Annotated in this window: 210 protein-coding genes, 2 tRNA genes, 1 other RNA gene and 1 riboswitch (1 of these 214 running past the window's edge); of the genes, 117 read left to right on the top strand and 96 right to left on the bottom strand. The window is 54.2% G+C overall.

The annotated features are described in order from the left end of the window. Positions 1–38 precede the first annotated feature (38 nt). From IEV29_RS07350 to IEV29_RS07330, 5 genes are all read right to left on the bottom strand, one after another. Positions 39–350, bottom strand: coding sequence for a hypothetical protein (locus IEV29_RS07350; RefSeq protein WP_188380558.1), 312 nt, complete (start codon positions 348–350; stop codon positions 39–41). After that, on the bottom strand, positions 347–1060 hold the full coding sequence (locus tag IEV29_RS07345) for a hypothetical protein (protein ID WP_188380557.1): 714 nt from the start codon (positions 1058–1060) through the stop codon (positions 347–349). Before IEV29_RS07345 ends, IEV29_RS07350 begins: the two co-directional genes overlap by 4 nt. Further along, entirely contained in the window at positions 1057–1851 is a 795-nt protein-coding gene (locus IEV29_RS07340) for a hypothetical protein (RefSeq protein ID WP_188380556.1), read from the bottom strand. The genes IEV29_RS07345 and IEV29_RS07340 overlap by 4 nt, the downstream gene beginning before the upstream one ends. 29 nt (positions 1852–1880) lie before the next feature. Beyond that, positions 1881–3500, bottom strand: coding sequence for a TadE/TadG family type IV pilus assembly protein (locus IEV29_RS07335; protein ID WP_188380555.1), 1620 nt, complete (start codon positions 3498–3500; stop codon positions 1881–1883). Between the two features lie 95 nt (positions 3501–3595). Further along, the gene (locus IEV29_RS07330) at positions 3596–3895 is read right to left on the bottom strand and encodes a Flp family type IVb pilin (RefSeq protein ID WP_188380554.1); all 300 of its coding nucleotides are present in this window, start codon (positions 3893–3895) and stop codon (positions 3596–3598) included. Positions 3896–4418: 523 nt separating this feature from the next. Here IEV29_RS07330 and IEV29_RS07325 point away from each other — a divergent pair. The 4 genes from IEV29_RS07325 (at position 4419) to IEV29_RS07310 (ending at position 8954) form a co-directional block, all read left to right on the top strand. After that, a complete protein-coding gene (locus IEV29_RS07325; protein ID WP_188380553.1) occupies positions 4419–5324 on the top strand; it encodes a tetratricopeptide repeat protein in 906 nt (301 codons plus the stop codon). A gap of 139 nt (positions 5325–5463) precedes the next feature. After that, complete coding sequence (locus IEV29_RS07320; protein ID WP_188380552.1) at positions 5464–6231, top strand: 3',5'-cyclic-nucleotide phosphodiesterase; 768 nt, start codon at positions 5464–5466, stop codon at positions 6229–6231. A 38-nt stretch (positions 6232–6269) separates the two neighbouring features. Beyond that, positions 6270–8411 carry an adenylate/guanylate cyclase domain-containing protein gene (locus IEV29_RS07315; RefSeq protein WP_188380551.1) on the top strand — a complete coding sequence of 714 codons (2142 nt, stop codon included), beginning with the start codon at positions 6270–6272 and terminating at the stop codon, positions 8409–8411. A gap of 69 nt (positions 8412–8480) precedes the next feature. After that, positions 8481–8954, top strand: a complete 474-nt coding sequence (locus IEV29_RS07310; protein ID WP_188380550.1) for a DUF4124 domain-containing protein — start codon at positions 8481–8483, stop codon at positions 8952–8954. Positions 8955–9147: 193 nt separating this feature from the next. Here IEV29_RS07310 and IEV29_RS07305 read toward each other — a convergent pair whose 3' ends face one another. Then, the gene (locus IEV29_RS07305; RefSeq protein ID WP_188380549.1) at positions 9148–9537 is read right to left on the bottom strand and encodes a response regulator; all 390 of its coding nucleotides are present in this window, start codon (positions 9535–9537) and stop codon (positions 9148–9150) included. Positions 9538–9750: 213 nt separating this feature from the next. Further along, positions 9751–10185 (bottom strand): response regulator, encoded by a 435-nt coding sequence (locus tag IEV29_RS07300; protein ID WP_188380548.1) that lies wholly within the window; start codon positions 10183–10185, stop codon positions 9751–9753. 233 nt (positions 10186–10418) lie between these two features. Here IEV29_RS07300 and IEV29_RS07295 point away from each other — a divergent pair, with 233 nt between their 5' ends. From IEV29_RS07295 to IEV29_RS07260, 8 genes are all read left to right on the top strand, one after another. Continuing rightward, a complete protein-coding gene (locus IEV29_RS07295) occupies positions 10419–11507 on the top strand; it encodes a GTP pyrophosphokinase (protein WP_188380547.1) in 1089 nt (362 codons plus the stop codon). 445 nt (positions 11508–11952) lie between these two features. Then, entirely contained in the window at positions 11953–12804 is an 852-nt protein-coding gene (locus IEV29_RS07290; RefSeq protein WP_188380546.1) for an STAS domain-containing protein, read from the top strand. Then, complete coding sequence (locus IEV29_RS07285; protein ID WP_188380545.1) at positions 12804–13172, top strand: STAS domain-containing protein; 369 nt, start codon at positions 12804–12806, stop codon at positions 13170–13172. Before IEV29_RS07290 ends, IEV29_RS07285 begins: the two co-directional genes overlap by 1 nt. Positions 13173–13199: 27 nt before the next feature. Then, entirely contained in the window at positions 13200–13628 is a 429-nt protein-coding gene (locus IEV29_RS07280) for an anti-sigma regulatory factor (protein ID WP_188380544.1), read from the top strand. Continuing rightward, complete coding sequence (locus IEV29_RS07275) at positions 13613–14638, top strand: ATP-binding SpoIIE family protein phosphatase (protein ID WP_188380543.1); 1026 nt, start codon at positions 13613–13615, stop codon at positions 14636–14638. The genes IEV29_RS07280 and IEV29_RS07275 overlap by 16 nt, the downstream gene beginning before the upstream one ends. After that, positions 14635–16476, top strand: coding sequence for an ATP-binding protein (locus tag IEV29_RS07270; protein WP_188380542.1), 1842 nt, complete (start codon positions 14635–14637; stop codon positions 16474–16476). Before IEV29_RS07275 ends, IEV29_RS07270 begins: the two co-directional genes overlap by 4 nt. A 2-nt stretch (positions 16477–16478) precedes the next feature. Then, complete coding sequence (locus IEV29_RS07265) at positions 16479–18386, top strand: hybrid sensor histidine kinase/response regulator (RefSeq protein WP_188380541.1); 1908 nt, start codon at positions 16479–16481, stop codon at positions 18384–18386. A gap of 320 nt (positions 18387–18706) precedes the next feature. Further along, positions 18707–19513: a PAS domain-containing protein gene (locus IEV29_RS07260; protein WP_188380540.1), complete on the top strand. Its 807-nt coding sequence runs from the start codon at positions 18707–18709 to the stop codon at positions 19511–19513. Positions 19514–19588: 75 nt separating this feature from the next. Here IEV29_RS07260 and IEV29_RS07255 read toward each other — a convergent pair whose 3' ends face one another. Continuing rightward, positions 19589–20134: a hypothetical protein gene (locus IEV29_RS07255; protein ID WP_188380539.1), complete on the bottom strand. Its 546-nt coding sequence runs from the start codon at positions 20132–20134 to the stop codon at positions 19589–19591. Between the two features lie 88 nt (positions 20135–20222). Here IEV29_RS07255 and IEV29_RS16260 point away from each other — a divergent pair, with 88 nt between their 5' ends. From IEV29_RS16260 to IEV29_RS07240, 4 genes are all read left to right on the top strand, one after another. Then, positions 20223–20345, top strand: coding sequence for a hypothetical protein (locus IEV29_RS16260; protein WP_268234294.1), 123 nt, complete (start codon positions 20223–20225; stop codon positions 20343–20345). After that, positions 20342–20623, top strand: a complete 282-nt coding sequence (locus tag IEV29_RS16335) for a helix-turn-helix domain-containing protein (RefSeq protein WP_373868120.1) — start codon at positions 20342–20344, stop codon at positions 20621–20623. Before IEV29_RS16260 ends, IEV29_RS16335 begins: the two co-directional genes overlap by 4 nt. 214 nt (positions 20624–20837) lie before the next feature. Next, positions 20838–21155, top strand: coding sequence for a carboxymuconolactone decarboxylase family protein (locus IEV29_RS07245; RefSeq protein WP_188380537.1), 318 nt, complete (start codon positions 20838–20840; stop codon positions 21153–21155). A 108-nt stretch (positions 21156–21263) separates the two neighbouring features. After that, complete coding sequence (locus IEV29_RS07240; RefSeq protein ID WP_188380536.1) at positions 21264–21755, top strand: GNAT family N-acetyltransferase; 492 nt, start codon at positions 21264–21266, stop codon at positions 21753–21755. Here IEV29_RS07240 and IEV29_RS07235 read toward each other — a convergent pair. Continuing rightward, positions 21734–22243 carry an HPP family protein gene (locus tag IEV29_RS07235; protein ID WP_188380535.1) on the bottom strand — a complete coding sequence of 170 codons (510 nt, stop codon included), beginning with the start codon at positions 22241–22243 and terminating at the stop codon, positions 21734–21736. The genes IEV29_RS07240 and IEV29_RS07235 overlap by 22 nt on opposite strands. 243 nt (positions 22244–22486) lie before the next feature. On the opposite strand from IEV29_RS07235, the gene IEV29_RS07230 reads away from it, so the two are divergent. After that, on the top strand, positions 22487–23038 hold the full coding sequence (locus tag IEV29_RS07230; RefSeq protein WP_188380534.1) for a TetR/AcrR family transcriptional regulator: 552 nt from the start codon (positions 22487–22489) through the stop codon (positions 23036–23038). Between the two features lie 362 nt (positions 23039–23400). Here IEV29_RS07230 and IEV29_RS07225 read toward each other — a convergent pair whose 3' ends face one another. Next, a complete protein-coding gene (locus tag IEV29_RS07225; protein WP_188380533.1) occupies positions 23401–24528 on the bottom strand; it encodes a DSD1 family PLP-dependent enzyme in 1128 nt (375 codons plus the stop codon). Positions 24529–24850: 322 nt separating this feature from the next. Between IEV29_RS07225 and IEV29_RS07220 the strand changes: the two genes are divergently transcribed. The 3 genes from IEV29_RS07220 (at position 24851) to IEV29_RS07210 (ending at position 27955) form a co-directional block, all read left to right on the top strand. Further along, entirely contained in the window at positions 24851–25849 is a 999-nt protein-coding gene (locus IEV29_RS07220; protein ID WP_188380532.1) for a Bug family tripartite tricarboxylate transporter substrate binding protein, read from the top strand. A gap of 67 nt (positions 25850–25916) precedes the next feature. Further along, positions 25917–26441 carry a tripartite tricarboxylate transporter TctB family protein gene (locus IEV29_RS07215; RefSeq protein ID WP_188380531.1) on the top strand — a complete coding sequence of 175 codons (525 nt, stop codon included), beginning with the start codon at positions 25917–25919 and terminating at the stop codon, positions 26439–26441. Positions 26442–26452: 11 nt separating this feature from the next. Continuing rightward, complete coding sequence (locus tag IEV29_RS07210) at positions 26453–27955, top strand: tripartite tricarboxylate transporter permease (protein WP_188380530.1); 1503 nt, start codon at positions 26453–26455, stop codon at positions 27953–27955. A 117-nt stretch (positions 27956–28072) separates the two neighbouring features. Here IEV29_RS07210 and IEV29_RS07205 read toward each other — a convergent pair whose 3' ends face one another. Next, positions 28073–28786 (bottom strand): GntR family transcriptional regulator, encoded by a 714-nt coding sequence (locus tag IEV29_RS07205; RefSeq protein WP_188380529.1) that lies wholly within the window; start codon positions 28784–28786, stop codon positions 28073–28075. Between the two features lie 257 nt (positions 28787–29043). On the opposite strand from IEV29_RS07205, the gene IEV29_RS07200 reads away from it, so the two are divergent. Then, on the top strand, positions 29044–30267 hold the full coding sequence (locus IEV29_RS07200) for a pyridoxal-phosphate-dependent aminotransferase family protein (RefSeq protein WP_188380528.1): 1224 nt from the start codon (positions 29044–29046) through the stop codon (positions 30265–30267). 127 nt (positions 30268–30394) lie between these two features. After that, a complete protein-coding gene (locus IEV29_RS07195) occupies positions 30395–33409 on the top strand; it encodes an FAD-binding and (Fe-S)-binding domain-containing protein (RefSeq protein WP_188380527.1) in 3015 nt (1004 codons plus the stop codon). 216 nt (positions 33410–33625) lie between these two features. Here IEV29_RS07195 and IEV29_RS07190 read toward each other — a convergent pair whose 3' ends face one another. Then, a complete protein-coding gene (locus IEV29_RS07190; protein WP_188380526.1) occupies positions 33626–37390 on the bottom strand; it encodes an ATP-binding protein in 3765 nt (1254 codons plus the stop codon). Position 37391: 1 nt separating this feature from the next. Here IEV29_RS07190 and IEV29_RS07185 point away from each other — a divergent pair, with 1 nt between their 5' ends. Next, positions 37392–37598, top strand: a complete 207-nt coding sequence (locus IEV29_RS07185) for a hypothetical protein (protein WP_188380525.1) — start codon at positions 37392–37394, stop codon at positions 37596–37598. Positions 37599–37629: 31 nt separating this feature from the next. Here IEV29_RS07185 and ssrA read toward each other — a convergent pair. From ssrA to IEV29_RS07160, 5 genes are all read right to left on the bottom strand, one after another. Then, positions 37630–38006, bottom strand: a transfer-messenger RNA (tmRNA) gene (gene ssrA / locus IEV29_RS07180). A gap of 67 nt (positions 38007–38073) precedes the next feature. Then, complete coding sequence (locus IEV29_RS07175) at positions 38074–38745, bottom strand: HAD family hydrolase (RefSeq protein WP_188380524.1); 672 nt, start codon at positions 38743–38745, stop codon at positions 38074–38076. A 50-nt stretch (positions 38746–38795) separates the two neighbouring features. Continuing rightward, the gene (gene ubiG / locus IEV29_RS07170) at positions 38796–39491 is read right to left on the bottom strand and encodes a bifunctional 2-polyprenyl-6-hydroxyphenol methylase/3-demethylubiquinol 3-O-methyltransferase UbiG (RefSeq protein ID WP_188380523.1); all 696 of its coding nucleotides are present in this window, start codon (positions 39489–39491) and stop codon (positions 38796–38798) included. A 116-nt stretch (positions 39492–39607) separates the two neighbouring features. Then, positions 39608–40219: an outer membrane protein OmpA gene (gene ompA / locus IEV29_RS07165; RefSeq protein WP_188380522.1), complete on the bottom strand. Its 612-nt coding sequence runs from the start codon at positions 40217–40219 to the stop codon at positions 39608–39610. A gap of 307 nt (positions 40220–40526) precedes the next feature. Next, the gene (locus IEV29_RS07160; protein WP_188380521.1) at positions 40527–41186 is read right to left on the bottom strand and encodes an OmpA family protein; all 660 of its coding nucleotides are present in this window, start codon (positions 41184–41186) and stop codon (positions 40527–40529) included. A 217-nt stretch (positions 41187–41403) separates the two neighbouring features. On the opposite strand from IEV29_RS07160, the gene gyrA reads away from it, so the two are divergent. The 13 genes from gyrA to cysM all read left to right on the top strand — a co-directional run bounded on the left by gyrA (position 41404) and on the right by cysM (position 55786). Beyond that, positions 41404–44019, top strand: a complete 2616-nt coding sequence (gene gyrA / locus IEV29_RS07155) for a DNA gyrase subunit A (RefSeq protein WP_188380520.1) — start codon at positions 41404–41406, stop codon at positions 44017–44019. Further along, on the top strand, positions 44019–45116 hold the full coding sequence (gene serC, locus IEV29_RS07150) for a 3-phosphoserine/phosphohydroxythreonine transaminase (protein WP_188380519.1): 1098 nt from the start codon (positions 44019–44021) through the stop codon (positions 45114–45116). Before gyrA ends, serC begins: the two co-directional genes overlap by 1 nt. Positions 45117–45161: 45 nt before the next feature. Then, positions 45162–46238 carry a prephenate dehydratase gene (gene pheA / locus IEV29_RS07145; protein ID WP_188380518.1) on the top strand — a complete coding sequence of 359 codons (1077 nt, stop codon included), beginning with the start codon at positions 45162–45164 and terminating at the stop codon, positions 46236–46238. An 82-nt stretch (positions 46239–46320) separates the two neighbouring features. After that, positions 46321–47424 (top strand): histidinol-phosphate transaminase, encoded by a 1104-nt coding sequence (gene hisC / locus IEV29_RS07140; protein WP_188380517.1) that lies wholly within the window; start codon positions 46321–46323, stop codon positions 47422–47424. 40 nt (positions 47425–47464) lie between these two features. Then, the gene (locus IEV29_RS07135; RefSeq protein ID WP_229726273.1) at positions 47465–48367 is read left to right on the top strand and encodes a prephenate dehydrogenase; all 903 of its coding nucleotides are present in this window, start codon (positions 47465–47467) and stop codon (positions 48365–48367) included. Continuing rightward, positions 48364–49689, top strand: coding sequence for a 3-phosphoshikimate 1-carboxyvinyltransferase (gene aroA, locus IEV29_RS07130; RefSeq protein WP_188380516.1), 1326 nt, complete (start codon positions 48364–48366; stop codon positions 49687–49689). The genes IEV29_RS07135 and aroA overlap by 4 nt, the downstream gene beginning before the upstream one ends. A 67-nt stretch (positions 49690–49756) precedes the next feature. Next, positions 49757–50434 carry a (d)CMP kinase gene (cmk, locus tag IEV29_RS07125; RefSeq protein WP_188380515.1) on the top strand — a complete coding sequence of 226 codons (678 nt, stop codon included), beginning with the start codon at positions 49757–49759 and terminating at the stop codon, positions 50432–50434. 138 nt (positions 50435–50572) lie between these two features. Beyond that, complete coding sequence (rpsA, locus tag IEV29_RS07120; RefSeq protein ID WP_188380514.1) at positions 50573–52285, top strand: 30S ribosomal protein S1; 1713 nt, start codon at positions 50573–50575, stop codon at positions 52283–52285. 11 nt (positions 52286–52296) lie between these two features. After that, entirely contained in the window at positions 52297–52602 is a 306-nt protein-coding gene (locus tag IEV29_RS07115; protein WP_011871954.1) for an integration host factor subunit beta, read from the top strand. 125 nt (positions 52603–52727) lie between these two features. Beyond that, positions 52728–53042, top strand: a complete 315-nt coding sequence (locus IEV29_RS07110) for a LapA family protein (RefSeq protein WP_188380513.1) — start codon at positions 52728–52730, stop codon at positions 53040–53042. Between the two features lie 39 nt (positions 53043–53081). Then, positions 53082–54257, top strand: a complete 1176-nt coding sequence (gene lapB, locus IEV29_RS07105) for a lipopolysaccharide assembly protein LapB (protein WP_188380512.1) — start codon at positions 53082–53084, stop codon at positions 54255–54257. Between the two features lie 143 nt (positions 54258–54400). After that, entirely contained in the window at positions 54401–54736 is a 336-nt protein-coding gene (locus IEV29_RS07100; protein ID WP_188380511.1) for a ComEA family DNA-binding protein, read from the top strand. Positions 54737–54883: 147 nt separating this feature from the next. Beyond that, positions 54884–55786: a cysteine synthase CysM gene (gene cysM / locus IEV29_RS07095; protein ID WP_188380510.1), complete on the top strand. Its 903-nt coding sequence runs from the start codon at positions 54884–54886 to the stop codon at positions 55784–55786. A gap of 18 nt (positions 55787–55804) precedes the next feature. Here the strand turns inward: cysM and IEV29_RS07090 are convergent, their stop codons facing one another. Together IEV29_RS07090 and IEV29_RS07085 are read right to left on the bottom strand one after the other, a co-directional pair. Continuing rightward, on the bottom strand, positions 55805–56152 hold the full coding sequence (locus IEV29_RS07090) for a hypothetical protein (protein WP_188380509.1): 348 nt from the start codon (positions 56150–56152) through the stop codon (positions 55805–55807). A gap of 340 nt (positions 56153–56492) precedes the next feature. Then, positions 56493–57029: a DUF1415 domain-containing protein gene (locus IEV29_RS07085; protein ID WP_229726272.1), complete on the bottom strand. Its 537-nt coding sequence runs from the start codon at positions 57027–57029 to the stop codon at positions 56493–56495. A 156-nt stretch (positions 57030–57185) separates the two neighbouring features. Here IEV29_RS07085 and IEV29_RS07080 point away from each other — a divergent pair, with 156 nt between their 5' ends. Next, entirely contained in the window at positions 57186–57737 is a 552-nt protein-coding gene (locus IEV29_RS07080) for a YaeQ family protein (protein ID WP_188381112.1), read from the top strand. A gap of 31 nt (positions 57738–57768) precedes the next feature. On the opposite strand, the gene mltB is transcribed toward IEV29_RS07080, so the two are convergent. From mltB to IEV29_RS07055, 5 genes are all read right to left on the bottom strand, one after another. Further along, complete coding sequence (gene mltB / locus IEV29_RS07075; RefSeq protein ID WP_188380507.1) at positions 57769–58908, bottom strand: lytic murein transglycosylase B; 1140 nt, start codon at positions 58906–58908, stop codon at positions 57769–57771. Next, entirely contained in the window at positions 58905–60944 is a 2040-nt protein-coding gene (locus IEV29_RS07070; protein WP_188380506.1) for a transglutaminase TgpA family protein, read from the bottom strand. Before IEV29_RS07070 ends, mltB begins: the two co-directional genes overlap by 4 nt. Continuing rightward, the gene (locus IEV29_RS07065) at positions 60941–61876 is read right to left on the bottom strand and encodes a DUF58 domain-containing protein (protein ID WP_229726271.1); all 936 of its coding nucleotides are present in this window, start codon (positions 61874–61876) and stop codon (positions 60941–60943) included. Before IEV29_RS07065 ends, IEV29_RS07070 begins: the two co-directional genes overlap by 4 nt. 81 nt (positions 61877–61957) lie before the next feature. Continuing rightward, positions 61958–62878: an AAA family ATPase gene (locus IEV29_RS07060; RefSeq protein ID WP_188380504.1), complete on the bottom strand. Its 921-nt coding sequence runs from the start codon at positions 62876–62878 to the stop codon at positions 61958–61960. 141 nt (positions 62879–63019) lie between these two features. Further along, positions 63020–64042: a transporter gene (locus IEV29_RS07055; protein WP_188380503.1), complete on the bottom strand. Its 1023-nt coding sequence runs from the start codon at positions 64040–64042 to the stop codon at positions 63020–63022. 288 nt (positions 64043–64330) lie between these two features. Between IEV29_RS07055 and ylqF the strand changes: the two genes are divergently transcribed. Further along, positions 64331–65275, top strand: a complete 945-nt coding sequence (gene ylqF, locus IEV29_RS07050) for a ribosome biogenesis GTPase YlqF (RefSeq protein ID WP_188380502.1) — start codon at positions 64331–64333, stop codon at positions 65273–65275. Between the two features lie 134 nt (positions 65276–65409). Here the strand turns inward: ylqF and groL are convergent, their stop codons facing one another. The 4 genes from groL to IEV29_RS07030 form a co-directional block, all read right to left on the bottom strand. Beyond that, entirely contained in the window at positions 65410–67050 is a 1641-nt protein-coding gene (gene groL / locus IEV29_RS07045) for a chaperonin GroEL (RefSeq protein WP_188380501.1), read from the bottom strand. Between the two features lie 84 nt (positions 67051–67134). Further along, complete coding sequence (gene groES, locus IEV29_RS07040) at positions 67135–67425, bottom strand: co-chaperone GroES (protein ID WP_188380500.1); 291 nt, start codon at positions 67423–67425, stop codon at positions 67135–67137. Positions 67426–67937: 512 nt separating this feature from the next. Next, the gene (chrA, locus tag IEV29_RS07035) at positions 67938–69314 is read right to left on the bottom strand and encodes a chromate efflux transporter (protein ID WP_188380499.1); all 1377 of its coding nucleotides are present in this window, start codon (positions 69312–69314) and stop codon (positions 67938–67940) included. Then, positions 69311–70189, bottom strand: coding sequence for a chromate resistance protein ChrB domain-containing protein (locus tag IEV29_RS07030; RefSeq protein WP_308632720.1), 879 nt, complete (start codon positions 70187–70189; stop codon positions 69311–69313). Before IEV29_RS07030 ends, chrA begins: the two co-directional genes overlap by 4 nt. A 323-nt stretch (positions 70190–70512) precedes the next feature. Here IEV29_RS07030 and IEV29_RS07025 point away from each other — a divergent pair, with 323 nt between their 5' ends. Then, positions 70513–70869, top strand: coding sequence for a response regulator (locus IEV29_RS07025; RefSeq protein WP_188380497.1), 357 nt, complete (start codon positions 70513–70515; stop codon positions 70867–70869). A 109-nt stretch (positions 70870–70978) separates the two neighbouring features. Here the strand turns inward: IEV29_RS07025 and IEV29_RS07020 are convergent, their stop codons facing one another. Next, on the bottom strand, positions 70979–71437 hold the full coding sequence (locus IEV29_RS07020; RefSeq protein WP_188381111.1) for a DUF421 domain-containing protein: 459 nt from the start codon (positions 71435–71437) through the stop codon (positions 70979–70981). 241 nt (positions 71438–71678) lie between these two features. On the opposite strand from IEV29_RS07020, the gene IEV29_RS07015 reads away from it, so the two are divergent. The 3 genes from IEV29_RS07015 to IEV29_RS07005 all read left to right on the top strand — a co-directional run bounded on the left by IEV29_RS07015 (position 71679) and on the right by IEV29_RS07005 (position 74097). Continuing rightward, a complete protein-coding gene (locus IEV29_RS07015; protein WP_229726270.1) occupies positions 71679–72272 on the top strand; it encodes a hemerythrin domain-containing protein in 594 nt (197 codons plus the stop codon). A gap of 158 nt (positions 72273–72430) precedes the next feature. Further along, the gene (locus IEV29_RS07010; RefSeq protein WP_188380496.1) at positions 72431–72772 is read left to right on the top strand and encodes a hypothetical protein; all 342 of its coding nucleotides are present in this window, start codon (positions 72431–72433) and stop codon (positions 72770–72772) included. 170 nt (positions 72773–72942) lie between these two features. Further along, positions 72943–74097 (top strand): DNA topoisomerase IB, encoded by a 1155-nt coding sequence (locus tag IEV29_RS07005; RefSeq protein ID WP_188380495.1) that lies wholly within the window; start codon positions 72943–72945, stop codon positions 74095–74097. 85 nt (positions 74098–74182) lie between these two features. On the opposite strand, the gene IEV29_RS07000 is transcribed toward IEV29_RS07005, so the two are convergent. Continuing rightward, complete coding sequence (locus IEV29_RS07000) at positions 74183–74659, bottom strand: hypothetical protein (protein ID WP_188380494.1); 477 nt, start codon at positions 74657–74659, stop codon at positions 74183–74185. Between the two features lie 174 nt (positions 74660–74833). Next, complete coding sequence (locus tag IEV29_RS06995; protein WP_188380493.1) at positions 74834–77155, bottom strand: FdhF/YdeP family oxidoreductase; 2322 nt, start codon at positions 77153–77155, stop codon at positions 74834–74836. A 393-nt stretch (positions 77156–77548) separates the two neighbouring features. Between IEV29_RS06995 and IEV29_RS06990 the strand changes: the two genes are divergently transcribed. Together IEV29_RS06990 and IEV29_RS06985 are read left to right on the top strand one after the other, a co-directional pair. Then, positions 77549–78121, top strand: coding sequence for a DUF4142 domain-containing protein (locus IEV29_RS06990; protein WP_188380492.1), 573 nt, complete (start codon positions 77549–77551; stop codon positions 78119–78121). A 218-nt stretch (positions 78122–78339) separates the two neighbouring features. Beyond that, positions 78340–78837, top strand: coding sequence for a hemerythrin domain-containing protein (locus tag IEV29_RS06985; protein ID WP_188380491.1), 498 nt, complete (start codon positions 78340–78342; stop codon positions 78835–78837). Positions 78838–78888: 51 nt separating this feature from the next. Here IEV29_RS06985 and IEV29_RS06980 read toward each other — a convergent pair whose 3' ends face one another. Both IEV29_RS06980 and IEV29_RS06975 read right to left on the bottom strand, forming a co-directional pair. Beyond that, a complete protein-coding gene (locus IEV29_RS06980; protein ID WP_188380490.1) occupies positions 78889–79143 on the bottom strand; it encodes a hypothetical protein in 255 nt (84 codons plus the stop codon). 44 nt (positions 79144–79187) lie between these two features. Next, positions 79188–79463, bottom strand: coding sequence for a hypothetical protein (locus tag IEV29_RS06975; protein WP_188380489.1), 276 nt, complete (start codon positions 79461–79463; stop codon positions 79188–79190). A gap of 201 nt (positions 79464–79664) precedes the next feature. Here IEV29_RS06975 and ku point away from each other — a divergent pair, with 201 nt between their 5' ends. The 5 genes from ku (at position 79665) to IEV29_RS06950 (ending at position 87200) form a co-directional block, all read left to right on the top strand. Further along, positions 79665–80603 carry a non-homologous end joining protein Ku gene (gene ku / locus IEV29_RS06970; protein ID WP_188380488.1) on the top strand — a complete coding sequence of 313 codons (939 nt, stop codon included), beginning with the start codon at positions 79665–79667 and terminating at the stop codon, positions 80601–80603. A gap of 4 nt (positions 80604–80607) precedes the next feature. Then, positions 80608–83193, top strand: coding sequence for a DNA ligase D (gene ligD / locus IEV29_RS06965; RefSeq protein WP_188380487.1), 2586 nt, complete (start codon positions 80608–80610; stop codon positions 83191–83193). 50 nt (positions 83194–83243) lie between these two features. Further along, a complete protein-coding gene (gene nadE / locus IEV29_RS06960; protein WP_373868119.1) occupies positions 83244–84083 on the top strand; it encodes an NAD(+) synthase in 840 nt (279 codons plus the stop codon). Positions 84084–84115: 32 nt separating this feature from the next. Further along, complete coding sequence (locus IEV29_RS06955; protein ID WP_188380486.1) at positions 84116–84619, top strand: CinA family protein; 504 nt, start codon at positions 84116–84118, stop codon at positions 84617–84619. A gap of 175 nt (positions 84620–84794) precedes the next feature. Further along, positions 84795–87200, top strand: coding sequence for a catalase (locus IEV29_RS06950; RefSeq protein WP_188380485.1), 2406 nt, complete (start codon positions 84795–84797; stop codon positions 87198–87200). 64 nt (positions 87201–87264) lie between these two features. On the opposite strand, the gene IEV29_RS06945 is transcribed toward IEV29_RS06950, so the two are convergent. The 4 genes from IEV29_RS06945 to metE all read right to left on the bottom strand — a co-directional run bounded on the left by IEV29_RS06945 (position 87265) and on the right by metE (position 91396). After that, on the bottom strand, positions 87265–87597 hold the full coding sequence (locus IEV29_RS06945) for a hypothetical protein (protein WP_229726269.1): 333 nt from the start codon (positions 87595–87597) through the stop codon (positions 87265–87267). A 132-nt stretch (positions 87598–87729) separates the two neighbouring features. Further along, positions 87730–87921: a hypothetical protein gene (locus IEV29_RS06940; protein ID WP_188380483.1), complete on the bottom strand. Its 192-nt coding sequence runs from the start codon at positions 87919–87921 to the stop codon at positions 87730–87732. Positions 87922–88041: 120 nt separating this feature from the next. Then, the gene (gene metF, locus IEV29_RS06935; protein ID WP_188380482.1) at positions 88042–88929 is read right to left on the bottom strand and encodes a methylenetetrahydrofolate reductase [NAD(P)H]; all 888 of its coding nucleotides are present in this window, start codon (positions 88927–88929) and stop codon (positions 88042–88044) included. Between the two features lie 175 nt (positions 88930–89104). Then, positions 89105–91396 (bottom strand): 5-methyltetrahydropteroyltriglutamate--homocysteine S-methyltransferase, encoded by a 2292-nt coding sequence (gene metE, locus IEV29_RS06930; RefSeq protein ID WP_188380481.1) that lies wholly within the window; start codon positions 91394–91396, stop codon positions 89105–89107. A gap of 102 nt (positions 91397–91498) precedes the next feature. On the opposite strand from metE, the gene IEV29_RS06925 reads away from it, so the two are divergent. The 4 genes from IEV29_RS06925 (at position 91499) to IEV29_RS06910 (ending at position 94684) form a co-directional block, all read left to right on the top strand. Beyond that, positions 91499–92398, top strand: coding sequence for a LysR family transcriptional regulator (locus IEV29_RS06925; protein ID WP_188380480.1), 900 nt, complete (start codon positions 91499–91501; stop codon positions 92396–92398). A gap of 381 nt (positions 92399–92779) precedes the next feature. After that, entirely contained in the window at positions 92780–93334 is a 555-nt protein-coding gene (locus IEV29_RS06920; protein ID WP_188380479.1) for a DUF3455 domain-containing protein, read from the top strand. 97 nt (positions 93335–93431) lie between these two features. After that, positions 93432–93980 carry a sigma-70 family RNA polymerase sigma factor gene (locus IEV29_RS06915; RefSeq protein ID WP_188380478.1) on the top strand — a complete coding sequence of 183 codons (549 nt, stop codon included), beginning with the start codon at positions 93432–93434 and terminating at the stop codon, positions 93978–93980. Continuing rightward, complete coding sequence (locus IEV29_RS06910) at positions 93977–94684, top strand: anti-sigma factor (RefSeq protein ID WP_188380477.1); 708 nt, start codon at positions 93977–93979, stop codon at positions 94682–94684. The genes IEV29_RS06915 and IEV29_RS06910 overlap by 4 nt, the downstream gene beginning before the upstream one ends. A 22-nt stretch (positions 94685–94706) precedes the next feature. Here the strand turns inward: IEV29_RS06910 and IEV29_RS06905 are convergent, their stop codons facing one another. Together IEV29_RS06905 and IEV29_RS06900 are read right to left on the bottom strand one after the other, a co-directional pair. After that, positions 94707–94856, bottom strand: coding sequence for a hypothetical protein (locus IEV29_RS06905; protein ID WP_188380476.1), 150 nt, complete (start codon positions 94854–94856; stop codon positions 94707–94709). 8 nt (positions 94857–94864) lie between these two features. Then, positions 94865–95824, bottom strand: coding sequence for a GlxA family transcriptional regulator (locus IEV29_RS06900; protein WP_188380475.1), 960 nt, complete (start codon positions 95822–95824; stop codon positions 94865–94867). A gap of 203 nt (positions 95825–96027) precedes the next feature. Between IEV29_RS06900 and IEV29_RS06895 the strand changes: the two genes are divergently transcribed. After that, entirely contained in the window at positions 96028–96822 is a 795-nt protein-coding gene (locus tag IEV29_RS06895) for an SDR family NAD(P)-dependent oxidoreductase (protein WP_188380474.1), read from the top strand. A 65-nt stretch (positions 96823–96887) separates the two neighbouring features. Continuing rightward, positions 96888–97652 carry an SDR family oxidoreductase gene (locus IEV29_RS06890; protein ID WP_188380473.1) on the top strand — a complete coding sequence of 255 codons (765 nt, stop codon included), beginning with the start codon at positions 96888–96890 and terminating at the stop codon, positions 97650–97652. 141 nt (positions 97653–97793) lie between these two features. Here the strand turns inward: IEV29_RS06890 and map are convergent, their stop codons facing one another. The 6 genes from map to IEV29_RS06860 form a co-directional block, all read right to left on the bottom strand. Then, positions 97794–98588: a type I methionyl aminopeptidase gene (gene map / locus IEV29_RS06885; RefSeq protein WP_188380472.1), complete on the bottom strand. Its 795-nt coding sequence runs from the start codon at positions 98586–98588 to the stop codon at positions 97794–97796. Beyond that, positions 98588–98815 (bottom strand): ParD-like family protein, encoded by a 228-nt coding sequence (locus IEV29_RS06880; protein ID WP_188380471.1) that lies wholly within the window; start codon positions 98813–98815, stop codon positions 98588–98590. The genes map and IEV29_RS06880 overlap by 1 nt, the downstream gene beginning before the upstream one ends. A gap of 196 nt (positions 98816–99011) precedes the next feature. Continuing rightward, positions 99012–99962: a PDR/VanB family oxidoreductase gene (locus IEV29_RS06875; protein ID WP_188380470.1), complete on the bottom strand. Its 951-nt coding sequence runs from the start codon at positions 99960–99962 to the stop codon at positions 99012–99014. Between the two features lie 12 nt (positions 99963–99974). Next, positions 99975–100466 carry an MOSC domain-containing protein gene (locus IEV29_RS06870; RefSeq protein WP_188380469.1) on the bottom strand — a complete coding sequence of 164 codons (492 nt, stop codon included), beginning with the start codon at positions 100464–100466 and terminating at the stop codon, positions 99975–99977. Between the two features lie 2 nt (positions 100467–100468). Beyond that, the gene (locus IEV29_RS06865; protein ID WP_188380468.1) at positions 100469–100864 is read right to left on the bottom strand and encodes a Rid family detoxifying hydrolase; all 396 of its coding nucleotides are present in this window, start codon (positions 100862–100864) and stop codon (positions 100469–100471) included. Between the two features lie 77 nt (positions 100865–100941). Further along, a complete protein-coding gene (locus tag IEV29_RS06860) occupies positions 100942–102255 on the bottom strand; it encodes an MFS transporter (RefSeq protein WP_188380467.1) in 1314 nt (437 codons plus the stop codon). A 242-nt stretch (positions 102256–102497) separates the two neighbouring features. Between IEV29_RS06860 and IEV29_RS06855 the strand changes: the two genes are divergently transcribed. Genes IEV29_RS06855 through IEV29_RS06845 form a run of 3 tightly spaced genes read left to right on the top strand, consistent with a single transcriptional unit; the run spans position 102498 to position 104139 of the window. Continuing rightward, positions 102498–103148, top strand: a complete 651-nt coding sequence (locus IEV29_RS06855; RefSeq protein ID WP_188380466.1) for a DJ-1/PfpI family protein — start codon at positions 102498–102500, stop codon at positions 103146–103148. Beyond that, positions 103126–103734, top strand: a complete 609-nt coding sequence (locus tag IEV29_RS06850) for a helix-turn-helix domain-containing protein (RefSeq protein WP_188380465.1) — start codon at positions 103126–103128, stop codon at positions 103732–103734. Before IEV29_RS06855 ends, IEV29_RS06850 begins: the two co-directional genes overlap by 23 nt. 18 nt (positions 103735–103752) lie before the next feature. Next, positions 103753–104139 (top strand): hypothetical protein, encoded by a 387-nt coding sequence (locus tag IEV29_RS06845; protein WP_188380464.1) that lies wholly within the window; start codon positions 103753–103755, stop codon positions 104137–104139. A gap of 82 nt (positions 104140–104221) precedes the next feature. On the opposite strand, the gene IEV29_RS06840 is transcribed toward IEV29_RS06845, so the two are convergent. The 5 genes from IEV29_RS06840 to paoA are packed head-to-tail and all read right to left on the bottom strand — an operon-like array spanning position 104222 to position 109394. Beyond that, positions 104222–104554 (bottom strand): hypothetical protein, encoded by a 333-nt coding sequence (locus IEV29_RS06840; protein ID WP_188380463.1) that lies wholly within the window; start codon positions 104552–104554, stop codon positions 104222–104224. A 50-nt stretch (positions 104555–104604) separates the two neighbouring features. Then, positions 104605–105597, bottom strand: coding sequence for an XdhC family protein (locus tag IEV29_RS06835; protein ID WP_188380462.1), 993 nt, complete (start codon positions 105595–105597; stop codon positions 104605–104607). A gap of 7 nt (positions 105598–105604) precedes the next feature. Further along, positions 105605–107803, bottom strand: coding sequence for an aldehyde oxidoreductase molybdenum-binding subunit PaoC (paoC, locus tag IEV29_RS06830; RefSeq protein ID WP_188380461.1), 2199 nt, complete (start codon positions 107801–107803; stop codon positions 105605–105607). Positions 107804–107805: 2 nt separating this feature from the next. Further along, positions 107806–108756 carry an FAD binding domain-containing protein gene (locus IEV29_RS06825; RefSeq protein ID WP_188380460.1) on the bottom strand — a complete coding sequence of 317 codons (951 nt, stop codon included), beginning with the start codon at positions 108754–108756 and terminating at the stop codon, positions 107806–107808. After that, entirely contained in the window at positions 108753–109394 is a 642-nt protein-coding gene (gene paoA / locus IEV29_RS06820; protein WP_188380459.1) for an aldehyde dehydrogenase iron-sulfur subunit PaoA, read from the bottom strand. Before paoA ends, IEV29_RS06825 begins: the two co-directional genes overlap by 4 nt. 269 nt (positions 109395–109663) lie before the next feature. Here paoA and IEV29_RS06815 point away from each other — a divergent pair, with 269 nt between their 5' ends. Then, complete coding sequence (locus tag IEV29_RS06815; RefSeq protein ID WP_188380458.1) at positions 109664–110218, top strand: nucleotidyltransferase family protein; 555 nt, start codon at positions 109664–109666, stop codon at positions 110216–110218. 95 nt (positions 110219–110313) lie between these two features. On the opposite strand, the gene IEV29_RS06810 is transcribed toward IEV29_RS06815, so the two are convergent. Then, positions 110314–111402, bottom strand: coding sequence for an NADH:flavin oxidoreductase/NADH oxidase (locus tag IEV29_RS06810; RefSeq protein WP_188380457.1), 1089 nt, complete (start codon positions 111400–111402; stop codon positions 110314–110316). 115 nt (positions 111403–111517) lie between these two features. Between IEV29_RS06810 and IEV29_RS06805 the strand changes: the two genes are divergently transcribed. The 6 genes from IEV29_RS06805 (at position 111518) to IEV29_RS06780 (ending at position 116058) form a co-directional block, all read left to right on the top strand. Then, positions 111518–111832: an ArsR/SmtB family transcription factor gene (locus IEV29_RS06805; RefSeq protein ID WP_188380456.1), complete on the top strand. Its 315-nt coding sequence runs from the start codon at positions 111518–111520 to the stop codon at positions 111830–111832. 180 nt (positions 111833–112012) lie between these two features. Beyond that, a complete protein-coding gene (gene cysT, locus IEV29_RS06800) occupies positions 112013–112876 on the top strand; it encodes a sulfate ABC transporter permease subunit CysT (protein WP_188380455.1) in 864 nt (287 codons plus the stop codon). 1 nt (position 112877) lies between these two features. Next, a complete protein-coding gene (cysW, locus tag IEV29_RS06795; protein WP_188380454.1) occupies positions 112878–113783 on the top strand; it encodes a sulfate ABC transporter permease subunit CysW in 906 nt (301 codons plus the stop codon). Then, entirely contained in the window at positions 113780–114847 is a 1068-nt protein-coding gene (locus tag IEV29_RS06790) for a sulfate/molybdate ABC transporter ATP-binding protein (RefSeq protein ID WP_188380453.1), read from the top strand. Before cysW ends, IEV29_RS06790 begins: the two co-directional genes overlap by 4 nt. A gap of 94 nt (positions 114848–114941) precedes the next feature. Next, positions 114942–115877, top strand: coding sequence for a CysB family HTH-type transcriptional regulator (locus IEV29_RS06785; RefSeq protein ID WP_188380452.1), 936 nt, complete (start codon positions 114942–114944; stop codon positions 115875–115877). Between the two features lie 10 nt (positions 115878–115887). Further along, positions 115888–116058: a hypothetical protein gene (locus IEV29_RS06780; RefSeq protein ID WP_188380451.1), complete on the top strand. Its 171-nt coding sequence runs from the start codon at positions 115888–115890 to the stop codon at positions 116056–116058. On the opposite strand, the gene IEV29_RS06775 is transcribed toward IEV29_RS06780, so the two are convergent. The 6 genes from IEV29_RS06775 to IEV29_RS06750 form a co-directional block, all read right to left on the bottom strand. Further along, positions 116018–117109 carry a M48 family metallopeptidase gene (locus IEV29_RS06775; protein WP_188380450.1) on the bottom strand — a complete coding sequence of 364 codons (1092 nt, stop codon included), beginning with the start codon at positions 117107–117109 and terminating at the stop codon, positions 116018–116020. The two genes, IEV29_RS06780 and IEV29_RS06775, sit on opposite strands and share 41 nt — an antisense overlap. A 19-nt stretch (positions 117110–117128) precedes the next feature. Then, positions 117129–117578 carry a dUTP diphosphatase gene (gene dut / locus IEV29_RS06770; RefSeq protein ID WP_188380449.1) on the bottom strand — a complete coding sequence of 150 codons (450 nt, stop codon included), beginning with the start codon at positions 117576–117578 and terminating at the stop codon, positions 117129–117131. A 32-nt stretch (positions 117579–117610) separates the two neighbouring features. Next, the gene (coaBC, locus tag IEV29_RS06765; RefSeq protein WP_188380448.1) at positions 117611–118828 is read right to left on the bottom strand and encodes a bifunctional phosphopantothenoylcysteine decarboxylase/phosphopantothenate--cysteine ligase CoaBC; all 1218 of its coding nucleotides are present in this window, start codon (positions 118826–118828) and stop codon (positions 117611–117613) included. A gap of 72 nt (positions 118829–118900) precedes the next feature. Beyond that, the gene (gene lspA / locus IEV29_RS06760) at positions 118901–119401 is read right to left on the bottom strand and encodes a signal peptidase II (protein WP_188381108.1); all 501 of its coding nucleotides are present in this window, start codon (positions 119399–119401) and stop codon (positions 118901–118903) included. A gap of 93 nt (positions 119402–119494) precedes the next feature. Continuing rightward, on the bottom strand, positions 119495–122383 hold the full coding sequence (gene ileS / locus IEV29_RS06755) for an isoleucine--tRNA ligase (RefSeq protein ID WP_188380447.1): 2889 nt from the start codon (positions 122381–122383) through the stop codon (positions 119495–119497). Between the two features lie 94 nt (positions 122384–122477). Beyond that, the gene (locus IEV29_RS06750; protein ID WP_188380446.1) at positions 122478–123470 is read right to left on the bottom strand and encodes a bifunctional riboflavin kinase/FAD synthetase; all 993 of its coding nucleotides are present in this window, start codon (positions 123468–123470) and stop codon (positions 122478–122480) included. Between the two features lie 312 nt (positions 123471–123782). Between IEV29_RS06750 and IEV29_RS06745 the strand changes: the two genes are divergently transcribed. Then, complete coding sequence (locus tag IEV29_RS06745) at positions 123783–124277, top strand: DUF4231 domain-containing protein (protein ID WP_229726268.1); 495 nt, start codon at positions 123783–123785, stop codon at positions 124275–124277. A gap of 13 nt (positions 124278–124290) precedes the next feature. After that, a complete protein-coding gene (locus tag IEV29_RS06740) occupies positions 124291–124875 on the top strand; it encodes a GTP cyclohydrolase II (RefSeq protein ID WP_188380445.1) in 585 nt (194 codons plus the stop codon). A 526-nt stretch (positions 124876–125401) separates the two neighbouring features. Here the strand turns inward: IEV29_RS06740 and IEV29_RS06735 are convergent. Continuing rightward, on the bottom strand, positions 125402–126127 hold the full coding sequence (locus IEV29_RS06735) for a 16S rRNA (uracil(1498)-N(3))-methyltransferase (RefSeq protein ID WP_188380444.1): 726 nt from the start codon (positions 126125–126127) through the stop codon (positions 125402–125404). 226 nt (positions 126128–126353) lie between these two features. Here IEV29_RS06735 and tkt point away from each other — a divergent pair, with 226 nt between their 5' ends. The 3 genes from tkt to gap are packed head-to-tail and all read left to right on the top strand — an operon-like array spanning position 126354 to position 129955. Further along, on the top strand, positions 126354–128348 hold the full coding sequence (tkt, locus tag IEV29_RS06730) for a transketolase (RefSeq protein ID WP_188380443.1): 1995 nt from the start codon (positions 126354–126356) through the stop codon (positions 128346–128348). Then, entirely contained in the window at positions 128345–128905 is a 561-nt protein-coding gene (locus IEV29_RS06725; RefSeq protein ID WP_188380442.1) for a GNAT family N-acetyltransferase, read from the top strand. Before tkt ends, IEV29_RS06725 begins: the two co-directional genes overlap by 4 nt. A gap of 39 nt (positions 128906–128944) precedes the next feature. After that, on the top strand, positions 128945–129955 hold the full coding sequence (gene gap / locus IEV29_RS06720; protein WP_188380441.1) for a type I glyceraldehyde-3-phosphate dehydrogenase: 1011 nt from the start codon (positions 128945–128947) through the stop codon (positions 129953–129955). A 53-nt stretch (positions 129956–130008) separates the two neighbouring features. On the opposite strand, the gene IEV29_RS06715 is transcribed toward gap, so the two are convergent. Further along, the gene (locus tag IEV29_RS06715; RefSeq protein WP_188380440.1) at positions 130009–131346 is read right to left on the bottom strand and encodes an LLM class flavin-dependent oxidoreductase; all 1338 of its coding nucleotides are present in this window, start codon (positions 131344–131346) and stop codon (positions 130009–130011) included. A gap of 227 nt (positions 131347–131573) precedes the next feature. Further along, positions 131574–134333 carry a bifunctional [glutamate--ammonia ligase]-adenylyl-L-tyrosine phosphorylase/[glutamate--ammonia-ligase] adenylyltransferase gene (glnE, locus tag IEV29_RS06710; RefSeq protein ID WP_268234303.1) on the bottom strand — a complete coding sequence of 920 codons (2760 nt, stop codon included), beginning with the start codon at positions 134331–134333 and terminating at the stop codon, positions 131574–131576. 126 nt (positions 134334–134459) lie between these two features. Here glnE and IEV29_RS06705 point away from each other — a divergent pair, with 126 nt between their 5' ends. The 4 genes from IEV29_RS06705 to aroG all read left to right on the top strand — a co-directional run bounded on the left by IEV29_RS06705 (position 134460) and on the right by aroG (position 142512). Next, positions 134460–138668 (top strand): YhdP family protein, encoded by a 4209-nt coding sequence (locus IEV29_RS06705; RefSeq protein WP_188380438.1) that lies wholly within the window; start codon positions 134460–134462, stop codon positions 138666–138668. 3 nt (positions 138669–138671) lie between these two features. Further along, a complete protein-coding gene (locus tag IEV29_RS06700) occupies positions 138672–139502 on the top strand; it encodes a carbon-nitrogen hydrolase family protein (RefSeq protein ID WP_188380437.1) in 831 nt (276 codons plus the stop codon). 173 nt (positions 139503–139675) lie between these two features. Further along, positions 139676–141136 carry a metalloprotease TldD gene (gene tldD, locus IEV29_RS06695; RefSeq protein ID WP_188380436.1) on the top strand — a complete coding sequence of 487 codons (1461 nt, stop codon included), beginning with the start codon at positions 139676–139678 and terminating at the stop codon, positions 141134–141136. 308 nt (positions 141137–141444) lie between these two features. Continuing rightward, positions 141445–142512: a 3-deoxy-7-phosphoheptulonate synthase AroG gene (gene aroG, locus IEV29_RS06690; protein WP_188380435.1), complete on the top strand. Its 1068-nt coding sequence runs from the start codon at positions 141445–141447 to the stop codon at positions 142510–142512. Positions 142513–142647: 135 nt separating this feature from the next. Here aroG and IEV29_RS06685 read toward each other — a convergent pair whose 3' ends face one another. Continuing rightward, a complete protein-coding gene (locus tag IEV29_RS06685; RefSeq protein ID WP_188381106.1) occupies positions 142648–143346 on the bottom strand; it encodes a UPF0149 family protein in 699 nt (232 codons plus the stop codon). Between the two features lie 133 nt (positions 143347–143479). Here IEV29_RS06685 and IEV29_RS06680 point away from each other — a divergent pair, with 133 nt between their 5' ends. Next, positions 143480–144478 (top strand): serine/threonine protein kinase, encoded by a 999-nt coding sequence (locus IEV29_RS06680; RefSeq protein ID WP_188380434.1) that lies wholly within the window; start codon positions 143480–143482, stop codon positions 144476–144478. A 10-nt stretch (positions 144479–144488) separates the two neighbouring features. Here the strand turns inward: IEV29_RS06680 and IEV29_RS06675 are convergent, their stop codons facing one another. The 3 genes from IEV29_RS06675 to IEV29_RS06665 all read right to left on the bottom strand — a co-directional run bounded on the left by IEV29_RS06675 (position 144489) and on the right by IEV29_RS06665 (position 146078). Then, on the bottom strand, positions 144489–145220 hold the full coding sequence (locus tag IEV29_RS06675) for a glutamine amidotransferase (RefSeq protein WP_188380433.1): 732 nt from the start codon (positions 145218–145220) through the stop codon (positions 144489–144491). 72 nt (positions 145221–145292) lie between these two features. Then, positions 145293–145631, bottom strand: coding sequence for a hypothetical protein (locus IEV29_RS06670; protein WP_188380432.1), 339 nt, complete (start codon positions 145629–145631; stop codon positions 145293–145295). A gap of 78 nt (positions 145632–145709) precedes the next feature. Next, positions 145710–146078, bottom strand: a complete 369-nt coding sequence (locus IEV29_RS06665) for an Hpt domain-containing protein (protein WP_188380431.1) — start codon at positions 146076–146078, stop codon at positions 145710–145712. 180 nt (positions 146079–146258) lie between these two features. Between IEV29_RS06665 and IEV29_RS06660 the strand changes: the two genes are divergently transcribed. The 3 genes from IEV29_RS06660 to IEV29_RS06650 are packed head-to-tail and all read left to right on the top strand — an operon-like array spanning position 146259 to position 149129. Next, on the top strand, positions 146259–146879 hold the full coding sequence (locus tag IEV29_RS06660) for a hypothetical protein (RefSeq protein WP_188380430.1): 621 nt from the start codon (positions 146259–146261) through the stop codon (positions 146877–146879). A 1-nt stretch (position 146880) separates the two neighbouring features. Continuing rightward, positions 146881–147564 (top strand): hypothetical protein, encoded by a 684-nt coding sequence (locus tag IEV29_RS06655; protein ID WP_188380429.1) that lies wholly within the window; start codon positions 146881–146883, stop codon positions 147562–147564. A 32-nt stretch (positions 147565–147596) separates the two neighbouring features. Further along, positions 147597–149129, top strand: a complete 1533-nt coding sequence (locus tag IEV29_RS06650) for a Dyp-type peroxidase (RefSeq protein ID WP_188380428.1) — start codon at positions 147597–147599, stop codon at positions 149127–149129. A gap of 30 nt (positions 149130–149159) precedes the next feature. Here the strand turns inward: IEV29_RS06650 and IEV29_RS06645 are convergent, their stop codons facing one another. Further along, positions 149160–150155, bottom strand: coding sequence for a catalase family protein (locus tag IEV29_RS06645; RefSeq protein WP_229726267.1), 996 nt, complete (start codon positions 150153–150155; stop codon positions 149160–149162). A 245-nt stretch (positions 150156–150400) separates the two neighbouring features. On the opposite strand from IEV29_RS06645, the gene IEV29_RS06640 reads away from it, so the two are divergent. The 6 genes from IEV29_RS06640 (at position 150401) to IEV29_RS06615 (ending at position 160970) form a co-directional block, all read left to right on the top strand. After that, the gene (locus IEV29_RS06640) at positions 150401–155419 is read left to right on the top strand and encodes a trifunctional serine/threonine-protein kinase/ATP-binding protein/sensor histidine kinase (protein WP_229726266.1); all 5019 of its coding nucleotides are present in this window, start codon (positions 150401–150403) and stop codon (positions 155417–155419) included. Continuing rightward, positions 155419–157527 (top strand): response regulator, encoded by a 2109-nt coding sequence (locus IEV29_RS06635; protein WP_188380426.1) that lies wholly within the window; start codon positions 155419–155421, stop codon positions 157525–157527. The genes IEV29_RS06640 and IEV29_RS06635 overlap by 1 nt, the downstream gene beginning before the upstream one ends. A gap of 112 nt (positions 157528–157639) precedes the next feature. Next, positions 157640–158776, top strand: coding sequence for a L,D-transpeptidase Cds6 family protein (locus IEV29_RS06630; RefSeq protein WP_188380425.1), 1137 nt, complete (start codon positions 157640–157642; stop codon positions 158774–158776). Positions 158777–158781: 5 nt separating this feature from the next. Beyond that, complete coding sequence (locus IEV29_RS06625; RefSeq protein ID WP_229726265.1) at positions 158782–160026, top strand: L,D-transpeptidase family protein; 1245 nt, start codon at positions 158782–158784, stop codon at positions 160024–160026. A gap of 170 nt (positions 160027–160196) precedes the next feature. Further along, positions 160197–160592: a YMGG-like glycine zipper-containing protein gene (locus IEV29_RS06620; RefSeq protein ID WP_188380423.1), complete on the top strand. Its 396-nt coding sequence runs from the start codon at positions 160197–160199 to the stop codon at positions 160590–160592. A gap of 90 nt (positions 160593–160682) precedes the next feature. Further along, entirely contained in the window at positions 160683–160970 is a 288-nt protein-coding gene (locus IEV29_RS06615) for a hypothetical protein (protein WP_188380422.1), read from the top strand. 65 nt (positions 160971–161035) lie between these two features. On the opposite strand, the gene IEV29_RS06610 is transcribed toward IEV29_RS06615, so the two are convergent. The 3 genes from IEV29_RS06610 to IEV29_RS06600 all read right to left on the bottom strand — a co-directional run bounded on the left by IEV29_RS06610 (position 161036) and on the right by IEV29_RS06600 (position 163309). Continuing rightward, positions 161036–161434 carry a hypothetical protein gene (locus tag IEV29_RS06610; RefSeq protein ID WP_188380421.1) on the bottom strand — a complete coding sequence of 133 codons (399 nt, stop codon included), beginning with the start codon at positions 161432–161434 and terminating at the stop codon, positions 161036–161038. Positions 161435–161574: 140 nt separating this feature from the next. Beyond that, positions 161575–162030, bottom strand: coding sequence for a universal stress protein (locus tag IEV29_RS06605; RefSeq protein ID WP_188380420.1), 456 nt, complete (start codon positions 162028–162030; stop codon positions 161575–161577). 82 nt (positions 162031–162112) lie between these two features. Then, the gene (locus IEV29_RS06600; RefSeq protein WP_188380419.1) at positions 162113–163309 is read right to left on the bottom strand and encodes an MFS transporter; all 1197 of its coding nucleotides are present in this window, start codon (positions 163307–163309) and stop codon (positions 162113–162115) included. Between the two features lie 345 nt (positions 163310–163654). Between IEV29_RS06600 and IEV29_RS06595 the strand changes: the two genes are divergently transcribed. From IEV29_RS06595 to IEV29_RS06585, 3 genes are all read left to right on the top strand, one after another. After that, a complete protein-coding gene (locus IEV29_RS06595; protein WP_188380418.1) occupies positions 163655–164071 on the top strand; it encodes a hypothetical protein in 417 nt (138 codons plus the stop codon). A gap of 32 nt (positions 164072–164103) precedes the next feature. Beyond that, on the top strand, positions 164104–164265 hold the full coding sequence (locus tag IEV29_RS06590; RefSeq protein WP_188380417.1) for a hypothetical protein: 162 nt from the start codon (positions 164104–164106) through the stop codon (positions 164263–164265). A gap of 192 nt (positions 164266–164457) precedes the next feature. Further along, positions 164458–165189, top strand: a complete 732-nt coding sequence (locus IEV29_RS06585) for a superoxide dismutase (protein WP_188380416.1) — start codon at positions 164458–164460, stop codon at positions 165187–165189. 78 nt (positions 165190–165267) lie between these two features. Here the strand turns inward: IEV29_RS06585 and tenA are convergent, their stop codons facing one another. From tenA to IEV29_RS06570, 3 genes are all read right to left on the bottom strand, one after another. Further along, a complete protein-coding gene (gene tenA / locus IEV29_RS06580) occupies positions 165268–165930 on the bottom strand; it encodes a thiaminase II (RefSeq protein ID WP_188380415.1) in 663 nt (220 codons plus the stop codon). A 57-nt stretch (positions 165931–165987) separates the two neighbouring features. Further along, on the bottom strand, positions 165988–166686 hold the full coding sequence (locus tag IEV29_RS06575; RefSeq protein ID WP_188380414.1) for a TenA family protein: 699 nt from the start codon (positions 166684–166686) through the stop codon (positions 165988–165990). A 120-nt stretch (positions 166687–166806) separates the two neighbouring features. Continuing rightward, positions 166807–167142 (bottom strand): nucleotide pyrophosphohydrolase, encoded by a 336-nt coding sequence (locus IEV29_RS06570; RefSeq protein ID WP_188380413.1) that lies wholly within the window; start codon positions 167140–167142, stop codon positions 166807–166809. Positions 167143–167317: 175 nt separating this feature from the next. Between IEV29_RS06570 and IEV29_RS06565 the strand changes: the two genes are divergently transcribed. Together IEV29_RS06565 and IEV29_RS06560 are read left to right on the top strand one after the other, a co-directional pair. Further along, positions 167318–167518, top strand: a complete 201-nt coding sequence (locus tag IEV29_RS06565; protein WP_188380412.1) for a hypothetical protein — start codon at positions 167318–167320, stop codon at positions 167516–167518. A gap of 265 nt (positions 167519–167783) precedes the next feature. Further along, the gene (locus IEV29_RS06560; protein ID WP_188380411.1) at positions 167784–167948 is read left to right on the top strand and encodes a hypothetical protein; all 165 of its coding nucleotides are present in this window, start codon (positions 167784–167786) and stop codon (positions 167946–167948) included. Between the two features lie 83 nt (positions 167949–168031). Here IEV29_RS06560 and IEV29_RS06555 read toward each other — a convergent pair whose 3' ends face one another. Beyond that, positions 168032–168400, bottom strand: coding sequence for a NirD/YgiW/YdeI family stress tolerance protein (locus IEV29_RS06555; RefSeq protein WP_188380410.1), 369 nt, complete (start codon positions 168398–168400; stop codon positions 168032–168034). A gap of 69 nt (positions 168401–168469) precedes the next feature. Then, complete coding sequence (locus tag IEV29_RS06550; protein ID WP_188380409.1) at positions 168470–170380, bottom strand: hybrid sensor histidine kinase/response regulator; 1911 nt, start codon at positions 170378–170380, stop codon at positions 168470–168472. Between the two features lie 239 nt (positions 170381–170619). On the opposite strand from IEV29_RS06550, the gene IEV29_RS16150 reads away from it, so the two are divergent. The 3 genes from IEV29_RS16150 to IEV29_RS06540 are packed head-to-tail and all read left to right on the top strand — an operon-like array spanning position 170620 to position 173338. After that, complete coding sequence (locus IEV29_RS16150) at positions 170620–171591, top strand: GAF domain-containing protein (RefSeq protein ID WP_229726264.1); 972 nt, start codon at positions 170620–170622, stop codon at positions 171589–171591. 34 nt (positions 171592–171625) lie between these two features. After that, positions 171626–172879 (top strand): ATP-binding protein, encoded by a 1254-nt coding sequence (locus IEV29_RS16145; protein ID WP_229726263.1) that lies wholly within the window; start codon positions 171626–171628, stop codon positions 172877–172879. Between the two features lie 3 nt (positions 172880–172882). Further along, positions 172883–173338 carry a response regulator gene (locus IEV29_RS06540; RefSeq protein WP_188380408.1) on the top strand — a complete coding sequence of 152 codons (456 nt, stop codon included), beginning with the start codon at positions 172883–172885 and terminating at the stop codon, positions 173336–173338. Between the two features lie 40 nt (positions 173339–173378). Here IEV29_RS06540 and IEV29_RS06535 read toward each other — a convergent pair whose 3' ends face one another. The 5 genes from IEV29_RS06535 to IEV29_RS06515 all read right to left on the bottom strand — a co-directional run bounded on the left by IEV29_RS06535 (position 173379) and on the right by IEV29_RS06515 (position 178667). Further along, positions 173379–174983 carry a response regulator gene (locus IEV29_RS06535; protein WP_188380407.1) on the bottom strand — a complete coding sequence of 535 codons (1605 nt, stop codon included), beginning with the start codon at positions 174981–174983 and terminating at the stop codon, positions 173379–173381. Positions 174984–175245: 262 nt separating this feature from the next. Beyond that, positions 175246–175321 (bottom strand) — tRNA-His (locus IEV29_RS06530). Positions 175322–175401: 80 nt separating this feature from the next. Continuing rightward, positions 175402–176253 carry a glutamate racemase gene (gene murI / locus IEV29_RS06525; RefSeq protein ID WP_188380406.1) on the bottom strand — a complete coding sequence of 284 codons (852 nt, stop codon included), beginning with the start codon at positions 176251–176253 and terminating at the stop codon, positions 175402–175404. Between the two features lie 86 nt (positions 176254–176339). Further along, positions 176340–177875: a fumarate hydratase gene (locus tag IEV29_RS06520; RefSeq protein ID WP_188380405.1), complete on the bottom strand. Its 1536-nt coding sequence runs from the start codon at positions 177873–177875 to the stop codon at positions 176340–176342. A 168-nt stretch (positions 177876–178043) separates the two neighbouring features. Beyond that, entirely contained in the window at positions 178044–178667 is a 624-nt protein-coding gene (locus IEV29_RS06515; protein WP_188380404.1) for a YqhA family protein, read from the bottom strand. A 232-nt stretch (positions 178668–178899) separates the two neighbouring features. Here IEV29_RS06515 and acs point away from each other — a divergent pair, with 232 nt between their 5' ends. Together acs and IEV29_RS06505 are read left to right on the top strand one after the other, a co-directional pair. Further along, positions 178900–180882 carry an acetate--CoA ligase gene (gene acs / locus IEV29_RS06510; RefSeq protein WP_188380403.1) on the top strand — a complete coding sequence of 661 codons (1983 nt, stop codon included), beginning with the start codon at positions 178900–178902 and terminating at the stop codon, positions 180880–180882. A gap of 148 nt (positions 180883–181030) precedes the next feature. Beyond that, positions 181031–181121: transfer RNA gene (locus IEV29_RS06505), tRNA-Ser, on the top strand. Between the two features lie 211 nt (positions 181122–181332). Here IEV29_RS06505 and IEV29_RS06500 read toward each other — a convergent pair. Both IEV29_RS06500 and IEV29_RS06495 read right to left on the bottom strand, forming a co-directional pair. Then, on the bottom strand, positions 181333–181812 hold the full coding sequence (locus IEV29_RS06500) for a hypothetical protein (protein ID WP_188380402.1): 480 nt from the start codon (positions 181810–181812) through the stop codon (positions 181333–181335). Positions 181813–181829: 17 nt separating this feature from the next. Further along, entirely contained in the window at positions 181830–182978 is a 1149-nt protein-coding gene (locus IEV29_RS06495; protein WP_188380401.1) for a helix-turn-helix domain-containing protein, read from the bottom strand. A 300-nt stretch (positions 182979–183278) separates the two neighbouring features. Here IEV29_RS06495 and IEV29_RS06490 point away from each other — a divergent pair, with 300 nt between their 5' ends. The 3 genes from IEV29_RS06490 (at position 183279) to IEV29_RS06480 (ending at position 185539) form a co-directional block, all read left to right on the top strand. Further along, a complete protein-coding gene (locus IEV29_RS06490) occupies positions 183279–184574 on the top strand; it encodes an NAD(P)/FAD-dependent oxidoreductase (protein WP_229726262.1) in 1296 nt (431 codons plus the stop codon). 12 nt (positions 184575–184586) lie between these two features. After that, positions 184587–185126: a TetR/AcrR family transcriptional regulator gene (locus IEV29_RS06485; RefSeq protein WP_188380400.1), complete on the top strand. Its 540-nt coding sequence runs from the start codon at positions 184587–184589 to the stop codon at positions 185124–185126. Positions 185127–185257: 131 nt separating this feature from the next. Beyond that, entirely contained in the window at positions 185258–185539 is a 282-nt protein-coding gene (locus IEV29_RS06480; RefSeq protein WP_188380399.1) for a hypothetical protein, read from the top strand. On the opposite strand, the gene IEV29_RS06475 is transcribed toward IEV29_RS06480, so the two are convergent. The 10 genes from IEV29_RS06475 to IEV29_RS06430 all read right to left on the bottom strand — a co-directional run bounded on the left by IEV29_RS06475 (position 185536) and on the right by IEV29_RS06430 (position 196703). Further along, entirely contained in the window at positions 185536–185775 is a 240-nt protein-coding gene (locus IEV29_RS06475) for a hypothetical protein (RefSeq protein WP_188380398.1), read from the bottom strand. The two genes, IEV29_RS06480 and IEV29_RS06475, sit on opposite strands and share 4 nt — an antisense overlap. A 188-nt stretch (positions 185776–185963) precedes the next feature. Beyond that, positions 185964–186086 (bottom strand): entericidin A/B family lipoprotein, encoded by a 123-nt coding sequence (locus IEV29_RS06470; protein ID WP_188380397.1) that lies wholly within the window; start codon positions 186084–186086, stop codon positions 185964–185966. A 247-nt stretch (positions 186087–186333) separates the two neighbouring features. Beyond that, complete coding sequence (locus IEV29_RS06465; RefSeq protein ID WP_188380396.1) at positions 186334–188022, bottom strand: methyl-accepting chemotaxis protein; 1689 nt, start codon at positions 188020–188022, stop codon at positions 186334–186336. Between the two features lie 294 nt (positions 188023–188316). After that, positions 188317–188697, bottom strand: coding sequence for a c-type cytochrome (locus IEV29_RS06460; RefSeq protein ID WP_188380395.1), 381 nt, complete (start codon positions 188695–188697; stop codon positions 188317–188319). Beyond that, positions 188694–189158: a hypothetical protein gene (locus IEV29_RS06455; RefSeq protein ID WP_188380394.1), complete on the bottom strand. Its 465-nt coding sequence runs from the start codon at positions 189156–189158 to the stop codon at positions 188694–188696. Before IEV29_RS06455 ends, IEV29_RS06460 begins: the two co-directional genes overlap by 4 nt. A gap of 261 nt (positions 189159–189419) precedes the next feature. Then, positions 189420–189917, bottom strand: coding sequence for a poly-beta-1,6-N-acetyl-D-glucosamine biosynthesis protein PgaD (gene pgaD, locus IEV29_RS06450; RefSeq protein WP_188380393.1), 498 nt, complete (start codon positions 189915–189917; stop codon positions 189420–189422). A gap of 8 nt (positions 189918–189925) precedes the next feature. After that, positions 189926–191230, bottom strand: a complete 1305-nt coding sequence (gene pgaC / locus IEV29_RS06445) for a poly-beta-1,6-N-acetyl-D-glucosamine synthase (RefSeq protein ID WP_188380392.1) — start codon at positions 191228–191230, stop codon at positions 189926–189928. A 9-nt stretch (positions 191231–191239) separates the two neighbouring features. Continuing rightward, positions 191240–193381, bottom strand: coding sequence for a poly-beta-1,6-N-acetyl-D-glucosamine N-deacetylase PgaB (gene pgaB, locus IEV29_RS06440; RefSeq protein ID WP_229726261.1), 2142 nt, complete (start codon positions 193379–193381; stop codon positions 191240–191242). Then, the gene (gene pgaA / locus IEV29_RS06435) at positions 193381–195858 is read right to left on the bottom strand and encodes a poly-beta-1,6 N-acetyl-D-glucosamine export porin PgaA (protein WP_188380391.1); all 2478 of its coding nucleotides are present in this window, start codon (positions 195856–195858) and stop codon (positions 193381–193383) included. Before pgaA ends, pgaB begins: the two co-directional genes overlap by 1 nt. Before the next feature lie 461 nt (positions 195859–196319). Continuing rightward, on the bottom strand, positions 196320–196703 hold the full coding sequence (locus tag IEV29_RS06430; RefSeq protein ID WP_188380390.1) for a hypothetical protein: 384 nt from the start codon (positions 196701–196703) through the stop codon (positions 196320–196322). A 515-nt stretch (positions 196704–197218) separates the two neighbouring features. Between IEV29_RS06430 and IEV29_RS06425 the strand changes: the two genes are divergently transcribed. The 4 genes from IEV29_RS06425 to IEV29_RS06410 all read left to right on the top strand — a co-directional run bounded on the left by IEV29_RS06425 (position 197219) and on the right by IEV29_RS06410 (position 202370). Then, positions 197219–198586: a sensor histidine kinase gene (locus IEV29_RS06425; RefSeq protein ID WP_229726260.1), complete on the top strand. Its 1368-nt coding sequence runs from the start codon at positions 197219–197221 to the stop codon at positions 198584–198586. After that, a complete protein-coding gene (locus IEV29_RS06420) occupies positions 198583–199029 on the top strand; it encodes a response regulator (protein WP_188380388.1) in 447 nt (148 codons plus the stop codon). The genes IEV29_RS06425 and IEV29_RS06420 overlap by 4 nt, the downstream gene beginning before the upstream one ends. 26 nt (positions 199030–199055) lie before the next feature. Next, positions 199056–201509 (top strand): EAL domain-containing protein, encoded by a 2454-nt coding sequence (locus tag IEV29_RS06415; RefSeq protein WP_188380387.1) that lies wholly within the window; start codon positions 199056–199058, stop codon positions 201507–201509. A gap of 216 nt (positions 201510–201725) precedes the next feature. Next, positions 201726–202370, top strand: a complete 645-nt coding sequence (locus IEV29_RS06410) for a formyltransferase family protein (protein ID WP_188380386.1) — start codon at positions 201726–201728, stop codon at positions 202368–202370. 78 nt (positions 202371–202448) lie between these two features. Here IEV29_RS06410 and IEV29_RS06405 read toward each other — a convergent pair whose 3' ends face one another. Beyond that, positions 202449–205772, bottom strand: a complete 3324-nt coding sequence (locus IEV29_RS06405; protein ID WP_188380385.1) for an autotransporter outer membrane beta-barrel domain-containing protein — start codon at positions 205770–205772, stop codon at positions 202449–202451. Between the two features lie 429 nt (positions 205773–206201). On the opposite strand from IEV29_RS06405, the gene IEV29_RS06400 reads away from it, so the two are divergent. The 4 genes from IEV29_RS06400 to IEV29_RS06385 all read left to right on the top strand — a co-directional run bounded on the left by IEV29_RS06400 (position 206202) and on the right by IEV29_RS06385 (position 212187). Beyond that, a complete protein-coding gene (locus IEV29_RS06400; RefSeq protein ID WP_188380384.1) occupies positions 206202–206978 on the top strand; it encodes a ferredoxin--NADP reductase in 777 nt (258 codons plus the stop codon). A 253-nt stretch (positions 206979–207231) separates the two neighbouring features. Continuing rightward, complete coding sequence (locus tag IEV29_RS06395; protein WP_188380383.1) at positions 207232–208755, top strand: efflux RND transporter periplasmic adaptor subunit; 1524 nt, start codon at positions 207232–207234, stop codon at positions 208753–208755. Next, positions 208755–210758 carry a MacB family efflux pump subunit gene (locus IEV29_RS06390; RefSeq protein WP_188380382.1) on the top strand — a complete coding sequence of 668 codons (2004 nt, stop codon included), beginning with the start codon at positions 208755–208757 and terminating at the stop codon, positions 210756–210758. Before IEV29_RS06395 ends, IEV29_RS06390 begins: the two co-directional genes overlap by 1 nt. A 7-nt stretch (positions 210759–210765) precedes the next feature. Beyond that, positions 210766–212187: an efflux transporter outer membrane subunit gene (locus tag IEV29_RS06385; protein WP_188380381.1), complete on the top strand. Its 1422-nt coding sequence runs from the start codon at positions 210766–210768 to the stop codon at positions 212185–212187. A gap of 75 nt (positions 212188–212262) precedes the next feature. Here the strand turns inward: IEV29_RS06385 and IEV29_RS06380 are convergent, their stop codons facing one another. Next, positions 212263–213573: a purine-cytosine permease family protein gene (locus IEV29_RS06380; RefSeq protein WP_188380380.1), complete on the bottom strand. Its 1311-nt coding sequence runs from the start codon at positions 213571–213573 to the stop codon at positions 212263–212265. A gap of 54 nt (positions 213574–213627) precedes the next feature. Then, a riboswitch (TPP riboswitch) is annotated at positions 213628–213724 on the bottom strand. Positions 213725–214038: 314 nt separating this feature from the next. After that, a complete protein-coding gene (locus tag IEV29_RS06375) occupies positions 214039–214854 on the bottom strand; it encodes a phosphate/phosphite/phosphonate ABC transporter substrate-binding protein (RefSeq protein WP_188380379.1) in 816 nt (271 codons plus the stop codon). A 250-nt stretch (positions 214855–215104) separates the two neighbouring features. Between IEV29_RS06375 and IEV29_RS06370 the strand changes: the two genes are divergently transcribed. The 5 genes from IEV29_RS06370 to IEV29_RS06350 all read left to right on the top strand — a co-directional run bounded on the left by IEV29_RS06370 (position 215105) and on the right by IEV29_RS06350 (position 219654). Continuing rightward, positions 215105–215602 carry a LapA family protein gene (locus IEV29_RS06370; protein ID WP_188380378.1) on the top strand — a complete coding sequence of 166 codons (498 nt, stop codon included), beginning with the start codon at positions 215105–215107 and terminating at the stop codon, positions 215600–215602. A 98-nt stretch (positions 215603–215700) separates the two neighbouring features. Next, the gene (locus tag IEV29_RS06365; RefSeq protein WP_188380377.1) at positions 215701–216126 is read left to right on the top strand and encodes a flagellar basal body-associated FliL family protein; all 426 of its coding nucleotides are present in this window, start codon (positions 215701–215703) and stop codon (positions 216124–216126) included. A gap of 79 nt (positions 216127–216205) precedes the next feature. After that, positions 216206–216448, top strand: a complete 243-nt coding sequence (locus IEV29_RS06360) for a DUF1289 domain-containing protein (protein ID WP_188381102.1) — start codon at positions 216206–216208, stop codon at positions 216446–216448. Positions 216449–216561: 113 nt separating this feature from the next. After that, complete coding sequence (locus IEV29_RS06355) at positions 216562–218229, top strand: peptide chain release factor 3 (RefSeq protein ID WP_188380376.1); 1668 nt, start codon at positions 216562–216564, stop codon at positions 218227–218229. A gap of 63 nt (positions 218230–218292) precedes the next feature. Beyond that, complete coding sequence (locus IEV29_RS06350) at positions 218293–219654, top strand: TAXI family TRAP transporter solute-binding subunit (RefSeq protein ID WP_188380375.1); 1362 nt, start codon at positions 218293–218295, stop codon at positions 219652–219654. On the opposite strand, the gene IEV29_RS06345 is transcribed toward IEV29_RS06350, so the two are convergent. Beyond that, positions 219651–220106, bottom strand: coding sequence for a rhodanese-like domain-containing protein (locus tag IEV29_RS06345; protein WP_188380374.1), 456 nt, complete (start codon positions 220104–220106; stop codon positions 219651–219653). The genes IEV29_RS06350 and IEV29_RS06345 overlap by 4 nt on opposite strands. A gap of 408 nt (positions 220107–220514) precedes the next feature. Between IEV29_RS06345 and glnA the strand changes: the two genes are divergently transcribed. From glnA to ntrC, 4 genes are all read left to right on the top strand, one after another. Beyond that, positions 220515–221930: a type I glutamate--ammonia ligase gene (gene glnA / locus IEV29_RS06340; RefSeq protein ID WP_188380373.1), complete on the top strand. Its 1416-nt coding sequence runs from the start codon at positions 220515–220517 to the stop codon at positions 221928–221930. A gap of 154 nt (positions 221931–222084) precedes the next feature. Beyond that, positions 222085–222576 (top strand): DUF4124 domain-containing protein, encoded by a 492-nt coding sequence (locus tag IEV29_RS06335; protein ID WP_188380372.1) that lies wholly within the window; start codon positions 222085–222087, stop codon positions 222574–222576. Positions 222577–222663: 87 nt separating this feature from the next. Beyond that, positions 222664–223737, top strand: a complete 1074-nt coding sequence (gene glnL / locus IEV29_RS06330; protein WP_188380371.1) for a nitrogen regulation protein NR(II) — start codon at positions 222664–222666, stop codon at positions 223735–223737. A gap of 70 nt (positions 223738–223807) precedes the next feature. After that, a complete protein-coding gene (gene ntrC / locus IEV29_RS06325) occupies positions 223808–225343 on the top strand; it encodes a nitrogen regulation protein NR(I) (protein ID WP_188380370.1) in 1536 nt (511 codons plus the stop codon). Positions 225344–225433: 90 nt separating this feature from the next. Here the strand turns inward: ntrC and IEV29_RS06320 are convergent, their stop codons facing one another. After that, positions 225434–227269, bottom strand: a complete 1836-nt coding sequence (locus tag IEV29_RS06320; RefSeq protein WP_188380369.1) for a chemotaxis protein CheA — start codon at positions 227267–227269, stop codon at positions 225434–225436. Next, a complete protein-coding gene (locus IEV29_RS06315) occupies positions 227270–228049 on the bottom strand; it encodes a protein phosphatase CheZ (protein ID WP_188380368.1) in 780 nt (259 codons plus the stop codon). Between the two features lie 431 nt (positions 228050–228480). On the opposite strand from IEV29_RS06315, the gene cobT reads away from it, so the two are divergent. The 3 genes in view from cobT to IEV29_RS06300 are tightly spaced (at most 42 nt apart) and all read left to right on the top strand, a layout consistent with a single transcriptional unit that may run on beyond the window. Continuing rightward, positions 228481–229518 (top strand): nicotinate-nucleotide--dimethylbenzimidazole phosphoribosyltransferase, encoded by a 1038-nt coding sequence (gene cobT / locus IEV29_RS06310; RefSeq protein WP_188380367.1) that lies wholly within the window; start codon positions 228481–228483, stop codon positions 229516–229518. Positions 229519–229560: 42 nt separating this feature from the next. Next, entirely contained in the window at positions 229561–230373 is an 813-nt protein-coding gene (locus tag IEV29_RS06305; protein ID WP_229726259.1) for an adenosylcobinamide-GDP ribazoletransferase, read from the top strand. A gap of 21 nt (positions 230374–230394) precedes the next feature. Next, positions 230395–230686 carry the 5' portion of a histidine phosphatase family protein gene (locus tag IEV29_RS06300; RefSeq protein ID WP_188380366.1) on the top strand. 263 nt of this gene lie beyond the right edge of the window, so only the first 292 of its 555 coding nucleotides appear in the window; its start codon is at positions 230395–230397; its stop codon lies off the right edge, out of view.

Here is a 230686-nt window from a genome sequence, read left to right as displayed (position 1 = left end):
ATTGCGTGCTGCAAACGACGTTGAACATGGCGTGACGGTTAGTTGAACGTCACATCAACTGGCCATTCCGGATCTTTCAAATCGATACACTTGTCGACACTGATAGTGATGGAGAGCGCCGATTTTTCCCAATAGCAGTTCGGCATCTGAGCAATTGACATGCCATAGGAATAATCGGTGTAGTACTCGTGGATCGCAGCGGCCAGTTTCTGAATTGGCGGGTCGTCACCTGCGACGAGGACAAGTACGCCGACCATCAACACCACGATGTACTCGATCATGGATTGACCAAGCACGGCGCGTCGATTGGCCAACCGAGGGAGGCGTGCGCGGCTCATGTTCTGTTTCATGGTTTATCCACCAGATTGGCCAGGATCATGGTGTTACTCCCTTCACGAGTAATCACAATATTGGTTTCGGCCAGCTGCTTCTTCAGGACGATGGTGATGCCGGGTCCCTTGGCCGTTTTCATTTGGTAACTGTTCAGAATCTTCCAGCCCTGATCGGTCAGCGTCCGCCGGTAGAAATCAGCATTGGTTTCCGGTGAAAACGTATTGCTGAGCAATAGCGTGCGTGCGGTTTTTCCAGGGTCGCGATGTTCGATGTCGTTAACAACCTGGCTTCCGGTCATCATCGGTAACGCTTTTTCAGGAGGGATGATGCGTGGCTTGTCTGTTGCTTGCGTTGCACTCAGCAAACCGGTCGAGCCGGAGAGATTGGCTGTCTGTACTTGCACCGAAAAAAAACATTTTCCCTGTACGACGCCTATCGTTTGCCATGGAGGGACATCGTTCTCTACGGGCTGTTGCTGGCCGGCAGGCTGTGCCCACGCACGTCGATAGAACGCAAGAATGGCTGCGGGTGATTGTTCACTGTCGAAACGTTTCACACTCATCGGCACACCATTAAAGATCATGTAAGGTGCGACCCATTCTGTTTTCGTTTTTTCTGGTTCAACAAATGCCGGACAGCTCAACTGATCAGAAAATGCGAGGGAGGACACGCCGCACATCGCCAGCATGCCCAGTTGCAGTGTGTATTTACCGAAGTGCGTCATCATTTCAGACGATCCGGTGGAACTACATCGGGTTCGATCTTGCCAGGCTCAAGTTTGGAAACTTCAGGCAGGAACAGCGATAACGCGCCAAGAACGTAGTCGATGATCTTGACGCCACCCACTTCCGTCGCGATGATCGACGTCGGCGTCAGACCTTTGACTTGCTGTTTCACACTGGTGAGATTGGTTGCGTCCGGGCCGCCTGCGTTCCACCCATTGGCAAGCAGCACATTTTTTTCAACGAAACTGGTTTTTGTCGACTTGAGAAGAAAGCTGTTGGTGTCAATGTCAGCGACATTCACGTTGACCGTCGCTGTATATGCACCTTTCATTTCGAGAGTGAAGGGCCCCAGCGTTGCGGCAAGATCAGCAATCGGTTCAAGAATGATGTTCAGAGTGCCAGGTGCTTTTCCATTTGCGATGCCATTGCTGACGTCCTGATAGTCGGCAAGTTTGGTGCCGACACGGTCCTGCCACAGGACTTTCTGCGTAAGCGATGCACCGGCATCGCTGCTGGAGAAATGACTGCTGGTACCGGTTTCTGAAAAATAACGTGCGCGCATTTCAGCTTGAATTACGCCATCCGTTTTTTCGTTGGCTTTCCATTTGTTTGTGAAACTGCCCCAGCCAATACTGGAAGCAGCATCGCCGCCGTAAAAGACGGTGCGTTCCCATGCGGCGTATCTGGCGCCTTGTACGGCAGTCGAACGTACATCCAGATATTTGCCAAGCAGCGGAATGGCAAGAAACAATGGGATCAGCACAAAGCCGGCTACGATCAGCAATTCGACCATGGCTTGCCCACGATGTTGGGATAGGCGCTTTACCATAGGTGATAACTCATCGAGGCATATTGTTCGAGGAAACCATTTGGTACAAGACGGACTTGCCAATACGGGCTGTAAAGACTGCCGTATTCGGTTTTGTTATCTGCGCGTGGCCACATGGATTTATCACGCGAGAAGTAAACTTCTGCTTTGCTGAGGGCACGCATGTAGTTGTCTTTTGTGCCGTTGGTCAGCGCGAACTGACCGCCCGAGATTGCATTGCTGGTCTTGATTTTGGAACCAGACTTCTCGATTTCGAGGATCAGTGCCGGTGCTGTCACGATCTTCTTGTCCATTTTCTTGACGTCAAAGTAAGCACGCAGACCTGCGGCGCCGCCCATGCTTGCGCCGGCATTTTTGCCACGCTGGATCATTGCAGCAGCGCCCGTGTTGGGGCTGGAGTACACGCCGCCATACGAGTCAGCACTATTGGTGCCGACAAAGTTCTTTGTCGCGCCCGGCGTTAAGTCGTTACTTTGGCCCGCCATGGCAGCTCCCCAGCCCATCGGGATGAACGGCAGAATGATGGGGATCGGAATAGGGATGCCGAGAATGCTGATCCAGAAAATGGCGGCGCCGGTAAAGCCTGTGGCGTCCAGAGCACTCCAGGTTTTCTTTACGCTGTTGATGCTTTTGAGTTCGGTGCCGCCTCGATGCCACAGCCACATCAGGAGTGCGCCATTTTGATAGGGAATGAGCCTTGTCGGATCGATGAGGAACGGTGCCGGGGAGATGTACATGCTCTCCGCAGGCATCCAGTTGCCCGGCCCCCCATCCTTGGTGTTGCGATTGCGGGAGAACTTGTCGAGTGAGTCGATCGTGACCTGTGCCATGCGCTCACTTTTTGCACCGTCGTTAGGCGAGGCATTCGCTGCCTTATGAGGATCTTTTTTCTCGACGAAGGTGAACCACTGCACGATGTGGATCAGACCGGCAACCACGCCAGGTGTACTCAATCCCGCATCCGAATCGTTGAGCTTGATGATGTTGTAAGCAGGATTGAAGCTCAGCAAATCAGTTGCTGTCGCGCCAAGGTCAGAGGAATCGATACCAACCAGTTTGTCCAGAACGGTCGCAGGGTCCAGGCCGATGGTTTGCCCCATCGTCAACGCCGTACCGTAATGGTGAATCGTTTGTGCAAGGCTGATTACCGTAATCAGCGCATCGATCGCCTTGACGGCAATCGGACCACCCGAGTCCATGGCCTTTTGCAGATAGGTCGATGTCTTTTTATAGACCTTCCACGGCGTGGTCCACATGAACTTGGCAAGTGGTCCGCCAAGTGAAGTCAGAACTTCAGGTACCCAGGAGGCCGGGCCGTTATATGTCGCATTGATGTTGCGTGCCCAGGATGTGAGTCCGACGACCTGGGCTACCGCGACCTGATTGGCGATGATGGCGCGGTTGGTGTAAGCGGAAAAATTATAGTCACGCGCTTCTGCCTGCATCGCGCTGTAAGCGGCGGCATCGGCGGTGTTTTGCAGGCGGGTCTTGCTGATGGCCTGCTGACCCATGGTGTACATCGTGACCATCACCAGGATGATGATGCCCATGGTGATGAGAGAAAAAACCAGCGCTTGACCGCGCTGATTTTTTCTCAGGTGTGTTGGCAGCATGATCAGCTACTCAAATTGCCTAAGCAAAGAGACCATTTTCCTAGCGTCACCTTGCGTTTGACTTGTTGGCAGGACGTGATCATGGCTGCCGGTAATTACTTGCTGCCGCTAGATGGTGCGTTGCCCGAATCGTAGCTGGACATGCCTTTACCTTCAGCAGCCTTGGTTGCTGCACTACCTGCTGCGGTCGATGCGGTTGCCTTGCCTGCGGTAGCGCCCGTACCGGCAACTTCACCTGCCAGACCTGCAACCTGACCACGGATGGTTTGACCAAACATGCTGTAGACGCCGATTGCTGCAACAGCGATCAGGGCAACGATGATGATGTATTCGGTCATCCCTTGGCCACGTTGACGCAAAGCGGATTTTTTAAGCGATTGAGCGATGGATTTCATATTGACCTCGAGAAGGATTTACAACAGGGGGAGAAAGAAAAATTACAAAAAATTACAAAAATTTGCGAAACGATTGGATTATAGGATCAGAAATTGCCAGCAAGAAAGCGCGTCTAAACACATTTTTCAAAAAGTTCCCTTGATTCATAAAAAAAACGACACATGCCATGAAGAAGAATTTCCATGTGGAAATAGTTTGAAGAAATGCGCGTTGTTCGTTGTATGTTTGCGCTGATTTCCTGGAAGAAAAAACAGGCCTGTCGTTTCTTTCAGGAGATTCTTGTATACATGATTCGTATGGCTGTTTAAGCCGCACATTAAACAGCGCCGGTCAGTCCTTGGCTATCACTGAAAATTGGTATTTGTTGATGCTGTTGGGAAAATGTCTTGATGTTTGCGTGATGCGTATTGCGCATGGTAGCGTCTGCTTTTTTCCGATAACGGATGGTTTGCATCATCGTATGGCAGCCAGAATTGCTCGCCATCAATGTGCCAGCGCACGTTCACCTCAATGGAGAAGTAAATGAAGAATTACGCAAAGAATCTCGTGATTGCGGCGGCATTGACTGGTGCAGCATGCCCTGTTCTTGCCGATTATCAACAAGGATTGACCGCTTATCGAGGTGGCGACTATGCAACTGCCATGCGTCAATTTTCTGCTGATGCAGCGAAAGGTTCTGCGCCCGCTCAGAATGATCTCGGTGTCATGTATGAAAAAGGACAGGGCGTGCCGGTCAATTATGAACAGGCTTTCAACTGGTACAAAAAAGCGGCGGATCAAGGTTTTGCACCGGCCCAAACTTCTCTCGGTTACCTGTACAGCGAAGGTCTTGGCGTAGGGCGTGATTATGCGCAAGCGATGGTATGGAATCGCAAGGCAGCCGATCAGAATTTTGCGCAAGCTATGAATAACATCGGCGCCCTGTATGAGAACGGTCAAGGTGTACCGATCGATCTGACACTCGCGGCAGACTGGTATCGCAAGGCGGCTGATCTGAATTCGGCCTCCGCTCAAACCAATCTTGGTTTTCTGTACGCTCGGGGCAGAGGCGTGGCGAAGGATGACGCAATGGCGGTAAGCTTGTATCGCAAAGCCGCCGCACAGGATTTCCCGCTCGCACTGAACAACTTGGGTTTCATGACCGCAGAAGGGCGTGGCACGCGTCAGGATTTTGCGGCAGCTGCCGAGTTATATCGCAAAGCGGCAGCGCTGAAGTCAGGTCGTGCGCAGATGAATCTGGCCAAGCTGTATGAAGAAGGGAAAGGCGTCGCGCAAAGCAATGCGCGCGCGCTGTCCATTCTGGAAGAATCTGCAAAGGATGGTTACAAGCCGGCAATGCGCCGACTCTCGCAAGTGTATGCCAAAGGGGAGCTGGGTCAAAAGGTCGATCTGGAAAAATCCCGTCAATGGGAATTGAAAGGCCTTTGATCCCAATGTGTCACGCAGCCTGACGTTGTGCAGGCTGTCTTTGCTCGATGCAGTATTCAATAACTATAACAATGATGAATCGATCGATTTTGACTTCCCGTATTTCTCTATCGATGTCGGATGCATCCGGGATGGATCGATGAAATTAAGTGTGCTTGGTTGTGCCGGTGGCTTGGGCGGACGCGAAAAACTGACGACCTGTCTGCAAGTGGACGATGACGTACTGCTTGATGCAGGAACAGGATTGTCGTCACTCGATTTGTCGCAGCTACTGCAGATTGATCATGTTTTTATCTCGCATGCACATATTGATCATGTTGTCGGGCTGGCGTTCATGCTCGATAGCGTTCTGGGGAAAAGACAAGCGCCGGTGACGGTGCATGCAACGCCGGGTGTAATCGCTACGTTGAAGGCCCATCTGTTCAACTGGAAGCTCTGGCCGGATTTTTCCGTGATACCCGATGCAGAGCATCCGATCCTTCACTGGTCACCTTTGTCGTTCGGCAGTACGGTGGTATTGAAAGAGCGCACTTTTCTGTCATGCGAAGTTAACCATACGGTTGAAGCGGCTGCTTATCTTGTCCGCAGCAAGGAGCGTGGTTTTTTCTTTTCCGGCGATATGGGATCGACGCCAGCGCTATGGCAGCAATTGGCTCAGGAAGCGCATTGCGATGCGGTGATTGTCGATTGCTCATTCCCTGATACGGAAGAAAGAATCGCCACTCTGTCCAAGCATTTCTGCCCCAGGGCATTGATTGAGGATATTCAGCCAATGCCGTATTCCACTCAGTTTTTGATTACCCACTTAAAGCCTGGAGAAGAGGAAAACGTGATGCGCGAACTGCGTGCGCATGATGGGAAGCGTTTATTCGATTCTTTGAAAAAGGGCGAAATATTCAGTTTTTAACGTGACGCAACTGGGATTGCGCATCAGGAAAGACGTTTATGTTTGCTCTGGCGACGACACAACCAAAAAAGACAAGAGCTTTTCGCCTGCACATCACGATCACATTCGTTTTTGTGCTGCTGACGCTGCCCGTCACAGCCATCTTCGGCTTTGTGACCTATCGCTCCAATCAACAGTTGATCGTGGATCACACCGAGCGATTCATTCAAAAATCACGCACGGAGAACGCATCCAACATCAGCAATCTGTTGGGCCCGATCATGAATACGGTGCGCACTGCGACGACGCTGATGCGCGACAATTCGGACTACTTCCTCAGTGAATCTTCTGCGGACTATTTGCAGGAAATCACGGTTTCTCATCCAGGCGTCACCTCTGCTTACGCGACATTTGATACCGGTTCTTTCCATGAAGTGCGGCGAGCATCGGTTGGTGAGCTCATCATGGGAGAAAAGATCCCGGCGACAACGCAATTTGTCAGTCGCTTCATTGACGCAAGTAATGGCACGGACTATCAAGGTCTATTGATTGATAACTACACCTTTCAGGCGCCGTGGGGTGTCAGGGTGGGTGAGGCAACGGGCTCGGCAGTCGATGATCCGCGGTTGCGCCGCGTATATAAAGAGTCCAATAGCCTCAAGTTTGCCAGTGTCTCCGAGCCCTATCTGCTCTCGAATTCTGGCCAATGGGGGATTACGCTGGCAGCGCCGGTAATCATCAACGACCGTTCGATCGGCGTCATCTCCGCTGACTTCACGTTAAAGGCCTTGTCCGATTTCTTTGCCGAGAACAAGACGACGGCCAATAGCATCACCATTCTTTCCGACGAAAGTGGTTTGATCATTGCGCACCCTCAGTTTGAGGAGGGCTTGACCAAAAAGGGCGAGGGATTTGCATTAAATCGTATCGATAAATTGCCGGACGCGCGCGTATTGACTGCCTTGGGAGAACGCACGCGCAATGGACAGGATAGCTTCAAGTTTCGTGCCGGTTCGGATGATAAAGAGTATCTGGCGCTCTTCACTCCCTTTCCAAAAGAATTCAACAAGCAGTGGCAGATTCTAACGATCACGCCGACGGATGATTTTGTCGGGAAAATTCGTCGTACCAACCGCAATCTCCTGCTCTTCAGTGTGCTGGTCTTCCTTTTGCAGGTCACGCTGATTTACATGATCTCGCGCATGATTGCGCGGCCTATCGAACAGCTGGCGCTGGAAGTCATGAATATTCGTGAATTCCGCTTCGACAAGATGGTGAAGATTCGTTCGTCCGTGAGCGAGATTAGTTATCTCAGTGATGCCATCATTTTGCTGGAACGTGCGTTGGCATCCTTTGCATCCTATGTGCCGACCGTACTGGTCAAGCAGTTGATGGATTCCGGGCAGGCAAGCAAGCTTGGCGTGGAAAGTCGCTTTCTCACGGTCCTGTTCACGGATATCGAGCGCTTTTCTTCCTTGTCGGAATCGGAGCCTTCGCAACAGCTCTTGAGTCGGGTATCCGAATACTTTGGCACCATGACCAGAGCGGTTGAAAAAGAACAGGGTACGGTCGACAAGTTTATCGGTGATGCGGTCATGGCATTTTGGGGCGCGCCCAAGATACTGGATAACCATGCCTATCTTGCCTGTGTTGCCGCAGTCCGTGCGCAGCGTGGCATGGCCCGACTGAATGCACAATGGATCGCAGAAAAGCATCCTCCGTTGAACGTACGCATTGGTATCCATTGCGATGCGGTACTGGTAGGCAACATCGGCTCGGCGGAACGCATCAGTTATTCAGTGATGGGTGATGGTGTCAATGTCGCGGCGCGTTTGGAAGGATTGAACAAGGAAATGGGAACATGGACATGTGTCAGTCATAACGTGTTCCGCGAGGCCGGACATCTGCTATGGCTGCGTCCGATCGATACGGTCGCCGTGAAAGGTCGCAAGAGCGAGTTCCTGGTGTATGAATTGTTGGGCATCAAGGACAATGATGCCGAAGTCGCTGCCAGTGAGGCGGATGTATTGTTGTGTGAATTGACACAGCAGGCATACAACGCCTATGCCGTGGCTGATTTCGAGTCTGCCGTTGTACTTTACGAAGCAGTCCTGAACCAATTCCCGGATGATCGGGTTGCACACAGAATGTTGGAAAAAAGTCGTACGGCGTGCAGCCAGACGGCAGGATTTGATGATTGACGGGTATAGTCGCGGACAGCGATGATCGTTGATGATCATCATGGATTCAAGTTTCCGGAAGTGAAAGACATGAAGCACATTTTATTTTTCCTGACGCTGATGGCTGTTGCACCGGTCGTGATGGCGCAGGGTGTGATTTACGAATGCGCTTCGGGCCACGCCGCGCAGGGAAAAAATGCTGGTTCAGCACCAGTCTGCCGCAAGATTACTTCTTCAGAGGGTGGAACTGGCGATACCCGGGCCGCAAACAAGCCGGTCACCCTGATTTCGGCTTCCGTATCCCCAGAGAGTTTTCCGAAAATCGATAGCGCGACGCAGAAGGCACGCGACTCGGATCGCCGGCAGATATTACTGGACGAAACGATGGCAGAACAAAGGAAGCTGCAGGACTTGCGACGTGAGTTCAATAATGGACAGCCGGCGCGTCGCGTAGATGAGAATGCCGCAGCGTATCAGCAACGCGTAACATTATTGAAAGGCGAGCTCAGTCGTTCCGAGCAGAACATCGCGGCGCTAAGCCGGGAGCTGACAAAGCTCAAGTGAAAGCGATGACGGGTAGCGAAATCCGTAAAAAAGCCGCTGATCTCAGCGGCTTTTTTGTTTTCTGGTGAGGACCACAACTTCCTGCTTATCGTTTTTTCTTTTTAAGCGTGTTGTGAAAGCCGATTGGTAACGGACTGTATCGGATAGGGCATCGCATACTATCGAATCGGTGATTGCATTGTCTTTATCGCCCTTAGCTTGTGCAGATTTCCGACTCCATTCGGGATGTTTTGGAGTGACGCACAGCTGCTCTAACCGATGAGAGAACTTCTTCGATTAACATCGGTTTTTGAATCACATCGAATACGCCTTCAGGCTGGTAAATCGGAAGCCGCCCGCTTAGCAATACAACGGGAATGTTTGCCAGGTCCGCATTCGCTTTAATCTGAAAGCAGAGGCTCAGCCCGTCAAGATTTGGCATATCTATATCTGTGAGCACAACATCGGGTTTGAAGACCTTGGCTATCTCGATCGCGACTTGTCCATCTTGTGCTGCCAAAACTGCATAGCCTTCTGTTCTCAATACCTCGGTAAGAGATTCCATGGCGTCAAGATTGTCTTCGGCAATTAGTATTGTTGGCATAGGGTGCTCACGGAAAAATGCTGCATGTTGCCATTGATGGAATGAACGGAATGTACGTCAGCTCACACTGGATGCCGATTAGTAGGCTGATTCGGGTAGCTGCATACGTAACCAAAGCCTGCTGTCCTGACGGGGCCGAGAGAAGGCGATCTGTTGCTGGTTAGCGTGTGTCATTTCACGAACGAGACCGCTGCATGGATGCTGTTCACCAACTTATTCCTTTTCAAACTCCTTTTGAATAAACGCCAATAGCTCCGTCAGCCCAAATGGCTTTTTCAACACGGGGCGATTGAGTGATTCTGTAGCGGGGACGTATCCGCTCATAAAAATTAGAGGAATATCTTTAAACGATGGATCATCGAGCATCCATTGTTGGAGTAAAGTGCCAAACGCGTCAGGCATCAGAACATCTGTCAGCACCAAATCGATCGTGTATTCGTGTAACGCGGCAAACGCCGTCGATACAGAACTTGCGCATACCGTGACATATCCTGCCGCTTCTAGCAGAGTGCTGATGACTTCCCTCAAGTCCTGCTCATCATCGACGATGAGTATGGTCCGTCCGGAAGCTATTTCATTCTGGTTGAAATTAAGAAGCCCGACAGTGGGTGACTTGTTTCTACGAATGTGCGAGACAGGTTTTCTCATGGTGTGCGACTCTTGATTACTTTCATATCGTGATTGATTGAAGCACGAAGAGCCGTAGATGAATGTCAGACAACGACGACAATCGGTAGAAGACTATGCGTCGCTCCCCTTAATCGGAGTGATGCATCCTGAAACGGACGATTTACTGTTGTGGACAGGAGTCCATCGAGCTGGCTGCCTGGACTCTGATTGTTTAGGCACTTTTAAAACTGCAATAGCGCGCTGGAGCAAGTATGGCAAGTCTGGATTTTGAGCACGAAAGAAAAGTGTTCGCGGAGTACCATGAATCACATTTTCATATGCTGCAAGACGCAGGCAAGGCGTTGGTGAGCTTGCTGAATGAACTACTGATTAATTTAAAAGCAGTGCCCATTTCAAAAGTTGAATCACGCATCAAGAGCTGCAACGAATGCATTTGGAAGTTCGAGCTCAAATATCTGCATGCATTGGAAGAAACTGGCACATCATACTCGATTAAAGATCACATTGATGACCTTATTGGTCTGCGGATCGTTTGCCTGTACGAAGACGACATAGAAAAAATCGGTAATTTTCTTGAAACCGAGTTTGATGTTTTGAACGTCACTGACAAGATAACGTCGATCGAAATGACGGAAGGTTCGTTCGGCTACAAAGGTCTGCATTTCGATTTAAAGCTGAATGCGTCGCGATCAGATGAGCCTGAATTTCAGCAGTATCGCAACCTGCGTTTTGAAGTTCAGGTGAGAACCATCATTCAGGATTCATGGAGCGTACTTGATCACCAGATCAAATATAAAAGATCCATCCCTAATCACTTGAAACGCAGAATCAATACGCTGGCAGCACTATTTGAACTGGCTGACCGCGAATTCAGACATATCCGAGATTCCACGCTTGAGGAAATGGAAAAAGTCGAAATCGAGTCATCTGAACATCCGATTGGTGATGCCAAACTCGCTGTCGATACGATATCGAAGGCCGATTCGGGTTCAACGCATTTGGTGGTGAAGCGTGGAAATCAGCTCAATGCGTTTAGCTTCCTCAAGATTGCCACGCATTTTTTCCCCGCATTTGATTTTGAGCCACAAAAAGTCGATGGCTTCGTGCAGCAGATATTGGCAATTCAACCGTCCATAACGCGGTCGGAATTCAATCAACGGCTGCTATCTCATATCAGTTTTGTCAAACGATATCAGTCCGATTATGAAAGCAAGTCGCACAATCGCATGAATCCGTACACCATCATGCGGCATTGCCTGTATCTGGGAGACAGTTCGTTCCAGGCCTTTTTGTCGGACGCGGTCAGGAAGAATTTCGAGACCTGGATTGGGACCAGATAGTCAACGGGACTATCTTTCATGGCCTGCCTGCAAACTGGCCATATGACTTGCGGAAGTGAGATGCGAGCAGCTGAAATGGTCCAACGTAATATCCAGCAGCATAACGGCCCCGTAGCAAAAAAAAAGCGACCGAATGGTCGCTTTTTTTCGTGTCGCGCCTGAGAAAGCCCCTTCTTTGCCATGCTTGACAGCCTGTTTCGCCAGGATTCGTGCGCGGCGTGATGAACACGAATAAGTCCGGCCATGTCTTCATGACGTCCCCCGGCATCAACGGGTTTGCGCGTAGGAATTTTCTTACGCTAATTTGAGAGTTTTTCTGGCTGAACATTTCTTAGGGCAACACTTTGCGAAGTGATATCTTGTTGCGCCATCCATTCAAGAACATGGGCCGTTTTGCGCAAACTTGGATATCGCATCAGCCCAATCAACACTTCAAGGAATCTAAATGTCCAGCAATTATCTGTCTCAAATTATCGAAAAATTTGAAAACGAGTTACTGCAAGACTGGTTGAAGGCACTGTTGAATATCATGGTACGTCGTGATGCTGCGACTGAAAAAGAGCTGGAAAGACTTTCTTCGCAATTTCTGCGCGGTTTGCGCCATGCATCCGAGCAATCACAAGACATCGAGTCGCGTGCATGGGAAGAAATCAGAGCCGTTCTGACCGAGCTTTCTCAGCTTGGCGTGAAAAAAGGGTTCAGCCCAGCCGAAACCGCAAATTTTGTATTCGCAGTCAAGCAACCGCTATTCGTGAGATTACGACAGGAATTGGCTGCCAGCCCCGAGATCATTGCAGAAGAGACCTGGCGGATCAGCACCCTGTTGGACAACCTCGGCTTGTTCACGATGGAAGTCTTCCAAAAAAGTCGTGAACAGGTCATTTTGCGCCAACAACAAGAACTGCTTGAGCTGTCGACACCAGTTGTACAACTTTGGCAAAACATTCTCGCTTTGCCCCTGATTGGTACTTTGGACAGCGCGCGCACGCAGGTTGTGATGGAAAGCTTGCTTCAGAAGATTATTGATACCGGCGCAGCCATTGCGATTATCGATATTACCGGTGTGCCAACTGTCGACACCCTGGTTGCTCAGCATCTGCTCAAGACCGTTGCGGCTGCGCGTCTAATGGGTGCGGATTGCATTATCAGTGGCATTCGGCCACAAATTGCCCAGACGATTGTGCATCTGGGTGTCAATCTGGAGGATGTAATCACCAAAGCGACTTTGGCCGATGCCTTCATTGTGGCACTGCAGCGCACTGGATCGACCATTACCACGGCAAAACAGGATCGATAATGGAGCGTATTCCAATCCTTCGCATGGGAAAGATTCTCCTGGTCACCATCCAGGTCGATATGCACGATAAGTTGGCGATGGTGTTGCAAGATGATCTGACGGATCGCATCGTCAAGGATAAGGCTCAGGGTGTCTTGATCGATATTTCCGCGTTGGACATCGTCGATTCATTTATCGGTCGAATGATCAGTAACACCGCGGCAATGGCGCGTGTTCTGGATGCCAAGACGGTCGTAGTGGGGATGCAGCCTTCGGTTGCGATCACCTTGGTCGAACTGGGACTGAAGCTGGATGGCGTACGCACTGCGCTGAATGTGGAGAAGGGGATGGAACTGCTCGACGTTGGGTATTGCTTTGATCGTCGCTAACGCCACCACGCATCGTCTTCTACATCCATGACCTTTCATTCTGCCTCTTCAGAAGACGCTTCCTGCATTGTTCCATTGCAAACAGGCGAGGATGTCGTTCGGCTACGTCAGGCTCTCCGGGAGCGCGTGGTAGCGATCAAGCTCAGTCTGGTGGAACAGACCAAATTTGTCACTGCTGCCAGTGAACTTGGCCGTAACGTGCTCGATTATGGGGGTGGCGGTGAAGCGCATCTCAGTCTGGTCGAACGCGATAGCAAGCGTGGCATCAAAGCCGTTTTTATCGATCAAGGTCCAGGTATTGCCGACGTGGAAAAAGCCTTAAGCGATGGCTACACCAGCGGCGGTGGCATGGGCCTGGGTTTGGGCGGAGCCAAACGTTTGTCGGACGAGTTTCACATCGAGACCGAAGTGGGCAAAGGCACAAAAATAACGATAACAAAATGGAAGTCTTTTTGACTCAACACGGCATGCAAACGCTTTTCCATGTCAACGAATCCAGTCAAATTGCATTTGCGCGTCGAGCATGTGCTGATTTGGCGCGTAATCTCGGTTTTGACGAAACCCAGGCGGGCAAAGTCTCGATTGTTATTACCGAGGCCTGTACCAATCTCCTCAAACATGCAGGTGGTGGCGACCTGATCGTTCGATCAGTGCAACGCGGTACACGATCGGGAATCGAGATCCTCGCAATCGATAGCGGGCCGGGTATTGCGAATGTCGCTGCCAGTATCTGCGACGGCGTATCAACAGCCGGTACGCAAGGCACTGGCCTGGGTGCAATGTGCCGTTTAAGCGATGAATTCGACATTTACAGTCAGTCGGGAAAAGGTACGGCGATACTGCTTGTCGTTTTATCGGTTTCGGCGCCTTCGCATGACGATGCTCTGCTGATTGGCGGCGTATGCCTTCCACTTCCTTCTGAGGATGTATCGGGTGATGCATGGACCTTTCGTAGCTTTGGCAATACGACCACCATTTTGGTCGCCGATGGATTGGGGCACGGTCCGGATGCAAGAGCCGCATCGCAGCCAGCCATCGATCTGATCGAACGACATGGCTTTGATTCGCCCACTGCAGTTCTCAACAAGGCGCACGATGCGCTGCGTGGAACTCGTGGCGCGGCGGTCGCCGTTGCCATGATTGCACCTGCTGAAAATCGCCTGTCGTTCGCCGGTGTTGGCAATATCGCGGCGTTTCTGTTCAGTCGTGACGGGCGTAAGCAGTTTATGTCGCATAACGGCATTGTCGGCAGCAATATGCGACGGGTGCAGGAGTTTGATTTCGACTGGAATGAGCATTCCATGTTGATATTGCATTCAGACGGCTTGCTTACCAACTGGAGTTTGGATCAATATCCAGGCTTGGAGAGCAGAGCGCCCGCGTTGATCGCTGCAGTTCTGGTGCGCGATTTTTCCAGAAAACGGGATGACATAACAGTCGTGGTCGTGCGGCCCAATTCAGTATGACATTGCGCATCATTTCGGTCGGGATTGAACATGAACAGGATGTTGTTTGTGCCCGCCAACGTGCGCGTCAAGTGTGTGAACTGCTTGGATTTTCAAGTCAGGACCAGACGCGTATTGCAACGGCGGTATCCGAGCTGGCTCGGAATGCCTACGAGTATGCGCATGGCGGAAAAGTCCATTTCACTTTGGAAGGTCAATACCAGCCGCAGGTATTGACGATCTACATCAACGATAGCGGCAACGGCATTGCGGATCTGCCGACCATTCTTGCTGGCAAGTACCGTTCACCGACTGGCATGGGCGTGGGTATCACGGGTGCACGACGATTGCTGGACCAGTTTGATATTGATAGTCGGCCCGGCGAAGGCACGCGGATCACGTTAAAGAAAATTCTGCCGGCAGACGCTCCGCTTGTTACTGCGGAAACGATGGGAAAGCTTGCAGAAAAATTGGCCGCAAGCGATCAGAACATTACGCTGCGCGAAGTGCAACTGCAAAACGCCGAGTTGCTGGCGACCCTGGCAGAACTGAAATCACGTCAAGACGAGCTGCTGCAGCTAACGCAAGAACTGGAAAGCACCAATCGCGGTGTGGTCGCACTGTATGCCGAGCTTGATGAAAAGGCTGACCACTTGCGTCGTGCGGATGAGATGAAGTCGCGTTATCTCTCGAACATGTCCCACGAATTTCGCACTCCACTGAGTTCGATCCGTGCCTTGTCCAAATTGCTGCTCGATGGTGTGGACGGTGAGCTTACGCAGGAGCAGGAAACGCAGGTCAAATTCATTCTGAAAGGTGCGGATGATCTGTCAGAGCTAGTCAATGATTTACTTGATCTGGCCAAGATTGAAGCAGGAAAAACAGAAATAAGACCCACCGCGTTTCAGGTCAGTGAATTGTTTGATGCGCTTCGCGGGATGCTCAAGCCGTTGCTGGTGTCGGATCGCGTCAAACTCTTGTTCGAAGCCGTGCCTTCGCTTCCGCGCCTGATTACGGATGAAAGCAAGTTATCGCAGATTCTACGTAACTTCATCTCCAACGCGTTGAAGTTCACCGAGATGGGCAATGTCACTGTGAGCGCGGTGGCAAGCGCCGACGGCAGTGTCATTGCGTTTTCTGTGCAAGATACGGGTATCGGTATTGCACCAGCTGATCAACAGTTGATTTTTGAAGAGTTCAGCCAGGTACAGAGTCATCTGCAACACCGAGCAAAAGGCACCGGCCTTGGTTTGCCACTGTGCAAAAAGCTTGCGAGTCTGTTGGGCGGCTCGATTTCAATTCAAAGCCAGGTCGGTCAGGGGTCTACTTTTACGGTGACCATTCCTGTGCAATATCAGGATAAGCAAGAGACCCAAGACTCCGTGACGCCAGTCATGCCTGTCTTGCAGGAAAATTTGCGTCAGATCCTTATCGTTGAAGATGACCCGTCGACACGCTTGATTTATGAAAAGTTTTTGAGAAATACGCCGTATCAGGCGGTTATTGTCTCAAGCATTCGAGAGGCGGCCGCAGTCTATCGCGAAGTTGCTCCCGCGGCCATCTTGCTCGATGTGCTGCTGAAAGGGGAAACGACGTGGTCGTGGCTGGCAGAAATCAAGGGCGATCCGGCTAGCAACGCGTTACCCATCATTATGGCCTCGGAAATTGACGACCATCGAAAGGCTGCATTGCTCGGAGCCGATGCTTATTTTGTCAAGCCGTTGTTCAGGGAAGAACTTTTGTCCACGCTGAATCGTCTGATTTTTGACAATTCAGTACCTGCTGTCCAGTCTGACCGACTGAAGAATTTTGCTGTAAGAGAAAGCGCCATTCAAAATCTCCCACAGGAAAGAGTTTGAGCATGCCCGTAGAGCAAACGCGTACCAAAACATTGATTCTCAATGTCGACGATAACGACGGTGCGCGCTATGCCAAATCGAGAATTCTGCGGCTGGCTGGTTTTGAAGTCATAGAAGCGATGCATGGAGCGGGTGCAATACAGCAAGCTTCCGATCAGTCGCCAGACCTTATTCTGCTCGATACCAAACTGCCCGATATCAACGGTTTTGAGGTCTGCCAAATGCTGCGGGCCAATCTCAGCACATCCAAAATCCTGATTCTCCAGACCTCTGCCTCCTTTCTTGGCAGTTCGGACAAGATTCGGGCGCTGGAGGGCGGTGCAGATAATTATCTGGTCGAGCCGATCGAGTCTGAAGAACTGATCGCCAATATCAAGGCGTTGCTCAGATTACGCCAGGTCGAAGGCGAACTTTCCGAGAGTGAACTGCGGTTTAGCGAAATAGCGGAAAACATTGATGACGTTTTCTGGATGTTTGTGCCAAACAACGGGCAGTTGTTATATGTCAACCCGGCATACCAAGAACTGTTTATGCGTGACCCGCGGACCTTGTCTGCCGATCCACTTGATTGGCTGAACAGTGTGCACGAAGACGATCGTGACAGGGTTGAAGCTCTTTTCAAAGGGCTTCTGAATTTGAATCCGTACGAAACGGAATATCGCCTTTCTATCGGCGGTCGGGAAAAATGGATTGGGGAGCGTGGTTACTGCGTAAAAGGTGAAGGTGGTACGGCATCGCGCGTTGCGCGTGTGTCGCAGGATGTCAGCGCACGCAAGCAATCCGAACTTCAAACGCAAACTGCTGATCGCAGAAAGGATGAGTTTCTAGCCACGTTGGCCCACGAATTGCGCAATCCGCTTGGACCAATTCTTCATGCGGTTCAGCTGATGGGGCTATCCCAAGACCTCTCCCAGATTGAGAAAGGCCGGCTCATGATAGAACGCCAGACGCGTCACCTCATGCGTCTGGTGGATGACTTGCTGGATATTTCGCGCATCACGCAAGGGAAAGTCAACATTCGTTGCGTACCTTTATCCGTCAAAACGTTTGTGATGGCGGCGGTGGAGGCGACACAGGCATTTCTGGACAGTCGCCGGCACACTTTGTCAGTGGAATTGCCTGAAGACGATTTGAAAGTATTGGGTGATGTCACCCGCTTATCGCAGGTGATCGCCAACCTTTTGAATAATGCCGCCAAGTACACCGTGCAAGGTGGACATATTTCCCTCAAGGTAAGTGTAGTGGGAAACCAGATCAACATCTCGGTGAGCGATAACGGGATCGGCATATCCCGCGAAAACATTGGGCATATCTTTGATTTGTTCGTGCAGGTGGATCACGCATCGGATCGCGCGCAGGATGGTCTTGGAATTGGCCTGTCACTCGTCAAAAATCTTGTCACTTTGCATGGTGGTCAGGTTTGCGCAAAAAGTGACGGAGTGGATAGAGGCAGCACATTTGAAGTATGGTTGCCGATTCTGTCGGAGACATCGGATGCTGAGGCGCCTCAAGTCATTTCCCAAGAAAACGTTCTGTTCTTAAAGGAAAAGGCGAAGCGTGTCATGGTTGTGGATGACAACATCGATGCCACGGAGATGCTCGTCATGGCGTTGAAGACGCTGAATTTTGAAGTTGCATACTCTTACGATGGGCCGAGTGCGCTGGTGTTGGCGGAGTCGTTCTTGCCGGACGTCGTCATTCTCGATATAGGTCTGCCGGGAATGACAGGGTATGAGGTCGCTACTCAGTTGCGCGCAAAAGAGGGTCTCTCCGGGACAAGGCTGATTGCGCTCTCGGGATACGGGAAAGCGAAGGATCGGGCGCGCGCCATAGAAGCCGGTTTCGACCATCATTTTCTGAAACCGGCTGCCGTGAATGATTTGTTGCCCTATCTGACCAAATCGCGGTGACGAGCGTGGTCGGGCTTCCTGGAACGGGGAGGGCGACAACGTTTCCGGACGCGCGGCTGTGCAGTGTGTGCGGGGCAACCTTCTCTCGGATTGCAATCGCTGATGCGTCGGTCCCAGATTTGCTTGCGGATTGCGACTGGTGCACAAAGACACCGCCAGTAAGACCATGGCCATGCATTTTTCTCCTGGCTTGTGTAACCTGTTAAAAAAGGATACCTAGTTCGCACTGACCTGATATCGCACCTGTGCCATCGACATCTCAGCAATTGCATTTCTTAATGGTTCACGATTAGTCGAAAAACCACATTGGAGAATGAGTCATGCTGATCCGCTCTAGAAGACATTTCAAGATACCGTTTGACCAGACATCCTTTGCCATCCAGGTTGTGACAAAAGACGGGCGGACATCTCGAGTCAGTCAGCCATGGCTAGCCCTCTGGCAATTGGCTGATGGCGACGATCTCGAAGATTACATTCTTAGTTCCGAATGGAATATTTTCACTGACTTACAGCTTGCCGACAAAGGCGTTACCGCGATTGTCCGTCGCGCGTTTGCCGGCGAATCCCTGCAAATCCCTCCATTCTTGTATGACGCGGCACAACTCGGCTCGTTTGGACGAGCGCGTTGGGTAAGCGGCTATGCGCACCCCATTTTTGATGAGGCGGGGAGCGTGCAGGAAGTCATGTTGATGTACGAGGACGTCGGTGAGCGAATCCGCTCTACCAGCACCACTGGCTTGATTGAACAGCGATACCAGTCATTGATACAGGGAACGGGGCAGCTGGTCTGGACTACGTCAGCGGAAGGTGCGGTTGAAGAGGATTCTGAGACCTGGCGTGATTTCACCGGGCAGACATACGAGGAATGGCGAAGCTACGGTTGGCTAAACGTTATTCATCCGGACGACCAGCAGAAGACATTCAAGTTATGGGCAGACAGTATTACAAACCGCTATATGTACGAAGCGGTCTATCGACTGCAACGGCTTGATGGCGAATATCGCTGGAACATTGGTCGCGCAGTGCCTGTGCTGAACGATGATGGAAGCATTCGTGAATGGGTCGGTATCAATTTTGATGTCCATGCGTTCCAGAGTCAGACCATGGGAGTCTGTTCCATAAGATGAGGCATCAAGCCCTTGCCCAGTGTCTTACATCACTGCCATTCTGCCTGTTAACTGGCCGTCGATAATGCTTCTGTTTCAAAGCGGCGTTGGTCGCATGAATATAAAACCTATATCTTTCAATACCTGCACAAAGGTGATCCTGAAATCGAGTTCTGCGTAGGTGGGCTCCCGCACGGCTATCAAGTCGCTATCGGTTGCACTTCTGATGAGAGGCTTGTCGCAAGCGGTGTAGGTTGTGCAAACATGATTGCAAACGTCGCCCTGGCGTCGCGTGTTCACGACAGGCAATTTGAAACAGGGCGCTCTCAGCAGATCGAGCAGACTACGAAGTCCCATCTGCAATGCGATCTTCAAGATGTCTGCTGTCGGCTGCCGGCGCGTGGCCGGCACCGAACCGTCTGCTATCAATCCGCCGTCTGCATCGCAGAACCGAAAGATCCAGTTATCGCCTGAAAAATCCACCTCGCTCTTTGCGAGGCGCGCATTGAGCAGCAAATGTTCGCTATTGTATTGAACGACACGTTGCGTATTGTTCCATAAGCCATGGCATACCATCATGAGATCGGGAATGACTTTCAGGGCACGATAAAAGGCGAATGCGTTCGCCTGTAGTGGTCGCACGGTTAGTTGCTATCCAGAAGCGTTGGCCCGGCTGCTTGATCTCCCGATGAGCCAATGCGTTGGTTCTGTTCTCCCTTTGGAGGACTTGATGTCGGGTAAGCGCTTGGATCAGTTGGTCAACGTGCAATTTGATGGTCATGCCAATCCGTTTGACCAGGTTCAGTGTCTGCTGAATCGTCTCTGGGTCAATGAGTCGACACCACCGGAATAACGGGACAGAGGTCATTTCAGCGTTTGGTCAAGTACTGGACGGGGCAGAGCTTGCGCGATCTTCAGCTCTATGCGCGGGTTGAACGTGCAATCTCACATGGCGCCCGGACGTCGAATGAGGAAAGGTTGGACTTCTCAGACATTGCGATCAAGAGCGGATATGCCGATCAATCGCATCTTGGCAGGGAAGTGCGGAGGGTAACTGGCCTGTCACCATTAAAACTCAAGGCGTTGGTAGAGCATAGCGAGGCATTCTGGATGTACAGGTTGCTGAGGTAGCAGGCCTGTAATCTGTCCCGGACTGTATTATTTCGTTCTACAGGTGCTTTTGCTCACGGCGAACCTTGGTTTTTCTTTCACTTCGATGGCGAGTTGATTTACTTACACAACTCCTTGATAGAAAAGCTCCGTCACGGATATTGTCAGAGCGCACCCAACGATGCGCCAGTGGCATGTATTGCCTATTTCAGCGGACCATAATTTGGATATCTATATGAACGATAAATCACAAATCAGTCATGCGTTCGAAACATTTGTAAAAGAAGCGCCCGCACATCAGAAAGCCTGGCTGGGTGCAGTGCAGCAACTGGGCGAGGCATCAAGATTGGATGCGAAAACGGAAGCTCTTGTTTACATAGGAATACTCGCTGCTACTCGCTTGGAAAGCGGCCTGCCATTTCATGTGCGCGAAGCAAAGAAGCATGGCGCTAGTCGTGAGGAAGTCATTAGTGCTGTTCTTGCAGGGCTGCCGGCGGTTGGAAACAACGTCATTCAATCGCTGCCGATTGCTTTGAGTGCCTTTGACAGCTGATTCATTTGAAAGGCAGGACGCACAATCCTTTTACTCAGAAAAGAATAATCTGGCATCTGCTTATGGCAGATGTTGTGAGCAACCACACGCCATGCTGAAATCGTACCAATGACGAATCCCGACAATACCTTCACTATTCGACCTGCGCGGCCTTCAGATGTCGATGCAATTTTCAAAGTGAGAACCTCAGTTCAAGAGAACGCACTAACGTATGAAGAACTGAATGAGATTGGCGTAACGCCAGCGTTCGTCATGCAAGCCATTGCTGCAAATGCCTGCACGTGGGTGGCGGAGATCGACGATGAAGTGGTCGGGTTTGCAATGATTGATTTAGAAAGCGGATGCCTGTTTGCGGTTTTTGTATCGCCGGTACATGAAGGCAAGGGCGTCGGCTCCTGTCTTATCGATGTTTGCGAACGTGCTTTATTCAAAGAGCACGAGATGATCTGGCTGGAAACTGAAAATGATAGTCGTGCTGCAAGGCTCTATCGTCACCTCGGGTGGCGCAGTACGATGAATATCGGCAACGGTGACGTCCGCTTGGAAAAGCGACCGTTTGGTCGCTTTTCATTTGCATATCATCCCCAGTATTTGGGATAGGACCGGTCTTTAATGAGGTTGTTATAAAGGACGGCAACTGCGATCACAATGACCGAGCCCAGCAATGTTGGTGTGATGAGGAAATCCCAACCTGGAAGCGTCAGCATCACAATCACCGGATTGGAGCCAGCAGGCGGATGAACCGTACGCGTAATCAGCATTAACGCAATCGCCGTTGCTAAAGCAGCTGCCATGCTCCACCAATGTGGGCCAAACATGGTCAAGAAAACCAGGCCGGTGAGGGTTGCGATGAAATGTCCGCCAATGACGTTGCGCGGCTGTGAGAACGGCAAGTCAGGAAAGCCGAACACCATCACACAAGTCGCGCCGAACGAGCCAAGCACCAATGGCATATTGCTGGCATCTGTCAGCAGTCCTACCGCTGCAATGGCAAGAAAGCCACCAAGCCAGGCAATCACCACCAGACGAAGAGCAGGTTGAGGTGGCAACGTGGCGCCGCCGCGCATTTTAGAAAGATAGTGATTCATGATATTTGTTCTCCGAAATGGTTGATTGCCTATCAGCGGCACGGATCCCCCGAACCTGGCTACAATCTGTATAATCTTTTTAATACAGACAGGTCTGTATATTAAGCTTTGAATTTGAGATGTGCAAATACTTTTTGCATTTTTTGTTCATGTTGTTTATGCGCACACTTCTTGCTCGTTGCCTTATGGGACAATCCTTGATTGCTAAGGTGATTTTTTCGCCCAAACGGAGTGATAAAAGTAATGGCAGATAAACGAGAACTGCTGGTAAGCAAAGCGATGGAGCTTTTTGCTGAAGGCGGGTACACAGCTGTGGGTATCGACCGTATTTTGGCTGAAGCAGGTGTCGCCAAAATGACGCTCTATAAATATTTCCCTTCCAAAACCGATTTGATTCTGGAGGTTTTGACGAAGCGCGACGACTACTTCCGCACATCGTTGATGGCGGCGGCAGATTCCAAGAAGACGACATCGACCAAGATTCAGGCGCTATTTACCTGGCATGATGAATGGTTTAAGCGTGCGGATTTCAATGGATGCATGTTCATCAACGCAGCTGCCGAATTTCATGACCGGGAAAGCCCGATACACCTGATGGCTGCCCGCCATAAGGAGCTGATCATTGATTACATCGAAGGTATTCTGAAACAAGAATACGGTGCGAGTTCACGAAAACTGGCGCGGCAAATTAACCTGCTGCTGGATGGCGCAATCGATGCCGCGCATGTCATCGGAGAAAAGCATGCAGCAGCAGACGCGTGGGACGTGGCAAAAGGCCTGCTGCAAGCGTCGTAAGGAACCTGTGGATTGATCCGGTAAGTGTCCATGTTGGGTGCCTCCCGCCGGCATTTAAAACGAATCAAATCAAGGTTAGATATGCAGAAAAATTCGTACACTTGACCGTCTGGCTTTTAATAGCAATCGCACGGAAGAAGATGGCAACCGAAGGCCCTTGTCGATTGCACCGGAAACAGCCTCTAATTAAAGAACGCAATTCAGCTTGCTGAAGTGAATGGCAAATGGAGTGATCGAGAGGGGACTATCTGGAATTGTTCCGACGCTGGTATTGCGGCAACAAGACTTTTGTTCGCTATGTATGCTTGAGTCGGACGGACACGCTGCTGTCGGCCACAGCAAGCAGTTGAAGAAGCGACGCCTTACTGGCTAAGACCCCGCGCATCGATTGCCCAGATGTCTTCGACAATTCCGCCGCGGAAACAGACGAACTGGTCGTATAGGTTGCAGGTGGGATCGCAATGACCGGGAATGAGCAGCAGGCGCTCGCCCAGCCGATCCTGCGTGACGGAGGTCTTGAGCATGGCGTGTTCGTCATTGACGGCGCTGCAGTGGAGGTCGGCAGTGCCGTGCACGCGCGGCAAGCCCGAATCCACGGCCACGCCCTTGAGGCCGACATCGCAGACCAGCTTGCCGGGTTTGGCCGAACTCATGATGGTGGCGGCGATGAACAGGCCGTGACGCGGCTTGTGCGTGCCGATCCATTCACTGCTGCCGTAGTGACCATCCAGGAAAATGTAGGAGCCGGGTTGCAGTTCGGTGAAGACGCCGCTGAATGCATCGAACTCCGCCGTGCCGGTCCCGGCGCCCGTCACGACCGGACAGCGCACACCGCGCGCTTCGAGGAAGCGAACGTAGGCCGCTGCCTTGTCGGCTGACTGTGCTGCGGCGTCGCGCCGCGCGTGCCATCCGGCGACATGCTGGATACCGCCGTGGTAGGCCTGCAAGCCGCGGAATTTCAGGCCGTCGTATTGCGCGATGGCGTCGACGAGTGCAGCCAACGCATCTTCGGACTCTACGCCGCAACGCCCCTGACCGATATCCACTTCCGGGAATACCCCAATCCGTACACCGGCTGCAGTGGCAGCCTGGCCGACCGCATGCACTTGCGCGACGTGATCGACGCAGATGCTCAATGCCACATGCCGTGCCAGATGAATGGCCATCTCGACCTTGTCGGCCCCGACGAACTCGTTGCTGATATGGATGTTATCGATGCCGGCACGGACGAACGGATAGGCCTCTGTCAGTTTCTGGCAGCAGATGCCGACTGCACCGGCTCCGATCTGGTATTGCGAGATGGCGCTCGACTTGTGTGCCTTGGCATGCGGGCGCAATGCCACGCCGGCTTTGCTGGCCATCGTAGCCATGGCGCTGACATTTGCCTCGAACGCATCCAGGTCCAGCAGCAACGCCGGCGTACTGACCGTAGAGAGCGGGGCGCCGATGGTGGCGAGTGGGGGAAGAGCAAGATCTGCAACCATATTCATGGGAATCCCTTCAAAATTGCATGCAAAATTTTTGTTAAGGTCACTGCGCGCAAGTAAATAAATGGCCAAAAAACGCTGACGCAAGAGGAGAAACGTTACAAAAAACTCTGCCGCTCAACGATTGACATTCTTCTCAATATGTATATTGTATTCAATATTCTAAATTTGGCGGCAATGATCGCCTAGAAAAGTTTTCAGGAAAGGTAGGAAACCCGATGGCAGGAGCAGGCCATCACCCATTCAGGATGTGAGCCCCGTGTTCGCAGCTGATGCATATTGAATCAATAAAAGGCAACCCGCCCCAATATAAGGAGACAGCATCATGCAAAACAGCACTATCCGTCGTTCCAGCAAAATCGCGATGTTCCTCGCAGCCATGGGCACCGCCCTGAGTGCTGCCGCCTGGGAGCCGACCAAGCCGGTCGAGCTCGTCGTGCCATTCAGTGCGGGCGGCGCGTCCGACCAGATGGCGCGCAATATTCAGGGCATCATCACCAAGCACAATCTGATGAAGCAGCCACTGATCGTGCAGAACAAGGCTGGCGCCAACGGTGCGGAAGGCCTGCTGGACATCAAGGGCTCGAAAGGCGATGCGCACAAGATCATCGTCGCTTCTTCCTCCATCTACACCACGCCGCTGGCGACCAAGTTGCCTTTCAACTGGCGCGATGTGACGCCGATCGCGATGGTGGCGCAGGATCTGTTTGTTCTCTGGGTGAATTCGCAAGCCGGTTACAAGAACCAGAAGGAATTCATCGATGCCGTCAAGGCGAAGCCGGAAGGTTTCAAGATGGGGGGCACGAGCTCCAAGCGCGAAGATCACATGATCACGATGATGATCGAGAAGAAGACCGGCGCGAAATTCCTCTACATTCCTTATAAGGGCGGCGGCGAGGCTGCGACGCAGCTTTCCGGCGGCCACATCCAGTCCAATCCGAACAATCCTTCGGAATCCGTTTCGCAATGGCGCGCAGGCGAGCACCAGGCACTGTGCGTGTTCTCCGATACGCGTATCCCTTACAAGGAAAAAATCACCAAGACCCAAGCATGGTCCGATATTCCAACCTGTAAAGAGGAAGGTCTGGACGTGAAGTATGAAATGCTGCGGGTCTTCCTGATGCCGGGCGGTGTGAAGCCCGAGCAGAAGCAGTATTACGTTGATCTCCTCAAGAAAGTGACGGAGACGCCGGAATGGAAGAGCTACCTGGAAAAGAATGCACTGAAACCCGAGTTCATGACGGGCGACGAGCTCAAAGGCTTCCTCGAGAAGGATGAGCAGTTGCACAAAACGATCATGACCGAGGCCGGTTTCACCAAGTAATTCTTTTTATCCGACTGCAGAGTGCCATGTGCGGCCGGCTCTGCAGTCCCCAAACAGGTAGCTGAATATGCAAATTCCCGAAATCGAGCAGACGGAGGAGGAGCGCGTTGCGTCGCCCACCGTCATTACCATGCGCACGGCGGAAATCGCTGTTGCGATCATCCTCGCACTCGCTTCGGCCAGCACCATCTGGAGTAATTACCAGTTGGGTGCTGGCTGGGGTGGTTACGGTCCGGAACCCGGTTATTTCCCGCTGCGCCTCGGCGTGGTGGTACTGATCGCGTCGGCCTTCGTCGTTTTTCATGCGATTCGCGAAAACAATCGCAACGCCTTCCTCGAGATCGAGCAGGCCAAGCTGGTGGCCGTCATTCTCGTCCCGCTGGTGGTCTTCATCGCGGCCATCGGCTTTCTCGGCATTTACGTTGCATCAACGCTGTTCATTGCCGCTTTCATGCTCTTTCTCGGCAAGTTCCCATGGTGGAAGTGCGGACTGGTATCGATTCTGATGATGCTGGTGTTCTTCTATGTGTTCGAAATCCAGTTCAAGGTACCGCTGCCTAAAGGGCCGCTGGAAGCCATGTTCGGTTACTGAGGGGAACGATCATGGAAGAACTTAATGCATTGATGGGCGGCTTCGGCCATGTCTTCAGCATGCACAACCTGGGGCTGATGTTCGTCGGCATCCTGTTGGGTATCGTGGTGGGGGTGCTACCCGGCCTCGGCGGTCCGAATGGGGTGGCGATTCTGTTGCCGCTGACCTTTTCGATGAATCCAACCTCGGCCATCATCCTGCTCTCCTGTATTTATTGGGGCGCGTTGTTCGGCGGTGCGATCACCTCCATCCTGTTCAACATCCCGGGCGAGGCGTGGTCGGTTGCCACCACGTTCGACGGTTATCCGATGGCGCAGCAGGGCAAGGCTGGCGAAGCATTGACGACGGCATTTACCGGCTCGTGCTTCGGCGCGCTGTTCGGCGTGGTGATCATCACCTTTCTGGCGCCGATCGTGGCGAAGTTTGCGCTACGGTTCGGACCGCCCGAATTCTTCGCCGTCTATTTCCTGACCTTCTGCAGCTTCATCGGCATGGGCAAGGAGCCGAAAGCGAAGATCATCATTTCGATGTGTATCGGCTTCATGCTGGCGGCGGTCGGGATGGATACGGTGTCCGGCGAACTGCGCATGACCTTCGATATTCCCGAACTGCTGCGCGGGTTCGACTTCCTGGTTGCAGTCATCGGCCTGTTTGGTATCAGCGAAATTCTGCTGACGATGGAAGAAGGCCTGGCATTCAAGGGCAAGAAGGCGACCATCGATCTGAAGGTCGTGTTCAAGACCTGGGCCTCGTTACCCAGGTACTGGTTGACGCTGATCCGCTCGTCGGTCATCGGTGCATGGCTCGGCATCACGCCGGGTGGCGCCGTTGCTGCATCCTTCATGGGCTACGGCATGGCGAAGAAGATGGCGCGTCAGCCCGATTCGTTCGGCAAGGGCAATGTGGAAGGTGTGCTGGCACCGGAAACCTCGGCGCATGCCGCGGGCACCAGTGCCTTGCTGCCGATGCTGGCACTTGGCATTCCGGGTTCGGCGACTGCCGCCGTGCTGCTTGGCGGTCTGATGATCTGGGGTCTGCAGCCGGGGCCGATGCTGTTCGTCGAACAGAAGGATTTTGTCTGGAGCCTGATCGCCAGCATGTACCTGGGTAACATCGTCGGCCTGCTCGTGGTGTTGAGTACGGTGCCCCTGTTTGCTGCCATCCTGCGCATTCCGTTTTCGATCATTGCACCGGCCATCATGGTCATCTGCGCGATCGGTGCATTCACGGTGCACGGTGCGTCGTTCGATATCTGGCTGATGGCGATTTTTGGTGTAGTCGGTTACATCTTCAAGAAGCTGCAGTATCCGTTGGCGCCGATGGTGCTGGCACTGGTGCTCGGCGATCGTGCCGAAGATGCCTTCCGTCAGACCATGGTCGGTTCCAAGGGCGATCTCAGCGTGTTCTGGAGTAATGGGCTGGTCGGCACCGTGATGACGCTGGCCGTGATCGCACTGGTCTGGCCGTTGGTCAGCGGATTGATCAGCCGCATGCGGTCGCCGACACCTGCCTGACATGCAGCGACTTCCCGCACGCGGTCCGGATAAAAAAAGCCTGGGCTCTCCCAGGCTTTTTTTACGACGATGCCGACGAACAAGACATCGGGCATGCCGGTCGTGACGCTGTGTTTGTCAGCTACCGACGGCTTGCTTGCCGTTGAGACTGCGCAGGTCTTCCATGACCGAATCGCGCTTGTCCAGCAAGTGCTGACGCAGGATGGCTGCCAGGCGTTTGCCGTCGCGCGTTTCGAGCGACTCGATCATCTCTTCGTGTTCCTTGATGGCGCGGTCCCACTTTGCTTCCTTGAAGTTGGATTTGAAACGATGAGTCTGCAACCGACGGTTTACGGACAGATACATCTGGCGCAGTACGGAGTTGCGTGCCGCTTCGTTGATCTTGTTGTGAATGGTCTGGTTGCGACTGTAGTAACCCGGCAGATCGTGCTCGGCGCGACATTTGAGCATGGCGTCGTGCAGGGCCTTGATCTCGGCGATTTCGGCCGGCGAGATACGTTCGGCAGCCAGTTCGCCGGACAAGGCTTCGAGGCCGCTCATCATTTCGAAAGTCTCCCAGATCTCGGTGTCGCTCATTTTGGAGACGAAGGCACCGCGGTTCGGCGCGATCTCGATCAGGCCTTCGGAGGCCAGCACTTTCATGGCCTCGCGCAGTGGCGTACGCGAAATACCGAGACGTTCGCAGACTTCGCGTTCGTTGAGCTTGGTGCCCGGCGCAAGGACACCTTCGATGATCAGGTTTTGCAGGTGTTCCACAACAGCGTCGTGCAGACGCTGTCTTTCGACCTTCGGCAGGATCGGGCTGCTTCCGGGCAGGACGGTTTCACTCATGGTATGCGTGGAAAGGGTCATAGATGTGGCGCTATTTTAAAGCAATTGTATGCAATATGGAAAATTGCGTCACGAGTCTCCATGCTGCCAGACAGAGTAAGTCATTGCTTCCATATGCTTTTTGTATCCATTTATAACAAGGCGTGGCGTTGCGACCACGTCAGGATTGCATGCAATCGCTTTACCTAATTCACTTCGTCTGATAAAGTATTTTGTATGCAAAATTCAATTTGACGGTTTTTTTTGAGGAGACAGTAATGCTGACGCTCGATTTCCATCCCGCTGGTCGCCACTTCCTGCAGATTCCCGGTCCGAGCCCCGTGCCAGATCGTATCCTGCGCGCGATGAGCTATCCGACCATCGATCACCGCGGCCCGGAGTTTGGTGCGCTGGGCCTGAAGGTCCTGTCCGGAATCCAGAAGATTTTCAAAACTTCGCAGCCTGTCATTATTTATCCGGCGTCCGGTACCGGCGCATGGGAAGCGGCGCTGAGTAACACGCTGAGCCCTGGCGATCACGTACTCATGTATGAAACCGGTCACTTCGCGACGCTGTGGAAGAAGATGGCAGAAGCACTTGGTCTGAAGCCCGAATTCCTGGGTTTGCCAGGTATCGAAGGCTGGCGTCGCGGTGTGCAGGCAGACATGATCGCCGAGCGTCTGCGTGCCGATACCGGTCATTCGATCAAGGCCGTGTGCGTCGTGCATAACGAAACCTCGACTGGTGTGACCTCGAACATCGCCGCGGTGCGCAAGGCAATCGATTCGGTCGGCCATCCCGCACTATTGCTGGTCGATACGATTTCAGGTCTGGCTTGTGCCGATTACCGTCACGATGAGTGGGGGGTGGACGTGACCGTCTCCGGTTCGCAAAAAGGTTTGATGCTGCCACCGGGCATCAGCTTCAACGCCGTTTCTAAAAAAGCCATTGAAGCAAGCAAGACCGCCAAGCTGCCGCGCGCGTTCTGGGACTGGACCGAAATCATCGAAATGAACAAGGTCGGTTACTGGCCCTACACACCGAACACCAACCTGCTTTACGGCTTGCATGAAGCACTCGACATGATTCTGGGCGAAGGACTGGATAACGTTTTCGCACGCCATCAACGTCTGGCTGCTGCCTGTCGCACTGCCGTCGATACCTGGGGGCTGGAAGTGCAGTGCAAGGATGCTGCCGTCTACTCGCCGGTACTGACCGGTGTGATGACGCCGGAAGGTGTGGATGCCGATGCCGTACGCAAGGTGATCTACGAGCGCTTCAACATGTCGCTGGGAACCGGCCTGGGCAAGATGAAGGGGCGCATGTTCCGCATCGGCCATCTGGGCGAAGCCAACGAACTGACGCTGATGGCGACGCTTGCGGGTTGCGAGATGGGTTTGAAGCTGGCTGGCATCAAGCTGGCGGGTAGTGGCGTGGCAGCAGCGATGGAGAACCTGTCTGCCAGCGGACAGGAAACACCGCGCTTGCAGAGGGTTTCCTGAATCCGCGAATAACGTCGTTTTACCTTCGACCATCGAGAGTTTCTACTTGATGTTTGGCGTGCCGCTCCGTCAGGTTGCGGTACGCAGATTCGCCCGCATCGTCTTGCGGGCAAGGGATGCAAGCAACATGACTGTGAAGCCGATTCATTTCGCTCGACAAGCCAGCCCTGCAGACAGCCCGCTTGCCGCACGTCTGCGCAAGGAATTGCGCGGAGACGTGCTGTTCGGGCGAGCTGATCGCGGCCGATATGCAACCGACGCGTCGATCTACCAGATCATGCCAATTGGTGTGGTTGTACCGCGCGACCAGCAAGACTTGCTGCTCGCGCTGGATATCGCGCGTTCGGAGAAGGTGCCGATCCTTGCGCGCGGTGGTGGCACCAGCCAATGCGGTCAAACCGTTGGTGAAGCACTTGTCATCGACAACAGCAAGTGGCTCAACAACGTCATCGAGTTCGATGCGGTGGCACGCACCATCGTCGTGGAGCCCGGCATGGTGCTCGATCACCTGAATGCATGGTTGAAGCCCTACGGACTCTGGTTTCCGGTCGATGTTTCGACCGCTGCGCAATGCACGATCGGTGGCATGATCGGCAACAACTCGTGCGGCTCGCGTTCGATCGAATATGGCAACATGGTGCACAACGTACTCGCGATCGACGCGGTGCTGGCAGATGGATCGCAAACGCGATTCGAATCCTTCGATACGATGATGCAAACGGCTGCCTTGCGACCGATGCTCGATGGCATTCGCGAGATCGCCATGCGCGAGCGCGAGGAAATCATCGAACGCGTGCCCAAGGTGCTGCGTCGCGTGGGTGGCTACAACATCGACGTATTCGATTGCCAGAATCAGCGTGCCTATACCGATGATGGCTCCGCAAATCTGGCACATCTTCTTGTCGGATCGGAAGGCACGCTGGCCTATAGCCGGCAGATCAAACTCAAGCTGGCACCGCTGCCGAAACACAAGGTTCTGGGTGTCATCAATTTCCCGACGTTTTATCAGGCGATGGATTCGGCACAGCACATCGTCAAGCTGTTGCCGGTTGCGGTCGAGCTTGTCGACAGCACGATGATCGAGCTCTCGCTCAATATCGCAGCCTTCCGTCCGGTAATCCAAAAAGCACTGGTCGGTTCGCCGGATGCGATTTTGCTGGTGGAGTTCGCCGGTGACGACAAGGAGATGTTGGCCGAACGACTTTCGGCACTGAACGATCTCGTCAGCGATCTGGGTTTGCCCGGCGCCTGCGTCAACATGCTGGATGCCAACGAGCAGAAGGCGCTGTGGGATGTACGCAAGGCCGGCCTCAACATCATGATGAGCATGAAAGGCGACGGCAAACCGGTCTCGTTCATTGAGGATTGTGCGGTACCGCTCGAGCATCTGGCCGAATACACGAACAAGCTGACCGAAGTCTTCCACAAGTACCACACCGAAGGCACCTGGTATGCGCATGCGAGCGTGGGCACATTGCACGTGCGTCCGATTCTCGACATGCGTCGCGAGGGCGCGGCCGACATGCGCGCCATTGCGGAAGAAGCCTCGGCGCTGGTGCGCGAATACAAGGGCGCTTATTCGGGTGAACATGGCGATGGCCTGTGTCGCGGTGAATGGGTAGCGTGGCAGTACGGTCCGAAGATCAATCAGGCATTCAGCGAGATCAAGCACCTGTTCGATCCGGACAACCGCTTCAATCCGGACAAGATCGTGCGTCCACCAAAGATGGACGAGCGCAGCAACTTCCGTTTCAAGCCCGGCTATCGCGAACTTGCGATGACCACGCAACTCGACTGGTCCGAATGGAACGTCAAACGTGATCCTGCAACCGGTGTGGAAACAGAACCGGGTACGGGAGACGATCTGACCGGTGGTTTGGCCAAGGCTGTGGAGATGTGCAACAACAATGGCCACTGCCGCAAGTTCGATGCCGGCACGATGTGTCCGAGCTATCGCATCACCAAGGACGAGCGTCATGTCACGCGTGGTCGTGCCAACACGCTGCGCCTTGCCATCTCCGGGCAACTGGGGAGCGAAGGACTGGCCAGTGCCGAGGTCAAAGAGGTGCTGGATCTGTGTGTGTCGTGCAAGGGTTGCAAGCGCGATTGTCCGACCGGCGTCGATATGGCGCGTTTCAAGATCGAGGCACGTGCAGCATGGGCCAAGCGCAATGGCATTACGCTACGCGACAAGATTGTCGCTTTCATGCCACGCTACGCACCGATCGTGAGTCGCTTTGGTGGGTTGTTGAGCGCAGGAGAAAAGTTGCCATTCATCGGTGGCTGGATCAAGAAGTCCATTGGACTTGCACCACAACGTTCATCACCAGCATTCAAGACGTCTTTCCTTTCGAACGCCTCGGCGCGATCGAGTAAGGCGAGTGGCATGGAAGTGCTGCTATTCGTCGATACCTTCAATAACTACATGGAACCGGAGAATGCGCGCGCCGCGCAGCAGGTGCTGGAAGCTGCGGGTTACACCGTGCATTTCAACACGCGTGAAGGCGAACGTCCGTTGTGCTGCGGTCGTACTTACCTGTCGGCTGGTCTAGTTGACGAAGCTAAAGCAGAAGCGCGTCGCACGCTGGATGCACTGATGCCGTTCGTCGAGCGTGGGGTGCCGATTGTCGGCCTGGAACCATCGTGTTTACTATCCTTGCGCGACGAGTTTCTGAACTACGGTTATGGCGAGGAAGCGCATCGTCTGGCCGACAATGCTTTCCTGTTCGAGGAGTTCCTCGTACGCGAACGCAAGGCCGATCGTCTCAAGCTCGATCTGCAGCCGTTGTCATCCAACAAGGCGATGGTGCATGGACATTGTCATCAGAAGGCCTTCGATGCCTTCCGTCCCGTGCCCGAAATTCTCAAGTGGATTCCGGACCTCGATGTATCGGTCATCGAATCGTCTTGCTGCGGAATGGCCGGTAGCTTCGGTTACGAGGAAGAGCATTACGAAGCGTCGCTGGCGATGGCCGAGCTGTCATTGCTTCCGGCAATCCGCCAAGCCGAGAAGGGAACGATTTTTGTTGCCGACGGGACGAGTTGCCGGCATCAGATTCAGGATGGAACGCAACAAACGCCGTTGCATGCAGCGCGCGTGCTGGCAATGGCATTGCAGAAAAACGGCCATATTGAAAAGTGAATCAATACATGCAGTTCAAAACTGCGCGTATTGGTCACAGATCTTTAAAAATGCTGTTCTGTTTGAATGACTGTTTAAGTTGGGAAGCAACTATCTAATGTGATCGTATGGTTACGCTCATGTACATGGCGGTACCTTGGCGTGAATACTCACGCCGATTGCATTGCCGGTCTCTGCTTTCCGAAAATCGCCGATGCCAAGGCAAACAATGCTTTTTCAGGAAGAATGCGAGCCAGATAGGATTGATAGCAATGTTTCGATAGAGGCAGGCTTGGTGAGATGATGATGGAATCCAGCCTGGCTGGAGCGTGTGATATCCGACTCTGTTCCCCATCCAGTCAATGCCACGAATACTGTTTCGTTCATGCGAGGGAGTTCTTTCACACGTGCCAGTACGTCATACCCGCTCATGTCGGGTAGCCCGATATCCAGAAACACGATGTGCGGGATAAAACTCGTGGCTGCACTAATCGCTTCATAGCCTCTGTGCACGGCACGTGCGTCGTGCCCAAGGCTCCCCATCACGGCTGTTAGGCTGTCCGCCGCATCCTGATTGTCATCCACTACAAGGATGCGCAGGGCAGCTTGCATGTCGGGTGCTGTGGCTGCCGTTTCGGTTTTCGATGCCGTTTCGCCGAGATTCGAAGGCAAAATGACCGAAAAGGTGCTTCCTCGGTTGCGGCCGTCGCTATGCACACGAACCTGCCCGTCATGCAGCTCGATCAGACGCTTGACCAGATGCAGTCCCACACCCAGACCACCCTGTGCGCGTTCGATTTCACTGGGGATTTGAGTGAACATCTCAAACACGCTGTTGAGTGATTCTGTTGGGATACCGACGCCGTCATCCTCGACATGGATGGCAATCTGATTTCCTTCCCGCTGTACATGCAGATGAATGTTCCCGCCGGGAGGCGTGTACTTGGCAGCGTTGTTCAGCAAATTGCTGATGACTTGTGCAATTCGATGTCGGTCAATGTTGATAACCGTATCGTCGCTTGCAATGTCTAGCGTCAAGCGATGGTGCCCAGCTTCGATCAGCGGCATGCTAATTTCGACTGCGTCGCCGAGTACATCCTTGAGCGCAACGTGCTGCTTTTTCAGATTGATCTTGCCGCGTGTAATGCGTGCGATATCCAGCAGGTCGTCTACCAGATGCGTCAAATGGGCAACCTGACGTTCGATCATGCGATGGATGTTGCCCACGTTCTTCAGCTTGCCTTCGCTTATGCGCAAGAGCTCGACGCCATTACGGATCGGGGCGAGGGGGTTGCGCAGTTCGTGCGCCAGGGTGACCAGAAATTCGCTCTGACGTTGATTGGCCTCGATCAGATCCTGCGCAAGCAGTTTGGTATCGTGCACGTCGACCACGGTACCGACGTGTCCGACGTAGTGACCCTCCACGTCAAACCGCGGTGCTGCGGCACCGACGACCCAGCGATACTCGTTGTCGCTACGGCGCAGGCGATAGTCGTGGCTGAAAGCGACTTGCTTGCCAACGCTTGCTGTAAAGTTTTGTTCGACAGCGGCGCGATCCTGCGGATGGATGCAGTCGAGCCAGTTGGCGTCCAGATCTTCACCCGCCTGACGCCCCGTATAGCCCTGCCAACTCTTGCTCAAGTACGTACACATGCCCTTGGTATCGGTCAGCCACAAAATGGCCGGTGACGTATCGACCAGCGAGCGGAAATAAAACTCGCTTTGCTCCAGCGTATGACGTGCAGCCTTGCGATGTCGATGGATATCGATCTGGCGCTGCACCTGCGTCATGAGTTCACGCGCTGAAAACGGCTTGACCAGATAATCATCCGCACCTGCCTGCAAGCCTTCCAGCCGGGCTTCCTCACCCGCGCGGGCCGATAGCAGAATGATCGGCACATCCTTGATCGCAGGATTGCCCCGTACCTTGGCAATCAATCCAAAGCCATCCAGCTTCGGCATCATGACGTCACTGAGCAGCAGATCCGGTGGCGAGCGCAGGACGGCCTGATAGGCTTGTTCGCCATCGGTACAGGTCTCGACAATCGCTTGCTTGTCGAATAGCCGCTTGAGGTAGGCGCGCATATCGCTATTGTCGTCAGCGATCAGGATGCGTGCAGGCTGGCTCAGTGCGCCCACCTCTTCATTACCTTCGACGGCGTGCTGTGTCGCCGGCTGTGTTTCTGTTGCATCGGGTAGCCAGCTCAGCGCTTCCTGAATAAAGGCTTCACCCTTGCCGGATGCGTCGTCCGCATTTTTCTGCTCCAGCAACTGCTCCGCCGGAAGATGGTGATGGCCAAACGGCACATCGATAAAGAAGGTCGTGCCGACGCCCAGCTTGCTTTCTGCGGTGATGCTGCCACCGTGCAGTTTGACCAGCTCCTGTATCAATGCAAGACCGATCCCCGTGCCTTCAAACGTGCGGCCCTGCGCACTTTCAATCCGATGGAATCGTTCAAACAAACGCGGCAATTCATGTTCAGGCACACCGGTACCGGTATCGCTTACGGTCAGCCGGGCCCATTCGCCATGCCGTTGCAGGCGCACCGTGACCGATCCGGTCAAGGTAAATTTGAATGCATTGGATAACAGGTTGAAAACGATCTTTTCCCACATGTCGCGGTCGACATACACATCTTCCACAAGCTCATCCACCTGCACATCGTAGGACAGTCCTGCTTTTTCCATTGCCGAGCGAAAGACACTCGCTAGGTCTTCGGTCAGCTTGGACAGATCGGTACGCGCATACGTGGCTTGTACGCGCCCTGCTTCGATCCGCGAAAAATCAAGCAGGCCGTTGACCAGCTTGAGCAGTCGAAGCGCATTGCGGTGCGTGACATCCAGACGATCTCTTTGCGCTTTTCCCAAAGGCTCTTCAAGATCATTCAGAGAGTCTTCCAGCGGGCCAAGCATCAAGGTCAGCGGCGTTCTGAATTCGTGCGAGACATTCGAGAAAAACACCGTCTTTGCACGATCGATGGCAGCCAGGGCCTCTGCGCGTTTCTGCTCCTGCTCGTAAGCGACGACATTGCCGACCGCCGTATTGACGGCATTCATCAGCAAGTCATAAAAGCTCTCGTAATCCTTATCCAATGCGCGCCGCGCACTGACACCGGCCACCACAAAACCGAATGGCTGGCTTTGACCGGCGATCGTAATCGGGAGCAATACCGCCGTGTGCGGCGCTTCCGCATAAGGCTCGCAGTCGAATGCGCCAAACCGGGCGGCAAGATCCGTCACCAGCGTCATGGATCGGTTTTCCAGCGCCTGGTCAAACGGCCACGTCGCAGGATGATCGATGCCAACTGTTTCGACCACGAGTGGCGAATGGTCTTTCAACCCAGCCTGACCACGCAGTTGCAGTGTTTGCCCATCCTTGTCGAACTCGTAGACCAGCAGGAAAGGCAGATCCAGTAACAGAGACGGATGCTGCTCGGCCATCAGCGAACACAGTTCATCCACCGTGCGGGATTTAGCGATCAGCGCCGTCAGTTCGCGCAGGCCCTGCGTTCTTCTGGCCGACAGAACCTTGTCGGTACTTTCAGAAATCGGGTGAAACACGCCGCCGACATTGCCCGATTCGATACGGATCGGCGAGAACGAAAACGTCATGAAGGCTTCTTCAAGATAGCCGTAGCGATCGAGGAACATCCGCTGATCACGGATATACGTGCCCTCGCCTTCATGCGCACGATCGAACTTGTCGCCAACGACGGGCAGTGCCGACTCCCAGCAAATCTTGAAATCCTGCCCCATCGATCCCGGATGCAAATTGCCGCAGATCGGCCGATACGCATCGTTATAGATCTGGATGTCGTCAGGCCCCCAAGCGATGAGAATCGGGAAGGTAGAGGAAAGGCAAAGACTAACCGAGGTACGCAAACTTTGCGGCCATGTTTCGAGAGGGCCGAGTGCGGTCTTGGACCAATCCATGGAGCGAATCAGTTCGCCCATTTCACCGCCGCCGGACAGCCAGCTTAAATCGTTTGAGGGGAGGGACATCGTGAAGGAAGGTGGATGCCCCTCACACCGGGAGCACGGTCGCGCCAATTTAGCAATATTGCCAACGATTATAGCTGGCAGTTTTGCAGAGAAAAAATCGGGGTGTCCTCTTTTTTACCGCGCGCGTGGGTATTTATCGGTGCCAATGAATATCTTGCTTGCCGGCTTGGGTAAAAAACGAAAAAACCCGCGCAATCACAAGGATTGACGCGGGTTCTTGGACTACTTGATACATGTTCTGGTGGAGACGGCGGGAATCGAACCCGCGTCCAGAAGCACTCTACAGACAGTTCTACATACTTAGCGCTGCCATTTGATTTAACCTGTACGACGCGGACGCGCACGCTGCGGACAGGCGAGTCACCTATTGTTTAACGTCTTGCCAAGTAACCCGGCAGAACGCGATTCCCTGTGTATGACTCTACTGCTGTTGCCAGCCCACCCCAGGGAAGAGATGGTGTAGAGCTAGAAGGTTCTTAGGTTTCTAGAGGTTTACGCTGCGAGAGCGTAAGAATCATCGTTTGCATTTAAGCATTTCCGGCTGTATTTACGAGGTAACCAGTCCTCGGTATGCCCTGCGCTGCTTTGCAACCCCTGTCGAAACCAGGTCGTCCCCAAAGCACTGCCATTGTAACGCAATAGATGTGGTGCTTGAGCGAAGATTCAAGTGCTGCGATGTTTGATTATGCGGCAGATGCTTGTGCAATCAGATCAAGCAACTGGTATGGTGAATCAATCGTGATATCTGCGCCCCATGAAACGGTTGGCGTCGCACCACAATATCCCCAGCCAGCTGCGATGGTTGTCATGCCGGCAGCATGACCTGCCTGAATGTCACGCAAATCGTCGCCGACGTACCAGCAACTTTCCGGTGGAAGATGGATGCGGTTTGCCGCCTCGAGCAATGGTGCTGGGTGCGGTTTGGGATGTGCTGTTGTGTCACCGCAGATGACGCATGCCGCTTGCGCCAAGCCGATTTGTGGTACCAGCTTTTCAGTCAGGTAAGTCACTTTGTTCGTGACGATGCCCCACGTGATGGATTGCTGCTCCAGTCCCTGGAGTAGCGCCGGTACCTCTGCAAATAGATGGCTATGCACGGCAATATGCGTTGCATAGTTTTCTAGAAACTGATCACGCAAGGAGGGATACTCGGCGTCTTGCGGCGTGATGCCGAATGCAGCGCCAATCAACCCACGCGCTCCGGCCGAGGCCACAGGGCGAAGCAGCGCATAATCGGTTGGAGTCAGTCCGCGTGCAGTACGTAACATGTTGACGGCACCCGCCAGATCAGGCGCCGTGTCAGCCAGTGTGCCATCCAGATCAAAGAGGACAGCGCGAGGTTTGCGTAGTGTCATGCGTATGGAATATGCAGAAAGCATATCGACACAAGGTCGATATGCTTTTGTCAGGCAGGTTTCGTGCAAGCGACCAGATAATTGACGCTGGTATCGCTATTCAACGAGTAAATCTTGGTCAGTGGGTTGAATCCCATGCCTTTCAATCCCGCGATTTCCAGGCCTGCAAAACGCGTGAATTGTGCCAGCTCTGCCGGCGTGATGAATTTGGCATAGTCATGCGTGCCTTTCGGTAGCATGCGCAACAGATACTCCGCACCAATAATCGCGTGCAAATAAGCTTTGGGATTACGGTTGATGGTCGAGAAAAACACATGGCCACCTGGTTTGACCAATTGCGCGCATGCTTTGACGATGGCGCTTGGATCTGGCACGTGCTCCAGCATCTCCATGCATGTCACGACATCGAACTGTCCTGGCTCGCGTGCGGCAAGCTCCTCAGCGGCGATCAGCTCATAGCGAATCTGTGCACCAGACTCAAGACTATGAAGGTCGGCAACCTTCAACGCTTTTTCCGAGAGGTCGATGCCGGTCACGTTCGCGCCCTTCTTTGCCATGGATTCAGCAAGAATGCCGCCGCCACAGCCAACATCAACCACGGTCTTGCCGGCCAATGGTGCACGGCTGTTAATCCACTCCAGTCGGAGTGGATTGATCTCGTGCAGTGGTCGGAATTCCGAAGTAGGGTCCCACCACTGATGGGCGATGTCGCTGAATTTCTTGAGTTCTAAAGGATCTGCATTCATGTTTTGAATGATAACGTGAAACGTCGTGAGCGGTCATGCATTGGATTGAGCCGCATGATGTTGAAGGCGAAAAAAAAACCCCGCGTGAGCGGGGTTTGTCTTCGCGTTAAATCGAATTACTTGCGGGTACCCACAACTTCGATTTCTACGCGGCGGTTTTGTGCGCGGCCAGCAGCGGTGCTGTTGGTAGCAACTGGTTGCTTCTCGCCTTTACCTTCGGTGTAGACGCGTTTTTCATCAACGCCTTTGCCAACCAGGTAGGACTTCACAGCTTCTGCACGGCGAACCGACAGTTTTTGGTTGTATGCATCGGAACCAACGGAGTCGGTGTGGCCGACAGCGATGATGACTTCCAGATTCAGGCTACCCAGTTTCGATGCCAGGTCGTCCAGTTTTGCCTTGCCTTCTGGTTTCAGCGTTGCTTTGTCGAAATCGAAGAATGCGTCAGCAGCAAACGTTACCTTTTCAGCGGTTGGAACTGGAGCTGGAGCAGGTGCTGGAGCAGGTGCAGCAGCAGCGACCAGTGCGCCATCGCAGCCTGGAACTGCGTCAGCAGGGGTCCAGTAACCGGTGCGCCAGCACAGGCCGGTGGAGTTACGCACGACATTGCCGCTTGCATCTTGTGCGTAGGCGCTGTGTGGTTTTGCTGCCTTAATGTCAGTTTGAGCGTGAGCAGACATGGCAACGACCGCGGATGCAGCGAAGACGAGTTTTGCTAATTTATTCATATTTCTTTCTCCTCTCGGGTGAGATATCCGCAGATAAACTGCGCTGATTACGTGAATGACATCGGTTTGGATAGTATCACGTGCTTCAAAAACCACATGAAACAAAATTGTTCGCATGCAATAGTGATTTGCACCTAATTCTGCCACAGCCAATGCACCATCGCGAACGTTGCTAATTAAGCTAATTAATCATTTCCCAATTCCGTTGTGTATACACAACGAGACGTGCAGCAATGTTTCCTCTGGCAAAACATTGACCTTTGGACATCAAAATCGTTCTCTGTTTTTGAGGAAATTTTTTCGAAAATCACTTTTTTGGACCATTCACATGGATTTCAACGCGCCGATCTGGTGCAAGACACGTGATGCGTTTTGCCTTGGTCAAGGTCGTTGGGCAAGCCGTGACGGGCTGAGTACTGCCTACACCTCTTGTGTGAATCAGGCCTGGGATTTGTGCCTGGCGCAGGATGTTGGCAACTGCGGATGCGCGTCGTTCGGATAATTCCTGATTGGTTTGCATATTGCCAATCGCGTCAGTATGGCCGATGACTGTGATGCCATCGACAGATTGGCAACTGGATAATTTCTCCTTTAGTGCGGCGACCAGTTTTTCTGACGCCTGCTTCTTTAACGTTGCTTGACCAAATGCAAACGACTGGTCGGCCGCCAGCATTATTGAAAAATCGCAGCGTGCGACGGTGACTGGAACGTCTTTTCCGAGAGAGTTGGCAACGTCGGGCGCAATGGGATTGGCGATGGGTGGTTTGAGTGGGCCGTCGCAACCAGCGATGGCATCGTTTGGCGTCCAGGAACCGGATCGCCAGCACAGGCCGAATTCGCTGCGTGTCACGTCGCCTTGGCTGTTTTGGTTGTATCCGTTGGTGATGGGTTTTGTCTGATCTGCCTGCGCGAATGCGCACATGGCCGAGGTGCCCAGCATGAGTGCAAGGGCCATTTTATTCATCATGATTTTCTCTGGGAGGTGCTGTGAGCGCGATGCGATAAGCGCTTTCGAATGCGCCATTTAACCATATTTTGTTGCATAACTTGCATGAGGATAAACCGCAGCAAAGTGTTGAAAGCAGGGAAGAGAGTTGTTCGACGTGGTAAAATTCTCAGCTTTGCCGGATCGCCCGTAATTCCGACGATTCTTCTTTACCCGCCAAAGACCAGACGAACCGCCAATGGATCAATTCGCAAAAGAAACCATCCCGATTTCGCTCGAAGAAGAAATGCGCAAGAGTTACCTCGATTACGCCATGAGCGTCATCGTGGGCCGCGCGTTGCCTGATGTGCGAGACGGGCTCAAGCCTGTACACCGCCGTGTGTTGTTCGCCATGCATGAAATGAACAACGTCTGGAACCGTCCTTACGTCAAATGCGCGCGTGTAGTCGGTGAAGTCATGGGCAAATATCACCCGCACGGTGATGCCTCGATTTATGACACGCTGGTACGCATGGCACAGGACTTTTCCTTGCGTTACACGCTGGTGGATGGCCAAGGCAACTTTGGTTCGATCGATGGTGATAACGCTGCGGCCATGCGTTACACGGAATGTCGCCTCGACAAGTTGTCCAATGAGCTGCTTGCCGATATCGACAAGGAAACGGTTGACTTTGTTCCCAACTATGACGGCAAGGAAAAAGAACCGTCCGTGTTGCCTACCAAGGTACCCAATCTGCTGATCAACGGCGCGTCGGGTATTGCCGTCGGTATGGCGACCAATATTCCCCCGCACAACATTACCGAGATCATCGATGGTGCGTTGCATGTGCTGCGTAACGAGCATTGCACGGTGGATGAACTGATCGAAATCATCCCGGCGCCTGATTTTCCGACCGGCGGCATCATCTACGGTGTTTCCGGTGTGCGTGATGGTTATCGCACTGGCCGTGGCCGTGTGGTCATGCGCGCAAAAACGCATTTCGAGGAATTCGGCAAGGATAGTCGTTCGGCCATCATCGTTGATGAGCTGCCGTACCAGGTCAATAAAAAATCGCTGCTCGAACGTATTGCTGAACTGGTACGTGACAAGAAGCTCGATGGCATTTCCGACATCCGCGACGAGTCGGACAAGTCGGGTATGCGCGTCGTGATCGAACTCAAGCGCAATGAAGTACCGGAAGTTGTGCTGAACAATCTGTACAAGCAGACGCAACTGCAGGACACGTTCGGCATGAACATGGTGGCGCTGGTCGATGGTCAGCCGAAGTTGCTGAACCTCAAGCAGATGCTCGAATGCTTCCTGTCGCATCGTCGTGAAGTCGTGACGCGTCGTACCGTGTTCGAACTGCGCAAGGCGCGCGAACGCGGTCACGTGCTGGAAGGTCTGGCGGTTGCACTGGCGAATATCGATGACTTCATCGCCATCATCAAGGCGGCACCAACGCCCCCAGTGGCGAAGATGGAACTGATGTCGCGTGCATGGGACTCCTCGGTCGTTCGTGAAATGCTGGCACGTACCGGTGAGGGAAATGTCGGTGGCATCGATGCCTTCCGTCCGGAAAATCTGCCGAAGCAATATGGCATTCAGTCCGATGGCCTGTACAAGTTGTCCGATGATCAGGCGCAGGAAATCCTGCAAATGCGTCTGCAGCGTCTGACCGGTCTTGAGCAAGACAAGATCGTCAATGAGTACAAAGACGTCATGGCAGAAATCGCTGACCTGCTGGATATTCTGGCCAAGCCTGAGCGTGTGACCGTCATCATTACCGATGAGCTGACGCTGGCAAAAAACGATTACGGTATCGGCAATAAAGACGAGCGTCGTTCGACCATCGAACTGAACGCGACCGACCTTGCCACCGAAGATCTGATCACGCCGCAAGACATGGTCGTGACCTTGTCGCACAGTGGTTACATGAAGTCGCAGCCAATCACCGAGTATCGCGCGCAAAAACGCGGCGGTCGCGGCAAGCAGGCGATGGCGACGAAGGAAGACGACTGGATCGATCAGCTCTTCATCGCCAATACGCACGATTACATTCTGTGCTTCAGCAATCGCGGTCGCATGTACTGGCTGAAGGTGTGGGAAGTGCCGCAAGGCTCGCGCAATTCGCGCGGCAAGCCGATCGTCAATATGTTCCCGCTGCAGGATGGCGAAAAGATCACCGTGATCCTGCCGATCTCCGGTGAAAACCGCAGCTTCCCTGAAGATCATTACATCTTCATGGCGACCAGTCTTGGCACCGTCAAGAAAACCTCGCTCAGCGATTTCAGCAACCCACGCAAGGCCGGCATCATCGCGGTCGATCTGGATGAAGGCGATTTCCTCATCGGCGCGGCACTGACCGATGGTAAGCACGACGTGATGTTGTTCTCGGACGCGGGCAAGGCTGTGCGTTTCGATGAAAACGATGTACGTCCGATGGGCCGTACGGCACGTGGCGTACGCGGCATGAATCTGGAAGAGGGGCAGCAGGTCATCGCCTTGCTGGTTGCCGAAAACGAACAGCAGTCGGTGCTGACCGCGACGGAAAACGGTTTCGGCAAACGTACGCCGATTACCGAATACACGCGCCATGGTCGTGGCACCAAGGGCATGATTGCGATCCAGACCAGCGAGCGTAACGGCAAGGTCGTTGCAGCAACGCTGGTGGATACATCGGATGAAATCATGCTGATTACCACGGGCGGCGTGTTGATCCGCACGCGCGTGGCAGAAATTCGCGAAATGGGACGTGCGACGCAAGGCGTCACCTTGATTGCGGTCGAGGATGGCACCAAGCTCAGCGGCCTGCAACGCATACTTGAGTCAGATGTTGAAGAAGATCAATCCGGTACGGAGGAAGAAGAATAATGAAGCGCGTGGTGTATAACTTTTCGCCAGGTCCGGCTGCTCTGCCAAAAGAAGTGATCCAGCAGGCAGCAGATGAGATGACGGACTGGCGGGGAAGTGGACTCTCTGTGATGGAAATGAGCCATCGCGGCAAGGAGTTCACAGAGATTCTTGCCAATGCCAAGAGTGATCTGCGTGCGTTGCTGTCGATTCCGGATAACTATCAAATTCTTTTCATGCAGGGCGGCGCGATTGCGGAAAATGCAGTCGTCCCAATGAACCTGGTCGGCCGCAAATCGCAACAACCTGCCACGATCGATTTCGTCAACACCGGCCACTGGTCGGTCAAGACCATCGAAGAAGCACACAAATATGCGAAGGTAAATATCGCAGCGTCGTCAGAAGATGCCGGTTTTACCTATATCCCTGCGCGTGACACGTGGAAGCTCACGCCTGACGCTGCCTACGTGCATATCTGCACCAATGAAACCATCGGTGGCGTTGAGTTTGATTACACGCCGGAAGTCGGTGATGTACCGCTGGTCGGCGACATGTCCTCCAACATTCTGTCGCGTGAATTCGACGTCTCGAAGTACGCAGTGATCTACGCGGGCGCACAGAAGAACATCGGTCCATCGGGCGTCACGATCGTGATCGTGCGCGACGACATGCTCGGACATGCATTGCCGATCTGCCCGTCTGCCTTTGACTGGAAACTGGTGGTGGAACATGATTCGATGTTCAATACGCCGCCGACCTATCCGATCTATATTGCCGGACTGGTATTCCAGCACGTGCTTAAGTTGGGTGGTGTGGCCGCGATGGAGAAGATCAATATTCAGAAAGCAGATCTGATCTACAACTATCTGAACTCGACCGACTTTTACATCAATCGCGTGCCGGCAGCACATCGTTCGCGTATGAACGTGCCATTCTTCCTGCGTGATGAATCGCTGAATGCCAAATTCATCGAGGAAGCCGACAAGAATGATCTGGTGCAGTTGAAAGGCCACTCGTCCGTCGGCGGCATGCGTGCATCGATTTACAATGCGATGCCACTCGAAGGCGTGCAAAAGCTGGTTGCCTTCATGAAGGACTTCGAGAAGAAGTACGGCTGATCGGTATCAGTTACTAGTTCAACGATTCAACGGGTTCGCACCACCATGACGATGGATGACAAGCTCAAGCCGCTGCGTCAGCAGATCGATGCAATCGATACGCAGATTCTTGCTCTGCTGAACCAGCGTGCGCGTGTTGCACAGGAAGTCGGTCACGTCAAAGCGGAAACCAATGCACCGGTATTCCGTCCGGAGCGTGAAGCGCAAGTCTTGCGTAGTGTGGCCGAACGCAATCCGGGACCGATGCTGTCGCCGGATGTGCAAACGGTCTTTCGCGAAATCATGTCCGCCTGTCGCGCGCTCGAAAAGCGTGTGACGGTGGCTTATCTTGGCCCGGCAGGTACGTTCAGCGAACAAGCGGTTTATCAGCAATTTGGTCAGGCAGTCGATGGCATGCCGTGCGCATCCATTGATGAGGTTTTTCGCGCTACCGAGGCTGGCACTGCAGATTTCGGCGTCGTGCCGATTGAAAACTCATCGGAAGGCGTCATTAATCGTACGCTCGATTTGTTGTTGCAGACCACGATGATCATCAGTGGCGAAGTGTCACTGGCGGTCAACCACAGTTTGATGACGCGTGTCGGTAGCATGGATGGAGTGCGCGTGATCTGTGCTCATTCGCAGGCGCTTGCGCAATGTCAACTCTGGCTCAATCAAAATCACCCCGGTATCGAGCGACGTGCCGTTGCTTCCAACGCCGAGGCGGCGCGCATGGCAAGTGAAGATCCGACCGTTGCTGCCATTGCGAGTGAGATTGCCGGGCAAAAATACAATCTGCAGATCGTGAAGGCACATGTGCAGGATGATCCGCATAACCGCACACGCTTCGCTGTGATCGGTCGTCTGGTAACGGCTGCCAGTGGCAAGGATCAGACCTCGCTGGTGTTGTCGGTGCCGAACAAGGCAGGTGCCGTACATAACCTGCTTGCGCCACTCGCCAAACATGGTGTGTCGATGACGCGTTTTGAATCGCGGCCGGCGCGCATGGGCAAGTGGGAATACTATTTTTATGTCGATGTCGAAGGACATCAGATGGATAGCAAGGTTGCCGATGCACTGGCAGAGTTGAAAGACAACGCTGCCTTCTTCAAGGTACTGGGCTCTTATCCATCCAGCTTGTAAGCGGCAAGGGTGAGCTAGTCGCCTGAGCGAAATCATCAAAATACGGCACGTGTTCTGTGTGCCTGCATCCGGAAAAACTCTTATGTCGCATCCTCTCGGCCCTGACTACATTCGCGCGATCGCACCTTATCAAGGTGGCAAACCTATTGCCGAAGTCGCGCGTGAATTCGGTCTTGATGAGGCAAAGATCGTCAAGCTGGCTTCCAACGAAAACCCTTTGGGCATGCCGGAGTCGGCACGCAAGGCAATGGCTGGCGTGGCGGACGGCGGGCGCTATCCGGATGGCAATGGATTTGAACTGAAAGCAGCGCTCACCGAGAAGTACGGCGTGCCCGCCGAATGGATTACGTTAGGTAACGGCAGCAACGATATCCTGGAGTTGGCAGCACGTGCATTTGTACAAACCGGTCAATCCGTGGTGTATGCGGAATACTCGTTTGCCGTTTATCCGCTTGCTACGCAAGCGGTGGGCGCGCGCGCGCTGGTAGTGCGGGCAAAAGACTATGGCCATGATCTGGATGCCATGCTGGCAGCGATCGAGGACGATACGCGTCTGATCTTTATCGCCAATCCAAACAATCCGACTGGCACCTTCATTCCGGGTGAACAGGTCGAGGCTTTTCTGAAGAAGGTGCCGGCGCATATTGTGGTCGTGCTGGATGAGGCCTATACCGAATTTCTGAGTGCCGAGCAGCAATACGATTCGATTGCATGGGTGGCAAAGTACCCTAATCTGCTGGTGTCACGTTCCATGTCCAAGGTCTATGGTCTGGCCGGGCTACGGATCGGTTACGGAATTGCGCAGGCCGGCATTACGGATTTGCTCAACCGCATTCGTCAGCCATTTAACGTCAATGCCTTTGCGCAGGCCGCAGCGATTGCCGCATTGCGCGATACCGACTTTGTCGCGCGTAGCGCAACATTGAATGCCGCCGGCTATCGTCAGTTCACGACAGCTTTCGACGAAATGGGACTGCAGTATGTGCCATCGTCCGGCAATTTTGTGTTGGTTAAGGTCGGTGAGGATGCAGGTGCAGGCGCGCGCGTCAATCTGGCATTGCTCAAGCAGGGCATAATCGTGCGTCCCGTTGGCAACTATGGCTTGCCGCAGTGGATTCGTATTTCGATTGGCCTCGAGCAGGAAAACACCTTGTGTATCGCTGCTTTGAAAAAAGCATTGGTTTGATCGGTCGCCGGATTGCCCCTGAAAAAGAACGGATAGCCCTGTGTTGAATAAAATCGTCATCTTTGGCGTCGGCCTGATAGGCGGATCGTTTGCCAGTGCCTTGCGCAAGGCCGGCGCGGTAGGAGAGATTGTCGGTGTAGGGCGCAGTACAGCATCCTTGCAGCGTGCGAAAGAACTGGGACTGATTGATCGCATTGCGACCTCGGTCGAAGACGCGATGCGCAACGCTGATCTGGTGTTGCTGGCGGCACCGGTTGCGCAGACGCACGCGATTCTCTCCCGTATTCAGCCCTGTCTGGAATCACAAACAGTCATCACCGATGCAGGCAGTATCAAGGGTGAAGTCATTGCGGCGGCTGAGCGTGCATTGGGCGCACAGATTGCCCAGTTTGTGCCTGGTCATCCGATCGCCGGCAGGGAAACGACCGGCCCTGAAGCGGCCATTCCTGATTTATACGTCGGTAAGAAGGTGGTGCTGACGCCGCTGCCACAAAACAGTCAAGAGCAGTTGGCACGCGTGACGCAAGCGTGGCAACTGTGCGGGGCCAATGTTCATATGTTGAGTGCGCAGGAGCATGACACGGTATTTGCGGCCGTCAGTCATTTGCCGCATCTGCTGGCATTTGCGTTAGTGGATGAATGTGCCAGGCGCGATAACGCGGATACCTTGTTCAATTACGCTGCCAGCGGTTTTCGCGATTTCACACGCATTGCCGGTTCCTCGCCAGAAATGTGGCGCGACATTGCCCTGACAAACAAGGCAGCGATTCTTGGGGAACTGGATACCTATCTGCAGCAGATCACGGCGTTGCGTGCCATGCTGGCAGCCAGCGACGGCCCTGCGTTGGAAGCGATGTTTGCCAACGCACAGAATGCGCGTCACGCATGGTTGCAAAATATAGAAAAAGCGGAAGCTCAACCTGAACAGGATCGCGACGCATGAAACATTATCCGCATCATCTGGATCTGCAACCGGCGATGCATGCCAAAGGCACGGTACGTCTGCCGGGCTCCAAAAGCATTTCCAATCGCACCCTGCTGCTGGCAGCGCTGGGCGAGGGAACGACACACATCAAGGATTTGCTAGCGTCTGATGATACGCATGTCATGCTGATGGCATTGCAAAAGCTTGGCGTCAAATGGGAACAGATTGGCGAGTCGCAAGACTACATCGTGCATGGCATTAATGGTGTCTTGCCGATTCATCAGGCTGATCTGTTCATGGGAAACGCCGGCACGGCGATTCGTCCACTGACAGCGGCGCTGGCGGTACTCGGCGGTGATTACACCTTGCACGGCGTGTCGCGCATGCATGAGCGTCCGATTGGCGATCTGGTCGATGCGCTCAACAGTATCGGCGCGCGTATCGGTTACACAGGTGAGCCTGGCTTTCCTCCGCTGCATATTCAACGCGGTTTGCTGCGGAGTGAACGCATCAAGGTACGTGGCAATGTATCTAGCCAGTTTTTAACTTCACTACTGATGGCAGCGCCGTTGATGGCGCGTGAGCATGATGTGGTGATCGATGTGATTGACGAACTGATCTCCAAGCCCTACATTGAAATTACGCTCAATCTGATGCGCCGTTTTGGTGTCGAAGTCGTGCGCGACGGCTGGCAGTCTTTCACCGTCAAGACCGGTCAGCGTTATCGCAGCCCTGGTGTCATTCATGTCGAAGGTGACGCATCTTCGGCCTCCTACTTCCTTGCAGCAGGTGCGATCGCTGGAGGTCCTGTGCGTGTCGAGGGCGTAGGCAAAGACAGTATTCAGGGCGATGTCCGTTTTGTTGAATCGCTGCAGCAAATGGGTGCGACCATCACGATGGGCGACAACTGGATCGAAGCGACATCGAACGGTGCCTTGACGGCGATTGATGCTGATTTCAATCACATTCCGGATGCAGCCATGACGATCGCAGTTGCGGCGTTGTACGCGGAAGGTCCGAGCACCTTGCGCAATATCGGCAGCTGGCGCGTCAAGGAAACCGATCGTCTCAGTGCCATGGCGATCGAATTACGCAAGGTTGGTGCGCTGGTCGAGGAGGGCGAGGATTACCTGAAGGTGACGCCACCGACAGAAATCAAGACAGCCGCCATCGATACCTATGATGATCACCGCATGGCCATGTGCTTTTCTCTGGCAACGCTGGATGGCACGGCGCGTCGCGGCAACAAAATGCGTATCAATGATCCGCAATGCGTGGCCAAGACATTCCCTGATTATTTCGAGGCATTTGCCAAGATTACCGAAGATAGCCTGTTTTGATGGATGCCGAGCACGCGCTGGAATGGCTTGTGCTCGGTAACAAATGTCCCGTTCTTCCCCGCACACCATGACTTCTATCGACGCAATTCCTGTTATTACGATTGATGGACCAACCGCTTCTGGCAAGGGCACTGTTGCCCAGCGGGTGGCGACTGCCTTGCATTTTCATTATCTGGATTCGGGAGCCTTGTACCGGCTGACGGCCTTGTCTGCCCTGAGCCACAAGGTGTCGCTGGATGACGAAGCCGCGCTGGTGGAGGTCGCATCACGGTTAAAACCGACGTTTCAGGCAGACGACGTGTTTCTGAATGGCGACAATGTCTCTTTGGCAATTCGGGCCGAAGAAGTTGGTAATGCGGCATCGAAAATTGCCGCGTTACCTGCGGTTCGTCAGGCGCTGGTCGAGTTGCAGTTGCGTTTTCGCGAGGCGCCAGGCTTGCTGGCGGATGGACGCGATATGGGCACCGTAATTTTCCCGAATGCTTGTCTAAAAGTATTTTTGACCGCGAGCGCCGAGGCGCGTGCGGAAAGACGATATAAGCAATTGATTGGCAAGGGATTTTCTGCTAATATGCACGACCTTTTGAAAGATTTGAACGAACGGGACGCGCGTGATGCTAATCGTGCCGTTGCGCCGCTCAAGCCAGCAGAGGGGGCGTATTTGCTGGATACCTCCAATCTGACCGTCGATCAGGCGGTTGAACAGGTGCTTGGCTGGTACGCTGCCGTATCGCAGTCTGCTTGAAAAATGTCGTAGAAGTACCCGGTGTCTGTACTGGCGCAAAGTCAGGCAGATGTTGAAAAACCTAACCCTAGATTTAGCCGATCATGCTTGTGTCCTGAGTAGATCGAAAACGCAAATCCAGGTCAATCTCCTCTAATTATGTCTACTGCTGTTACCCAAGAAAACTCCGTTGGTATGGAAAGTTTTGCCGCTCTTTTTGAAGAATCGCTGTCGCGTCAAGACATGCGTTCGGGCGAAGTTATTTCGGCTGAAGTCGTTCGTATCGACCACAACTTTGTGATCGTCAACGCTGGCCTGAAATCTGAAGCCTTCATTCCTATCGAGGAATTCAAGAACGACAATGGCGAACTCGAAGTCAACGTCGGCGACTACATTTCGGTCGCAATCGAATCGCTCGAAAACGGTTTCGGCGATACCATCCTGTCGCGTGATAAAGCCAAGCGTCTGGCATCGTGGCTCTCGCTCGAAAAAGCGATGGAATCCGGTGAGATCGTTACCGGCACCGTCAATGGCAAAGTCAAAGGCGGTCTGACCGTTCTGACCAATGGTATCCGTGCGTTCCTGCCAGGTTCGCTGGTCGATACGCGTCCAGTCAAGGACACGACCCCGTTCGAAGGCAAAACCCTCGAATTCAAAGTCATCAAGCTCGATCGCAAACGTAACAACGTCGTGTTGTCGCGTCGTGCTGTCATCGAAGCGTCGATGGGTGAAGAACGTCAGAAACTGATGGAAACCCTGAAAGAAGGCACCATCGTCAACGGCGTCGTCAAAAACATCACCGACTACGGCGCGTTCGTGGATCTGGGTGGTATCGATGGTCTGTTGCACATCACCGATCTGGCATGGCGTCGTGTGCGTCACCCATCGGAAGTGCTCACCGTTGGTCAAGAGATCACTGCCAAGGTTCTCAAGTACGATCAAGAGAAAAACCGTGTTTCGCTGGGCGTCAAACAACTGGGCGACGATCCATGGACCGGTCTGTCGCGTCGTTACCCGCAAAACACCCGCCTGTTCGGTAAAGTTACCAACCTCACCGACTACGGCGCGTTCGTTGAAGTCGAACAGGGTATCGAAGGTCTGGTCCACGTTTCCGAAATGGACTGGACCAACAAGAACGTGGCACCAAACAAAGTCGTTCAACTGGGCGATGAAGTGGAAGTCATGGTTCTGGAAATCGACGAAGAACGTCGTCGTATCAGCCTGGGCATGAAACAGTGCAAGGCCAACCCTTGGGATGACTTCGCAGTCAACCACAAGAAAGGTGACAAAGTCCGCGGCGCGATCAAATCGATCACCGACTTCGGCGTGTTCATCGGTCTGGCTGGCAACATCGACGGTCTGGTTCACTTGTCCGATCTGTCCTGGACGGAAGCTGGCGAAGAAGCGGTTCGCAAGTTCAAGAAAGGTGACGAGCTGGAAGCCATCGTGTTGGCAATCGACGTGGAACGTGAACGCGTTTCGCTCGGCGTCAAGCAACTGGAAGGTGACCCATTCAACAACTTCGCTGCAATGAACGACAAAGGCGCACTGGTTACCGGTACAGTCAAGTCGGTCGAGCCTAAAGGCGCAGTGATCCAGTTGTCCGAAGAAGTCGAAGGCTATCTGCGTGCTTCCGAAATCTCCCGCGATCGCGTGGAAGATGCCGGTACGCATCTGAAAGTCGGCGACACCGTCGAAGCAATGGTCATCAATGTCGATCGCAAAGCGCGCAGCATCCAGCTGTCGATCAAGGCGAAAGACAATGTTGAAACCCAGGAAGCAATGCAAAAGATGTCGGCTGATGCCAATGCAGCTTCGGGTACGACCAGCCTCGGCGCACTGCTCAAGGCTAAGCTCGACAACAAGAACTAAGTTCATCGTCAATGACAAAGTCGGAGCTGATTGCCCGTCTGGCAGAGCGTTATCCGCAACTGGTAGCAAAGGATGCGGATTACGCGGTCAAGACCATTCTCGATGCCATGTCTGACGCCTTGGCGACAGGGCAGCGCATCGAGATTCGCGGGTTCGGCAGTTTTGCGCTGAACAGCCGTCCACCCCGCATCGGCCGCAATCCGAAGTCGGGCGACAAAGTGATGGTGCCGGAAAAGCGGGTACCGCATTTCAAGCCTGGCAAGCAATTGCGCGAACGGGTGGATGCGATGGTTGGTCAACCAATCATTGAAGACTGAGTTGTTTGCAATGAAATAATGAACGGCATCTTCGGATGCCGTTTTTTTTCACGTACAATTTCGACACGTATCCGGTGCCGTCAATGCACGATGAACGAGCGGTCAGACATGAAAGAAAATAGCCAATGAAAATTTTGTTCAGAATTCTTGCGGTCATTCTTTTCGTCATCTTTTTCGGATTTGCCCTTAAGAATACGCAAGAGGTGGCACTGCAATTTTTCATGGGATATGAGTTGCGCGGTCCGCTGGTATTGCTCTTGCTCGGTTTCTTCGCATGCGGTGCTGTACTTGGCGTGCTGGCGATGGCCCCCACTGTTTTTCGCTACCGTCGCGAAGCGGCAAGACTCAAGAAAACCATCACGACGATTGAACAGAACGTACAGGCCGATGCGCTGGCCAGAACACAACCGCCACAACCGGATGGTGTAACGCATTACTGATGGCATGGACGCCATTGCTTACTTGACTGAAGACATTGCATGGAATTTGAAACCTGGTGGTTACTAGCCATCCCCGCCTTTTTTACACTGGGCTGGATCGCTGCGCGTATCGATATCAAACAGCTTGTGTCGGAGTCGCGCACGTTGCCGCGCGGGTACTTCAAGGGTTTGAATTTTCTGCTGAACGAGCAGCCAGACAAGGCGATTGATGCCTTCATCGAGATCGTCAAGCTCGATCCTGAAACGACGGAATTGCATTTTGCTTTAGGCAATCTGTTTCGCCGTCGCGGTGAGATCGAACGCGCCATTCGTGTACACCAAAATCTCCTGTCCCGTCCCGATTTGCCACAGGACCAGAAAGTGCATGCTCAGTATGAGCTTGGTCAGGATTATCTGAATGCGGGTCTGCTGGATCGTGCCGAAGAGACCTTTAATCAACTGGTTGATACGCAATATGGTGCGCAGGCACGTCGTGCCTTGCTGGAAATCTACCAACGCGAAAAAGAATGGCATCGTGCAATCGAAGCGGCACAGGCACTGCAGGAGTCCGGTGCGGGTGGCAGACAGACGGAGATTGCACAGTTCTATTGTGAACTTGCCCAGGATGAGCTGGTGCGCAGTGATGTGGCAGCGGCCATTGGTTTGCTGGATAAGGCGCTGAGTGTGGACCGTACCAATGTGCGCGCCACCATCATGATGGGCGATGCCTTGCTCGCCAAGGGTGAAACCGAAGCCGCCTTGCAAACATGGAGAAGGGTGGAGCAACAGAGCGTGCCGCATGTGGCTCTGGTCGCACAGCGCATTATGGATGGCTACCATGCGGTAGGCCGTCCGCAGGAAGGCGTCAAACTGCTCCGATTCTATCTTGGGGAAGCATCATCGATCGATTTGCTGGAGGTAGTTTTCAAGGCCGTGCTGGAACTTGATGGTGTGGACGCCGCTAATAAGATGGTCAGTGACGAACTGCGGCGTACACCAACCTTGCTCGGACTGGATAAATTGCTGGAAGCCCGTTTGATGGACGCGCCACCAGCGATGCATTCCGAACTGCTGATGGTGAAAAATCTGGTGCAAGGCTATACGCAAAAACTGGCGCGTTATCAGTGCAGTCACTGCGGATTCAAGGCGCGGCAGTACTACTGGCAATGCCCCGGATGCAGTAAATGGGAAACCTATCCACCGCGTCGTACCGAAGAACTGAATGTGATGAATTGATCATCTTTCATTGCTAAAATACCCATAAATGTGGGAGTGCAATGCTTCCTGTCCCCCGGTTATAGTGCGAACGAATTTTTGGGAAATGCAGAAATTCGTTTCATATACCGATTGAGCTTCAATCCAAACCAAGGGGGTTAAGTATGTTGAAGAAACTGTTGCTGACATTGGCCGGTATGCTGGTTGCCATGAATATGGCATTTGCAGCCGTTGACGTGAACAAGGCGGATCAGGCTGCACTCGATAGCATCAAAGGCATTGGCCCTGCATTGTCGAGCGCGATTCTGGAAGAGCGCAAGAAAGGCAATTTCAAGGATTGGAACGATCTGCAAACGCGGGTTAAAGGTATCGGCGACAAGAGCTCCGAGAAATTTTCAGATGCTGGCCTGACGGTCAATGGTGCATCCAAGCCCGGCGCCAAGGGGGCAAAGAAAGAGGTGGTGGCACCTCAGGCTAAAAAGGATGAAGCAAAGAAATAGTCCCGAGTCGTTAAAAAAAGCATCCATGAAGAGCTCTGCCTGGCAGGGCTTTTTTTATGTCGAACCGGAATTTGAATGGTCGTACAGAGAACGCCGACGTCGATTAGAATGTCTGCTTTACGCAATCAAGACAAACGATTCCCCGCCATGCAATACCTGACTATTGAAGACACCATCGGCAACACGCCGCTGGTACAGCTCAAACGCCTGAACGGTGAAGAAACATCCCGCCGTAACAACATCATTCTCGGCAAGCTCGAAGGCAATAATCCCGCCGGTTCGGTCAAGGACCGCCCAGCCTTGTCCATGATCAAGCATGCCGAAGCACGTGGCGATATCAAGCCGGGCGATACCCTGATCGAGGCGACCAGCGGCAATACGGGCATTGCACTGGCAATGGCTGCAGCCATGCGCGGCTACAAGATGATTTTGCTGATGCCGGAGAATCTGAGTGAGGAACGTCGTCAGGCCATGGCGGCCTATGGTGCGCGCATCGTGCTGACACCAAAAACCGGCGGCATGGAGTATGCGCGCGATCTGGCAGAGCAGATGCAGAAAAACGGTGAAGGCATCATTCTTGATCAGTTTGCCAATCCGGACAATCCGCGTGCACATTACGAGACGACGGGTCCCGAGATCTGGCGTGATACGGGCGGTACGATTACCCATTTCATCAGCGCAATGGGTACAACCGGCACGATTATCGGCGTTTCTCAATACTTGAAAGAGAAAAATCCGGATATCAAGATTATCGGTGTACAGCCTGACGAAGGATCGTCAATTCCAGGTATTCGTAAATGGCCGGAAGCTTATTTGCCGAAAATTTACGATGCCAGCAAGATCGACCAACTGGAATACGTCAGTCAGTCAGTCGCAGAACAAATGGCCAGAAGACTGGCAATTGAAGAAGGGATTTTTTGCGGGATTTCTGCGGCGGGTGCCTGTGAGGTCGCACTGCGCATTTCCCAAACTGTAGAAAATGCCACGATCGCATTTATTGTCTGCGATCGCGGCGATCGTTATCTATCAACCGGTGTATTTCCCGCCTAAGCGGTTACCGGTTCAAAATTAGTTATTCTGAAACTGAGGTTCCTGTTGGTTTTCAATAGGATCCTTCGGTTTGAACTGCTTGTCGCTGATACGGAATTTGTCTCGGCGATCACCCATCAAAATCCGCAGATCACGAATACTCAGATCGCTGACTTCATGCATGCGAATGAGCAGTGATGCCCCCACAGGCAAGCGACGGTGACGAATCTTGCTGATTACTGGCGGCGCTACTTCCAGTGCACGTGACAGGGCAGCGTCGTTTTTCAAATGCAGTTTTTCAATCAACGAATCAAGCAGATGGTTCGGATCGTAATTGACTTGATCGGCTAATCGGTTACTTGTGGTGTGAGTATCCATAGTAGTCATATCTTCTCAGTTAGAAATTAAAGGGAACGGAGCGAAAAATCTTGCTTCAATTCATCACTAGTAAAAATTGGAGTCTTGTCACTAAGTAAAGTTGCAAAAATTACTTAGTTTTTTAACATGATTAAAACATTAACTCTCTGAAACCAATATAGCAATACGTTACTAAAAAACAATCTTGCTTTATTTGCTTTTTATAACGATTTTGAGCTCTTTTTACACGTTGAAGTTCCATGGTGCAAACTTTTCATTGTAAAAATTGCATATTAGCAACTTTATCGCGCTACGTGTTGGTACTTACCTAATTTATGGGGGATTTGGCTGGCTGCAAGACATGCCACCTTTATTTTTGTTGATTGACAGCAGAAAACAGTTGCTGCCAGCCATGGACGCCAAGTGCTTCCATGATGGCGATGTTTTTCTCAAAAATGCTTTCCGGTTCAGGAAACGCACTGACGGCGCGATCGATGCTGCTTTCACGCAATAGATGCAGGATGGGATAAGGCGCACGATTTGTAAAGTTTGCAATGTCATCACGATCTGTATCCGCGAACTGATAATCGGGATGAAAGCTGGCAATCTGTATTTCGCCGCGCAAACCGCTGATGTCGATTTGCATATCGGCCACGTCCAGAAAATCGTTGTAATCGAAAAAATCATGCAGCATGTGCGGCACGATCAAAAGCGTCGTGTCGATTTCTTCGGCATCACTTTCTTTTAATAATTGCAGCTCTTTCTCAAATTCCAGTGCCAGTGCATCGGTATCGCGCGATGTGCTCACCACATAGCGGATCTGATTCTTGACGTAGACCGATTTGGCAAACGGGCAGAGATTTAAACCAATGACAGCGCGTTCCAGCCATACCTTGATGGCGGTCATCACGTCCTCATTGTTCGGGTTTGCGGGTGCGGAGCATGCGGTATTCATGTGCCCATTGTAAGGCCATGTGGTGCGGTGATCGCGTTGCGCATAACAATCGCGACGCATCCCCATAGATGCGCTATGCTGGCGGCCGCATTCATTCTTCCACCGATCATGGCACTCAAATCCACTATTTTCAAAGCTGATCTGCAGGTCGCAGACATGGATCGTCATTACTACGATAGTCACGGCTTGACGATCGCAAGACATCCGTCAGAAACAGACGAGCGCATGATGATGCGTATTCTGGCGTTTGCGTTGCACGCCGATCCGGCGCTGACCTTTGGTAAAGGCCTCAGTGCAGATGACGAGCCGGATCTATGGCAAAAGGATTTGACTGGTGCCGTTGATCTGTGGATCGAGGTTGGCCAGCCAGACGAGAAACGCATCATGAAGGCTTGCGGTCGTGCGGCGCGCGTCGTGGTCTACAGTTACAGCCCGACCAGTCATATCTGGTGGTCACAGACGACAGCACGGGTTGATCGTGCCAAGAATCTGGAGGTCTATCAGCTGCCATCCGAAACCAGTCAGGCGCTTGCTTTATTGGCGCAGCGGACCATGCAGGTGCAGTGCACGATTCAGGATGCACAGGCATGGATCACGGCAGGTGATGCGTCAATCGGCATCAATCTGACGACATTAAAGGGGCCAACAGAAGGACGTTGAATTCATATCCTAAACTGGCGCGCTTTGCGCATCATGGATTGCGTGCGGCGCGCAAGGCTTTGCTCAAGTCATTGACCGACATGGCATAGAAAAAGCTGCGGTTGTACTGGGTGATCGCAAAGAAATTCGCTGCGCCCAGCCAGTATTCGGTGGGCGCTTCCCCATTTTGCAAATCAACCAGCCCGAACGGCATGCCAGTCGGCAGCGGCTGTGTTGGCGTCACGCCGGCAGAACGCAGTTCCTGCTGACTGAATTTGGCTTCAAGCGGCTGGTTGATAAAACGTTGCCATTCCTGGTTTCTGCTATCGACCTTGGCTGGAAAGACGATAGGCTCGCCGGGTTTCCAGCCATGTTCGATCAGGAAGTGGGCCACGCTACCGATTGCATCCACCGGTGAGTTGCGCAAGTCGATGTGACCGTCACCATCGAAATCCACCGCATAGTTGCGAATACTGCCCGGCATGAACTGCGGCCAGCCGATTGCACCAGCATAAGAACCTAGCAAAGAAAACGGATCGATCTTTTCGTCACGTGCAAACAGCAGGGTATTTTCCAGTTCGCCGCGGAAGTACGCCATGCGTGCAACGCGATTTGGGGTATCCGGATACGAAAATGCCAACGTCGTGATCGCATCCATCACGCGGAAGTTGCCGGTGTTGCGACCGTACACGGTTTCCACGCCAATAATGGCGACAATGATTTCTGCGGGCACACCATACTGCTTTTCCGCACGTTGCAGTGCACCAGCGTATTTGTTCCAGAAGGCGACGCCGGCTTTGATACGGACGGGCTCGACAAAGCGGGCGCGGTAGGCGACCCAGTTCTTGGGTTTGCCCGGCGGCGCCGGCTTCATCAACTGGATGGCGCGATCGACATAGTGCGTCTTGTTGAGGGTTGCCTGCAACGCCTTGCGATCGAAGCCGTGTTTTTTCACCATTTCATCGATGAAGATATCCACCTCGCGCCACTGTGCAAACTGGGCAAATTCATCACCCTGAACCGGCGTGACGCTTGTGGACGGTGCGCTGCCAGTCTGGCTGGAAGAAGGGAGTGCTTTCTCGGCAGCCGTTTTTCTGGTTGCCTCGCTTGTTGACGAGCAGGATGCGAGGACTAGCAGGGATGAGAGAGTGACAAGCGAAACAAGCGGGCGGGCAATGTGGGAAAGGATCATCGAATTTGTTTAAGTAAGGCGTGCAGTGTTGAGCGTGTGACCAGCCGTTCAGATGTTTGGTTTCGAGCGTAGCGATATTCTTCGTAACGCGACAAAAATTGTTGCGCGATATGTCTTGTGTGAGCCGACAATGCATCGGTCTGCTGCAATCGGCTGCCATACGCACGCGGCCCTTCATGGTTGAGGCGCGCAAAACCTTGTCGAGCGAGACGTTTGCAGAACGTCACATAGAGGGCATCGATCGGATCCACACGCGGGCGATGCATCAGCAATATGCTTGCGACCATTGCCATTACCACGCCACCACAAATCATCATCAGCAACAGCAGTTTTTGCCAGTTGATGGTACCGAAGCCGAGCGCGCCGAGCAAATCCTTTTGCTGATCCGGCGTGTAATTCAGCACCCATTGATTCCAGCTATTGTTGATTGCTTCCCACCGGAAACGCATTTTATGTAGCCAAGAGTTCGGGCCGATATTGAAATTGACCAATCCACCCAGCACAGGTGCTGAACCCGTGGTGTCTGCGGTGCTGCGATCAATGCGTTCAGGAGCGACAGCTGCCGTCGGATCGACACGCACCCAGCCGCGATCCTTGAGCCATACCTCGGCCCAGGCATGGGCATCGGATTGCCGTACGGTCATGTAGCCATCAACCGGATTGATTTCGCCACCTTGATAGCCTGTGACCACGCGCGCGGGAATTTGCATCGCACGCATCAGCACCACAAATGCGCTGGCGTAGTGTTCGCAAAAACCGGCACGTGTCGTGAACAGAAAGTTGTCGACGGTATCGCCTTCCAGCAAGGGCGGTTGCAAGGTGTACTGAAATGCTTGTCGGCGAAACATGCCGAGCACGGCATCAATGCGTGCCGCATCCGTCGCATGGTCATCGACGATACGGTGAGCGAGTGCGATCGCGCGAGGATGATAGCCGGTTGGCAAAGACAGCCAGTCACGCAGGCTGTCGGCCGGGGCATCTGCCTGCAATGCAGAGGCTGGATGCGAGGTGACCTCATAACGAATGCGTTCCGTGATCGGACGTGCTGCCATCAGCTGAATATCGGGTGTCATACGCACCCGATTGCCGTTGAGTTGCGGCACAGATGCCGGTCGCTCCAGTGCAAATAGCCACGGCTGTCGATTGGGTTCCTGTGTAATCTGGTAAGTAAAGCCAGGGCCGTCAGGACGATATGTGACAGATTCGCCGGTGCGACGACCTTGTGTGGCATCGCGTTGCCAAGTGCGCCCGTCGTACAGTCCCATTACCAATGCACGCCAGTACAAAGCATTGTGCGGCGGCAGCTTGTTGTCATTGAATCGCACGCGAAAGGCGACCTCTTTCGATAAGGCCAGTTGAGAGATGTTGCCGGGCGACATGGTGCTGGATAACCCGCTGCGGGCACTTTCCTGATTGCCTGGCATGGCCCAAAGCGGTCCCTGGATGCGTGGAAAAAGCAGAAAGAGAACAATCGTCAGCGGTATCGCCAGTGCAACGATCATGGTACCCAGCCGCAACCGTTTGCCCAGAGAAGGTACGGCATTGGTATATTGAAACGACATTTGCGCTGTCAGCAGTAGCACGATACTGACAATTGTCATCAGAGCAGTGCCGATCGATTGCGACACAAAGAAATGTGTCATCAGCAGGAAGAAAGCAAGAAAGGTCACAACAAACAAGTCGCGACTGGCGCGCATCTCCAATAACTTGAACGTCAGTAGCAATACCAGCGTGGCAACGCCTGCTTCCTGTCCAAGATACGTACGAAAATCGAGATAAATCCCACCCATTGCCAGCAAGGCAATCGGCAGCAACAGCCAGCGCGATGGCATGCGGTTGCCATGAAAGGTAATCCATCCGCGCCACAGGATCATGATGATGCAGGTGGCGGTGATCCATGAGGGCAGATAGAAACTGTATGGAAGCAGCACCAGCGCGCAGGAGAACAGCAGAAGCAGGGTATCTGCCTTGTCGCGTGACATGGGACGACTGCGGCGATGTCGCAGTTTGTGCCAGGCGATCGTGATGCTGTTCATGCGGCGCGCTCATATAGAGCCAGCGCTTGCAAGCAGGCGGAAAAATGTGCGGGACCGGATGCGGAAGGCAGGTGTGTTGTTCCCAATGTGAATGCATAAGGCAAGCCTTGGGCCTCGGCCATCAGTACCCAGCGCGTCATGCGTGCGAGCTTTTGTTCCGTGTCCAGATTTTGGATTCGACTGTAATCGAGAACAAGACGTACGCTTGCTCCGCCTTCAAACTGTTTCGTCACCAGTGCGCCACTTGCACTGCGCGCGATCTGTCGCCAGGCCATGTGGCGTATGGAATCGCCGGCTTGGTAGGCACGGATGCCGGCAAAATCGTCTTGCCCTGCAAGACCATGACCCATCTCGGTTCCACCGGTATGTAAGGGCAATGCCGGTTCCCCCGCTTCCGGGGCAGGATAGACAAGGACCTGCGCGGCGGGTTGCCAGTAACTCCATGCGCGCAACAAGCCAAGGGGGAACGTTGTGTGCAGACGGATCGGCGGAGCCGGCAGCCATCCACGTTGCGTCGTGCTGATGCCGAGACTGACCGTGACTGAACCATCAGCCGGAACATCGGCCAGTTGCGGCTGTGCAGGTGTGCCCGTATCAATGAAGGTCAGATGCAAGGCATAGCGCCCATACTTGCGCTGATTGCGCAGATGCAGGCTGAACTGGGCAATCTCTCCGGCAAAGACGGCCTGTGTGCGTCCGGGCGACAGGTAAAGATGTGCCAGATTGCGAAAGGTCAGATGCATGTCGATGACGGCGCATCCGGCCAGCAAAAAGGTCAGGGCAAAACCAAGACTCAGACTGTAGTTGATCGAGCAGAGAAACAGTACGATCAGCATGACGCCAAACATCAGACCGGCACGTGTCGGCACAATAAAGACGCGACGCTGCTTGAGAAAAACTTCACCTTCTTCTGCTTCGCGGAGCTTGAACATATACGTTCGTGCCAGGCGACTGAGTTGCGTAAGAAATGATCCAGGAAGTAGACGCATGGTACGGGAAGCAGCAATGCGAATTCACACGGGAACAGAATGCATCATCTGCAAAACGAGGTCGCGACTATTGAGTGCGCTGCCCGATCCGGCCTTGACGACACGCAAACGATGCGCGGCGACCGGCACCAGGACGGCTTGCACATCTTCCGGAATGACATGATTCCGTCCTTCCAGTGCTGCCCAGGCGCGTGCCGCCTGCAGCAGCGCAATCGTGGCGCGAGGACTCAGGCCTTCGGCAAACATGCCATTCTCGCGCGATGCTTGTGCCAGTGCCTGCAAGTAATCGATCAGTGCCGGCGATACATGGATGTTCTTCAATGCCGACTGCGCTGTCGTCAGATCATGTGGTGTCATTTTTGCCGGTAGCGACTTCAGCAGCACGCGACGATCTTCGCCCATCAGCAAGGCACGTTCGGAAGCCGGATCGGGATAGCCGAGCGAAATGCACATCATGAAGCGATCCATCTGTGATTCCGGCAAGGGAAAGGTGCCTAGCTGATGCGTCGGATTTTGCGTGGCGATCACAAAGAATGGCTCTGGCAGATTGCGCGTCACGCCATCGGAAGTGACTTGACGTTCTTCCATCGCTTCCAGCAATGCCGACTGTGCTTTTGGTGTGGCGCGATTGATTTCATCCGCCAGCAGGACCTGCGTGAAGATCGCACCGGGATGAAAGACAAAGCCATTCTTCTCGCGATCAAAGACGGAAATGCCAATCACGTCGGCCGGTAACAGATCGCTCGTAAATTGCTGCCGGTTGAATTGCAGGCCCAGTGAAATAGCCAGTGCATGTGCCAATGTTGTTTTGCCAACACCCGGTACATCTTCAATCAGCAGATGGCCGCCTGCAAGCAGACATACCAGCGCTTGTCGAACCTGTGACTCTTTGCCGACAACGATCTCACCAACCTGTTTTGCAACGTCGTGAACTTTGGAAAACATGCGAACTTCCGTGACAGAGTGAATGAAGTGCAATGCAATGGCAGTGTGCGTGATGCCGACACGCATGCGCGTGCTTGATTCTATGCGAGTTTGACTTGCTGTGAGGGTAGTGGAGCAAGAAGCATGCGCAAGCGGGCTGCTTCAGTTCTTTTTCTGCTTGTAGACGACGATCCAGCAGGCCACCACCGTAAAGGTGGCGACGATGCCCGCCACGATCCAGAACCCGTAAGGCGCTTCTGCCAGCGGTACGCCACCGACATTCATGCCGAGCAGGCCAGCGATGATATTGATGGGGAGCGCCAGCACCGTCATGATGGTCAGCACGAACAGACTGCGACTGTTCTTCTCGTTGATCTGTGCGGCAATTTCTTCCTGCAGTAACTTGATGCGCTCTTGCAGTGAACTCATGTCGTTCAGGACAACCGAAAATTCTTCGGTTGCCTGTCGCAGCTCCTGCACATCACGCTCGTCCATCCAGCGCGGCGGGCGTTGTAACAGGCGGAACAATGCCGCAGGTTCCGGCGCCAGCAGACGCTGCAGTCGCACCAGTACGCGACGTAGCGCTCCGAGATGGCTGCGCTGTTGATTGAGTCTGCCGGCCAGCAGATTGTCTTCGGCACGATCAACACGGATGATGGCATCGCGCACGATGCGTACCAGCACATCACCCTGGTCGTGCAGCAGATGTACCAGCAAAGCGGCAGATGAGTGAATGGCTGCACCTGCCTCGACCGCCTGCCGCAACCGTTCGATGGATTTGAGCGGTGTACGGCGCGCGGTGATCACGACCTTGCGTGTCACGCTGAGCCACAGAGTTGCAATCTCTGCCGAATCCAGTGAGAAGTTATGCAATACATCATTGACCACTGCCACTAGCGTGTCGTCTGCCAGTTCGATACGGGTAGAATGTGAGCCATCGTGCAAGGCAGTATGGAATTCTTCTGCGACATCGGCATGGTCGTGCAGCCACCGCTCCGTTGCGGCGTGGCTCAGGTTGAAATGCAGCCAGACAAACTCAGCTTCGCCGTGCGCGTCTTTTGACTGCAGCCACGCGATGACCTGTTTGGAGTCAAGCAATAACGCATGGGAAGCGCGACCGAACAGAAAGGCCCAGATCATGCCGGACCGGTCGGCACCATAATCAAGAGGCGTGGTCTGATTCATGCGGTGTGAGGCGTGATGGGCGACGGCGGTGTGGTGACGACTTGTCAAGAGGTCCTGGCTAACGCGTCAACGCGCGTAGCGTGGCGCGGCATCAGCAACGCTCTAAATTGGTCGAGACCTTCATCACGCCGGCCCCGTTGGCGCTTTTAACAGGGGGATGATGATGCACCGATGTGACGTAGCCATGACATTTCCTCCTATTTGCGGCTGCAAAGTCGTATTCGTGGGGGAGATGCTGGTATGAACAGGTAAAATAGCGGCTGCATTTTTCCTCATAAAGCCTTTCGCATGTCTATCCAATGGTTCCCCGGTCACATGAATGCCGCCCGCAAGAAGGCGGCAGAAACCATGGAGAAGACCGACATGATCATCGAAGTGCTGGATGCGCGTATTCCGCAAGCCAGCCGCAATCCGATGATCGAAGACTTGCGCAAGTTTCGTCAGCGCCCTTGCCTGAAGATATTGAACAAGGCCGATCTGGCCGATCCCAAGGCAACGCAGCAATGGCTGGACCATTACAACGCGCAAAAGGATGTGACTGCGGTTGCGCTCAGTTGCAAGAAGCCGGGCGATGTGGCCAAGGTGCCGGGTTTGAGCATCAAGGTTGCGCCGCATCGTGGTACGGCGCTCAAGCCTTTGCGCATCATGATCATGGGTATTCCCAACGTCGGCAAATCGACGCTGATGAATGCCCTGCTCAAGAAGCGTGTTGCCAAGGTGGGTGATGAACCTGCGGTAACCAAAACACAGCAACGTCTTTACCTCGGCAACAACATTGTTCTGACCGATACGCCGGGCATGATGTGGCCGAAGATCGAGCATCCGACCGATGGTTTGATGCTGGCTGCCAGTCACGCGATTGGCAGTAATGCGCTGATTGAAGAGGAAGTTGCGACTTTTCTGGCAGACGTACTGTTGCAGCGTTACCCGACCTTGTTGACGGCACGTTACGGTTTCAAGACGGATGGTATTGATGGTGTGGCGGTCATCGAAGGAATTGCGCAACGACGTGCGTTCCGCATCAAGGGTGGCGATCTGGATCTGGAAAAAGCCGCGCATACTTTTCTGCAGGATTACCGTTCAGGCGCATTGGGACGCGTCAGTCTGGAGACGCCGGAAAGCCGTCTGGCCTTGCTGGCGAGTTATGTGCCACCAGTCTCGTTGAGCGATGTGAAGGCAGAGGATGACGAGGACGAAGAAGAGGGCGATAGCTGGCAGGATCGTCGTCGCTGAGGATACGCAAGGCTGATTGATCTCTTTAAGAGCATCGTACAAAGAAAAACCCCGCAAGGCAGAACCTTGCGGGGTTTTTCTTTGGTACTGCAAGAGCAATCCGGCCTTGAGAACAAAGCCGGACTGGTCGGCTATTACATCATGCCGCCCATACCGCCCATGCCACCCATACCGCCCATGTCAGGCATTGCCGGTTTGTCTTCAACGATCTCAGCAACCATGCAATCCGTGGTCAGCAGCAGACCAGCGATCGATGCTGCGTTTTGCAGAGCCGAACGGGTGACTTTAGCTGGATCCAGCACGCCCATTTCGACCATGTCGCCGTAAGTGCCGTTGGCCGCGTTGTAACCAAAGTTACCTTTGCCTTCCTGTACTTTAGCCACAACGACCGATGCTTCGTCGCCAGCGTTCTGAACGATCATGCGCAGTGGTTCTTCCATTGCACGCAGAACGATACGGATACCAGCTTCCTGATCCGAGTTGTCGCCTTTGATGTCCAGGTTTGCACGTGCGCGCAGCAGGGCAACGCCACCGCCAGGAACGATGCCTTCTTCCACCGCAGCGCGGGTGGCGTGCAGCGCATCTTCAACGCGTGCTTTTTTCTCTTTCATTTCGACTTCGGTGGCAGCGCCAACCTTGATCACGGCAACACCGCCTGCCAGCTTGGCAACGCGTTCTTGCAGTTTCTCACGGTCGTAGTCCGAGGTCGCTTCTTCGATCTGTGCACGGATTTGCTTGACGCGTGCTTCGATCGCAACAGCTTGGCCAGCACCGTCGATGACGATGGTGTTTTCCTTGCCGATTTCAACGCGTTTTGCCTGGCCCAGTTCTTCCAGCGTGATTTTGTCGAGCGACAGACCGACTTCTTCCGCAACCACTTGACCGCCGGTCAGGATCGCGATGTCTTCCAGCATGGCTTTACGACGATCGCCAAAGCCTGGTGCCTTCACTGCGCAGGTTTTCAGGATGCCACGGATGTTGTTCACAACCAGCGTTGCCAGTGCTTCGCCGTCGATGTCTTCCGCGATGATCAGCAGTGGACGACCGGCTTTGGCAACTTGTTCCAGTACCGGCAGCAGGTCACGGATGTTCGAGATTTTTTTGTCGAACAGCAGGATGAATGGGTTTTCCAGCAGTGCGACTTGCTTGTCCGGGTTGTTGATGAAGTAGGGCGACAGGTAGCCACGGTCGAATTGCATACCTTCGACAACGTCCAGCTCGTCGTTCAGCGATTTGCCGTCTTCAACGGTGATGACGCCTTCTTTACCGACTTTTTCCATGGCTTCTGCAATGCGTTCGCCGATCGACGAGTCGCTGTTTGCCGAGATCGAACCGACCTGTGCGATTTCCTTCGAGGTCGTGCATGGCTTGGCGATCGTTGCCAGTTGTTCGACGGTAGCTGCAACAGCCTTGTCGATACCGCGCTTCAGATCCATCGGGTTCATGCCGGCGGCAACGTATTTCATGCCTTCGCGAACGATGGCTTGTGCCAGCACGGTTGCGGTGGTGGTGCCGTCACCTGCGTTGTCGTTGGTGCGCGAAGCCACTTCTTTCACGAGCTGGGCGCCCATGTTTTGCAGCTTGTCTTTCAGTTCGATTTCTTTTGCAACCGACACACCGTCCTTGGTGACGGTTGGCGCGCCGAACGAGCGCTCCAGAACAACGTTACGACCTTTAGGGCCCAGCGTGACCTTGACTGCGTTCGCCAGAATGTTTACACCTTCGACCATCTTGGCGCGCGCTGCGTCGCCGAAAATAACTTCTTTAGCTGCCATCTTGTTTACTCCTGATTATTCGTGGAATGGAAAACACCGGTTTCTGATCGCAGCATGGATGCTGTCCGATCAGAGAAGCGGCATTTATTTTTGTACGATTGCCATGATGTCTTCTTCGCGCATGACGAGGACTTCCTCGCCTTCGACCTTGACGGTTTGACCAGCATATTTGCCGAACAAAACGCGGTCGCCGACTTTGACGTCGAGCGGACGTACTTTGCCGTCATCCAGGATCTTGCCGTTGCCGACTGCCAGAACCTCACCTTGATCAGGCTTTTCAGCAGCTGCTTCAGGGATGATCAGACCGGATGCCGTTTTGGTTTCCTGATCCAGACGCTTGACGATCACGCGATCGTGCAAAGGACGAAGGTTCATACAAACTCCTTAAATTTCAATGGGTTAGTTATTGTTTGCGGCATGTTTTTGCAAGCCAGGCTTTGCTGTACCTGCTTGCCGCACGGGGAAATTAGTAAATGCGGGGAAGTTGTTAGCACTCTGCCCCGGCGAGTGCTAAGTATAGGGATGGTTGATGGTTAATTCAAGAGCGATCACTCTGCATTTCGCGTTTTGTAAAGATGCAAACATTCCCGGTCCAAACTGACCACAGACAGATAATTACCAGTCGGCGGTAATTCTTCTGCGGTCGGGTCAACATCAAAATAGTAAAAACGCTTTTGTTTCCCAAGGGAAGCCAAAAGATGGTTTTCGAACAGGGAACACCCGTCAAGACAATCTAGGTGTGACCGCTATCAATCCCTACAAAATCGATCGCGTATGGCGGGCTAACCTCGCAGCATCTGTGCAATACAAGTTCTAAGCCTCGTGAAATCGTCGAGCAAAGGCGGATCGCGTCAACGGCACCAAACTTGTTGGTGCCGGCATTGCGATCACGGGAGGAGGGTCTTCAATAAAAGTCCGAACAGAGCACTTACGCCAATCACCTGAATCACATTGCGTTTGTAGCGCACCAAGGCAACCGCTGCGATCACCGACATGATGGCTGCAATCCAGTCAAAGGCGCCTGCGAATCCTTGCGGCCACAGAACATGGTAGGAAAAGAACACCGCAAGATTCAAGATGACGCCGACCACCGCAGCGGTAATGCCTGTTAACGGTGCCGTGAATTTCAGGTTGCCATGGGTTGACTCCACTAGCGGTCCGCCAGCGAGGATGAAAATGAACGAGGGCAGGAAAGTGAACCAAGTCACGAGGACAGCCGCGGTAACGCCTGCAACGACCTGAAGATCGGTTCCGAATACGGACTGTACGTAGGCGCCGACAAAGCCGACAAAGGCGACAACCATGATGAGCGGCCCAGGATTGGCTTCTCCCAAAGCCAATCCGTCAATCATCTGCGTCGGGGTCAACCACTGGTAATGACCAATTGCCCCCTGATAAATATAGGGAAGAACGGCGTACGCTCCACCAAAAGTAAGCAGCGCCGCCTTGGTGAAAAACCATCCCATCTGGGTAAGCGTGTGGGACCATCCAAACTGCAGAGTCAGAAATGCCATTGGCAGGGCCCACAGAATCAGCCCGGTGGCGGCTATCTTTAGCAGACCAAACCAGCGAAATCTGGCGTGTTCAGGTGGTGGCGTATTGTCATCAATGAGCGCCGGACCGTACGACTTCTTTGCAGAACCATGACCGCCACCGACGGTGAATTTCTCGGGGACGTAACGACCACCCAGGTATCCAATCACCGCCGCTGTCAACACGATGAGCGGAAACGGAACGTTCATCGCAAAGATCGCAACGAACGAAGCGGCCGCGATCGCCCACATCCAGCTGTTCTTCAATGCGCGTGAGCCAATCCGATGTACTGCATGGACAACCACTGCAGTGATCGCCGGTTTGATACCGTAGAAGAGACCGGCAATCAGTGGCACATGTCCGTAAGCGATATACAGCCATGAAAGCACAATCAGAAACAGGAGCCCCGGCAGGACGAAGAGCACACCGGCGGCCACGCCTCCCTTTGTTTTATGCATGAGCCAGCCCATATAGGTGGCTAATTGCTGGGCTTCTGGTCCGGGCAAAAGCATGCAGTAGTTCAGTGCATGCAAGAACCGTCTTTCGCTGATCCAACGCCGCTGCTCGACGAGCTCACGATGCATTAGCGCTATCTGGGCAGCAGGTCCGCCAAAGCCAAGGAAGCCAAGCTTGAACCACAGTTTCAAGGCTTGGATGAAGGTTACCTGCAATGGCGGTTCGGATGCGCTATCGAGGGCAGTCGAATCGATAACGTGGTGGTTGCCGTTCATCCTGAAATCTCCTGTTCAAAAGTCGTGATGAGTGCGTCGAAGATGCCGGACGCGATCATCAGGAGCTGGTCGTCGTCGTGGACGGTAGAGCGAATGCCTGAGAGAACGCGCTCGATGCCGGCTGCTTCTGGTGGTTGGATGCCGCCGGCATCGATGAAATGCACTATGCTTCCCAGGCGATTCAGTGCGGGGGACTCCAGCCCGAAGCTGGCAAGCATCGTTTCGAATGTCACTTTGGCGCCGACGTGGGAGAAGAGCGCCCCATCAAAATCGAATCCGAGCGCATCCGGCGGACAATCTGAAGGGGATTTCAGCCAAAGGATTTTGGCTTTTGGATCAATATAGCGACGGATTAGCCAGGCAGAAGCCAGCCGATCCATCCACGGACGGGCGCGGGTCGCCCATACGCGTTTTTGATAATCGTCGATCTTCAAGCGTGCGATGTCGCCCGACACGGCATGTGGCTCGTCTGGAGAGAGCGTTCGGATGACTGCGTTTTCCAGTTCGAGGAGCGCAGCGCCTGTTTGCCGCTGTGCCTCTCCCGCAAAAAAATCGATCGTGCACAGTTGTTCGAAGGATTTACGTAACTTTCGAGATTGCTTCAGCGTATCTGCAGCCGTTTCTTCCGTCAGGTTCGACCGAGCGTGCGTGATCGCTTCCGTCAGTTCGGCAAACTCGGTGGTGCGATCGAACATGCCGGCAAAGACCTCACGGTCGGCATGCGTGATGAGCAGATAGGTGGTGCCGCCGTTCTTGTCGATGTCTTCAGCAATTTCGGACAAGAGAGTCTTGCCATTGCCTATCTCTGGCATGAGATAGACCCCATCCCTTAGTACAGCTGCACCAGAGTTCTTCAATGTCCGCCATGCCCGCATGCGGGCAGTTGCATTCTCCGTAGGGAGGGTGAGAACCAGTAATATCCAATTCATATTGGTAGAGTTTTCTACGATAATGTAGCTTACTCTACCGTAAACATGGGCGCATGCAAGATATTTTTAAATGAGCGCTTTGGTTTTATGGCAAGCAGTACTGGCGGGGTAGATGGAAGAGTGAAAACCCGTTCATTGTTTCAAGTGTCATTTAGAATATTTAACAGTTTGCTCAGTAGCATGTAATCGCTTATTATCAATATTTCAACATAAGTGCCTCGCTGTCCCCTTCATTGGAAGTGCTCTTATCTGCGACTGGAAGGCAAGTGATGAAACAAAGGATTCTCATCGTCGATGATCATGTCGACGTTTCGGAGGTCACTGCCGAGCTATTGGAAATGCTCGGCTATGCGTCAGATTCCGCCAATTCCCTCGACGCTGCGCTGCATTTACTCCGTACCCATCATTTTGATGCGGTGATCTCCGATTTACATATGCCTGCCGGCGATGGGATGAAGCTGCGCAGCCTCCTTGCGGAGGAGGACAACTTCCGGGATACGCCCTTTGTTTACATGACGGGAAAAGTGGATGACATACCCAAGTTGAATGATCCTGTTCTGGTAAAACCCTTTTCGCCGGATGACCTGGTCGCGGTTCTTGAGGATGTTCTCAACTCAAAGGCTTGATTTTCAGACGCTTTGCTTCTTGCGTCTGGATGCAGGCACGCGTCTCTATCCACATATGTCCTGTGGGTTTTGGCAGATCTGCATTCACTTCCATCGAGGGAGAATGCGGTTATTTTTTCAGAATGCTTATCGACCCATCTGCCTCTAGAAAAGCGCATTTCATTTCGCTCAAATCGCAATCGGCTTCTCGTAAGGCTTGTTCAAGATCGGCCATCCCCACTCTTGCCCGCGCCAGTCTGTCCTTGAAGATGACGCCATCTCGCCCAACAAGCTCGGCCGTGCCATCGACAAGATCGGCAATTTTGTGAGAGCGTGACGTCACCAGGCCAATCGTAAAATTCAATACGATCAGTGTGGCAGCAAGGATGAGGCCGCCTAGCAGTGATTCATCCCCGCCGCTCATGCTATTCGACACGGCTTCACTCAAAAGCATGATGACGAGCAAGTCAAACGGTGTGAACTGTCCGACCGTGCGCTTCCCCGAAATTCGGATCATCACAAGCAAGACAAAATAGACAATGGCTCCTCGCGCCATTAATTCCATCCACGACAAGCTCATATCAAGCACGGCACACCTCGACTGTTTGACGTTGAACATGACATTAAGTGGGTGAGGAACATGTGTATGTGCGTTTCATCACTCGGCGATTGGTGGGCAGTGACCTTTCCGCATCCGGCATGCTGACGCGCGAACAATTGCCCAGCCACATCGGATCGGCGTGTGGATTCTTACATTCAATCCCTCTGTTGTCTGATAGTGCGTTGAGCAGCCCAGAGCTATGGTGACTGAATACACAAGGAGAGCCGATATGCCATCCCTATTGAAACGTGCCTCACCCACGATCACGGACATGATCCGGTTTGATCATTCTCATACGCTGATCACCTACCATCAATACACCGCCGACAAGATGTCAGTGACGAAACGTTCTCTCGCTGAAACAATCTGTGCCGCACTGGAAATTCACGCGACCCTGGAAGAAGAAATTTTCTATCCGGCCTTGCAAGCATTCGCGGCAAGCGAGCCGGTTTTGCAGAAAAGTGAACCCGAGCATCAGGCCATGCGTGCACTGATCGCACAAATACGCAGCACGGATGCGTCGCTTCCATTGCATGCGGAGCTTGTCCACAAACTGATGCAGGAAGTCATTCATCACGTGGCGGATGAGGAAGCAGTGCTTCTTCCCATGGCGGAACAGAGACTCAGCAAGCAGCAGCTGTGCGAGCTTGGCGCCGAGATGACAAAAAGAAGAATGGAACTGGTTGCACCGCAAGCCGGAAAGCTCGCCGTCAATACCTTTGTTGGCATGTCCGGTAGCACCGTCGTCAAAACAATTGGCGCAATTGCGGCGGTTGCTGCGCTTGGCATGCTGGGCCAGCATAAACGACCAGTGAAATCGTAACGTGATCGCGAATAAAAAAGGAAAAGGCGGCTTTCAGTCGCCTTTTTATTATCTGTTTCTGCACAAGGCGATAAGCCGGTTCTGAAATCGAGCTGGTCAGTGCGCATGGAGCGCATGAGGTGTAGATCGATGTGTTCCCACTTTTCGCAGGTGAATCGATGATGGTGACTCTCAAGTATGTTTTTGATGACCTGAGGCAAGCCGAGACGGTAGCTGACATGCTGCGACCGCAGAAAACCAATACGGTGCAGGTCCTCTCATTAGCGGATGAAACCGGAGGCACCGAAGGCAATTTTTTACTGGAGTATAAAGACGAGTCCGAACATAACGCAGACCGAATCAGCAGTGGTGCGCCGTTTGATCCCAACATCAACAAGGGGCTGGGAAAGCAGAAGATGGTTCATAACGATAAGGTTCTCCTGATTGTTGAGGGCGATGATCGTGATCATGCAAGGATTCACGCGTTGATGATCGATGCCAAGGGCAGGCAGATAGACTGATTATTTGGAGCGTGCAGGAAAAAAAGAAAATCGTCGATGCTCCGAAGCCGCTGATGCCAACGTAACTATCATGTGAGATTTATCCGACCCATAGTCGAGAGTGACACCGACTGTCGTTGAGGCGGCTGTCTTTTGTACGATGAGATCATCTCATTAACCTGGAGGAATGCATGGTCACAAAGGTCATTCTTTCCGATCCGATTGATTCGGCTGCTCTCTCACGATTTGATGCCAGACAGGCGGGATTACGCTATGTAAAAGACGGCTCGTCGGGATATCGGCGTTTGCAGTCGGGTAAGGCGTTTCGTTATGTCGACATCGATGGCAAGCCACTCAAGGATGAAACGCAGCTTGCACGCATACGCTCGCTGGTGATTCCACCTGCATGGCAGGATGTGTGGATCTGTCGCTGGGAAAACGGTCATCTGCAGGCCACCGGACGCGATGCGCGAGGACGCAAGCAATATCGTTACCATCCGCAATGGCGCATCGTCAGAGATAACGCCAAATATGAACGCATGCTGGAATTCGGTCTGGCCTTGCCAAAGCTGCGCTCTGATCTTGATCGGGCGTTGGCACTGCCGGGCCTGCCGCGTGAAAAAGTCCTGGCTGCCGTCGTCTTTCTGCTCCATGCCACGCTGATACGCGTCGGTAATCGTGAATATGCACGAGACAATGAATCCTTTGGCATGTCGACGCTGCGCAAGAAGCATGTACGGCTGGATGGCAGTGAGATCCGTTTTTCCTTTCGCGGAAAAAGTGGCGTTCAGCATTCCATTCGTCTGCAAGATCGCCGACTAGCTAATCTCGTCAAGCGCATGCGCGAACTGCCGGGACAGGACTTGTTTCAATATCAGGATGAAGAGGGCGAGCTTCGTGCAATCGGCTCTGCGGACGTGAACGACTATCTGCGCGAACTGAGCGGAGAAGATTACACCGCAAAAGATTTTCGAACCTGGTCGGGTACGGTACTCGCTGCGACTGCACTTATCGCCTGTGAGCCCTGTCAATCCGACGCGCATGGCAAGCGCATGATTGTGCAGGCGATCAGCGATGTCGCACAAAAGCTGGGAAATACTCCCGCGATCTGCCGCAAATGCTATGTGCACCCGCAGGTCATTGCCTGTTATACAAACGGCGCTTTACATGCAATGGCGAAAGCGCCCATTCCGATGCAACGAACCAGGAGTATTGCGAAAGAACATGCATTGACCCGCGAAGAAATGCTGGTGATTCACATGTTGAAGACAATCGGAAAAATGCCGCATAAGAGGGAAAAATCGGGAGGAAGGGCGAAGGCAGTCGTCATGCCTTTGGCTGCGTGATAAATAATCAACGCCGATTGCCTACCCCTTGCCATAGCTTGCTGTGAAGATGGGCAGGGTGACCTGCGGCCACCGTGCCTTGTTGTTACTTGCGTGGCGATTCGCTGTTACCCGTGTTGACGCCACCGGAGGTATTGGTCGGGCTAGCAGGCTTGGTGGATGAGCCGCTATGCGTCTCGCCAGAGTTATCCAAACCGCCTTTTCCCAGTTTTTTGCGTTCCCGGCTCGGATCGCTGTTATCGGAGGTCTTCGGTTTGGCCGAGGACTTCTCCACCGTGCTGCAATCATTCATATAGTCTTTCTTTTCCTTGTCGCTTGACGCAGACCCGGCGTTGCATTGCTTGCGCTTTGCTTCCTGCACTTCCTGGCTACCCGTTGCGCGGTTGCCCTTGTAACGTTCCTGAATGCAGTGTGCGATTGCCGCATCTTTCTCATTGCCTGATTTATCAGCATGGATGCGACCGCATGTATTGTCTGGGCGATCATAGTCATCGGCAGCGAATGCGAGGGGCTGGATGCACAACAATGCAGTGGCAGCAAGCGTGGTAAAAGCAATCTTCATAGGGCCTCCTTGTAGGGATATCTTCATTAGTCGTCACCGAATACAGTAATGGTGTGTGGCAAGTTGACCAATCAGATAACGGGAGAACGTGAGTAGGACGAATCCTGCCTCGCATATCGCGATGACCCTGCATCTTCTATCGCCGATACTTTCCTTGCCATGCACGTTGCGCATCTATGTTGATTCCGCCCCACGATATTCAAGAATCAAACGAATAGGAATGGCCTTGTATGCCGGTACCTTGCTGCCCTTTGCATGGTGCCAGAGTGGTACCAGCGGATTGAGCTCGGGAAAATAGCCCACCACGCATCCTTGCGGAATATCGAAAGGCTGCACCCGTAACCGTTCCACACGACGTGTAACGTCATTGTCTGATTCCGTTTCGGCAGTTACAAAGTCACCGGCGTGAAGATCGCGTTTCTTCATGTCTTCCTTGTTCATCAGGAGTACGCGCCGCGTTCCAAATACGCCGCGAAAGCGATCGTCCAGCGCATAGACCGTCGTGTTGAACTGGTTATCTCCGCGTGTCGTCATCAGCCGCAGGGTTTCGCCGGAACGATCAGGTAACTCCGCATGCGGATTCAGGGTTGCAGGGGGGATGAAGTTGGCTTTGCCATTTTCCGTTTTCCAGATGCGCTCACGGGCAGGTAACGGACGCGCAAAGCCGCCAGGCGTCCACATCCTGTTATTGAAATCATGAAAGGTTTCCGGAAACGTCTCTGCAATGGCGTCGCGGATACTGGCGTAGTCCGCCACCCATGCATCCCAGTTCACACGAGGATTGGGTTCGAGCGTGTGTCTGGCAAGGCCTGCGATGATGGCGGGTTCTGACAGCAACGTGTTGGCGGCAGGATCAATCAAACCTTTTGAGCCATGGATGCGACCCGTGCTGTCTTCTACCGTCACCGCCTGTTCACCGCTTTCCTGCTGATCCGTTTCGATACGGCCAAGGCAGGGAAGGAGATAGGCCTTGCGGCCATGCACCACGGCACTGCGATTGAGCTTGGTCAGGATTTGCACGGTCAGGGGAATATCACGCCATGCCGGTTCCGTCAGACTATGGTCGGGCGCGGCACGCAGAAAGTTGCCGCCCAGTCCGATAAATGCCGCCACTTCCCCGTTCAGCATGGCTTCGCAGGTCTCGACGGTATTCATCCCTTTTTTGGTTGGCGGTTCGAAGCCGTATTGTTCGCGTAACTTCTCGATCGGTGCCAGCTCCGGCTTTTCGGTAATACCTACCGTGCGCTGTCCCTGCACATTCGAATGGCCGCGAATAGGACAGATGCCCGCACCGGGTTTGCCGATGTTGCCGCGCAAGAGCAGCAGGTTGGTCAGCATGTCGATATGCTGCACGCCTTCGCGCTGCTGGGTGACGCCCATTCCGTAAAAAATGATGGCCCGCTCGGCACGGGCATAGGTTTGTGCTGCCTGCGCCAATTCGGATCGGGCAATACCGGAAAAACGTTCAATGTCCTCCCAACCCGTAGCGCGCACTTTGTCTGCAAATGCCTCAAAACCATGTGTGTGCTCCGCAATGAAATCGGCATCGATGACACGTGTCTGATTGGACGCACGCGCTGCATCGTCTGCCTCGATCAGCCACTTGGCAATCCCCATGGCTGCCGCCGTATCGCCGCCGAGGATGATCTGCAAATACTGGGTCGAGATGCATGTCTGGTCCGGCGTCAGCATCTGGACCGGGGATTGCGGATTGACGAAAGCCACCATGCCGCGCTCACGAATGGGATTGACAGTGATGATGGGCACATCACGTTGCCGAGCTTCCTGCAACTGATGCAGCATGCGGGGCGCATTGGTACCCGTGTTGTGACCAAAGAACAGCATGCAATCTGTTTTCTGGAAATCATCAAGACCGATTGTGCCAACCGGTACGCCGATGGAACGTGGCAACGCAACGGAGGTGGTCTCATGGCACATGTTCGAGCTGTCGGGCAGGTTGTTGTTGCCATACATGCGTGCCAGTAGCTGATACATGTAGGAGGTCTCGAGGGAGGCCCGCCCGGATGCGTAAAACACCACCTTCTCCGGTTCCATGGTACGCAGTTCTGCGCCAATATCCGCAAAAACCTCATCCCATGACACGGCAAGGTATTTATCACTGGCTGCATCGTAGCGCATGGGTTTTGTCAGCCTGCCTGTCGATTCCAGCTCATAGTCAGTCCAGCTTTCGAGTTCGCTCACGGTATGTTGCAAGAAAAAGTCGGGCGCGGCCTTGTTGCTGGTGAGCTCCCACGCTGTTGCCTTCGCACCGTTTTCACAGAATTCAAATGCATGCGGATCGGCCGGTTTGGCCCAGGAGCAGCTTACACAGGCAAATCCATGCAGCTTGTTTTGTCGAGGAAGCGCTTGCATGCCATGGATCACGGCATCCTGTTCCATCAATGTCGTGCTCACTTCCTTTAATGATCCCCAGCCTCCAGCGGGTTCTAGGTCGTCGGTGAAATGGGCTTTTTCCGGGATATCGATCTGGGACATTCTGCTCTCCTTGATGATGCTGATGGCATGACACAGCAGTGTTGACGAGCAGGAGCAATGGAAGTTTCGGTTATTTCAACTGATTCGTGCGCGAGAGCACTTATGCGGGGTCATTGGGCATGCACATGTGGACCTAAAGCGAACACTGGTTTTCCTTCAATGCGCGACTTGGCACGTTGCGCTGACAAGGCATTGGATGAAGAGCTGCAGTGCCTGTAGAAAGAGTTGAAGGACTGAACCGGAATAAATAGGGCCGACCTGCCAAGGATATCTATTCAAACGAATCACAATCCCACAAGAGAAAAGGCGTACCTCTGACAGTTGCGCTCCACGAAGAGGTCTATCTTCAACCGTTCACGTTTCATAACCGAAAATCATAATTTGGAGATAACCATGTCAAATAGCACACTGAATAAAAACTTAGTAATAGCCGCTCTGTTGATGACGGGTGCCACGACCTTGCCGGCTTTGGCGGATCGTACTGTAACGTCGGAAGAGGGTTCGCCAAATACACGCATGGCCAAGAAAGTCGCACTCGATGCTTCCGATCGCCAGATGTTGACCAAACTGGCGCAAGGCAATCAGGCCGAAGTCGATGCAGCAAAACTTGCGCTGGAGAAATCCGATTCAGATGCGGTGAAATCGTTTGCACAACGTATGATCGACGATCATTCCAAAGGACTGAAAGAGATACACGCGCTGGCGAAGGATAAGGAAGTCAAACTGCCGAAGGAAGCCGATAAAAAGCACCAGGCAGCACTGTCTGAACTGAAAAAGTTATCGGGCCCCGCATTTGATCAGAAATACCTTGCGCAAGCAGGTCACGCTGATCATCAGGCAACGCTTCAATTACTGAAAGAGATTGAAAAAGATGCCAATGACGCTGATCTGAAGATGCTGGCCAAGAAAATGGAGCCGGTCGTGCAGTCCCATTTGCGCATGGTAGAAGACATCAAGAGCAAGTGATGACGGGATGGGTGTCAGCGTCGTTTCTGTTCAGCATGTTGATGCAATTTGAACGTAATGACATCTCATCTTCTGACAAAAATTTGAGATTTTTCCGATGTCGTACTTACGATGGAGTGACTAGACTGGCTCTTAGTGAAAATTACATTTCGTAATGGATGTCACTACTCACTCATCACGATTCACGACTCATTATTCGTTAAACAAAGGAGCCAGCCATGACAACCAAGCCAGCTACAAAATCGACTGCCAAATCGCGCAAGTCCACCCCCGACGCTGTCGATATGTTGATCGAAGATCACGAAAAAGTGAAAAAGCTTTTCAAGGAATTTGAAAAGCTGGCAAAGAAAGATGACACGGAAGGCAAAGTGGAAGTTGCTCAGAAAATCTGTGAGGAATTGACGATTCATGCACAGATTGAAGAAGAGATTTTCTATCCTGCCGCGCGTGAGGCCATCAACGACGATGATATGTTGAATGAAGCAGAGGTGGAGCATGCCACCGCCAAGGATCTCATTGAGCAGATCAGCGGCATGTCAGGCGATGACGAAATGTATGATGCGAAAGTGAAGGTGCTGAGCGAATACATCAATCATCACGTCGAGGAAGAAGAAGGCGAGATGTTCAAGAAGGTAAGAAAATCCAAGCTGGATCTGGATGAACTGGCTGTACAGATGATGGAGCGCAAAGAAGAGTTGATGGGTGCATTGGCTTAAGGCTGATACTTAAAAAAAGCGAGCAATGCTCGCTTTTTTTATTTCTGCTGCCTACTTCTCTGCTACCGGTTTATCACTGGCAAGTGCAGTGTTTTTTTCATAAGCGGGCTGGTCCGGGACTTTTCTTGGAACGTCCGGGGTACCTGCCGGTTTGTTTGCCGGATCGTTTTCGACATACACACCGGTGCGCTGCTGATAGGTCATGCTTTCCGGGCCAGTGCCGGCGCGTACAGGTTGTGGAACATCAGCTCTATTTTTTTCAACCATGCGGTCAGAATTGGTTTTCTCGATTTTATGTTCGGACATGCTTTCTCCTTCGCCTCACTATCGGCATGATGGGGTCTTGCACCTTACGGTTTGATTTTTCCGCTGAGTGGTTTATTGGTCGATCGTGTGGGATCACGTTCGGTCGGATCGTTGGCATTATTACGCAAGCGATTGGCAGCCGCATTCGCCGAGTCGTCATTGGAAAATTCTTTGGAGACGGGGTCTGGGCCAAAGTCCTTAGCATGTGTTTCAGCGCGCAGGTTATTTCCTTTTTTCTCGACTTCCTGAAGTTGGGGTTTACCGTTGATATCAGAGTCTTCGCTGTAGTCAGGCGGTACGTTCAGTTTGTTAACGGACATGATGAACTCCTTCAACAAGATAAAAATTCATTCTATGTTTCCCTGCATGTAGAGAGGATAGGAGAAGCGCGCAGCTCGGTGTAAGAGTTTGTTTTGCAGTATGAAGGACGAACCTGCTGACGATACATCCCGGTGTTTTCCTACATACGTGCCTGTAGTGATAGCGGATGATAGAGAGCCGATCAATTCATCCTCTCGATCATGGCTTCTACCAGTAAGCGTATTTTGTGGAAAGGTGCGATCTCTTTCGGACTCGTGCATATTCCGATCGCCTTGCATTCGGCAACGCAAGAGAATGGGCTGAACTTTGACTGGCTGGACAAGCGCACCATGGATCCGGTCGGTTACAAGCGCATCAATAAGAAAACCGGCAAGGAAGTCAGCAAGGAAAATATCGTCAAGGGTATTGAAGTCGAGGATGGTCATTATGTGATTCTGAGTCCGGAAGAGATTGACGCGGCTTATCCAAAGACGACCCAGACCATCGAGATCGAAGCTTTCGTTTCGGCAAATGCCATTCCTTTCGTTTATTTCGAACGTCCTTATTACATTTCTCCCATCAACAAGGGCGCTAAGGTTTATGCGCTGCTGCGAGAAATCCTGCTCAAGACCGGCAAGGTTGGCTTGGCTAAGGTCGTCATCCAGACCAAACAGCATCTAGCCGTACTCGTGCCCGCAGGGCCCGCGCTGGTGTTGAATCTGCTACGCTGGGGCGATGAGATCCGAACGTGGGATCAGCTTGATTTGCCCAAGGAAGGCGCAAAAGCAGCAGGCCTGACGGAGAAGGAAATCAAGATGGGCGAGCAGCTTGTTGAAGACATGAGTGGAGACTGGAACCCGGAAGACTTCACCGATTCGTTCAAGGAGCAGATACTGCATCTGGTCGAGGAAAAAGTGAAAGCGGGTGAAACCGAAACCGTCACCCCAGTTGAAACCGTAGAGGCCGGAGAATCTGCCAAGATCTACGATTTGACCGACATGTTGCAACGCAGTTTGAAAGGCGGCAAGCCGAATAAATCGGCGCCGGCTAACAAATCGGCGCCTGCGGCAGGTAAGAAGGTCGCAAGGAAATCCACTGCCAGAAAAAGCGCGGCGAAGACCACGTCTTCGAAAGTAGCCGCCAAACGTAAAACTGCGTGATGCCATGGCGAAATCCGACTCTCTTGCTGCGTATAGAGCAAAACGTGATTTCTCGGTCACGACCGAACCTGCGGAAGGCGGCAGCGAAAATACCGCGGCACGCTCGTTTGTCATTCAAAAACATTGGGCCACGCGCCTGCATTATGACTTTCGCCTCGAATTAGGTGATGCGATGAAAAGCTGGGCAGTTCCCAAGGGGCCCAGTTTCGATCCGAAAGACAAGCGCATGGCGGTACATGTCGAAGATCATCCAATCTCGTACAACACATTTGAAGGACAGATTCCTGAGAAGCAGTATGGTGCGGGCAAAGTCATTGTCTGGGACAGAGGCACATGGTATCCGATTGGTGACCCAAGGAAGGGGTACCGCGATGGCAATCTCAAGTTCGAATTGCATGGACACAAGCTGCAGGGAAAATGGGCCCTGATTCGCATGAAGGGAAAAGGTGAAAAGAAAGAGCCCTGGCTTCTGATCAAGGAAAAAGATCACTTTGCACGCGCGTCCAGCGAATTCAGTGTGGTGGATGAGTTACCGGATAGCGTGCTGCATCTGTCGGTGAAGGATGCTGCCGTCGATAAGGAAAAGGGTGCCGAAGCAAAAAGCGAAAATAAAAATGCGCCACGCAGCACGACACCCGGCGCCGCTAAGAATAAAAAGCGGCCGTCTCAGAAAGGTACGGCGGTTAAAGGTTTGCCCGCCGGCGCACGCAAGGTTGGGTTGCCCGCCAAGTTCACACCGCAATTGGCGACCCTCGTGGATGGCCCGCCCGCAGAGGGTGACTGGCTGTACGAAATCAAGTTTGATGGCTACCGTTTGCTGACGCGTATCGAGGGCGAGGATGTTCGCCTGTTCACGCGCAATGGTCATGATTGGACAGAGAAGTTGCCGGCACTAAAAGAGGCGATCGCAAAGCTCAAGATCACGTCCGCCTGGCTTGATGGCGAGATTGTGGTGGCATCGGAGAATGGGGTCCCCAATTTTCAGTTGTTGCAGAACGCCTTCGATAAGCAGAGTACCGAACAGATCGCCTATTACCTGTTCGATCTTCCCTACTACGATGGGCATGACTTGAGGGATGTACCGCTGATTGTGCGGCGTGCGCTGCTCAAATCCATTCTCAACAAGAAAAAGTCGGATGCGGTGCATTACAGCGAAACGTTTGAGGTGCCGGCCCGTGACATCGTCATGTCAGCTTGCCGGCTTGGTCTGGAAGGCGTGATCGGCAAACGCAAGGATGCTCCATACAGCACGGGTCGATCCCGGGACTGGATCAAACTCAAATGCACGCACAGGCAGGAATTCGTCATTGGCGGCTTCACCGATCCCAAGGGAAGTCGTACGGGGCTCGGTTCATTGATACTGGGCGTTCATGACGAAAGCGGCAATCTGATCTATGCCGGCAATGTCGGTACCGGCTTTAATAACAAGACACTGAGTGATCTGCGCAAAAAACTGGATGCCCTTGTCAGTAAGGACACGCCGTTTGCATCCACTGCGGATATCGAGAAGAAGGCACATTGGGTCAAACCGGTTCTCTTGGCGGAAGTTTCCTTTGCCGAATGGACGAAGAGCGGTCATATCCGGCATGCGGTATTTCATGCCTTGCGCAGTGACAAGACTGCCAAAGCGATCGTGCGGGAGAAGCCATTGGCAGAACCGCGTGCCCCGCACACAATTGCGGATCCGCAGGTGCAGAGCATCCTGCCCCGGAACTTCAAGGTCAGCCATCCCGAACGTATTGTCGATAGCGCCACCGGCATCGACAAGATTGCCCTGATTCGCTACTACGCCTTGGTGGCTTCGCTGATGCTGCCACATCTGAAGGCGCGACCAGTGTCGTTGGTGCGCGCGCCCGACGGTATTGAGGGACAGCTCTTCTTCCAAAAACATATGGAAAGTCCATTGGAAGGCATCAGCCTGCTGGATCAAAAGCTGGATCCCGGTCATGCGCCCTTGATGGAAATCGTCAAGCCGCTGGGTCTGCTGTCTGCAGCACAGATGAATGTAATTGAGTTCCATACATGGAACGGGGTGAAGACGCAGATTGCCAAGCCGGACCGGATGACCTTTGACCTGGATCCCGGAGAAGGTGTCAGCTGGGAGATCATGCAGGAATCCACATTGCTGATGGGCTCGTTTCTCTCTCAGCTAGGCTTGAAGTCCTTTGTCAAAACCAGTGGCGGAAAAGGCATGCATGTGGTTGTGCCTTTAAGAAAGCATCATGACTGGGATACAGTCAAAGCCTTTTCGCAGGCCATCGTGTTGCATATGTCTGCCGTTCTGCCGCAACGCTTTGTCGCAAAGAGCGGACCGAGGAATCGTGTCGGCAAAATATTCATTGATTATCTGCGTAATGGATTTGGTGCGACGACTGTGGCAGCCTGGTCTTTACGCGCGCGCCCTGGCTTGAGTGTCTCGGTACCGGTTGCCTGGGACGAAGTTGAAAAGCTGCAGAGCAGTGGGCAGTGGACTATTGCAAACATCCATACAAGGCTGGATAAGGGTAATACACCGTGGGCCGACTACGATCAGTCACTCCAGAATCTGTCGCAAGCGATGAAGCTGCTTGATTTCAAAGTCGCGCGATAAGTTTTATTGTCAAAGCCGTACCCGTTTTTAAGGTTGAAAAGATGACTGACATTGTTCACAAGGACCATTTGACCGAGCAAACAAACATCATAAGAACGTTGGGAGCAAAACCGGAAATCGAACCCGCAAGCGAATTTATCCGTCGGGCTGATTTTTTGCGTGCCCTGCTGATCGAGACAAAAAGAAAATGCTTCGTGCTTGGCATCAGCGGTGGCGTGGATTCCCTGGTAGCAGGTCTGATCGCGCAACGCGCTGTCGTACAGGCACGTGAAGAACGTTATCAGGCGAAGTTTGTCGCGATGCGTTTGCCCTATGGAGATCAACGGGATGAAGCCGATGCGCAGCGCGCGCTCAAGTTCATCCAGCCAGACGAAGTTCTGACAGTCAATATCAAGAAACCCAGTGACGAAATGCTGCTTTCGCTTAAACATGGCGGGACATTTTTTGACACGGCAGGTCAGGAAGACTTTGTTCACGGCAATATCAAGGCGCGCCAGAGAATGATTGCGCAGTATGCCGTTGCGGGGCGCGAAGAAGGCTTGGTGATCGGAACGGATCACGCGGCGGAAGCCTTGATGGGATTTTTCACCAAGCATGGCGACGGTGCTTGCGATGTCACGCCTTTGGCAGGCCTGAACAAACGGCAGGTGCGGGCGATTGCGCGGTCCTGTGGTGCCGAAGAAACCTTGGCAATGAAAGTACCGACTGCCGATCTGGAATCGCTGGTCCCGATGAAGCCCGACGAGTTGGCCTTTGGCATCTCGTATCACGAGATTGATGATTTTCTGGAAGGCAAGCAAGTCAGTAGTCAGGCTTATGACGTGATCATTCGGCAGTACCGCGCTACGGCGCACAAACGTCGTCTGCCAATCACGTTGCCTGGTCTTTGATTGCGAGTACCAAGCTCTCCTTGAGGTTTTCCATGAACGCGCCATCGCTCGACGACATCGTCCGTTACCTGAAACAGAACAACTTGCGAATTGTCACGGCCGAATCCTGTACCGCCGGCCTGCTCGCTTCGACGCTGGCAGAACCCTCCGGCTGTGGTGCCTGGCTGGAAGCAGCCTATGTGACCTATTCCGAAGAGGCAAAGATCGACGCCTTGGGCGTCGAAGAGGCGCTCATCGATCAGTATGGACTGACGAGCGAAGAAGTGGCGTGTGCCATGGCGCGCGGCGCCTTGCGCATTTCAAACGCGAATCTCGCGATCGCGACAACCGGCGTCGCGGGCCCATCTTCTGGCGATGGTCAAGAGCCGGTTGGCACTGTCTGCCTGGCATGGATCTTCAAGAACGAAAGCGGCATACATACCTACTCGGAGAAAACGCATTTTTCCGGAGATAGAAACCAGGTACGTCAGGCCGCGACGCAATTCGCGCTTGAGCGCATTCCTGATTATTACGGCAAATCTGTCGACGCCGTCTGAAGATTCATGGTCATCTCATGCAAGCAACGAACGATACATGCTTGAAAGCATCACGCGTCTAACGTTTATTCCTACGCATATAGCATCGTTTCACTGATAGGCAGTCAGCCAGCCTTTTCCTATTCTTGCTACACCCTTGCATTGGCAGGGGACCACATTCTTTAGGAAAGCCAAAATGCCATCCACCAAAAAAAGCACAACAGAAAATGCCGGTACGGTAATGAGCACGGTTGCAGGTCCCTCCAGTGGTACACCACCCGGCACGAATGGTCCGGCAGCACTGCCATCTGACTTACTTAAAAAAATTGCGGGTACGGCGAGCGTGGCCGAAAAAATGCCTAACAATCCGGCCAAGCCTGGTGAGATCGGTGATGCTGCCTACGATCCGCCAGTCGGTCATCAGGTCAAGTTGCCGCATCCGGCCGTGACGGGCAGTACCGTCTCGGAAAGCAATCCATCCGACAAGGTCGGAGCAGGCGTGCCGCCATTGGGCACCAACGCCACAATTACGTCGCTTGACCGTGCGCGCGTCGATTCGAGCGGACAAGCCTTGACGACGAATCAGGGTGTGGCGATCGCCGACAACCAGAATTCATTGAAGGCCAGCCTGCGCGGTCCTACCGCAATGGAAGACTTTATCCTGCGTGAGAAGCTGACGCATTTTGATCATGAACGTATTCCGGAACGCGTCGTGCATGCGCGTGGCTCGGCGGCCCATGGCTATTTCGAATGCTATAAGGCACTCACGGCACTGACGCGCGCCGCCCCCTTTGCGGAAGATGGCAAACAGACGCCCGTGTTTGTGCGTTTCTCGACGGTTGCCGGTGAACGCGGTTCGACCGATACCGCGCGCGATGTGCGCGGTTTTGCCGTCAAGTTCTATACCGACGAAGGCAATTGGGATCTGGTTGGCAACAATATTCCCGTGTTCTTCATTCAGGATGCAATGAAATTTCCCGATCTGGTTCATGCAGTAAAGCCGGAGCCGCATTTCGCCATGCCGCAAGCGTCCAGTGCACATGATACGTACTGGGATTTCGTCTCGCTGATGCCGGAATCGACGCACATGCTTTTATGGCAGATGTCGGATCGTGCGATTCCACGCAGCTATCGCATGATGCAAGGCTTTGGTGTGCACACGTTCCGGCTGGTCAATGCCGAGGGTGAATCCGTATTCTGTAAATTTCACTGGACACCGGTAGCAGGTACGCACGCGCTGGCGTGGGATGAGGCTGTCAAGATTTCAGGCGCCGATCCTGATTTTCATCGTCGTGATTTGTGGGAAGCCATCGAAGCGGGCGCCTACCCGGAGTGGGAACTTGGTCTGCAGGTTTTTTCGGAAGAGCAGGCCGAGGCATTCGAATTTGATGTCCTTGACTCGACCAAAATCGTGCCGGAGGAGCTCGTGCCTATCATCCCGGTAGGCAAGCTGGTCTTGAATCGCAATCCGGATAATTTTTTCGCGGAAACCGAACAGGTCGCATTTTGTACCGCGCACATCGTGCCAGGTATCGATTTCACCAACGATCCTCTGTTGCAAGGCAGGATTCACTCGTATCTTGATACGCAGATCAGCCGTCTGGGCGGCGTCAATTTTCACGAAATTCCGATCAATGCACCGCTGGCGCAGGTGCATAACAACCAGCGTGATGGTATGCATCGACAAGCCATTGCGCGCGGTCGGGTGTCCTACGAGCCCAACTCGCTGGGCGGCGGTTGTCCGTTCCAGGCGGGACGCATGCAAGGGTTCACCAGTGTGCCGGAGCAGGTGGCAGGCGACAAGGTACGAGGCAAGCCCGAAAAATTTGCTGATCATTATTCGCAGGCGCGTCTGTTCTGGCAGTCGCAATCTCCGGTGGAAAAACGTCACATCATCAAGGCCTTCCGTTTTGAACTGACCCGCGTCCAAACGCAGGCCATTCGCGAGCGTGTGGTGTCGTTGCTGGTCAATGTGGACGAGGAACTGGCACAAGGCGTCGCACAAGGGCTGGGATTTGCGTTGCCGGCTGCGGCACCGAATATCTCGCCTTTGCCACCACACACTTACGAAGCATCCCCGGCGCTGTCGATGATGGCGTATCCTGCGCCGGATATTCAAACGCGTCGTATCGCGATACTGGTGGCTGAAGGGTGCGATGGCGAGATGGTTCGCTCACTGTATGCAACGTTGGTCGAAGCAGGGGCTGTACCGCGTTTGGTTGGCGGCAGTCTGGGTCAGATTGCCGACGACAAGGGCAAGCCCCTGCATGTCGAGATCTCTGTGGAAGCGGGGCCATCGGTGTTGTATGACGCCGTTGCCATTCCAGATGGGGCAGATGCGACGACGGCCTTGCTGAAAGATGGACAGGTGATTGAGTTTATCAAGGATCAGTATCGTCACTGCAAGCCGATTCTTGTGCTGGGTTCGGCTGCTGCACTACTGGAAAAGGCGACCATCCCGATGACGTTGCCGAACGGCGATGCCGATCCGGGCATCATCGGTCTTGGTGGTGAATCCCTTGACAGTGCATCGACTGCCTTTCTGACGGCGATTCGTCAGCATAAAGTGCTGGAGAGAGAAACAGACCCGCCGCTTGTCTGAAAAAAGTACTAAAAATAGGCATTAAAAACGGCGCTTGTCTTCTATCCGGAAGCAAGCGCTTTTTCTAATGAACCGAACCATGATGTTCACAGCTGACTACACGGCGGTTCACGAGACGGACGTTCATGCGGTAGCGTCCGGTCCCCAGTTCATCATAGGAGTAAATCATATGTCCACTGCCTGCATTCACGCACACGACACGCAGCGGTTTTCCTAATGAGTCGAAGAGTTGCTGTTCGGTCTGGCCCAGCCAAACGCATCGCAACATGATGCGGTCTGCAATGTCGTCGTCGGTATACTTGCGAATCAAGCGCAGACGCCGTATCTCTGCGACCGCCCAGCGACCGGCGATCCAGCACAGGTAAATCAGAAATAAGGCAGACAAGGTCTGGATCACGATGGACGTCCTTCCCGAAGAGGGATTCATAGTGGGCGCGACGTGATCTGACGTACATACCTTATTTATGGGATAAAGGCGCTTTTCTTCCGTCCTTAAGCAAAATTAAGAAAAAATGCAGCTCAGTCGGTTTTAGTTGCGTTGCCCCGCAGACGATGTCATGAAGCCCATCGTTTCCAGAGCCGACATCGCGCTAAAGAAAATAACGAAGAAGGTAATCCATCCCAGCCAGTTTCTTTGCGACTTTTTCGATACGACAAGCCCTAATCCAATAGCGCATAAGGCAATGACTGTCTTGATCAAGGTAGGCGAAAAGTCATCCATGGTGTGTAACCGGTCAAAAAGTATTGAGGATTATCGCACTTCGGTCTGGTGACGTCCGTTTTCTCATGAGGGAAAAGGGAAGCATGCATGTGCCTCAGACTGATCGAGGTGGCCCAAGTCTTACGCTGCCACCGCGACAAGGGAACCATGGGTGATGTCAGGTCGTAATGCGTTCAGGATCGCAAGCGTTGGTGCGGACTGATTCATCGTATAGAAGTGCAGGCCGGGTGCGCCGCCTGCAATCAGGCGATCGCATATTTCTGTCACGACATCCGTACCGAATGCGCACAGGGAGGCGGTGTCATCGTGAAAGCTCGCCAGCTTGCGTTGCATCCAGCGCGGCACTTCTGCCCCACAGGTTTCCGTGAAGCGAATCAGTTGTGCGTAATTGGTGATCGGCAGGATGCCGGGAACGATGGGTATATCGGAGCCGGCTTTACGTACTTCATCAACAAAGCGGAAGTAGGCATCGGTGTTGTAAAACACTTGCGTGATGGCGGCATTGGCACCGGCATTGGCCTTGCGCACAAAATTGGCGACATCGTCATCGGGCGAGGGCGCTTGTGGATGCATCTCCGGATAGGCGGCGACTTCGATATTGAACCAGTCGCCCGTCTCGGCACGAATGAAGCTGACCAGTTCATTCGCGTACCGGAATTGTCCGGCCGATTTGCCGCCATAACCGCTTGGCAGATCGCCACGCAAGGCGACGAGGCGCCGGATGCCCTGTGTCTTGTAGGCATCGAGAATGATGCGCAGTTGTTCTGCCGAGCTGCCGATGCAGGAGAGGTGCGGAGCGGCCTCATAACCCGCCGCTTGCAGGGCGAACACCGTATCGCGTGTGCCGGCCTGCGTGGAGCCACCCGCGCCAAAGGTGACGGAGAAAAACTCGGGTTGCCACGCGGCGAGTGTGGCGCTGGTGGCATGCAGCTTCCCGACACCTGCTGGTGTTTTGGGCGGGAAAAATTCAAAGCTGATCTTGGGCAAGGATGCGACGGGGACTTGCATGACGATTTCCTGTCAACGGTCATCCTGCGGTTGCAGGAATGACCAAGCTATCGTGCCTCAGTGGCGGGTTCGGCACTGAGGCACGGTATGAAAGATGAACGTGAAAAATCCCGAAGTCCGTTCTTCGGGATTTTGCGCCACGCTTCGGCTAATTGAAGCATGATAGTGCGATGGCTCAGTGCGCTGCGCGCAGTTCCCTGGCGGCGGCAACCATGTTGGTCAAGGCAGGCGTTACTTCTGCCCAGCCGCGCGTTTTCAGGCCGCAGTCCGGGTTGACCCACAGGCGTTCTGCCGGTACGCGTTCTGCTGCCTTTTTCATCAGGTTCACCATGTGTTCCGTTGTCGGAATATTCGGCGAGTGGATGTCGTAGACACCAGGACCGATCTCGTTCGGATACTGGAAGTTTTCGAAAGCATCGAGCAATTCCATATCAGAACGCGAGGTTTCGATCGTGATGACGTCGGCATCCATATCGGCGATCGACTCGATGATGTCGTTGAATTCCGAATAGCACATGTGGGTATGAATCTGCGTTTCGTCCTGTGCGCCGTTCGCCGTGATACGGAAGGATTCGACGGCCCAGTCCAGATACTGCTTCCATTGCGACTGGCGCAGTGGCAAGCCTTCACGCAGTGCAGCCTCATCGATCTGGATCACGTTGACACCGGCTTTTTCAAGATCCAGCACCTCTTCACGAATCGCCAGTGCGAGCTGATAGCACGATACCGAGCGTGGCTGATCGTCACGTACGAACGACCAGTTCAACATCGTCACAGGCCCAGTCAGCATGCCTTTCATCGGTTTGCTGGTCAGTGATTGCGCGTACCGGATCCATGCCACCGTCATCGCGTTTGGCCGGGCGATGTCGCCGAACAGAATCGGGGGTTTGACACAACGCGAACCGTAGGACTGTACCCAGCCAAACTGGCTGAACGCATAGCCATCGAGCTGTTCGCCAAAGTATTCGACCATGTCGTTGCGTTCGCATTCGCCATGTACCAGTACATCGAGGCCGAGCTTTTCCTGTTCGCGCACACTATGCGCAATTTCCGATTGCATGGCTTTGACGTAATCCGCTTCGTTCAGACGACCTGCCTTGAATTCGCTACGTGCATGGCGGATTTCCGCCGTTTGCGGGAACGAGCCAATGGTCGTGGTTGGATAAGCCGGCAATTTCAGTTGCGCTGCCTGCTTCGGGGCGCGTTGTGCGTAGCCGCTCTTGCGATCGCCCATCGCTTTTGTGATGCCCGCGATTGCCGCCTTGACGGTCGGATTGTTCACGCGTGGGGAGTTGCGGCGTGCATCGATCGCGGACTGGTTATCTGCAAGCTCGGCGGTCACTGCCTGACGACCATTGTTCAGCGCCAGTGCCAAGACCTTGAGTTCGGCCAGCTTCTGGATGGCAAAGGCCAGCCAGGAGCGAATGTCGCCATCCAGCTTTTGCTCGCTGTTCAGGTCAACAGGGACGTGCAGCAGCGAGCAGGTCGGCGCAATCCACAAGCGGTCGCCCAGTTGTCTGGCAACCGGTTCGAGCCAGTTCAGTACGCTGTTCAGATCGGTTTTCCAGATATTGCGACCATTGATGACACCCAGCGAGATAACTCGATCTGAAGGCAGTTTCTCGATGACGGCACTGACTTCATCACGTGCATTGATCGCATCGAGATGCAACCCGGCGACCGGCAGTTTTGCCACCAGCGCCAGATTGTCCTGCAACTGACCAAAGTAGGTTGCCAGCAGCAATTTCACTTTGCCGTTACCCAGTGCCGCGTACGCGGTGGTGAATGCCTGCTGCCAGTCCGCCGCCAGTTCGGTGACCAGAATTGGCTCGTCGATTTGTACCCATTCCACACCTTGCGTCGCCAGTTGTGTCAGCAAGTCGGCATAAGCCGGAATCAGACGCGGCAACAAAGCCAGCTTGTTCGAGTCATCCTTGGCCTTGCCCAGCGCGAGGTAAGTCACCGGACCGACGATGACAGGCTTGGCCTTGACGCCTTGAGCCTTGGCTTCCGCCAGTTGCTCCAGGAGACGCGAGGCATCGAGCTTGAATTCGGTCGCAGCGGTAAATTCAGGGACGATGTAGTGATAGTTGGTGTCAAACCATTTGGTCATCTCACCGGCGGCAACACCGCCGCAGCAAGCAGCATGATCTTCCGTGCCTTTGGCTGAACGGCCGCGTGCAACGCGGAAGTAGTTGTCCAGCGTGTCGCCGTGAAAGCCTTGTACGCGCTGCGGCAGGTTGCCCAGCGTGAAGGACATGTCCAGCATCTGATCATAGAAGGCAAAGTCACCGACTGGCACCAGATCCAGTGCAGCCTGATCGTGCCAGTGACGTTGACGCAGTTCTGCGCCGAAGGCTTTCAACGCATCGCGTGTGGTTTCGCCTTTCCAGTAAGACTCGACTGCAAATTTCAATTCACGCTTGGCGCCAATGCGGGGAAAACCAAGATTGTGTGTCGTGACCATCGTGCACCTTCCTCAAAAATAATCCAGCAAGGTTACGGAGTATGGTATGTGAAGTAAAATGGTCATTTCTCATAAATCAATTACTTTTATTCATGGATAGCCATGCTGGAAAGAAGCCACCTCACGATCATTCATGAAGTCAACAAGCTCGGTTCGTTGACCGCTGCGGCACAATCGCTGCATCTGACCCAATCTGCTCTGAGCCATGCCATCAAGAAGCTGGAACAGCAAATGGGCACGGATATCTGGATACGCGAAGGCAAGAGCCTGCGTCTGACGCAAGCCGGCCAATCCTTGCTGGTGCTGGCCAATCGCCTGCTACCGCAATTCGTGTTGGCAGAAGAGCGGATGAAGCAGTACGCGGCCGGCGAGCGCGGTACGCTGCGTATCGGCATGGAATGCCATCCTTGCTATCAGTGGCTGCTCAAGGTGGTGTCACCTTATCTTGCGCATTGGCCGGACGTGGATGTGGATGTCAAACAGAAATTCCAGTTCGGCGGGATCGGCGCGTTATTTGGCTATGAGATTGATTTGCTCGTCACGCCGGATCCGTTGAACAAGCCTGGCCTGAAGTTCATCCCGGTGTTTGATTACGAACAGGTGCTGGTCGTCGCACGTGATCATCCGCTGGCTGGTGAACCCTATGTCAAACCTGCGCAGCTCAGCGATGAAGTCCTGATCACGTATCCGGTTGCCGTGGATCGTCTGGATGTCTACACGCAGTTTCTGATGCCTGCCGGTATCGCGCCCGCGCGTCACAAAACGATGGAAACCACGGACATCATGCTGCAGATGGTCGAGAGCGGTCGCGGCGTCGCGGCGCTGCCACGCTGGTTGGCAGAGGAGTATGCTGAACGGATGGCCGTGACTGCCGTGCGTCTGGGCAAGTCAGGGATCGCCAAACAGATTCATCTCGGCATGCGAGAAGCGGACATCGAGGTGGAATACCTGGCATCCTTCATCGAGCTGGCGCGTCAGTCTCCTCAGGAGCGGCATTCATGACGTTGCGTATTGGTCACATTGCCAGGGTTTTGGACGTCAATACCTTATTCATGGGATGGTTGGATGTGCCATACATCAATAGACTCTCGCATCGATAACTATCTATATGTGCAGTCTCTCGGCGGTCGCCTAACGGCCGCTATTTTTTTGTCTGCGGTAAACGAATAGCCGCGATGTGGCAGCGCGTTCCGCGCGACCTGATCAGCCTGTCCTGCATAGTCAGCGCTTCCGACATCCCTAAAAAACCGTGATTTGTTCAAATTTCACGCGCTATCAAAAAAATAATTGGCAATCGTGCATCCAAACGTGCATCCCGTGTGTAGTACAGGTATCAGCAGGCTCAGGCCCGTTGATTCTCATTAACTACATAAGGAAAACGCCATGAAAACGATCCACACCGTTGCGCTGATGTCTGCCGTTGTTGCTCTTTCCGCCTGCTCCAGCATGGAGCAAAAATCTGCAATGCCGACTTTTTCCCAGGATAGCCTGCCGACCGCCGTGCAAGTTCCGGCTGGTAACAAGGTGTCGATGGAAACCGTGGGCAAAGGCACGATCTGGTACGAATGCAAGGCGAAGAAAGATGCTGCCGGCCAGTTTGAATGGGTGTTCGGTGGCCCGGATGCCGGTCTTGCAAGCCGCAGCGGCAAGTCGGTCGGCAAGTACTACGGTCCACCAGCAACATGGGAAAGCAATGATGGTTCCAAGCTGACGGCAACGCAAGTGGCCGTTGCACCAGCCGGCGCGGGCAATATCCCCTATCAGCTCGTCAAAGCCAATCCTGCCATGGGATCGGGCGCAATGACCGGTGTGACCTACATTCAGCGCGTTGCGACCAAAGGTGGTGTGGCACCTTCGTCCGTCTGCAATGCAGGTAAGGTCGGCGCCAAGGAAACCGTCAACTACCAGGCTGACTACATCTTCTGGAAAGCCTCGTAAGCAACGATCCATCCATTACCCGTCGCAAATTTGGACGGGTGATGGAAAGCCGAGGCTATAATCGGTCGCAATATTGTCAACATCTGGCGGGACGCTATTGACTACCGATTCTTTCGATTACGACGCGGCTCTGCGTGCTTGCGCACGCGGTGATCAGCAAGCCCTGCAAATGATTTATCTGCAGGATGGAAAACGCCTCTTGGGTGTTGCCTTGCGCATTGTGCGTGAACGGCAATTGGCGGAGGACGTGTTGCACGATGCCTTCGTCAATATCTGGCGCAAGGCGCACACCTTCGATGTCAATAGCGGCGAGGGACGTGGCTGGGTATATAGCGTCGTCCGTTATCAGGCGCTGAATGTCGTGCGAAATCGCGAGCGCGAAACCCAAGTGGATGAGGAAGCACTGGAATCCATGGATGCTGCCCAACTGGATCATTTGTCCGATGCGTTTGAGCTCAAGCATGATCTTGGTCGATTGCATGACTGTTTATCGGCGCTGGATCTGCCGCGTCGCAACAGCCTGTTATATGCCTACGTGGATGGTTGTAGTCATCGCGAAATCGCGGAACGGCTCAATTCACCGGTTGGTACGGTCAAGGCATGGATTCGACGCGGGCTGACAGCACTGCGGGAGTGCATGGGATGAACACTGCAAACGAAACACCTGACGATCTGCAAGCGCTGGCTGGCGAGTATGTGCTCGGTACCCTGGATGCCACACAACGCCGTGCAGTCGAAGCGCGTCTTGCACACGACACCGCGTTGCGGGCCGCCGTGCTGGCATGGGAAGCACGGCTGGCGCCATTGAATACCATTCCCGAAGAACAGGCATTGCCATCGGATCTATGGTCGCGGATTCTGCGCAGTATCGAACCGGCGGTGCGTACTGCATCGCGCTGGCATCGCTGGTGGAATGACTTGCGCTTGTGGCGTGGTTTGACGGCTGGCGGATTCGTGACAGCGGCGTTGCTGTGCGGCTTACTCGTCATGCGGCCGGCCGGGGAAGCGCCAAGTTACATGGTCGTGCTAGTGCCGCCGCAAGGCCAGCAGCCGGGTTATGTGATTCAGGCCAAGATGGATAAGCGCATTACCTTGACGCCACTGGCTAGCGATAACGTACCTGCACAGAAATCGCTGCAGTTCTGGACCAAGGGCGATAGCTGGAATGCCCCTGTGTCGCTTGGTCTGGTGCAGCCGGGACAAAAAGCATCGTTTGCGCTCGATCATCTGCCACCACTGCAGTCCAATCAGCTATTCGAAATCACGCTGGAGCCGGAGAATGGATCGCCAATCGGCAGACCGACCGGGCCGATTCTGTATATCGGGCGTGCAGTCAAAGTTACTTCGTAAGATGTGCGCGTAGCCTTGATGTTCAGGCAGACGGCAGTGTATCGTCACTGCCTGTTTGCGTGAGGCGGGTTTGCCGATCCGCCCATGCATGCTCTGTCTGGTGGTTGTGGCCGCGTGTCTTCATCAACGGAACATGCGTCACATGACCGGCAGAACGGAGTTGTCGCAACATGGCGACAGTCAGTTCAGATAGACATTGTCGTTGCGTGATTTAACCTGATGGATGAAGGCTTTGGGCGGTTGCCCCAAGGTGCGCAGAAAGGCACGGCGCATGCGCTCCTCATCGCCAAATCCTGCCATTGCGGCGATGCGACCAATCGAGGAATGACCTTGTTCGATCAGGGTCTGTGCAGCTTCGATACGCAACTTTTCAATGGCCTTGGCCGGTGCCATGCCGGTCTGCATCTGGAAAACACGGCTGAAATGTCGCGGACTCCAGTGCACATGTTCTGCCAGATCTTCCACGCTTAAATCCTTGTGCAGATTTTCTTTGGCAAAGCGCAGGGCATCCTTGACGCGATCCGAGTTGGGCTCCAGATCGGCCAGCGCAGAAAATTGCGATTGACCGCCGGTGCGCCGGTGATAAACCACCATCAGGCGCGCAATGGTCTTGGCGACGTCGACGCCCAAATCAGCTTCTACCAGCGCCAGCGACAGATCGATGCAGGCAGATACGCCGGCAGACGACCAGATATCCCCATCCTTGACGAAAATCTTGTCTTCATCGACGGTCACGTCCGGATGTTGGTCCTGAAGGTGGCGACCGAAGTGCCAGTGTGTGGTTGCGCGCTTGCCATCCAGCAGTCCTGTCTTTGCAAGGATAAATGCACCGGTGCAGATACTGGCAATGCGACGTGTGGCACTTGCCGCTTCTTTCAATTTGGCTTCCAGTTCCGGTAGTGCGGGCGGCAGGGCAGTCGCCCCTGCAATCATCAGCGTGTCATAAGCACCCCAGCCAATCGCGTCACTCTGGATGACGACACCAGTCGAGCTTTTGATCGCGCCGCCTTCCAGCGACAGGGCGGCAAATTCATAAACGATTTCTTGCTGCAGCGTATTGGCAAACTCGAACACCGTTAGCGCCGCCAGATCCAGCACCTGAAAGCCGGGATAAACAACCAGACCAATGCGCTTGTTCATGATGGAATGTATTAAATGATGAATATCGCATTTTAAGACATTTATGGATAATTGTTTGTTTCTGTATTTTTACGATAATTAGTAGGGGATGAAAAAAATCTACATTCTTACTTATGTCCTAAATTGCGTTATTTATGACATAAAGGCTATTTGTGTTTTATGCACAATGAGAACTCCTCAACAACACATCAGCGAGTTCTCACATGACCACCAAAACCGCACTCATCACAGGCGCTTCTTCCGGTATCGGCGCCGTCTACGCAGATCGTCTGGCACGTCAGGGCTACGACCTGATTCTGGTTGCACGTAACTGGAAACGTCTGGAAGCCGTGGCGCAACGCATCAATACGGCGACCGGCCGCAAGATCAAACTGGTCAAGGCAGACCTGTCCCAGCCGCAGGAATCCGCCAAGGTCGAGGCGCTGCTGGCAGCGGGAGGCATCGATGTACTCGTCAATAACGCCGGCTTCGGCGCAGTGGCGCCACTGGTCAACAGCGATATCGCAACCATGGTCGAGATGATCGACATCAATGTGACTGCCTTGACGCGGCTGACTTATGCAGCGGTGCCTGCTTTTATCAAACAGGGCAGTGGCACGCTGATCAATATTGCCTCCATCGTTGCCGTCGGCCCCGAAATTCTCAATGGGGTCTATGGCGGAACCAAAGCCTATGTCCTGGCATTGACGCAATCGCTGCAGCATGAACTCAGCGATAAAGGCATCCGCGTACAAGCGGTATTGCCGGGCGCAACCGCGACGGATTTCTGGGATACCGCCGGACTGTCGCATGACAACCTGCCAAACGAAATCGTCATGCGTACGGAAGACATGGTGGACGCTGCGCTTGCCGGCCTTGCCGCAGGTGAAGTCGTGACGATTCCGCCGCTGCAGGATGGCAGTGCCTGGGATGCCTATGAAGCGATGCGCAAACAGTTGTCGCAGCAATTCGGACATCACGTACCGGGCCCACGCTATCTGCCACGTCCGGCAGCCTGATGATGTCATCACGCCGATAGCGTCAACTTTTACTTTTCTTCTTTTTATTATTGAAAGGCTTCATCATGAAACTCTCGCAAAACACCATCTTCATTACTGGCGGCACCTCGGGTATCGGTCGTGCGATCGCAGAACAGTTCCACAAGCTTGGCAATCAGGTCATTATCAGTGGCCGCCGGAAGGCTTTACTGGACGAGGTAACGAAGGCAAATCCCGGCATGGTTGGTATCGAACTGGATATCCAGAATCCGGATTCGATCAAGTCGGTGGCTCGCAAACTCATCGAAGATTTTCCGCAACTGAATGTGGTGTTCAATAACGCCGGCATCATGCCTTTCGATAATGCGGCGGGCGAACAGGATGAGGAAAGCATTCTGGCTACCGTTGCGACCAACTTCCTTGGTCCGGTTCGGCTGACGTCGGCATTGCTGCCGCATCTGAAGCAGCAACAGGATGCCGTCGTTATTCATAATTCATCGGTGCTCGCCTTCCTGCCATTGGCGACCAACGCGGTCTACTCGGCAACGAAAGCTGCCATGCATTCCTATGCGCTGACTCAACGCTTCACGCTGCGTGACAGTGGTGTGCGCGTGATCGAGATTGCACCACCGTGGGTTGATACCGATCTGATCCACAAAAGTGGTGATCCACGTGCGATGCCACTGGCCGATTTTGTCGCAGATACGATGAAAGGCCTGGCAAGTGGCCGTGATGAAGTCTATGTGGATGCGATTCAGGCGCTGCGTGACAATCCGGGTTCGGGCGAGCATGCACTGGTCAATGCATTCAACCAGTCGATTATCGACAATCCGATTCCAACCGGTCATTGAACACTACGCACACCTCGCGTGTGTCGGCAGCATGTAGTTTCTTATGAATTCGCGGTCATCAAAAAACAAGGGCAACTTTTATCGTTGCCCTTGTTTTTTAAGTTGGTTGCACGCAGTTTTGCCATGCAACGATAAAGCACATCAAGCAACAATCGGCGAATACTCGCCAACACCATCCGGCCATTGCGTCAACACTTCAAATCCGGTCTCGGTCACCGCAACCATGTGTTCCCATTGTGCGGATAGGGAATGGTCCTTGGTGACGACAGTCCAGCCATCGGCCAATTCTTTGGAATGGCGTTTGCCCGCATTGACCATCGGCTCAATCGTAAAGACCATGCCAGGTTGCAGCTTGATCCCTTCACCGGGACGACCATAGTGCAGAATCTGCAGGTCTTCGTGATAGATCCGACCGATGCCGTGTCCGCAGTATTCGCGCACGATGCTGAAGCCTTCCTTGTGGGCGACCGACTGGATGGCGTAACCAATGTCGCCCAGGGTTGCGCCGGGTTTGACCGCCAGAATGCCGGCGCGCATCGCTTCATAGGTTGTCGTAACGAGTCGCTTGGCCAGAATGCTGGGTTTGCCGACGAAATACATGCGGCTGGTATCGCCATGCCAGCCATCCTTGGTCAACGCGACATCAATATTGATGATGTCGCCATCCTTCAACGGTTTGTCGGAAGGAATGCCGTGACAGATCACGTGATTGACCGAGGTGCAGATTGTCTTGGGAAAACCGTTGTAGCCAATGTTGATCGGCACGGAATCCAGCTCATTGACGATGTAATCGTGACAGAGTTGATCCAGTTGATTGGTCGTGACGCCGGGACGCACATGTTCGCCAATCATGCGCAAGACATCGGCAGCCAATGCAGCGGACTTGCGCAGCATGGCGATATCGGCAGCGGATTTAAGGATGATCTGCGACGGCATCAGGCTCTCACCAGTGAGAGCGTGGTGTCGTGCGGCATTGTGCCGCTCTGCTGTTCTGCCTCGATCAGCTTCTGACAGATTTCGCTATAGCAAAGCTCCGGATTGAGCTCGGCCATCATGCCGACACGCAGCCAATGCTCGGCCTGCGAGTTGATGGAGCGGCTCATTGCGCCGCTGGTGATGCGCAGATTGGCATGCATCTGCTCGGTGATTTTGACGATTCCCATGTTTTGCCTGTTTATATGAAACGTATATGAAACGTATATTAACAGGATTGGGAAGTACGCACATCGAAATGCTTGAAGGTGTAAGAGCGATTCGTGCTTGGTGGCGAAGCGTAGGAGGGTATCGAATCGGTTTGCGTGCTAAGGCCCAATAAAAAAAGCCGGCGCTGATGACCGGCTTTTTAAAGTCGCTATCTTCTTAAAGATTCAAGGTCACTGCAACGCGTGCGCGTGATACGCAAGGCATCATCTTGTCCTGTCTTGCCGATACGCTCAAAACCGAATCGCGATGAATCACGACGCCATCCGAGTAACCGCATTCACAGGAACCACATACGCCCAATGCACAGGATGACGCGATGTTGAAGCCGTTCTCTTGCAGCGCATCAAGTGCGGACTGGTTGGCTGCGACACGAATGACTTTGCCGGTCGACGCGATCTTGATGTCGAATGGTTCCGGTTTGAAGTTTTCGTCCAGTGTGGCAGCAAAGACTTCAAAATGAATCTGTTCTTCCGGCCAGTCTTGTGTCTTGTTGCGGACGGCTTCCACCAGGGCATTGGGGCCACAGCAATACACGTGTGTGCCTTCGACAGGCGCACCAATGCTTTCGACGCTGTAGCGGTTGCAGACTTCGCCTTCACTGGTCCAGAGCCGCAGTTCCTGTGGGGTGCAGATTTCCTGCAGGATGCGCAGTGTTGGCGCATCGGCAGGTGAGCGGAAGCAGTAATTGAGCTCGAACGGAATGCCGAGTTTTCTCGATGCAAACACCAGTGAGATGAACGGGGTAATGCCGATGCCGCCAGCGATAAAAATGTTACGCCTGGCTTTGGCATCCAAGGGGAAGTTGTTACGGGGTGCCGTCACATGCAGAATCGTGCCGAGCTCCACATTGTCGTGCAGCCAGCGTGATCCGCCGCGACCATTGTCTTCCTTGCGAACGGCAATTTTATAGACCGAGTTATCGTCGGGATCGCTGCATAACGAGTACTGACGGATCTTGCCATCCGGCAGTCGGACATCGACATGCGCGCCGGCGGATTGTGCCGGCAGTTCCGGGCGCAAGGGATGTTTCAGGGTAAAGATCTTGACCGAAGGCGTGTCTTGCACGATATCGGTCACGACGAGTTTCATGATAATGCGAGCAGTCATTGCCAAACACCTTTAATCAATCGGTTCAATCTTTGCGCCGGGCTTGATGATGCCGCCGACTTCGATTGAGCAGTTCAGTCCCGAGCGGTTGTAAAGCGGCAGATACAGCGGCATGCCGAGTAGCTCTTCAAGGTATTTGCACGGGAAGTTCAGGCGTCCGCCTTTGAGGATCACGTCACCGACCTTGAAGCGTTTGCCCACCAGATGATTGAGTGGTACGCCTTGTACGGTCAGATTGCGACGATGTTCGGCAGGTGTCAGCTTGATCGGCGCACTTTGCAGTGGCGGATCATTGCGTTCCAGTGCATCGAGTACATCGATGTCAAACAGGGTGACTTCACGGATATCCGGTTTGGGTGAGTAGGTACCCGTGCCGTTGAAGTAGCGATCACCCACGATACCGCGACCCGCGATCAGTTCTGCCTGTTGCAGTTCTTCCATCTCGTAGGAAGCGGACGGTGCAATATGAATGTGCAGCAGTTTGCCGCCAGACCATTGGATCATGCTCAGCCTCCTTTTTTGCCGGCGATGGCGATGGCCTCGACTTCGACCAGGACGTCTTTGGGCAGCCGTGCGACTTCGATGGTGGAACGTGCAGGCGGTTCGCCCGGAAAGTAACTTGCGTAAATTGCGTTCATCACCGGGAAGTCGCTCATGTTCTTGAGAAAAACGGTGGTTTTCAATACGTCTTCCATGCCTGCACCGGCTGCTGCCAGAACGGCGGCGACATTCGAAAGCGATTGATGGGTCTGTGCTTCGACGCCTTCCGGCACCTCGCCTGTTTTGGGATCGATAGGCAGTTGGCCGGAGCAGAATGCAAATCCAAGTGCGACCGTGCCTTGTGCATAAGGGCCTGCGGCTGGTGGTGCATCCGGGGTTGCAATCGTCGTTTTGTTTGTCATCTTCATTCCATTCAAAGTAGTGAAAAATGAGTCGTGAGCATGAGCAAAAGAACGGTCCTACTCACGACTCGGCAAAGCTAGTTCATTAATGCCTCGTTCTTGGTTTCGCGCGCATAGAAGGCTGCGATCAGCGTGATCAGCGCCAACAGAATCAACATGATGGAAACGCCGGTTGTGCCGCCAAAGTAACCAGCCAGGGCCGTGGCGATGATCGGGCTCAGGCCGCCACCGATCGCTGCGGCAACCTGGAAGCCGAACGACGCACCGCTGTAACGGACGTTGGCGCCAAACAGTTCAGGGAAGTAGGTGGCTTCCGGTGCGAACATCAAACCGTGTCCCATACTCATGGCAAAGACCACGGTCAGGATGATTGCTTCGTTTGTCCGCATTTCCATGAACCAGAACAACGGGAAGGCAAAAGCAATCGTGAACAGCGCGCCGATGAAGTACATCGGACGACGACCGATCACATCCGACAGATAGCCGAACAGCGGGATCGTCACAATTTCAACGACGGCGGCAATCAGGATCGCATCAAGGATCAGCGACTTGGGCAATCCCAGATTGGTGGTCGCATACACCACCATGAAGACGGTGAGCATATAGACCCACGACACTTCCGAAATCTTCAGGCCGATGGCAACCAGAAAGGTTTTTGGATGTTTGAAGATCACATCCAGAACCGGCGTCTTTGCGAGATTCTGGCGTGCCTTCATGTCTTCAAAAACTGGCGACTCTTCCACATTCTTGCGGATGAACACGCCGATGATGATCAGCACTGCACTGATCAGAAACGGTACGCGCCAGCCCCAGCTCAGAATGTCTTCTTCCGGTAACTTGGAAACAAAGGAGAACACCAGTGTGGCAATCACCAGCCCCAGCGGAAAGCCGACCTGTACCAGGCTGCCGTAAAAGCCGCGACGATTCTTAGGTGAGTGTTCGAGCACCATGACGGCAGCGCCGCCCCATTCACCGCCCAGGCCGATGCCCTGAATGATGCGCAGAACGATCAGCATGATCGGCGCCCAGATGCCAATCTGCTGGTAGGTCGGCAGACAACCGATCAGGAAGGTGCCCAGCCCCATCATCGCCAGCGTAATCATCAGAATCGATTTGCGCCCGATGCGATCGCCATAGTGACCAAAGATGGCACCACCCAGCGGTCGCGCCAGAAAGCCCACTGCATAGCTGCCCAGGGCAGCCAGTGTGCCGACAAGCGGATCGATATTGGGGAAGAACAGTTTGTTAAATACCAAGGCTGCCGCCATGCCGTAAATCAGAAAGTCATACCACTCGATGATGGTGCCGATCGAACTTGCAAAAACCACCGAGCGAATTCGTTGCTTATCGGTAGGTGGGCTACCGGCAACTGCAGTTGCGTGAGATGCCATGCTCATTTCCTTAAAAAACAAGTGAAGGGATACCTTTGAGCCGACATGGATATGTAATCATACTAGGAAACTAAAAGCATGCAAAAGTGAACATAATTCAACATCGCATCTTTCCGGTGCATCGTATTCACTAGATAAAACAAATGTTTGTCGACAACCTTGTATGCAGCATGTTTCATGCCATGAAACTTTGATGCATAATGTTTCATGAAATTTGGCTTAATGAAGAAAGGAAAAATGGCATGCTTTTTGGCGTATTTATCTATGAAGGTGTGGAGCCGGTTGACCTGGCGACCTATGGCGTGTTGTCAATGGCCCGACGGATTCAGCCCGCCATCCGTATCTGCACCATTGCACCAAATCGTGGCGTAATCGCGTTCTCAAATGGGTTGATGGTGCAAGCGGACTACGGGATTGCCGATGCACCAAAGCTGGATGTCCTGATTGTGACGGGCGGGCCGGGATGGATGAAACAGGCAGAAGATCAGGCGACGCTCCGATTTCTTCGGGAGCGTGCGTCTTCGACCATCATGAGCTCGGTGTGTACGGGAGCCATGATTCTTGCTGCGAGCGGTGTGCTGGATGGAAAGATTGCCACGACCAAGAAGGAAGTGGTTGAGCCGGAATATCCGCCTATAAAGAGAATGCAGGAAACCTATGCCGCGATCGATGTGCGGCCGGGATCGATCATCGATAACGGCAGCGTGATTACCGGCGGTGGCGTGACGCTGTGCATTGATACGACCCTGCATCTGCTGGAAAAGCTCTTTGGTGCGGAAACGGCTGCCGAGACGGCGCGTATCATGGAGTACACTGTTGCACGCGATGCCAACGCGCATGCACTGCCACCCATTATTCAAAAAGATCAGAATGACAGGCAAGATTTCGGATAAAGAAGAAGACGCGTCAAATATTGAACTGCAACTGGGAATACGCATCTCCAGGCTCCGGATTGCGCGCGGATTCACACAGGATCAGCTCGCGACGCAGACAGGATTTACCAAAGGCTATCTGTCAAAGATAGAAAATGCCAAGGTGATTCCACCGATCGGGACATTGGTCAAGATTTGCAAGGTATTGCAGACAGATCTGACCGAGCTGCTGGAACCGGATGTGGAAGATGAAGATTCGCCGGTCTGCGTGGTGCGCTCATGGCAGCGCGAGTCAGTGATCAAAGGCGCCTCTTCATTTGGTTATGATTACGCCGCGCTGGCCAACAAGCGACGTGACAAGAAGATGGAACCATTCATCATGGTGTTCCCATCCAAGATCGAACGCGACGTCCGTTTCGAGCATGAAGGCGAGGAGTTCTTTTTTGTGCTGGAAGGCGAGGTTGAGTTCGAGGCCGTGATTGACGGCAAAGCCATCACCTGGATTCTTGCGCCGGGCGATAGCGTCTACTTTGATTCACGCACGCCACATCGCGGCCGCAGCCTGAGCGGCGAGTCACGTGTACTGGTGGTGATCTATCGTGCGTAATGTAAGCTGCCTTGCCGAATGCTCTACAATCGCAGGTTTTGTGTTGAAGAAAGCAAGGTAGTCATGAGTTCTGAAAAGGCGAACGAGCACGCGGATAAAACAACGCCATCCAGCTTTGAGTTGATGTCGCGCATTTTTCAAACGGTCATTCTAGGGGTGATTGTTTTGATGCTCTTGCTGTCCCCTGTCTTGATTTACTGGTTTACCGCGCGATTTGAATCGAAGTTGCCAATGTGCTCCAACGAGCAACCTGCGTCTGATACCTGGCGGTGCAAGGTGGACGAAGGCGGCAAGACAGTGATCATGGGCGGCAATCCTGAATACTGCCTGGATGGCAAGCAACATTTTGTTAACCGTGCCTGGTGTAATTTCAACTGGGATCGCCCGATCCAGCCAGTGCAATAATGCTGACATCGCATAGCGTTGTCGCGTGAGCGATTCGTACCACGGTTGATGCCATAGCGACGCTTGTTTTTTTCCAACATTGCTATCGTTCCGCATTGTGATTGCATGGCTGCGCATTGTTTTTCTCTCGTTCTATCATGACGGCGTGAAGCAAGAGCAAATTCAGCTTGCGGCTGGTATCGACCCGCATGATCACCATCACGACCATCATCATTGATGACAATAAAAAACGAGCCTGATGGCTCGTTTTTTCCTGGTGTAACTGCGCCAGTACCTCTGCCTCGCCAGTCCTGCTTTCAAAAGCGCGGATCAACTGCACTAGTTCGTCCATGCGGGTGCGGGTCGCATCCGATCCGTTCTTGCTCCAGAGGGCGTCGAACTCTGCAACGAGTGTCAGGTAATCATCAGCATGCATGTCCTTCTCCCTCGTGCTGAAATGAACTTGGGGTGACTTTCAGACTGGACTCATGCCGTGGCAAGTATTTCCGGACGGATTGCCGGATGTAAGGGCTGCACACCATTCTTGAATGCGATGATTTCGGCCATGATGCTGACCGCAATTTCGGCCGGTGTCTTGCTACCGATGTAGATGCCGACCGGGCTGTGCAGACGTTGCAGTGAAGTTTCTGTTTCGGCAAAGTGTGTCATCATCCGTTCACGCCGGTTGCTGCTACTGCGTCGTGACCCAATTGCGCCGATATAAAAAGCCTGACTGTGCAAAGCCTCCAGAAGCGCCAAGTCATCGAGCTTGGGATCGTGACTCAATGCGACGATGCAACTGTTCTTGTCCGGACCGAAGTGGACCACAGCATCGTCCGGCATTTCCGATGTTTTCCGGATACCGACAACACTGAATGCATCCAGTTGTTCGACGCGTGGATCACATACAGTCACGACAAAACCGTTAAACAGTGCCATGGTGGACAGATAGGCTGCAAGTGGTCCGGCGCCGATCAACAGCATGCGGTATTGTGGCCCGAAGCTGACGGTGAGGCGTTGACCATCGAATGACAATGGCGCGATGGCACTCACTTTTTGTAGTGTCACGTGGCCATCGCTGTTGATGGTCCGTTGCATCAGATTGCCGGTATCGAGTTCTTGCACGAGCTGATCGAGCGATGCAGCATCTGGATTGAACTCCAGCAGCAGCCCCAATGTGCCGCCACAGGGTAGGCCAAAGCGATGCGCTTCTTCTGCATCAATGCCATAACGAACCAAGCGTGTACCGACGTTCGATTTCAAACTGTCAGGCGATGCATAGCGCAGGATCAGATCATCCTCGATGCAGCCGCCGGATACCGAACCACTGACCAGTCCATCCTCGCACAGTGCCATCATGGCACCGACAGGCCGGGGCGATGAGCCCCAGGTTTTGGTCACGGTAGCCAGCATGGCCTGTCGGCCTGCGGTGCGCCAATCCCGCAATGTGCGTAACACGGCGATATCGATGCTATCCATGATGGCCTCAGGCGTAAGCCGGCATTTTCGCCAGCAGTTTGTCGAGCGTGATCGGATACTCGCGAACACGTACCCCGGTTGCGTTGTAGATCGCATTGGCAACGGCCGCACTGACACCGCACAGACCGAGTTCCCCCACACCTTTGGCTTTCATCGGGGACGAGATCGGATCTGTCTCGTCAATGAAAATGCATTCCTGATGCGGAATGTCGGCATGAACAGGCACTTCGTAGCCAGCCAGATCGTGATTGACGAAGAAGCCGGCACGCTTGTCCACCACCAGCTCTTCCATCAACGCACCGCCGACACCCATGGTCATGGCACCGATGACCTGACTGCGTGCCGCCTTGGGATTGAGAATGCGTCCGGCCGCACAGACTGCGAGCATGCGTCGTACCCGTACTTCACCGGTGGCGATATCGACACCCACTTCGACAAAGTGCGCGGCAAAGGTGGACTGTTGATATTTCTTGTCCAGATTGCCGAATTCGATCTTATCTTCAACGACGAGATCGCCGGAGGATGCCGCCAGTTGCAGTGGCAACGATCTTCCGTCTGCGCGCACCATGCCATTGGTAAATTCGGCCTTGGCACTATCCAGTCCGAGCTTTTGCGCAATTGCCTGACGCAGTTTCATGCAGGTGGCATACACGCCCGCCGTGGAAGAGTTGGCACCCCACTGGCCGCCAGAACCGGCAGAAGCAGGGAAGCTTGAGTCGCCCAGTTTGACGATGACGCTTTCAATGGGTACACCCATGGTCTCGGCCGCGGTTTGCGCAATGATCGTGTAGCTGCCGGTACCGATGTCGGTCATGTCGGTTTCCACTGTGATGATGCCTGTGGAATTGAGGCGCACGCGTGCTGCCGATGTCATCACCAGATTGTTGCGGAAGCCGGCAGCGACGCCCATGCCGACCAGCCAGCGGCCGTCACGGTTCTGACCCGGCTGTGGATTGCGTGCATTCCAGTTGAACTGTTCCGCACCTTTGCGCAGGCAATCGATCAGGCGGCGTTGCGAGTAGGCGCGGTCCGGTTTTTCCGGGTCGACCTTGGTTTCGTTGATGATGCGAAAACGTACCGGATCCATGTTCAGCTTTTCCGCCATCTCATCCATGGCGATTTCCAGTGCCATCATGCCCGGAGCTTCGCCCGGTGCGCGCATGGCGTTGCCTTCGGGCAGATCGAGCAAGGCCAGTCTTGTCGTCGTCATGCGATTTGGTCCGGCGTACAGCAGACGTGTCTGCAATACCGCGTCTTCCGTGCTGCCCTCCGGCAGATTGCCAGACCAGGACTCGTGACCGATGGCAGTGATCTTGCCATCGCGTGTTGCTCCGATCCGAATGCGCTGGATCGTTGCCGGACGATGCGTCGTGTTGTTGAAGATCATCGGACGGGTTAGGGCAACCTTGACGGTACGCTTGGTTTGGCGCGCACCAATCGCGGCCAGCATGGCTTCGGCCCGCAAGAAAAGTTTACCGCCGAATCCACCACCGATGTACGGCGAGATGAGACGCACGTTTTCTTTGGGAATGCGCAAGGTCTTGGCCATATCGCCGCGTCCCCAGTCGATCATCTGGTTGGAAGTCCAGATGGTCAGCTTGTCGCCGTTCCAGGACGCGGTGGAAGCATGCGGTTCCATCATTGCGTGCGATTGATCGGGCGTGGTGTAGGTCGCATCCAGCTTGACCGGGGCCATATCGTAGGCACCCGCAAAATCACCGACTTTGGTATCCGGTTCGCCTGTCTTTGGCTTGATGGCATTGTTCTTCTCCGCCGCCAGATCAAAGCTGCCTTTTGCTTCGGCGTAGTTCACACGTACCAGTTGTGCGGCCGCACGTGCCTGTTCGAATGTCTCGGCGATCACCAGTGCAACGGCCTGGTGATAATGCTGGACTTCCGGACCGGCGAGCAGAGGTGCCGTGTTGAAGTTGCCTTTGTCCAGTTTGCCGGCATTGTCTGCCGTGACGATATGGATGACGCCCGGTGAGCGTCGTGCTTCATTCAGATGGATCGAAACAATGCGCCCTTTGGCAATCGATGAGCCAACGACGTAGCCGTAGGCAGGATGTGGCGCCTCGGCATGATGCTCGTAGGCATAAGGGGCTGCGCCCATGACCTTCAGCGGGCCGTCAATGCGATCATGTGCCTTGCCGATGACTTTGAGTTGATCGATGGGATTGGTAGTGGCAGGAGTTGTAAATTTCATGATCAGCCTTTCCTTGCATCGGCGAGGACGGAAGCCACGGTACGTTGCACCAGTGGCAGCTTGAATGCGTTGTCGTGGGTCGGATTGGCATTTGCCAGCAATTGTCTAGTGAATGCTTCTGCACCAGATCTCAGTTGTGGCTCGGCAGCTTCGACACGCCACGGTTTATGCGCAACACCACCGACTGCGATGCGTCCGCTGCCATCAGGCTGGATGATCGCGGCAACGGAAATCAAGGCAAATGCATACGAGGCACGATCACGCACCTTGCGATAGATGTGCGTGCCGGCGACAGGTTTGGGCAAGGTGACGGCGGTGATCAGTTCGCCCGGTTCCAGAATATGTTCGACATGTGGTGTCGTGCCGGGCAGACGATGCAGATCGGCAATCGGAATGATGCGTCGTGTCTGGTCTGCACGCAGTGTTTCCACCTGCGCATCGAGTACGCGCATGGCCACTGCCATATCGCTTGGATGCGTGGCGATGCAGGCACTGCTGGTACCGATGATGGCATGTTGCCGGCTGAATCCTTCGATTGCCGAGCAGCCGCTGCCGGGCTGACGTTTATTGCAGGGTTGATTGGTGTCGTAAAAGTAGGGACAGCGCGTGCGTTGCAGCAGATTGCCGGCCGTGGTGGCCTTGTTGCGTAGCTGGCTGGACGCGCCGGCCAGCAGGGCGCGTGACAGGACGCCGTAATCGCGACGTACACGCGCATCTGCGGCGAGTGCCGTATTCCTGACGAGTGCGCCGATGCGCAAGCCGCCATCAGGCAATGCTTCAATCTTGTCGAGTCCGAGCCCGTTGATGTCGACCAGATGTGCGGGCGTTTCGATCTCGAGCTTCATCAGGTCGAGCAGATTGGTGCCGCCAGCGATGAACTTTGCGCTGGGCTGTCTGACTGCCGCCAACGCGGACTCGGCGGTTTGTGGTTTTTGAAAGGTAAAGGCCTTCATACTTTTCTCCCTGCGACCTCGGTGATGGCATCGACGATGTTGGAGTAGGCACCGCAACGACAGATGTTGCCGCTCATGCGCTCGCGGATTTCTTCCGCAGTAACTTGTGGTGCAGCGTTCAAATCGGCCGTGACGTGGCTGGGAATGCCTTGCTGGATTTCGTCCAGCACAGCAACCGCAGAGCAGATCTGACCCGGTGTGCAATAACCGCATTGAAAACCGTCATGCTTGACGAAGGCTGCCTGCATCGGGTGCAGCGTATTGCCGGACGCGAGACCTTCGATGGTCGCAATCTTGTCGCCTTCATGCATGACAGCCAGACTCAGGCAGGCATTGATGCGTTGACCGTTGACGATCACGGTACAGGCACCGCACTGTCCGTGATCGCAGCCTTTCTTGGTGCCCGTCAGATGCAGATGTTCGCGCAGCGCATCGAGTAACGTGGTGCGGGTATCGACGTCCAGCGTATGCGGCGTGCCGTTGACTTCGAAAGAGAGTTTGGAAACGACGGGAGGTTGGGCTGGTTGCGCTTGAGGCTGCGCGGTAGAGATGGATGGTGCGGCGATGGCGGTGGCGGAAACGGCACCGACTTTCAGTACGCCGCGTCGGGTGATGCGGAGTTCGCTCAGGTCATTCATGATGGCCCTTTCAGTTAGTTTGGCGAATGGCTATGTCAGATTGTCAGGGTCTTGCAAAACGGGGGATGCAAACAAAACGCAAGTACGAGGCGGCGTTGCAGCTCGCACAAGAGATTGACCATACTAGTTGTAGGGCGTTCATTGATTAAGTAGCAAAGAAGAGATGGGCTTATGCATGTCATGCATGAATAAAAACGGATTATCTTGCTGTCGCTTGTTAAACTAATGAGCAATTTGACATCTTTACCTCAACTTCCGAGAGCGAGAACATGCGTGACAAACCAGTCGTTTTGATTCTTGCTGCGGGTAAAGGTGAGCGTTTTACCGCGTCGGGTGGCGGCGAACATAAACTCGCAGCACGGCTGGCCGGCACGTCGGTCCTGGATCATGTGATCCAAGCCGTAGCGTCATCCGGGCTGGCGATGCATGTCGTCAGACATTCTCCGGGACAGGGAGGGATGGGCGATTCGATTGCGGCAGGCGTGCGGGAAACGGCGCATGCGGCGGGCTGGCTGATTCTGCCAGGCGATTTGCCGTTGATTCGGCCAACCAGTCTGCAGCACGTTTCTGCCGGCATGATGGTCAAGACGATTGTGGTGCCGCATTATCGACAGCAACAGGGGCATCCGGTCGCGTTTCGCTACGACTGCTTCGATGCCTTGTCCGCATTAACCGGCGATGAAGGGGCGCGCGCTGTCGTCAAGGCGTATCGCCAGAGCGATCAGGTGCTGGATCTGGTACTGGATGATCCGGGTATCGTTACCGATGTGGATACGGTCGATGATCTTGTCGCGGCTGAAAAGGCGATGGCGCAGCACAAGTAAGACTGTATGTCCCGCTCAGCGCAGGCGAGAGCGCGCATGAAAAAGGCGAACCACGGTTCGCCTTTCTGTTTATTTCGATGAGTTGCCTTGTGCGCTCAGTAACGCGCAAGCCAGTGTGCGTAGGGAGCTGGCAAGGTCCAGGAGGGGCGGTCGATGCCGAGCTCCTTGGCAGCCAGATACGGCCAGTGTGGATTGGCCAGATGACTCCTGCCCACCATGACCACATCGAGCTGACCGTCCTTGACAACGCGCTCGGCGATCTCTGGTGTTCCAAAGCCCCAAGCTGATGAAACGGGAATCTCTGCTTCACGACGCACACGTTCTGCAATCGGACCGAGGAAGGCAGGGCCCCATGGGATCGAGGTTTCCGCAATCGTGAAGCCGATGCTGACGCTGATCATGTCCATGCCCGATGCTTTGAACTGCTTCACCAGACCAATCGATTCCAGCAAGGTTTGTTCGTCGCGGCCGTCGTATTCGATGACGCCAAAGCGCACGGTCAGGGGCAGGTTTTCCGGCCATACTTCACGCACGGCTTTCAGCGTTTCGAGCAGGAAGCGTGCACGGTTCTCCACGCTGCCACCGTAGATATCCTCGCGATGATTGGAATGTGCGGAGAAGAAGCTTTGTGCCAGATAGCCATGGGCAAAGTGCAGTTCCAGCCATTCAAAGCCGACGTCGCGTGCCCGCTGTGCGGCATCGACAAAATTCTGACGGACCCGTGCAATGTCATCCAGCGTCATCGCGCGTGGGGTTTTAGGCAAGCCTTTGCCATAGGCGATTGCCGATGGTGCAATGGTTTGCCAGCCGCGAGCATCCCCTTCCGCAATGTGGTCGTCGCCTTCCCAGGGACGATTTGCGCTGGCTTTTCTGCCCGCGTGTGCGATCTGGATGCCGGGCACCGCGCCGGCTGCTTTGATGTTTTGCACGATTGGTACGAATGCCTGCGCCAGATCGTCGTTCCAGATGCCGGTGCAGGCGGGCGTAATGCGGCCTTCGGGCGAAACGGCAGTTGCTTCGACGATGACCAGACCGGCACCACCCCGTGCGAGCGAAGTGTAGTGCGACAAATGCCATTCGTTCGGACGACCGTCGACGGCCATGTACTGACACATGGGCGGAATGGCGATGCGGTTGCGCAGGGTAACGTCTTTGAGCTTGAAGGATTGAAACAGGGCAGACATGAAAAACCTTTTTAAATGTGAAGTACTGACTGGATAGGGATCAAATCTTACATTCGTTATTTCGAATATATACGAACAATGGAATGAGTATAGTCGAAAGTGTAGAATGGTGCTCATGCGTCCCTTTAAACATCCTGCTGCCAGCGAATTTGCATTGGAGCGCGTGCTTTACGCACTCAGCGATTCGATTCGTCTGGAAATCGTGCGCCATCTCGCGCGTGTCGATGCCGCATCGTGTGGTGAGCTGGATGGTGGCCGCCCGAAGTCGACGGTGTCACATCACTTCAAGGTGCTGCGCGAGGCAGGACTGGTCTATACCGAAAACAGCGGCACCATTCACATGAATTCGTTGCGTCGCACCGACATGGAAAGTCGTTTTCCCGGTTTGCTTGCGGCAATTCTTTCGCAGCAGACTCCCTCCGCGAGTTGATGCTGCATGCTCGAAAGCAACGCTGGCCCCTGAAAAATCGCTGAATAAACCGTTTAAACCTTCCCAAAACGGTTTCCTTATTCGTTTTTCTTCTAAAGACATGCAAAAAGATTCGTTCTTTTTATAACGAACGAGTGCAATTATGGCGACCTGTTAGCTTTATTTGTAATAAGAGACGCCATGTCCGCCACGCTTTCTGTTCCATCAGGGAAATTTCGCCAAGCCCGGGTATTGCCCGGGTTTCATCTTTCACTCGGCTTTACGATCCTTTATTTGTGCCTGATCGTACTAATTCCGTTGTCGGCCGTCTTTGTCAAGACATTCACGATGACGTGGGATGGCTTTATTGCCGCTGTGACATCCGATCGTGTGGTGGCATCTTATAAGCTGACCTTTGGCGCCTCCCTGATTGCGGCGACGCTCAATGTGATTTTTGGCGGCATCGTGGCCTGGGTGCTGGTGCGCTACAAATTTCCGGGCAAGAAAATTATCGATGCACTGGTCGATCTGCCCTTTGCCTTGCCGACGGCTGTTGCCGGTATCGCCCTGACGGCCTTGTATTCGACCAACGGCTGGATCGGTCAGTACTTGGCTTCACTGGGCATCAAGGTGGCATTCACGCCGTTGGGCGTGGTGGTGGCGCTGACCTTCATTGGTTTGCCATTCGTTGTGCGAACCGTGCAACCGGTTCTGGAAGATGCCGAGCGTGAGCTGGAAGAAGCCGCTGCCAGTCTGGGTGCTGGTCACTGGCAGACTTTCAGCAAAGTGATTTTCCCGACGATTCTGCCTGCCTTGCTGACCGGCTTTGCGCTTGCGTTTGCACGTGCGACTGGAGAGTACGGCTCGGTCATTTTCATCGCCGGCAACATGCCGATGGTGTCTGAAATCACGCCATTGTTCATCGTCACCAAGCTTGAACAGTATGACTACGCTGGTGCCACGGCGATTGCCATGGTGATGCTGCTGGTTTCCTTCACGATGCTGCTTACGATCAACCTGTTGCAAGCCTGGACCCGCAAACGCGGCCAGTCGGAGAAAATCTAAGATGTCTGCCATTGCTTCTGCGGCATTGCCGCTCCCGACTGCCAAGCGCACGGCACCGGTCGTTCCTGCCGCAACGGTTGAGCCGATTTGGGTACGTACACTGCTGATTGGTGTCGCGCTTGCGTTCCTGACCTTGTTTCTGTTCATTCCGTTGGTGTCGGTGTTTGCCGAGGCACTGAAAAAAGGCTGGGATGCATACGTTGCCTCGATTCTTGAAGAAGATGCGATCTCGGCGATCAAGCTGACCTTGCTGACGGCAGCGATTGCCGTGCCGCTGAACCTGGTGTTTGGCGTGGCTGCGTCGTGGTGTATCGCCAAGTTTGATTTCCGCGGCAAGAGTTTCTTGCTGACGCTGATTGATCTGCCATTCTCGGTGTCGCCAGTGATCTCGGGTTTGATCTTTGTGCTGTTGTTCGGCGCACAAGGCTGGTTCGGCGAATGGCTGCAAGAGCACAACATCAAGATTCTGTTTGCGGTGCCGGGCATTGTGTTGGCAACGATCTTTGTGACCTTCCCGTTCGTGGCGCGCGAGCTGATTCCATTGATGCAGTCGCAGGGTAGTGAAGAGGAAGAAGCTGCGCTGGTACTCGGTGCATCGGGCTGGAAGACCTTCTGGCATGTGACTTTGCCAAACATCAAATGGGGTCTGCTGTACGGCGTGATCCTGTGTAATGCCCGTGCGATGGGTGAGTTTGGTGCAGTGTCGGTGGTATCCGGACACATCCGTGGGCAAACCAATACGATTCCGCTGCAAGTCGAGATTTTGTACAACGAGTATCAGTTTTCCGCTGCTTTTGCCGTCGCATCGTTGCTGGCGCTGTTGGCACTGGTTACACTTGCGCTCAAAACCTTTATTGAATGGCGCTTGCGCGACACACACGAACAGTATCAGGAGCAGGGATCATGAGTATTGAAGTCAAAAACATCCACAAGCAATTCGGCAGTTTTACCGCATTGAACAATGTCTCGCTGGATTTTCCGGCGGGTGAGCTGACCGCGCTGCTGGGCCCATCCGGCTGCGGCAAGACCACGCTGTTGCGCATCATCGCCGGCTTGGAACAACCGGATCACGGTCAGGTACTGCTGGATGGTGAAGATGCATCGGCGCGTCACGTGCGTGAGCGTCAGGTTGGCTTCGTGTTTCAGCACTATGCGCTGTTCAAGCACATGACCGTGTTTGAAAACATTGCGTTCGGTCTGCGTGTACGTCCTGCGGCAACCCGTCCGTCGGAATCGCAGATCAAGGAAAAAGTCACCAAGCTGCTGGAACTGGTGCAGCTCGATTGGCTGGCAGATCGTTATCCGCCGCAACTGTCCGGTGGTCAGCGTCAGCGTATCGCGCTGGCACGTGCACTAGCTGTCGAACCACGCGTTCTGCTGCTGGATGAACCGTTTGGTGCGCTGGATGCAAAAGTGCGTAAAGAGTTGCGTCGCTGGTTGCGTCGTCTGCATGACGAATTGCATGTCACCAGTATTTTCGTGACCCACGATCAGGAAGAGGCGCTGGAAGTCGCCGATCAGATCGTGTTGATGAACAAGGGTAACGTCGAACAGATCGGCGCACCCAAAGACGTGTACAACAATCCGGCGTCGCCATTCGTGTACGGCTTCCTCGGTAACGTCAATCTGTTCCATGGTCGTGTGCATGAAGGCGTGCTGCAGTCGGAAGGCATTCGCTTTGATGCACCTGACTACGCGCAGACGCAGGACGCCAAAGGGATTGGCTATGTGCGTCCGCATGATCTGGAAGTCGATCGCTACACCAGTGGCGCGGAAGGCATCGTGGTGCAACTGCGTCGTGCGCATGCCATCGGCCCGCTGGCCCAGCTGGAACTGGAACGCGACGACAACGGTGAACTGATCGAAGCCGTGATTTCCAACGATCGTTTCTCGCAACTGCATTTCAAGGAAGGCGAAACGCTGGTCGTGCGCCCGAAAAAACTGCAGGTCTTTATCGACGATTCGATTTAAGCGATCGCTCAGGCACTTCCGAGGAAGGTCTTCGGAGTGATCGCAGATGAACAACGATGTGCCACTCCGACGGCATTTATAGAGGTGTCTGGTAATGAATTTTCAGCAATTACGTTCCATACGTGAAACCGCGCGTTGCGGCTACAACCTGACGGAAGTCGCCAACGTGCTGTTCACATCCCAGCCTGGCGTCAGCCGCCAGATTCGCGAGCTGGAAGAAGAGCTCGGCGTCGATATCTTCGAACGCAACGGCAAGCGCCTGACCGGTCTGACCGATCCGGGTCGCGGCATCCTGCAAATCATCGATCGTCTGTTGCTCGAAGCAGAAAACCTGCAACGTGCCAGTCGCGAATATGCAGAGCAGGAGATCGGTACGCTCGCCGTCGCCACCACCCACACGCAAGCACGTTACATGCTGCCGAAAGTGGTACAGGCATTCCGCACTGCCTTCCCTAAAGTCCGTATCGCGCTGCAGCAGAGTTCGCCTGAACACATTGCCGAGTGGGTCTTGTCCGGCAAGTCGGATGTCGGTATTGCGACCGAAGGCTTGAGTCAGTTCGATGATCTGGTGTCCTTCCCATGCTACCGCTGGCATCATGCGATCGTCGTGCCGGATGGCCATCCCTTGCTAGAGAAAGCACCGGTCACCTTGCAGGATCTGGCGCAGTATCCTTTGATTACCTATGACCTGGGTTTTACCGGTCGTGGTCATATCGATGATGCATTCAAGAGTGCGAATCTGAATACCGACATCATCCTGACCGCAATGGACTCGGACGTGATCCAACAGTACGTTGCATTAGGTCTTGGTGTTGGTTTGGTGGCATCGATGGCATTGAAGCAAAGCGGTCCTAATCCCGGCCTCAAAGTGATCGACGGCGCACATCTGTTTGCCGAGAATGTCACGCGTTTGGCAGTGCGGCGAGGAGCGTATCTGCGCAGCTATACCTACGACTTCATTCAGTTATTTGCGCCGGATTTGACGCGTGAAGATATTGATCTGGCGGTCAAGAACGGTAACGCCGGATAACATCGATGGCATGAGCCGCACAAAAAGGAAAGACCAAGCCGCCGCGCTTCAGCCGGCGGCTTTTTTGTATGCATTGTCAGATGGCGGCAATAAAAAAGGCGATGCATTGCATCGCCTCTTGTCAAAAAAAGCAGACCCGGTTATGGCATCAACGGTTTGCGTGCCGCCTGTTTTGCCTTGATCTCGGTGACGGCTTTCTGGATTGCAGCGAGGCGCGCCTGTGTTGAAGGGTGGATGGCGGTGTAGCCATTGGTCACGCTGGCCGGATACTGCGTGGACAAGCGCTGCCAGAAGCTGGCTGCACCATCGATGTTGTAGCCTGCACGTGCCAGCATGTAGAGCGCGACGGTATCGGCAGCAACATCCATTTCCTGCGGCATTGGCTTGACGCCCGCCGTGCCACTGAACATGGTGGTATCCGGCGTCACGCGTGTCAGATTATCGATGATTGCGCCGACGGTGGCATTCATCTGATGGCGTGCCGGATGACCGAGTGCATTGTGCGCCAGTTCCCGTGCGAGCACGTAGGCCACTTCGGTATCGTTACGTGTGAAATTGAGCATGCCGCGCGTCAGCAGAACACGGCGACCATCTGCAAACGCATTGACGGTATCGACGTTACCCAGCTCGATGCCAAAGCCGCAGGCAGACGTCAGCGGCACGGTCACATTGACCGGTGTGCCTTTGCGTGACAAACCGAGCTTGACGCTGGAGAGTTTGTTGACCAGTGGGCCAAGTTGCGCCGCTGCCTGACGCTCTGCATTCGGGCCTTGTGGCAATGTTTGATTTTCAACGCTGACCAAGACATCGCCGCGCTGTACACCGGCACGTGCGGCACCGCTATTCTTCAACACGCCAGTGACTTGCAGACGTTCTTCCAGTCCGAGCGAGGTCGCTGCATCGACGTAATCTTCCGAATACGAATAACGGGTCTTGGCCGTAAAGCCGATCAGCTTGCGTGCGCTGCTTTTGCACAATGCGGCGTTATCTACCAGCAGTGGGGCAGAGACGTTATACAAACGATCCTGTTGTGCGGTGATCATGCGCAAGGCTTGCAACTGCTGCGATTCGACCGCCGGGACGGGCGTGCTGGTACGTGGCTGATCGAGCGAAACTGTCGTACAGCCTGCCAGCACAAGCGCAGCGACTGGCAGACAGGCGCGCTTGAGCAATTGTGTGTGTGACGTTGCTTGTTGCAGTCGGGATAGGGCAGGTTGAAGCAGACCTTGCATACATCGTTCTCCTGAAAAATTAGTGCTTGCCAGTGCTGCCGAAACCACCTGCACCGCGTTCGCTGGCATCAAAATCGTCAACCACATTAAAGCCGACTTGCAGCACCGGTACGATCACCAATTGCGCCAGACGTTCCATCGGATTGAGCGTGAAGGCAGTCTGACCGCGATTCCACGTCGATACCATCAACTGGCCTTGATAATCCGAATCGATCAAGCCGACCAGATTGCCCAGCACGATGCCATGCTTATGGCCCATGCCACTGCGTGGCAGGATGACGGCGGCATAACCCGGATCAGCCAGATGAATCGCCAGACCAGTTGGCACCAGATGCGTGGTGCCAGGCTCGATCACCAGTGGTGCATCGAGGCAGGCACGCAAATCCAGACCTGCGCTGCCCGGCGTGGCGTAGCTTGGCAGTTGATCTTTCATGCGTGGGTCGAGGATTTTGACGTCGATTGTTTTCATGAGGTGAGGCTTGGAGTGGAAACTGTGGAAATTCAGGAAATGGCATGCAGAGCGTTGCGCGCCAGACGCTGGGCAATTTCGCCAATCAACTGGCGCGCCAGCGTCTGCTTGTCGGCAAACGGCAAGGGCGTATGCCCGTTGTCATCGAACAGGATCAGTTCGTTTTCATCCTGTCCGAAAGTCTGATGGCCGATATTGCCGACCAGAAGTGGAATGTTTTTCTTGCGACGCTTGGCTTCGCCATACGCAAGCAGATTTTCCGACTCGGCAGCAAAGCCGACGCAATACGGTTTTTTGTCGAGCGCGGCAACGGCTGCGAGGATATCGACGTTCTCGTCGAATTCCAGCGAGGGCGTGCGGCTTTCTGCGGTCTTCTTGATCTTTTGTGCTGCGACGTTGCGTACACGCCAGTCGGCCACGGCCGCCACGGCGATGAACAAGTCCTGCGTAGCGACGCGCGACATGACGACATCGTGCATCTGCTCTGCGGTTTGTACATTGACGCGATGTACGCCAAACGGGGCGCTCAACGCGGTTGGTCCCGAGACAAGCGTTACTTCGGCGCCGGCTTCACGTGCTGCGCGCGCAATCGCGTAGCCCATCTTGCCGGATGACAGATTGGTGATACCACGTACCGGATCGATGGGCTCAAAGGTCGGGCCAGCCGTGACCAACACGCATTTGCCTGCCAGCGATTTCGGCTGGAAGGACGCGATGATTTCTTCAACCAGTTGTTCTGGTTCCAGCATGCGGCCCATGCCGGTTTCGCCACATGCTTGTTCGCCCGCATCCGGCCCCAGTATCTGAATGCCATCGGCACGCAGTTGCGCCACATTGCGCTGCGTTGCAGGGTTTTGCCACATCTCGACATTCATCGCGGGTGCAACCAGCAACGGCAGATAAGTCGGGCGCGCAACGCACAAGGTCGAGAGCAGATCGTCGCAGGCACCATGTGCCAGCTTGAACATGAAGTCAGCCGAGCACGGTGCAATCACAATCGCATCGACCCCGCGTGTCAGATCGATGTGCGGCATGTTGTTGGCGATGCGCGCATCCCACTGATTGGTGACGACAGGCAAGCCAGACAACGCTTGCATGGTGACCGGCGTGATGAAGTGTGTGGCGGCTTCGGTCATGACGACCTGCACGGTTGCGCCTGCCTTGCTCAAGGCGCGTGTCAGTTCGGCTGCCTTATAACAGGCAACGCCGCCGCTCAGGCCCAGTACGATTTTTTTGCCAGCGAGATCCATATCGTCTCCTGAAAGATGCCGCCTAGTGTAGCAGGCTCGATTTTGTGCAGTTCATCCGGGCTTATCGGTGTCTCAGCTACGTTTGACGCGTCGCAACTCATCGTAGATAAACAGCGCAGCACCGATGAAGATGGCGCTATCGGCGATGTTGAAGGCAGGCCAGTGCCAGCCACCCACGTGAAAATCCAGAAAATCGATCACGTGGCCGTATAGCAAGCGGTCAATCACGTTGCCGATCGCACCGCCCAGAATCAACGCCAATGCCCAGCAAAACAGGCGTTGCCCGGCATGACGTTTGAGCAGGTAGATGATGAAGGCTGATGCGCCAAGACCAAGCGCGGTGAAAAAATAACGCTGCCAGCCGGAATGGTCGGCCAGAAAGCTGAACGCTGCGCCCTTGTTATAAACGTGAACGAAATTGAAGAAGGACGTGACGTACACCGATTCACCATAGGCCATCACACGCACGGCGGTGATTTTGGTGATCTGATCCAGCAGGATGATGATGGTGGCGATGCCCAGCCATGGCAACAGCCCGGCGCGTGAAGAAGAGAAAGTGCGTTTGTTTGCCATCGAAGGTGTCAGGTATGTTGGGGAAGGCATTGAAGAAGCGGCATGCCAGCCATCTTACACGGCTGGCATGCCGCATCAGGGATGCAACAACGATCAGGCAAAGCGGCGTGCTTCACCTTTGCCAAACAGATTGTCGACACAGCGGCCGCACAAATCTGTGTGCTCGGCATGAGACCCGACATCGGCACGATAGTGCCAGCAACGCTCACATTTTTCATGCGTCGATGGTGTGACGGTGACCGCTTCCTCTTCTGCGCTGGCAGCCTTGGCAACGCGTGCTGCCGATGTGATCAGCATGAACTTCAGATCATCATCCAGGCTTGCAAGCAGATCGAACTTGTCGCCCGCTGCCTTGATATCGACCTCTGCCTGCAGCGACGAACCGATTGCGCCCGACACACGTACTTCTTCCAGTTGCTTGGTCACGTCGTTACGCACTTCACGCAATGCCGTGTACTTGGTCAGCAAGGCATCCTGATCGGCAACGACCGGCAAGGTGTAGAAGGTTTGCGTAAAGATGGTGTCGCCCGCATCGTCACCGGCAAAGACAGCCCACGCTTCTTCAGCCGTGAACGACAGCATCGGTGCCATCAGACGCAACAGCGAATGCGTCAGATGCCAGATTGCGCTTTGTGCCGAACGACGGGCATGCGAAGTCACACCGCAGGTGTACAGACGATCCTTCAGGATATCCAGATAGAAGCCGCCCAGGTCTTCCGTGCAATAGCCTTGCAGCTTGGAGACAACCGGATGGAACTCGTAACGATCGTAGTGCGCGAGGATATCGGCCTGCAGCGTGTGCATCTGTGCGATGGCATAGCGATCGATTTCCAGCATGTCAGCCACATCGACCAGATCCTTCTTGGCATCGAAGTCAGACGTATTGGACAGCAGGAAGCGCAGCGTATTGCGGATACGACGATAGCTTTCGGTTACGCGCTTGAGGATTTCATCCGAGATCGACAATTCACCCGAATAATCGGTCGAAGCGATCCACAGACGCAGGATGTCCGCACCCAGCGTGTCGGAAATCTTTTGCGGTGCCAGCGTGTTGCCGAGCGACTTCGACATCTTCTTGCCTTCGCCATCGACCGTAAAGCCGTGGGTCAGCAACGCCTTGTACGGCGCACGACCGTTGAGCATGGACGAGGTCAGCAACGACGAGTGGAACCAGCCGCGATGCTGATCCGAGCCTTCTAGATACAGGTCGGCAGGGAAGGCCAGTTCTTCCTTGTGAGAACCGCGTAACACGGTTTGATGCGTACAGCCGGAATCGAACCAGACGTCCAGCGTGTCCTTGTTCTTCAGGTACTGGTCTGCTTCATCGCCCAGCAATTCTTTCGGATCGAGCTTGAGCCATGCCTCGATACCTTCTTTCTCGACACGCTGCGCGATCTGTTCCAGTAGCTCCGGTGTGCGGGGATGCAGTTCGCCGGTTTCCTTGTTGATGAAGAACGCCATTGGCACGCCCCACTGACGCTGGCGCGACAAAGTCCAGTCAGGACGATTGGCGATCATGCCGTGCAAACGTGCCTTGCCCCAGCTTGGGAAAAATTCGGTCTGTTCGATTGCGGCCAATGCCGTTTTGCGCAGGCTGTCGCCGCCGTCTTTCGGCGTGACATCCATACCGGCAAACCATTGCGAGGTCGCACGATAGATGATCGGTGTCTTGTGACGCCAGCAATGCATATAGCTGTGGCTGAACATGTGCAGCTTGAACAGCGAACCGGTGGCCGTCAGTGCATCGCAGATCGGCTTGGATGCCTCCCAGATCGTCATGCCGCCAAACAGAGGGAGCCATGATGCGTATTTGCCGTCGGCCATTACGGGCGCGATGATCTCATCGTCCTTGATACCGTTGGTTTTGCACGAGATAAAGTCGTCCACGCCATAAGCCGGTGCGGAGTGGACTACGCCGGTACCACTATCGGCGGCAACATAGTCAGCCAGATAGATAGGCGACAAGCGATCGTAGCCCGCATCCGCTTTTGCCAGTGGATGGTGGAAGGCGATGCCACCCAGCGCAGCGCCATCGCAAGTCGCGATCACTTTGCCTTCGAGCTCATAGCGTTTGAGTGCGTCTTCCACCAGATCGGCAGCAAGGATCAGCAACAGCGGTTTGCCGTCGCGTGTCGTTTCGACTAGTGCGTATTTCAGTTCCGGATGGACGTTCATCGCCTGATTGGACGGGATCGTCCATGGCGTCGTCGTCCAGATCACGATGTAGCCGTCATTGGTTGGCAGCGATGCCAGACCAAATGCCTTGGCGATCTTGTCGTGCTGTGCAAACGGGAAGCCAACGTCGATGGCCGGATCGCGCTTGTCCTGATATTCGACTTCCGCTTCTGCCAGTGCCGAGCCGCAATCGAAGCACCAGTTGACCGGCTTCAGGCCGCGATAGACGTAGCCTTTTTCCATCAGTGTGCCGAGTGCGCGCAATTCATCGGCTTCATTGCCGAAGTTCATAGTCTTGTATGGGTTATCCCATTCGCCCAACACGCCCAGACGGATGAAGTCTTTCTTCTGGCGCTCGACCTGTTCGTTGGCGTAGGTACGCGCCTTTTCCATCACTTCTGCGGTTGGCAGGCTTTTGCCAAACAGTTTTTCGATCTGGATTTCGATCGGCATGCCGTGGCAATCCCAACCTGGCACGTATGGCGCGTCAAAGCCGCCAAATTGGCGTGTCTTGACGATCATGTCCTTCAGGATCTTGTTGACGGCGTGACCAAGGTGGATGTCGCCATTGGCATACGGCGGACCGTCATGCAGGATGAACTTCGGACGACCTTTGGAAGCCTGACGGATCTTTTCGTAGATCTTTTTATCCTGCCATTGCTTGACCCACTGCGGCTCGCGTTTGGCGAGATCACCGCGCATCGGGAACGGCGTATCGGTCATGTTGACCGGATATTTGCTGGATTGCTTGTTCTGGCCTGCCGGCTTGCCTGGCTTGTTTTCGGTTTTGCTCTGGTTATCGGACATGGGTCTGCTTTTCGAAAATTATTGGGTGGATCAAACGTGCGGCTCGACTAGTTATCTGAGCTGAGCCGCCTTGCTGCAAGAAGACGTTTGATCGTCAAATTCGGTCGGTGGCCGAGGTCGCACCATCGGTCACGGTTTGTATCGGCAGTTGCGCAAAGTAGGCACGTGCCTCGACCGCATCGCGCGCAATGGCAGCGGTCAGCGTAGGCAGATCGACGTACTTTTCTTCGTCGCGCAGTTTCTTCAAAAACTCCACACGCACCAGTTTGCCGTAGCAAGGTTGTGCGTAATCGAAGAGATGTGTTTCCAGCAGCACGCGGCCGCTGTCATCCACGGTCGGGCGCACACCAATGCTCGCCACGCCGGGCAACGGTTTCGCATCCAGCCCATGCACCTGCACGACAAAAATGCCGGAGACAGCAGGACGGTTGTGAGTGATGCGCAGGTTCAGCGTCGGAAAGCCAATCGTGCGGCCGAGCTTTTGACCATGCACGACGTGACCGGAAATGGAATACGGATGACCAAGCAGCGTTTCAGCCGCAGACAGATCGCCAGCCAGCAAAGCCTCGCGCACGGCGGAAGAGGAAATACGTTCGCCACCATTCGTCACGGTCGGTTGCGATTCAACCGTAAAACCGTATTCCACACTAGCTTGCACCAGCGTCGCCACGTTGCCAGCACGGCGCGCGCCGTAGCAAAAGTCCTCACCAACGATCAGCCATTTGACGTGCAAGCCCTGCACCAGAATCTTTTCGACAAATTCTTCTGGTGTCAGCGAAGCAAAATGCGCATTGAAGTGCTCAACAATCACGCGATCCACGCCGGCTTGCGAGAGCGATGCCAGCTTGTCACGCAAACTTGCAATACGTTTAGGCGCACGAGAGGGATCGCCAGCACGCTCCGCAAAGAATTCACGCGGATGCGGCTCAAAGGTCATGACCGCAGATTCCAGCCCCAGATTCGATGCGACTTCGCGCAGGCGTGCCAGCAAAGCCTGATGGCCACGATGCACACCGTCGAAATTGCCAATCGCCAGTGCGCAGGGCGCACGCGATTCAGCATTGGGAAGTCCGCGAAATACCTTCATTGAGAATGGAAGAGAGCCGGGCGGCGCGTCAGCCGCAAAACCTCGCATTATAAATGGTTTTGGTTGAAGCTTTGCCGGAGAGATAGTTAATGCAGATGCTGACCAAACCTCCCATGTTTATGGGAGTTCATTGTTGACAGTTAGCCACTAAAATTTCCGTCTTGCAATTTTATACATTCTGAGTATCAGATTTGCCCATAATTTTTGGAGGAAGTGTTGTTCGGCAACTGTGATGAATTCTGTTTGTATAACTAACGAATGCAAGTGATTAGTGGATTTAAACGAGTAGTTGACCGGTTAAAGGGTACTTAAATGCAGAAAAAGAGCGATGTGCCACCACAACTTGAAAGTAGAATGTCCGCGGAAAATTTTTGTGTAGATCTAATTGAAGGTTTCAAGAAAAAAGCTACGCACAATAAAGAGGAGTCGATGTTGTGTTTTTGGGCCTCGATGGGAGGAGCTTTACTCGTTCCATTTTTTGTCACATTAGGTAGGGATATTGGTACAGCAGTGGGTTGCGATGACGCCATATTTTGGCTCGAAAAAGTAATACCAAGCTTACTTTCAGTTTGTGTTGCATTCTCAACTGGTTGGTTGCAACTTCGAAAGCCGCAACAGCTTTGGTCTTTATATCGAACATCGCAGAGAGAGCTTGAAGATAATCTTCAAAAATTTCGTTTCGCGGTTGGAGAATATGCTGTTGTAGAAAGCTCGGAAAAGTTACTCATTGAAAGAGTAACTAAGATTGCTTTGGATGCGCACTATGCGTGGCTTCCAATGGTTCCAAATCCAGAAAAAATAGCATGATAGGTAAACGTTAATGGAGCATTCATCTACAACACTCAGGACGAAGTTTGGTGAATTTAAATTTCACTGTTTCTCGTGGGGGGCTCACGAAGAAGACAATCTCTTGGTTCTCGAGAATGGGAATTTCTTGGGACATCCTTTAGTTCGAGTACAAAGTGCGTGCTATTCGGCAGAGATATTTAGGAGTTTGGATTGTGATTGTCATGCACAGTTAGCAAAAAGCCAGCAATTAATCGCAGAAAAGGGAGGCTATCTAATTTACATGCTATGTGATGGTAGGGGAGCTGGGCTTTTAAATAAACTGCGGGGTATGGAGTTAGGTGAGACCGAGGGGTTAGACACCTCAGATGCTTATCAGAAATTAGGAATACCACAGGATCCTCGGGATTATGAGCGCGTTTGTACGGTGATCAAATACTTTGATCTCAAACATATCTTGCTTCTCACTAATAATCCGAGGAAAGTTAGCGCAATAGAGCGCGGTGGTATTTTGGTTGATAGACAGCCATTGGAAATTGGTTCTACACCTGAATCGAGACCATATTTGGCGACTAAGTCTAAAAAAATGGGACATTTGTTATCTGAGTTTGAGGATTGAGTTCATATAGATACTTACCTAACCTAAGATTTTCAATTTAAATAGATATTACAGAGTGGATTAGCAGACGATGTCTACAAACAACGACGACAAGCGATTGCTTTATCGTATTCCTGAGATTCATGAACCAACTTTGTTTGATTACATTGTTAAACAAATACCGAAAATCTTTCGTTTTACTGAGTACCTTACGATCACAGGGTTTATTCTCTATTTGGCTCTGAAAACAGAGTCCAAATTATTGTATGCATTCTCGACGGTACTTTATGGTTGTGTTCTGTTCTATGTGATGGATAAACAAATTACGTTTGTTAAAAAGCTTGAATTCAGAAATGTGTGGATAATGCGAATAACAAGTTTATTTTTACTTGTTTTAGGTGTTGTGCTCGTTTTCGGCTCGTTGCAGTTAGTGTTATCAATAGCTACAGCACAAAAATAGTATGGATCTACCAATCTATTCAACTATGCGTTGCCGGATGATTTCAGGCGATTGCTAACTAATGAGTCACAGCGTTGCCAACTTAATTTACATCGCTCCCCAAATCGCATTCAACCCCGCCAACGCCGCTAATCCCGCAGTCTCCGTCCGCAACACTCTCGGTCCCATCGACAGCATCATCACACCTTGCGCTACGGCGTCATTTTCTTCCCGCTCTGTAAAACCACCTTCCGGCCCGATTAGTAGTCCGACCGATTGCGGCGGGTGATGGCGTGCCCAGTCTGATAGTGATTGTTCGGCACGTGGGCTGAGCAGGATGCGGACGTGCAGGTCTTTTTGTGCAATCCACTGATTGAAATCGACCGGTTCGGCCAAGGTGGCAAGTCGGTTGCGGCCGCTTTGTTCTGAGGCGGCTTCGATCACGCCTTGCCAGTGCTGCATCTTTTTGGTGGCCCGTTCAGCCGACAGGCGTACGACACAACGTTGGGATGCCAATGGCTGGATGGCATGCACGCCAAGTTCCACGGCTTTTTCGATGATCCAGTCCATTTTGGAGGCTTCCGGCAGGGCTTGGGCCAGCGTGATGGCGTAGGGCAGTTCGGTTTCGATGGGTTCGAACAGCTTGATTTCTGCCGTGGCGCGCTTTTTCTCGATGGTGGTGAGCGTTGCGGTGTACTGGCCGCCCTCGCCATTGAACAGCGTGATGCGATCGCCTGCACTTAAACGGACGACATGGACGTGGTGCGCAACGTGTTCGGGCAGGGTGATGGTTTGGCCAATGGCAAGCGGCTGCGGGCAGAAAAAGCGGGGCATCAGGGTTTCCAGAGTGGTCGGCGCGGCGCAATGGCGGCATGCGCGGTTGCTTGTTGCTTGGCGCACCGGACTGTAAAAGATTTCAACAACAGTGATTTTAGTCCACTAGGGCCTGTTGGCTCACTCTGGTAAAATATGCGCCTTCGTAACACCTTGCCGCAAGGCGATTTCGGGCTGCAGCTTGCCCGCTTTGACTCACTCCTTCGACCGCCCTTCATATTCAAACATGACTTCCACGCTCCCGACCACCAAAATGGCCAACGCGATCCGCGCGCTGGCAATGGATGCTGTTCAAAAGGCCAATTCCGGTCACCCAGGCATGCCGATGGGCATGGCAGAGATTGCCGTTGCACTGTGGTCGAAGCACTACGCGCATAACCCGGCTGATCCTAAGTGGGTCAACCGTGATCGTTTTGTATTGTCGAATGGTCATGGTTCGATGCTGCACTATGCGCTGCTGCACCTGACAGGTTACGACCTGTCGATGGATGAGCTGCGTAATTTCCGCCAGATGCATTCCAAGACGCCGGGCCATCCGGAAGTGGACATCACGCCGGGTATCGAAACCACGACCGGCCCGCTGGGACAGGGCATCACCAATGCGGTCGGTATGGCACTGGCAGAAAAACTGCTGGCGGCAGAATTCAATCGTCCAAATCTGGACATCATCGATCACTACACCTATGTTTTCCTCGGCGATGGCTGCCTGATGGAAGGTATTTCACACGAAGCCTGCTCGCTGGCCGGTACGCTGCGTCTGTCCAAGCTGATCGCACTGTATGACGACAACGGTATTTCGATCGATGGTCACGTTGAAGGCTGGTTCACCGACGATACGCCGAAGCGTTTTGAATCGTACGGCTGGAACGTGATCCGCGCGGTTGACGGTCACGATGTGGCTGCGCTGGATGCCGCAATCGAAGCCGCGAAAAAATCGGACAAGCCAACCCTGATCTGCTGCCGTACGGTCATCGGCAAAGGTTCGCCAAACATGGCGGGTACGCACAATGTGCACGGCGCTGCGCTGGGCGACAAGGAAATCGCTGCCACGCGTGAAGCCATCGGCTGGAGCGACGCACCATTTGAAGTGGCTGCTGACGTCTATGCAGCATGGGATGCCAAGGCAACCGGCGCCAAGCGCCAAGGTGACTGGCAAGCCAAGCTGGATAATTACGCCAAACAATTCCCTGCAGAAGCTGCCGAGCTGGCACGCCGCATGAAGGGTGAACTGCCAGGCAATCTGGACAAAGCCGTCAACGAATACATCGCTGCCTGCGTCGAGAAGCAAGAAACCATCGCAACCCGTAAAGCCAGCCAGAACGCGATTCAGGCATTGGCACCCGTGTTGCCAGAATTCCTGGGCGGTTCGGCCGATCTGACCGGCTCCAACCTGACTAACTGGAAAGAATGCGTTGCGGTACGTGGCGATCAGGCCGGTAACCACATCAACTACGGTGTGCGTGAATTTGGCATGAGCGCGATCATGAACGGTATCGCTCTGCATGGCGGTTACATCCCGTTTGGCGCAACCTTCCTGACCTTCTCCGATTACAGCCGCAATGCATTGCGTATGGCTGCGTTGATGAAGACGCGTTCGATCTTCGTCTTCACGCACGATTCGATCGGTCTGGGCGAAGACGGCCCAACCCACCAGTCGGTTGAGCACGTATCGAGCCTGCGCCTGATCCCGAATCTGGATAACTGGCGTCCATGCGATACGGTGGAATCGGCCGTGGCATGGGAGCAAGCGGTCAAGCGCAGCAATGGCCCAACCACGCTGATCTTCTCGCGTCAGAATCTGCCGTTCCAGCAACGTAGCGACGAACAGATCGCCAACATCAAGCGCGGTGGCTATGTGCTGCGTGATGCCAAGGACGCAAAAATCATCCTGATCGCGACCGGTTCGGAAATCGAACTGGCAGTCAAAGCGGCTGACGAGCTGGCCAAGCACGGCGTTGCAGCACGTGTCGTTTCGATGCCATCGACCGATGTATTCGATCGTCAGGATGCAGCCTATAAAGCCAGCGTGCTGACCAAAGGCGTGCCACGTGTGGCGATCGAAGCTGGTGTCACCGACTTCTGGTACAAGTACGTTGGCCTCGAAGGCGGCGTGGTCGGTATCGATACGTTTGGCGAATCGGCACCGGCTGGCGTGCTGTTCAAGCATTTTGGCTTCACGGTTGAAAACGTGATCGCGACTGTCAAAAAAGCACTCGCGTGATCGAGATCACATTCCGCCGTGCCACGCCTGACGATGCTGCTGCGATTGCAGCACTGCGTGTAGAAAGCTGGCGTGCGACGTATCGCGGCGTCATGCCCGATGCCTACCTCGATGGCATGAAGACCGAGGACAGCACCGCGATGTGGTCACAAGTGCTGCTGGCCGATGTGCCGTCGATTTCAGTTTTCGTTGCGATGGCGGGTGATGAGCTGGTTGGTTTTGCTTCCGGCATGTTGCTGACACCTGCCAAGTTTGAGCTCGATGCAGAATTGACGGCAATCTACCTCAAGCCGATTGCACAGCGTGGCGGTGTTGGCCGTCGTTTGCTAGCACTCGTTGCCGAAGCCATGCAGAAGCAGGGCGCAGAAGGTTTGCTGGTCTGGGTGATTGCCGATAACAAGCCGGCGCGCAGTTTTTATGAAGAACTTGGTGCCGAGTTGTTAGTCGAACAACCATTCACCTGGGATGGCCTTGATTTGATGGAAGCCGGCTACGGCTGGCGCGATTTACCTGCCTTGCAGGCAGCCTGCGCGACCAAGCGGCCGTCCGGGCAATGATGTTTCTTTCGTTGATGTTGAATTTTCTGGAGAAAAAGAATGACAATCCGCGTTGCAATTAACGGCTATGGCCGTATCGGTCGCAATGTACTGCGTGCCCACTACGAGAGCGGCAAGAAAAACGATATCCAAATCGTCGCGATCAATGACCTCGGCAAACCGGAATCGAACGCACACCTGACCCGTTACGATACTGCGCACGGCAAGTTCCCGGGCACAGTGGAAGTCGATGGCGATTTCATGGTCGTCAATGGCGATCGCATCCGCGTCTTCGCGCAACGTGATCCAGCACAAATCCCTTGGGGCGATCTGAATGTCGACGTCGTGCTGGAGTGCACGGGTTTCTTTACGACGAAAGAAAAGGCATCGGCTCATCTCAAAGGTGGCGCCAAGAAAGTCATCATTTCCGCACCGGGCGGCAAGGATGTGGATGCGACCGTCGTCTTCGGCGTGAACAACAGCGTGTTGAAATCGACCGACACCGTTATCTCCAACGCATCGTGCACCACCAACTGTCTGGCCCCACTGGTCAAACCGCTGAATGACAAAATCGGTCTGGTCAATGGCCTGATGACCACCGTTCACGCGTTCACCAACGATCAGGTGCTGACCGACGTCATGCACGAAGATCTGCGTCGCGCACGCTCGGCCACGCAATCGATGATCCCGACCAAGACCGGCGCTGCTGCTGCGGTTGGCCTGGTACTGCCGGAACTCAATGGCAAGCTCGACGGTTACGCGATCCGCGTTCCGACCATCAACGTCTCGATCGTTGATCTGTCGTTCATCGCTGCACGTGACACGACCGTGGAAGAAATCAATGCCATCATGAAGGAAGCATCGGAAGGCGCATTGAAAGGCATCCTGACCTACAACACCGAGCCTTTTGTTTCGGTCGACTTCAACCACAACCCAGCGTCGAGCAACTTTGACTCAACGCTGACCAAAGTGTCGGGTCGTCTGGTGAAGGTCTCGTCGTGGTACGACAATGAGTGGGGCTTCTCCAACCGTATGCTGGATACGACCGTCGCACTGATGTCGGCCAAGTGATCGAGCAAGCGAATCAAGCTTCAACAAAAATGCCCCGCAAGTCGGGGCATTTTTTATTGATATTGCGTCTGTGGCGATGCAAGTTCATCACGTCGTTCCGGATAAGCCAGGCCAAGACGATCCCGTAATGTGCCCGGTTCGTAAGACTGGCGATAAATCCCCCGATTTTGCAGCTCCGGAATCACGCTATCGACAAAGCGTGTCAAGCCAACCGGAAACACGGATGGCATCAGGTTGAAACCATCAGCGCCACGTTCTTCCAGCCATTGCTGCAATACATCCGCAACCTGCGTGACACTGCCCACGACGGTGACAAAACCATGTCCGCCCGCGCTGCGATCCAGAAACTGACGGATGGTCATGCGTTCGCGTTCTGCTGCATCCAGAATGGCGCTCTTGATACTCGTAATGCCTTGCAGCGTCGGATCGTGATGTTTCACCTTATCCAACGGCACGGGATCATCCAGATGGTAGTCAGCCAGATTGACGGTGAAGAAGCGCGACAGATTGGCGAGCGCTTGTGGTCTGACGACCAGTTCGTTGAGTTCGGCAGCAATCTCTTTGGCTTCTGCTTCGGTGTCGCCAACGATGGGTGCAAATCCCGGCATGATCAATAGTTGATCAGACTGCCGTCCGTAGCGCGCCATGCGTGATTTCACGTCCTTGTAGAAATCCTGTGCCGCGGCCAACGTCTGCTGCGCAGTGAAGACGACATCGGCAGTTCGTGCGGCCAGCTCCTTGCCGCCGTCCGACTGACCGGCTTGCACGATGACCGGATGACCTTGAGGCGGGCGCGGCACGTTCAACGGGCCGTTGATGGAAAAGAATTTTCCCTGATGCGTAAATGCACATGGGCGACTGTGGGCGAGTTGGTCGGAGGCATCCAGATCCAGTAACGCGAAGTCTTCTTCCCAGCTATCCCACAAGCGTTTGACGACATCGACGAACTCGGTAGCGATTTCGTAGCGCAACGAACGTTCCGGATGCTCCTTGCGTGTGAAGTGCTGGACGGCCGAATTGGCACCCGTCACCAGATTCCATGCCGCTCGACCACGACTGATGTGATCCAGCGAAGCAAACTTGCGCGCAAGATGGAATGGCTCGTTATAGGTCGTATCGGCAGTACCGATCAGGCCGATATGGCTGGTGACGGATGAAAGTGCGGAGAGCAGGGTGAAAGGTTCAAAGCGACGCGAGAGACCAAAGAAACCGTCAGCCATGAAGACTGCATCAAACAAGCCACGCTCGGCTTCCTGCGCCAGATTCTTGTAGTAGTCGAAATCCAGATCACGTTTTGGTTGCGCCTGCGGGTGACGCCATGCGCCCGCATGATGGCCGCTACCTCGAATGACGACATTGAAATGCAACTGACGCTTGCGTTGACTACTCATTCCCCTTCTTCACTTCCCTTGCAATTGATCTGTTCATCGTTGATTGAATTGATCAGATACTAATTGCTGCCGTTATCTACTGAGAAGGAATAAAAACGAGGAAGCTTAGGCGTTTTCTGGCATGGCACCATGCGATGCGGATTCACGCATCGCCGTGGGTACAGACGGGATTAATCTTCCATTTCCCTGCCGTCGGGATGGGGCGCTGGACATGCCGCATCGGATAATTAGCCGAATAGGGTTTGCCATAATCTGGCGACCGCTTTGATTTCTTCGGCAACCTTGTCTTTGCTGATGCGTGCACGCTCCAGACCTTGCAGCCTGCTTTGATGCTGCAGCTTGCGGAAGGTGCGGTAGGCATCACCCACCCTGACGCCGAGTTCCTTGTCGATCAAGCCAAGTTCGCCAAATAATTTGAGCAAGGCAATATTGCCGATATCGCCGGTCAGTTGCGGATGCTGCGATGCGTAACGCAGCACCATGTACTGCACGATGAATTCGATATCGATCATGCCGCCGGCATCTTGCTTGAGATCGAATTCGGTGCTCTTGTTGGGATAGGCGTCGTACAGTTTTTTGCGCATGGCCAGCACTTCTTCCTTGAGTCTGACCGGATCGCGCTCCTGTCGCAGAACGTTTTCCCGAATCACTTCAAAGCGTGCGCCGATGTCGGCATCGCCTGCGCAATAGCGTGCGCGTGTCAGTGCCTGATGCTCCCACAGCCATGCGGAGGTTGACTGATATTTCTCGAAGGATGCAACCGTAGAGACGAGCAAGCCACTGGCACCGTCGGGTCGCAAGGCAATATCGACATCAAACAGAATGCCGGCTGGTGTATGCGCGGTCATCCACGTAATGAAACGTTGTGCGAGCTTGGCATACATGCCGGGCGCATCCTGATTGTCATCGTCGTAGAGAAAGATGACGTCCAGATCGGATGCATAACCGAGCTCCTTGCCGCCGAGCTTGCCGTAGGCGATAACGGCAAAGCGCGGCTCATCGCGATGGCGATTGGGCAGCATCATCCAGATTGCGTGGATGGTTTCCGATACGAGTTTGTCTGCCAGCGCAGACAGGTGATCGGCCAGTTTTTCCACACTCAGATCACCAACCAGATCCTGCGCCAGCAAGCGAATCAGTTGCGCATGATGCATCTCGCGCAGGATGTCCATCTGACGTTCGGTATCGCCGGGTGACTCTTCCAGTCGTTGACGAACATCGCGCGCAAAGGCATCCCAGTCCGGCGCGGCTTTCAACGTGCGGTCGTCGAGCAATTCATCGAGTAGCAGCGGATGGCGCGTCAGGTACATGGCGGCCCAGTTGCTGGCAGCAATCATGCGGATCACACGTTCGAGTGCATGTGGATATTCGGTCAGCAGGGCCAGATACGCGGCGCGGCGTGCAATGGCCTCCAGAAAATCGAGCAGGCGGCTGAGCGTGACGCTGTGTTTGTCCGTGACCTTGGCAATGATCGGCAGGCTGGTGTTGACGAGTGCGACGAGCTTGTTGCGGCTGGCTTCCGGCAGCGTCTGCAAACGCGGTGAACGCCATGTCGACAGCAGCCGGCGTGCGGAATCAGCCGCTTCGTCAAAGCCAAGCTGCGTGAGGAACTGGGTAATCGCATCTTCGCTGTCCGCGCTGGACAGCACGACTGCCAGTTCCGCTGCGACATTGGGTGCGTCGCTTTGCTGCTCGTTTTTTTGTCCGTTCTGCTTGTCGTTGAACATCTCGTCGAAATGGCGTGCAACGATGACGCGCTGTTTTTCCAGTTCGCTTAACAGCGTGGCGATATCGCTGTACCCCATCATTTGTGCAATGGTCAGCCGGTCTGCATCGTTGACGGGCAGCGTGTGGGTTTGTGCATCTTCCAGGTACTGCAGGCGATGTTCCAGATCGCGCAGGAAGGTATAGGCGTGCAGCAGTTCCGCCACGATCTCCGGCTTGAGTAGCTGCTTGTCGGCAAGAATTCGCAAGGTCTTGCGTGTGGAGCGATCACGCAGGGCCGCATCACGGCCGCCCCGGATCAACTGGAAAACCTGCGCCAGAAACTCGATCTCGCGAATGCCGCCGCGGCCGAGCTTGACGTTGTGGCTGCGTTCCGGATGACGTGCTTCCTGACGGGTGACTTCGGCACGGATCTGCGCATGCATATTGCGGATTGCATCAATCGAGCCGTAATCGAGATAGCGGCGATAGACAAAAGGCCGGATGATGTTTTCCAGCACGGCAATATCTTCCGGCTTGCCGGTTAGCGCCCGTGCCTTGACCCAGGCATAACGCTCCCATTCGCGTCCCTGCACGATCAGATAGTCCTCGACCATGCCGAAGCTGGCAGCAAGCGGACCGGAATTGCCATTTGGGCGCAGCGCCATATCGACACGGAAGACAAAGCCATCGGCCGTGATTTCCGCCAGTGCGGCGATCAGTTTCTTGCCGGTACGCACGAAAAACTCGTGATTCGACAGGCTGCGCTGCTCCGGCGTGGTGGTTTGTGTTTCGCCATCTTCCGGATAGACAAAAATCAGGTCGATGTCGGATGAGACGTTGAGCTCGGCACCGCCCAGTTTGCCCATGCCCAGGACGATCATTTCCTGCGGCTGACCGGACTCTTCGCCGATTGGGGTGCCATGCAGGGCAATCATTTCCTGCATGGTGGCCGCCAGCTGGTGTTGCACGGCAAAGTCGGCAAACGCGGTCATGGTGCTGACCACTTCGTTCAGATTGGCATCTCCGTTGAGGTCGCGCCGGATCAGGGTGGCGATGACCAGATTGCGCAGGCGGCGCATCGCCGCTGGCAACGTGGCACCGCTATCTGTTTCGTTTTGTAAAACACGAGCGAAAACGTCGGGGTTCAGGGATAATTTGGCAACTTCGGCAACCTTTTGTGCGCGGCTGCTGTCTGCATTGATCCATCGCGTGTAAAACCGCGAAGCGTCGAGAATGGGCAGGGACATGTGGTTTGCTGTCTGGGCGTCTGATTGTTGTATGCCGATGCCGGTTGCCACATTCCGGAAATGCCGAAGGTTGCAGACGGATCGTAGTGCATTATTTATTTGTGTATGTTGCTGGTTCGTTTCATTCTACGCGATGTCTCTCACTCCACGATTTGATTGATGCCTAACGAGCAAGACCAAGTTGATCAACCTGCGCTGGCCGGCCGCCTGCGGAATGGTTGGCGCTCGGCCGGGCAACTGTATCAACGTGCCAATGTCGCCAGTTTTCATCTGCTGGGCTTTACGCTCAAGCTGATGCTGGTTGCCTATTTTGTATTCGGCATTCTGCTGCTGGGTTTGCGTTACGTCGTGATGCCCCAGATTGCGGAATATCGTACCGATGTCGAACAGATTGCCAGCAAGGCGATCGGTCGGCCAGTCACCATCGGCGCATTGTCCGGCGGCTGGCAGCGCTTGCGTCCTTCCCTGACCCTTGAAAACGTGGCGATCTATGATGAGAATCATCAGCCCGCCTTGCAATTGCCGCGTGTCTCCGCCGTGGTGTCGTGGTGGTCGTTGCCGGCATTCGAGCTGCGTCTGCATCGGCTGGATGTCGATCAGCCGGACATGGATATTCGGCGGGATGCAGAAGGTCGTTTCTACGTGGCAGGCATGCCGGTCGAGACGGGACCGGAAAGCGATGGTCGTGCGGCAGACTGGGTGATGTCGCAACACGATATCCACATTAACGGTGGTCGCTTGCGCTGGAAAGATGATCTGCGGCAGGCCCCGGAATTACTGCTGGAACAGCTTAATGTCGTGCTGCAGAACAAGGGCACGCGGCATCAATTTGCCTTGATGGCAACGCCACCCGCGACGATTGCAGCACCGCTCGATATTCGTGCGCGCTTCGAGCATTCGTTGCTGGAAGGGCGCAAGTCCGATCCGTCACGCTGGACCGGCGAGGTGTATGTCGATGTGCGCAACACCGATCTGGCGAACTGGAAAACCTATCTGGATTTTCCATTCGATCTCCGCGCTGCCAGCGGATCACTGCGCGCCTGGCTGGCGTTTGATCATGCCCGTGTGGTCAATCTGACGGCCGATCTGGCTTTGTCGGATGTGTTGATGCATTTTCGCAAGGATCTGACGCCGCTTGATCTGATTGCAGCAAACGGACGTGTCTCGATTCAGGAAACCATCGACAATCAGGTGCGCGACGGTACGCCGACTTTCGGACTCAATGGTCATGCAATTGCAGTCACCGATCTGACGGTGCAGACCCGCGACGGATTGGCCTTGCCGAAAACCACGATGAGCGAGCGCTATGTCGCTGCCAAGGGGAATACGCCGGAACGCACTGAAATTCAGGCAAAAATGCTCGATCTGCAGGCGCTGGCGGCATTCGCAGAACGTTTGCCGCTACCACCCGCACAGTTGCGGATGCTGCGTGATTTCGCACCGCGTGGACAGTTGCGTGATTTTTCGGCGCAGTGGCAAGGTGCCTATCCCGATATACAGGCCTATCAGGTCAAAGGCGATTTTCTGAATCTGGGTTTGCAGGCGCAGGCAGCACGCTCGGCGCGTGCCGCGACATCCAAGGCGCCCGCGCAGGCTGCGGTGCCGGCCATTCCCGGATTTGAAAATCTGTCCGGTCGCGTGGATGCCAGCGACAAGGGTGGCTCCTTTCAACTGGCATCAAAAGAAGTCAGCTTCGCGTCTCCCGCTTATTTTGCCGAACCCACGATTGCGTTCGATACGCTGGATGCCGATGCAAAATGGCGGTTCGAAAAAAACGACATGTTGATGCTGAGGATTCGCAACCTGTCTTTTGCCAAGGATGCCTTGCATGCGTCCCTGTCCGGCACGCACCTGATGCCGATCAACAAGCAGGAAAAAAATGTACCGGGCGTGATTGATCTGACAGGATCAGTAAACGGGCTGGAGCTGAACAAGGTTGGACATTACCTGCCGCTCGGCATGCCGGAAGATGTCCGCCACTGGCTGGACGACGGTCTTGTGGGCGGCACCTTGCAGGACGGGCGTTTGCGTATCAAGGGTGATCTGGCGCATTTTCCTTTTCATGAACAAAAGCCTGGCGACAAGAACGCGGGTGAGTTTATGTTTGCCGGCAAGATTCATGACGGGGTCTTGAATTATGCGCCGGATATGTTTGCGCATGATGGCAAGTCGCCGATGTGGCCTTTGCTCGAGAAGATTCAGGGGCGCATTATCTTTGACAAGGCGCGTCTGGAAGTGCACGGCGATACAGGCGAAACGCATGGCACACAGGTTGCCGACGTCAAGGCTGTGGTCCCAAATCTGGCGATACATGATTCCGAGTTGCAGATCGACGGTACCGCTAAAGGGCCGTTGCAGAATTTCCTGCGTTACACGGTGGATAGTCCGGTGGGGGAGTGGATAGGACACTTCACGGATGAATCCAAAGGCACAGGGAATGCCTCGCTCACGCTGAAGCTGAATCTGCCTTTGCACAATATGCATGATGCCAAGGTGAATGGCGTGCTGAAATTCGCCAACAATGGCGTGACCTTGATGAATGCCATGCCAGAGATCGCGCAGACCAACGGCAGTCTGGAATTCAATGAGAAAGGGGTTTCGCTGCACGAGATCAAGGGCACTTTCCTTGGTGGTCCATTGGCGGTCAGTGGTGGTTCGCAAAAAGATGGTGCGATCCAGATTCGTGCGGACGGCACCTTGACCGCTGCCGGTTTGCGCAAGGCTTACCCCTCTGCAGAAGTGCAGAAATTGACGGAGCGCATCAATGGCAGCACGCGTTTCACCACGCTGGTTGCTGTGCGTGGCAAGGCTGTGGATGTGACGGTGGATTCCAGTCTGCGTGGCTTGGGGCTGGATTTCCCGATGCCGTTGAAAAAGGATGCACGTGATGCCTTGCCCTTGCGTTACGTGCAGACAGGCGCAGCGCCGGACAGCGGGGGAACGCAACGCGACAATATCCGTATCAATCTCGGCAGCGCCATCACGGCCTTGTATCAGCGTGAGCGGAATGCAGGCAATGCCAGTGCTGGTAGCAGCTCACCGTGGCGGATTGTGCGGGGCGGTATCGGTGTGAATGAAAAACCGCCGGAACCGGCAACCGGTGTGCAAGCCAATATCAGTGTGCCGAGTCTGAATATCGATGACTGGATCGCCGCGACGTCTTCTGTTTCCAGTGGGTTGGCAGGCAAGCCGATTGCCACTACCAAAGGCGCACCGGATCTGGCGCAATATGTGGAAACAGACAAGCTGGCCTTGCGCACGGATGAACTGTTCTTGTTGAACAAGCGGTTTGATGCCGTGGTCGCCGGCCTGACACGTGGCGATGACTTGTGGCAGGTCAATATCGAATCGTCGCAGATGACCGGACATGTGAGCTGGCGCGACTCGGAGTCGGGGCGCGGGCTTGGACGTGTGACCGCCAGACTGACCTCGCTGAAGATACCGAAAACGGCCAGTGCCGACGTCAAGGACATGCTCTCCCATGTCGATCAGACGACCGAGATGCCGGCGCTCGATATCATTGCCGATAATTTTGAGTTGTATGGCAAGAAGCTCGGTCATCTGGAGTTGCTTGCGCATTATGTGCGCGCAACGGAAGGGCGCGAATGGCGTATCCGCAATCTGACCGTCAGCAACCCGGATGCCAGACTGTCGGCAACCGGCAACTGGATCGTCAAGTCGGGTGTCAGCAATTCGCATCTGGATTACAAGCTGGAGATTGAAGATGCGGGCAAACTGCTGGCGCGTTTTGGTTTTTCGGATGTGCTGAAAGCCGGTCAGGGCACAATGGCCGGTGATATTAGCTGGGCCGGTTTGCCGTTCTCGATTGACTACCCGAGTTTATCGGGCAAGCTCAATCTCGACATGAAGAGCGGCCAGTTCCTGAAGGTGGAGCCGGGCGCGGCAAAATTGTTGGGCGTGCTCAGCATGCAGTCGATCCCGCGCCGTCTGACGCTGGATTTTCGTGATGTCTTTTCGGAGGGGTTTGCATTTGACGGTATCAATGGATCCGCGCAGATCAATAAAGGGGTGGCACGAACGGATAACCTCAAAATGCGCGGGGTGAGTGCAACTGTCGTGATCGATGGTGCAGCAGACATCGTGAAAGAGACTCAGGATTTGCGGGCCGTGATCATTCCGGAGATCAATGCCGGTGCCGCCTCGGTTGCATACGCTCTGGCGGTCAATCCGGTTATTGGCGCCGGCACCTTTCTCGCACAGCTGTTCCTGCGTGCGCCGCTGGCAAAAGCTTTTACGTACGAATATGCAATTACCGGTAGCTGGAGCGATCCGGCTGTCAACAAGATTGAACGCAGTCCCGAAACACCACCAAGTTCCCGTTCCAACCAAACGCTTTATGAAGGGTGAGGCATGAGTCAGATTCCGGCATCGGCAGCCGCTGCAACAGCCATGCGCGTTGCAGCAATCCAGATGGTTTCCACGCCTGTCGTGGAAGAAAACATCGCCACCGTCACGCGGCTGGTTGCAGAGGCTGCGCATCAGGGGGCGAAGCTGGTGCTTCTGCCGGAATACTGGGCCGCGATGGGCTTGCAGGAAACCGACAAGATTGCGCTGGCCGAGCAGGATGGCAAGGGACAGATTCAGGACTTCATGTCGCGCATTGCACGTGATTACAAGGTATGGTTGATTGGCGGCACCCTGCCGCTTGCGGCGACTGCCGATAAGGTTCTCAATACGATGATGGTGTACGACGCAGACGGCAATCGCGTGTCGCGTTACGACAAGATTCATTTGTTCAGCTTTACCAAAGGGGAAGAGTCATACGATGAATCACGCACCATCGTGCATGGCACGCAGGTCGGGACCTTTGACGCACCATTCGGCAAGGTCGGCCTGTCAGTCTGCTATGACTTGCGCTTTCCAGAGCTCTATCGCGCCATGGGCGATTGCACCTTGATGGTGGTGCCGGCGGCTTTTACTTACACAACGGGTCGCGCGCATTGGGAAATTCTGTTGCGTGCACGTGCGATCGAAAACCAGTGCTACGTACTTGCTGCCGCGCAAGGTGGTCGTCATCCCAATGGTCGTACGACCTGGGGACACAGCATGTTGATCGATCCATGGGGTGACATCAAGTCGGTCTGGAACGAGGGCGAGGGCCTTGCAATCGGCGATATTGATCCCCACCATCTTTCTCGAGTCCGGGAAAATCTGCCTGCATTAAAGCATCGCGTTCTTTAAAGCGGCTTGAGGCTGCCAGTCGGGAAGCCCCTTGTTTCCTGCGCGCAGGCACGGTGCTTTTCGCGAATGCTCTACAATTCAGGTTATCCGAACCAATTTTTGTCGGTTTTGATGTTGAACTGTCTACGTTCTTCATTGACTGACCATGCCACTGATTACGCACAAAGAGCCACATGACGCCATTTGAACCCAATCTGAAAACGCTGGCAGTTGCACGCGATATTTTGCTGACGCCATTCGGTCTGGATGAGTCTGCACTGATCAAGACGCTGGGCACGATGTTCGCGCATCGCGTCGATTATGCCGATCTGTACTTTCAGTTCACCAAGAGCGAAGGCTGGAGTCTGGAAGAGGGGATCGTCAAGACAGGCAGTTTCTCCATCGATCAGGGTGTTGGCGTACGTGCTGTTTCCGGCGACAAGACGGCGTTTTCCTATTCGGATGAAATCTCGCAACGCGCCCTGACCGAAGCCGCGCTGGCAACACGCACGATTGCGCGTCAGGGTGCGGGCAAGATCAAGGTGGCATCGACGATCGCACCGAGTGGCGGTCGTTCGCTCTACCTGCCGCACGATCCCTTGAATTCACTCGATGCGACGGAGAAGGTCAAACTGCTGGAACGTGTTGAGCGCATCGCACGTGCCAAGGATCCGCGCATCGTGCAGGTCATGGCAGGTCTGGCAGGTGAATACGATGTGGTGCTTGTCGCGCGCAGTGATGGTGTGTTGGCTGCGGACATTCGCCCGCTGGTGCGCCTGTCGATTACCGTCATCGCTGAACAAAATGGCCGTCGCGAAATGGGTTCGAGCGGCGGTGGCGGACGCTATGACTACGCGTACTTCAGCGACGAACTGCTGGAAAAATACGCGAGTGAAGCAGTCGCGTCTGCATTGGTCAATCTGGAAGCACGTCCTGCACCTGCAGGTCCGATGACCGTTGTGCTGGGTTCTGGCTGGCCTGGCGTATTGCTGCATGAAGCGATTGGTCACGGACTGGAAGGTGATTTCAATCGCAAGGGTTCGAGCGCATTCTCCGGTCGCATTGGCGAGCGCGTGGCCGCCAAAGGCGTAACCGTGGTGGACGATGGCACGATTGCCGATCGCCGTGGTTCGCTCAACATCGACGATGAAGGTAATCCGACGCAATGCACGACCTTGATCGAGGATGGCATTCTGAAGGGCTACATTCAGGACACCATGAATGCACGTCTGATGAAGATGCCAATCACCGGCAATGCACGTCGTGAATCGTACGCGCATCTACCGATGCCGCGTATGACCAATACCTACATGCTGGGTGGCGACAAGGAGCCGGAAGAGATCATCGCCTCGGTCAAGAATGGTTTGTATGCCGTCAACTTCGGTGGCGGTCAGGTCGATATCACCAACGGCAAATTCGTGTTTTCGGCCAGCGAAGCCTACATGATCGAGGATGGCAAGATCAGTTATCCGGTCAAGGGGGCGACCCTGATCGGTAACGGCCCTGATGCGCTGACGCGTGTATCGATGATCGGTAACGATATGCGTCTCGATAGCGGTGTGGGCGTCTGTGGCAAGGAAGGCCAAAGTGTGCCGGTTGGTGTTGGTCAGCCGACTCTGCGTATTGATGGCATGACGGTTGGTGGCACGGCCTGATTATCTTGCTCGCAAGGCAAGTTGCCGACGGTTTTGCCACGGATATTGCCTGATAAGCCACGCTTGAAAAGGCTTTTCTTGCCAAACACGCCGATTTACTGCACTATTGCCGACAGATAACCGTTTTACTTGTGATGACATGAACGCTCTGCGCTTCCCATTTTATTTTTACTTTAGCTATTCCAGCCCAACGGCGGTGGAGAAGCGGTAAGCGCGCAAGTAAAAAAAGCTAAACCGAAATTCTTTGAAAAACCGCCGCGATGGCGGTTTTTTGTTTTGCAGAACAGATTTTTGACCGGAGAAAAAACATGCCTCGCACCGACGATTTACGGATTAAGGAAATGAAAGAACTGGTACCTCCGTCGCATTTGATTCGCGAACTGGGATGCTCCGACAAGGCGGCGCAGACTGCCGCTGATGCGCGTATGGCATTGCATCGTATTTTGCATGGTCAGGATGATCGCCTGATGGTCGTCATCGGCCCTTGCTCGATCCACGATACCAAGGCTGCAATGGAGTATGCGAATCGTCTGATCAAGGAGCGCGAGCGGTTTGCTGGCGAGCTGGAAATCATCATGCGTGTGTACTTCGAAAAGCCACGCACCACGGTCGGCTGGAAAGGCCTGATCAACGATCCGTATCTGGATGGCAGCTTCCGCATCAATGATGGTTTGCGTATTGCACGTGAATTGCTTTTGAACGTGAATGAACTGGGTCTGCCTGCTGGTACCGAATTCCTCGACGTGATCAGCCCGCAGTACATCGCCGATCTGATCAGCTGGGGTGCGATTGGTGCACGTACGACGGAATCGCAGGTTCACCGTGAGCTGGCATCCGGTCTGTCGTGCCCGGTCGGTTTCAAGAATGGTACGGACGGCAACGTCAAGATTGCTGTCGATGCGATCAAGGCTGCATCGCAGCCGCATCACTTCCTGTCGGTGACCAAGGGCGGTCATTCGGCGATCGTTTCAACACTGGGTAATGAAGATTGCCACATCATTCTGCGCGGCGGTAAAACGCCAAACTACGATGCGGCCAGTGTGGATCAGGCCGCCAAAGATGTTGCAGCAAGCGGCCTGGCAGCACGTCTGATGATCGATACGTCGCATGCGAATAGCTCGAAGAAGCCGGAAAACCAGATTCCTGTTTGTGCCAATATTGCCGAGCAGGTTGCCGCAGGGGATACCCGCATTGTTGGCGTGATGGTGGAATCGCATCTGGTTGCGGGCCGTCAGGATCTGATTCCGGGCAAGGAACTGACCTATGGCCAGTCCATCACGGACGGCTGCATCAACTGGGAAGAAAGTCTCGGCGTGCTGGAAACGCTGGCAGAGGCAGTCAAACAGCGCCGTCACGTAAAAGATCCGGATGCGTGATTTGGGATGGCGTGAGTGATGTTAAAAGCCCCGATTTTTCGGGGCTTTTTTATTGAGTCATGAGATGACCCGGATAGCGAGCAAGAAAGGGCACCATTGGCGCGTCCAAGCGGGCCTAGACTCGATGAACCTGGATTAGTCTTCGCCTTCGCTCGCCCCGCAACACTTTTTGAATTTCTTCCCACTGCCGCAGGAGCATGGATCGTTGCGACCGACTTTCGGCTCTTCGCGCTGCACGGTTTTGACGGCGGACTTGCGTAGCGGTTGCCAGAATTTATGAATTTCCGGGATCGCCGCTTCCATTTCGATCGTCAACTTGTGGGTCTTGATTGGCGTATCGACCAGCACTAATTCTTCTTCCTCGATCTCTTCGGCACCGAGCAAATAGATTGGTCGCAATAATGGCGCTACTGGTGCGGCATAAATGGGCTCCCACGCTTCTGCGCGCAAGGCCATGCCTTCGCTGAATCCCCAGGCCCAGGCTTCGCCATCGAGCACCGGTTTGCCTTCCCATTCATGTTCGCAAAATAGTGGTTCATACTCTTTCGGTGCGACTTCGAAGGTGATGGCGATTTCATTCATGAAACGGGCGATCAGTCCAACAATGCGTTCGTATTCCTTATCGTTCTTGAAGGTTGGCGTGGCATTGTCATCGGCACCCCAGACATGCGGCAACCATTCGGCGAGCGGGACTTCTTCCGGGCCGATGACCAGCGCAGTCAAGAAGCCGTGCAGTGAATCCATGGCCATGCAATCGTCCGCCGTGCGGTCGGAAAGCAGGAATTGATCAAGTTCGTTGAATTCCTTGTCGGAAAGTGGCTGGTCGAGGTGCATGGCGAAATCAGGTGGAGGGGAGTAAGGGCGACAGTGTACCAGCAGGCGTGGCGGGATTCTGCTGCGGGTGCCGTAGCTTGCGACAAGTCGCAAGAACATGCCGCCTTGGTGTCGCAGAGACGTACAATGCCGCATGACTTCTTTCGCGCCTCCCGCTTCTTTTTCTTCCCTGAGCCCAGATTGCGTGCTCGATGCCTTGCAAAGCATTGGCTTGTACAGCGATGGACGTTTGCTGGCGTTGAACAGCTATGAAAATCGCGTCTATCAGATCGGCATGGAAGACGGGCCGCCTGTGGTTGCCAAGTTCTATCGGCCCTTGCGCTGGAGCGACACGCAAATTCTGGAAGAGCATGCGTTTACGCGTGAACTGATACAGAACGAAATTCCCGTGGTACCGGCGATGGTGTTGCAGGACGAACGGAGCCTGCATTGTTTTGAGGGCTTTCGATTTGCTGTGTTCAAACGTCAGGGTGGCCGCGCACCTGAATTGGGTGATTCGGCAACGCTTGAATGGCTGGGCCGTTTTATCGGACGGATTCATGCCGTAGGCGGACAGATGCCTTTTACACATCGCCCAGAATTGAATGCGCAAACCTTCGGTACGGAGCCACGCGATTATTTGCTCGGCAGTGGCTTGATCCCATCCGATTTACAGGAAGCCTATCGCAGCGTCACGGCGCAAGCGCTGGATGGCGTGTTGCGCTGTTATGAACGTGCGGGCGACGTTCGCATGCGGAGACTGCATGGCGACTGCCATGTCGGCAATGTCTTGTGGACGGATGCAGGGCCGCATTTTGTGGATTTTGATGACAGCCGTAGTGGTCCGGCAATTCAGGATTTGTGGATGCTGTTATCAGGTGAGCGGCATGAGATGGTGCGGCAGCTTGGTGACTTGCTGGCAGGGTATGAAGATTTTGCCGAGTTTGAGCCGCGCGAGCTGTACCTGATCGAAGCGCTGCGTACCTTGCGCCTCATTCATTATTCCGCATGGCTGGCAAGGCGCTGGGACGATCCGGCGTTTCCCGTTGCCTTTCCCTGGTTCAATACGCAGCGTTACTGGCAGGACCGTATTCTGGAATTGCGTGAGCAAATCGCGCTGATGGACGAGCCACCGCTGTGGCCAGTGGTTTGAGCCGGTCTGCTCAAGTTGACGAATAAAGTGGATGGTTTTCCGCCAGCTTGCCGAATTTGTTCAGAATGCCGGACGCTGCATGCGTGTAGGCGAGTTGTGACTGCAGGGTGGGAACGTCCGCTCCCTTTTCCTTTAAATGGTCGCTCAGTTTTGTAATGTAGCTGCCCATCGCGCGATGATCGAATTCCGGATGGAACTGCACGCCCCAGGCATGACGGCCAATGCGATAAGCATGATGATGTTCGAACGCATTTTCTGCCAGCAAGACTGCTTCAGGCGGTAACGTGCGTACACTTTGACTGTGTACAACATGCGCCATGAAACTGGCCGGCAGATCATGGAACAGCGGGTCATCCGAGGCGGCAGCTGTCTTGCTGATGTGTACCGAGCCAATTTCCATGCCCTGTGGATGGTAGTCGACTTTACCGCCGAGGGCATGGGCCAGCAGTTGATGGCCGTAGCAGATCCCGAGTAAAGGGATTTCTTCCTCCACGGCTTTACGTAACCACGCTGCGAGTGTTTCGCTCCAGTCAGCACGATCGGTCACCATGGCATGGGAGCCCGTCACGATGGCACCGGCTATTCCGCCAGGTGCTGGCAACGTATTGACGCGGGGATCGATCACGGTAACAGGCGATTTGAGCTTGCCCAGACCTTTCTCGATCCAATGTTCAAAGTCGCCAGCGGATTGGGCAAGGTCGGCAAAGGTGTCGCCAACCTTGATGATGACGATGGGTTTCATGTTGCGTTAAACGAATGAATGGCAGATTGTGATCGCAGAAGGACCTAAAAACTGCCAGTAAAGAAAAGGAAATCAGACTTTCTGAGCGTCTTTGGCCAGCGCGTCGAGACGGGCAATGACCTCATCCACCGATGCATCGCTATTGGCCGTCAATACCGCGAATTCGATGGCGTCATCGCGTTTTGTCTTGCCGTAATAGCTCAGAAGATAATCGCCATTCTCGGTCTGACTGCTGTTGCGTTTGTCATCTTTGGCAAGACGGCGCGCATACCAGATGGCGTAGCCGTTCGACTCTTCACAGCAATAAACTTCAACGGAATGGTGCGGGCCGAGCGGAAAGGCTTCCGGGTCCGTATACCAGATCGTCTTGCGCCACAGATGGTTTTTCTTGGATTCGGGAATCTGATTCATGTTGTTGCCAGCTTGGTTGCACAATGTTCACTATTGTGCCTTGTTTGCAGGCTTACAGCATGACGGCAGGACAGAGAATTATCCGGCTTGTTGCATGGCATCGAGTTTGGCCGCAACGCGTTCGTATTCATTGCGAATGGTCAGCAGATGAACATCGCTCTGCTGCAACTGGCCGCGCCGTATATCCATTTCCATTGCGCTGCAATAGCGTGCCATGGCGCTGGCGCCGATCGAGGCGGCGCTACCGCACAGGACATGACTGATTTTTTCCATGGTGGCGATATCGGATGTCGACGTGGCTTCGGACAAGGTGTCCAGTCGCGCCGCACTGTCGATCACGAACATACGAGCGATAGCGAGAAATTCGTCGCCGAGCAGGGCATGGATCGTTTCCAGCTCATCGTCTGGCGGCAGGCTGGACTGTATCGATGAAAGAGACGTGTGCATTGTTAAGAAATCGTGAAATAAAAGGTCGCACAAACGCGTCGCCGCACCTTGACACACCGCAGTGCCCAAGTAAACACCATATTTATGGTATTGCCTTAAAGTAACGATTTCTACTAGTGTCTTCCGCTTTGATTCATCGGGATGCTTCCCGATATCCATTGCAGCATCAAGGGAGAGTGCATGTCCAATATTGCAGGCAAAGCCTATGCGATGAATGTAATTACCCCGATCCGTTGGTATATGACCTGGATCAACAAGGTGATCTTCTGGGTGGCGCAGAAGAAGCCATCTACCCTTAAAGGGCTGATTACCTTGTCGCTGATTCACTATGCACGCTGGGTCATTATTGGCAGGAACCAGTTTCCGCATCTCTCGCCGCAACAGCCGAAGGAAAACCTGCATTACTCCTACATGCTGTTCTTCAGCAATTTCAACGGCAGCTGGGCGCAGTACGTGGATTCGTTCACGTTTGCCATTCCCAGCGGACTCGATCTGTTCTGGAAATGGAATATCCGCTATCCGAAGTCGGTGCCGCTGACACCGTTCCATTCCTATATCCAGTTCAACCAGATTCAGACGGATCACTACTACACGGCTTATCCGCTCGCAGCGGCGAACGACGTCAAGGCTGCCAAGCGTGTAAAGAGCGCATTGATCGCCTTTGACGAACAGGTCAGGGAGGCGGATCCGGACGAGTTTTTCAAACAGTACAAGACACTGTTGCGCGGACTACAGCACGACATGGGTGACATGCAGCCAACGCCGATCATCAGTCTGGCAGAACAGGCAAAGGGGCATTGAGATGGGAAATGTCAGTAACAATGCCTACGCGCTTACCTGCCTGTCACCCATTCAAAAAGGACATTACGGTGGTACTGCCTACAGTGATGAAGTACGCCGTCGCCTGCAACAGTGGGGTTTGCACGAGCAAAGTCCGATGGCCAGAGTGCCGCAAACCTATCTGACACGTTTTTTTGTGCTGGACGATGTCTATTACGAGTCCTTGCCTGGCACCGATTTTGGCGGAACCTGGTACGACATTCTCTCGATTTTCTCGGATCGCTTTCGTCGTGCAGCGTTGCCCAAGGAAGACCATCTGCAATCCAAGTATCTGGTCTGGTCCTGCAATCTGCATGGTGATCTGGATACCTATCTGCGGGCCATGTGGCATGCGATTGGTGACGATATCCGTTCACTCTGGGAATTCTGCTACGGCTTTGAGGATGTCAAAGGTGCCGACACCTTTGTTCACTACATCAAGAAATGTCAGCTGAATGCGTCGCTGTTTTTTGTTGGCTCCAATGATGAGTCACTGGAAGAACAGTTGAAAGGCTTGTACCTGAAGCAGGAATTTGCGCGCTTTGCGGCCGAGCATCAGGGTTTGCCTCCTGCTGAACTGCAACAGGCTTATCGCGCTTTCATCCAGCGCGTGCAACCAACCAATCTGGCCGGCCCGAGCTGGCGTCCGGGACAGTCGCGTCCCTGATCTGCAAAAACATGACCGAATCGAGGAATACCGTGAAAAAACAGCTGGATTTGATGGATATTCAGGGCAATGTGTTGCGCGCCTACGGCCGCTACAACTTCCCTCTGGCGCGCTATGTGTTTATCAATATCCATGATGGTGCGCGCGGGCGAGAATTTCTGAAGCAGGTGACCAAGCGTGTAACGACAGCAGTCAGCTGGGGTGAAGGTCCGGATCCAATTCAAAAACCACTGCACACATTGAATGTCGCTTTTACCTATCAGGGATTAAAAGCGCTGGAATTGCCACGGGCTTCGCTGATTGGGTTTCCGATGGAATTCGTGATGGGCATGCGGCCGAGAGCCGATATCCTTGGCGATGACAATCGCAGCGCGCCGGAGTATTGGGACCCGATCTGGCGCGACAGCCGTCATCGTGATCGTCACAAGGATGTGCATGCGTGGCTGGCGATCAATGCACAGACGCCGGCAGCACTGCACGACGGTTACGAACAATTGCTGAAGCTGGTGCATGACACGGCGGGAGGCGTGCAGGTACTGACCGGACATCGCGGCGACGATGGCAAGGAGAATCTCGCTTATCAGGATGTGCATGTGCTGTTCGAGGACGGCAAGCCAACCAGCAAGGAACATTTTGGGTATACCGATGGCATTGGCGATCCGGTATTCGAAGGCATGCCGAGCAAACCGGAACGTGTAGTGGGTCGTGGCAAGCAGATGAAAGATGGTACTTGGGCACCGCTTGAGACCGGTGAGTTCATCCTGGGACATCGCGACGAGGCGCAGGAATATCCGATCGCACCAGCGCCACAACTGCTGTCACGCAATGGCACTTTCATGGTTTATCGCAAGCTGCACGAGAATGTGGGCAGCTTCAACAAGCTGCTGGAAGAGGAAGGTGACAAGTATCCGGGCGGGAAAGAGCTGCTGGCTGCCAAGTTTGTGGGTCGCTGGCGCGACAATGGCGCACCGCTGGTATCGGCACCGGATGCGACAAGCAAGGCGGCGTGGGACGCGCGGTTCAGTACGGCTGCGCCGCTGGACAAGGACAAGATGCTGAGTGGTTTTACCTTTGACAACGATATGCAGGGTGGCAAGTGCCCGTTCAGCGCACATATTCGCCGCATCAATCCGCGCGCCTCACTGGAATTCACCAAGGGAGCGTTTGACACGCCAGGTGCCTTGTCAAACCGCCGTCGCGTATTACGTCGCGGTTTGCCTTATGGGCAAGTCAAGGATCCGACGCGGGATGACGGCAATCACGGCATTATCATCATGATGCTCAATGCCAGTATCAGCCGTCAGTTTGAGTTTGTGCAACAGCAATGGATCAATTACGGCAATGATTTCCATGCGTCGAACGAAAAAGATGTCATTCTGGGTAACCACGGCGATGACGATGCGCCCAGTCGAGCCGTCATCCAGGTTGAACCAGATAGCGATGACGCCCCATACATTCTCAAGAAAATCCCGCGCCTGGTGGAAACACGCGGCGGCGACTACTTTTTTGTGCCGAGCATGACTGCCTTGCGCATGATGGCGCAAGGCATTGTGGATCCGACTTGAGCGCGACCTGAGGTAAAAGAGGCCGTGCGCCTAGATCGACCAGTCGGTCGGTTCGCGGCGCGGAACGTTGTTGTATTGGTGGCGGAACTCGGAGATCGCGTTGTAGACGATCTTGCGCGCACGGTTGATACCGCCGAGCGGACGATGTGCCGGCAGACTGTGCCAAGGTGTGTAGGAAAGGTTCTCGCCAAAGGCGCGTTGTTCCTCGCTGTCAAATGACTGCTGGAGAATACGGATCGTCGCCACCTTGCGGAAGGGCGATTCGGATTCTTTCCACTCCTTGCCTGGATCTTCAATTGGCATGCGACTGGCGTCGGTCTGCAACTGTACGGCAAAGTCGAACAGGGCTTCGCCATGGGCCAGCTGCCTGACCATAGCCTGACGCAGATAATCCGGCCCCGGATCGGCCGGCACGTGGTCATCCGTACGATGGGGAATGGCTGAATATTTGACAGCGGTGTCGCCAAACAGATAGGGCGTCGTGCTCCAGTAGCGCATCTGCAGCGGATTGGCGAACTTCTTGAGGGATTTGATCAGATTCCAGATGACGCGCCAATGCGTGCCGAAGAAGACAATCTTTGGCCAGATGCCAGTCGTCATCGCCTTGATCATGGCATCGAATTCAGCCACATTTTTTGTCACGAATACATTCGTGCTGATGACGATGAAATCCTGTGTCTGCTCGTGTTTTTCGGCCTCCAGCAATTTTTCGCCCGGTACGCCCATCAGTTTGATCGCCATGCCGCGAATGTCGCGTGCCTTATCTGCCTGAATCGTGCCATCCTGATTGGAAAAGCGAATCCATGCCTGGTAGGTTTTTGGCTCGGCAAAAATACCGATGCGCAAGTCGCTCGGCAAGTCGCTCTCTACAGTGAACTCTGCCTTGACGACACCGTGCATCTTGGGATGAGCATCCCGTCGCATGATGCCGGTTGGATTGTCGCGAATGATCTTGGCTTTGAGTCGCGCTGCCAGATCAAGGGTGTCGGCAGCTTCTTGTGGCGGGATGTGTTCTTGGGCGAGCATATTGTCGGACATAAATAATAATTGTTTAATATGATGTCAGCGCGTTGCCGGAATAATTCACGCTATATTGTGCAAGCGGGATAGTCAGGCAGATTGCCAATGATCAACTGCGATGAATATTTTTGCAAGACCGACGTTAGGCTTGTCGGCTGCGACTGAACCCGGAGCATCAAATCAAGTTTCCTCAGCATCAGGATTGGGCACCAGCCAACCATGCGGTACAGCCTAAAACGGGTCTGCACCGCATGATGTTTTTCCGCGCCGGATCGGACTCCGGAGAAGCGGTGCTGGATGACGCCATGCTGCCGGCATACGATCTGGCCGGAGCACTTGATCTGTTTCTTGCCATGGTCAATGGCCTGCGTGACGTCCACAAACACACTGAGCTGCATCGGGCATTGTGCCTGGCCAATCTGCGCGTACGGCATGACGGCAAGATTGAATTCCGCAACGATGCCATGGTGCCGCTGGCGTACAGTTCGCCGGAGCAAACTGGTCGCATGAATCGGCACGTCGACTATCGCAGCGATTATTACTCGCTCGGTATCGTGATGTATGAGTTGCTCACCGGTCACCTGCCGTTCGAGTCGGACAGCGTGATGGAGCTCGTGCACGCGCACATCGCCAAGAAGCCGCAGCCTGTCAATCGTCTTAATCCGGTGATCCCGGAGGTTCTCTCGAACATCGTCCTCAAGCTGCTTGCCAAGAATGCGGAGGATCGTTATCAAAGTCTGGATGGTATCCGCATCGATCTGGAGCAATGCCGCAAGGCGATCGATGAGACCGGTGTGATCGAGTCTTTCCCGCTGGCGCAGCATGATGTTTGTGACCGTTTGCAGATTTCGCAAAAGCTCTATGGCCGCGAGCGTGAATACAATCGATTGATGAATGCTTTCCGCAATGTGACCAAAGGTCATGCGGAGTTGTTGCTGATCAGCGGTTATGCCGGTATCGGCAAATCGTCGCTGGTCAATGAAATGCACAAGCCGGTGGTCGCCTATGGCGGCTATTTCATCTCTGGTAAGTTCGATCAGTTCCGTCGGTCAATTCCATACTCCGCGATCAATCAGGCGCTGCGGGAACTGATGCGTCAGATTCTGACGGAGAGCGAGGCGCGCATTGCGCAATGGCGCAGCAAGTTGCTGAAGGCACTCGGCCCGAACGGACAGTTGATTATCGATGCGATTCCGGAGCTCGAATTCGTGATCGGCAAGCAGCCCGCCTTGCCGGCCTTGGGAGCGACCCGCAACAGCTTTCACTACGTGATGCAAAATTTCGTCAGTGTCTTCACGCATTCGGATTATCCGATCGTGTTGTTCCTCGACGATCTGCAATGGGCCGATGCCTCGTCCCTGAAGCTGATCAGCATGCTGATGAAGAATCTGGAAGATCCTTCATTGCTGCCGATTGGTGCCTATCGCAGTAACGAGGTCGATGTATCTCATCCATTGAGCGTAATCTTTGATCAGATCAAAAAAGATGTACCGGTCAAGACCATCGAGGTGCATCCGCTGGCGGAAGAGAACATTGTCGAGTTATTGGCCGATACCTTGCGGCGTGAACCTGCCGAGGTCAAGCCGCTGGCAACGCTGATCTTTCACAAGACGCTGGGCAATCCATTCTTCATCAATCAGTTCGTCAAGAACCTGCATGCGGAAGGCATGCTGACTTTCGATGATGGGCAGTGGCAGTGGGACCTGCACCAGATCCGCACATTCGACATGACGGACAATGTGATCGATCTGCTGACACGCGAAATGGGGCGGTTGCCGCAGAACACGCAACGCTTGCTGACCATTGCTGCCTGTATCGGCAGTCGTTTCGATCTGCAGACGCTGAGCATTGTGAGTGAAAAACCGGAACATGAAATTCGCGAGCTTTTGCAGGAGGCCATTCAAACCGGGCTGATTCAGCCATCCGAAAACAAGGTGGCTGCCTCCACGATCGTTTCTTACTCCTATCAATTCCTGCACGATCGTGTACAGCAGGCTGCCTATGAGGGTACGCCACGTTCGGAGACCAACGCGATTCATTTGCAGATTGGACGTCTGTTGATGAGCAGCCTGTCCAAGGCGGAAAAGGAAGAGGTCATCTTCGATATCGTCGATCATCTGAATCAAGGACGAGCCTTGCTGGCCTCGCAGGATGAGAAGGACGAACTTGCCAGCCTGAATTTGGTTGCCGCAAAGCGTGCGCGTCAATCGGCGGCAATGGATGTACATCGTGACTGTATTCAGATTGCACATGACCTTGGCGCGGTAGAGGACTGGAAGACCAAGCAGGCGTTCATGCACGAGCTGTACATGGAACTGATCAATGCCGCGTTTGCAAGGGCGGACTATCGGGAGATGGCGCGTCTCTGCCAACTGGTGTGCGATAACAGCACCACGTCGTTCGAAATTATTGCAGCCAAGGATTATCTGATCCGCTGCTACGGTGCGATTTACAAACCGCGAGAATTGATGGAAACAGGTATCGAGATGATGCAGATTGCCGGCATCAAGGTACCGAAGAATATCAATGAGGGCCATATCCGCCTTGCGCGCTGGCGCCTTGCGCTGGCGATGCGGGGACGAGATCCCTTGTCGCTCGCCAGTCTGCCGCCCGCAACCAATCAGCAGTATCTGCTGCAGGTGCACGCCACCATGGCATTCCTTGGATACGGGTTTACCTATCTGGCCAATTCGCCTGTGGTGTTGTGGGTTGCACTGGAAATCGTGCGACGCTCGATACGCTACGGCTCGTCGCCGCTGAGTGCCTATGCTTACGCCGTATGGGGGCGCACACTGGCGGGCAAATATGGTCATGTGGAAGATGGCTACAAGTTTGGCAAGGTGTCGTCCTTGCTGGGCGGTGACAAGCCGCTACTCGGTGCGGTTGGCATCTTTCACGGCATCATCCGCCATCGCCGCGAACATTTGCGCTTATCACTTGAGCCGTTGATGGATACCTACGTCAAGGCGATGGAAACCGGCGACCGGCCTGGCGCGATGGTCGCACTGTCCTTTGCCGATGCCATCCGTTTTCAGGCTGGTACCAATGTGCGTGACGGCCTGGTCACCATCCGCAAGGACATTGATATCTATCGCAAGATGGATTACGCAGCGCTGTTGGGTGTCATGATTCCCTGGGCGTTGCTGTATGCGCGATTTGTCGGCGAATCCATTATCGACATTACACAAGGGCGAACGCAGGAAGATTACGTCGTTGCACGCCGGGCGGCGGCTGATCCATGGGGCGTGTTTTATGTACGTGCGATTCAGTCGATCGGTGAATGCTACTTCGGCGAATATGCCGAGGCGCGTGCACATGCGGCAGAGGCACTGTCCTTGCCGGGGTTTGATTTCGGCACGCCGTCTTCCGGCTTTCTGCTTTGGGTGCATGCACTGGCCGAGATTGCGTTGTGCGATAGCAAGTCGCGCAGTGCCATTGCCCTGACACTGGCGAATGTCAATGCATCGCAAAAGCGTTTTCAGGTATGGGCCGAACACGCGCCGATGAACTATCTGCACAAATGGCAATTGGTCGAAGCCGAACGTTACCGGCTTGCAGGCAAGGTGCGTAAGGCAGAACATTTCTATGAAGAGGCGATCAAGGGCGCGCGCAGCTATGGCTTCCTGAGTGACGAGGCGTTGTCGCATGAACTGGCGGGACGATTCTTCCTGCAGCAGGGCAAGGAAATCAATGCGCGTATGCATCTTGAGCAAGCCCATGCACGGTACGAAGAGTGGGGCGCATCCGGTAAAGCGGCGCAGATGGAGATGTTGTACCCGGCCCTGCTTGTACGTGTCAGCGACAGAAAACGTCTGAACCGCCATGATGTATCCGATGCACGCGAGCGTCAGGTCGATGTACAGACCTTGGTGCGCGCATCACAAACCTTGTCAGGCGAGATTCAACTCGACAAACTGTTGTCCAAGCTGATGTATCTCCTGATTGAAAATGCGGGTGCCCAAAAGGGCGCGCTATTGATGATGGAGCACGGTCGTCTGTTTGTCTCCGCCGAAATCAATGGCGATACCGTCGCCGTGCAGGAAGGTCTGGCGCTAGAGAAAAGTCGCGGCGTCAGCCTGGCCATCGTTAATTACGTCAAACGTACGGGTGAACGTGTTGTGCTGGGTGATGCCGCGAATGACAGCCAGTTCAACAGCGACCCCTATATCGAACGTGAACAACCTAAATCCATTCTGTGCCTCCCGCTGCACAAGCAGGGTCAACTGGTTGGCATTCTGTATCTGGAAAACAATCTGGCAATCGATGCATTCACTTCGGATCATGCCGCACTGCTGCAAATGCTGTCGACGCAGATTGCAATTTCTCTGGAAAACGCGGGCTTGTATAACGATCTTGAGCAAAAGATCGAGGCGCGTACACAGGCGCTTAGTCAGAAAAATGCCGAGTTGCGCGAAACGCTGGCGTCCCTGCGTCGTACCCAGAAGCAGCTGGTAGAGTCTGCCAAACTGGCTTCGCTGGGCCAACTGGTGGCCGGTGTCGCGCATGAAATCAACACCCCGGTTGGTGTCGGGGTGACGGGCGCATCGACGCTGGCGGAGGAAACAGCGCGTCTCAAAGCGCTCTTTCAGACAGGGGAGATGAAGCGCTCCGATCTGGATGCTTATGTAGGCACGGCTGCGTCAATCAGCAAGCTGCTGCTGTCGAATATGGAGCGTGCAGCAACGTTGATTCAGAGCTTCAAGGATGTCGCAGTCGATCAGACCAGTGAAGAACGGCGTGTCTTCCGGCTCAAGGCCTATATCGAAGAAGTGCTGTCGAATCTGAGTCCGATGTTGCGTCGTACGGAACACCGTATTAACGTCAATTGCGATGACAGTATCGAGGTCGACAGTTATCCGGGCGCGCTGTCGCAGATCATCACGAACTTCGTCATGAATGCATTGCTGCACGCCTTCCCGGATGACACGCAAGGCGAGATGCTGATTGTCGTGCGTTCTGTCTATGCCAAGGGCCAGAAAACCAATCTGATCGAACTGCGTTTTTCGGATAACGGCAAAGGCATCCCGCATGAAAATCTGGCCAAGATCTTCGATCCCTTCTTTACGACGACACGCGGGCAGGGCGGCAGCGGTTTAGGACTCAACATCATCCACAATCTGGTGAACGGCCCCTTGCAGGGACAGATCAATGTCGAAAGCCAGCCAGGCGTGGGGACAACCTTTATTGTGCGTTTTCCTTCCAGCCCGGATTTGCCGGAGGGGATGGCTCGGATCGACGAAACTGAATTGCCGCATCATGAGAGCAGATGATGTTTGAAGACTTTTCTTTTGCGCCGGAAGCCGATGGCAACCATGCGGTGCCGCCGACTCCATGGAAGATACTGATCGTCGATGACGAACAGGAAGTGCATGAGATTACGCGTATTGCGTTGTCGGAAATCATCTTCAAGGCACGCCCGATTGTTTTCTTGCATGCGTACTCCGCGCAGCAGGCACGTGACATCCTTGATAGCGATGCTGATATCGCAGTCGTGCTGCTTGACGTCGTGATGGAGACGGATGATGCCGGTCTGCGATTGGTGAAGTACATTCGCGAACAATTGCAGAACCGCAGTGTGCGCATTGTTTTGCGTACCGGGCAGCCGGGACAGGCACCGGAACGAGATGTGGTGATCGAGTACGACATCAATGATTACCGCGCCAAGACGGAGCTGACGCGTCAGAAATTATTGACCTCGGTGATTTCCGCCATGCGTTCCTACGAGGACATTGTGTCGCTGCAGCGTGCCCGCGATGGCCTGGCAAGTGTCATCGGCGCAGCTGGCAGTCTGTTGCAGGAGGTCTCCGAGAACACGTTCACCACCCAGATTCTTTATCAGCTCGAGTTTCTGCTGCAGCAGCCGAGCAATGGCATGGTGGTACGCCGACATCAGTGCTCAGGGGAAGTCACCGTCGTTGCCGTTTCCGGTACTTGTTGTGATCGGGACGAGGCGTTGATGCGGCGAATCATACAGGCACTGGATTCCGCCTGCCATGCCTTCCAGGCCGATCATGTCTGCCTCTACATCAAGCCGATTCGTGGCGCGAGCGAGTACGTCGTCTGGTTTCCGTTGCAGCGACCTTTGTTGACGCTGGAGCAGCAGCTGGTGGACGTATTGAGCAGCAATATCAGCGCGGGACTGGCCAATGCGCAGCTTTACGATTCATTGAAAAATCTGAGTAACGATCTGGAAAATCAGGTCGTTGCGCGTACGCGCGATCTGCAGCTTGCCAAAGAAGAGGCGGAGCGGGCAAACAGCGCCAAATCCGAATTTCTTGCGGTAATGAGCCACGAGATTCGCACGCCGATGAACGGCATGCTGGGCATGATGCAGCTGGCAATGGCGGAAGCAACGCAACCCGAGCAGCGCGGTTATCTGGAGACGGCACAGTATTCGGCCGAAGCCTTGCTGACGATCCTGAATGACGTACTCGATTTTTCCAAGCTGGAGTCGGGCAATGTTCAGTTTGAGTCAACCGACTTCAACGTCATGAAAACAGTCGATGGCGTGATCAATCTGATGAAGTCGCGTACGCAGGGCAGTCCGCTCTCTCTGCAGGCAGAGTATCCGCCTGAGCTCGAAAAGGAGTTGATTGGCGATGTCGCGCGCCTCCGGCAGATTTTGCTGAATCTGGTCAGCAATGCGCTCAAGTTCACGGAGAAAGGATCGGTTCTGCTGAAGGTCGAGCAATTGCATCGCCAGGCCACCTCTGTTCGCCTGCGTTTTGCCGTGATCGACAGCGGTATCGGCATGACGCCAGAAGCGCAATCGCGTCTGTTTCAGGCATTTACGCAGGCAGATAATTCGATTTCAAGGCGTTTTGGCGGTACCGGGCTTGGGCTGTCGATCTGTAAAAAACTGGTGGACATGCAAGGCGGACAGATCGGCGTAACCAGCGTGCTCGGCACCGGCAGCCGCTTCTGGTTCGAGCTGGATTTTGGTTTGCCTCTGCTCGCGCAGGAAGCTGTCGTTGCCAAGGCTACCGAACAAATCGATGCCGTACGCGGCTTGCATATCCTGCTGGCCGAGGACAACGAGATCAATCAAAAAGTGGCTGTCGCCTTGCTGACCAAGGCGGGACACAAGGTCAGCGTTGCCAATAACGGGCTGGAAGCCGTCGATGCGGTGCAACAGCAGACTTTTGACGTCGTGTTGATGGATATGCACATGCCGGAAATGGATGGCGTTTCTGCAACACGTGCGATTCGCAGTCTGCCGCCTCCAGCCGCTGGGGTGCCAATTGTCGCCCTGACAGCCGCCGGTGCTTTGTCGGATATCCAGATCTGCATGGATGCAGGGATGAATTATTTTCTGATCAAGCCGTTCCGCATGGAACGTCTGGCCGGGATTTTGCAGGAACTGGGCAGAAAAAACTGAGCACAGGACGTTTTTTGGGGCGATTTTCGGGCTGATTTCGTTGGGATAGAGCAAGCGTTTGTCGTACTATAGCGCCTGTGTGTATTTAACGATTACCCCCACAGGAAAGAACATGCCCACAACGTCGCGCATCCCCTCGCGTTTTGCCCTGATCAAAGGCTTGCAACGCTCTGCTCTGATTGCAGGTCTGGTCGCCATGATGCATGTCACGCCGGCAATGGCAGACGATATTGCGGACGTTTCCCAGTTAGTGCGCTCCGGGCAATATACTGCTGCCCTGAACAAGGCCGACGCCTTTCTGAAGCAAAAGCCTCGTGACCCGCAAATGCGTTTTCTCAAGGGCGTCATCCTGACAGAGCAGAACAAGTCGGCGGAGGCGATCGACGTTTTCACCAAACTGAGCAAGGACTTCCCGGCCTTGCCCGAGCCATACAATAATCTGGCCGTTCTGTACGCCGCAGCAGGCGAATACGAGAAAGCTCGTACGGCACTGGATCAGGCGATTCGTACCAATCCGACCTACGCAACCGCGTATGAAAATCTCGGTGATGTGCATGCCAAGCTGGCCAGTCAGGCATATGACAAGGCTTTGCAACTGGATCAAAACAACAATGCCGCCAAGTCCAAGCTGACGATGGTGCGCACACTGGTTGGCAACACGACAGGTGGTACCAATCCGCAAGTTGCAGCAGTAACGCCTGCGGTTCCGGCGCGCCCTGCGGCACAGCCTGCGCAACAAACACCGCAGCCAACGCCACAGCCGGTTCCGCCAACGGCACCTGCAGCATCCGCACCACCGGCGGCCCCTGTGACCGAGCCACCAAAAGCCGATCCGGCTATGGAACAGCGACGTGCCGAAGAAGAGCGTCAGCGTGCAGAACGTGCCAAGGCGAACGAAGCGGCACAAGCGGCCAATGCCAAGGTACTGGACGCAGTCGAGAGCTGGGCCAAGGCATGGAGTGCGCGTGATGTCGGCGGTTATCTGAACGCTTACAGCAAGGATTTCGCTCTGCCATCGGGGCAGTCGCGCAAGACATGGGAAACCGAACGTCGCGCCCGTATCGAAGACAAGAATCGCATCAACGTGCAGATTCTGTCACTGCAAGTCAGCATCAGCGGCAAAACGGCAACCGTGCGCTTCCGTCAGGTCTACGATTCGGATCGCTTCAAATCCGATAGCCGCAAGACGCTGGTGCTGACACAGCAGGGCAATGCTTGGCGTATCCAGCAGGAGAGAACGGGTAACTGATGGTGGTGGCAAGGAACACTCATTTCGGGCATCGTGCGGTACAGCTTGCAACTGGCGTGATCGGTGTCGTGCTGTTGCTTGCAGTGGCGCAGCCATCACTGGCAAGTGGTACCAAGCCTGGCGTCCCCGTACGTCAGGATCCTGAATTGATGTTGATTGACGTCTATCAGTCACTGGCTGCCAATCGCCTGCGCGAGGCGCAGTCCAAGGCAGATGCACTGGTTGCTGCTTATCCCAACTTCCGCCTCGGACAACTGGTACGCGGTGACCTCCTGTTGCTGCATACACAGCCCATTAAGACCTTTGGCGCGGTAAGCGGCGCACCGTCGGACAATCTGAAAGCATTGCGTGACGAGGCGATTGTACGTCTCAAGTCATTGCGTGAACGGCCTGATCCCAATCTGGTGCCACAGGCAATTCTGCAAATTCAGCCGGCACAGAAAAATGTCCTGCTGATGGATGCAAAGCGTTCGCGTCTTTATCTCTACGCACGCGACGAAAACAGCCAGTTCAAGCTGGTGCGCGATTACTACGTCAGTCAGGGCAAGCTGGGTGTTGATAAGTTCAAGGAAGGTGATCAGAAGACACCGCTTGGCATTTACTACATTACCTCGCGTGTTCCGGGACCGCGCCTTCCCGAGTTTTACGGTCCTGGTGCCTTACCCATCAATTATCCAAACGAATGGGATCGGGTAAACGATCGCGGCGGGTCGGGTATCTGGTTCCACGGCACGCCCCCAGACAGCTACAGTCGGCCGCCATTGTCATCCGATGGCTGCATCGTCTTGCCGAATCCAGACATGATTGAATTGTCTTCACTGGTCGATGTTGGTACGACGCCTGTCATCATCAGCGAAGATCTCAAGTTTGTTACACCAGCACGTGCGGAAGCAGATCGAGCACATGCCAGCCGTATGCTGGATGCATGGCGTACCGATCTGGAAACAACGGATCCGGAAAAATTGCGTCGTCATTACTCCCAGCATTTCAAGGCCATGCGCGGACAAACGCTGACAGGCTGGCTGGATCGTATTCAGCAGGCCAACTTCGGTGCACGGCAGATCAAGGTAACGCTGCGAGACGTGTCTCTGTTCCGTTATCCGGAAAAGAAAGGGCAGAAAGAGATGATCGTAGCTGCCTTTACACAGGAGGCCATCATCGGCAAAGGCAAACACGTTACGCGCAAGCGCCAGTACTGGGCCAAGGAGGGTACCCAGTGGAAGATCGTGTCGGAAGCCAATATTCAGTAACCTCCTCCATATACGGCAAACGCTTGCCGACAAGCATTACCACCACTTCTTTACAATTGTAAAAGTCTATTTCCTTCGTGGATTTCCATGAGGCGATCTATATAGTGATTTCATGTCGAAGTAATGAATCAACCGATTCCGGTGATCGTTCGGCGGACAAGGAGTCAATCATGTTGCATAAAAAATGGATCGCAGTGGCACTGCTGGCAACGGCCACTGTCTCGACAACGGCAGCGGCGGACAATCGTGGTGTCAACACGGCTGTCGGTGCGGTTCTGGGGGCCGTGATTGGCAACAGTGTCGGCGGGCAGGATGGTGCAGTGGTCGGTGGGGTATTGGGTGCCGTGGTTGGTGCCACGGCTTCATCGGGCAGGGATCGTGGTTACGATCATCGTTATTACGGACGCAGCAATCCGCGTGTCACTTATCGCGAGCCGGTCTATTACCAGCCAGCGCCACGAGGCTACTACTCGTATGGCAACGGTTATCGCCATGACCGCGGGGGCTATTACTACGACTCACATCATTCGGGTTACTCACGTTACGAGCGTGACTACCGTCGCTAATTTGTCAGTGATTTCTTATGTGGAGAAGTCGCATTGCATACGGATGCACCATCCGATGCCTGTGCAGCTTTTCTGCCGAAAGGTCGCATCATGAAGATTTCATTTCCGCGTCTGAGCAGCCGTCTGGTTCTGCCTTTGCTGGCAGTGACGGTTCTTGGCGGGTGTGCCGTTGTGCCTTATGACGACGGTTATTACAGCCGTCCTTCATACAGCAGCTCTGTTTATGTCGCACCTGCGCCGGTTTATTTTGGTGGGACTTATTACAGTCGTGGCTATCATCGCCCGGCTCCGAGATACGCGCCGCCGCACCATGTGCATCCTCGTCCAAGACATCATCACCCTCATCCGCACCCAAGGCCGCCGGGCTGGCGTCGTTAATACGATGAAGTTGCATATAAAAAAGCTGATCGATCCGATCAGCTTTTTATTTTGCGCTTACCGATTCAGCGGCGCGGGTCACGTCCATCATGTGGTCCGCGCGGATAGCCATCACGATAACCACGATAGTCATTGCGATAATCGTTACGATAGCCATGATCATGATGACGTGGCGGCGGCAGAGGGCGCCAGTATTGTGATGGCGGCGGGCCGTAAATCACGACTGGCGGAGGCGGCTGGTAGTACTGCACGCTGTTCCCGTAGATGATGGGAGGCGCGTAGTAATTCGAATAATTATTCCAGGCTGGCGGCGGCCGATAAACGGGTGGCGGCGGATAGTAGCCGGGATAGCCGCTACCCACACTGATGGACCAGCTGACGCCACCGCCTGCAATGGCGGGCGCAGTCGAAGTGGCAGCGCTCAAGGCAGCAAGAGCAAGCAGATGACGTAGTGAAATATTCATGGAGAAACTCCTGATGGATACCTTCATTTAACGTCAATCCACGGCGTTTCTCAACGCGGAATGCGTAAAAGACTGTAACAGTCTCTTGCCATACAACCAATCATGTTGTCATGGTTGCATGGCAAACGAGGTCACTGCCACTATTTGTTGGGATCGCTGGCGATCAGCAGGGCGCAGCGCACTTTCTCGACCAGCATCGTATCGGTCGAGCCACGCCACCAGCGCATCGCCAGTGACTGCAATCGCGAATGACCGACAATGACAAGCTCGATACCCAGCTTCTCAACCAATGCGGCGATGGTCGGTACGGGTTCGCCGACTTCCAGATGGGTTTGCACAGCCAGACCTGCATTTTGCAAAAAGAAATGACTGTCCTGAAGTTGCCGTTGCATCTTTTCCTTCTCGGCCTGCAATTCCTCCTCGATGCCGACCATGGAGACCATCGCGTACTCGCCGAGCACTACAGCTTGCGGTGGATTGACGACGACGAGAAGATGAATTTCGGCAGAGGGATCGGGAGCCAGTCGTACACATTCCTGCAATGCAGACTGACTTTCGGGCGTGCCGTTATATGCGACCAGAATTTTGCGGTACATAAGGCCTCCTGCAGACGATGGATGACTTCAGTATAGCTCCAAGCCTCTGTTCTGTAAGAGGGAATGCGGATGACGCATCATGTCAGTCAATTTTCAGGCGTGCAAAGTTCAAGGCAACGAGGAGTACGCCGATCGCACCGATGGCGATCACCACTGTGGTACCGAAGTGCCCGATTGCCCAGCCTGCAGCACTTACACCAGCCGACTGACCAAGGAAGAAACACGATGCAAAGATGGAGACTGCCGCACCGCGCCGTTCTGGTGCCATTTGTGTTGCGTTGATTTGCAAGGTGTTATGCAGCATATAGAAGCCAAGCCCACAGACGAAGCAGGCAGGAATCGTCCACAACCATACCGGCGCCAGACTGATCATCAGAAGTGACGCCATGACGAGCAGACCGCCCCAGTGTACCAATCCTTTTTCACCGAGCCCGCGCACCAACCGGCGTGACGAGATCGCATACAAAAAGCCACCCAAGCCAAACAGCATGACAAGTCCTGCTGCACGCGTCAGCGAGAGGTGATGGACGTGATGCAAATGCGAAGCAATGAATGCAAAAGCACCATACAAAAAGGCACCTTCCAAGAACACGGTCGCCAGTACCACGCGCGACCACGGACGTTGTAGTACAAGGCTAAACTCGTTGAACATACGCCGCACGGCAGAGCCTTCCGCACGATGCGTCGTCAACGCTCGCGCAGGTAGGCGCCGGTTGAAGGCAAACAAGGTCAGGCTGATCAGTACAAAGCAGAACGAAAGCAGGAAGAAGGGCACGCGCCAGCTCAAATGATCTGCGGTAAAACCGCCAAGCAACACACCCGCCGAGATACCGATAATCTGTCCGATCAGAAACTGCGCCAGTACCGGTTGTCGTTCCTCATAAGGAATCACATCCCCGATCCACGCCATGGATAGCGGAATGATTGCAGCAGCGGTTGCACCTGCCAGCAGACGCGCCACGATCAACAAGGGATAGTTGGGTGCAAGCGCGCATAAGAGTGCCGTCAGTGCACACGCCATGCACGCCCAGGCGATGACAAAATATTTACCGAAGCGATCGCCCACCGGGCCAAAGAACAATTGCGAGACGCCATACGCAATCGAAAACGCAGTGATCACATAGGCAACCTGCCCCAGCGATACGCCAAATTCGCTGGCCAGTCTTGGCAAGAGCGGATCGGTAACGCGGAGCGAAATCGCACTGCCGAACGCAGCGAGCGACAGTGCGGGAATGGTCAGGCGAGGAATGTCCGAATGAGTGCTCTGAATGGCTTGCATGGTGCGCTGGCTTGTAAAGAGGCAGAAAGCGTACCGCAAATCGCCAATACGCACAGAAAGCTTCTCTTTTTGCAACGTGTTGGTGCATTTTTAGGTGCTAGTGCGTCTTGCACAGAAAGCATCAAAGTGCGTGAAATTTGCTGCCATGCATCATGTCATCTTTTCCTACAAGAACTTGCGAAGGCGTCCTATATGGGTAAATCGAGTCGCTCGCTAAGATTTAATCACGTCGGACGACCATGACTTTTTACAAAGGTTCCGCCGTCTGATCGCCAAAATTGATTGCCCATGCATATGCCTGAAGGCAACGTTATCGGCGCTAACTGTTATCCGAGGTGATCCATCATGTCGATACTCCATACCACGCACAGCGAGACATCTGCTCTCCTGAAAAGCATTCTTCAGGAAAAACCTGCCGATATCGATTGGCCGGCATATGTAGAAGCACGCCATCAAATGGCCGATACACAAGAAGATCGGCTGGCGCAGATTCTGGCGCGCAAGCGTGCACAGGCAATGGGTTATCTCTCCACACGCAAAAGTTCGCTGGCTGGTGCATACAGCAAGGCGGAATCACGCGTGTTCACACCGGAATTTGTCAGTGAACTCGAACAAGCCAATTCAACCCGTCGCGTCATCCGGAATCCATGGCTGACCGAGACGCTGCAGTCACACAGCAGCGATAGCGACGATCTGCACCGACACGCCAATGTGTTGCCATTCGGACCGCAAATTGCGGCCGACATGAGCGCTACACATTAAGCGACCTTCTCAATTTTTTTCGCGAGAGCATCATGAAATTCTCTTTCTTCGCTGGCCTGGCAGCCGTCGCCGGCATCATCTTTTTTGCGGTACAGCCTGCCACCGTATCCGCCGAAGCGTCATCTGTCCATTTTGCGCAGCAACCGCAAATCAATACGTTGGTCACGATTGCAATCCCGCCTTATAAATGGTGAGTACGGTCGTTTGTCTCTTCGTTGCCGTGATCAGTGCGGCGGCGGCACCGTCTTCATAGCATCCTGCGTTTTCTGATAAACATCGCGACATTTCGTCGTCGTGCTTTCCGTTTGGTTTGATCCATTCCATGCGCTGTACTCGTCCCGGTACTCGTGTGGTGCGCCGTTTTACGACAACAATCAGGAGAATCCATGCTTAAATCGCCCCTGCTACTGGCTGCAACACTCGCCATTGGTTCTGCTTACGCACAAACACCAACCAAGCCAGCCAATACGGCTGCGAGCGCGTCGGTGGCGCCTGCAGCGCAACACTTCACACAGGCACCACTGCCTTATGCCAACAATGCGCTCGAGCCAGTCATCGATACAGCGACAATGGAGCTGCACTATGGCAAGCATCACAAGTCCTATTACGACAATTTAAACAAGGAAGTCGCAAGCAACAGCAAACTCGCCTCGCATACCTTGCCGCAGTTGATCCAATCGATTTCCAAGTATCCCGATGTGGTACGCAACAATGCAGGCGGTGCATGGAACCATGATTTCTTCTGGGCCACGATGGCACCGGACGGACAGCGTGGGGAACCATCTGCAGCGCTGCTCAAACGTATCGAGGCCGATTTTGGCTCGCTCGACAAGCTGAAAACGGAATTCAACACCGCCGGTGGCAAGCAATTCGGCTCGGGCTGGACCTGGCTGATTGTGCAGAAAGGCAAGTTGGTCGTCTCGACTACGCCAAATCAGGACAATCCACTGATGGATGTTGTGAAGGTCAAAGGCACGCCGATTCTGGGGAACGATGTCTGGGAACATGCCTACTACCTCAAGTACAACAATCGTCGGGCCGATTATCTGAAAGAGTGGTGGCAGGTGGTGAACTGGAACGAAGTGAACAAACGTTTCGATGAGGCGATGAAAAAATAAGCAGCACCTCCTACAACTCGGCACATAGTAAAAAGCCCGGTATGGCTAACCGGGCTTTTTTATGGGCGCAGAGACAAGTCAGACCGGCCATTGCTCCAATCGATAGGCGGAGTCCCAGAACATCCATTCCAGTTGCGCCGCACGTGTATAGGCATCGTGCATGGCCTTGCGTGTTTCATTGCTGGCGACGGCGGCAACGCGATCGACGGTAGCAATGACGGCGCGTACGGCTTCATGGAATTCATCACCGGCATAGGTATCGATCCACGATTGATACGGATTGTTCTTGGCAGCGCGGCCGATGATGTCACGTCCGATTTCGGCATAGATCCAGAAGCAGGGCAGCAGACCGGCCAGTACCACCGGATACGAGGCACCCCATGCAGTTGACATCAGAAAGCTGGTGTAATGATGCGTTGCAGGCGACAGCGGCGTCGCTGCGAATACCTCCGGTGTAACCTTGAACTGCTCCATGAAATCCTTGTGCAGGCTGCGTTCGACCACGATCGCAGTTTGCGCGCCGATGGCAAACTGGACGATTTCGTCCGGCGTGTCGGCTTTTGCCGATGCCACTGCGAGGGCGCGACCGAAAGCGATCAGGTAATGCGCATCCTGAATCATGTAATGGCGAAAACGTTCTTCGCTCAAAGTGCCTGCAGCAAGCTCGGTATTGAATGGCATGGTGCGGGTTGCCTCGAACAGGGCAGCGTTCTTTTTCCAGATGTCAGCGGTAAAGGACATGTTTCCTCGCGATGATGGGCCGCGTTGTACGTCATGCGGCATGGTGAAAATAAATGGTCAGTCGTAGCGCGCTGGCGTATACACGTGATCGAAGAACTCGCGCTCCAGTTTGACGGCACGTGCAAACAGATCGGCGCTGCGTTGCTGACCGGCGGCATCCTGCGTCGGGCCCGTGCGATCCAGCTCCGTACGCAACCAGTTGACGAAATCGGTGAAGCCTTCGTTGTTGTGCAAGGTTATCCATTCGGCATGGATGAACTTGGGCGGCAATTCAGCCTGCAGGCGTTCTGCCCAGCTCAGATACAGCCATTCAGCCACGACCAGTACGGACAGGCACAGCGGATAGTTCTGCGTCTCTGCCGCTTCTTTCATCAGATCTTGAAAGGCGCGTGTCGGCGCAGTCAGCGCAGGCTGTGTGCGGTGACGTTCAGCAACGCCCAGATGATCGAAGGAGCGGATGAAATAGGTGGCTTCATCGCTTGTGATCATTGCGGCAAAACGGGCCAGACGTACGCGCGAAGAGAAGCGATCGGCACTTGCGATGGCCGCGCCAAGCAGGGCCACAAAACGATCGATGAACTGATAATCCTGAACCAGATAGTGAATCAATACCTCATCGGCAACCGAGCCGTTGAACAGTTCATCGATGAAGCGATGCTGGATGGCGGCATCCCAGTTGGCGCGATTGTTTTCACGCAGCCAGTCGGTAAAACGCAGTGACGCATCGGATCGTTGTGCAAAGGTAGTTTCGCTCATGGCATCCTTGAAAGTACAGGCGCACGCAGGCGCTGATGGTGGGCAAAGACAGCAATATAGGGAAGAAACCGGATTGAAGTCTTGACCTCTGCCAATTCTTCTTAAAAAAGGGCGTAGTCCCTACTCGGACAAGGGTGGATACTTTTGCGCGTTCAATACCATCTTGTCGGCAATCGCCTGATTGAGATCCACCTCAAGCACGGATGCCAGACGCACGAGATACAAGGCCACGTCGGCAAGCTCTTGTCGTACATGCTCGGCAGTCTCGGCCTGCCGCGCGACCTGCCAGGATTCTTCCTCTGTACGCCATTGAAAGATTTCCACCAGTTCACCCACTTCTCCCGTCAGCGCCATGGCAAGATTCTTTGGCGAATGAAACTGGTGCCAGTTGCGGGCAGTTGCAAAGTCATCCAGAGCGGTTTCCAGTGCGGTGGTATCAATCAGTTTGGGTGTCATGGTGTGGCATCAAGAAAGACGAAGGTCTCACATGATACGTCACGCGCAAACGCTGCCTTTTGCTGCATGGCATGCACGCGCTACAGTCTCTCCTACATGCATCGGTGAGGTTTGCCTATTGGGCGAGGTGTGCTGCGATGCTATCGTCAAATGTCATCCACACAAGGAGATCGCTATGTCACAGCACAAAGAAGAGAAGACACACGCATCCAACCCACCCGGCAATCCAAAATTGAGAGGCCATGAAGCGGAGCAGGAGCATCAGCGCCAAAAGGAAATGGCGCATGCAGTGGCAAACCAGTCTAGTCAGACCGATCACATCAGCCAGCACACCTTGCCGATCAAGCAGCCCAACAAGGCAACCAATAACAATTGATCTCGCGTTTCTGCATCGAAGCCGGTTTGGTGCAATGACAAAGCCCGCATTTTCGGGCTTTGTCATTTGTAATGAAATGTTTTGAACGTGCTTTTATCTTGCGCATATATGTAGCTAAGTGACATCCACAGTTTACGCTTCTTTCTCGCTTCACCTATAGTCTGCCTCAACAAAAGCTTCACGTTTCTTTAACGAAATCAGGAGCTGGCAGGCTCGGACAGCGTGTCCGGGAGAATCAACATCTATCATCTCCAAGGAAATAAATATGGGTAAGTCGTTGTTTGTCGCATTTGCATTTGCCATGACGCTGGCTGGCTGTGGTTCGGAGACCGAAGCACCGAACACACCGCTGACGGCAGAAGAAGAGGCAGCAAAAGCAGAACGTATTCGCAAGGCAAACGCCGCTGCAGAATCGCAACTGGGTCACTGATCCGACCATTCTGCAAAACGTTGTGCATTAAAAAACCGCCTTGCAAGGCGGTTTTTTAACGTCGCTAGAAAAGAGATTGTGGCTTACTGAATGATGCGGACCAGATCGACATCGATTTCCGGGCTTTCCAGAAAATCCTTTTCGACTTCACCGTGCAGTTCGACCTTGGTCTTTTCGCTGACGGGCAGGCCGCGCAAATGCTTGTCATCGATATCAACACGGATCTCGCCCGTGCCATCGGAGAACATGTATTTTTCCTTGGCGATCTGGCGTGTCAGATAACCGCGCAGGATGACCTGCTGATCGTCCACAGGATTTTTCAGAATGGCTGCGACGCTATTTTGCGTGACGCGCGCGCTTGGGCCTGTGTATTGCGCCTGCGCAGGCGTGAGTACGGCGAGAGATAGCGCGCTGGCAGCCATGATTGCCGCGATGTTCGCTTTGTGAAGCATATCTACCTCCTTTTACGAATGAACCATGATTGTAGCCTGCTTGCTTGCATCATTGCGCACCGTGTTTTTTCAGGCGGCGCGCCGCAGTACTTTTGCCAGATCGGATAACTGATACGGCTTGTTGATGAAGTGGAATTGTTCGCCGTTCTGCGATTGCGCTTGCAGAGCAGGTCGTGCATAACCTGATGCCAGCACGATTCTGATGTGCGGATGACGTTCTCGCACCCAGTGCGCCAGCTGAATGCCGTCCATGCCATCCGGCATCATCACATCGCTGAACAGGATGTTGATATCGGTGCGTGCCGTCAGCAGGTCAATGGCTTGCTCCGCACTTGTCGCCGTATAGACTTCATATCCAATTGCGCGGAACAGTTCGGCACCCAGCATCAGCAAGTCTTCCTGATCTTCCACGATCAGGACTTTTTCCAAACCGTCACTGGCAAGCGCCTCAGCAGGATCATCGTTGTGTGTAATCGGCAGGTACAGCAGAATCGAGGTCCCTTCATCCATCTTGCTGAGGATGCGCACATCGCCCCCGGACTGCGTGATGAAGCCGTAAACCTGGCTCAGACCGAGACCGGTTCCCTTGTTGATTCCCTTGGTGGTAAAGAATGGTTCGAGTGCGCGTTCGCGGACTGCGTCGGGCATGCCGCATCCGTTGTCGTCGACACGGATCACGCTATAGGTCGCGGCAGGCAGATTGCCGATCTCGTTCTGCTTCAGTTCGGTCGTGCCGGTCGAGATGTGCAACTTGCCGCCGTCAGGCATCGCGTCCGATGCATTGACCACCAGGTTCAACAAAGCGGTTTGCAACTGGCCGGGATCGATCTGTACCATCGCCGGATCGGACGACAGGGCAATGTCAAACTCGACTGAAGAGCGACAGGCGCTACGCAAGACGGATTCAAAACGGGTGATGACGTCATTGATCAGACAGGCTTCGGTCTTGAGCGGTTGCTGCCGCGCGAAGGACAAGAGTTGCTGTGTCAGGCCCGCGCCACGTTCGACGGCGCGGCGCATGCTGTCCAGCACGCGCGCATCCTGATTCGAGCGCAATTGCAGCGACAGCATGTCAATCCCGCTCGACAGAACGCCGAGTAAATTGTTGAAGTCATGTGCCACGCCGCCGGTCAGCTGGCCCAGTGCTTCCATCTTTTGAGATTGAAGCAACGCGGTATTGGCTCTTTGCAGTTCTTCTTCGGCGGCACGTTTTTCGGTGATGTCGCGCGTGACCTTGGCAAAACCGACCAGCTGGCCGAGTTCGTCACGAATGGCATCGATCACGATATTCGCCATGAATTGCGAGCCATCCTTGCGTACGCGCAGACCCTCGTGCTCGTGCCGTCCCTTGGAAGCGGCAATTGCCAGCGTCTTGGCTGGCAAACCGCGAATCTGATCTTCGTGCGTGTAGAAATGCGAAAAATGGGTGCCGACAATCTCGCTGGCGCTGTAGCCTTTGATACGTTGTGCGCCGGAATTCCAGTTGGTGACGACGCCGTTTGCATCCAGCATGTAGATCGCATAATCGGTCACGCCCTGTACCAGCAGGCGGAACTGCTGTTCGCTTTGCTGCAAGGCTTGTTGTGTCAGCTTGCGTTCCGTCACATCCCGCGTGACCTTGGCAAAACCGAGCAAAATGCCCTTTTCCGAGCGAATCGGGTCAATGATCACGTTGGCCCAGAAGCGGGAGCCATCCTTGCGTACACGCCAGCCTTCGGTCTCAAAGCGTCCTTCGCGTTCTGCGGTCAGCAACGAGCGTGCCGGAATGCCGGCAGCACGGTCATCTTCCGTATAAAAATTGGAAAAGTGCTTGCCGATGATCTCTTCCGCGCGATACCCCTTGAAGCGTTGCGCACCTGTGTTCCAGCTATTGACGTAACCTTCGACAGTCAGCATGTAGATCGCATAGTCCGTGACGCTGTCCACCAGAAGGCGGAAGCGGTCCGATTCGGCAATGTGGGAAAGACCGGCGTTATCCATGACAGCAATAGTTGAAAGAGGGAAATACAGTCTGGTGATTCTAGCCTGATTGCATGTCGGAAAGCTGTTTCAGCGGGTTAAATTGACAATTCAGGCGCAAAGACGATGAACAACTCGTGTCCAATTTGGTCGCATCAGAACAGGACGCCGAACGGTGCACACTATGTTCTGTGCAATAATTCCAACCATTCGCTGCAGCATGGCCTGCCGTTGTTGCTCTAACCCAGTATTCGCAAGAGATGACCGAAAAAATCGAACAGCCCCTTGTTGATGCGACGACATGTGACAAGGAACCGATCCACATTCCTGGCAGCATTCAGCCCTATGGTTTTCTTCTGGTCATCGCGCCAGAAGACCAGGTCATTACGCACGCCAGCGATAATGTCGACGCGCATCTCGGTTTTTCCGCGGAACAGGTAATTGGGCGTTCACTGACAGAGGTATTTGCGGACGAAGGCGGCACATGGCTACGGCATGCGCTTGCCAACCACACGGTAGAAGCCAAGCCCATTTATCTAGGTACCTTGCGTCTGGCTCACGGCGCGTATGACGTGCTGGCGCATCATGCGCAACAGGTTTTGATTCTCGAATTTGAATTTGCGGCTGAGGTGGCACCGGATTTCCGTTTCTTTCATCCGATTGTCACGCGATTTGTCAGTGAGGTGACCTCGGCGCAAACGATACGCGCCATGAGTGACATTGCCGTGCGCGAGATCAAGAAGATCACCGGCTTCGGACGTGTGCTTTTGTACCGTTTCGATCATCACCAGCACGGCGAAGTCTTGTCCGAAGCGCGGGATGATGGCTATCACACCTATCTCAATCAGCACTTTCCGGCGTCGGACATTCCGCAGCAGGCAAGAGCGCTGTATGTCTCCAATCTGGTACGTCTGATTGCAGATGCGGATTATCAGCCCGCTTATCTGGTGCCGCAGACCCCGGCATCGGGTGAGCCGGTCAATCTAAGCCAGGCAACGTTGCGCAGTGTCTCGCCTGTGCATATCCAGTACATGAAAAACATGGGCACGTGTGCCTCCATGTCGATTTCAATCGTGATTCGGGGCAAGTTATGGGGCATGATTTCTTGCCACGATCATGCGCCGCGTCGTGTGGCGTTCGAAATCCGGGCTGTGTGCGAGCAGCTCGGGCAGATTCTGGCGCTGCATTTCGACGCTGCATTTCGACGCTGCAGAAGAGCGCAAAGAGTTTAATCATCGACTGCAGTTGCGAGGTAGGCTCGTCTCCATGCTCGCGACCCTAAGTCAGTCGGGGGATTTTTCCGGCAATATGTCGAGGGTCGCGAGTGATTTGCTGGAGTTTGCCAATGCATCGGGCGCAGCCTTGGTTCAAGGTAGTTACATTTCGGTATTTGGAAAAACGCCCGAAGTGCAAAAAATCAGCGAGCTGGTGACGTGGCTGGAGCGTAAGGCGTTTGATGATATTTACCACACAGACTCCCTGAGCAAAGAGTTCGCGCCGGCAGTCGAATATAAAGACGTCGCGAGTGGAGTGCTCGCGGTGTCAATTTCACAGATTCACAAGCATTACCTGATCTGGTTCCGTCCGGAAGTGGTGCAGACCATCGACTGGGCAGGTAATCCCTATGCCAAGATGCGCGCTGCAAGCATGTCGGAGACGCTTTCTCCGCGCCGCAGCTTTGAAGTCTGGAGCGAAACCGTGCAGGCGACTTCCAGGCTCTGGCGCCCGAGTGAAATTGAAACGGTTCTGGAATTTCGCACGGCCATTCTTGGTATCGTGTTGCAGCGCGCCGAGGAAATGGCGGAGATGGCGGAGCATCTCGGTCGCGTGAATAAGGAGTTGGAATCGTTCTCCTATTCGGTATCGCATGATTTGCGTTCACCGTTGAGACATATCGCTGGTTTCGCGGACTTGCTGCTGGAAATGGAGAGCGATGCGTTGAGCGAGCGTGGCGTCAGCTTCATTGGCAAGATCAAGAGTTCGGCCCATTTCGCCGGGAAGTTGGTTGACGATCTGCTGAGTTTTTCGCAGATGGGACGATCTGCGTTGACGCTGTCCAGTGTGGATATGAACGAATTGGTCGATGCCTGTATCGAGCGGTTTTCCAATGAAGTGGGTGGTCGTAAAATCACGTGGAATATTGCGCCATTGCCTGTTGTGACAGGTGACGCCACATTCTTGAATCTCGCGCTGTACAATCTGCTGTCAAATGCGGTGAAGTACTCCCGCAATCGCGACGAATCGATTATTGAGGTGTTTTCCGAAGAAACTACATCAGCGTATGTCTTTCATATACGGGACAATGGCGTGGGTTTCGACAAGAATTACGTGCACAAGCTGTTTGGTGTGTTTCAGCGACTGCACAGGATGGAAGAGTTTGAGGGGACCGGGATCGGTCTGGCTAACGTCAAACGGATTATTGAACGACATGGGGGCGCGGTATGGGCCGACAGCACCTTGAACGAAGGCTCGGTTTTCTCGTTCTCGCTCCCGAAACAAGTGCAAGTCGAAGAGGAATGACGCATGTTAAAGCCCATCTTATTGGTCGAAGACAATCCAAATGATCTGGAGCTGACGCTGGTCGCTTTGGAGAAAAGCAAACTGGCCAATGATGTGATCGTGATCCGCGACGGCGGCGAAGCGTTGCAGTATCTGAACGGAACGGACGATTATAAAGATCGTCCTGCCGGCAATCCGGCCGTCATTCTGCTGGACCTGAAACTGCCGAAGGTGGATGGTCTGGAGGTACTGCGACACGTACGCGAATCGCCGGTTCTCAAAAGCATTCCGGTTGTCATGTTGACCTCATCCAAGGAAGAGCAGGATCTGGTGCGCAGTTACGAACTCGGGGTCAATGCCTATGTCGTGAAGCCTGTGGACTTTCAGGAATTCATCAAGGCAATCTCGGATCTCGGTATTTTCTGGGCGGTGCTCAACGAGCCGCCGCCAGGTTCCGTGCGCACGCATCGTCGCGCATGACCCTCGCCGTCCGTTACCGCAACGGGTGCCAGGATGGCCCTTAGCGGTTATCCAGAAGCTTTCTGATTTTCGTCGCCAGATCCTGCACATCGTAAGGTTTGGAAAGCAGTCGGATATGCGACTGGTTTTTCCATTCGGACAGGATGTCAGGACGTACATATCCGGATGTAAACAGTACGGCCAAGTCCGGCCGCAAGGCCTGTGCCGCTGCAACGAAGTCCACACTCCGCATGTTGCCTGGCATGATAACGTCGGTGAAAATCAGATCGATGTCCGGATTCTTTTTCACGGTTTCCAGAGCATCCTCACCATTGTGTGATTCCACGACGCGATAACCCAGCGAGCGCAGCAATTCTCCCGTTGCCTGACGCACGTCTTCTTCGTCATCGACTACCAGAATGGATTCGGCCCCGTTGACATCTTGCGGGATTTCTTCCTTGGGTGCCGGCGCAGATGCAGTCTGCGCACGCGGTAGATAGATATGGACGGTTGTACCGACGTCGAGTGTACTTTCGATCTCGATGTGTCCCTTGCTCTGTTTGACGAAACCGTAGGCCATGCTCAGGCCAAGCCCACTGCCCTGACCATCAGGTTTGGTTGTGAAGAAGGGTTCGAATACGCGCTGTGCCACCGCGTCTGTCATGCCGCAGCCGCTATCCTGCACAGAGATGTGGACATAATCGCCGTCAATGACGTCGGCATGGACCAGATGCATATTGCTGGCCGCAATGCGGATGGTGCCGCCGTTCGGCATGGCATCCCGTGCATTGATTGCCAGATTGAACAGCACGTTTTCCAGCTTGGCCGGATCGACCAGAACGTTCCAGAGGTCTGCAGCAATATCGACTTCGATCGGCGTGGTCAGCCCGATGCCATGGCGTAGCAGCTGCATCACATCGTCGCAAAGCTTGCCGATCGATGTGACTTTGGGTTGCAAGGGCTGTCGACGTGCAAAGGACAGCAGTTGCGAAGAGAGTTTTGCACCGCGACTGACGCCGCCCAGGGCAACCTCGATCCGCTTTTGCGCCTGCTCGTCATTCTTGAGTTGCAGCTTCAGCAGACTGAGGGAACCGTTGATGATCTGCAGCACATTGTTGAAGTCATGCGAGATCCCGCCGGTCAGATTGCCCAGCGCTTCCATCTTCTGTGCTTGCAGCAGAGCAGAGCGGCTTAACTCGAGTTCCTGCGTCCTTGCCAGCAGATCAGCCTGACTTTGCTCCAGTGCAGAAAATGCATTGTCACGCTCGCGAAAGGCACGATAGGCGCGTGAGTGATAGCGGATACGTGCAATCAGCTCGCGCTTGTCCGGCCATTTAACCAGATAGTCATTGGCACCCAGCGCAAATCCCTTGGCTTTCAGGGCAGGGTCGTCTTCCGACGACAGCATGACGATAGGGAGGTGTTGCAGGGCAGGGCAGCTACGGAACTGGCGAATGACATCAAAGCCATCGATCAGCGGCATGCGCAGATCAACCAATACGATGGTCGGATCATAGATCTGCGCCTTTTCAAACGCAGTACGCGCATCGTGATCGGCTTTGAATTCGATATCTTCCTCGGATGCCAGCATGAGCTGAACGATCTCGGCACCGAGCGTTTCGTCGTCGATCAGAAAGACTTTGTATTGTTCTTTTTCTTCAGGCATCAAAACAGAGCAAGAGAGAGATGATAGATAAGACTCTGTCTATAGAGAAAGATTCAATACAGGGCCGTATCAGGGAGGTGACAATATAGCATTCCTCGATTTTGCTGTGAGTGCGTTCGTCTGGTCTACACCCTGTTATTCATTGCATACGGGCGCAAATATGGATAAGACCTGTGACCAGCGGGGATCAGGCTTGGTTTGGATTTCTTGGGGAAACAATCGGAAATCGAAGGGAAGACAGATTTCCAGAGGAAGGGAATGCTGGGGTGGCTGATGGGACTCGAACCCACGACGACAGGAATCACAATCCTGGACTCTACCAACTGAGCTACAGCCACCGTCGTTTTCCTGCGAGGCAGGAAAGCTGAGCATTGTACAAGAACGCCACGACTCTGGCAAATCATTCTGACGACAGTTTTTACGCCTCGCCGGACTTGAGGGCGGTAACCGTCGCCGGCTTGCCGAGCAGCTTGTCGAATGCGTACTGGAGCGCAGCAGCGTCACCCGTGGTATAGGCATCGATCTTGCCGGGATCGCCAACCAGACGCTGTACGCCCTTTTGCTGGAGCAGACGTTCCAGCTGGCGCGCGACCGCTTCGCCAGTGTCGATGATGGTGACGGGATTTGCACTTTCACGCTTGGCAATCGCATCGATCAACGGTTCAACAAACGGATAGTGCGTGCAGCCCAGTGCGATGGTGTCGGCGCCGCCTTTGAGCAGCGGCATGACGTAACCTTCGACCATGGCTACGGTTTCCGGTGAATCCAGATCGCCTTTTTCGATCTGATCGACCAGCCCAGCGCAAGCCTGCGCCAGAATTTCGATGCCGGTCGTTTCCGTGATGCGCTCGCACAAGGTCCTGAAGCGCGTGCTGGCAATGGTGCTGGCCGTGGCCAGAACGCCAGCCTTGCCGGTGCTGCTGAAGACGGCTGCGGGTTTGACGCCGGGCTCAACACCCACCACGATCAGATCCGGACATTGCTTGCGCAGCGTGTCAATTGCCGCGGCGGTGGCGGTATTGCAGGCAACGACAATCGCCTTGACGCTCTTGGTACGCATGAAGGCGGCAATTGCCAGCACACGCGTCGTGATTTCTTCATCGCTCTTCCCGCCATACGGTGCATGGCCGGAATCGGCAAAACAAACAATGTGATCGGAGGGCAGTAGCGTCGTCACGTGCTTGAGCACCGAGAGGGCGCCAATGCCGGAATCAAAAATGCCGATGGGTGCTTCGGCGGCAACAGGATCGGGAAAAGCGGAAAAAGCCATCAGGCAAACGTTCTCTGTAAATGTCGTTGTGTTATGGACGGCGGTGTCGTCGGGTGCGCTAGTAGAGCGTGCAGACCATCACGCCGTCAAGCGGTCGTTAAGGTATCCAGACGGATTTTCTCGATCTTGGCTTTCCACTCCTGCGGGCCGGTCGTATGCACGGAGGTGCCGGAAGAATCCACCGCCACTGTTACCGGCATGTCCTTGACCTCGAATTCATAGATCGCTTCCATGCCCAGATCGGCAAAGCCCAGCACCTTGGCACTCTTGATGGCTTTGGATACGAGATACGCGGCGCCGCCGACTGCCATCAGATAGGCCGACTGATGCTTGCGGATGGCTTCAATCGCGACCGGACCGCGTTCGGATTTGCCGATCATGGAGATCAGGCCGGTCTGCGACAGCATCATCTCGGTAAATTTATCCATGCGCGTCGCCGTGGTCGGACCGGCGGGGCCGACGACTTCGTCGCGTACCGGATCGACCGGGCCGACGTAATAGATCACGCGATTGGTAAAGTCCACCGGCAATTTTTCACCTTTTGCCAGCATGTCCTGAATGCGCTTGTGCGCGGCATCGCGGCCAGTCAGCATCTTGCCGTTCAGCAGCAAAGTCTGGCCCGGCTTCCACGAGGCGACTTCTTCCTTGGTCAGCGTATCGAGATTCACGCGTTTGGACTTCTCGGTATCCGGTGCCCAGCTCACGTCCGGCCAGTCGGAAATCGACGGCGGATCGATGTACGCAGGGCCGGAGCCATCGAGCACAAAGTGTGCGTGACGGGTTGCGGCGCAGTTTGGAATCATGGCAACCGGTTTGGAAGCCGCATGTGTTGGATACATTGCGATCTTCACGTCCAGCACGGTGGTCAAACCGCCCAGACCTTGTGCGCCGATGCCGAGCGCATTGATCTTGTCGCACAGTTCGATACGCAATTCTTCGGTCTTGTTTTGCGGGCCGCGTTGCTTGAGTTCGTACATGTCGATGTCTTCCATCAACGATTGTTTCGCGATCAGCATGGCGCGTTCTGCCGAACCACCGATACCGATGCCGAGCATACCCGGTGGGCACCAGCCAGCGCCCATTTGCGGTACTGTTTGCAGTACCCAATCCACGAGTGAGTCGGATGGGTTCAACATCACAAACTTGGTTTTGTTTTCCGAGCCGCCGCCTTTGGCCGCTACCTGAATATCTACCGTATCGCCAGGTACCAATTCCATATGCACGACGGCAGGTGTGTTGTCCTTGGTATTTTTGCGCTCAAAGTGTGGGTCGGCCACGATGGATGCACGCAGCGTGTTATCCGGATGGTTGTACGCGCGGCGCACGCCTTCGTTGATCGCATCGGTGATCGAGCGCTCGCCAAAGCCTTCAAAGCGCACGTTCATGCCGATCTTCAGGAAGACGTTGACGATGCCGGTGTCCTGACAGATCGGGCGCTTGCCTTCGGCACACATGCGCGAATTGGTCAGGATCTGCGCAATCGCATCCTTGGCCGCCGGACTTTGCTCGGCTTCATACGCGCGCGCCAGATGCTGGATGTAATCCTGTGGATGGTAGTAGCTTATGTACTGCAGGGCAGCAGCAACGGATTCGATCAGGTCGTCTTGTTTGATGATGGTCATGGCAGTTTCGGCTAGAGTCAATCGGGTTGGTGGACGAACTTAAAGAACAGACACCCCTCAAGCTGCGAGGTGCGTTTGCAATACAAGGTGGTACTCAATTCCGGTAACGCTGGGCAGCGTGAGGTGTTTCTGTCTCGCTGATTGTTCTTGGCTTAGTTCTTGTCTTATTCAGTGATCCTGGCTGGTAATCGCATGTGTGTCGGCCATGATGCGATCGGCATAGGCAATCGCCATCGCAGAAACCAGAAACACGATATGAATGCCGGTTTGAGCATACAGCGTTTTTGCGTCATAGGCAGACGCGTTGATGAAGGTCTTGAGCAAATGGATCGACGAGATACCGATGATCGCCGTTGCCAGTTTGACCTTCAATACCGACGCATTCACATGCGACAGCCATTCCGGCTGATCGGGATGGCCTTCCAGATTCATGCGGGAGACAAAGGTTTCGTAACCGCCGACGATTACCATGATCAGCAGGTTGGAAATCATCACCACGTCGATCAGGCCCAGCACCACCAGCATGATCGTCGTTTCCGTCAGCTTGGCTGCAGGTTGCGCGCCGGGAACAGTGACGACTTCCAGAATGTGTTTGAGCGATTCTGCATTGCCAAAAATGGCACCGATCAGATCAGATAACTCTACCCAGAAGTGGTACACGTAGACGCATTGTGCGAGGATCAGACCCAGATACAATGGCAACTGCAACCAGCGTGTCATGAAGATGAAGTTGGCCAAAGGATGAATACGCTTTTTGGCGACAGTGTTGGTTGGCTGCGAAGACGGAGACATGAAAAAAATCGATGGAAATGAAAGCCGATATTTTACACGCGGGCTTTGCAAATTCAGTACGCGCAATGATGCAAAATATTGTTCTGAATACGGCGAAAAATGTGACAAAAACACGCGGCAATGCGTGATTTCACGCCAATTTTCGGAGTGGCCGTCAGCTTTGCGTAAGGTGGCAGTAAGCGTATAAGATTATCGTACGCACCAATTAAAAAATCCGTTACCGGAGGGGACTGTGTCCGACATCGAAAGCTTCAAGCAAGAGGAGCGGGTATTCAACCCGCCAAAAGAATTCATCAATAACGCCGCCATTAGTGGTATGGATGCCTATCGCGCACTGTGTGCCGAGGCGGAAGAAGACTACGAAGGCTTCTGGGCGCGTCTGGCGCAACAGAACATCCAGTGGACCAAACCATTCACCAAACGTCTAGACGAATCCAACGCGCCGTTTTACAAGTGGTTTGAAGATGGCGAACTCAACGTTTCTGCCAACTGTCTGGATCGTCACCTGACCAACGGCAATGCCGACAAGGTCGCGCTAATCTTTGAATCGGATGACGCCAAGGTCACCAAGATCACCTACCGCGAACTGTACGAGCGCGTCTGCAAGTTTGCCAACGGTCTCAAGTCGCTCGGTATCGAAAAGGGCGACCGCGTTGTCATCTACATGCCGATGTCGATCGACGGTATCGCCGCAATGCAGGCATGCGCACGTATCGGTGCCACGCACTCGGTCGTGTTCGGTGGCTTCTCCGCCAAATCGCTGCAGGAACGCATTATCGATGCAGGCGCGGTTGCCGTGCTGACTGCCGACTATCAAGTCCGTGGCGGTCGTCAGTTACCATTGAAAGCGATTGTCGATGAGGCACTGGCGCTCGGCGGTTGCGACACGATCCGCAAGGTCGTGGTTTACAAGCGCACCGGCGGCGATATCAATTTCGATCAAAACCGCGATATCTGGCTGCACGATCTGGTCGAGAAACAAGCGGCAGAATGCCCACCGGTCGCCATCGGCGCAGAGCATCCGCTGTTCATTCTGTACACCTCCGGCTCGACCGGCAAACCAAAAGGCGTGCAGCACTCGTCCGCCGGTTACCTGCTGTGGTCCATGCTCACGATGAAGTGGGTCTTCGACATCAAGCCGGACGACGTGTACTGGTGTACCGCCGATATCGGCTGGATCACCGGCCACACCTACGTCACCTATGGCCCATTGGCTTGCGGCGCAACGCAGATCGTCTTCGAAGGCGTGCCGACCTATCCGAACGCAGGTCGCTTCTGGGACATGGTGCAACGTCACAAAGTCACGATCTTCTACACCGCACCAACCGCGATTCGTTCGCTGATCAAGGCGGCCGATGCAGACAGCAATGTCCATCCAGGCAAATACGATCTCACCAGCCTGCGTTTGCTGGGTTCGGTCGGCGAACCGATCAATCCGGAAGCATGGATGTGGTACTACAAAAATATCGGTGGCGAGCGTTGCCCGATTGCCGATACCTTCTGGCAAACCGAAACCGGGGGCCACGTTATTTCGCCACTGCCGGGCGCCACGCCAATGGTGCCGGGTTCGTGTACGTTGCCGCTGCCGGGCATTACCGCAGCCATCGTCGATGATGCCGGTAAAGAACTGCCAAACGGCAAGGGCGGTTTGCTCGTCATCAAGCGCCCATGGCCATCGATGATCCGCACCATCTATAACGATCCAGAGCGCTTCAAAAAGAGCTACTTCCCGCCAGAACTGGGCGGCACCACGTATCTGGCTGGCGACGGCTCGATCCGTAACGAGCAAACAGGCTACTTCACCATCACCGGCCGTATCGATGACGTGCTCAACATCTCCGGCCACCGTATGGGTACGGCAGAGATCGAATCCGCACTGGTCGCCAACCCAATGGTGGCCGAGGCTGCGGTTGTCGGCAAGCCAGACCCAACCACGGGTGAGTCGATCTGCGCCTTCGTCGTACTCAAGCGTGCTCGTCCTGAAGATGGCGAAGCTGACAAGGTCGCCAAAGAACTGCGTGACTGGGTCGCCAAGGAAATCGGCCCCATCGCCAAGCCGAGAGAAATCCGCTTTGGCGACAATCTGCCCAAGACCCGTTCCGGCAAAATCATGCGCCGCCTGTTGCGCGTGATCGCCAAGGATGAAGAGATTACGCAAGACATTTCCACGCTGGAAAACCCGGCCATCCTCGAGCAGCTCAAGCACGCCAAGTAATTGATGCACTGATTAAAAGCCGTCGCAGACCAGTTTTGCGACGGCTTTTTTACATCCGGGCAAAACCAAAGGCATGAAAAGCGGCAATTAACTGCAAAGTTTTGCTATAATCAGCGGCTTCGCAAAAAGCACTCAGCGAACCGAATCAGGAGAGATGGATGAGTGGTTTAAGTCGCACGCCTGGAAAGCGTGTATAGGTTCATAGCCTATCGGGGGTTCGAATCCCCCTCTCTCCGCCAAGAACACAAAGCCCGCATATGCGGGCTTTTTTGTTTTGGCGGAGAGAAGCAGGCCAATAGTTTGGCCTGCGCGGGGGATTCGAAGGGATTCGCTTGCAAGCGAATTCGCGGCCTGCGGAACGTAGGCGAATCCCTCTTAAAATAACAAAATCCGCAATTGCGGATTTTGTTATCACTATGCTGCATTCGATGGTTCTTGATCAAAAGATATTTAAGCGACTTCGATTGCATCGTCGTCCGGTGCATTTTTGCGCCATTCGATATCTAGTGTTAAATCCATTGGCATTACGATTGGTTCCTCCGTTGGATTTATGCTGTTCCAATGATCTACATCGAATGAAAGTTGCAATCCATCGCCTACCATTTGCTCTCGTCGCTGAACAAATGATTTATGAGCGTGTTTACGCGGGGCTTCGTCGATGTCTACCCAAAATGCTCCCTGTTGAGAGCCGCCACTAATTGCCAAGTTTGCTCTATAGGGGCGTCCGGTAATAGCATCACGTCTAACTTCTTCACGCGCTGCTTCGGAAAATTGTTTTGCGAGCCTTTCCAAAGGTGTCTCTGGTTTTGGCATGGGCCAACCTTTTTTCATCGCAAATAAGGCAACGTCATGCATATCGATTTCTTTTTCACCTGTCTCTTCTCGATATAGGTGAATAATTCTTTGCATTTCTTGCTTTTTGGTAGTCATGATTGATTGCTCCTTTCTTAAAGGCCAACTGGAGCAATATCGCCCCATCCGTCAACAATGGCACTAGGTGCCACGATATTTCTCATTTTTACTAAATGGTTTCTAAAACGATCATACCTAGCCGTTTTTCGCTGGATTTGTCCTGCGACTAAACCAGGATGCACGTTGATAGTTCTTGCGAATCCGATCAGGTCTCGTTCGGCAAAGAATGGTGCTTTTCTAGAAATAAAACTGTCGAGTAGTTTTTGTGGAACACAAAACTCTGACGCAGCATCATTTGCTATACGTTCTTCTTCAGATACGTTATCGCCAGAACCAGCACGTTCACCTTCTAATTCATAATCGATGACGGGGGAGCCATTCTTTCCATGGCCTTGAAGTACATGTTCTAGTTCGTGTCTAAGTACAAACCAAAAATTATCGATGCGATCAAATCTCATAGTCATTGCTATGACTGGAGCTGTATCGTTCAACCAAAAACAAGCACCGTCAATTTTTGCGGACGTAAGAGTTTCAACTATTACAAATCTGATTCCAGATTCGGCGAGAATTCTAGGTACCTTTCTGGCTTCTTCCGCGGCTAGCAGCAACTCTTTCAATTTGAGTACAGCTTTGCGTCCATTAGCTTGAGAGTAGCGAGCTACAATCATCTCGCTTGCAATTTCTCTGGCACGGTGTAACCAGGCTAATTGAACTGGTGTGGCGGGTATTTCTGCATTAGATTTCTTTGCGGCGTGAGGCAACGATGTAATTTCATCTGCACTTTCCACATCAAAGAATTTCAATAAAGATTGTTCAACGGCTCTACTATCTTTTGCGTCAGAAGTGTCTAACCAGCCTCTACGAATCATTTCGGCAATTGGTAGTTCGCCAAATAATTTTGCTCTAGTTAGCATTCCAGGATCGGGTGTAACGGCCAATCTAGCTCTGGAAAGATCATGTTTCGCTTGTAATGCTAGAAATTGCTCTGCTGGAACGTCAAATAGCCCTTCAAGTGCTAAGGCAATTGTTGCGTCAAACGTGCGTTGATCTGAAACAAGTCTGGTAATGCCTGACTTATCAACGCCTAATACTGTAGCCAGCACTTGTTGGTTCCATCCTCTATCCTCCAGTAGCGTTAGTAGTAGCTGGCCCGGGGTGTGGTAATCGTTAATAAAGGATTTCATGGGTGGATATTATGCGAAGTTGCGAAGTTGCGCAACTTCGCAACTTATTAAATAAATCTATTTTAATTGTCAATCTGACATCTCTGTGCGTGGACGTAATTCATTAGTCAATACAGGTAACTCTCAACATCCCAGCTGATTCGATAACGTCTTGTTCTTTATCTGGAACTAATTACTCATCAAATGTGCCATGTTGTTTTGCCATTTGCATGCCATTGCTGTTCATATGTGAATCGTCAAACGTACATTAATGTACGGTTATGCTAACCTCGAGCCATTCCTCACAACGCGGAGAAGCAATTGGCTCGAGAAAAGATCGTCATCGTCGGCGGTGGTATCGCCGGTCTGGAAATTGCCAGTGCGCTAGGGCGCAAGTACAAACGCGGTGGGCAAGCCGCGCCAACCATCACTGTTCTTGATCGCGATTCGGCCCATGTCTGGAAGCCGATGCTGCATACGATTGCAGCAGGTACGCGTGATATCGCACAACAGCAAACAACCTTTCTGGCGCAGGCTCGTGACTGCGGTTTCTCTTACGAGCCTGGTGAACTCAATGGTTTGAATCGCACGCAGAAGCAGATTTCTCTCGCGGCATTGAAGGCAGCGGATGGTCGCTTGCTGATCCCCGAGCGCGTCGTGGCGTATGACCGTCTGATTCTGGCGGTGGGCAGTCAGGCCAATGACTTTGGTACGCCGGGCGTGAAAGAGCATTGCTACATGATCGATTCGCGCGTGCAGGCGGATGCGTTTAATCGTGAAGTGCGCTTGCGGATGTTTCAGTGCATGGGACTTGATCAGCAGTTGTCGATTGCGATTGTTGGTGGCGGTGCGACGGGCGTGGAACTGGCGGCAGAACTGATCCAGTTGACCGAAGTGGCAGAGAGTTACGGTGCGCATGGTTTGGCATCACGCATTCATATCACGCTGATCCAGAGCGGGCCGCGTTTGCTAGATGCCTTCCCCGAATCGATTTCTGAAGCGGTACGTGACAAGCTGCAAAAGCTGGGTGTGACGGTGCTGACCAATACGCGGGTGCAGTCGGCGGATGCCGATGGCTTGACGATTCAGGATGGCAGCCATATCGCGGCATCGATGCTGGTGTGGGCGGCTGGCGTGAAGGCGGCGGAAGTGATGAGTCAGCTGGACGGGCTGGAATGCACGCGCAACAATCAACTGGTGATCAATCCGTATCTGCAAACCACGCTCGATCCGGCGATCTATGCGGTGGGGGATTGCGCGAGTCTGATCCTGCCGAATTCTGCACGGCCTTTGCCGCCGACTGCGCAGGTGGCGCATCAGCAGGCGACGTATCTGATCAAGCATCTGCCTGATGTACTGGAGGGGAAGGCGGTGCCGCCATTTTCATACCGCAATCTGGGCGCACTGGTGTCGCTGGGTGAGTATGATGCGTATGCATCGCTCGGCCAGTTTGGTTTGTTCAAGGATGGTTTCATCCGTGGCAAATTGGCGCAGGCGAGTCATGCAATGCTGTATCGTAGTCATCAATCCAACTTGCATGGTTTTTGGCGCGGCAGTTTGTTGTGGCTGGTCGATCAGATCAACAAACAGGTGCGCCCATCCATTCGTCTTGACTGACAAATTATCCTGATGAAACGATCCGATGCCCTGATCAATCGCGAGGCTTTGCTGCGTGCGGCTTTTGATGTGTTTGCCGAGCGTGGCTTCGATGTGCCGCTGGAAGATATTGCCGCTGCGGCCAATGTCAGCCGTACCACGCTGTATCGCAACTTCAAGGACAAGCAGGCGCTGGGCATCGCGATTTTTGAAAGCAATCTGGTCGAGCTGGAAGCGATTGCAGCCGAGCTGCGTGACAAGCCGGATGGTTTAACGACGCTATTGAAAATGCTGGCGGAAGGCTGTGCACGCAGTGCGGGGCTGGCCGACGTACTGTGCGGCAATCCCTCGTGGGAGCCGCAACTGCAAGCCATGCGCGATCGCGTGACCAAGTTGATGCAGCCCTTGCTGGTCGCCGCCAAGCGGCACAAACAGGTACGCAGCGATCTGTCTGCAGACGATCTGGATTTGATGCTGGATCTGTTTGGCACCAGCAATCGCGGTACACAAGCCGAGCGTATGGATCATGCGCAACGCGTGCTGGACTTGCTGTACAAGGGCATCCGGCCCTGAGCGCATTTGGTCTGGCATTGCCGGGCAGCCTTCTTGTGCGTCATCGTGCTGCAATATTTAGGCGCTAGCATCGTGGGGAGATTGACGGTGGTTTGTCATGTCTGATCATCCCACCTTGCACGGAGCGCCCCATGTTCATCCCCAAGATATCGATTGAACGTCTCAGTCCCGGTTTGTACGGATGGCAGGTATCGTGTAGCGAAGAAGTGATGGATCGCGATGCAGGTGATACCAGCATCGCTGATTGTCTGGATCATGCTGTCGATGTGATCCCGCCGAATGTCGCGCTGGTCGAGATTGTGTATTGCGACGCGCATATGGCGACGATGCCGGTGAATGCGGTACGCGATAAGGCAATGGAAGTGGCAAGGCAGATCAAATCACTGCACAGTGCACTGGTGGAAACTGCCTAGTAGTGCATATCCATGCCGAGCATGTTGACAAGGGCGTAGGTGGCGATTCCCAGGCCCAGCAGCGTTACCATGAAGATGGCGGCGACCTTGCCGCCGGCGCGGATTACTGCACGCATCTCCTTGGCTTTTTCCGGCTCTTTGTTGCCTTGGTCGTAATGCCATTTGATGGCATAGAACATGCCGATCGCCAGCACGAGAAATTTGAACGTCACGAAGACGATAGGTACCCAATCCATGATGGGCTTATTCTAGAGCAGGCAAGTCGGAATCAATATTGGACATAAAGCCCTAGGACATATTGTCCTCAATGACTCGTTAAGTTTCCGTTTCATGGATATGAGGCTGGATTGAAAACGAAGACTGTTGAAAGCGAAGTCTGCGTTGAATGAAAAAGCCCCGAAATTCGGGGCTTTTTGGCTGGCACTTACTTACCTTGTATTTTTTCTCCGCCGCGCTCGACATCCTTGCCGAATCCCTTGACTGTATTGCAGGCCGAGAGGCTTGTGCCGAAGGCGACGACCAGCAACATTGCGAGTAATTTTTTCATGATTTTTCCTTTCGCATTGTGAGCACGCAGGTGTGCGATGTGATTATGCGACTGGCTGATTGCGCTTGCAATAGCCTTGTATGACAGGCGTTGTACGGCAATCGATTATTTGAATATTCATTAAAATCACGGGCAAAAAAATCCCGCCAGGATGGCTCGTGGCGGGCAATTTCAGGAGTATTTCTCGCGGACGTCAGGTGATCACGTCGGCGACTTTATTGTTATGCGGCATATGGCTGAATTGTGTTCAGTCGATGCCGGGGGCTGCGATGGCTGGCAGGGACGGCGCAGCCAGCACGTTCTTTTTCAGGCTGGACAGGCGTGAAGCCAGTCCGGCGCGCTGGCTGCTGACAGCCGGTACTTCCTGCTGCGCAGGTGCGGTTTTTCTGGTGATGGTGGTGACGCCGTCGATCTGAAAGACGCCCACGGTTTCTTCCAGCCTGCTGGCTTGTGATTGCAGGGAAGCCGCCGCTGCTGCAGCTTCTTCGACCAGCGCCGCGTTTTGTTGCGTCACATGATCCATCTGCGCGATGGCTTCGTTGATCTGTTCGATGCCGCTGCTTTGTTCCTGGCTGGCGGCCATGATGTCGGCCATGATGGTGGTGACGCGTTTGACGCTGTCGACTACTTCCGTCATGGTGCTGCCGGCTTCCTGCACCAGCTTGCTGCCGATATCGACCTTGCTGACCGAATCGTCGATGAGTGATTTGATTTCCTTGGCGGCGGTGGCGGAGCGATGTGCGAGCGAGCGTACTTCTGCTGCCACGACGGCAAAGCCGCGGCCTTCTTCACCGGCACGGGCGGCTTCCACCGCGGCGTTGAGCGCCAGAATATTGGTCTGGAAGGCGATGCCGTCGATGACGCTGATGATGTCGGTAATGCGTTGTGCCGAGGCGTTGATGTCGTTCATGGTGGCGACGACCTGATTGACGACCTCGCCGCCTTTGACCGCAATGCTGGAGGCATTGATGGACAGGTTGTTGGCTTCCCGTGCGTTGTCTGCGTTTTGTCTGACGGTCGAGGTCAGTTCTTCCATCGAGGATGCGGTTTCTTCCAGTGAGCTGGCTTGTTGCTCGGTGCGGGTAGAGAGATCGAGATTGCCGCTGGCAATCTGATTGGATGCCGAGGCGATGGCGCCGGTGCCGTCGCGCACCTGATCGACGATGCCGATCAGGCTGGCGTTCATATCCTTGAGTGCTTGCAGCAGCTGGCCGGTTTCATCCTGCGAATGCACTTGAATGTTGCTGGTCAGGTCGCCATTGGCAACGGTCTGTGCCACTTCGACCGCACGATGCAGCGGACGGGTAATGGCACGGCTGATGATCCAGCCGAGCAATGCACTGAAGACGAGCGCGATGGCTGCAGCAATCGAGACAACGAGGATGGACTGCATGGTGGCTTGTTCGGTCTCGGCCGCTTTGACATCGACATTTTTCTGGATCGTGGCGACCAGTGTGTTGATATCACTCACGATCTGACGACGTAGCGGGCTGCATTCCGTGACGAGGAATGTGCCGAAGGCTTCCATCTGATTGGCATTGCGGAACTGGCGTGGACGCTCGAGTTCCTTGGCCATGATTTGCAGGTTGGCGTAGACCTTGTCAAATTGCGCATCGCCCTTGAGCAGCGGCGCAACCTTGTTCAGTTCTTCGAGATAGACGGCTTTCTGTGCATCGAGAATATCAAGTTCGCGGTTTGCATCGACATCGTCCGTAAAGATATAGGCATTGCGCGCTGCCAGGCCGGTTTGCCCCAGAGCTTCGCGTGCGGTGTAGAGACGCTCCAGCTGTTGCACGCGGATTTCGTTCTGGCTGGAAATGACGTCGTCAATCTGGGTAATGCGGAGTAGCGAGAAGGAAGCGATGAGCAGAATGAACAAGGCCATCGCGCCGAATCCAAGGGCAAGTTTGGAGCCCACCTTCATGTTTGAGAACATTGTCGTTTCTCCCCGTGATGTCTGAGATAGTGGCTGGAAAAGAAGGGCGGTGCGGTTTTGTTCCGTCCCGTCGTTTCCGGAGGAAGCGATGTTTTTAATGCTCTCAGGAAAGTGATGTGACGCTATCACGCCCGGCTTGAAATATCCCTACCATGAATATGGTATTCACGATGCCACTTTATGTTTGCGAGAGAAGACACCGCGTGCAGCGTGCAAAAACGCTGGTCGGATGTGGCGTTTAAGCCATGTTGTTGTGACAAAAATTCAGGTCGAGCGATGCAGGCAAACCAAAAGTTATTTGAGCGTACGCAGGTAGGCGATCAGATTGTCGGCTTCCGTATCACTCCACAAGCCAAAGAAGCGCATCTTGTTACTGGGCACAACCTTGCCGGGTTTGCGTACAAAGTCCCGTAGTTTTTCTTCGGTCCAGACGATGCCGGAATTTTTCATCGCGGGCGAATAGGCAAAGTTGCTTACCGAACCGGCTGGCCGGCCAATGATGCCGTTGAGATGGGGGCCAAGAATATTGCGTGCCGATGGACCGACCTGATGGCAATAGACGCAGTTCTGGAAGACTTTTTTACCTGCATCGACATTGCCGGTCTGTGCATGGGAAGAACAGACGAGGCCAAGCTGCAGCGAGAAAAACAGGGCAAGCGGTACTGCTTTATTCATAACGGATCGTGAGGCAGGTCTGCGGATGCAGGATCGGGTGATTGTAGCTGCGCTTGTGTGGGAGCGAGCAGACCGTGCGCATCGACGATGGCAAATGCAATGGCTTCGTTTTTTTCCAGACATTTTCTGATCGCAGCAGGAATGGTCTGGCGGGTCTTCTTGCACAGACCACGCTGATCCTGAATCTGGATATTGATGCCGCGCACGGTCCGTACGCCGCGTTCGCTTGGCGTAATCGTGACGGCGATGCCGAGCTGTTCGTGCATGCGTTGCTGCATGCGTACCAACTCCTGATAGGACTGCAGGCTTTCCAGTCGCAATAGCAGTTTCTTTTCTTCCTCGCGCGTGAGTCGCAATACGCGCAAATCGGCACTCGGGTCATCCAACATGGCTTCCAGTTCGCACACGCACGCGCCGGGTGGGCATGGATTACGAACGGGAAAAGTGATGGTGGCCGACATGGAATCAGTGATGAGAGAAGATGCGCGAACTTGTGCGCCAGAACAAGGAAGAACGGCTATCTAATCATACTCTCGTGGGGAAATCCACCTTGCGTGGCGTTGTGCACAATTTCTGTGGATAAGATTGTGCGTAACTGTGGGTAAGCAGAAAAACGTGTTGATTTGTAAGCACATTTTTTTGCTGCCTAGAAATTAAGCGTTGCCGGGCAGGTCACGCAAATCGTGTCAGCCACGATTAGGTGAACGCAGTCACGGCTTGTATCAGGTGGGTTGAGGTGGCGTCGCCTCAGCGCTTGGCAGTTGCTCGTGCACGCCCATGACTTTGCCATTCTCGTCATGCAGGGCAATCATGCGGCGCAGCGATTGCCAGCGTTCGACATCGGTTTCGGTCGCGGTCGTGTGGCTGGCCAGTTCGGCATGCGTGGCCGGGCCACGTGGACGTCTGCGATTGGCGTTGCGAAAGCGCAGATACTCTTTCAGTGCCCATAACAACAAGCCGCCACCGAGCAGGGCGACGACCATGCCGTAGAAAACCACCAGTTCGCGGAAGTCCCCCACCTGGCGGACAAAAGCCAGTTCGTCATAAGCATGCGTTGCACCCACTGCCCACGCGATCAGCGTGATCAACGGAATCCACAAGTAGATGTAAACGACCCAGCACAGGATCGTCACGATGTTGCTGCCGAGCTTGGTCTGTGCCGAGACTTTGTCCGGGGCATTGAGGATAAGCTTGACGCGCGGTTTGTTTCTTCGATTCATGGCGGTGCTCAGTTGGGTTGACGCTTGCTTGCGTATTTGTCATGCGCAACCGCGTTGGCGGCGGTCTCTGCACCAATGCCGCGATCGGGACTGACCCAGATCGCGCGCTGCTGACGATTGCGGACGATGGTTTTAGGCAGCGCCCAGATCGTGGTACACATGTTGAGCATCCAGTACAACACCGGATACCAGATCATCCAGAAGTAGTGGCGGAAGGCTTTCTTGTCGTAATGACGATCCAGCACCATGCCGACAAAGACCTGCAGCAGGCATGTGGTACCAATCGCAACGCCGTACCAGCTTGGAATGATCTCGACGCGCCACATCGGCGGGATGTAGATAAACAGGTTGAGAATGCCGAGTGCCAGCGTGATGCCCATTGCGAACGCCCAGATCACCGAAGTCACGTACTCGATATAGACCAGCCACATGCGGCGCAGTCGCCATTCCTTGAAGATGTAGCTGTACTTGAAGATCGCCTGAATGCCACCCATCGCCCAGCGCAGACGCTGACGCCATAATCCGCGCACGGTTTCCGGCATCAGAATCCAGCACAATGCGCGTGGTTCAAAGCGGACGTCGTAATGATGCAGTTGCATTTTCCAGCTGATGTCGATGTCTTCGGTCAGCATCTCCGGACTCCAGAAACCGATATCGAGCAGGGCACGACGACGGAACATGGCGATCACGCCGGAGACGGTGAACAGGCGACCATAGATACGCTGTGTACGCTTGATCAGACCGATGATGGAAGAGAACTCGCCAACCTGCAGACGGCCAAGGAGGGTGGAGCGTGTGCGAATACGGGGATTGCCGGTGACTGCACCGAGACGCGGCCCGGTCTCGAAGTGACGCAGCAGCCATGGAATCGCATCCTTGTCGAGGATTGCATCGCCATCAATACACAACAGGAATTCACTTCTGGCGACCAGCGCCGCAGTGTTCAGAGCGACTGCTTTGCCCTGATTGCGATCCTGATGCACGACACGCAGCATTGGATAGTACGTCATCAGATCATCGAGAATCTCGCCGGTCTTGTCGGTGCTGCCATCGTTGACGCAGATGATTTCAAAATCCGGGTAATTCATCAGTGCCAGTGACTCAACCACATCACGCACTGTGTGTTCCTCGTTGAAGCAGGGCACGACGATGGATACCGGTGGCGTGGATGTCAGCTCGGCCAGGGCATTGTTCTTCTGCAGCCCTTTGCGCTCGTAGCGCAGATAGTAGGTAATGCCCCCGATGATCCAGACATATGCCATGAATAACGGGTAGTAAAAGGTAAAGGCAAAAAGGAAATTGGTGGAAAGCATGCGTGGCCCTTACTTTCTGACGGTGTGCGTCTCGACCGAGATTTCAGGCTTGATCAGCGCTTCTTCTGGGTGATTGTTATGGAAGTCGTCCGGGTAGTAACCCAGGCTGCGTGCACCAGCCAGACGCAGCAGGCGCATCTGCGCTGCCAGCGTGCGCGTATCGATCGGTGTGCTGGTGCGCCAGTCGCGGCTTTGCAGTTCAAAGACGGTTTTGCGCAATGCGCCCGGATGTGACTTGACCTTCCCGATCAGTGTCTTCAGCCACGCATCAGGCTCCTTTGCGTTCTCCATGTAGGGCATGGCCATGATTGCGGTGTAGTCATAGGTGGCGAGGAAGCTGTCGAAGGTCTGGGCAAACCAGTCTTCCGACTCCGGATTGAGTACCGGTTCGGCGTAGATGTTGCGCGCGGTTTGCAGCGCAGGGCGATACTTGCGCAGTGTGTCGGCCAGCTGCCGCGTGAAGTCATTGAGGTAGAGCGTTTTGCGTTGCGCCCAGTCCTTGCGCAGTTGCGGATCGGCGCGCAGGGTTTCCAGCGATGCCGGTAACTTCCATTCGTCCCGATAAACAGTCAGCGCGGCAGGGCTGGCGTCTTCGTAGTCGGATAGGGTCGCGTCATCATGGAACAGCACGCCGGTAAAGATTGCATTCTTGCCGAGGTCTTCGTAAATCTCGGTAATGGTCTGGCGTGCCAGCGGATCGAACGGCGAGAGGCGGTGGTAGCGGTTTTCCGAGGCGGAGGCTGGTGCACCGGACATTTGTTGCACAAGTCGATTTGCCGCAGGATGCCCTTTTGGCAGATCGAATGACATGACCGGCATCCATGCGTAGACGCGCACGCCGGTGCGGGTTTGCAGTTGCCATGACACGCGCGAGAACAAGTCGGCACGCATCGGCAAGTGGCGGTTCGGGAAGTACAGCGCATCGGCGACACCGTCGCCATCCGGATCGGCAAAGGCCTGCAGATAGACCGTGGTTGGATGCAGACGATAGATACGATCGAGCAGGTGCGAGACATTGACTTCCTGCTGTACCGGATCGGCATCATAGACATAATCGAGATCGATATGGATGACGCGTTCCAATGGATGCTCTTCGCCATCGTAGGTCGACGGCTGGCGCAGCAGACGAATCAGCCCTGTCAGTCCCGTATCGAACATGACGAGCGAACGACGGATGCGATTGGCATCGTCTTGTGGCGTGTTCGGACCGGGCTCCAGATTGAGCGAGATGGGCATCCCCACTTCCTTGGCGACATCGACGGCGGTCTGGTTGTATGCGCCATACGGCCAGACCATGACGCGCGGACGCTTGCCCGTATGTTGGGCGATCAGGGCGCTGTTGCGTTCAAAGTCGCTTTGGAGGCGCTTGCGGTAGTCGGCATCGTTTTCATATTGCTGGCCGACCGGCAGATCACTGCGATAGATGCGACCGACCGCGGCGGGCAGCAGATTGCCCTGCGGATTGGTAACGATGCCTTGGTGCAGGCCGTAGGTATGCGAGGCGACTTCAACCAGCCCGGAGCGCTGCATCTCGCGTACCTGATCCCATGTCACGAACCGGTTGCGATCGACCAGCATGTCGCCAAACTGAACCGCCGTATCCGCTGGTGTCTCAAGCCACTGACCAACCAGTGCAATGACAGCCGGATAGTTGAACTGCTTCAGCAGAGGGAAGACCTTGTGATAGACGCTGGCAAAGCCATCATCGAAGGTGAGCAAGATCGCCTTGTCCGGCAGCGGTTTGCCGCCGCGGCGCGCATCGATGATCTGCTGCATGCTCACCGGCTGAAAGCCATTCTGCTTGATCCACGACAGATGCAGGACAAGATCGCGCGTATCGACGGCGGTGGATTCCGGCCACTCCTTGAAGCTGTCGCGTACGTTATCGCGGATGTCGTGATACGAGAGCACGCGATAGCTTTGCGATGGATCGTTGACGGGTTTGAGTGTGGTCAACGGTGGCGTGGTGAGGCGTACCTCGGTTTGCGCATGGGCGGGGGAGATGGCAGCCAGCAGACTGGCTGCCATGCAGGTTGCGATGCCGTATGCCATACCCGACGACATGCGCGACGAAATACGGGATGCAATGCATGCGAGTCGTCCGGTGAGTACGCGTATCGTGGTGAGAAAAGTCGTGATCGTCTTGCCCATTATTTGATTGCCCAGTTCAGATTCAGGTAGCCGTAGTTGCGTCGTTCGCGTACGCCGTCATACGGATGGTTGCTCAGGCCGACGCCATATTCGATACGGAAAGCATCATCAAAGGTCCATACATGTCCGTATTGCGCACCGGAGGTGCCGCCACTACTGAAGCCTTTCTGGTGGTAGCGGCCGCCGTAGACTTGCAGTTGCTGACTGAATGCGCGTTGGTAGCGACGCCATGTCAGCCATTCGGCGTTCAGGCCGAGCGTCGCTTCGCTGTCGCTGGACGGATTGAAATACACGGCATTGGGCAGGCTGTTACGCGAGGTTGCCAGGCTGACGACTGAGTCGAAGGTCAGTCTGGGGCCGCTGTACCAGCGTTCTGTCCAGGCCACGCCGGCGGCGTCGCGTCGGTTGCCGTCGCTGAACTGCGTATTGGAAATCTCGCCATCGATGTTGCGCGACTCGTTCTGGCGCCAGGTCAGGCCTGCCGTGTAGCGTCGTGCTGTCACGCCGGCGTTGAAGGCGCGGGCGGCGAGATTGTTGACGTTGCTATCGCCTTCCAGTCTGGCTTGCCACTGATCGGAGAAATCGTGGATCACGCGTGCCGCGACGCCGGATCGGTTAGCATTGCGGATGGCGCGGTTGACTTCTGCTTCCAGCGTCCAGTCACGGATGCGGTAATCGACACCAACGCCGATCAGACTGCGTGATGCAGAAAATTCGTTTGCCTGACCCGCATTGATGTCGCCATTTGCATGTGACAGACGACTATAGACACGCCACGGATCGCCAAGTGAGCTGGTCAGCGGTGCCGAATAGAGTCGTGCTTCCACGACGGATTGCGCACCCGCTTGCCCGCCACCATTACCGAAGGTGCTGGTGACTTCCAGATGCGGACGATCGTAGATATCGACCAGGCGTGCCAGGCGCTGCACACCTTTGTTTTCCGGATAAGAGTCGTTCAGTACAGGCACCAATTCCCTGGCCTTGCTGAATTCGTTCAGTGCGAGATAGGCATTGGCCTGTCCGAGGACGGGGCCCATTTCTTCCGGCTGATCGACGTGCAGTACCGTGTATTCCTCCAGCGCCGCGCGGTGGTGGCCTCGCGCCATCTTCAGCTCGCTCCACGCGGTACGGACCTGCGGATTGAAGGGGGCGGCATCGCGCAGCGAGGCCAGATGTTGTTCCGCATCCTTGAGGCGATTCGAATACAGCTTGACCAGACCCGCCAGCGTGGCAGCGACCGGATAGTCGTCATTCGGTGCTTCGATACCGCGTATGCCCCAGTTACTGAATTGTGGGGTTGTGGCTAACAGTTCATCTGCAGTTTGCTGCGCCTTGCGATGTTGTTCTGCCTCGACATAGGCGTAGGTCAGACCGATACGCCAGCTATCGATACTGGCAACGTCACCAGCGCGCGCTTCTTCAATGGCGCCCAGATACAGGTCGCGCGCCTTTTCAGGTTCCTGCAGATAGAGATAGGCATCGGCAGCTGCCGCACGAGCATAAGGCGGCATTGTCACACCCTGTGCATGCAATGCTTCGTAGAGTTGTACCACCTCACGCATGTATTGCCTGTCGCGCAACGCTATCATGCGGTCGAAGTCGGTAATCGGCTGTTCGCCAAAATGGCGCGTCACGCTGGCATTGTCATCCAGCGCGGCATCGGTCGTGGCGAACCGTGGCTGACGATGATCGACACCTGCCTGTGCGCGTCCAAAGTTGACGGTGGTGCCGGCAGCGGCATGTGCGATCTCACGGCGCTCTTCCTGCGAAAACAGATCCAGTCTTTGATCGGCAGTCTGGCTGGCCAGATAGGGCATGCCCGCTTCGTTCAGCGTAAACACGTAGGCACGGAATGCCTCGCGAGAAGTCGGATCGAGCCGGCTTGCGTCACGATAGGCATTGGCAGCGAGAATGGTTTCCTGACGATCGCGCAAGATGCGACCAAGCACCATGATCAGTGGCACGTCGGCGGCGGCATAGTCCGAGCTGTGTTGTGGCAGATGCGACTGGACGTAGGCAAGTGCCTCATCGGTTTTTCCCTGCCGATGCCATGCGGTGGCAACACCCGCATGGGATTCCGCATCCCTCGGCATTTTTTTCAGAACGAGCTGATAGGCCTGAATGGCAGTATCCCATTGCTCACGGGCGAGAGCGGCATTGCCGAGTGACTTCAATGCATAGGCCGGTGTTTGCGAATTGAGAAGGCGATTCCGATAGCCCAATGCCTCATCGTATTGGCCGGCCCACCCTAGTACCACCACCAGATCATGCAGGATGCGGACATTGGCAGGATCGGCCCGATGCCACGTTTGTAAAGTCTGTGCAGCAGTGGCGGGCTGTCCGTCGCGTGCAGAACGGATGACGTTGTCATAGTCCGTTTGTGAAACAGCGGCCAGCGCCAGCGAGGTGGAAAGACCCAGTACGCCGGCAATCAGTCCGGATGCAGTGGTTCGCCACCGATTATTTTTTTTCGGCATCTATTACCAACTTTCCCTACAGCCAAACCACAGGCGCAAGCGTTACCCCCTTGCATATGCCAAGGCTGTATTGGTGTGAATCAAGTTTTAGTTTGAGGACTAATACAAGGCGAACAGATTTGTTGCTCTGTAAAAATCAGGAAATTCAACCTGTCTCTGCGAGTTGAATCGGAAGTGACGACGTTATATTGCGTCTTGGTGAGTCACTGCTTGCCAAAGAGTAAAGATGCGGGGTGGTTTGCTCTGTACGTTGCCGTACAGACGTGCAAGGCAAGTGTTAGATGTATCGGAAAGCTGTTTTTACAATGCTGTTGTGACGCCAGTTTTAGGCTGTTTTGAAAACAAAAACAGAAATGTGAGGAAATGTAATTGTGTAGCTTAGTGTGGATTGCGCAAGAAATTCCAATCGATGTTGGTGGCTGTTTATGTTGAACCAGAAATTCTTACGTGTCTGAATCGGGTTAATGCAATTTGCTGCGCGCGATCTGCTCGTTCTGATAGCGCTCCATGGATTCCATCAAACTGGCAATCTCCTTGTCGCCATCCGATTGCAGCATCTCGATCTCGGAGAGTTTGAGGTCTTCCTCGATCACAATCATTTCCACACGGAAGATATGCGGATACTTTGCCGTAATGCCTTGCAACAAGGCGTCCAGATCCTTGCGGCTCCATTCCGCCTTGATGCGTTGTGCAAGATAGAGACGGACGATGATCAGGCTGTTGTCGTCGGCAAGGTCCTGCAAGGCACGTGCTTCCTGATGTAACCAGGTGGAAAACTCGCTGGGCTGAATGAAGCTTGGCACGGTAAGGACATTGACATTGAATTGAACGTTGAGAGGGTTCATTTCTGGCTCCTGCTTGAATCGTAATGAATGATGGGTAACGCACATCATGATTGCAGTGTATACGAGCATGCTTGTCGTTGCATCCTGCACCAGTTACGTATCCGTTTGCTTGTTGAATGAATGATCGGTAGATAAAGACGCGATCCATTCGTTCGCCAATCGCCAAGTTCGATCGTCTTATCGGGGATTATTTTTGAGCAGCTTTTTATTTTTTTGGATTTACGAAAAATGAAATTGGCGAGGTTTATCCCATAAATATGGGAGTTTTTAAGAGTGAAACGTTTAATTTTCGCGTAGAAGAAACAGGAGATTGTTAATTAACTTGCGTAGCGAAAAATTTTTCTATGGAAACTATTTTTATCTACTAAAATCGATTTACAGATGCAGACAAAACAAGAAGGCGACCGGCTCTTCAACATGGTTCGCTTCTCATAAAAAATACAAATGGATGTCGATCAGGCTTGTCGCATCTCACATGATCGAGACTGAGAACCATGGTTGGTGCATATCGATTAATGAAGGCAAACAGAAAGGTGTTGGGCATCAAGGTTGGACTCATTGTCGCCTTGATGATTCTGATCAGTCTTTCTGGCATGACGTTGATTCGGATTCAGCAATTTGCAGAAAGCGCGAAGGCGGTCGAGGAGACGCATCTCGTTATCGAGGCCCTGCATCAGATCCTGCTGGATGTCAAAGATGCAGAGTCTGCACAGCGCGGCTATCTGCTGACAGGTCATGCCGATTTTCTTCTTGCACATGATGCGGTTGCGCAGCGGCTGGTTGGCCGCCTGACGACATTGCGCGATCTTACTTCCGGACATCTCAAGCAGCGAGACCAGATTCCGATTCTTCAAGACATGATCGTGCAGCGCATGGAGACGCTGGCCAGTGGCATCGCATTGTTCCGTGCACCCATTCTGGATCGCGGTCAAATCGTCGATCTGATTCAGGGGCAGGGCATGAGCAGCATGGCGCAATTGCACGTGCAGGTGCATCGCATGCTGGCGACGGAGGAAGAAGAGTTGAAACGGCGTGCTGCGCTGGTCAGTCACAATGCAGCGTCGAGCCGGCAGTGGATTTTTTTTGGCAATCTGTTTGCTGTCAGTTTGTTGCTCTATGGCGTATGGGCGATCCTGCGTGAAATCGAACAACGCAAACTGGCGCAACGCGAGACACAGAAGTCGATGGCACAGCTTGAACTGACGAACAAGGAACTGGAAAGTTTCAGCTATTCGGTTTCGCATGATCTGCGTTCGCCTCTTCGCGCCATCGATGGTTACTCACGCATTCTGCAAGAGGATTATGCCGACAAGCTTGATGACGAAGGCCGGCGCATTCTGAATGTCGTGCGCGATAGCAGCAAGAAGATGGGCATGCTGATCGATGATTTGCTGACCTTTTCCAAGCTGGGACGCAAACCTGTCGAGCTGCGCAAGATCGACATGAACGAACTTGTGGATGATGTCTGGCGTGATGTGACATCGCATGCCGATAAGGTGCCGGCGTTCAACAAGGCTTATTTATTGCCGTGCTATGGCGATCGTGCATTGGTGCGCCAGGTTCTGTTCAATCTGCTGTCCAATTCGATTAAATACAGCAGTACGGTCAGTGAGCCGGTGATCGATATCTTCTCAACGGAAGAAGAGGACGAGATCGTCTACAGCGTGCGTGATAACGGCGTTGGTTTCGATATGCGTTATTACGACAAGCTTTTTGGTGTATTCCAGCGCCTGCATAGCGAGAGCGAATTTCCGGGAACGGGTGTCGGCCTGGCGATCGTCAAGCGTGTTGTCGTGCGACATGGTGGCCGTGTCTGGGCGCAAAGCGAGCCGGCCAAGGAAACGATTTTCAATTTCAGTTTGCCTACCGAGGTTTCTGCATGAATGATTTGTTGCCAGTGCATATTCTGCTTGTCGAAGATACGGCGACCGATGCCGAAATGACCATGCGCGCACTTAAACGCGTGGGACTGGTCAATAACATTACGTGGGTAAAAGACGGCCAGCAGGCGCTGGATTACATTGCGCGTGAAGGGGAGTTTGCCGGCCGCGTCGAAGGTGATCCGACGCTGATCATGCTGGACCTGAAGATGCCGAAAGTCACTGGACTGGAAGTGTTGAGCGTGATCAAGGGCGATCCGCGGACACGCATTATTCCGGTGATCATGCTGACATCCAGTGCGGAAGAGCCGGATATCGTGCGTTGTTACGAACTGGGCGTGAACAGTTATCTGGTCAAGCCGGTCGAGTCTGAAAAGTTTTTTGAAGAAGTTTCCAAGGTTGGTTTTTACTGGGCAATTCTGAATCGTATTCCTGCTTCTCGTTGAACATGTTCTGAAGTGGCTGCACTTTTATGATCAAGATACTGTTCGTTGAAGATACACCGCATGACGTTGAGCTTGCTTCACGCGAACTCAAGCGTAGTGGTATCCAGCATGAAACGCGCCGCGTCGATACGGAGGTGGATTTGCGCGCGGCGTTGGACGAGTACGGCCCGGATATCGTGTTGTCCGATTTTTCCATGCCGCATTTCGATGGCTTGTCCGCGCTCACGGTCGTCAAGCAGACGCATCCGGATACGCCGTTTGTCTTTGTGTCGGGCCGCATTGGCGAAGAACTGGCAATTGATTCGCTCAAGCTCGGTGCCAGCGATTATGTGATCAAGACCAATCTGTCACGTCTGGCCAGCGCAGTCTCTCGCGTTCTAGAGCAGGTTGAGCAACGCGATGCACGTCGTCGCGTTGAAAAAGAATTGCGCGAAGTGAATCGGATGTTCAGCACCTTCATGGAGAACATGCCGGGTGCTGCCTTCATCCGTGATCAGAATGGTCGCTTTCTCTACGCCAACCATGCGGTTGACATGGCGCTGCATCTTGGCAAAGGCGAAGCCATTGGCAAGTGCGATACGGAAGTGTTGCCGGCCGATATTGCCGAACGCTCGCGTTTGTCGGATGCCGATGTGCTCGATGCCGGCAAGGCGATGCAGGTTGTCGAGACGATTCCTTCCGATCAAGGTGATACCTACTGGTTATCCACCAAGTTTCCGCTGGTGGATGGCGAAGGCAATCTGCAGATTGGTGGCGTTGCAATCGATATCACGGAGCGTATGAAGGTCGAGCGCGAGTTGTATCTGCGCAATCGCGCCATCGAGGCATGTGTCAATCCGATTGTCATTGTGGACGTGCAACAGCCAAACATGCCGCTGATCTATGTCAACGGTGCCTTCGAGAACATCACCGGTTATTCGCGGGAGGAAGCGATCGGACGCAATTGCCGTTTCCTCCAATGTGGCGATACCGATCAGGCCGAATTGCAGAAACTGCGCGCAGCAATCAACGAGCGTCGCGCCACCTCCGTCCTGTTGAGGAACTATCACAAGGATGGTTCGATGTTCCTCAACGAGCTTTACATCTCTCCGGTCAATGAAGGCTTGGAAGGTGAAGAGGTGCGCCATTTTGTCGGCGTGCTGTATGACGTGACGCAGATCAAGCGCTATCAGGCGGATCTGGAACATCAGGCTAATTACGATGCCCTGACTGGTCTGGCCAATCGTAACCTGTTGTATGAACGTGCCGAACAGGCGCTGATTCACGCCGAACGCTACAACAGTATGTTGACGATCGTGTTTATCGATCTCGACAATTTCAAACTGGTGAATGACAGTCTTGGTCACAGTGCCGGAGATGAATTGATTGCGACGGTCGGTGCCCGTCTGCAAACGTGTGTGCGTGCCGGTGACACGGTGGCGCGGATTGGCGGCGATGAGTTTGTGCTGCTGTTGATCAATCAGAACATGCAGAGCGGTGTGTCGCATGTGATGCAACGTATTCAGAATGAAATGATTCGCCCGGTCGTGGTGCGCGGTCAGGATATCGTGGTGACCTGCAGTATGGGGATCGCGTGTTATCCGGCGGATGGGCGTGATCCGGATTCATTGCTGGCGAATGCGGATGCGGCGATGTATCGCGCCAAGTCCAGCGGACGCAACAACTACCAGTTCTACGAAAAGGAAATGAATGCGATGACGGGGCAGCGCTTGGCCCTTGAGCATGATCTGTGGTCAGCGCTGGAGAACAATGAATTTTTCCTGAACTACCAACCGCAAATTGATCTGGAGAGTGGGCGCATCATCGGTGTGGAAGCCTTGATCCGCTGGCTGCATCCCAAACGCGGTTTGATCTCGCCGATGGATTTCATCCCGCTGGCGGAACACAACGGACTGATTATCCCGATTGGCAACTGGGTACTGCAGACCGCGTGTCGTCAGATAAAAGAGTTGCATCATTCGGGTTTGCCGCCGTTGCGCGTCGCGGTCAATCTTTCGGCGCGTCAGCTTGGCGAGAAAAATTTCATCCCGATGGTGAGGGAAACATTGCACCTTACGGGCATCGATCCGAGTTGTCTGGAGCTGGAGCTGACGGAAAGCATGGTCATGCAGAACGTCGAGGATGTGATTGACGTGCTGAATGCACTCAATGATATGCAGATTCAGTTATCGCTCGATGACTTCGGTACCGGTTTTTCCAGTCTTGCGTATCTGAAGCGTTTTCCGATCGATCGGCTGAAGATCGATCAGTCATTCATCTTCAATTGCGACAGCGATCCGGATGACGCCATCATTTCGCAAACCATCATTGCACTGGCACACGGCCTGAAGATCAAGGTCATTGCCGAAGGTGTGGAACGCAGCGAACACATGGATTTCCTGAAAAAGAACGGCTGTGATGAAGGGCAGGGATATTTCATCGGCAGACCGCTCGCTTTCGAAGATTTGCGCAGCCTGCTTTACCAGCGCCATTTGCATTGATGCCGATTTGATCCGTTCTTGACGGATTTTCCTTTTTTGCGCGCGTCCCAACCTGTACTACAATGCTGCGACATTGCTGTTGCCGCTCTTGTCTTGGCGGCAAGAAGATGATTTCCGAACGGAATGCAACAGCGATGGATGCCGCCGGACAGATCACCCGTCTTCTGTCTTGATATCAATAGCTACAAAAGCGACTTTAAAGAACATCATCATTCCGTGAATATCTATATCTGTGGACAAAAGCATTTTGCTGCCGACGTATTTACTGCGCTTAAAGACGCAGGTCATACCATCGTTGGTGTTTCTTCTCCTGAGTTTGGAAGCGATGGCAGCAGCCCGGATCGTCTGAAAGCGTTGGCCGAAGCTGCCGGCGTCAAATGGATGAAATCCGGCGTACTGAACGAAAACACGATTCCTGAAGGCGTCGATCTGATCGTCACGGCTCATTCACACGACTTTGTCCGTGAGCCGACCCGCAACAAGACGACGTATGGCGCCATCGGTTATCACCCGTCGTTGTTGCCACTGCATCGCGGAAAAGACGCCATCATCTGGACAATTGAAAAAGGTGACAAGATCACGGGCGGTAGCGTCTATTGGCTCAATGAAGTGATGGATGGCGGCCCGATCGCAGCGCAGGAACACGTATTCGTTCTGCCTGGCGACACGCCCGATCTGCTGTGGAAGCGTGATCTGCAGCCGTTGGGCATCAAGCTTCTGGTACAGGCATGTAACGATATTGCGCAGGGTCGCATCATCAAGAAGATTCAGAACGAAGACATCGCTACGGTCGAGCCGTCGATGAAGAAGTTCAAGGCGGATGCGGAAGCTGCCGCTGCGGCGGCTGCAGCAGCCAAGTAACAAGCGTATCGCACATTGCCGAGCAACAAAAAAAGCCCGCATTCGCGGGCTTTTTTGTTGGCGCTGATCTATTTTGGATCAGAAGCTCCACATTGCGCGTGCAGTCAGTTGATGACCAAGATAGCGTGCACGCGATTCCAGATCGTAGCCAACGGAAATCAACGTGCCAGACGCTGTGGTCTTGCGATAGCTGGTGCCGAGTAACAATCCATTGCGACCTGGCTGTACACCATCCACCTGAAACGAAGGACCGCCCGCAACATAGCTTGCCGTGACGGCAGGCGTATCGGCAAACTCGTGCAGCCAGCGTGCGTGCAAGGTTGCGCTTGATGTGTGGTCGATGCGATTGCGAAGTTCTGCGCCGAACACACTTTGTGCGGAACTGGAGTGCGTGCTGCCAATGTTCTGTGCCGACACGCCGCCCGTTTCCGTGTACGCACCATTGTCCAGTCGTGCCAGACGTGCGCCCATGATCCAGCGACCTGCCCATTTGCTATCGATCTGGAACGGCAAGCCATACTCAAAACGTGCACCCAGTTGCGTACCATCGAACTTGCCGCGCAGCGTTTCGCTGAAACCGCCAATGTTGACAGCGCGTTGTGCGTTATAGCGATTTGCCGAGACCGCGACGCTGGCGTCCAGCGTGTAGCTCGCTTCAGTGCGACTGAAATAAGCGCCGAGGTGGAATGCCTTGACGTTGTTGTCATTGCCGACACCCGCATCGCGTCCGTCGGTGCCTGCCTGCGTGTAGCCGCCAGACACACCAACCAGATCGCGACCGTCCAGATCCATTTCGTAACCAACCGCCAGGCCTTGCGCGTCGACGTCGTAACCATTGGCGCCATTGCGTGTCTTCTGTTTGGCAAACGCTGCCAGACCTTGCATCCAGACACGCCCGCGATTGCCGTCGCCGCTCGACATGCCGGTTTGTCCATCGAATGCAGCCCTGTCGCCATTGCGTGCTGCATCGGAGCGGTTGTCAAATGCCGAGAACAGGCTGCCTTGTGCAGCCTTGGCAGCTTGCAGTTGCGAGCCGTTCGTCTCTGGCAGAAGCTGGCGTGCGGCACGCGATACGGCCTGCGTGCTGGTCAGATTCTCGATGGCGGTCAGCAATGCCTGACTGGATGCAGAGCCCGTACTCAGAATGTTTTCCAGGCCGGTCGTGATGTTCTGGTCGCGTACTGGCAGTATCTGTCCGAGTGACTGTTCGCGATGGGCGACCAGGACGAGATCATTACCATCACGTTGCAGGGTATAGGTGACAAAGTTGGAGTTGCCATTGACGCTGACATGCAGATTAGCCGGCGCCGCGTTCAGTGTTCCGGCATCAATGAGGGTGTAGCGCGTGCCATCTTTGACATAGGTTGTAGCCACGGCGCGAATGGTTGCGCCGTCGGCCACGTCAGCCATGCCTGCGACGACGAGTTGATCGCTTGCACCATTGGCGCCAATGCGTGCTTCAAGAATGCTCGATGCAGACTGCGCGTAATCACCAGCCACGTTAATCGTACGGAAACTATTGCCGGTCGGCGCGAGCAGTGTGCCGTTGACGGTGAGGTCCTGCGATGTGTTGAATCCACCGTTGACGCGAAGCGTGCCACCATCATCGATCTGCACATTGTTGACGTTGCCAAGTGCATAGTTGAATGTAGTGGTGCCACCCTTGATCGCAAAGTTTTGAAAGTTGGTAACCTTGCCCGCTTCAAAGACTTGCGTGCCGTTCGTTTCCAGCAGATTGGTGCCGCTGCCGCCATCAATGGTGCCGATAACGCTGCCGCCAAACAGGCGCAGTGTGTCATTGCCATTGCCCATATCGATGGCCAGACCGTTCTTTCCTTCAATGCGGCCGTAATTGGTCAGCAAGTCATCACCATCGCCCATTTGAATGGCTGCGCCAGCGACTGTGCTGTTGTTCTCGCCCAGACGTGTTGCCTGTGCGCCGCCGATGATGACGCCGGTCACATCATTGAGCAGTTCGTCGTTATAGTTACCGACCATGCCAATGGCAGATTTGGTTTCGCCAATGATGATGCCTGCGTTACGAATATGGACGGTGCTGGCTACCGTGAGGATGTCACCGGCACCATTGTTTGCTTCGGGATCATAGGTGCCGCGGCCGGTTGGTGCTGACAGGCCATCGGAGCCATCATCAATCAGAATCCCTTTTGATTGTCCATAAATGGTGGCACCAGCGCGGTTGATGATGGTGCCGCCACCTGCCGCGATGCCGTCAGCGCCGTTGGGTTGTCCGCCGGCGTCGCGACCACCAGCTCCTGTTCCTTCGATTCGGCCGTGATTGTCGATGTAAGCCACACCGTCGATATCTACGCCATCCCCATCGCCATTGGATGTCGTGACACCTGCATTTTCGTGGTCGTATACGTTGCCTGCGCCAGCATAGTTGCCGCTGATCGTACCGTAGTTGATGACGACGCCGTGACCATCAAGTCCGACACCTGAACCGTTATTGCCAGTGATGATGCCACCCGCGTAGTTGACGATGATGGGATTGGCGATGGTGATGGGCGTGCTGACATTACCCAAGACGTGTTCAACGACGATGCTGTTATCGGCTGCGTGCGTGATCTTCAATTCCCCGACGCCCATGAGATTGAGCAGATTGGCATCTGCCGTCGCATTGACCGGATCGCCGCCGTCAATGCCGTGACGTGGGCCCGTGATTGTTCCGTAATTAAGAATGACGGCATTCTTGCGGCCATTTTCGATGGCGACACCGTCCGCTGCGGACAGGTCGCTGGTACATGGATTGCCTTCCGCCACCATATATTTCGGGCAACTTGTGTTGACGTCACCCGTAGATAAGATGCTGCCGTAGTTGACCAACGTGACGTTGGAGCCGATGCGGATGGCATCGTTGCCAGTGGCGCTGATGATGGCGTTGCGGTTATTGATCGCGCCGTTGACGATTTGATTGCCGCTGGTAGCGTAGTCTGCATCAACTTTGATGGCGCGTTCGCCGCCTGCAGTGATGGTTCCGATGTGTGCGATCGTGCCTTGATTGTCGATGATGAATTTGCTGCTTGCCTTATCAACACGGATGACCTGGGCACCAGCGCCAGTGATCGTTCCCCCCATCTGATTGGTGATGACGATGTTGGAGTTGGCCGGATTGATATCGATCGTGCGACCACTGCCCCCTTGCCGAATGGTGCCGGCATTGATCAAGCTCGTGGTGCCGCTCATGGCGACGCCTGCGGCCGAACCAGACACAAGCAAGCTGCCACCTGCTTTGACTTCGCCTGACGCGTTACCAGCCAGTGTTTTGGCGACGGTATCGACCGCTCCTTCGGCGACGACGAACTGTGCGTAAGCCGAAGCGCCAAAAGCCGCTTGCAACGCGAGGATCAGCGGCAGCGGCCGCAAGCATTTTGCCGACATCATTTATTGTGCTCCCAATAAGAAAAAACGGGAGTATGGGCACGCCATGTGACAAGTTGATGTCCGTTTAATGACAGTTTTATGAAACGGTCACACGGCGATTTCCGGTGGCAGCTTAGCGCTCTGGCAGATGTTATAAGCAGGCAGCATATGCTTATGAGCAATCCATCCGAAATACCGAAAGCGTTTCAGGTATGCTGCCGACTTGCTCAGCTTGCCCAGTTTCGAGGCAGGCGTTATAATGAGAATGGTTCTCAACTATGCCGCCAGGTTGGCAGCGTTCGCTTTCGCTGCGACAGATTGCGGTGCCGCATTACCTGATCCCTGACTGTTAAAATAGCGTTCTTTGCCTGCAGCAAGCAGGATGTGCGGTGCGCGTTTTGCTGGTCGGACCGGGCAGGGATGATTTGATTATTAGGATGCTTTGATTTTATGGCCGCTTTTGACACTGTTCGTATTCTTTCGGTCCATCACTGGAACGACACTCTGTTTTCCTTCACCACCACGCGCGAACCGAGTTTTCGCTTTGAAAGCGGCCACTTCGTCATGATCGGTCTGCCAATCGATGGCAAACCCCTGTTGCGCGCCTACAGTATTGCCAGCCCGTCGTGGGAAGAGCATCTGGAATTTCTCTCGATCAAGGTGCAGGACGGCGCCTTGACCAAGCATCTGCAAAACCTCAAGGTCGGTGACGAATTGCTGGTTGGCCGCAAACCGACCGGTACGTTGGTGGTGTCCGATCTGTTGCCGGCCAAACGCCTGTTCCTCTTTGGTAGTGGCACCGGTCTGGCGCCTTTCATGAGCATCATCCGTGATCCGGAAACCTATGAACGTTTCGATCAGGTCATTCTCGTACACGGCGTGCGTCTGGTCAGCGAACTGGCGTACCGAGATTACATCGGCAAGGAATTGCTGGAGATCGAAGGCCTGGGTGAAGAAATCGCAGCGAAACTGCTGTACTACCCAACCGTGACCCGCGAGGAGTTTGCCAACAAGGGGCGTATCACCACCGCGATCTCGAGCGGTGTGATGTGCGAAACCCTGGGTATCCCGCCAATCGATCCGCTGAGGGATCGCGCCATGATCTGCGGCAGTCCGGAAATGCTGAAGGACACGGCAGCCGAACTCGATAAACTGGGTTTCGAAGTGTCGGCAGGTATTGGTCAGCCAGGCGATTACGTGATCGAACGCGCCTTCGTCGAACGTTAATGCCCGCTGCCACGCAAATCGTGGCCAGGCCAGCACAATGACGCCGGAAGTCTTTTGACTCCCGGCGTCATTTTTTTCTGCTGTCCGATTGCGTGTTTGTCGTGGACTGTCTCATTAAGGATGTCTTCACAATTCTTTACCTGCGCGACGCATAGATTATCTTGATAATCCCCTATGCTCTGGCTATCGTTGATGGCGATTTCAGGCCATCCCCCTATTACTTTCATTCTTCGTCCAGTCACTGCCATCCATCATGTCTCAGCCTACCAAACCGTCCTCGACAAACAGCCTGCGCCAGCGTCTGTTTAACCGCTACACCGTAAGCGGCATCCTGATCGTTTTACTGGCAGCCGGTGGATACTGGGGCTGGCAAAAATATAGTGCCAAGAAGAACGAACTGAACAAGTACCAGGTCGCTGAAGTTGAGAAGGGTGATATCGAAGACCTGGTGACGGCAACCGGCACGGTACAGCCTCTGGAATATGTGGATGTGGGTGCGCAGGTTTCTGGTCAGCTAAAGAAGCTGCATGTGGAAATCGGATCGGTCGTGAAGGAAGGCGATCTGCTGGCGGAGATCGATCCGACCGTGCTGCGTGCCACACTGGATGCGCGTCGCGCAGGGTTGCGCAATCTGATGGCATCGAAAAAGAATCAGGAGGCACAAGCTGCACTGGCCGCCATTCAGTATCAGCGCCAGAAGAATCTGTTTGAAGAAGATGCCACGACCAAGGAATCTCTGCAGACTGCAGAAACCTCTCTGAAATCGGCACAGGCCCAGGTCGAATCCCTGCAGGCACAGATCGAACAGACGGAATCGACTCTGCGTGCGGATGAAGCCAATCTCAATTACGCCAAAATCTACGCGCCGATGTCCGGCACCGTTGTGTCGGTGACGGCGCGTCAGGGCCAGACCCTGAATGCCAACCAGTCGGCACCAATCATTCTGCGCGTCGCCGATCTGTCCACCATGACGGTACAGACACAGGTTTCGGAGGCGGAAGTCGGCAAGCTGCGCAAGGACATGGATGTGTACTTCACGACGTTGGGCAGTCAGGGCCGCCGCTGGTACGGCAAGTTGCGCAAGCTGGAGCCGACCCCCACCGTGACCAATAACGTCGTTCTCTACAACGCCTTGTTTGACGTTGCCAACCGCAATCAGGCCTTGTTGCCGAACATGACCACGCAAGTGTTCTTTATTGCAGCAACCGCCAAAGACACGCTACTGGTACCCACTGCCGCAGTCACCCTGACACGTGGTGCGGGTGGCGCCAATGCGGGAAGAGGGGCTGCCGGTGCCAGCAATCCGATGGCAAACATGACGCCTGAACAACGCCGCGCTGCGTTCGAGAAGATGACCCCGGAAGAGCGTGCAGCCATGCGTGAGCGCCGCCGGGCGCAAGCGGATGAAGCGGCAAAGGATGGCAAACCGTCGGAGACGCCGTCTGATGATAAGGCACAGAGCGGCAAGCCAGCGGAGGCGCAGGGCGGACAAGAATCTGTGCAAAGCGACAGTAGTGGTCTGCCTTCCGAAAACGCACAACGTCCGAAGAAAACCGGTACGGTGCGCGTGATTGATGGCGACAATAATATTTCGCAGCGCACCATCGAGCTGGGCGTCACGACCCGTGTCCAGATGCAGGTGCTGAACGGACTGGCAGAAGGTGAGCGCGTGATCACAGGCGTCAAACAGGCATCGCAAAATGGCGGCGATCGGCCATCCGGCGTGAATAACAGCATGCCGCCAGGCATGGGTGGTTCGCCAATGCGAGGCCGTTGATGAGCGAGCAGGACAACAGCGTGACCGCCGATATTCTGGCGACGCCACGTGACAATACGCGTCCGGCAGATGCCGTACCACTGATCGAGTTGCGTGGCGTAACCAAGACCTACCGCAACGGTGGTCTGGATGTCGAGGTATTGCACGGCATTGATCTGAAGATTTATGAGGGCGAATTTGTCGCCATCATGGGTGCGTCGGGTTCCGGCAAATCGACCTTGATGAATATTCTGGGTTGTCTGGACAGGCCGACGACCGGTGAATACCTGTTCATGGGGCGCGATGTCTCCGGCTTTTCGCGTGACGAGCTGGCCTTGCTGCGCCGGGATGATTTTGGTTTCGTATTCCAGAGCTATAACCTGATTGCATCGGCGAGTGCTTCCGAGAACGTGGAAGTCCCTGCCATGTACGCAGGGTTGCCTCCTGCCGAACGACACGAGCGTTCGCAAATTCTGTTGGGTGAGCTGGGACTGGCGGAGCGTTCACACCATCGCCCGAATCAGTTGTCCGGGGGCCAGCAGCAACGTGTTTCGATTTCGCGCGCCCTGATGAACGGCGGTCGCATCATTCTGGCCGACGAGCCGACCGGCGCGCTTGATAGTAAGAGCGGTCAGGACGTGATGAAGTTGCTGGCCGAATTGTCGGAGCGTGGACATACGGTGTTGCTGATCACGCACGCGAAAGAGGTCGCCGAGCATGCGCACCGTCTGATCGAAATCCGCGACGGCAATATTCTTTCCGATCCGGGTCCTGCACCTGTTTCGCCGACTCAGCAGACGTTTGTACGCCCGATCGTGCCGCGCAAGGGATCACAACTGGCGGACATGGTGGAAGCCGCCAAGATGGCCATGCGTTCATTGCGTGCCAATCTGTTCCGTTCCATTTTGACGTTGCTGGGCATCGTGATCGGTGTGGCATCAGTGATTGCCATGCTGGCGATTGGCGATGGTGCCAAGGCCGTCGTGGTCGAGCGCATCAGTTCGATGGGATCGAACCTGCTGCTGGTGCGCCCAGGTGCGCCTAACCAGCGCGGTTTCAGTGGAACCGCGACGCTGGTGGTCGATGACGTCAAGGCAATCAATGAGTTGCCGAATATTCTGGCTGCAATTCCCGAGCAGAACAGCAGCGTGACGGCGCGCTACGGCGATTCGGATTCTTCGACCAGCGTCAATGGTACGTCGGCCAAATTCCCGTTGGCACGCCAATGGCAACCGGCACAAGGTAGCTTTTTCAGCGAGGAAGATGAGGCCAATTACGCGGCCGTCGCGGTACTGGGCAAGACAACAGCCAGGGCTTTGTTCGGACAGCAGAATCCGATTGGCGAATTTGTGCTGATCAACAATCTGTTGTTTCAGGTGGTGGGCGTGATGTCGGAGAAGGGTGCTTCGCCGATGGGCTCCGATCAGGATGACATCATCTTTGTGCCGTACTCAACCAGCAGTCTGCGTTTGTCTGGTCAGCGTTATCTGCGTAACGTGACCGTGGCAGTGGAAGACACCAGACAGATCGACGAGACGCAGGACGCGGTTGACAAGCTGCTGCTCGAACGTCACGGCACGGTCGACTACCAGATTCGTAACATGGCATCGCTGATGGAGGCGATGGAGCAGACGCAAAACACGCTGACGATTCTATTGGGATCGATTGCTGCAATTTCTCTGCTGGTTGGCGGGATTGGCGTGATGAACATCATGCTGGTATCGGTGACAGAGCGCACCCGCGAAATCGGCATTCGCATGGCAACCGGTGCGCGTGAACGCAACATCATGCAGCAGTTTCTGATCGAGGCGATGGTCGTATCGGCAATCGGTGGTGCGATCGGTGTGGTGATCGGGCTGACGACGGCCGGTGTAATCGGCGCCTTCGGTACACCAATCAAGTATTCCCTGATGCCGGTGTTGCTGGCGTTTGGTTGTGCATTCATGACCGGACTGATCTTCGGTTATCTGCCCGCCAAAAAAGCAGCCCAACTCGATCCGGTGGTCGCCTTGGCGGCGGAGTGATATGAACATGAAAAAACAGACTATTTTTCGCCCGACGCGGATTGTTCTGGCATTCGCGACGGCCTTTGTGCTGACGGCGTGTGCTGGCCGTATCGATGCCACGCGTCCCGATGTTGCCTTGCCGCAGACATGGGCAGAAGCCGTGCCTGCTGGCAATGCGGCATTGCAACGTGAATGGTGGCGCGGTTTTAACTCGGCAGAACTGACAGCACTGATCGATGAGGCGCAGGCTGGCAATTCTGATCTGATCATTGCTGCAGAGCGTGTAACGCAGGCCGAGATTACCGCGCGTAGTGCGGGAGCGTCATTGTTTCCCTTGTTGACCGTGAGCGCGGATACGGGGACAGGTCGGGTGAAGCCGGGTGGCCAGGGCATCACCGGCTGGGCCAAGAGCGAGTCGTCCGGCGCATCTCTGCAGATCAACTACGAGGTGGATGTGTGGGGCCGCGTTGCCGCAGTTGCAACCAGTGCCAATGCGTCGCTCGCTGCGAGTCGATTCGATATGGAAAGCGTGCGCTCCACCTTGACGACTGGTGTGGCGAATGCCTACTTCCAGACATTGGCGTTGCGCACACGCTTGAAGATTGCACAGGAAAATCTGGCCATCTCCGAGAAGCTCTATGCCATCGTCGAGGCACGTTATCGCTACGGTTCGGCATCGGCACTGGATGTCAGTCGGCAGCGCAGCACGGTGCTGGCGCAGCGCGCCACCATTTTGCCGTTGCAGACACAGGAGCGACAAACCGTCAGTGCATTAGCCATCCTGCTTGGACGTTCGCCACAATCGCTGCAGATCGTCGCGCAAGGGCTGGATGGTTTGACGGTGCCGGAGGTCACGCCCGATCTGCCATCAACGTTGATCACACGTCGTCCTGATCTGGCCAGTGCAGAAGCACTGTTGTACGCGGCCGATGCCAACGTTGCTGCCGCACGTGCAGCCCTGTTGCCAACGATTTCGCTCAGTGGCGCGGCCGGTGCATCGAGTTCTGCCTTGCTGAATCTCGGTAACCCGACCTACAGCGTTGGTGTGGCGGCATCCATCGTGCAAACACTGTTTGACGGTAACCGCCTGCGTCTGCAGGTGCAAAGCACCGAATCCACGCGTCGTCAGCTTGTACAAAGCTATCGCAACACTATTTATACGGCGCTCAAGGAAGTCGACGATGCCCTGGGCAACGCCAACCGTAATCGTGAACAGGAACGTACACAGACTGAAATTCGTGCGGAGGCACAACGCGCCTTGCGTCTTTCGGAACTGCGTTATCGCGAGGGTGCGGACGATCTGAACAGCCTGCTGGATGCACAACGTACGCTGTTCTCATCCGAAGATACACTGGCACAGCAACGTCTGTTACGACTGACGGGCACAACCGATCTGTTCAAGGCATTGGGAGGTGGTTGGGAGCGTACGCCGACAGCCCAACAATAACGACTGGGGCTATCCTGCTTCTACAAAAAACGGCTGATGCATTGCATCAGCCGTTTTTGTTGATTGAAAGCGCAATCAGGCTGCCTGCAAGGCTGTGGTGCGTGTCAGTCGATAGATCGTGCCCAACAGCAGCGTGATGCACAGGGCCGGAATTGCCGAGCCGACTTGTGGCCAGATGGCTGGGCAAAGATGAAAACTCACAATGCCAATGATCCAGATTGCCACCGGCACCGGATTAACACGCCTCTCGGTTGCGATGCCATTGCCAGCCAGTTGCGAGACAACGACTCCGAACAGGGGAACGAAGACCGAGCTCAGCATCAGCAGGAACGGTTCGATGCCATGCATTGGCAGAAACAACGCGCAGCAGGTCGCGACTGATGCCAGCGCAATGCCCCAGAAACGGATCGAGTGACGACCGTTGAGGAAGTTGAGCGCAACCGAACCGGAATACACATCGCCGTAGGCATTGTCCATTTCATCGATCAGGATCAGCCCCAGTGCAATCAGGCCGCCTTGTGCCAGTAGCAGTGCTGCCATCAGATCAGCACCGACATCGGTGGTGCTTACAACCAGTACGCCGAGCGCATGACACCACATATTTGCAATTGCAAAGCCCAGCCAAGTACCGCGGAACGTGGTGCCGCCGGCACGACCATAGCGCGCAAAGTCGGCGACCAGCGGCAGCCAAGAGACCGGCATTGCCATGACCAGATCAATACCGGCCAGGGTACTCATCGATCCATCGCCAGCACGATTCCAGATCGCTTCCCATCCTTGTGCCTGCGCCTTGATGCCAAACTGCCAGGTCAGCCAGACCAGTGACAGAATCACGAGCGGCAGGCCAAAGCGACCGACAAACCAGCGTACCAGTCCAATCATGGAGCCGGTCGCCAGACCAACCAGCAATAATCCCCAGAACAAGGCTGCCACATAAGGCAGCCAAACCGCATCGATACCCGTGATGTCTTTTACCAGTGCCGTGGTGCCATCGCGCATGACGACCAGTTCAAACGCGCTCCAGCCGATCAGCTGTACGACATTCAGGACAACCGGCAATTTGGCAAAGGAACTGCCCAGCGTCTGGCACATCAGAATCGGGCTCGACAACCCACGTTGAAAACCGATGTAGGCAACCAGCGCCAGCAGCGCAGCACCGATCAGCGAACCGGCGACAATGGCGAACAGCGCGGTCTTGGTGCCCAGTGCCGTACCGAGAAAGGCGCCGATCTGGATAACCAGCAAACCGACGCCGAGGCTGAACCAGAGCGCAGCATGATCGCGAAACGAGAACACACGATCACTGGCAGGGATGGGTGTGAATTGCGACGAAACGACAGGAGAAGAAACAGAATGGGCTGCAGGTGCAGCATCTTGTGAAGCCATCATCAACTTTCAATGTTGGCAGGTCAGCTGCTTCGGCGCCGCGCCAAGAGGCTGGGCGGGGAGGACGTGCTTTCCTGCGCGAGGATTACCTCAATCAGGTTCAACGGGTATTTCTCACCCGCGCCGCAGCGCAGGACCCCGAGCGGTACAACAGGGCGCTACTTTGATGGAAAACAGGAAGATAGGCAAGTGCGGCAAGGCGTGGTGACTTATATCGCTAACGGCCTGCACGGAAGAGGATGGTCGAACCGCAGTTGAAACTGTGAGGAGCGCGGTTCGACCGAAAACTTAAAGTACTGTATGGATGAACAGTATAACAGCGCACGCGATGAAAGTCACGCCTGATGCGTCAAGTGTTGGTTTGGTGTCTGGACAGACTGGCAATCTTGCCAAAATGACTTATACGCGTTGCCACAAATAAAAAACCGCACGTAGTTGCGTGCGGTTTTGCAAAGGTGCTGTGCGTCAGAGCCCGAGGCGTGCGGTTGCTTCCTTCATGACGGCATCGTTCCATGGCAGGAAACCGGTCATGCCGATTTTCTGCAAGGCGGCCTTGCCGGCCTCACTGTCTGGCAACTCCAGCAGCAGCTTCTTGATTTTCTCGCGATCGGCTTCGCTCATTTTCTTGGATGCGATGAACTGCTTGATGGCGACTGGTTTGGTCTCGCCCAGAATGCGTCCCCCTTTAGCGGTCCATGCCTGTGCAACCGCGGCTGAACCGGTGACGCCGGCATCGACAAAGCCGTTATCGATCATGAAGGGCACCGCGTCCTGATAGCGGGTCGGGGTAAAGCTCTTTTCCGGTTGAGGAATATTCATCGAACGCATGTCGGCAGTAAACATGACGGTCGTGATTGACTCCACGGAGGGCACGCCGATCTTCTTGCCGCGCAAATCCTGCATGGATTTCAGTGGGGAGTTTTGCGGCACCATCACGCGGGCACGGTAATCGGTATAGCCCTTGGCAGTGACCAGCCCTTCGTACCCATCTTTCTTCACAGCGTGCAAGCCAATGTGAGCAGGATGAATGAAAGCCAGATCGTATTTGCCTTCGGCCAGGCCTTTTTCCAGTGTCGCGTATTTGTCGACGGCCTGCAGCTTGACGTTCTGTTTGAGTTCCTTGGACAGCATTTGAATCAGGGGTTTGTAGCGCTCGCTGGCTGGGCCGCCTTCCTGATAGGTGACGCCCTCGTTGACAGCGACCAGAATCAATTCCTGCGCCGAGGCCAGGCCCGCACTGGTTGCCAGCGCAAAGGCCGCCATCATGGATGTCAGTTTCATGGGATGTGCTCCGTAGTTTTATATGTTGTTATGCGGTGTCGAACCATCATGAATGTTACATGAAGCGTTTCGTCAGCGGGCAGCGATTATTGCCTTGTGTCATGCTTTGAGGGCGTCACGCGGATGGGTTTGGATTGTGCGGTGGCGCACAATGCAGTCAGGCAAAAGAGCGCAAAATATTTATCTGTATGACAATATTCTGGAGCAGCCTGATCAGGTGGCCGCTAAACGTTGAAAGGGGAGAGACATCATGAAAATTCGTACTTTTATCTTCGTCCTGATTCTCGGTGCGATTGCCGTGCTGGCTGCGCTGAACTGGGAGACTTTCAATACACCGACAGAACTTTGGTTGGGCGTGACGACGGTGCATGCACCGCTGGGTATCGTGATGCTGGGTTTGACAGCAGTACTGACTGCATTCTTCCTGACGTTCATCATTTATCTGCAGTCCTCGGTTTTGCTGGAAGCGCGCCGCCATGCCAAAGAGTTGCAGGCCAATCGTGAACTGGCGGATCAGGCGGAAGCTTCGCGTTTTACCGAATTGCGCCACTTTATCGAGAACGAAATGCAAGGTGTCGTCCGTCAGGATGCCGAAGCACGCGCTGCTTTGATGGCGCGTCTGGACCGCCTGGATGCCAGTCTGGTAGCTGCAGTGGATCAGACCGGTAATTCGCTGGCTGCCCAGATTGGTGAAGTGGAAGACCGTCTGGAACGGGATGGCAAGGTCGCCGTCAAGATCATCGATTGATCCTCGAGGTCGACGCGGTGTTGCTTTAAGTAAATATCGCAGGAGAGAAAGCGTGCGTATCGGTTACACTTTGCGCGTCGTTTGCTCCCGATATTGTCATGGTTACCAAATCCAAGCCGAAGGCAACACAGTCCGATAATACGGCTGCCTACATCCTGCTCGCCATTGTCGTCATTGCGATTGCCGGCTTCATGGGGTGGATGTATTTCCAGTACAAGGAGCGCGCAGCGGCGGGCATTGCCTACACCAGCTTCGGTCCGATCGTGGTGCGTGGATCCGAATTTTCCGTGCGGACCAGCGTGTCAGTGCAAAGTCGGAGCGGCAATGCTTCCGCAATGAACGAGCAGGGCAAACAGATTGAATTTGCACTGCAGTCGGCTTTTTCGCAGTTGGATCCGCGTCGCGCCAAACAGCCTGATGGTGTGGCTTACGTGCAGCAGGTTGCGCGGGATTCCGTCAAGTCGGCCATTGGTCCTTCGGTCGAAGATGTCCTGATTACCGATTTCATCATTCAGGAAAACTGATTTCCCTTCCGCCGTCATGGACACATACTGCGTCGTGGCGGATTACAATGGCACTTTCTCTGCGCAGTGCTGTTTCTTCATGAGCAATAAAGATTCTTCTCCCGAGACGTCGACCGAAGTCGTGCGCAGTCATGCACGCAGTTCCTTGCGTCCGGATTCGCCATGTGCCGGTTATTGCTCGACATCCCATGGGGATGAAGTGTGCAAAGGGTGTGGCCGCACTTGGGATGAAGTGCTGAACTGGATCATCTACACCGACGAGGAAAAAGATGCCGTTTGGGCGCGTCTGGAAGCGGCGGGATTGCTCAAGGTCAAGCGTTAAGCGCTATTGCCATCTTGTTGTTTTGCCCATGTCCTCTGAGCAAAAGCCATTGGCGGATTAGACTTCAGCCGCCGGAAACGGTAGACTTGTGGCCTTTTTCCTAGGGCTATTCCATGTCTTCCGCGCCCGATTCTCCGATTTCCGATGAGCTCGACCAGCCGGTCGAGTCACGTAGCGTTTCCTCCGAACTGATCGCCAGCGAAGTGGCGCGTCGTCGTACGTTTGGCATTATTTCTCACCCCGATGCGGGTAAGACCACGCTGACTGAAAAACTGCTGTTGTTCTCGGGCGCGATCCAGCTTGCCGGTACCGTCAAGGGCCGCAAGAGTGGTCGCCATGCCACGTCTGACTGGATGGATATCGAGAAGCAGCGCGGCATTTCGGTCGCCAGCTCGGTCATGCAGTTCGAATATCGTGAGCATGTAGTCAATCTGCTTGATACCCCGGGCCACCAGGATTTTTCCGAAGACACCTATCGTGTGCTGACGGCAGTTGATTCCGCTTTGATGGTGATCGATGCAGCAAAAGGTGTGGAAGAGCAGACGATCAAGCTGCTCAACGTTTGCCGCATGCGCAACACTCCGATCGTCACCTTCATGAACAAGCTTGATCGTGAAACGCGCGATCCGCTTGAGTTGCTGGATGAGGTGGAATCCGTTCTCAAGATCGAGTGCGCGCCTGTGACTTGGCCAATCGGCATGGGCAAGAACTTCCGTGGCGTGTATCACTTGTTGCGCGACGAAATCATGCTGTTCGCGCCCGGTAGCGAAAAGGCGGATCAGACCTTTGAGATCGTCAAGGGGATCGACAATCCAAAACTGGCGGAGATGTTCCCGCTGGAGATCGAACAATTGAAGATGGAAGTGGAGCTGGTACACGGTGCGTCGCATCCGTTTGATCTGGATGCTTTCCTTGCCGGTACCCGCACACCGGTGTTCTTCGGTTCCGCTATCAACAATTTTGGCGTGCGTGAAATTCTCAATGCCTTGCTGGACTGGGCGCAGCCGCCACGTGAACGTGATGCAACCGTACGTGCCGTGCAACCGACTGAAAAACCGTTCTCCGGTTTTATCTTCAAGATCCAGGCAAATATGGATCCGGCACATCGCGATCGCATTGCCTTCTTGCGGGTATGTTCAGGGCGCTTTGAACGCGGCATGAAGGTCAAGCATTTACGCTTGAATCGTGAGATCAAGGTGTCGAGCGTGGTGACCTTCATGGCGTCGAGTCGTGAGCAGGTGGAAGAGGCCTACGCGGGGGACATCATCGGTTTGCCGAATCACGGCAACATGCAGATCGGCGACAGTTTTTCGGAAGGTGAATTGCTGCAGTTCACGGGCATTCCTTACTTTGCGCCAGAATTTTTCCGTTCGGTGCGTATTCGCAATCCGCTCAAGATCAAGCAATTGCACAAAGGCCTGCAACAGCTGGGCGAAGAGGGCGCGATTCAGGTTTTCAAACCGGTCAACAGCAGTGATCTGATTCTGGGCGGCGTGGGTGTGCTGCAGTTTGAAGTTGTCGCCAGTCGATTGCTTAATGAATATGGCGTTGATGCTGTCTTTGAAGGCACCAGCATCAGCACGGCACGCTGGATTTCCTGCGCGGATAAAAAGAAGCTCGCCGAGTTCGAGAAATCGTCTGCCGGGCACAATCTTGCGCACGATGCTGCTGGCAATCTTGCCTATCTGGCGAGTTCGGGTGTCAATTTGCGCCTGACACAGGAACGTTGGCCTGATGTAACCTTCCATGAAACGCGCGAACACGCAGCCAAACTGGATTGAGTTACACAACCGGTAACGGCAACTGTCGTTACCGGCTTTTTTTGCCTTCGCTTCGGGGCTGTCATGCCAAGAATCTTCAAGTTCACCGAATTTTCCCTGCGCGATCTGCTCGTGACGGTCGGCCCCATGACCTTGCTGATCGTGCTGGCGTGTTACGTTGCCTATCGGCTGGTGGATCCGACACCGCCGTCGCACGTTACGCTTTCTACCGGACAGGAAAACAGTGCGTACGAGCAGTTCGGTAAAAAGTACGCCGATACTCTGGCGCGCTACGGCATTACGGTTACCTTGCAACCTTCGTTGGGCTCACAGGAAAATCTGCGGCGCCTGAACGATCCGGGCTCGGTGACGGACATCGCTTTCGTGCAAAGTGGATCGACTGAACATGATGAAGCGGAGCGCGCCGGCCTGATTTCACTGGGTAGCCTGTTCACCGAACCAGTCTGGTTGTTCTTCCGGGAAAATCGCATTTTCACGCAGTTGAAGGAATTGAAGGGTCGCAAGGTCAACGTCGGTCCGGAAGGGACGGGCGTACCCAGACTGTTCACTGCCTTGCTGTCGGTAAACGGAATTGAGCCGTCGGATGTACGATTGAGTGAATTGGAAGACACGCCGGCAACGGTGGCCCTGCTCGATGGCAGTATCGATGCGCTGGTGTTCAGTTCTGCCCCTGACAGTTTGCTGGTACAGATGCTGTTGCAAACGCCAGGCATCAAGCTGTTTGACTTCTCCCAGGCCGAAGCGTATTCGCGTCGTTTCCCGTATCTGTCGCATGTCACGCTGCCGCGTGGAATCGTCGATCTGGGCAAGGATTTGCCATCAAAGAACTACCACCTGATTGCACCGACAGCGACGCTGGTTGCGCGCGAAGATCTGCATCCGGCACTGATCGATCTCTTTGTGCAGACCGCAACCGCGGTGCATGGCGGCGCAGGCTGGTTCCGTAAGCAAGGCGAATTCCCGAATGCGAGTTACACGGAAATTCCGGTTGTGCCGGAAGCGGAGAAATTCTATCGGGAGGGGCCGCCATTCCTGCAGCGCTACATGCCGTTCTGGCTGGCCAATTTCCTTGAGCGGATGTGGGTGGTGATCGTGGCGCTTGGTGCCTTGTTCCTGCCGCTGTCGCGCATCATTCCGCCGCTGTATGTGTGGAAGGTGCGTTCGCGTGTCTACCGCTGGTATGGTCAGTTACGTAGTGTGGAACAGGCTATCGAAGAGGTGCCGCCTGCACGGCGCGCCGATGTCTATCCGGCGCAGTTGAAGCGTCTGGCGCAGCTGGAAGAGCGGGTGAATCAGATTACGATTCCGTTGTCGTTTGCAGATGAGTTGTACCGCCTGCGTAGCAATATCAATCTGGTACGCAAGCGGATTCTCTGGCTGAGTGAAAACGCGCCGGAGTCTGACAGGATGTCCGGAGCGGCTTAGGCACCGATCCAGGGCAACCCGGCCTTGCACCAGCCATCGACATTCTTGCGATGACCTTCCGCATCCTTGGCACCTTCAAATCCTTCCAGAACGTCAAAGCTGTTGGTATAGCCATGTTCTGCAGCAAGCTTCGCCGCGCCTTTGGAGCGGACGGCACCCCGGCATAAAAACAGCAACACATCATCCTTGCCGGCCACTTGTGACAATTGGGCCAGAAAGTCCGGATTGGGTTTGCCGCCCGGATACAAGGTCCATTGCACGGCAAACTGTTGATTCGGGGCGATCTGCGGCTTGCCGATCCAGTCGCGTTCGGCATCGGTGCGCACATCGATCAATTTGACCTTTGCGTCAGCCTGCAGCAAAGCATGGCTTTCTTGCGGCGTTAGCGCGCCAGCATAAGGGAGTTGCGCCTCAGCGCCGCGACGACGTCCGGTGTCAAGAATTGTGTTCATTGCAATGCCTCATGGTGGAATGATTGGCAGAAATTATAGATGAGCACGCAAAAAATGGTTGTTCGTTCAAGAGGCTGTATTGACATATAAAAACGCACCAAAAAAGATCAAATTGTTCTTTTCAATACAAATATGCACTTTAAATGTGAATTTATTTATATTTGCACTTTTATGGTGAGTTGCGGGGTGTGAATGGCTTGATAACTTTTGCTCCAAAACGGAGCTTTGCTTTGTGATTCAACGATTTGCGTGCATGCCGGTGTACAAGTTTTTGCTGCAAATGGTGGCATGGAATCTGCTATTATTCCCCGCGAGTTATGGACGCACGCTGTTCGCGTAGTTGAATACCAGCACGGATCACAACCCAACCCAATTCTTGTATTACCTGCTCATATTTAGGAGATTCGCATGGCAATGACGGCCGCAGAGGTCTTGAAGATGGTGAAAGACAACGAAGTCAAATTCGTTGATTTTCGCTTTGCTGATACACGTGGCAAAGAACAGCACGTCACTGTGCCAGTTTCGCATTTTGATATGGACAAGTTTGAATCCGGTCATGCATTCGACGGTTCGTCGATTGCAGGCTGGAAAGGTATCGAAGCATCCGACATGTTGCTGATGCCTGATCCAAACACTGCCAACATCGATCCATTCATGGAAGAAACCACGCTGTTCATGCAGTGTGACGTGATCGAACCATCGGATGGCAAAGGCTACGACCGTGATCCACGTTCCATCGCCAAGCGCGCAGAAGCCTACCTGAAATCGTCGGGCCTGGGCGACACCGCCTATTTCGGTCCTGAACCAGAATTCTTCATCTTCGACGGTATCCGTTGGAAGATCGACATGTCCGGTTGCTTCGTCAAGATTGATTCCGAAGAAGCATCGTGGTCGACCGGTGAAAAAATCGAAGGCGGCAACACCGGCCATCGTCCGGCAGTCAAAGGTGGCTACTTCCCGGTTCCTCCAGTCGACAGCTTCCAGGACATGCGTTCGGAAATGTGTCTGATCCTTGAATCGCTCGGCATCCCGGTTGAAGTGCACCACCACGAAGTGGCTGGCGCTGGCCAAAACGAAATCGGCACCAAGTTCTCGACCCTGGTCGAGCGCGCTGACTGGACCCAGAACCTGAAGTACGTTGTCTGGAACGTGGCACACACCTACGGCAAAACCGCGACCTTCATGCCAAAACCAATCGTTGGTGACAACGGTTCGGGCATGCACGTTCACCAATCGGTCTGGAAAGATGGCAAAAACCTGTTCGCAGGCGACGGCTATGCTGGTCTGTCGGAATTCGCGCTGTACTACATCGGCGGCATCATCAAGCACGCTAAAGCGCTGAACGCGATCACCAACCCAGGTACCAACTCGTACAAGCGTCTGGTTCCAGGCTTCGAAGCACCAGTCAAACTGGCTTACTCGTCGCGTAACCGTTCGGCTTCGATCCGTATTCCACACGTGCCAAATCCAAAAGCACGTCGTATCGAAACCCGTTTCCCGGATCCACTGGCCAACCCATACCTGTGCTTTGCAGCATTGCTGATGGCAGGTCTGGACGGCGTTCAGAACAAGATTCATCCAGGCGAGGCAGCATCGAAAGATCTGTACCATCTGCCACCGGAAGAAGATGCACTGATCCCAACCGTCTGCGCATCGCTGGAAGAAGCACTGGACAACCTGAACAAAGACCGCGAGTTCCTGACCCGTGGTGGCGTGTTCAGCGACGCGATGATCGATGCATACATCGATCTGAAGATGCAGGAAGTCACGCGTTTCCGCATGACCGCGCATCCAGTCGAATACGATATGTACTACTCGGTCTAATCGTTTATTGTCGTCGTGTTATCGAAGCGGGAAAAGCGAAAGCTTTTCCCGCTTTTTATTTGTCTCACGTCCGCACAAATTGCGGCAGCATGGTGGTTTCCCCGAGTTTCCTGACATAAACTAGGGTTCTGATTTAACAGTTTGAAGCGCATGTATGAAACAGCAGCTTTTGATTTTGCTCCTCTGCAGCATCGGGTTGCCGGCCCTTGCACAAAGCGATGTTTATCTTTGCATCGACAGTGAGGGACGGCGCGAATACAAGAACACGGGTTCGACGGCACGCTGCAAGAAAGTCGAGTTGTCGGGCGTGACGACGACTCATTCTGCGCCGGTGACACGTCCAGCTGCGACGCCATCGACGCCACGTCCTGCGGTCGCTTCTCCTGCATCATTTCCACGCGTGGAGTCGGCCGAGCAAAAGGCGCGCGATAGTGACCGTCGGCAGATTCTTCTGGATGAAATGAAAGTCGAAGAAACCAAACTGGCGAGCCTCCAGCGCGACTACAACAACGGCGAGCCGGAGCGGCACGGAGACGAGCGCAATTACGCAAAATATCAGGAGCGTACTGCGTCGATGAAGGATGACATCGCCCGGACGCAACGTAACATCGATGCCTTGAAACGCGAACTCGGCAATCTTAAATAAGATGCGTTTGCATCGGTACGATGTTTGCTTCATTCTGGCCGCATGTTGCGGCCATTCTTTTTTGCTGGCCTTTTCTGATGGAGTCTTGTGAAAAAAAATACGATTTCTCTTGGTGGTCTTGATCTGCTGGCATCGGCGGTTTTGCTGTTTGATGCGGACGGCCACATTATCTATGTCAATCCTGCCGCCGAAAATCTTCTGGAATCATCCAGCAAGACCTTGTTGAACCAGACACTGGCCGAACTTTTTCTCAGTAATGAAGAGCTCGCTGTTTTGTTTCAGGATGCGCTGGAACATGTCTTTGCCGACAAACGTCAGGATCTGACGCTGGAACGCATGGGGCGTGAGCCATTGCAGGTGCATGTTGTCGTGACGGCACTGGACAATCCCGACGCGCCAGTGCTGATCGAGTTGCGTGAAAACCTGCAACAGCTCAAGCTGGATCGGGAAGAGCGTTTGCTGGATCAAAGTCAGGCCAATAAGGAGCTCATCCGTAATCTTGCGCATGAGATCAAAAACCCGCTCGGCGGTATTCGTGGTGCCGCACAGTTGCTGGAACTGGAATTGCCGGAACGGCATTTGAAGGAGCTTGGGGAATACACGCAGGTCATCATCAAGGAAGCCGATCGTTTGCAGACGCTGGTGGATCGTCTGCTGGCACCACATCGCCGTCCGCATATTGTGGGGGACGTCAATATCCATGAGGTGTGTGAGCGCGTACGCAGCCTGATTACTTCTGAGTTTCCGAACGGATTGAAGATTCGTCGTGATTATGACTTGTCGATTCCCGAGTTTCGCGGTGACAAGGAACAATTGATCCAGGCTGTACTCAATATTGCACATAACGCAGCACAAGTACTGGCAACCCGCATGAAAAGTGGCGATGCCGAATTGATCTTGCGGACGCGCATCGCACGGCAGGTTACGCTCGCCAAAGTGCGTTATCGGCTGGCATTAGACTTGCATATCATCGATAACGGTCCGGGTATTCCACCGGACATTCGTGATCGTATTTTCTACCCGTTGGTATCCGGCAGGGACGGTGGCAGCGGGTTGGGTTTGACCTTAGCGCAAACATTCGTTCAGCAACACATGGGCGTGATCGAATGTGAAAGTCGCCCGGGGTATACGGATTTCAGAATCCTCATACCTTTGCCTTGATCGAGATGGAATAACAACAAACTGGCAGTGTCGCCGACATTGCCGCATCACGCGGAACATTAAAAGAATTATGAAACCAATCTGGATTGTTGACGACGACGAATCGATTCGCTGGGTGCTTGAAAAAGCACTGGCACGTGAAAATCTCGCCACCAAGAGTTTTTCCAATGCGCGCGATGCCATGGAGGCCTTGAAGGATGGCGCACCGCAAGTACTGGTCTCCGATATCCGCATGCCGGGCGAGTCCGGTCTTGAACTGCTGCAGGCAGTCAAGGCCAAGCATCCAGGTCTGCCGGTCATCATCATCACCGCCTTTTCCGATCTCGATTCAGCAGTGGCTGCGTTTCAGGGCGGTGCCTTTGAATATCTGGCCAAGCCTTTCGATATCGACAAGGCAGTGGAACTGATCCGTCGCGCGCTGGAAGAAAGTCTGCGCGAAACCAGCGTCGAACATGTCTCTGCCGATACGCCGGAAATTCTCGGTCAGGCACCGGCGATGCAGGATGTCTTTCGCGCGATCGGTCGCCTCTCTCAATCGAACGTCACTGTTCTGATTACAGGGGAATCCGGCTCGGGAAAGGAACTGGTGGCACGGGCGCTGCATAAACACAGCCCGCGTGCCTCGCAGCCTTTCATTGCATTGAACACGGCTGCGATTCCAAAAGACTTGCTGGAGTCTGAACTCTTTGGTCATGAGCGTGGTGCCTTTACCGGCGCACAGGCCACGCGTCGCGGCCGTTTTGAACAGGCAGAAGGTGGCACTCTGTTCCTCGACGAAATCGGGGACATGCCATTTGATTTGCAAACACGCTTGTTGCGCGTGCTGTCAGACGGACATTTCTACCGTGTTGGCGGTCACCAGCCGCTCAAGGCGAATGTGCGCGTGATTGCGGCAACCCATCAAAATCTGGAACACCGTGTACGCGAAGGTTTGTTCCGTGAGGATTTGTATCACCGCCTCAACGTGATTCGTTTGCGCCTGCCTAGCCTGCGTGAGCGCAAGGAGGATATTCCGATCCTGACGCGTCACTTCCTCGCGCAAAGTGCCAAGCAGTTGGGTGTTGAAGTCAAGCGTATGTCCGATGGTGCCATGCAGTTTCTCAGCAGTCTGGAGTTGCCGGGCAACGTGCGTCAGCTTGAAAATCTGTGTAACTGGATCACCGTGATGGCACCAGGCCAGACGGTCGAAGCCAAGGACCTGCCGCAGGAGTTGACCGAAGGGCAGGGCTTTGCGGCAGTTGGTGGCATGCCAGCCAGTACGCCATCGTCCTTGCCAGCAGCAACGTATCCGGCCATGGAAAGCAGTGACGGATTTGTATCGGCATCGGCGAGTTCTGCCGCGCCCATGTCGTTCAGTGCGCCCGTCATGCAGGAACCATCCAACTGGATCGCTTTGCTTGAGGCAGAAGCGGCATCGCTGCTGGCAGCAGGACAACCGGAGGTCATGGATGTGCTGGGACGTCAGTTTGAATCGGCGCTGATCAAAACCGCACTCAAGCATACGCATGGCCGCAAGAACGATGCGGCAGTGCGTTTGGGGATCGGCCGTAACACGATCACCCGCAAGATTCACGAGTTGAATATTGATGGTGCGAAGGACGATTGAAATCAGTCCGCTTCGCGCACCATAGAAAAACGCCCTGATGATTCAGGGCGTTTTTGTTTCAACAGCATGGGAACTGGCGAGGCTTCAGGCTCAAGCCGCAAGACGTACCGTATTGCTCTTGTAAGTCTGCTTGCTGCCTTCCAGCAGGAAGGAAAGGCCCACCACCAGTACCAGTTCTCCTTCGGCCGAGCGTGCGGTACCGGCAATGCCATCAACATGCATGGCTGTCATTGGTTTGATCACCAGATCGGCCGTACCTTCCACAATACCAACCGAGAGAATGTATGGCTGTGGTGCAGCAATCACGATGCCGACACGTTCTGTCTGTAATTCATAGCCCAGCGCACCCGCCAGAGAACGGACGGGAAGCGGGCGACCCTGATCACGCAGAACGGGGGCACCACCTACTTTTTCGAACTCTTCAGGCAGTTCCACGACACGTTCGACGACGGCCATAGGCAAGGCCAGGGCGGCGTCCGAACTGCGAACCAGCATGGTCGGCACGATCGAGAGTTCGATCGGCAGGCGGATCGAGAAGCGTGTGCCAACACCAAGGCGGGAATCGATGCTGATAGCGCCGCGGTGTTTTTCTACGGCTGTCTTGACGACGTCCATGCCGACACCACGACCGGACACGCTATTCGCCACTTCCTTGGTCGAGAAACCAGGCAGGAAAACCAGTTGCAGCATTTCTTCCTGCGTCTGTGCTGCTGTGTCCGAAATCAGGCCCTTGGCGAGTGCTTTGGCGCGCAAGGCTTGCGCATCCATGCCTTTGCCATCGTCTGAAATTTCAATCATGACGCTGCTTGCTTCCTGCCATGCTTTCAGCAGGATGACGGATTTTGCCGGCTTGCCGCTCGCCGCACGTGTCGCGTTGTCTTCAATACCGTGATCCAGCGAATTGCGCAGCATGTGTACCAGAGGATCGTACAGGCTGTCGACGACGACACGATCCACTTCTGTTTCTGCGCCTTCGATCTGCAGATCGACATCCTTGCCCAGTTCCTTGGCGAGTTCGCGTACCAGTCGTGGAAAGCGCTGGAACAGTTTGCCCACCGGCTGCATCCGGGTCGATAAGGTGGCGCGCTGCAATTCGGTGGAGTAGCGTGATGCACGGTTCAGGGTTTCGGCCAATGCAGACATCAGGGTTGCAGCCTGACCCTCCATCGGAAACTGCGCGAGTTTTTCCAGCAGCACAGCAGCCTGATTGGCGGCCTGTACGGATTCACCCGCCACTTCCAGCAAGGCGTCCAGTTTGCCGGCATCGATACGGATGCTTTCTTCCTTGACTGCGGCAGTGGATTTTTCTGCGGCACCAGTGCGGCGTTCGACGCCGTCCCAGTTACCGGTTTTTGCTGCAGGTGGCGCGGTCGTTTGTTCCGTTGGCGCTGCTGCGGCAACTGCATCATTGGCTGGTGCCGCCACGGCAGTGCCTGCCGGCACGACCGCCAGATACAGGGCATGCCAGTCGAGGCCATCTGCGGTTGCTGCAGTCTGGGTGGCGGGCGGTGGTGCATTTGTAGCAGCGGCTTGGGGTGCCGCGCCGCCTTCGATTGCGCTGGTGAGGATGACTTCCAGGGACTGCGGCATCGCGGGCAGGGACTCGGGTGGGGCGCCGTTGGCCAGTTCTTCCAGCTGATCGGCGACAAAGCCGCTGGCTTGCAGCGCCGCTTCGATGGCCATGGGCGTGACGGCGACTTGTCCGTTACGCAGGGCATCGAAAAGATTTTCGGTCAGGTGGCAGGCCGATACCATCGCGGGCAGATTCATGAAACCGGCGCCGCCCTTGATCGTATGGAAGGAACGGAACACGGCATTGATCGTGTTCAGATCATCCGGGTTGCGCTCGAGCGCAAGCAGATGTTCTTCCACGTTCGTCGCAAGGTCGAGCGCCTCAACGACGAATTCCTTGAGCATGTCATCCATTTAGAATCCCAGATCGGCGAGAAGGCTGTCTACATCGTCCTGTGCCATGGCGACAGCCGGTACGGCTGGACCATTCAACAGCTCAACCGGTGCATCGGCTTTCTGTTCTGCTGCAGCCTTGACTTCCGGCGGAGCATTGTCGAGCAGAAGTTGGGCAAGTTCGTTCTCGACACGGTTGGTGATCGTGACAATTTTTTTGATCAATTGTCCGGTAATGTCCTGAAAGTCCTGCGCCATCATGATATCGAGCAGACGTGCCTTTTCGGCCTCCGTTGCTTCAGCCACTTTGGCCGAAAAGTTTCTGGAGTCACCGGCCAGCACCTTGAATTCATCAATGCTGAGCTTGCCTTCAAACAGTTGCGTCCAGCGTGTATCCATATCTTTGGCACTCTTGGACAAGGCATCCTGTTCCGGCATGCCAACATCAATGGCGTTCAGCACTTTATTGGCAGCCTGTTCTGTGAGGGTGGCGACATACTCCAGTCGCCCTTGTGCATCTGAAATCTGTGAAGCGACATCCGAAAGGGAGCGGTCATAGCCCAGCTCGCGCAGTGAGTCGTGCAGTGTACGTACGATGCCGCCCAGGCGTTCATACATGGGCTTGTCCGAAAGATCGACCGTTTGGCTCACTGCCGTTACCGTTGCGGACGCCGTGGCAGCGGCAGGCGTGACGGCGGGTGAAGCGGTAGCGGGTGATGGTGCTGATGCTGGTGCCTGATTCAGTCGTTGTGCCGAGATCTCTTCGAACAATGCTTCAAAATCGTCTGTATCTCCGCTCATTTTCTACCCTTCAGTGTTGTCCGTGCCTGCGCGCGCTTTATGGTTTTAGCATACGGTAATGACGCTGGCTGCTATAACATGACTCGCAGAGGCTGCCTGCGAACATGTTGTTACCATGAATCAATCATACCGAGATTTAAAATCCCAGCAAAGTAATTGAAAGCAAGATGCCGACGCGCGGCAACACTTGTAAAATTTGGTGAAATCAAAACGGACACTATTGCCATTTTGGTATGCACATGTTCTGTGGTTGCGGGTTGCAGACAGCGTCTCTTCACCGAATTGACGCGCCTCTGGGCGCCGCATACACTGCTGATCTTTCATCCTGCATATGGAACGCACAACGCATGTTGTGCATCGTCGGCGGATGGCCATTTTCCGAAAGTATTGATTTCTTCTCAAGGATCGCGTCTCTTCTGTGCGCGACAAGCATGTTCATTCCCTCGATTCAAGCAACCGATAATCCTGTCATGGCGCAGGCCTTGCGCAGCGCCATTGATGGCAAAACCAAGCCGCCTGGCAGTCTGGGCATGCTGGAAAAACTGGCGCATCAGATTGGCATGGTGCAGCAAACCGTCAGACCGGCAATCGTATCGCCCGCACTGATCGTATTTGCCGGCGACCATGGCATTGTGGAAGAAAAGATATCGGCCTATCCGCAAAGCGTGACGTGGCAAATGGTCGAGAACTTTCTGGCTGGTGGCGCGGCCATCAATGTCTTTGCCAGACAAAATGCCTGTGCGCTGCATATCGTGGATGCGGGCGTCAATCATGACTTTGGTGACCGCGCCGGGCTGCTCAATCGCAAGGTGGCAGCGGGCACACGAAATTTCGCGACGATGCCTGCCATGACGGCAGAACAATGTACGCAAGCCATGCAGCATGGCGCAGAGTTGATTCAGGCGATTCCCGGTAACGTGCTGGGCTTTGGCGAGATGGGGATCGGGAATACCACTTCTGCCGCAGCCATCATGCACGCTTTGACAGGTCTGCCTGCGGCGGATTGTGTGGGGGCAGGAACAGGGCTTTCACGAGAGGGTATTTTGCACAAGCAGCAAGTCGTTGCAAATGCCGTGGCTTACCACGCTTCCATGCGTTCGCCACTGGAGGTGTTGATGACATTTGGTGGCTTTGAAATCGCCATGATCGTTGGTGCCATGCTGGCTGCTGCCGAACGCAGAATGGTTCTGGTGATTGATGGTTTCATCATCACGAGTGCACTATTGGTTGCGGCGCGTTTACAGCCTGCTATTCTGGATTACTGCGTGTTCGCACATTGCTCCGACGAGCACGGTCATGCCAAGTTGCTGGCAGAGCTGCATGGCGAGCCGGTGTTGCATATGGGATTGCGCCTTGGTGAAGGTACAGGTGCGGTGCTGGTCTTGCCGATGCTGCAGGCGGCGGTACATTTCTTGTGCGAGATGGCAACCTTCGAATCGGCTGCCGTCAGTAACAAGTCAGCGGATTAAATCGAAAACATTGTTCTGAGCGGAATGCGCTAGAGGCACGGGATGGAACCGGATCTGTTCGAAGAGGAAGACATGGGAAAACGCATGATGCATGAAGTGCGTTTGTTCTTCATCGCATTGCAGTTTTTTACACGACTGCCCATTCCGCGCTGGGTCGGATTCGATGCACGCTGGCTAGCACAGGCGGCACGCTACTTTCCGGCGGTAGGGCTGGTTATCGCCTTGATTACCGGCGTGAGTTACATTCTGGCGACATTGCTATGGCCGCAGCCGGTCGCCGTCTTGTTGTCGGTCGTGGTGGGGATCTGGCTGACCGGTGCGTTTCATGAAGATGGCTTTGCCGATACCTGCGATGGTTTTGGTGGCGGCACCACACCCGAACGCGTGCTGGACATCATGAAGGATTCGCGCATTGGCGCATATGGTGCCATCGGCATCATGCTGATGCTGGCATTGAAGGTCACGGCCTTGATTGCCTTGCCGCCGGCAACGGTGGTTGCCGCCTTGTTGATCGGCCATCCCTTGTCACGACTGTGCGCTGTCAGCCTGATCTGGCGGATGGAATACGCCAAAGAAAATGGCAAAGCCAAACCGATCGCGGACCAGATGTCGGGCAGTGAATTCGGGATTGCCGCGATTGTTGTCGGTGTGGTGATGTTGATTGGCATGATCTCTGGCTGGATGCCGCTTGATGGCATGATCTTTGGCATCGTGCTTGCTGTCTCGGTCTCGTTCTGGCTGGCAAGATTGTTCAAGCGCCGTATTGGTGGCTATACTGGCGATTGCCTCGGCACCGTGCAGCAGCTTGCCGAAGTGGCTTTCTATCTTGGGGTGTTGAGCGCCGTCTCCTACTAAGAGAACCAAGCGAGGTTCGCCATGCATCTTTATCTGATCCGTCATCCACGACCAAGTGTGGCAGCCAATATTTGTTATGGCCATACGGATTTGACGGTGGATGATGAGGCGCTGGCTTCGGCACGTTCCTCATTGCTTCCTCTATTGCCGCGCAACGCACGACTTTTTTCGAGTCCGCTACAGCGTTGCCGTGTGCTGTCAGACAGTATTGCGGAAGAACTCGACTGTATTTCCACTACCTACGATGAACGCCTGCGCGAAATGCATTTCGGCACATGGGAAATGCAGGCGTGGGATGCCATTCCACGTGCGG

Source organism: Oxalicibacterium faecigallinarum (assembly GCF_014635705.1).
GTDB classification, from domain to species: domain Bacteria; phylum Pseudomonadota; class Gammaproteobacteria; order Burkholderiales; family Burkholderiaceae_D; genus Oxalicibacterium; species Oxalicibacterium faecigallinarum.
This window is presented reverse-complemented; position numbering and strand designations above follow the sequence as displayed.

Excerpts from the sequence above, each read along its gene's own strand:
- ompA (WP_188380522.1), bottom strand. The coding sequence starts at position 40,219 with ATGAATAAATTAGCAAAACTCGTCTTCGCTGCATCCGCGGTCGTTGCC.
- IEV29_RS06550 (WP_188380409.1), bottom strand. The coding sequence starts at position 170,380 with ATGGATAACGCCGGTCTTTCCCACATTGCCGAATCGGACCGCTTCCGC.
- IEV29_RS07115 (WP_011871954.1), top strand. The coding sequence starts at position 52,297 with ATGACAAAGTCGGAGCTGATTGCCCGTCTGGCAGAGCGTTATCCGCAA.
- IEV29_RS06395 (WP_188380383.1), top strand. The coding sequence starts at position 207,232 with ATGTCTCAGCCTACCAAACCGTCCTCGACAAACAGCCTGCGCCAGCGT.
- IEV29_RS06375 (WP_188380379.1), bottom strand. The coding sequence starts at position 214,854 with ATGAAACTGACATCCATGATGGCGGCCTTTGCGCTGGCAACCAGTGCG.
- IEV29_RS06520 (WP_188380405.1), bottom strand. The coding sequence starts at position 177,875 with ATGACCATCATCAAACAAGACGACCTGATCGAATCCGTTGCTGCTGCC.
- IEV29_RS06805 (WP_188380456.1), top strand. The coding sequence starts at position 111,518 with ATGCGTCCCTTTAAACATCCTGCTGCCAGCGAATTTGCATTGGAGCGC.
- tkt (WP_188380443.1), top strand. The coding sequence starts at position 126,354 with ATGACTTCCACGCTCCCGACCACCAAAATGGCCAACGCGATCCGCGCG.
- IEV29_RS06905 (WP_188380476.1), bottom strand. The coding sequence starts at position 94,856 with ATGTTGCGACAACTCCGTTCTGCCGGTCATGTGACGCATGTTCCGTTG.
- IEV29_RS07300 (WP_188380548.1), bottom strand. The coding sequence starts at position 10,185 with ATGAGAAAACCTGTCTCGCACATTCGTAGAAACAAGTCACCCACTGTC.
- IEV29_RS06680 (WP_188380434.1), top strand. The coding sequence starts at position 143,480 with ATGACTTCTTTCGCGCCTCCCGCTTCTTTTTCTTCCCTGAGCCCAGAT.
- IEV29_RS07350 (WP_188380558.1), bottom strand. The coding sequence starts at position 350 with ATGAAACAGAACATGAGCCGCGCACGCCTCCCTCGGTTGGCCAATCGA.
- IEV29_RS06400 (WP_188380384.1), top strand. The coding sequence starts at position 206,202 with ATGGCCGCTTTTGACACTGTTCGTATTCTTTCGGTCCATCACTGGAAC.
- murI (WP_188380406.1), bottom strand. The coding sequence starts at position 176,253 with ATGGCTTTTTCCGCTTTTCCCGATCCTGTTGCCGCCGAAGCACCCATC.
- rpsA (WP_188380514.1), top strand. The coding sequence starts at position 50,573 with ATGTCTACTGCTGTTACCCAAGAAAACTCCGTTGGTATGGAAAGTTTT.
- IEV29_RS06415 (WP_188380387.1), top strand. The coding sequence starts at position 199,056 with ATGATCAAGATACTGTTCGTTGAAGATACACCGCATGACGTTGAGCTT.
- IEV29_RS06815 (WP_188380458.1), top strand. The coding sequence starts at position 109,664 with ATGCGTGACAAACCAGTCGTTTTGATTCTTGCTGCGGGTAAAGGTGAG.
- aroA (WP_188380516.1), top strand. The coding sequence starts at position 48,364 with ATGAAACATTATCCGCATCATCTGGATCTGCAACCGGCGATGCATGCC.
- IEV29_RS06370 (WP_188380378.1), top strand. The coding sequence starts at position 215,105 with ATGAAAATTCGTACTTTTATCTTCGTCCTGATTCTCGGTGCGATTGCC.
- IEV29_RS06855 (WP_188380466.1), top strand. The coding sequence starts at position 102,498 with ATGCTTTTTGGCGTATTTATCTATGAAGGTGTGGAGCCGGTTGACCTG.
- IEV29_RS06825 (WP_188380460.1), bottom strand. The coding sequence starts at position 108,756 with ATGAAGGCCTTTACCTTTCAAAAACCACAAACCGCCGAGTCCGCGTTG.
- ubiG (WP_188380523.1), bottom strand. The coding sequence starts at position 39,491 with ATGAATGCAGATCCTTTAGAACTCAAGAAATTCAGCGACATCGCCCAT.
- gyrA (WP_188380520.1), top strand. The coding sequence starts at position 41,404 with ATGGATCAATTCGCAAAAGAAACCATCCCGATTTCGCTCGAAGAAGAA.
- ligD (WP_188380487.1), top strand. The coding sequence starts at position 80,608 with ATGGCGAAATCCGACTCTCTTGCTGCGTATAGAGCAAAACGTGATTTC.
- serC (WP_188380519.1), top strand. The coding sequence starts at position 44,019 with ATGAAGCGCGTGGTGTATAACTTTTCGCCAGGTCCGGCTGCTCTGCCA.
- IEV29_RS06925 (WP_188380480.1), top strand. The coding sequence starts at position 91,499 with ATGCTGGAAAGAAGCCACCTCACGATCATTCATGAAGTCAACAAGCTC.
- IEV29_RS06430 (WP_188380390.1), bottom strand. The coding sequence starts at position 196,703 with ATGAACCCTCTCAACGTTCAATTCAATGTCAATGTCCTTACCGTGCCA.
- IEV29_RS07055 (WP_188380503.1), bottom strand. The coding sequence starts at position 64,042 with ATGAATCAGACCACGCCTCTTGATTATGGTGCCGACCGGTCCGGCATG.
- IEV29_RS06555 (WP_188380410.1), bottom strand. The coding sequence starts at position 168,400 with ATGCTTCACAAAGCGAACATCGCGGCAATCATGGCTGCCAGCGCGCTA.
- IEV29_RS07270 (WP_188380542.1), top strand. The coding sequence starts at position 14,635 with ATGACATTGCGCATCATTTCGGTCGGGATTGAACATGAACAGGATGTT.
- IEV29_RS06590 (WP_188380417.1), top strand. The coding sequence starts at position 164,104 with ATGAAATTCTCTTTCTTCGCTGGCCTGGCAGCCGTCGCCGGCATCATC.
- cobT (WP_188380367.1), top strand. The coding sequence starts at position 228,481 with ATGTTCATTCCCTCGATTCAAGCAACCGATAATCCTGTCATGGCGCAG.
- IEV29_RS06745 (WP_229726268.1), top strand. The coding sequence starts at position 123,783 with ATGCAGAAAAAGAGCGATGTGCCACCACAACTTGAAAGTAGAATGTCC.
- IEV29_RS06790 (WP_188380453.1), top strand. The coding sequence starts at position 113,780 with ATGAGTATTGAAGTCAAAAACATCCACAAGCAATTCGGCAGTTTTACC.
- IEV29_RS07260 (WP_188380540.1), top strand. The coding sequence starts at position 18,707 with ATGCTGATCCGCTCTAGAAGACATTTCAAGATACCGTTTGACCAGACA.
- IEV29_RS06985 (WP_188380491.1), top strand. The coding sequence starts at position 78,340 with ATGACAACCAAGCCAGCTACAAAATCGACTGCCAAATCGCGCAAGTCC.
- IEV29_RS06950 (WP_188380485.1), top strand. The coding sequence starts at position 84,795 with ATGCCATCCACCAAAAAAAGCACAACAGAAAATGCCGGTACGGTAATG.
- IEV29_RS06750 (WP_188380446.1), bottom strand. The coding sequence starts at position 123,470 with ATGAAGGTATTTCGCGGACTTCCCAATGCTGAATCGCGTGCGCCCTGC.
- tldD (WP_188380436.1), top strand. The coding sequence starts at position 139,676 with ATGACGCCATTTGAACCCAATCTGAAAACGCTGGCAGTTGCACGCGAT.
- map (WP_188380472.1), bottom strand. The coding sequence starts at position 98,588 with ATGCCGTCGCAGATCATCCTTAAATCCGCTGCCGATATCGCCATGCTG.
- IEV29_RS07325 (WP_188380553.1), top strand. The coding sequence starts at position 4,419 with ATGAAGAATTACGCAAAGAATCTCGTGATTGCGGCGGCATTGACTGGT.
- IEV29_RS07190 (WP_188380526.1), bottom strand. The coding sequence starts at position 37,390 with ATGTCCCTCCCCTCAAACGATTTAAGCTGGCTGTCCGGCGGCGGTGAA.
- chrA (WP_188380499.1), bottom strand. The coding sequence starts at position 69,314 with ATGAACGGCAACCACCACGTTATCGATTCGACTGCCCTCGATAGCGCA.
- IEV29_RS06365 (WP_188380377.1), top strand. The coding sequence starts at position 215,701 with ATGGTTACCAAATCCAAGCCGAAGGCAACACAGTCCGATAATACGGCT.
- IEV29_RS06980 (WP_188380490.1), bottom strand. The coding sequence starts at position 79,143 with ATGTCCGAACATAAAATCGAGAAAACCAATTCTGACCGCATGGTTGAA.
- IEV29_RS06860 (WP_188380467.1), bottom strand. The coding sequence starts at position 102,255 with ATGGCATCTCACGCAACTGCAGTTGCCGGTAGCCCACCTACCGATAAG.
- IEV29_RS06460 (WP_188380395.1), bottom strand. The coding sequence starts at position 188,697 with ATGAATAAAGCAGTACCGCTTGCCCTGTTTTTCTCGCTGCAGCTTGGC.
- IEV29_RS07010 (WP_188380496.1), top strand. The coding sequence starts at position 72,431 with ATGATGGTGACTCTCAAGTATGTTTTTGATGACCTGAGGCAAGCCGAG.
- IEV29_RS06470 (WP_188380397.1), bottom strand. The coding sequence starts at position 186,086 with ATGAAAAAATTACTCGCAATGTTGCTGGTCGTCGCCTTCGGCACAAGC.
- IEV29_RS06600 (WP_188380419.1), bottom strand. The coding sequence starts at position 163,309 with ATGCAAGCCATTCAGAGCACTCATTCGGACATTCCTCGCCTGACCATT.
- IEV29_RS07085 (WP_229726272.1), bottom strand. The coding sequence starts at position 57,029 with ATGACCGCCATCAAGGTATGGCTGGAACGCGCTGTCATTGGTTTAAAT.
- IEV29_RS06910 (WP_188380477.1), top strand. The coding sequence starts at position 93,977 with ATGAACACTGCAAACGAAACACCTGACGATCTGCAAGCGCTGGCTGGC.
- IEV29_RS07235 (WP_188380535.1), bottom strand. The coding sequence starts at position 22,243 with ATGAATCACTATCTTTCTAAAATGCGCGGCGGCGCCACGTTGCCACCT.
- IEV29_RS07015 (WP_229726270.1), top strand. The coding sequence starts at position 71,679 with ATGCCATCCCTATTGAAACGTGCCTCACCCACGATCACGGACATGATC.
- IEV29_RS07025 (WP_188380497.1), top strand. The coding sequence starts at position 70,513 with ATGAAACAAAGGATTCTCATCGTCGATGATCATGTCGACGTTTCGGAG.
- IEV29_RS07240 (WP_188380536.1), top strand. The coding sequence starts at position 21,264 with ATGACGAATCCCGACAATACCTTCACTATTCGACCTGCGCGGCCTTCA.
- IEV29_RS07225 (WP_188380533.1), bottom strand. The coding sequence starts at position 24,528 with ATGAATATGGTTGCAGATCTTGCTCTTCCCCCACTCGCCACCATCGGC.
- IEV29_RS06635 (WP_188380426.1), top strand. The coding sequence starts at position 155,419 with ATGTTTGAAGACTTTTCTTTTGCGCCGGAAGCCGATGGCAACCATGCG.
- IEV29_RS07335 (WP_188380555.1), bottom strand. The coding sequence starts at position 3,500 with ATGCTGCCAACACACCTGAGAAAAAATCAGCGCGGTCAAGCGCTGGTT.
- IEV29_RS06895 (WP_188380474.1), top strand. The coding sequence starts at position 96,028 with ATGACCACCAAAACCGCACTCATCACAGGCGCTTCTTCCGGTATCGGC.
- ylqF (WP_188380502.1), top strand. The coding sequence starts at position 64,331 with ATGTCTATCCAATGGTTCCCCGGTCACATGAATGCCGCCCGCAAGAAG.
- IEV29_RS06975 (WP_188380489.1), bottom strand. The coding sequence starts at position 79,463 with ATGTCCGTTAACAAACTGAACGTACCGCCTGACTACAGCGAAGACTCT.
- IEV29_RS06870 (WP_188380469.1), bottom strand. The coding sequence starts at position 100,466 with ATGATCCAATGGTCTGGCGGCAAACTGCTGCACATTCATATTGCACCG.
- IEV29_RS06940 (WP_188380483.1), bottom strand. The coding sequence starts at position 87,921 with ATGGATGACTTTTCGCCTACCTTGATCAAGACAGTCATTGCCTTATGC.
- IEV29_RS07030 (WP_308632720.1), bottom strand. The coding sequence starts at position 70,189 with ATGCGGGCATGGCGGACATTGAAGAACTCTGGTGCAGCTGTACTAAGG.
- pgaB (WP_229726261.1), bottom strand. The coding sequence starts at position 193,381 with ATGGGCAAGACGATCACGACTTTTCTCACCACGATACGCGTACTCACC.
- gap (WP_188380441.1), top strand. The coding sequence starts at position 128,945 with ATGACAATCCGCGTTGCAATTAACGGCTATGGCCGTATCGGTCGCAAT.
- glnA (WP_188380373.1), top strand. The coding sequence starts at position 220,515 with ATGGCAATGACGGCCGCAGAGGTCTTGAAGATGGTGAAAGACAACGAA.
- cysW (WP_188380454.1), top strand. The coding sequence starts at position 112,878 with ATGTCTGCCATTGCTTCTGCGGCATTGCCGCTCCCGACTGCCAAGCGC.
- IEV29_RS07200 (WP_188380528.1), top strand. The coding sequence starts at position 29,044 with ATGCTGACGCTCGATTTCCATCCCGCTGGTCGCCACTTCCTGCAGATT.
- IEV29_RS07175 (WP_188380524.1), bottom strand. The coding sequence starts at position 38,745 with ATGACACTACGCAAACCTCGCGCTGTCCTCTTTGATCTGGATGGCACA.
- IEV29_RS06850 (WP_188380465.1), top strand. The coding sequence starts at position 103,126 with ATGACAGGCAAGATTTCGGATAAAGAAGAAGACGCGTCAAATATTGAA.
- IEV29_RS06540 (WP_188380408.1), top strand. The coding sequence starts at position 172,883 with ATGTTAAAGCCCATCTTATTGGTCGAAGACAATCCAAATGATCTGGAG.
- IEV29_RS06775 (WP_188380450.1), bottom strand. The coding sequence starts at position 117,109 with ATGCAAGGTCTGCTTCAACCTGCCCTATCCCGACTGCAACAAGCAACG.
- IEV29_RS06660 (WP_188380430.1), top strand. The coding sequence starts at position 146,259 with ATGTCCAATATTGCAGGCAAAGCCTATGCGATGAATGTAATTACCCCG.
- IEV29_RS07210 (WP_188380530.1), top strand. The coding sequence starts at position 26,453 with ATGGAAGAACTTAATGCATTGATGGGCGGCTTCGGCCATGTCTTCAGC.
- IEV29_RS07100 (WP_188380511.1), top strand. The coding sequence starts at position 54,401 with ATGTTGAAGAAACTGTTGCTGACATTGGCCGGTATGCTGGTTGCCATG.
- IEV29_RS07275 (WP_188380543.1), top strand. The coding sequence starts at position 13,613 with ATGGAAGTCTTTTTGACTCAACACGGCATGCAAACGCTTTTCCATGTC.
- hisC (WP_188380517.1), top strand. The coding sequence starts at position 46,321 with ATGTCGCATCCTCTCGGCCCTGACTACATTCGCGCGATCGCACCTTAT.
- IEV29_RS06645 (WP_229726267.1), bottom strand. The coding sequence starts at position 150,155 with ATGCTCGCCCAAGAACACATCCCGCCACAAGAAGCTGCCGACACCCTT.
- IEV29_RS06345 (WP_188380374.1), bottom strand. The coding sequence starts at position 220,106 with ATGAACACAATTCTTGACACCGGACGTCGTCGCGGCGCTGAGGCGCAA.
- coaBC (WP_188380448.1), bottom strand. The coding sequence starts at position 118,828 with ATGGATCTCGCTGGCAAAAAAATCGTACTGGGCCTGAGCGGCGGCGTT.
- IEV29_RS06560 (WP_188380411.1), top strand. The coding sequence starts at position 167,784 with ATGGGTAAGTCGTTGTTTGTCGCATTTGCATTTGCCATGACGCTGGCT.
- IEV29_RS06320 (WP_188380369.1), bottom strand. The coding sequence starts at position 227,269 with ATGGATGACATGCTCAAGGAATTCGTCGTTGAGGCGCTCGACCTTGCG.
- IEV29_RS07220 (WP_188380532.1), top strand. The coding sequence starts at position 24,851 with ATGCAAAACAGCACTATCCGTCGTTCCAGCAAAATCGCGATGTTCCTC.
- IEV29_RS06425 (WP_229726260.1), top strand. The coding sequence starts at position 197,219 with ATGAAGGCAAACAGAAAGGTGTTGGGCATCAAGGTTGGACTCATTGTC.
- dut (WP_188380449.1), bottom strand. The coding sequence starts at position 117,578 with ATGAAAACAATCGACGTCAAAATCCTCGACCCACGCATGAAAGATCAA.
- IEV29_RS06630 (WP_188380425.1), top strand. The coding sequence starts at position 157,640 with ATGCCCACAACGTCGCGCATCCCCTCGCGTTTTGCCCTGATCAAAGGC.
- IEV29_RS06335 (WP_188380372.1), top strand. The coding sequence starts at position 222,085 with ATGAAACAGCAGCTTTTGATTTTGCTCCTCTGCAGCATCGGGTTGCCG.
- IEV29_RS07195 (WP_188380527.1), top strand. The coding sequence starts at position 30,395 with ATGACTGTGAAGCCGATTCATTTCGCTCGACAAGCCAGCCCTGCAGAC.
- IEV29_RS06515 (WP_188380404.1), bottom strand. The coding sequence starts at position 178,667 with ATGTCTCCGTCTTCGCAGCCAACCAACACTGTCGCCAAAAAGCGTATT.
- IEV29_RS06610 (WP_188380421.1), bottom strand. The coding sequence starts at position 161,434 with ATGAATATTTCACTACGTCATCTGCTTGCTCTTGCTGCCTTGAGCGCT.
- IEV29_RS06475 (WP_188380398.1), bottom strand. The coding sequence starts at position 185,775 with ATGGATTGGGTACCTATCGTCTTCGTGACGTTCAAATTTCTCGTGCTG.
- IEV29_RS06485 (WP_188380400.1), top strand. The coding sequence starts at position 184,587 with ATGAAACGATCCGATGCCCTGATCAATCGCGAGGCTTTGCTGCGTGCG.
- IEV29_RS07310 (WP_188380550.1), top strand. The coding sequence starts at position 8,481 with ATGAAGCACATTTTATTTTTCCTGACGCTGATGGCTGTTGCACCGGTC.
- IEV29_RS06875 (WP_188380470.1), bottom strand. The coding sequence starts at position 99,962 with ATGACTGCTCGCATTATCATGAAACTCGTCGTGACCGATATCGTGCAA.
- IEV29_RS06810 (WP_188380457.1), bottom strand. The coding sequence starts at position 111,402 with ATGTCTGCCCTGTTTCAATCCTTCAAGCTCAAAGACGTTACCCTGCGC.
- IEV29_RS07005 (WP_188380495.1), top strand. The coding sequence starts at position 72,943 with ATGGTCACAAAGGTCATTCTTTCCGATCCGATTGATTCGGCTGCTCTC.
- lspA (WP_188381108.1), bottom strand. The coding sequence starts at position 119,401 with ATGGCAAACAAACGCACTTTCTCTTCTTCACGCGCCGGGCTGTTGCCA.
- IEV29_RS07280 (WP_188380544.1), top strand. The coding sequence starts at position 13,200 with ATGACCTTTCATTCTGCCTCTTCAGAAGACGCTTCCTGCATTGTTCCA.
- pgaA (WP_188380391.1), bottom strand. The coding sequence starts at position 195,858 with ATGCCGAAAAAAAATAATCGGTGGCGAACCACTGCATCCGGACTGATT.
- metF (WP_188380482.1), bottom strand. The coding sequence starts at position 88,929 with ATGCAAGTCCCCGTCGCATCCTTGCCCAAGATCAGCTTTGAATTTTTC.
- paoA (WP_188380459.1), bottom strand. The coding sequence starts at position 109,394 with ATGAATGACCTGAGCGAACTCCGCATCACCCGACGCGGCGTACTGAAA.
- IEV29_RS06405 (WP_188380385.1), bottom strand. The coding sequence starts at position 205,772 with ATGATGTCGGCAAAATGCTTGCGGCCGCTGCCGCTGATCCTCGCGTTG.
- IEV29_RS07330 (WP_188380554.1), bottom strand. The coding sequence starts at position 3,895 with ATGAAATCCATCGCTCAATCGCTTAAAAAATCCGCTTTGCGTCAACGT.
- IEV29_RS06480 (WP_188380399.1), top strand. The coding sequence starts at position 185,258 with ATGTTCATCCCCAAGATATCGATTGAACGTCTCAGTCCCGGTTTGTAC.
- IEV29_RS06675 (WP_188380433.1), bottom strand. The coding sequence starts at position 145,220 with ATGAAACCCATCGTCATCATCAAGGTTGGCGACACCTTTGCCGACCTT.
- IEV29_RS06455 (WP_188380394.1), bottom strand. The coding sequence starts at position 189,158 with ATGTCGGCCACCATCACTTTTCCCGTTCGTAATCCATGCCCACCCGGC.
- ileS (WP_188380447.1), bottom strand. The coding sequence starts at position 122,383 with ATGTCCGATAACCAGAGCAAAACCGAAAACAAGCCAGGCAAGCCGGCA.
- IEV29_RS06840 (WP_188380463.1), bottom strand. The coding sequence starts at position 104,554 with ATGCATGCTGATGATTACCTGACACTCGTTGCAGAGTTCGACGCCCTC.
- IEV29_RS07345 (WP_188380557.1), bottom strand. The coding sequence starts at position 1,060 with ATGATGACGCACTTCGGTAAATACACACTGCAACTGGGCATGCTGGCG.
- IEV29_RS06390 (WP_188380382.1), top strand. The coding sequence starts at position 208,755 with ATGAGCGAGCAGGACAACAGCGTGACCGCCGATATTCTGGCGACGCCA.
- IEV29_RS06605 (WP_188380420.1), bottom strand. The coding sequence starts at position 162,030 with ATGTACCGCAAAATTCTGGTCGCATATAACGGCACGCCCGAAAGTCAG.
- IEV29_RS06595 (WP_188380418.1), top strand. The coding sequence starts at position 163,655 with ATGTCGATACTCCATACCACGCACAGCGAGACATCTGCTCTCCTGAAA.
- IEV29_RS06565 (WP_188380412.1), top strand. The coding sequence starts at position 167,318 with ATGTCACAGCACAAAGAAGAGAAGACACACGCATCCAACCCACCCGGC.
- IEV29_RS07285 (WP_188380545.1), top strand. The coding sequence starts at position 12,804 with ATGGAGCGTATTCCAATCCTTCGCATGGGAAAGATTCTCCTGGTCACC.
- cysT (WP_188380455.1), top strand. The coding sequence starts at position 112,013 with ATGTCCGCCACGCTTTCTGTTCCATCAGGGAAATTTCGCCAAGCCCGG.
- IEV29_RS06350 (WP_188380375.1), top strand. The coding sequence starts at position 218,293 with ATGCCAAGAATCTTCAAGTTCACCGAATTTTCCCTGCGCGATCTGCTC.
- IEV29_RS06890 (WP_188380473.1), top strand. The coding sequence starts at position 96,888 with ATGAAACTCTCGCAAAACACCATCTTCATTACTGGCGGCACCTCGGGT.
- IEV29_RS06845 (WP_188380464.1), top strand. The coding sequence starts at position 103,753 with ATGCTCTACAATCGCAGGTTTTGTGTTGAAGAAAGCAAGGTAGTCATG.
- IEV29_RS06500 (WP_188380402.1), bottom strand. The coding sequence starts at position 181,812 with ATGACTACCAAAAAGCAAGAAATGCAAAGAATTATTCACCTATATCGA.
- IEV29_RS07160 (WP_188380521.1), bottom strand. The coding sequence starts at position 41,186 with ATGATGAATAAAATGGCCCTTGCACTCATGCTGGGCACCTCGGCCATG.
- cysM (WP_188380510.1), top strand. The coding sequence starts at position 54,884 with ATGCAATACCTGACTATTGAAGACACCATCGGCAACACGCCGCTGGTA.
- IEV29_RS06615 (WP_188380422.1), top strand. The coding sequence starts at position 160,683 with ATGAAGATTTCATTTCCGCGTCTGAGCAGCCGTCTGGTTCTGCCTTTG.
- IEV29_RS07245 (WP_188380537.1), top strand. The coding sequence starts at position 20,838 with ATGAACGATAAATCACAAATCAGTCATGCGTTCGAAACATTTGTAAAA.
- IEV29_RS06570 (WP_188380413.1), bottom strand. The coding sequence starts at position 167,142 with ATGACACCCAAACTGATTGATACCACCGCACTGGAAACCGCTCTGGAT.
- IEV29_RS06380 (WP_188380380.1), bottom strand. The coding sequence starts at position 213,573 with ATGGCTTCACAAGATGCTGCACCTGCAGCCCATTCTGTTTCTTCTCCT.
- IEV29_RS07060 (WP_188380504.1), bottom strand. The coding sequence starts at position 62,878 with ATGTTTTCCAAAGTTCACGACGTTGCAAAACAGGTTGGTGAGATCGTT.
- IEV29_RS06620 (WP_188380423.1), top strand. The coding sequence starts at position 160,197 with ATGTTGCATAAAAAATGGATCGCAGTGGCACTGCTGGCAACGGCCACT.
- IEV29_RS06665 (WP_188380431.1), bottom strand. The coding sequence starts at position 146,078 with ATGCACACGTCTCTTTCATCGATACAGTCCAGCCTGCCGCCAGACGAT.
- IEV29_RS16150 (WP_229726264.1), top strand. The coding sequence starts at position 170,620 with ATGACCGAAAAAATCGAACAGCCCCTTGTTGATGCGACGACATGTGAC.
- IEV29_RS06995 (WP_188380493.1), bottom strand. The coding sequence starts at position 77,155 with ATGTCCCAGATCGATATCCCGGAAAAAGCCCATTTCACCGACGACCTA.
- IEV29_RS07205 (WP_188380529.1), bottom strand. The coding sequence starts at position 28,786 with ATGAGTGAAACCGTCCTGCCCGGAAGCAGCCCGATCCTGCCGAAGGTC.
- IEV29_RS06535 (WP_188380407.1), bottom strand. The coding sequence starts at position 174,983 with ATGCCTGAAGAAAAAGAACAATACAAAGTCTTTCTGATCGACGACGAA.
- IEV29_RS07320 (WP_188380552.1), top strand. The coding sequence starts at position 5,464 with ATGAAATTAAGTGTGCTTGGTTGTGCCGGTGGCTTGGGCGGACGCGAA.
- IEV29_RS06920 (WP_188380479.1), top strand. The coding sequence starts at position 92,780 with ATGAAAACGATCCACACCGTTGCGCTGATGTCTGCCGTTGTTGCTCTT.
- pgaC (WP_188380392.1), bottom strand. The coding sequence starts at position 191,230 with ATGCTTTCCACCAATTTCCTTTTTGCCTTTACCTTTTACTACCCGTTA.
- IEV29_RS07080 (WP_188381112.1), top strand. The coding sequence starts at position 57,186 with ATGGCACTCAAATCCACTATTTTCAAAGCTGATCTGCAGGTCGCAGAC.
- groES (WP_188380500.1), bottom strand. The coding sequence starts at position 67,425 with ATGAACCTTCGTCCTTTGCACGATCGCGTGATCGTCAAGCGTCTGGAT.
- IEV29_RS06640 (WP_229726266.1), top strand. The coding sequence starts at position 150,401 with ATGATGTTTTTCCGCGCCGGATCGGACTCCGGAGAAGCGGTGCTGGAT.
- IEV29_RS06495 (WP_188380401.1), bottom strand. The coding sequence starts at position 182,978 with ATGAAATCCTTTATTAACGATTACCACACCCCGGGCCAGCTACTACTA.
- IEV29_RS06360 (WP_188381102.1), top strand. The coding sequence starts at position 216,206 with ATGAGCAATAAAGATTCTTCTCCCGAGACGTCGACCGAAGTCGTGCGC.
- aroG (WP_188380435.1), top strand. The coding sequence starts at position 141,445 with ATGCCTCGCACCGACGATTTACGGATTAAGGAAATGAAAGAACTGGTA.
- IEV29_RS06955 (WP_188380486.1), top strand. The coding sequence starts at position 84,116 with ATGAACGCGCCATCGCTCGACGACATCGTCCGTTACCTGAAACAGAAC.
- IEV29_RS06575 (WP_188380414.1), bottom strand. The coding sequence starts at position 166,686 with ATGAGCGAAACTACCTTTGCACAACGATCCGATGCGTCACTGCGTTTT.
- IEV29_RS07340 (WP_188380556.1), bottom strand. The coding sequence starts at position 1,851 with ATGGTCGAATTGCTGATCGTAGCCGGCTTTGTGCTGATCCCATTGTTT.
- IEV29_RS06780 (WP_188380451.1), top strand. The coding sequence starts at position 115,888 with ATGAGCCGCACAAAAAGGAAAGACCAAGCCGCCGCGCTTCAGCCGGCG.
- IEV29_RS06685 (WP_188381106.1), bottom strand. The coding sequence starts at position 143,346 with ATGCACCTCGACCAGCCACTTTCCGACAAGGAATTCAACGAACTTGAT.
- IEV29_RS06315 (WP_188380368.1), bottom strand. The coding sequence starts at position 228,049 with ATGAGCGGAGATACAGACGATTTTGAAGCATTGTTCGAAGAGATCTCG.
- IEV29_RS06385 (WP_188380381.1), top strand. The coding sequence starts at position 210,766 with ATGAAAAAACAGACTATTTTTCGCCCGACGCGGATTGTTCTGGCATTC.
- cmk (WP_188380515.1), top strand. The coding sequence starts at position 49,757 with ATGACTTCTATCGACGCAATTCCTGTTATTACGATTGATGGACCAACC.
- IEV29_RS07230 (WP_188380534.1), top strand. The coding sequence starts at position 22,487 with ATGGCAGATAAACGAGAACTGCTGGTAAGCAAAGCGATGGAGCTTTTT.
- IEV29_RS06740 (WP_188380445.1), top strand. The coding sequence starts at position 124,291 with ATGGAGCATTCATCTACAACACTCAGGACGAAGTTTGGTGAATTTAAA.
- paoC (WP_188380461.1), bottom strand. The coding sequence starts at position 107,803 with ATGAAATTTACAACTCCTGCCACTACCAATCCCATCGATCAACTCAAA.
- IEV29_RS06835 (WP_188380462.1), bottom strand. The coding sequence starts at position 105,597 with ATGGATAGCATCGATATCGCCGTGTTACGCACATTGCGGGATTGGCGC.
- IEV29_RS06865 (WP_188380468.1), bottom strand. The coding sequence starts at position 100,864 with ATGACAAACAAAACGACGATTGCAACCCCGGATGCACCACCAGCCGCA.
- IEV29_RS07000 (WP_188380494.1), bottom strand. The coding sequence starts at position 74,659 with ATGAAGATTGCTTTTACCACGCTTGCTGCCACTGCATTGTTGTGCATC.
- mltB (WP_188380507.1), bottom strand. The coding sequence starts at position 58,908 with ATGATCCTTTCCCACATTGCCCGCCCGCTTGTTTCGCTTGTCACTCTC.
- IEV29_RS06785 (WP_188380452.1), top strand. The coding sequence starts at position 114,942 with ATGAATTTTCAGCAATTACGTTCCATACGTGAAACCGCGCGTTGCGGC.
- IEV29_RS07090 (WP_188380509.1), bottom strand. The coding sequence starts at position 56,152 with ATGACTACTATGGATACTCACACCACAAGTAACCGATTAGCCGATCAA.
- IEV29_RS07065 (WP_229726271.1), bottom strand. The coding sequence starts at position 61,876 with ATGTTCAAGCTCCGCGAAGCAGAAGAAGGTGAAGTTTTTCTCAAGCAG.
- IEV29_RS06465 (WP_188380396.1), bottom strand. The coding sequence starts at position 188,022 with ATGTTCTCAAACATGAAGGTGGGCTCCAAACTTGCCCTTGGATTCGGC.
- IEV29_RS06420 (WP_188380388.1), top strand. The coding sequence starts at position 198,583 with ATGAATGATTTGTTGCCAGTGCATATTCTGCTTGTCGAAGATACGGCG.
- IEV29_RS16260 (WP_268234294.1), top strand. The coding sequence starts at position 20,223 with ATGTCGGGTAAGCGCTTGGATCAGTTGGTCAACGTGCAATTTGATGGT.
- lapB (WP_188380512.1), top strand. The coding sequence starts at position 53,082 with ATGGAATTTGAAACCTGGTGGTTACTAGCCATCCCCGCCTTTTTTACA.
- groL (WP_188380501.1), bottom strand. The coding sequence starts at position 67,050 with ATGGCAGCTAAAGAAGTTATTTTCGGCGACGCAGCGCGCGCCAAGATG.
- IEV29_RS06305 (WP_229726259.1), top strand. The coding sequence starts at position 229,561 with ATGGAACCGGATCTGTTCGAAGAGGAAGACATGGGAAAACGCATGATG.
- IEV29_RS07295 (WP_188380547.1), top strand. The coding sequence starts at position 10,419 with ATGGCAAGTCTGGATTTTGAGCACGAAAGAAAAGTGTTCGCGGAGTAC.
- metE (WP_188380481.1), bottom strand. The coding sequence starts at position 91,396 with ATGGTCACGACACACAATCTTGGTTTTCCCCGCATTGGCGCCAAGCGT.
- ku (WP_188380488.1), top strand. The coding sequence starts at position 79,665 with ATGGCTTCTACCAGTAAGCGTATTTTGTGGAAAGGTGCGATCTCTTTC.
- IEV29_RS06355 (WP_188380376.1), top strand. The coding sequence starts at position 216,562 with ATGTCTTCCGCGCCCGATTCTCCGATTTCCGATGAGCTCGACCAGCCG.
- IEV29_RS07290 (WP_188380546.1), top strand. The coding sequence starts at position 11,953 with ATGTCCAGCAATTATCTGTCTCAAATTATCGAAAAATTTGAAAACGAG.
- IEV29_RS07265 (WP_188380541.1), top strand. The coding sequence starts at position 16,479 with ATGCCCGTAGAGCAAACGCGTACCAAAACATTGATTCTCAATGTCGAC.
- IEV29_RS06735 (WP_188380444.1), bottom strand. The coding sequence starts at position 126,127 with ATGCCCCGCTTTTTCTGCCCGCAGCCGCTTGCCATTGGCCAAACCATC.
- IEV29_RS06705 (WP_188380438.1), top strand. The coding sequence starts at position 134,460 with ATGCCTAACGAGCAAGACCAAGTTGATCAACCTGCGCTGGCCGGCCGC.
- IEV29_RS06880 (WP_188380471.1), bottom strand. The coding sequence starts at position 98,815 with ATGGGAATCGTCAAAATCACCGAGCAGATGCATGCCAATCTGCGCATC.
- IEV29_RS07110 (WP_188380513.1), top strand. The coding sequence starts at position 52,728 with ATGAAAATTTTGTTCAGAATTCTTGCGGTCATTCTTTTCGTCATCTTT.
- IEV29_RS06670 (WP_188380432.1), bottom strand. The coding sequence starts at position 145,631 with ATGAATCAGATTCCCGAATCCAAGAAAAACCATCTGTGGCGCAAGACG.
- IEV29_RS07315 (WP_188380551.1), top strand. The coding sequence starts at position 6,270 with ATGTTTGCTCTGGCGACGACACAACCAAAAAAGACAAGAGCTTTTCGC.
- IEV29_RS07070 (WP_188380506.1), bottom strand. The coding sequence starts at position 60,944 with ATGAACAGCATCACGATCGCCTGGCACAAACTGCGACATCGCCGCAGT.
- IEV29_RS06715 (WP_188380440.1), bottom strand. The coding sequence starts at position 131,346 with ATGAGTAGTCAACGCAAGCGTCAGTTGCATTTCAATGTCGTCATTCGA.
- ntrC (WP_188380370.1), top strand. The coding sequence starts at position 223,808 with ATGAAACCAATCTGGATTGTTGACGACGACGAATCGATTCGCTGGGTG.
- IEV29_RS07215 (WP_188380531.1), top strand. The coding sequence starts at position 25,917 with ATGCAAATTCCCGAAATCGAGCAGACGGAGGAGGAGCGCGTTGCGTCG.
- IEV29_RS06990 (WP_188380492.1), top strand. The coding sequence starts at position 77,549 with ATGTCAAATAGCACACTGAATAAAAACTTAGTAATAGCCGCTCTGTTG.
- pgaD (WP_188380393.1), bottom strand. The coding sequence starts at position 189,917 with ATGAATCGAAGAAACAAACCGCGCGTCAAGCTTATCCTCAATGCCCCG.
- pheA (WP_188380518.1), top strand. The coding sequence starts at position 45,162 with ATGACGATGGATGACAAGCTCAAGCCGCTGCGTCAGCAGATCGATGCA.
- tenA (WP_188380415.1), bottom strand. The coding sequence starts at position 165,930 with ATGTCCTTTACCGCTGACATCTGGAAAAAGAACGCTGCCCTGTTCGAG.
- IEV29_RS06655 (WP_188380429.1), top strand. The coding sequence starts at position 146,881 with ATGGGAAATGTCAGTAACAATGCCTACGCGCTTACCTGCCTGTCACCC.
- IEV29_RS06585 (WP_188380416.1), top strand. The coding sequence starts at position 164,458 with ATGCTTAAATCGCCCCTGCTACTGGCTGCAACACTCGCCATTGGTTCT.
- IEV29_RS06700 (WP_188380437.1), top strand. The coding sequence starts at position 138,672 with ATGAGTCAGATTCCGGCATCGGCAGCCGCTGCAACAGCCATGCGCGTT.
- IEV29_RS16145 (WP_229726263.1), top strand. The coding sequence starts at position 171,626 with ATGCTCGCGACCCTAAGTCAGTCGGGGGATTTTTCCGGCAATATGTCG.
- IEV29_RS07305 (WP_188380549.1), bottom strand. The coding sequence starts at position 9,537 with ATGCCAACAATACTAATTGCCGAAGACAATCTTGACGCCATGGAATCT.
- IEV29_RS06900 (WP_188380475.1), bottom strand. The coding sequence starts at position 95,824 with ATGAACAAGCGCATTGGTCTGGTTGTTTATCCCGGCTTTCAGGTGCTG.